The organism is Bacillus sp. CPT56D-587-MTF, assembly GCF_058792335.1.
Window position 1 is genome coordinate 1810674 of sequence record NZ_JBYTEF010000001.1, and the last position, 230686, is coordinate 2041359.

Here is a 230686-nt window from a genome sequence, read left to right on the forward strand (position 1 = left end):
ACTGAAAGGAATTGAAGCAGCGAAGGAAGCTGGATTAGAAGTAAAGGTAAATATGGTCGTAAAAAAAGGGATGAATGATAGTCAAATTCTTCCTATGGTTCGTTATTTTAAAGAACAAGAAATACAGTTACGTTTCATTGAGTTTATGGATGTAGGCAGTACGAACGGATGGAACTTTGAGCAAGTCGTTACGAAGGAACAATTAATAGAGAAAATTAATCGTGTATATCCAATTGAGCCCGCTCAGCCTCGTTACTTTGGAGAGGTTGCGAAATTGTATCGATATGTAGGGAGTAATGCAGAAGTGGGATTTATTACTTCTGTTTCTGAGTCATTTTGTTCTTCTTGTACGAGAGCACGTATTTCGGCAGATGGTAAGTTTTTTACGTGCCTATTTGGAGAAAAAGGAACGGATTTGCGAACGCTTCTTCGAGAAAATATTTCTGATGCCTCACTATTAAAAATTTTACAACATACATGGCGATATAGAACAGATCGATATTCAGATGAAAGAACGGTTGAGAGTGCAAGTAAACGTCCAAAAGTTGAAATGTCTTACATTGGTGGATAGTGAAAGGAGGATTTCTTATGCAAGAGCGTTATTCAAGACAAGTGTTGTTTTCTGGAATTGGTGAAATGGGACAAAGAAAAATAAGAGAAAAGCATGTGCTCCTAATCGGTGCGGGTGCACTAGGGGCTGCGAATGCAGAAGCACTCGCTAGGATGGGAATTGGGAAATTGACAATTGCCGATCGTGACTATGTCGAATGGAGTAATTTACAACGGCAACAGTTATATACAGAAGAAGATGCAAAACAATGCAAACCAAAAGCAATTGCAGCGGCAGAACATGTAAGAAAGATTAATTCTGAAGTGGAAATTGTACCAGTTGTAATGGATGTCACAATGCAAGAAATAGAAGAGTTAACAAAAGAAGTGGATCTCATTATAGATGCCACTGACAACTTCGATACGCGCCTACTTATAAATGATATTTCACAAAAAGAAAATATACCTTGGATATACGGTGGATGCGTTGGAGGTTACGGTGTAACGTATACAAGTCTTCCAGGAAAAACACCATGTTTTCGCTGCTTAATGGATCATCCGATGGGCGGTGCAACATGTGATACAGCGGGAATTATTCAGCCAGCTGTACAGATGGTTGTTGCTCACCAAGTGACAGAAGCAATGAAAATATTGGTGGATGATTTCGAGACGCTACGAGGAACAATGTTATCATTTGATATTTGGAACAATCAATTTCTCTCATTAAAAGTAAATAAACAGAAAAAAAGTACATGTCCATCTTGCGGAAATACACGTACGTACCCAAGTTTAACATTTGAATCACAGGTGAAAACGGAGGTGCTATGCGGACGGAATACAGTTCAAATCCGTTCAGGAATAAAGAGAGTTCTAAATTTAAACGAAATTCAAAAAAGATTACAAAAAATTGTACATGTCCAAAAAACGCCGTACTTACTATCATTTCTAATTGATGAATATCGTTTTGTTTTATTTACAGACGGTAGGGCATTTATTCATGGGACAAATGATGTGAAAATAGCAAAACGATTGTACGCAAAATATATAGGATGAACAGAGAGAGTTTCCCCCTTATTAAAACGAGGTGAAAAAGAATGTTAGCAAAACGTATACCGATTCCAGTGGCAGAAGCAGTTGCACGAGTAATGAAATATGCTCATCAAGGTGAAACAGAAGAGGTTTCTCTTATAGAAAGTTACGGAAGAACGCTTGGAGAAGATGTTATTGCAGATCATGATGTCCCGCATTTTGATCGCTCTCCGTACGACGGGTTTGCGATTCGATCAGAAGATACGAAAGAAGCAAGTAGTAGTAACCCTATTCAGTTTGAAGTAATTGGTGAAATTGGAGCAGGGGTTGTTTTTACAGAAGAAGTGAAAGCATTTCAAGCTGTCCGTATTATGACAGGAGCCGCAATTCCGAGAGGGTGTAATGCGGTTGTTATGTTAGAACTAACGGAAGGATTTGAAAAAAACGAAAAGACTTATATGACATTAAAACGCTGTTTCACAGCCGGTGATAACATTTCTTTTAAAGGTGAAGATGTAAAACAAAATACTATCCTTGTGAAAGAAGGGACTGTTATTAATCCTGGAGTAGCAGCACTTCTTGCTACGTTTGGTTATAGTACGGTATATGTTATAAAACAACCAGTGATTGGAATTGTAACGACGGGTAGCGAACTGCTTGAAGTACATGAAAAATTAAAGCCAGGGAAGATTCGAAATAGTAACTCCTATATGATAGCTGCTCAAATTGAACGAGCAGGGGGGATTGTACAGTATTATGGGCAATTCGCTGACGATTTTGAGACGTGTTATAACACTGTAAAAAAGGCGATAAAAGAAGTTGATATATTAATTACAACTGGTGGTGTTTCAGTAGGAGACTATGACTATTTACCTGCCATCTATGAGAGATTACGAGCTAATGTACTTTTTGACAAAATAGCGATGCGACCAGGAAGTGTGACAACTGTAGCTGAGGTAGAAGGAAAATTACTATTTGGTCTATCTGGTAATCCTTCTGCTTGTTATGTCGGTTGTGAATTATATGTTAGACCAGTGATTGGAAAATACTTGCATAGGGAAGATTCGCACATATATCGTGCAGAGGCAATTTTACAAAAAGACTTTCCGAAAGCAAACCCATTTACTCGTTTTGTAAGAGGGAGAGTGGAAATTGTAGATGGGCAATTACAAGTTACACCAGTTGGTTTAGATAAATCTAGCGCAATTTCTTCACTTGCAGAAGCGAATGCATTTATCGTTTTGCCAGGGGGAACGAGAGGATTTAAAGCTGGAATTACTGTTTCGGTACTGTTATTAGAATCAAACAACGGAAGTGAGTGGCCGTGGGAAGAGCCGCTTCGATCATACAAGTAATAGAAAAATAGGTTGCTAACTTATATAAAGATAAGAGGTGCAAAATGACACATACGTATTATGAAGTAATTGATACACCTATTTCAATTGAAGAAGTTACAAACAAAGTAATTCGTCGTGAGTGTGGTGCGGTTACTACTTTTATTGGTACTGTTAGAGAATTTACGAAAGGTCGACGTACACTTTGTTTAGAGTATGTAGCTTATAAGACAATGGCGGAGAAACAGCTTGAGAGAATTGGCACTGAAGTAGGAGAGAATTGGCCGGGGATATATGTGGCTATTACACATCGCATTGGTACATTACAAATTTCTGATCTTGCTGTTGTCGTTGCTGTTTCTACACCACACCGGAAAGCTGCCTATGAGGCGAACGAATATATTATGGAGCGTATTAAACAAATTGTTCCAATTTGGAAGAAAGAGTTTTGGGAAGATGGTGAGTCATGGATAGGTGATCAGTTAGAGAGGGTAACATATGCAAATGGTGAGCCTAGAAAGGAGATGAGAATATGATTGAAGTGCTATTATTTGCACATTTACAGGAAGAAGTAAGTAAGTCGTCATTGCACATAGATTGTGAAAATATTACAGTTGCGAAGCTGAAGGAAGTACTCATTAAGAAATACAACATAGCAATTTCAAACGAGATTATGGTCGCGATAAATGAAGAGTATGCAAATGAGAATGACATCATTCAAACTGGCGATATCGTAGCAATGATTCCGCCAGTAAGTGGTGGTTGATTCTTTTCAGCCTAATCATGTTAGGACGTGATTAGGCTGGAGAGAATGAATATAACTATGCATACATAGGAGGGAACAGGATGAAAAGTCCTAATTTTCAATTAAGTTTACAAACTTCTAATCTAATTATCGGTTTTATGGTATGGGTCATTTTATCATCATTAATGCCTTATATTAAAGCGGATATTCCATTAACTGCGGGACAAATTTCTATGGTCACAGCAGTACCTGTTATTTTAGGCTCTATTCTTCGTATTCCAATTGGTTATTGGACGAATCGTTTCGGAGCAAGAAAATTATTCTTTATTAGTTTTATTCTATTATTATTTCCTGTTTTTTATATTAGTGTTGCCAATTCTATGATGGATTTAATTATTGGTGGATTATTTGTAGGAATCGGTGGTGCTGTATTCTCTGTAGGAGTAACTTCTTTACCAAAATACTTTCCGAAAGAGAGTCACGGTTTTGTAAATGGTATTTACGGTGTCGGTAACGCCGGAACAGCAATTACTTCGTTTTTAGCACCTGTCATTGCAACTTCAGTTGGCTGGAGAACGACAGTACAATGTTATTTAGTTTTACTTGCAGCGTTTGCACTTATGAACTTTTTATTAGGTGATCGTAAGGAGAAAAAAGTGAATACACCACTAATGGAACAAATAAAAGGTGTATATAAAAATGAGAAACTTTGGTTTTTATGTATCTTTTACTTTTTAACATTCGGATCATTTGTCGCATTTACAGTATACTTACCAAACTTTCTAGTATCTCACTTCGGATTAGAGAAAGTAGATGCAGGTATGCGGACAGCCGGATTCATCGTACTCGCAACAATTATGCGCCCGATTGGTGGTTGGCTCGGTGATAAGTTTAATCCATTTAAAATATTAATCTTCGTATTTATCGGTTTAACACTTTCAGGTATTATTTTATCGTTTATGCCAAGTATGAACGTGTATACATTTGGTTGCTTACTAGTAGCATTTTGTGCAGGGATTGGTAATGGTACAATCTTCAAACTCGTTCCAATGTATTTCTCAGAACAAGCTGGTATTGTAAATGGTCTCGTATCAGCTTTAGGTGGACTAGGAGGATTCTTCCCACCGCTAATTTTAACATTACTATTCCAATTAACAGGTCATTATGCAATTGGATTTATGGCGCTATCAGAAGTCGCACTTGCTTGTTTAATCATTACAGTATGGATGTATAGCCAAGAGAAATTGTTAGTGATGTTAAAGAATCATTAATAAGGAAAAAGAACCATCCCAAAGTATATTGGGATGGTTCTTTTAGTAATAGGCTTCAACATGTTTTTATTGATATCTCAATAAACGCTTGTTTTCTATAAGAATGTGTTTTTAAAATGAAAAACAGAAGGCTTATGGAATTTTATTTTAAAATATAGAAGTCAAAAGTTATTCATTTAAAGGGTAGATTAGTGAAGGAAATCTTAAATCTATTCTAAAGATCGAACTCATTTTTAGAATGCAAATATTTAATTGAATCGGGATGTTTAGATGAAAAAAATATAAGTCCACTCAAGATAAACAAGTATCAGGTGTGTTAGGTGGTTTAAGCGACAAGTATGGGATTGATGTAAGTATTCTTCGCATAGTAACTGCAGTATCAGATTTTTTTAGGGCCAAATTTTTTGGTAAGGCTAACGGATATTGTGAAAAAAGTACTACACTAAAGAATACAGTTTAGTTCAATAAGATAAAATTATGAATTTGTATAAATAATCCATAATTTTCTTTATGAGTTATATTTGATATGTTAAAGAAAAGAGAGGGGAGGGAAATGAAATAAGAATTTTTGATGAGCATTTTCATATTATCGATTTCAGTTTTCTGATTATTGAGAACTAAGGGTGTTTTCCGATGAATGAAATGTGTCCACATTTAGTAAAGCGTTTAATCCAACTAAAATATATTTAGAATGAGGTTTTAAATGTTTGTATTTATTATATTAGACGTAATATTACCGATATTAATATTGATGCTAATTGGTGCAATCTTACAAAGAAAGTTCCAATTTAACTTAAAGCAGCTATCTACACTTATTACTTATTGCTTAATGCCAGCGGCTGTATTTGTGAATATATATGATATTCGTATAGAAACAGGTTTGTTGCTCCAGATAATATACTATTTAATGCTTTATAGTCTGAGTCTGATCATAGTAAGTCATTTCATTTCAAAAATATTAAAGTTAGAAAAAGGAGAAAGTGCAGCTCTAAAAAATAGCATTTCGTTAATGAATTCCGGTAATTATGGGTTACCGGTAAGTCAATTGATTTTCAGTCACAATCCAGTGGGGGTTTCCATTCAAATTTTTATTGTTATTTTCCAGAATCTTTTAACTTATTCATATGGGATATATAACTTACTATCAGCAACAAAAACAATCGGAGGTATTATTCAATCATTTCTAAGACTGCCTGTATTTCATGCACTCGTATTAGGGGTTTTCTTTCAATCTTTTACAATTCAAATACCTAATTCTATCTTTATTCCTCTTAATCAGCTTGCGAATGGTTTTGTTGCAATAGCACTCATATTGCTAGGGGCACAATTATCTAACATTAAACTTAATTTTTTCCATCGAGTCATAACATGGGCTTTAATTGGGAGGTTACTGATGGGACCATTATTAGCACTTGCCGTAATATACATACTAAACATCGATGGTATTGTTGCACAATCATTATTTATTGCAAGTTCTTTTCCTACTTCAAGAAATACATCAACCATTGCTATGGAATATCAAATAGAGCCTGAATTACATGCACAAATCGTTTTATTTTCAACACTTTTCAGCATTATTACAGTAACTGTCGTTATTTATTTGTCATATATTTTGTTTTGAATATACGTGTTAAAACGAATAGATTTGAGGCGGTAAATGATGGCGGAAATCCCATAGATATGAGAAGAAAACAGTCTATGATATATTGGGTATCGTTTACAATTGTACCATGTCTGATAATCAAGTAGCTTAGCGAAAAAAGACACAATTTCGCTTATAATTGACGTTACATGAGCTTAGTTTGATAGCGGTGGGGTGGGAGTGTCAAGTAAGAAATTTTTCTTTATTGATTTTATGCGGTTTTTCCGCAAAATTGTAACTAAGGGGGGTTCCAAGTTGAGTAAACAGAATATCAGCACAACAGTTTCAGGAGATATAATTGTTACCCATCTAGTTGGCAATATAAAAACAGATGATGTGTATGAATGGTTTAATGTTTTTGAGCAGGTTTGTCAGCAATTCATTTCTGAAGGGCGGAAATACAAATTGTTGGTGGATAGAAAAGGATACACGCCAAATCATTTTTCTGTTCAAAAAGTATGGAAAGAGAAGTTCTTCAATGAAATCATTTTGAATAACAGTAAGGCAATTGCATTTCTCCTTGAAGAGGGGGAGATAATGGATTATTTACAACAATCTAATACGAAAGAATCTGTGAGATTTTTTGATGATTATGAACAAGCGCTAATTTGGTTGAATGAATATCCAATATAAAACCTGTATTGAAGCAGTTGCTCTCAAGCAACTGCTTTTTTGTCCGTAATTGTTGCCGTTATTTTTCTTCACAGATTCTTGTCCAATTGTTTGTCTGATCCTAAAAAACGAAACTAAAGCAAAAAGAACAAACGCCTCTAAAAAACGTTTGTTCACAGTTAATTACTATTTTAGCTAAGTGATAGATTACATTTTATGAGTACGAGAAAGTCTTTTTATAAGTTTAGGAAGGACAGAAGTTAATTCCTGTTTCATACGCTTCGTAAACGATGGGTCCATACCTGAAGTCGAAATAGTGACAACATATTCATCATTTCGTATGACGCCAGGTGTGTGAAACGATGATGCTGTACCATCACTTACAACGTTAACCCACTGGAACTCATGAGCGGCCTGTTTGACCATCATATTTACAGCATGTTGATTTGTAGCTGCATAAATTAGATGAGCATCTTTAATATCATCATTACTAAAAGTTTTTTGCTTCCAAGTAATATAAGAAAGTTCCTTCATTTCCTCGCAAATTTCTGGGCTGACAACAGTGACGAAAGCGCCTGTATCTTTTAATCCAGACGCTTTTCGATATGCAATTTTACCTCCACCAATGATAATGACAACTTTATTTTGTAGATTAAACATAAGAGGGTACATGTTATACATATATGCATTCCTCCATTCGTTCTAATAATGTTAGTTTCATATATGTATCAAACTGAAGACAGTTACAGGGCGTAACATGATTATATTTTTTTGTATGCAATTTAATTTTTTGAAGTAATAATCCGGTAAAGAGAAGGTACGGCATGACATATACATGGGACGCAGTCGATGTTATAGCCTTGAGCTCAGCAGCAAAAGAGGGAGTTCCTTTCGTTAAAAAGGAACAGGATACTGGCATACCAAGTTTTCGTTCGACAGCTGCTCCGATTTGTTGTAATTCATGTATCGGTTGTGGATCACTACTGCCTCGCCCTACGAGTAAAATACTACTACCTTGCATTGGCATAGCTTCACGTATTCTTTTCACTACAAGTTCCACCATATGTGGATGTGTACTAAAAGGAGGTACAACTGAAAATGTTATTTGTGGATATTTCTTTTGTAGTTGTTCTATTTCAAAAGGAATATCACGTTTATAGTGAGCTGCTGCAAATAATAAAACAGGTACAATCATTATTTCAGTTACTCCCTCTATTATCGTTTCTGTAACTGCATCCGAAATAGTAGGTGTCGTTAGTTCTAGAAAAGCTATTTTTTGAATTCTTTCGTTTCGCTCTTTCATAACAGATTGCATAAATTGAATGAATTGTTCATTACCTTCTTGTAGCCGGCTTCCATGTCCAACATATACAATTCCTTTCATTGTCTCACCATGTCTTTCTTCATAAGAGTTTCTTGTAATTGATGATCTACGTTATGAAACCCAACTTTATTTGCATAGTGTAAAGTTGGAACGTCGGTATACGAGAATGGGAGAGTAAGAATATTGATAAAGCCAAGGCGTTTTATTTCTGCTAGAAACGTATCAATAGAAGCACGACCTTCAAATACAATGCTATCCCATGAGAATTCAGAAAGAATACGTGAATGAATTTCATCGAAGCGATGATCAATTGTGTACTCATGAGTCATCATATAGGAACCAGCACCAATTTTTTCTTGAATAACAGCAATTCGGTTAATGTTTCGTCCTAAATAAATCGTTGAATTCGAAGAAAATTGCGCAGGTTTACTGAACAATCCATATTGCATGAGCTTTTCTTGAATAGAAAGGTTCATATACTGAAGTTCTGCCTGTAAGGAACGAATATCTTTATGATATTTACTGCATGATTGCATTAAGATGTCTACACTGTCAGCGGAACAAAATACAAGACGATCAACGTTAAAAATCTTAATGATTTGTTCAGAGGTTACTGTGTATTCTTTCTTTTTGAAAGTTGGAATTTGATATATTTCTGCACCGGACTCTTGTAACTTTTGCTTTATTGCGCTTTTTTTATTTGTTGCAGCTGCAAATAAAACTTTCTTGCCGTGCAATGGTTTACGTTCTTTCCAAGAGATTTGATTCCGCAAAGTAACAACATCACCAACAATTGTCATAGAAGGATTAGAAATATTTTCGTTTTTGACAATAGAAACAATGGTAGACAGTGTCCCTGTGACAACGCGCTGTTTACCAGTTGTACCCCATTCAATGACTGCTACTGGCGTATCTTCTTTTTTTCCTGCTTGTAGTAAGTTTTCACAAATTGTAGGTAAGTTTTTTATACCCATGTAGTAGGCAATCGTGTCGCTATTGTGAGATGAATTATATTTTCCATGATCGGTTAAGGGACCTTTTGCATGTCCGGTTAATAAAGTGACACTATTACTGTAGTCACGGTGGGTGAGGGGAATACCTGCATAGCTACTAGCGGCGATGCTAGATGTAATGCCTGGTACAATTTCATATGGAATATTTGCTGCTGCTAAAGTTTCTGCTTCTTCACCAACACGGCCAAAAATAGATGGATCTCCGCCTTTTAATCGGACAACAATTTTGCCCTCTTTCGCAAATTGAAGAAGGTGTGCGTTAATTATTTCTTGTCGCATAATATGATTCTTTGGCATTTTTCCGCAATACATAAGTTCACATGTTTGTTTTGTATAGCTAAGAAAGAAAGGGTTTAGTAAACGGTCATATAAAACAATATCTGCACGTTTTAAACACTCTATCGCTTTTTTTGTAATAAGCCCTTCATCACCTGGTCCTGCACCAACTAAATATACATATCCGTTCATAATTGCACCTCATCAATTTTTATTTAAAAGGAAGCCAGAGGAGGCTTCCTTTCGAAAATTACATGTATAAATAAATGTCACCGTCAATAACTTCTACTTCGTATGTTTGAATACAGCCGTCATCAGGTTTTTGAACTTCACCTGTTAGTAGTGAGATTTTCCAATCATGCAGTGGACAAAAGACGAATTCTCCAGACACAATCCCTTCTGCTAACGGTCCGTTTTTATGAGGACAACGATTTTCTACAGCTCGAATATCGCCATTTGAAAGGCGGAATAGGGCGATAGACATACCTTTCATTTGCACTTCTTTACCGATTTGAATAGCAAGATCTTCCGCACGCATAACTTTTATTTTTTCTTTCGTGTGTATCATTTAGATCACAGCTCCTTATTTCACAGTTTCTACTTCATACATCGCTTTTAATGATTTCGTTTCTAGTGCTTGTCCCCATGCTTCCGTATATGTTCTACGAGCTGTTTGGAAACGTTCATTTAACGTAGTAACCATACTTGCATCTTGTAGTATTTCTTTTATGTGATCGAAGCCTAAACGTTCTGTCCAGTAGGCGGTACGCTCTCCGTAAATACCAGTTTCACGATAATATTGCATGTAAGCTGCAGCGATGCGAAGGACATCATCTTCAGTAGGGACAATCATTACAAAATCAGCTTCACGTACTTCTGTACCACCATTTCCGCCAATATAAAGTTGGTATCCATTTTCGACACAAACAACGCCAAAATCTTTCGTCAGTACTTCCGCACAGTTACGCGGACAGCCCGTTACACCCATCTTCATTTTATGAGGTGTATCTACCATTTCTAATGATTGTTCAAGGAGCATACCAAGTCCTAATGAATCTTTCGTACCGAAACGGCAGAAGCGAGAACCAACACATGATTTTACATTACGAAGCGATTTTGAATATGCATATCCAGAAGTCATATTTAAGTCAGCCCATACGTTAGGTAAATCTTGTTTCTTGACACCGTATAAGCCAATTCGGCTTGCACCGGTAATTTTCACAAGTGGAACATCATACTTCTTCGCAACTTCAGCAATTTTCATTAAATCATCAGCTGTTGTAACGCCTCCGTACATACGTGGAATAACAGAGAATGTACCATCGTGCTGGATGTTACCATTCATTCTTTCATTAACGAAACGGGACGATTTATCATCTTCATATTCTTCTGGAATCGCCATACGTAAATAGTAGTTTAAAGCAGGGCGGCATTTCGAACAGCCGTCTTCATGTGCAAAACCAAGAACATTTCGTACTTCTTTTGGAGATTTTAAGCCTTTCTCGTGAATGGCTGCTACGACTTCATCACGGGATAAAGGTGTACATCCACACATACCGGCAGATTGCGCTGAGGCATCAAAAGCATCTCCAAGTGTATGAGATAAAACTTGTTCCACAAGTGGACGACATTTACCACAAGAACCTGCGGCTTTCGTACAGCCTTTAACTTCTTCAAAAGTCGTTAACTCTTGTTCTAAAATGGCGTGAACGATTGAACCTTTCGTAACACCATTACATCCACAAATCGTGTCATCCGCACTCATTGTAGCAACGTCAAATTCACTTTCTTCACCAGCTTTGTGAAGAAGGGAAGCTGGTGTATATTCTTGTATATCTTCTTCCTTCTTTAACATGCTAAAGAGACGTGTACCGTCAGCTGTGTCACCATATAAAACGATACCGACGACTTTATTATCACGAATTAATACTTTTTTATAGGAACGTTTACATTCATCAAAGATTGATATTGCTTTCGTTTGATCATCTTCATAAATTTGACCAGCAGAGAATAAATCACAACCTGCAACTTTTAATTGCGTACCGACGATACTGCCCGAATATCCATCAGTTTGTAAATTTGTTATATGTTTTGCTAGTATCGCACCTTGTTCATAAAGAGGAGCAACAAGTCCATATGCGATACCGTCATGCTCTGCACATTCTCCAACTGCATAAATGGACTCATCATTTGTTAGCATATAGTCATTGACTACAATACCGCGATTTACAATTAAACCGGCATCTTTTGCTATTTGCGTATTTGGGCGTATTCCGACAGCCATTACGATTAAATCACAATCTACAACTTCACCATCTTCAAATTGAATGCCCTCAACATGGTCTGTACCAAGAATTTTTACAGTTTTCTTTTCCATTAGAAATTTCATGCCTTGCGCTTCTAAATCTTCGCGCAGAAGAGAAGCTGCTTTCGTATCTAGTTGTTGCTCCATTAAGTTTGGCATTAAATGAACAACATGTACGTCCATCCCTAAGTCAATAAGACCTCTTGCGGCTTCTAAACCAAGTAACCCACCACCAATGACAACAGCCTTTTTCTTTTCATTAGCGGTATCAATCATAAATTGTGTATCTTCAATTGTTCGAAATCCTGTTACACCAGGGAGAGTGGAACCTTCTACAGGCAAAATAAAAGCACTAGAACCTGTTGCGATAATGAGTTTGTCATATGTAAGAGTACGATTCTTTTCTGTAATAATAATTTTTTCTTCTCGGTTAATACTTTGAACTTTTTCATTTGTATACAAAGTTATTTCGTTTTCTTCATACCAACTGTATTCATTCATAATGATATCTTGCATATTTGTTTTGCCTTGTAAAACATGAGAGAGCATAATACGGTTGTAGTTTGGATGAGGTTCATCTCCAAAAATAGTAATCTCATATGAATCACTATCATGTTTTAATATTTCTTCCATACAGCGTATGCCAGCCATACCATTTCCGATCATAACTAAACGTTTTTTCATTTTCGTTTCCCCTTTTTCTGTGAAATGTTGAACAAAGGATTATGTTTTTATTATAGAAAATCAAAAAAGGAAGAGATGTGATGTTTATCACATTTTTATAATGATTCACAAATTGTTAAAATTCGGATTTATTCGAGAGGGATGTGTATAGTCTTTACCAAATGAAAGAGCAGGACATAAGTATGTATACTCATGTCCTGCTCTTTATTTATGCTCTCGTAATGGCACGTGGAAATAAAATATTATTTTCTAAATGAATGTGCTCAAATAAATCAGACTCTAGCGCTTCAAGACGTTGGTAAACAAGTCGATAAGTACCGCAAGCTCCTTCTGGAGGAGTAAAGTCATTTGTAACTTTACGAAGTTCTTTAATAATGTTGCCTGCGTGGTTATGTTCATTTTCCAACTCATCTACTATTTTACGTAATTTCACATAGTTTTCGTCAATTGGATTTTGTTCAAATTCTAAAATTAATGGGAAATCTTCTGTTTCTTCTTTAATTAAATGCTGTTCTAATTCCATCTTTAATTCGTGAAATAGCTTATGAATTTGAGCTAAGTGAGGCTGACTTGCTCCGTGGACGCGTAATACTTTCGTCACATACGGACTTAACTGTGGTAATTCTTCATTTAAATAGCGATGATGCTTATTTATAACATAATCAATCAATTCACGATAAGAAGCATTTTTCCAATCAATTTCAGATTCATTTAATCGTTTCGTATTATGATAAAGCGTATTTAATTCTGTAAGTACTTCTGTTGCTGATAAATTTCTTTCATGAATTGCATCAATAAGTGGTTTATTACCACCACAACAAAAGTCTATTCTATATGATTTAAAAAGATTACTAGCTTTTGGAAATTGTGTAACAATCTCACCGACAATAGAAGTTTCAGTAAATGTATGTTCCATATGAATGCCTCCATAAAGTTTGAATGTAATATCTAAATTAAGAATAGCAATAAATGAAAAACAATGTGGTGATTGAAATCACTTATAATGTGTCAATTTTAAGGATAATCAAATGAGTTTTATAAAAGGAAGAGGGAGAGGGAATTCGTCATAATAGTTTCTGATAATAAAAAAGAAGCTTACTAGAAGCTTCTTTTTTACTACTATTTTTCACATGCAACTCCATCGCCATCACGATCAAGATGTGAGTCATAACCTGGTTGTCCTTTATATAGAGGAGCTTTCCCGGCAGCTCTAACTGCGGCACAATTTTTGTAATATGCACTACTAGTATTTCCTGAAGCAGGTTGTGTTTGAGCTTGCTATGCTTTTTGCTCTTCTTGTTGCTTACGAGCTTGTTCATCAGCCTGACGTTTTTGCTCTTCTTGTTGCTTACGAGCTTGCTCATCAGCTAGGCGTTTTTGCTCTTCTTGTTGCTTACGAGCTTGCTCATCAGCTAGGCGTTTTTGCTCTTCTTGTTGTTTACGAGCTTGTTCATCGGCTAGACGTTTTTGCTCTTCTTGTTGTTTACGGGCTTGTTCATCAGCCTGACGTTTTTCATCCTCTTGCTTACGAGCTTGTTCATCGGCTAGACGCTTCTCATCTTCTTGCTTTTGAGTTTTTTCGTCCGCCTCTTTTTTCTTTTCGCTATCTTTCTGTTCTTCATTGTTAGAAGCAACTTTTGTACTAGTTGCTGTCGTTTTTTCAGAAGAAGGATCTGAAATACCTGATAGCGCAACAAAAATGACAAATAATACGGCTGTAATAATAAATTGTTTTTTCGCTACACCTGTTTTCTTAATAACAGATAAGATTGCTAGAACAAGGAAGAATATAAATAGAATGAAACTTAAAGTAGAAAAAAACTCGACGACGGGGTGTTCCGATTTTGTTGTACCGGCCGTTATTAATATAATAGAAATCATAAAAAGAATAACGGTAGGACGTCCATATTGTTTTGCTTTTCCATTTTTCTTAAAGAATGAAATAATACATAAGATTAAAAGAATAAAAGCAATAAAAAATAAAGCTGCACCAATATTACTTAAAATCGTCATTTTCATACCTCCATTTGTAAGATTCTTCTTATTGATTATATAGGAACTTATTGGATATTACACGTTTTATATAAATTTAGAAAGTTAATATTTTTACTAGACTTATAAACATTTATTTTATATATAGGGAAAAATAGATATATATCCTATTACGTTTTGAAAGAGATTTCATAAATTATAGTATATCGATTGAAAGGAGGAGATTTGAATGGAATTTCAATTGTTGGTAACTTGTATATTACAAGAAGGTAATGCTTACTTTTTAGTAACGAAGGTAGACGATGTTATTACGTTAAAAGTACCGATTACTGCGGGAGTAGCAGGTTTATTTTTAGCTTTAGGTGTACCAAGATGTTCTTAATTTAAATCTCTATAGTAGAAGGGGAAGGGACATGCCTTCCTTTTCTACTATTACATAATATAATTATGTAAACTTAAATATCATATTTGTGATAGCACGTTTGAAATGGACATGCATATACTATAATGTTTCATTGGATGTTAGCGGTGAAAGGTAGTTTTAATAAGTACATCCAGTGATGTTTTTAAGTTATGAAAATAAAAGAGGTGCTATTATATATGAAAAGAAAAACATTTGATATTCCAGTTACATTGCGAAGAGAGTGGTTTTTACTAGAGTTAGCTTATTTAACGAAAAAATATGGAATTGAAATTGCAACTAGCAAAATGGATGCTGCACCGTTTTTAAGAGATCAAGTTACAGAATCAAAGATAGGGAAAGGGTTACAATACGATAAATATGATGATGAATATATAATTGAAAATTAAAGGGTAACAACAAAATTAAATTAATTTATAACAAAATATAAAATAAAGCAGATTCTAAATATAGAATCTGCTTTATTATGAAGTACTTGTAGTCAACTAACCTCTTTCTAGTGTTTTTCCTACATATTTCTCTTGCGTTATTCCAAAAGATTCAAGAAGAATGCGAGCATAATCTTTAGATTCTATTGGTCGTTTATTTTTAGTGCCTTTAAAGGTTTCTGTATAATTTTTATTTGTTAATGATATGTGACCATAAGTAGTTAATTTACAAGTGATAGCCCCTTTATTAAAAGGAGATTCTTTATGCTCTACAATCACTTTTTGAATGTTATTCACTTTTTTCTCATCTATTGGATCTACAGTGAAAGCATAGCCTATTTTCCATTCATTTGAAGGTTCAGATTGTAAGAAACTTGTAGATTCTCCGTTAGCTCCTTTTCTCATTTCTAAAATATGAGTACCTTTTCGAGTATTTCGCTTACGAATTCGATATTCTCCTGTTTGAGAGGAGATGACTTCTCCGTTAAAAGGGACTGGATGTAAAGGGAGATGAGATGCAAAACCTGCATCCACAACATAATCTTTACCCTCATGACTTAATATGATAATGACATGACCATCATCGGGTTTCCATTTATTATCGTACAGATCATAAACAGTACCGGCTACTTTGTATACTTGAAACCCACAATCAATTAAAAAATAATACAATAAGGAGTTTAATTCATAACAAAGTCCACCTCGTTTTTGAATAAGTAACTTTTCTATTAAGTTATCTTTTGAGATATTTTTAATAGTACCAGCCATAATATCAAGATTTTCATAGGGGAGAATCATTCCCATTTTTAAGAGAATTTCATCTAAATCATCAAATGTTATTTCTTTTGCAGGAATTTTTAAGCGTTTAAAAAACTCCTTTTGTAAATTGGTCATCATAAAGTATTCTCCTTTCTTTTTACAGAATTTTCTTCTGCTCACCGATAGGTTAGTACTTCTAAAAAGTTAATTCAAGTGCGCGGAAATTATCATAATATATGTTTCTGGAAATGTGATTGTTTTTTCTGAAATTTCAGTTTAATTTTTAATCGTAGGAAAGTCTTATAATATAAGCTCCTTTAAAATTAGTTTGTATTTAATGAAAAGAAAGTACAGATCTTTATTATATTTTTAAATAACTAACTAGTAATAAAATGTTTTTTTTACTAAAATTTTTTCAAGATTTGTATGCTTTATATAAACAATATTGATTTAAAAAATATCTGGATGTAGCTAAGTTAACAATTATTGAGAAACTTTTTTGTCGTATTCTATCAAAAGGAAGAGGTAGAAACAAAGAGAATAACGAGAGTTAAGGAAGAGGGTATACAACTAGTAACCTTCTAAAAATAGGGCTAACATCTTTTTAAAATAAAAGATTAGCTATTATTAAGGAAGGGAAAATATAAAATATTATAAAGAAAACCTTCTTTCAAAAAAATAGGGGGAGTAATATGCGACTGATGAGAAGATGCGTGGCCTTACTAATTGTATTTTTTATCATGGCTCCAACGATTAGCACAAATGTACAGGCAGAAGTTGTAAAAGAGCTTGGAAAGGGGTTTCCTGATACAGAAGTATTCACACCTGGAGAATGGTTTTTAGGCCAAAAACCTGCTAATTATGATGAGAATAAACCGCCAATTCTCTTTGTACAAGGAAGAAATGGTAATGCTGATAGTTGGTATGGAAAGACAGTATATCATGATATAAATGATATGTATGATTATGCTTTAAAAGCAGGCTATCAAACAGTGTTTATACAATTGTATGATGCAGCGGGGAAAGGTTCGGCTAGTCAGTGGGATAACGGAAAATTGTTGGCACAAAAACTTGAAGAAATATATAATCATTTCGGTAAGAAAGTTAATATTGTAGCGCATAGTAAAGGTGGAATTGATACACAAGCTGCATTAGTTGAATATGGTGCGAATCGATTTGTTGGAAATGTTATTACACTTGCTACACCGCATCACGGCTCAAATTTAGCAGATTTGTCATATAGTTGGTGGGCAGGGTGGCTTGCTTCTATATTAGGTCAAAAAGATGATGGTACGTACTCGTTACAAATAGGTGAAATGGCAAAGTTTCGTTCAATAATAGATAACAACCCAGCAGCTAAATTAAACCGTTACTATACGGCTACTGGAACTAGCTGGGGGCCAACATTTTCTGCATTATCTATGGGTGGGTTATATTTATCATCGTACGGTTCAAATGATGGACTAGTAAATGAATGGAGTGCCAAGCTATCGTACGGTACACATTTATTTACAGATTCCAGATTTGATCATGACAATATAAGAAAAGGATCAGCTGTTTTTGCACGAATTGAACCATATTTACGTACGACAAATGTGGGATTACCAGCTTTAGTAGCATCCAGCACTAGTTCAAATGAAAATCTAGAACAATTAAATACAACTTCAAATCAAAATATTTTAGGAGGCGAATTACCACAAAATCAGTGGATAGAGCAAAGTATTTCTGTTGATAAAAAGGCTGAAGGAATAGTTTCTGTACTAACTGCTTCTTCTGATGTTGAAGTACAAATGGTATCTCCAAAAGGAAAAATCTATGCAAATAAAGATAGCGCTATAACTACTAGTGAAGGCGAATCTTTCTTTAATGGGGCGACAATTAGAACATTTAAGTTTGATAAATTGGAAGTAGGCGAATGGAAAATCAAAATGATGGCGAAGCAGTCGAAAGATGCATATTTAGTTGTAAGCGATTACAAGGATGGCGCGCCATTTGTTCTTCAAATGCCTACAAAAGTTAAAGTAAATAAACCTGAGTATAAACTGAAAAAATCACCTGTAGCACCTGAAATGAAAGGGGATCTTTCCATAACAGTAAGAGTCGTTAATAAAGAAGGTAAGTTAGTCTCTGAATTTAATGAATTACAAAATGTTAATACGAATACATTTACAGGTGCTTTGAAAGATATAAAACAACCGGGAGTATATAACGTTACGATGGATATAAAAGGGATGAATAAAGAAGGAAAATCATATAATCGTACGATTGTTAAGTCGGTTTATGTAGAGAAATAAGGAAGAATAAATAAGTATAATAAAAAAGTGCAGAAATCTTGTGTTAGAAAGAATTCTGCACTTTTTTTGCGTGATGAAAGATAATAAAAGTCGAAGAAAACTGTTATTCAATAAAAAAAGGTGCTGAAATAGCATCTGAATGTAAAGAAATAATATTAACTTAGTTTTGTAACTGTTAATTCAACTGAATTTATACCATTGTCACAAGTTACAATACTTTGACGATTAAAACCACTATTATTTCTAAGTTGAAGAGTTGAATTAGCAGGCACTGTAACAATCGTTTCGCCAACGAGTTGAAGACATTCGTTATTTGATGAAGTATTCATTTGAATAGCGAAGTCACCTTGACTATTAGCAAGTGGATTGTTATTTAAAAATATAGTTATGACTGGGATATGTGGAAATACAGGATTTAAAGTAGTATTAATACTGGAAATGAACGAAACTCTATAATCACCAAATTGTCTAAAGTGTATATGTAGTAGGATTTAGTAAGGAAACGCCTCCTGCTAAAGGTCCAACGTGATTAAATGGAAAAGGATCGCCAAAAGGAACAGTTATAAATTCAGTTTGCCAAAAAGTTCCGTATGCAGGACAGCTGCGTTTATGTGAATGGTCACATGAACATTTTTTATACGAGTTTGAAGAATGATAGTATGAACCCAATATATTACCTCCTATTCTTAATAAATTTAAACCACATAGTAGTTTATGAAGGTGAATCACAATTGGTGTGTATGCTTGTACTATAAAAGGAGATAGATGTGGAATATAAAGTGGTCAAATGATGAAATGTAGTATTTGGGTATTACCTGTAACACCTTTTGAAGATGATAAGGTTCATAATTTGATAGAAAAATAAATGGAATTTCTAAATAGATTGAAGTAACGAGGAAACGTTTATCCCGCTATTTTCCGAGCAGTAAGACTCCCATCTCAAAATTCAGCGAAAGCAAAGAAGTTAGGTGGGGATGAACAAAACCCCCACTCATTAAAGTTTCACTTTACTATATTAATTTCATCTGACAAACAGCAATATTATCTTTCGCTGTATGGATGTTATCATTTGGTGAAGTTATGGCATTTAACTGTATGTATATTAGGTTATTCAGTTTATTTTTTTATTTGCGTAGCTGAGCAGGAAGAAGTCAGAAAATATAGAATAATGTACATATGAAGCATCGTTTGTTTTTGGTGTGAATAGTAATTAAAGATACGCTAAAATATTTAAAATTGTAACGAAAGAGAGATTAAATAATAGAGGGAGCAACTTACATGGAAAATATATTAAAGGTATCTTCAAAATCAAGCCCAAATTCAGTCGCGGGTGCAATAGCGGGTGTACTAAGAACAAGTGGTAATGTGGAAATTCAAGCGATTGGGGCTGGAGCTATAAATCAAGCGATTAAAGCAATTGCGATTGCAAGAGGGTTCGTCGCTCCAAGTGGTATTGACTTAGCCTTCGTACCAGCATTTCAAGAGATTTCTATCAATAATGAAGAAAGAACAGCGATTAAATTAATTGTAGGTCCTAGAAAGAAAAGGTCTTAGTAGAAGAGAGTGTTACTATAAGGGGAAAAGACCAATAGACTTCCCATGTTAGATACGTTATTTTATGTAACCGATCCTTGGGTGTGGACATGACATTATGCCGGACACATGTCTGTTAAGTTCTCCTTAAACTTAGCGAGTGTTCTAGATACTTAAAAATGCCAAATCCTTTATGATATAAGGGATTTGGCATTTTTGATGTTTTTAAAAATAAACAACCCTAAAACTGCTCATTTAGAAGATTTAGTTTTAGTTTTAGTAGCGGCCATTGAACGTTTTTATGATAGTTTACCTGATAAATAGAAGAGTTTACCAATGAAAAGTAACTGGGGGATTCAAAAAATGAATCAAACTATTTTAGAGAAAGTCCTAAAATTTCGGGATGATAGGAACTGGAAGCAGTTCCACAATCCTAAAGATTTAGCTATTTCTCTTTCTTTAGAGGCGAGTGAGTTGTTGGAGAATTTTCAGTGGAAAAGCAGTGAGGAAGCTGTAGAAACAAAAAAAGAAGACATGAAAGATGAGTTGGCAGATCAATTGGATATTGACTTAGAAGAGATTATTATAAACAAAATAGAAAAAATAATAAAAAATATCCAGTAGAGAAATCTCGAGACTCTAAAAAGAAATATAATGAAATTTAAAAAAGGTGGAATTAAATATGTTATATCTTTTTACTGCAAGTAAAGATAGTGCTATAAAAAATTTGGAAGCTACTATTGAAAAAACATATCCTATTTCTACATGTTTAGCAGATTTAGATGCCGATACAGTAACTAAACTTAAAGATAATGAATTACATGAGAATGTATGTATGTGGGGAGCAACTCCTGGTTCTTCAAATGTTGATAGATGGGAAAAGTTAAAAGAGGGTGACGGGATTTTAGCATATTCTAAAGGGGAATTTAAGTTTTTCGGGACAATTTTTGCTAAGACTCATAACCCAGATGTGGCTAGAAAAATTTAGAAAACAAACGATAATGATGAAACTTGGGAATACATCTATTTTATTAAGGACCTAAAACCTGTAAACATTAAAGCAATCGAATTCGCAGCTTTCTTTGGCTACAAATTGAACCATACACCACAAGGATTTACTAATATTGATTCGGATTTTAGTAAAGTAAAGATTGCAGAAGAAGAGAAATCGGAAAATCGAAAAAAACTAAAATGGAATCTGGTAGGGAAGTATGGCCTCGTGATCCGAAAAAAGCTAAACAAGCTATTAAACAGGCAGAATTTAAATGTGAAATAGATGACACACATGAAACATTTGTATCGGAAGCCAGCCGAAAAAATTATATGGAGGCCCATCATCTAATACCGTTAAGAATGCAACATGATTTTGAAAATAGTTTAGATGTTGTTGGAAATATAGTTAGTATATGTCCGAACTGTCATAGGTTGATTCATTATGGAAGAGACAAAGATAAGAAAAAAGTTTTAGAACTTCTCTTTGAATAAAGAAAAGATTCTTTGAAGAAGTTCGGTATTGAGGTATTTCTCAAAGAGCTATTTGGATACTATGGAATTCTAAAATAAGAATATTCATAGCTATACGGAAGGTAGAATGTTTCATACTTAAACATAGGTATTATTGTGATGGAAATTTAAACTTCGTCTTTTGAAAGTATCAATAATTTGTATTATTTTTATAGGGTTATATATTTTTCTTTTGCTCTGCTGTATAGCAGAGCTCTTTTTTTGTCGTACAAAAGCCACCTATATATGTGAAGTGCACCCCAATTGTTAGGCTGTGTCTAACAATTGGGGTGCACTTCAGTCCTGTCGGGCGGCTTCTTTTAATTTATATTCACCAATTCATCAAACTTAAACTTAGTATTCAAACCAAAAGCATCTGTACAATATATAGTTTTCGTCATCGGTTCAATATGTAATACATTTATGTACATGTCTTGCACCATTCCATCACGATAGTATGAGATATGTATTTCTTCTTCCTCGTGAAAAGATTGCATTAACGCTCTTTCTATTCGTTCCATAGTATCTTGTGTTAAAAAAGGTTTAGGTACTTTATATTGTTCCTCAAACATTCTATGTATTTCCTCGTATTGCTCCGGTATTGAAGCAAACGGATTCCATTTCACCATACCTCTTCCACGTACTACAGGAAAGCCGTTATATTCCATGATGTAATACCACACGTTTGTTTTTTTAACTCCACTACAAACAAACGTGTGTTCTTTTTCGGTTTGAAATGGGACCATTTTGTTAACATGAATATTCAAAAATAATTTTTTTAAGTTAGAATATTCAAAAACTTATTTATGCAAACAAGCATGTCATGATAACATTTAACAAGGGGGTAGAAGTAGATGAGTGTTGACATTATTTCTAAAGAAGAAATCACAAAATTATTAAACGACTGGTATCAAGCTATGATTTCACAACGTGTATTACAGTCTCAGAAAATAAAAGAAGATATTGCAAATAAAATCAATAATATTAAGGAAGACCAAACAATATTAGTCTACTACGCTTTATTGAATGCACGGTATAAACTGCTAATTCGGGATATGGATAGTACAAAAGATATTCTGGACAAAATCGAGCCTTTACCAGAGTCTACAGAGACATTTTTAGAGTACATGCATGATGAAATTGAAAAAGCTGAATTTAATTATTGGCTTGCAGTCCATTACTATCACGTATTAAAACCGATCCTAGCAGTTCAATTTGCTACAAAGGCGAATGAAGTATTTTCAATTAGTCCAGGGTATGAATTAAAAACTGCAGCATGCTTAAATACTTTAGGAATGGCACACATTCGACTAAATGAATTCGAAAGTGCAGAGGAATATTTACTTTCAGCACTAGGTACCTTCCAAAAATCTAATGATGAACTTCTTATTAAACGAGTTAAGCATAATTTAGGACTTTTATACGCAAGTCAAAACATGCCAGAGTTAGCAATTAAACACTTAGAGGATTCATTAGAAAATAACGCTAAAACTATGTTTCTTTTAGCAAGAGAACATTTTAAGTTAGGTTATAGTCATATCGCTAATGAATATATTGAGAATGGCTATAAGATTAGCGACTTATGTTATCGTCATCATTTCCGAATTTTAAAAGCAGTACATAACTATGTACCGCAAGAAGAATTAGAAAATGTGGTTATAGAAGGTATTTCGTATTTTGAAAAAGAAGAATTATATGATTGGGTAAAAGAATATGCTTCTCTTTTAGGTGAAATATTCTATGGTTCAGAAAATCATAGAAAAGCAAGCAAGTATTTGCACATCGCTTTAGATGCAGACAAAAAGAGCATAGAAAGAAGGGCGCTAAAATGAAAAAAGCAATCTTATTAATGATGATGTTATCCGCTGTTTTTACTTTTGGTCTTACTAATGCAAAAGACATACCACAAAACGAAGCAATTGAAGTGTTTATGGATCATGGAGAACATATTTAAAACCTAAGGAAGAGGGCGCTTATAGTGTCCTCTTTTTAATATCTATTATTTATATGATGAGGTTGCAGGTACGTCTTTTGGTTATTGTTTGATAAACGTAAGATGTTTCTAAAAATGTGTATACAAAGGTGTATTTTTGTACTGTATATGTTCACGTACTATATAAAAAAGTATGAAAATCTATAAAAATAATTATTTCAATAAAATTTGTTTTAGATATTAAAAAGTGCCAAAACCCTTGTGGTATAAGGGGTTTGGCACTTTTGTGTTTTTTATATTTTATCAAATAAACAACCCTAAAACTGCTCATTCTTCTCCCAAGATTCAACGATATAATGTGCAATCGTCGGATTGAAGCCTTTACCAACTAAAAACATAATCGCAGCAACTTCTGTTAATGCGTGTTCGTGTGATGTATGTTTTGCTTCATTTAAACCGTAATCTACCCATGGTTTTACGAAATCTAGTACAGGTTTCTTGAAAGGTAAAAATTGTGTACCGACAACTTGTTGAATTTGTTGTTGTGTTGGTTCAGTAATTGGTCCAGGTGGTAAGATTTGTGGTTGTGTAATGTCTAGTGTTGGTCCGGGCGGTAAAATTTGTGGCTGAGTTGGATCTATTGTTGGTGGTTTAGGTGGTGAGACACGCGCGTCGTAGTTTGGTTGATACATTTGTTGTTGATATTGCGGTTGTTGTGGTTGAGTTGTGTATGGGTTTTGTGGTGCTGCATATGGATTTTGTTGATATTGTTGTTCTTGGTTTTGTGGTGCTGCATATGGATTTTGTTGATATTGTTGTTCTTGGTTTTGTGGTGCTGCATATGGATTTTGTTGATATTGTTGTTCTTGGTTTTGTGGTATTACATATGGATTTTGAGGATATCGCTGTTCTTGATTTTGTGGTGCTGCATATGGATTTTGAGGATATTCATAATTTGGACGTGTGTCATATGGATTTTGTTGAAATTCAGTTTCTTGGTTTTGCGTTGTTGCATATGGGTTTTCGTCATATTGTTGCTCTTGCTGTTGTAACTCTTGTTCTTCGTATTGTTCTGTGTATCTCTGTTCTTGTTGTTGAGGATACAATGGTTGCCTTGGATAAGGCGGTTGATTATTATAGAACATGTTTATTCCTCCTTCATGATGATGCCTACCACCTAGTGTATGGGCGGACAAGAAAATATGTGATGAAAAAATGCGGGCGTGTTACAATAAGTAACTGGGTGAAGATAAAATGACAAAACAAGAAAAAATTCAAAAAACAATTACTTTTGTAAAACATATTTTAGAAAAAGATGCGAGTGGGCATGATTGGTATCATATTGAACGTGTACATAAAATGGCGATTTCTTTATCTGAGCAAGAAGGTGGAAATCGTTTTATAATTGAAATGGCAGCATTACTTCACGATGTGGCAGATGAAAAGCTAAATGAAAGTGAAGAAGCAGGAATGAAAAAAGTTTCTGATTGGTTAGAAGAGCTACGTGTTGAAGAAGAGGAAAGTAAACATATTCTTCATATCATCGCCAATATGTCTTATAAAGGTGGCCATGGCGGCACAGTAGAGTCACTTGAAGGGAAAATTGTTCAAGATGCGGATCGTTTAGATGCTCTTGGTGCAATAGGAATTGCTCGTACATTTGCATATGGTGGGGCGAAAGGGAGATTAATGTATGACCCAACTATTCCGCCGCGTGAAGAAATGACGAAAGAAGAGTATAGAAAAAATAATGATCCATCTTTAAATCATTTTTATGAAAAACTTTTGAAATTAAAAGATTTAATGAATACGAATGCAGCAAAACAAGAGGCTGAAATTCGTCATCGTTATATGGAACAGTTTATTGAACAATTTATGAAAGAGTGGAATGCACAAATATGAAAATGTTAACTGTGGAGAACTTATCAAAATCATATGGAGAAAAGCCGTTATTTGATGGATTATCATGTAGTATTACAGAAGGACAACGTGTCGGAATTATTGGTGTAAACGGAACTGGTAAATCGACATTATTAAAAATTATTGCAGGATTAGAAGCTCCTGATACAGGTGATATGACGCATTCACGTGGGTATACAATTAGTTATTTATCACAGCAACCAGAGTTTGATGAAAAACTGACAGTATTAGAGCAAGTGTTCCATGGTGATACACCTTTAATTCGTCTTCTTCGTGATTATGAAAAAGCACTATTAAATATTGAAAAAGATCCAAGTAATGAAAAAGTACAGGAACAATTATTTGCAGTGCAGCAACGTATGGATGCAATGAGTGCATGGGAAGCAAATGCAAATGCGAAGTCTCTTTTAACGAAATTAGGAATTACGGACTTCACTGCAATTGTTGGGAATTTATCTGGTGGACAGAAAAAACGTATTGCAATGGCACAATGTTTTATTGAAACACCGGATTTATTAATTTTAGACGAGCCTACGAACCATCTTGACCATGAGACAGTTGAATGGTTAGAAGAATATTTAGCGAGATATACAGGTTCGGTATTACTTGTAACCCATGATCGTTATTTCTTAGATCGTGTGACGAATCGTATTTTTGAATTAGATAATGGTAAACTATATAGCTACGAAGGAAACTATAGTACATTTTTAGAAGCGAAAGCACTTCGTGAAGAGCAAGAATTGGCACAAGAATCGAAACGCCAAAATTTATATCGTCGTGAACTTGCTTGGATTCGTCGTGGTGCAAAAGCCCGTTCTACGAAACAAAAGGCGCGTATTCAGCGTTTTGATGCGCTAAAGGCACAAGAAGGACCAGCTGCAAAACAGTCAGTTGATATTGCACTAAGCGGAAGTCGTCTAGGAAAGAAAGTACTTGAGTTAAAAGATGTAACGAAAAAATTTGGCGATAAGACGGTATTACATAATTTTAATCATATTGTGAAACCGGGTGATCGTATCGGAATTATTGGGGCGAATGGAAGTGGGAAATCTTCCCTATTAAATATGCTTGCAGGTAAGTTATCTCCTGATAGTGGTGAAGTGGAAGTAGGACAAACTGTAAAAGTTGCTTATTATACGCAAGAAAATGAAGAGATGAATTTAAATCAGCGTATGATTGAATACATTAAAGAGATTGCAGAAGTTATTCATACGACAGATGGAAAAGTAATTGGTGCATCTCAAATGTTAGAACGTTTCTTATTCCCGACACATTCACATGGTACACCACTTGGTAAACTATCTGGTGGTGAAAGAAGACGTTTATATTTATTACGTATTTTAATGGGAGAACCAAACGTACTTTTACTTGATGAACCTACGAACGATCTAGATACACAAACATTAACAGTACTAGAAGATTATTTAGAAGATTTCCCAGGTGTCGTTTTAACTGTATCGCATGACCGTTACTTCTTAGATAAAGTAGTAGATGAACTGTTCATCTTTACTGGCGGAGGCGAAGTGCGTGAGTTTCTAGGTAGTTATACAGATTATTTAGAAATGGAAAAAACGAGAGAACTTATGGAGAAAGCGGAAGTTCAAAAAGAGAAAAAAGTTGTAGAAGAAGCTCCAAAACAACAACGTAAACGTAAACTTTCATACAATGAACAGCGTGAATGGGAAACGATTGAAGATACAATTGCCGAACTTGAAGAGAAAATTGAGTCAATTGGAGAAGAACTTGCGAAAGTTGGATCTGACTTCACAAAGGCACAAGAATTATCTGAAGCACAGCAGAAAACAGAAGAAGAGCTAGAAAAAAAGATGGAAAGATGGAGTGAACTATCAGACATCGTTGAAGGATTAAAATAAAAACAAGCTGCATATATTGAAAAGTAAAGAGAAAAACTTTACACTATTGGTAGAACCTATTTTAGGAGGGAAAAAATGAGAACATCTAATCCAATGTTGAAAAAAGAGGCATTCCGTAAAGAGGGAGCAAGTGCTTCTGCGATGACGATTGGCGGAACAGTAGGCAAAACGTTCATTATGCTTATCTTGCTACTTGCAACGTCTGTCTATTCATACATACAGATGATGCAGGGGACGATGAAGATGCCAGTATTAATTGGTGCTTTAATCGTTGCGGCAATCATCGCATTTGCGTCTATGTTCTTCCCGCGTATTTCACCTTTTGGTGCACCAATCTATGCAGCGGTAGAAGGGGTTGTGTTAGGAAGTATTTCAGCAGTTTATACAATGAAATTTGGCGATTCTATCGTTTTAAATGCTGTATTACTAACAATCTCAATTCTATTTGCAATGTTAGTGTTATATGCAACACGCGTAGTAAAAGTAACGGATAAATTCCGTACAGGCGTGATGGCAGCAACACTTGGAATTATGGTTATGTATTTAGTCGTATTTCTACTAAATATGTTTGGTGTAACTGTTCCATACATTCACCAAGGTGGTACAATCGGTATTATTATTAGTGCAGTTGTTATTGTAGTTGCTGCATTAAACTTATTACTAGATTTCGATTTAATCGAAAATGGTGTACGTAGTCAAGCTCCGAAATATATGGAGTGGTATACTGCGATGGGATTAATGCTTACATTAGTATGGTTATACTTAGAAATTCTTCGTTTCGTTTCGTACTTTACGAAAAATGACTAATAAAAAAATTCTGCATGAAAAATGCAGGATTTTTTTTATTTTCAAAGATATATTGAATGTATGGTATAATATGGATGATAGCAACTTGAAGTGAAGGAGATGGAATATGATGAAAGAGAAGAAGGGGATTATGAAAAAACTATTTTCTAAAAGTTTTTTCATAGAACTAGATGAAGCTTTAACGTATCCATCATCAAAAGTTATTACTTCAGCGATTGAAGGATATGCAACTGAATGCAATGAAAGATTAAAATTTGAGAGTAAAGTTAAACCGATTACTTTCTACTTAGAAAATGCAATGTACCGTGCTGAAATAAAGATGGCTCGCGGAGGATATTACATATCTTGTACTGAAGTGTAATAAATTTTGAAACCATACATGTTTGAACTATGTATGGTTTCTTTTTTTGTTTTGTAAGGTCTAAAATAATACTTTTTACTTACGGATATATCATTTTGTGCTTTTTACCATTCAAACATTTCTCCTTACAATGAAGAAAAACATGTGAGGTGGTATAACTTATGATGAATCGAGTTGTATTAATCGGTAGATTGACAAAGGAGCCAGAATTATACTACACAAAACAAGGCGTCGCTTATGCACGAATATGTGTTGCGGTGAATAGAGGATTTCGAAATAGTTTAGGTGAACAACAAGTCGATTTTATTAATTGTGTCGTTTGGCGCAAATCGGCTGAGAATGTAACTGAATATTGTAAGAAGGGGTCGCTCGTTGGGATTACAGGGCGTATTCAGACTAGTAATTACGATGATGAACAAGGAAAGAGAATATATAGAACTGAAGTTGTGATTGAGAGTATTACCTTTTTGGAGAGAAGGCGGGAGGGGGCATCGTAATAAAAGGTGATTTTAAGTAATAGCTTCGGAAAAAATTGTGGAAAGTATTTTAATAAACTTAATGGATAAAAAATAAAAATCATCGGAAACGAAAGCTTTTAAAATCCCGTTCCTAATTTAAAATGTAAAAAGAATGAAATAGTATGGTAGCGGGAAGAAAGTAGTAAAATTAAGCATCCGAGTAGGAGTATAGAGTGATAACATGTTACAATACAGCTAAGAACATGCAATAAAGGAGAGTTTTTTACGTGAAGATTAAAGCAATTGAACCGACGCCAAGTCCAAATACAATGAAAGTTATTTTGAATGAAGTATTACCATCAGGAGCACGTAATAATTATACAAATGAAAATAAAGAACAAGCACCAATGCAAGTGCAAGAAATTTTGAAAATTGAAGGCATTAAAGGTGTATATCATGTAGCCGACTTTTTAGCAGTGGAGCGAAATGCGAAGTATGACTGGAAAGTTTTATTACAACAAGTTCGTGCTGTTTTCGGCGAAGAAGTATTGGAAGAAAGTGAAGAACAACAACTTGCTCATTTTGGAGAAGTGAAAGTGTTTGTTCAAATGTTCTTTACAATTCCAATGCAAGTAAAGTTAACAGATGGAACGACGGAAGAACGTGTTGGTTTACCAGATCGTTTTAAAGAATCAATTATGAAAGTGCAAATGTCTGCACCAAACGTTGTAAAAGAGCGTAAATGGGTAGAACAAAGTACACGTTACGGTAATTTTGAAGAAATTGGGAAAGAAGTAGTGGAAGAGATTGTTGCTGCTTATTCAGAAGAACGTGTAAATGAAACGGTTAAAGAATTATTAAATCAAGCGGGTGCTGTTGAAGTAACGATTCAAAAGCGTGAGCCATATAAAGTAACAGAAGAGATGATGAAAGATTCTGACTGGAAAAACCGTTTTGCAGCATTAGAACAAATGGATCCTACTGAAGAAGATATTCCAGTGTTGAAGATGGCGTTAGATGATGAAAAAGTTTCAATACGCCGCTTAGCAACAGCGTATTTAGGTATGGTAAAAGGTGATGAAGTATTACCGTTATTATATAAAGCGTTGTTAGATCGCTCTGTAAGTGTTCGCCGTACTGCAGGAGATTGTTTATCAGATGTAGGTGATCCGGCAGCGATGTTCGTTATGATTAAATCTCTGAAAGATCCAAGTAAATTAGTACGCTGGCGTGCAGCGATGTTCTTATTTGAACTTGGAGATGAAAGTGCGATTCCAGCATTAAAAGCAGCGCAAGATGATCTAGAGTTTGAAGTAGCCATGCAAGCACGTCTAGCATTAGAGCGTATTGAAGGCGGAGAAGAAGCAAAAGGTTCTGTATGGAAACAAATGACGGAGTCTCGTAAAGGGGAATAATGTATGATTGTTTTCTATGATAGTTGGTGTCCGATGTGTACGGCCGTTGCAGAACGTACGAAAAAATTAGATAAAAAGGGTAAGATGAAATTTGTTTCATTTCGAAATGAAGATGTAGTTGAGAAGTATGAACTTTCTCAAGAACTACAAAGCAAGATGGAACAAAGATTGTATATTTTAAAAAATAATAAGTGGTATGACGGTATTCAGAGCATACATGTATTAGCAAAGGCCGTTCCATCTTATTGGTTTGCAGTTCCTTTTATAAAGCTATCTATCGTACTTGGTTTTGGAAGTAAAGTATACGATTATATCGCTAATAATAGAAAACTTGTTCCAGTGGGACATTGCCGCGGTGGGGTTTGTGAAATCCCTACAAAAAAATGAAATCATCGTTATCTTTCTTTTGCACCTATTAATAGAGCGTGATATGATGAATTTGGAATGAAAGTTGAAGGAGAGATTACAAGATGTCAAATGCTTATGAAGAATACATGCGCCAAATGGTAATCCCAATGCGCCAAGAGTTAGTGCGTTCTGGGTTTGAAGAGTTAACTACAGAAGAAGCTGTAACAGAATTTATGGAAAATACATCAGGTACAACTTTAGTAGTTGTAAACTCTGTTTGTGGTTGTGCAGCTGGTTTAGCACGTCCGTCAGCAGGTCAAGCGGTTGTTCGTGCTGAAAAACAACCTGATCATCTTGTAACTGTATTCGCAGGTCAAGATAAAGATGCTACTGCAAAAATGCGTGAATACTTCGGAGAAATTCCTCCATCTTCACCATCTATGGCATTATTAAAAGGAAAAGAAGTTGTTCACTTTATTCACCGTCATGAAATTGAAGGTGCAACTATGGACGAAATTATTACGAACTTAGAACAAGCTTTCGAAAAGAATTGCTAAAGAAGGGGGAGAGTAAATCTCCCTCTTTTCTTTATATAGAGGTGAAACAATGATCGTAACAACAGCAGGAAGAACGAACAAAGAAATGACAGATTATGCAAACGAGGTAGCAGCAGAATTAAATGCTTCTTTCGTTAAACGTAATGACATACCGGTACATAAGCTACATGAGCAGTATGAACAAGATGTGCTTGTCGTAGGGAAGAACCGATTAGCTATTTATCCAAAAGGTACGGAAGAATCGTTTTTCTTTCATCCGAACTCAGCGATGTTTCGTGTGAAAAGGTTAATGCGTGGAGAACACGATCCGTTTGTACAAGCCACGCAATTAGAGAGAGGAATGACAGTGTTAGATTGTACGCTCGGGATGGCATCAGATAGTATTGTAGCTAGTTATGTTGTTGGGGAAAGCGGAAAAGTAACAGGACTTGAAGGCAATGAGTATATGGCTTATATTATGGAAAATGGTTTGAAAACATGGTCTTCATCTGTTTCTGAAATTGATGAAGCAATGCAAAGAATCCAAGTAAAGCAAACGGAGCATTTTTCATTTTTAGCGCAATGTGAAGACAATAGTTACGATGTCGTTTACCTTGATCCGATGTTTGAAGAAACTGTCATAGAATCCGATGGAATTAAAGGATTAAAACACTTCGCTTTGTATCATGATATTACTGACGAAACAATTGCGGAGGCAAAACGAGTGGCGAGAAAACGTGTCGTTTTAAAAGATCATTTTCGTAGTTCTAGATTTGAAAAACACAATTTTTATGTATACAAAAGAAAAAGTGCTAAGTTTCACTTTGGTGTAATTGACCCTTGCTAATTGTTTGAAAAGATGTATAATAAGCAATAATTAATTAAATATACTGTCTGTGATGAAGAGAGTAGTCTTTTTTAGAAGGAAAGCGAGCTAGGGATGGTGTGAGCCTAGTACGGAAGAAAAAGATGAAGCGCACTTCGGAGATGCTTCTTGAACGAATAGTAGAGAAAGCCGAGGCCCCCTGTCCTCGTTATAAACGGGAAAGTGGTTCGTAACGAACAACAAGGGTGGTACCACGGGTTAAAACTCGTCTCTTTTTTAGAGACGAGTTTTTTGTGTTTTAAAAAATAAGGAGGTTGTATCATGGATTATAAAATGCAGTTTGCGGAAAGTTTATCTAATATTTTCACGAATGAATTAACGCAAAAACAAATTTTAGATTTAATTGAAACACCGAAACAAGATGAATTTGGAGATGCAGCGTTCCCATGCTTTTCATTAGCGAAGCAATATAAAAAAGCACCAGCTCTTATCGCAAAGGAAGTTGCTGAGAAATTCAATGATCCGTTTTTTACGAAAGTAGAAGCCGTTGGTCCTTATGTAAATGTATTTTTCAATCGTGAAACTGTAAGTGATGCAGTATTAAAAACAGTTTTAGCGGAGAAAGAAGAGTTCGGTCAAAACCACTTTGGCTGTGAAAAAACAGTAGTAATTGATTATTCCTCTCCTAATATCGCGAAACCTTTTTCGATGGGGCATTTACGTTCTACAATGATAGGAAATTCGCTGAAACATATCGCTGAAAAATGTGGCTATGAAGTTGTAGGGATTAATTATATAGGAGATTGGGGAACACAGTTTGGAAAGTTAATTACCGCATATAGAAAATGGGGAAATGAAGAAGTAGTGAAAGAGGATCCAATACGTGAGTTATTTAAGTTATATGTTCAGTTTCATGCAGAAGTAAAAGAGAATGAAGAATTAGAAGAAGAAGGACGTGCTTGGTTTAAAAAGCTAGAAGAAGGCGATGAAGAAGCTGTTGAACTTTGGAATTGGTTCCGTCACGAATCATTAAAAGAATTTTCTCGTATTTATGAACTTCTCGGTGTGGAATTTACTAATTTTCAAGGCGAGGCTTTCTATAATGATAAAATGGAAGACTTTATTGGGATTTTAGAAGAGCACGACTTACTGGAAGAATCAGAAGGCGCATTAGTCGTTAATTTAGAAGAAGAAGGTATGCCGCCATGTTTAATTAGAAAGTCAGATGGTGCGACGATTTATGCAACGCGTGACTTAACGGCAGCTTTATATCGTCAAAACACTTATGGGTTTGATAAAGCGCTATATGTTGTTGGTCCAGAACAAAGCTTACATTTCAATCAATTTTTCACCGTATTAAAAAAACTTGGCTATACTTGGGTTGATGGTATGGAACACGTACCGTTTGGCTTCATTTTAAAAGATGGTAAGAAAATGTCGACACGTAAAGGAAGAGTTATTTTACTTGAAGAAGTACTCGAAGAAGCAATCGAACTTGCAAAACAAAATATTGAAGAGAAAAATCCAAACTTAAAACAGAAAGAAGAAGTAGCAAAGCAAGTCGGTGTTGGTGCAGTCATCTTCCACGATTTAAAAAATGAGCGTATGCATAATATCGAATTCTCATTAGAAAATATGCTGAAATTTGAAGGAGAAACAGGACCTTACGTACAGTACACACATGCACGTGCTTGTTCTATTTTAAGAAAAGAAAGTGTAGAATTTGAAACATGTACATTTGCTTTAAAAGACGATCATAGCTGGAGTGTCGTAAAATTACTAAATAAATTCCCGCAAATAATTGAAGCAGCTTTCAATAAAAATGAGCCATCGATTATTTCGAAATATATATTAGATGTAGCACAATCATTCAATAAATATTACGGTAATGTTCGTATATTAGAAGAGAGCAAAGAAAAAGACAGCAGACTCGCATTGGTTTATGCTGTGACGGTTGTATTAAAAGAAGGATTACGTTTACTTGGGGTGGAGGCACCTGAGGAAATGTAACATAGTAGTAAACTGACAAACTGGGTCTAGTATAAACCTGGTTTGTTTTTTTATTGGATATATATTTTTTTTGCAAAATCAATTAAAATCTTTTTAGAGAGGGTGATTCATATTGATTCGAACTTTTATTTTACAAATTCCTTGTCATAGAAGATTAGATAGGAGTTTTTTTAAACTACAAAAGTACATACCTTTATGTGCGCGTTGTACAGGCATGCTTATTGGTATTTTAATGTTTCCAATTTATTTTTATATGACACCTTCATTTCTTTTGGCAATCATACTATCATTTTTCGCTCAAATTCCGTTACTTATCGATGGGTTCACCCAAAAGTGGAAATGGAGAAGTAGCTCAAATTTGCTAAGAATAACTACTGGTGTATTAAGCGGTAATGGTATGGGATTATTCATTTCCTCTAGTGTTATATGGATATTATCTTAAGATATATAGTAATGGAGGTATTTACATAGATGTTCTGGATTTACTTAATTCTAATTTTTATTTCAGGCGGAAGTGGAATTGGTTTTATGATTCAAAATAAGTATACAGAAGCAATAATAGCTTTTGTTATTTGTATACTATTGTTTGGGCTACTGTATTATTATCTTAAAAGAAACAAAAGAAAGAGAAAAGCAGATTGTGACGATTTAGACTGTACGGATTGTTTTGATTGTGATTGTACTTGTTAAATTTTTCTTCCAAATAAAAAGCTAGTGTATTATTAAAAATACACTAGCTTTTTTGCTTTGAAATTTTAAGAAAAGTGTAGGAATACGGCTATTATATAGAGAACTTTAGTTTTGTATATAAAAGGAGGCGTTAGATGTTGGAAACGTATGATTGGAACAATAAACTAACATATTTAAAAAACACGAGAGATTTATATTACAACGACGATTATGTAAGCTTTTTAGTAAATACAGTTTGGAAGATTACTAAGCCTGTACATATCGTTGATTACGGTTGTGGATATGGTTATTTAGGATTAGTATTAATGCCATTGCTCCCAGAAGGTTCAAAGTATACAGGTATTGATAGTGGAGAAACATTATTAGCTGAAGCCAGAGAGTTGTTTCGTTTACTTCCGTATGATTCAGAATTTCTTGAAGGAGATGCTACAGAAATTGAACTGAACGATAAATACGATATAGCAATCTGTCATGCTTTCTTATTACATATGACTACTCCAGAAACAATGCTAGAAAAAATGATACATTCAGTTAAAAAGGGTGGAAAAATAATCTGTTTTGAACCACATTGGATTTCTAATATGGCTTCTTATTTACTAGATGGGGAGAAACAATCGGAATTTATTCAGCTAGGTGTTTTGCAGAAATTATTTGAAAGTGATACGCAAAGAAATGGTAAAGATGGCAATATAGGCATGAAAATACCGATATATTTAAGTGAATTAGGTGTGAAAAATATTGAATGTAGAGTAAGCGATAAAGTGAACTTTTTAGATTCAAATATGCATCACAATGATAAAAACGATTTGTATCAATCATTAAAAGAAGAGGGGATTGCAGGTGATCCGGGCGATAAGCAACAATTTGTAGAACGTTTAATAGCCAGAGGATTAACATATGATAATGCGCTAGCTCAATATGAAGCTGAACTACGATTTTTTAACATATTTCATGTGTATTCTTCTTTTGTATACGCTCCCAATATGAAAATTACATTTGGTGACATAGTTTGTTAAAAGGTATGATGTATAAGGATTGTCGTTTAATGTCGATAAGTCGATATTCGACATATAATCGCTGATAAATGTTAAGAATCGGTCGATATAATTTGAAAATCGCCGATAAAATGAAAGAATCGCTGATATATTTGAATTATCGCCGATATAATTTTATGTACTAATTTCAGCTTCTACAAGATAAAAACCGCATGTTACGTTATTCCATATAATTAAACAAAATACGGAGAAAAACAATCGTTTTTACTATATTTTGTTATAAATTTGAATAATATTAATTAATACCATCCATTATAAGAGATTTTAGTTGAATACATACTATATGGTGTGTAAAATCTAAGCAAGTAGCAGTATAAATATAAATTCGAGGTGAATGCATGCTAGATTTTAAGCAGTTAGAAACTTGTTTAAAAGACAAGAGATTTGTAGATGGATTACAGGAAATAAATAATGAAATTGCATATATAAAAGAAACGAATACTTTATCCTATGTGAAGAATTGGCTTGCCAATATTCCTTCGCATAAGGAGTTCGATATATTAATTCGTCTTACTGATGAAGGGCTTATGCACCAATACAGTTCATTCCTCATTCGTTACGCTTATAAAAAATTCCCAAATATGAGAACGCTCTCTTTATATTGTGATGAGTTAATTGATGAGCGGAAAATTCTTGAAGCAGAGCAGCTGTTAAAAGAAACTTTAGAAGAGAGTAATAAAGAAGAAATAGATGCAGATTTTTTAGCGAAAACATATTTTACGTTAGTACGATGTCTTTTAGAAATGAAACGAAACGAAGAAGCGTTAATGTATATGCAAAAAGCAGAGGAGTACAGTGCACGCGCAGTGTTTGATAAATGGGGCTACGTTTATATGCATACAGGTGAATGGGAGAAAGCGGAAGAACAATTTATTGCTGGCATGCAGCATGAAGATTGTGAAGAGTTATCTACCTATTTATTATCACAATTGTATGCGAATAAAGGAGAACAAAAACGCGCGATACAGTTAATCGATGATGCAATTGTAAAATTCCCACAAGTACCATATTTTCATTTTGAGAAGATAAAGTATTTATTAGATTTAGAGCGATATGAAGAGATGTTAGCGGTAATAGATAACATAAATACTCAGCTGCCGTATCATGCCTATAATACTTACTTTGTACATTTACGTGCAGAAGCACTGTACAAAATGAATAAATTTGCAGATTTACAAAAACTATTAAAAGAAGAAAAGAGTTTAAAAGAATCTTTATATCATAATTTAGAAAAAAATCCGGATGGAAAAAAGGTTCACTTGCCGATAGTTCCTATTGTACAAAAGGATAATTATTGTGTTCCGACAAGTTTAGAGATGATGTTGCGTATATGGGGAGAGAAACGTACACAAGATGAAATAGCAGAGTTTATTTTTGATATGACAGGTTCGAAGTTTTCAGATACTGTTTCTTATTTAGAAGAATTAGGTTATGAATATCGTTATTTTAAAGGGAATGAAGAGAATTATAAGAGACTGATTGACGAAGGAATTCCTGTTTTATTAAGTATAGATATTGAGCATGCTTCACACGTACAAGTTCTATCTGGATATGATGATACATTGCAAGCTTTCTATGTTCAAGATCCAAACTTTATAGAACCAGTTCTTGTGGAATATAGTAAATTACAAGAAAAATATCGTTATACAGGCTGTTTAGCAATCACGTTTGTTCCGAAAGAAAAGAAGGAGCAACTAGCGTTTCTAAGTGAGGAAGAAAATCGTTACTTTAAATCTATTTTTTCTCTTACGGATCATTTAGATGAACATGACAAAGAGGGGATTAGTAACTTAGTACAATTTTTAAAAGAAACGAGTGATAATCCAAATACGTGGTTATATACGATAAAGCACTTAGATGTTGAAGTAGATAAAGAATTTATTTTATATTGTATCGATAAGTTAATGGAAAAGTTTCCGAACTCGGACTTTGTTAAATTGCATGGTGCACAGTGTTTTATTCGTCTTCAAGAAGTAGAGAAAGCGGAGCAAATGCTGACAAGCGTTGAGAAGAAAAATAATCGTGCTTTATATCATTTAATAAACGGAAGATATGCTTTTGAGCAGGAAAGTTATATAGAAGCGATTTCAAGCTTTCGTTCATCGTTACAATTAGACGCAGATCAGCCTATTGCTTGGAGTTTTCTCGCTTTATCCTATATGTATATTGATCAATCTGAAAAAGCATTGCAATACTCTCAAGTTGCGTTAGAGCGTAGTCCTGAAAGGTTCACTTTAACAAATCACGGTTTAATATTAATAGATTTAGAAAGATATGAAGAAGCATATGAAATCTTTAATGACTTGTTAAAAGAGTATAAATATGAAGCGCATGTATGGTATGAACGAGCGAGATGTGCACATCAACTAGGGAAAGTATATTTAGCAATAAAAGGGCTTAAAGTAGCGATTCGTTTGGATAGTAATGCACCTTACATTTATACGAAACTTTCGGAAATATACGAATCTGATTTGAAGGATGAGGAAAGTGCGAAAGAAATTTTATTAAACGGTATTGAGAATTGTGATGATAAAGCACCTCTTTACGTAAAATTAGGTGATTATCATTTTCAAAATGATAGCTTGGAAGAAGCAGAAGTATTGTATAAGCGTGCTTTAGAAGAAAATGATGAGGATGTTTATTCTCACTTCGGACTTACACAAGTTTATATGGCAAGAGAACAATATAAGGAAGCAAAAGAATATATACTTGGTCTTGAGAAGCAAATTGAAAAGAGCCAAGATTTCCTCATGAATGCAGGAATGGTTTTATGGGATGCTGAAATTGAACTTGGTGGAAATGAAGAAGGGTTTAAAGTAGCACTATCTAAGTTAGAAAATGGTATAAAGAAAAGTGATTATAATGTAGCAAGTGCGTTAGATGAATATGTGAATCGAATTAAAGGAACGGAATTTGTACAACGAGGTATAGCATTTTTAAGAACGTTACACAAAGAAAGAAATGAAGTAAGTGAGTACGGTTGTTATGCAGGTATTTTATATGAATCTATTGGACAGTACGGCCAAGCGATGAAAAGATATAATAAGGCGATAGAACAAATGGAAACGGCATTACCGTATTACCGAATTGGTGAAACACTTATGGCATTAGGGCAATTGACGGAAGCAAAACAAGCGTATGAAACATGTTTAGAGCTTGATGGGAATTTCGTAGGTGTACATTTACAGCTTGCGGAAATATACGAAAAAGAAGAAAACCGTTCTAAAGAACAAAGTCATATGGTTCAGGCGATGAAAGAAGAGCCGTTGCATATTAATATGGAATATTTAGCACAGCTTTCAGTAGATATGAATCTTCAGGAAGAATTGCTGACTGAACTAGAACAATTAGTGGACGAAGTACCTGAAATATGGCGTTTAGATGCGATTGCATATGTGTACGGAGCGATGAATGAAATAGATAAAGAACAAGCACAGGTTGAATACGCACTACAATTAGATGGTGAGCATATAGAAGTTCTATATCATTATGCAAAAGTATTAGTGAAAAAAAGAAATGTAAAAGCAATTGAAGTTGCAATGAAAGTAATACAAAAAGATTTTGATAATGAACGTATATTTGATGTTTATGTAAAAGCAGTAGAGCAACATAAAAAATTGTCTAACATACGAGATTTTCTTCATACGTTAAAGGTGAAAAAAGCAGAAAGGAGTACAGCATTCATGTATGCTGCAGCTGCAGTTACGGAAATATGGATTGAACGCCAGCTGCATGAACAGCCAAAACGATCTATCATTACGAGAGCTTTTTATCGTATGAAAAATCGTGCGAAAGAAATTTCAATGGTTACTATGATAATTGATTTATATGAAATCTCTTTAAAGTTAAATCCGAAAAATAGTATGGCAGCACAGCGATTTGCGCTATTTTATGAGAATGTAGAGATGAATAAAGAAGCAATAGAGATTCTGCACACGTCACTAGAAAATAAATGGGATTATGACGTAGCGAAGCAACTTGTAAATCTTTTCGTTGAGTGCGAGGAAGAAGATATGTTAAGAGATGCTTTGGAATTAACGAAACAAATGGTTCGAGAACTACCAGATGATTATGATACTCTTCTTCTGCAAGCACAAGTATTCTTTAAAGCAGGGGAAGAAAGAAAAGCAGAAAAGATTATCTTACAATTAACAGAGCAAACACCGTTTGTAAGTAGAGCATTTCTTGCTTTAGGAGAAATATATCAAAGTCAAGAAAGGTTTGAAGAGGCAATTCATGTATTAGAAAATGCTTCTATACATCATCCAAATGAAACAGCAATTCTTCTTTCTTTAGCATCTTCATATCATGGTGCCGGCCAAACGATAAAGGCAGAAAAAATAACAAATGAAGTATTAATAATTGACGCGAGTGATTTGTTAGCAAGATATGATCGAGCTTGTTATTTAGCACAGTTAAATAGAAATGAAGAGGCGAAGGAAGAGCTTGAATTTGTCCTTCGTGAGGATGAATCGGGATTCTTTGCTGAACTTATTGAGGATGATGAAAATTTAGCAGCATTGCGAGAGTTTGAAAAGTAATTGTATAAGAATAGGGGAAAAAGATAAGGATATATTTTGAATTAGTTGACAATTAGTTGCTAAATGGCATAAAATAACTTTTAACAAAGTATACAAATCTGAAGACGAGAAAGAGTAAAATAGTGAGCTGTTCTCCAGAGAGCCGGTATATTGCTGAAAGCCGGTGTGCAGACGTTATTTGAAAATCATCTCCGAGGAGCCGAGGCTGAAAGTAAGTAAGCCCGGACGGATGTCTACCGTTACAAAGAACACGTATGATAGTACGTTGCTAAGTGCTATTAGTGAAAAAGCTAATAGAATTAGGGTGGTATCGCGGGTAAACCCGTCCCTACTTTATAGGGACGGGTTTTTTGTGTGCTTTAAAATATTCAAAGGAGTGATTGTATATGGAAAAAGTAGATGTAAAAGAATCAGCTGTAGGAAGAGAAATGCGAATTCGCAAACAGTGGAACGAACAAAATATTTTCGAACAATCAATTCAGAATCGAGAAGGCGCACAGTCTTTCGTATTTTATGAAGGACCACCAACGGCGAACGGACTACCGCATGTAGGTCATGCACTTGGACGAACAATTAAAGACTTAGTAGCAAGATATAAAACGATGGCTGGTTATAAAGTGTTAAGAAAAGCAGGATGGGATACACATGGTTTACCTGTAGAATTAGGCGTTGAGAAGCAACTTGGTATTTCTGGTAAACATGAGATCGAAGAATATGGCATTGAATCATTTATTCAAAAGTGTAAAGAGAGTGTTTTCACATATGAGAAGCAGTGGCGCGAATTCACTGAAAGTATTGGTTATTGGGTAGATATGGATGATCCGTATGTAACTTTAAAGAATCCATATATCGAAAGTGTATGGCATATTTTGGGGACAATCCATGAAAAAGGATTGTTATATAAAGGACATAGAGTTTCACCATACTGCCCAAGCTGCCAAACCTCATTGAGCTCACATGAGGTTGCACAAGGGTATAAAACAGTAAAAGATTTAAGTGCAACTGTGAAGTTTAAAGTGAAAGATAGTGAAAATGAGTATTTCTTAGGTTGGACAACGACACCTTGGACACTTCCAGCAAACGTTGCGCTTGCTGTCCATCCAAATATGGAATACGTTAAAGCAAAACAAGAAAGTCATGTATACATTGTTGCAAAAGAACGTGTACAAGAAGTATTAAAAGAGAATTATGAAGTATTATCTGTTCATAAAGGCGAAGAATTATTAAACACATCTTATACAGCACCATTTCCGATGAAAGAAGTTACAAATGGTTACCGCGTTATTGCAGCAGATTTTGTAACGGGAGATAGTGGTACAGGACTTGTTCATATTGCTCCAGCATATGGAGAGGACGATTATAGAGTTGTTCAAAGTGAAGGATTGTCATTCTTGCACGTTGTAGATGAAAAAGGTGAGTATACAGAGGCAGTACCATTTTTGAAAGGGAAATTTGTAAAAGATTGTGACGTGGATATCGTTCGTTATTTAGCGAAGGAAGGTTTACTGTATCATAAAGAAAAATATGAACATAGCTATCCGCATTGCTGGCGTTGTGATTCACCACTACTTTATTATGCAGGAGAAAGTTGGTTAATCCGAACAACTGCAATTAAAGATACATTTTTACAAAATAATGATTCTGTTACTTGGTATCCGGATCATATGAAACATGGACGTTTTGGTAAGTTTTTAGAAAATATGGTAGATTGGAATATTAGCCGAAATAGATATTGGGGAACGCCATTGAATGTATGGGAATGTGAAAGTTGTGATCATCAGTTCGCACCGAAAAGCATTGCCGAATTAAGAAAGAATAGTACGAAAGAAACACCAGAAGATTTGGAATTGCATAAGCCTTATGTAGATGAAGTGCAAGTCTGCTGCGGGAAATGCGGAGGCACAATGAATCGTACACCAGAAGTGATTGATGTTTGGTTTGATAGTGGTTCTATGCCATTTGCACAATATCATTACCCATTTGAAAATAAAGAGTTATTTGAAGAGCAGTTTCCAGCGGATGTTATTGCAGAAGGAATTGATCAAACACGCGGCTGGTTTTATAGTTTATTAGCAGTATCAGCACTATATACAGGAAAAGTACCGTATAAACGAGTGTTATCACTAGGGCATGTTTTAGATGAAGAAGGGCAGAAAATGTCTAAAAGCAAAGGAAATGCACTAGATCCAGTTGATTTAGTAGATAAATTTGGTGCAGATGCGCTAAGATGGGCTTTACTTGTTGATAGTGCCCCGTGGAATGCGAAGCGTTTTTCTGAAAGAACAGTACTGGAAGCGAAATCTAAATTTGTAGATACATTAGTCAATGTGTATAGCTTCTACGTTTTATATGCAAATTTAGATGAGTATAATCCGAAAGAAACGTATGATGTAAAGCTTACGAAATTAGACGAATGGGTATTATCAAGATTGCATAGTACAACGAAAAAAGTGAGAACTGCACTTGATGATTATCAATTTACGAATGCAGCTCGTGAAATTGCAGCACTTGTAGATGAAGTGAGTAACTGGTATGTAAGACGCTCACGTAATCGTTTCTGGGAATCTGGTATGAACGCTGAGAAAGCAGCTGCGTATGAGACACTTCATGAAGTGCTTGTAACAATTAGTAAATTAATTGCACCATTTACACCGTTTGTCGCGGAAGACATTCATCTAAATTTAGAAGGAAGCAGCGTTCATTTAGCCGATTATCCAGTTGTAAATGAATCACTACTTCAACCAAAATTAGAAGCGGAAATGGATGCTGTTTTACAAGTTGTTGAACTTGGAAGAAGTAACCGTAATCAGCATTCTTTAAAAGTAAAACAGCCGCTAGCAGAACTTGTATTACTTGAGCATAACGAGAATGATATGGATTGGGAATCTTATCGTGATATCGTTATGGATGAGTTAAATGTAAAAGCGTTCCATGTTGAACTCGATGAAACAAAATACACATCATATCAATTGAAGCTTAATTTTAAAACAGCGGGGCCAAAATTCGGTAAAAATGTGAATGCAGTGAATGGTTGGCTAAAACAATTATCACAAGAAGAAGTACAAAACTTTGTATCAACAGGAAGAGCAGTTTACGAAGCAACACCAGAAGGAGAAGTAGTTGTAACTGCTGAAGATGTGCTAGTTGAGAAAGTTGCAAAATCAGGATTCTCTAATACGACTAACGGACAATATACAGTTATGTTAGATACGAATGTAACGGAAGAATTGTTACAAGAAGGAGTAGCGCGTGAATTCATTCGTGCGGTTCAAGAATACCGTAAACAGTTGAATTTACCAGTTAATTTACGAGTCGATATTATTCTTGATACAGAAGAAGAACTACAGCGAACGTTAACGAACCATAAAGATTTATTGGAAGAAAACTTACTCGTTAAACAATTTACATTTGGTCACTTAACGAACGAAGATGATGAACTTTCTTTAGGTGAAACAAAACTTAGAATTAAATTAAGTGCAGCTAATTAAAGAAAAAAGGAAGTTGGAATGATTCCAACTTCCTTTTTTGTATGATTAGAATTTATTTGACTATACATTCGATAGGACCACTAGAAATTGTCTTTTTTCATAGCGTACCGAACACAATACTGTAGAAATATATTTCTACAGTATTGTGTTCAATTTATACATAAATATTGAGAAAATTTCACTTACCCTAAATGGAAAGGTAATAGAAGTGTTCATAGAGAATTACTCGTAGATTCAATTTTTATCCATCCATTTTGCGGGGAATGATTGCCTAGTGGTAATGGGATAAGGTTGAGCTACTTTATTAGGGGGAGTGGTTCTATGTTTAATAAAAAAATGGTGGCAATGGCAATGACTGTACCGTTAGTAATGGGGACGATTTCTACGGTTTCGGCATTGGAAAAACAACAGCAAGTAAAGTTAGAAGCTTATTCGCCACAGAAAAAAGCAACTGAATATTTAAAAGAAAATGCTACGCAGTATGGATTGAAAACAGACCTTTCAGACTTGCAATATATTTCTACAACAGAAACGTCAGTAGCTTCATATGTTAGGTTCCAACAAGTTGTTAATGGTGCACCTGTATTTTCAAAACAAATAACAGTTACGCTTAACGGAGAGGGAAAGGGAGTACTCGCTGTTTCTGATTATCAGCCTGTTACAGGTGTGAAGGAAGTAACGACAAAAATTAGTGAAAAAGATGCAATACAAAAATCAATGGCGTATGTTGGAGAAGCAAGTGAGCAAAATTTATGGGCTCCTACAGATAAAGAGTTCGGATATATTGTTGAAGAAGGAATTGCTCGTCCAGTATATAAAGTTGTAGTCCATTCTAATAATCCATTTGGTGCATGGGAAACATTTATTGATGCAGAAAATGGAAAGTTAATTAAAAAGGTTGATATAAACCGAAAAGCTGAAGGGTCAGGAAAAGTATTTTTACCTAACCCAGTTGTATCTAGCGGTAGTAAAGTAGGCTTAAAAGATAATAACGATGCAGATTCAACAGCTCTAACGAACCAACTGAAAACTGTTACGTTAAAAGGTTTAGATGGAACAGGATTTTTAATTGGAGAGTATGTAACGATTTCTTCAAAGGCGAGAACAAAATCTACAAACTTACAATTCAACTATACACGTGCAAATGATAGCTTTGAAGATGTGATGTCATATTATCATATTGATACATTGCAACGTTACATTCAAAGTCTAGGATTTAAAAATATTAATAATCGTTCGATTAAAGTGAATGTGAATGGAACAACAGCTGATAACTCATTCTATTCACCGACAACGAAAGCTTTAACATTTGGTACTGGCGGTGTTGATGATGCAGAAGATGCTGGAATTATCGCACATGAATACGGACATTCAATCCAAGATAACCAAGTTCCTGGCTTTGGTAGTTCAGCAGAAGGCGGAGCGATGGGAGAAGGATTTGGTGATTTCTTAGGTGCTACGTATGAAGATGCTGTATCGACAACAGGATACGGAAAAGCATGTGTTGGAGAGTGGGATGCGGTAGCTTATTCTAGTTCAGATCCAACATGCTTACGCCGATTAGATACGAATAAAGTATATCCGAAAGATATAACGAATGAAGTGCATGATGATGGTGAAATTTGGGCTCAAGGCCAATACGAAATGGCACAAGCTTTTGGCCGTGATGTAGCAACAAAAATCATTTTACAATCACACTGGTCATTAACACCAAACTCTAAATTCAGTGATGGAGCGAAAGCGATTAAGCAAGCGGATGCTCTTTTATATGGCGGACAACATGCTGCTGATATCGATCGCATTTGGGCAGCGAGAGGCATTAGTACGAATTAATATAAAAAGTCGTGGCATTATAAGCCACGACTTTTTAATTTGCTTAAGAACTGGTACTAGTAAATAAAGCTATATCAATGATAGTGTGAATATATCCGTATCCCATTTACTTTTTGGCTTCTTTAAAAACAAAATGCTCTTTTAAATTTTCTAGATTCAACTTTTTGACCATTTCGCATCGATCGGAATGGGTGTTCTTGCCATGTAATAATAACATCAACTTCATCTGCTTTTGTAGCAACGGGTAAATTAGCGTGTTCAAATCCAGTTTTTCCACTTGCCAAACGACTTTCCTTTAGGGAAAAGAGTTCATATTTCGTTTTCTTATTTGGTTCGTTGCGGAATACTTCGACGTTTACATTATATACTTCACTATTCCCGACATTCTTTACTGAAAAATGATATGTTTGAAATTCATCTTTTTTAGCTTGAAGCATATTCTTGTTTGTTTTTTTCGGTTTATCAATATTCACTTGCCATCGATCAGAGTTTTGAGAGATTGGTAAAGATTTTGGTGAATAGGCATACGTTTCGTTTACTACAATTAAGCAAAACAAAAGGAGAAAGAAACTAATTGCTTTTTGCATAAACACACCTCGCTTTAAAATTTTTATTAATATGCGTAAATGAATTAGTTTTTATGTAAAAATTGGAAAATATTAAAGGTGTAATTTTGGATGTAATATATAAGAATATGTATTACAAAATTAACTTTTCACACTTTAGAAGAAGTTAGGAGTTATAAAACCAGAATGTTTCAAAAAAAGCTTGCGTTTTATAAGGTAAGGAGTTAGAATACTCTGTAAATATAAAAAGTGATGATCAGGAAAAGTACATGGTGCAAAGGTCTACAGAGAGCAGCCGGTTGCTGGGAAGGTTGCGATACCGCATGATGGAAAGACACCTGTGAGTGTTGCTTTGAACGTGATTATTAGTAAAAGCAAACGGTACCTACCGTTATCAGGGCTAAGATGGTCAATATGACAATTTGGGTGGTACCGCGGAAAAAATCCGTCCCTATTTATAGGGGCGGATTTTTGTATTCTTTGAGGGGGTGAGTGACCGTGGATGATGACGATGACAACAATAACGTAAATAAATATAAAATTACTGGAGGGAAAAATAATGGATTCAATAATGAAGCGTTCACTCACAAAAGAATGTACAAAGAAAAGCGGAAAGGTTGTATTACTTCAAGGATGGGTAAAAAAGATTCGACATCTTGGAAATGTTAGTTTTTTATTATTACGGGACAGAACAGGAGTAATTCAATGTGTATTAGAAAATGAATTGGCCGGATATAAAGTTGATGTAGAAAGTGTCGTCCATGTAATCGGTGAAACAGTCGAGACGTCGAAAACAGAATTGGGTGTTGAAGTACTTGCTCATGAAGTGAAAGTAATAAACGGTGCAGAGCCACTTCCATTTGAAATAAATAAAAAGAAGTTACAAGTTGGCTTAGATCAACTACTTAATGAGCGAGTAATATCATTAAGGCATGAGCGAACCGCAGCGATTTTTAAAGTGAAATCTACACTCGTTCAGAGCTTTAGTGAATTTCTTATAGAGAACGATTTCACACGGATCTTTACGCCGAAAATTGTTTCGCAAGGGGCAGAAGGAGGAGCAAATGTTTTTAAGCTTCCATACTTCCAAAAAGAAGCTTATTTAGCACAATCACCACAGTTTTATAAGCAAATGATGGTGGCAGGTGGGTTAGAACGAGTTTTTGAAATTGCACCTGTATATAGAGCGGAACATCATAATTCTTCCCGTCATTTGAATGAATATATATCGTTAGACGTAGAACTTGGTTTTATTCATGATTTTTATGAAGTGATGCAACTAGAAACGGATGTTTTACGATATATGTTTCAACAAGTAGCGAAAAAATGTGAAATAGAACTACAACTATTACAAATAGAAGTACCTGTTATTACTGAAATACCTAAAATTACATTGTTAGAAGCACAAGAAATTTTGAAAAGTAAGTATCGTAAAGAATCTCCTGTAGGGGATTTAGATACAGAAGGTGAAAAGTTACTAGGGAAATATGTAAAGGAAACATATAATAGTGAATTTGTTTTCATTACACATTATCCGAAAGAAGCGAGACCGATGTATACGATGCAAAATAAAGAGAATCCAGCTATTACTGATTCGTTCGACTTATTATATAAAGGGCTAGAAATAACGTCAGGGGCACAGCGAATTCATAATTATGAATTGTTACTCGCTTCGTTTAAAGAAAAAGGATTACATCCAGAGAAATTTCAATCTTATTTAAATACATTCCGATATGGTTGTCCACCACATGGAGGTTTCGGAATTGGGTTAGAAAGGATTGTATATAAACTATTAGAATTAACAAATGTACGAGAGGCTAGTGCTTTTCCAAGAGACTGTACAAGACTTATCCCTTAATAATGAGGAGGAATGTATCCGTTGTGCTATTTTATAGTACAACGGTTTTTTAGTTCCTAAAATTCAGCACTTTCTCACCAGATTTTAATGTAAGCTTAATTGTGCTCTCTTTTTTCACCTTTAATATCAGCCGTAGATACGAAAGATATATAAGGTGAAGGGAGAAATAATACATGCGTATTTTAGTTGTACCATCAGGATTTAAAGAAAGTTTAGGGGCGAAGGAAGCTGCTGATGTAATGAAAGAAGGGATTTTAAAAGTTATGCCACTTGCTACTGTAGAGACTTTACCAATGGTTGATGGTGGGGAAGGTTTTACAGAGACAATTATAAATATTACTGGTGGAAAAATGTATAAAGTACAAGTAATGGGACCTGTTGGAGATGAGATACAATCTTATTTTGGTGTTTTTGAAACGAGAAATGGTGAGCGTACAGCTGTTATTGAAATGGCTGCAGCGGCTGGGCTACGCCTTGTACCGAGAGATTTACGTGATCCAAGAAAAACGACTACTCATGGTGTTGGACAGTTAATAGAATTAGCTTTAAATAAAGGGGTAGATCGTATATTAATAGGGTGTGGTGATTCAGGTACATCTGATGGAGGAGCTGGTATGGCTCAAGCATTAGGTGTAAAGTTTTTAAATAGAGATGGAAAGGAATTGCAAATTCAAGGAGGAACATCTTTATTACAAGTTTCGAAAATAGATACATTACAAGTAGATCCTAGATTAAGGCATGTTCAAATCGATGTTGCTTGTAATTGGTTTAATCAATTATGCGGTGAGCATGGAGTAGCTAGAGTGTTTGGTCCGCAAAAGGGTGCTAACGAAGAACAAGTAATAGAACTAGAAAAAGCATTGGAGCGCTATGCTTCTATTATAAAAAAAGATATAGGTATAGATGTACATCATACACCAGGAAGTGGTGCATCTGGCGGTCTTGGTGCTGGACTACAAGCTTTAATTGGGGCAACACTTCATCCGAGATACGATATTATTATGAAGTATATGGATTTAAATAAACTATTGTTAAAGTGTGATCTTGTATTTACCGCGGAAGGAAGTATAGATTTTCAAACACCACGTGGAAAAATTCCAGCTGAGGTGGCTAAATGTGCAAAAAAATATGGGTTACCAGTAATAGCGTTAGTAGGGACAGTCGGTAAAGGAGCACGTATTAATTATGATTATGGAATTGATGCATATACAAGTATACTACCAATGCCATCTTCTTTGGAAAATGCATTTTCAAATGCAGAGAAATGGCTTCGTGATTGTACAGAGAGTACGATGCGTACAGTGTTAGTCGGTTATCAAATCGCTTCTCGGCTGAATAAAAGTGGGTACGTATCATGATTGAAAAAAATGTAGTGGAATTACATGTGAATAGTACTGATAATCCGAAAACTAAGCCATCTTGGGTTATTCCCGTAGCGCTTATATTAATGGCAGAAATAGTTCTTTTGCTTCCATCATCATTAACGATGGAAGCGAAATGGAGTTTGTTTGGATTTTGCTGTGCAATTATATTATGGACAACAACAACGATAAATTCGGCCTATATTGCACTCGGTTCTGTATTATTTCTAATTATTTCAGGAACAGCAAAGCAAGATCTTTTATTTGATTCGCTAGCTTCGGATGTGATTTGGCTTATGATCGGTTCGTTTATTTTAGGAAGAGCACTTCAAATTACCGGTCTAGCTGAAAAAATGACGTACTTTGTTGTAAATCGCGCTCGTAATATATCAGGCTTATGCTGGATTTTAACGATGATTATTCAAATACTTGCCTTTTTTATTCCATCTACATCGGGACGCGCAGCGGTTGTATTACCTGTTTTTCAAGCTATATCTAAAGAAATTGGAAGTAGAAGAATTACGAAAGCATTAGCAATTTTAATGCCTACTGTTATTTTAGTTTCAACAAGTTCCACAATTATTGGTGCAGGCTCACATTTAATCGCGCTAGATATGTTAAAGGAATTTAATAATAAAAACATTACGTTCGTAAAGTGGTTAATATGGGGATTACCATTTGGAGTCATAATGAGCTTTATATGTTGTCGCGTAATATTATTTTTATTTTTAGATAAAGAAGAAGTAAAGACGAAACTACAGCCGAAAAAAGTGCAGGTTAAATTATCAAGAAATGAAAAATATACAATAACTATTTTAATAGCGATGGTAACTTTTTGGTTAACAGAGTCGTTACACGGTTTGGAAATTGCTACTGTAACTATAATCGGAGTTTTTTTATTAACTTTACCAAAAGTCGGTGTGATGAAGTGGAAAGAAAGTTTGAAAGGTGTCTCCTGGAACTTAATTTTATTTGTTGGAGCAGCAATTGCATTAGGAAAATCATTAATGGAAAGTGGTGCAGCGCAATGGATTATGCAGAAGTTATTTTCTGTAACAAAATTTATTGATGATCAATCAATTTTCATTGTGCTACTAGTAATTGTTATTCTTTCCGTAACATCACATTTATATATTACATCTCACACTACGAGAGCAGTAATTTTTATTCCGCCACTACTATACTTTGCAACTAGTCTACAATTAAATGAAGTAGCTGTCTTATTTATAGGTATTGTTGGAATGAATTATTGTTTAACCTTTCCGGTCAGTTCTAAGGCACTACTATTATTTCAAGAAAGTGATAGAGAAACTTTTCAACCACAAGATTTATTAAAATTAAGTAGTTATTTAAGCATTATTTATATATTTGTAATGGTTATATTTTACTATGCATATTGGCAATGGGTTGGATTGTCTCTTTAAAAATCAGGAATATATTTCATTCCTGATTTTTTTCATTAAGGATAAAATATATTGGGTATTTTTTCTTTTGAAGGAAAGTATTACTTGTTATACTAAAATGGTGCAAATATATATTATAGGAGGCTTTTATGGGAGAAAGGATTTTAATCGTTGAGGATGAAGAAAAAATTGCTCGTGTCGTGCAGTTAGAATTAGAATTTGAAGGATATGAAAGTGAAATTGCAAAAACAGGTACAGAGGCAATGGAAAAGTTCAGCAATGGTAACTGGGATTTAATATTACTTGATGTAATGCTTCCAAATATAAGTGGGTTAGAAGTTCTTCGAAGAATACGTTTGAAAAATGCTGTAATACCTATTATTTTATTAACTGCTCGTGACTCAGTTGTTGACAAGGTTAGTGGTTTAGATCAAGGAGCAAGTGACTATATCACAAAGCCTTTTCAAATAGAAGAATTATTAGCGAGAATTCGTGCTTGTTTAAGAATTTCAAATGTAGTAAAAGAAGAGGAAAATAGTAGTTATCAAATTGCAGATTTATATTTAGATGAGAAAACGAGAGAAGTGAAAAGAGGGGATAATCTAGTCGACTTGACACCACGTGAATTTGATTTATTACTCTTTTTAATGAAGCATGAAAATCAAGTGTTAAACCGTGAGCAAATTGTAACGAATGTTTGGGGATTTGATTATTATGGCGATACAAATGTTGTTGATGTATATATTAGATATTTGCGTAAAAAAGTAGAGTGTAATGTGGACGTACCACTTATTCACACTGTTAGAGGTGTTGGGTATGTCTTAAAGGGGTAATGTATGAAAATTAAAAATAAAATATATTTATTCTCTACAGTATGGTTACTACTTATTTTATTAATTATTAATAGTTCAATATATTTTTTGTTTTATAAAGTGACTACGAACGGAGAGTTAGAACGATTGAAACGTGAGGCAATACATATCATTGATGGAATGAACGCAGATTCAGCAAAAGAAGTAGATGCAATAAGTCTATTGCAACCATACTTACCTTCAAACGGTATGATTAGAATTATTAATGAAAATTCAAAGGTAATGATTAGGCAAGAAGTAGATAGTACAAAACCAATTCCGGCATTAAATACGAAATTTGAAAGAAAAGAATCCGCTGGAATTTATGAGAAGAACGAGGGTGAATTTGTTTATATAAAAATGCCAATCATTTGGAATGATGGGAAAATCGTTTCGTTAGAAATGACAGAACGTTTAGATAGTTTGCAAGAGAATTTAAATATGTTAAAAAATGTATTAGTTATTGCATCACTTTTCGTTTTAATTCCATCTTTTTTTGCGGGAAGAATGTTAAGTAAACTCATTTTAAAACCTGTAAATTCTTTAATACAAACAATGGAGCATATACAAGATAGAGGGATATTCAAAAAAATACCGCTTGAGAATAAATCAAAAGATGAATTGCACATAATGGGAACGACATTTAATAAAATGATTGATTTATTACATCAGAACTTTGAAAAGCAACAACAGTTCGTTTCAGATGCTTCGCATGAATTAAGAACACCGTTAACAGTTATTGAAAGTTATGCGAAATTATTAAAAAGATGGGGAATGAAAAAACAAGATGTTTTAGAAGAATCTGTAGAGGCGATATACTCTGAAGCAGTAAGAATGAAAGGCATGACAAATCAAATGTTACTGCTTGCCAACAGTAGTGCAGAGTGGAAGTTGGAAACGAAAGAATCAGATTTAGTTCGATTATGTAAGATGACTGCGGAACAACTAGAAAAAACATATAATCGAGATTTTCGTGTTATTACAGAGGAAGAAAAGATTATTGTAAATATTGACGAACAAAAAATAAAACAAGTATTAGTAGTTTTATTAGATAATGCAATGAAATACAGTAAAGATTCAATCGATATGATAGTAGGAATACAAAAAGAAAAAGTCTTTTTTTCTATTCAAGATTACGGTATGGGAATTCCTAAGGAAGATATACAGAAAGTGTTTGATCGTTTCTTTCGAGTTGATAAAGCGAGGAGCAGGGAAACAGGGGGTACTGGTTTAGGTTTATCGATTGCCAAACAAATTATTGATGCTCATGAAGGAGATATACAACTTGAAAGTGAAGAAGGAAAATGGACGAAAGTTACAGTAAATTTACCTCATTTTTTATAAAGGGATAGGAGCTTTATAAATGAAAAAGAAATGGAAAATTGCATTGTTCGTTTGCTTTGCGGTTGTAAGTGTAGCGTTTGTATCACAACGTATTGTTTCAAAGCAAGGAGAAAGAATATTATCTGAGAAGCAAATTCAAAGTATTGTATCTGAACAGTATCCTGGGAAAATTAAAAGTATGAAATTAGTAAATAAAGGGGAACAAGATTTTTATAGGGTAAACCTTTCAAATGAACAAGGTTTATATGAAATAATAGTAGATGCCAAAAATGGAGAGGTAAAACGTGCAAAAGAAATAGCATTAAAAAGTAATACAATAACGAAAGAGAAAGCAGAAGAAATGGCGCTACAGGAAGTACAAGGTGTAATTAAACATACTATATTAGAAAAGAGAAATGAGATAGAAGTGTTCGTAATTACGGTAGAAACAAATGATAAGAAAAGTAAGGTAGTTGAGATTGAAAAAACAACTGGTAAAATTCAATTGTCAGAAAAACCGATGACAAAAATTACAGAAGAGCAGGCAAAAGAAATTGCAGTGCAGCAAGTGCCAGGGAATGTAAAGGGAATTAGGCTTGAGCAAAAAAATGAAAAAAATATATATGTAATAGAAATAGAGAAAAGTGCAAGTGAAAATGTAATCGTAGAAATTGAAGAAACTACAGGCGCTTTAATTGGTAGTTCACAAATACCAAAAGTTATAACAGAAGAACAGGCGAAAGAAGTTGCGTTACAAAAAATACAAGGTGGATTTATTGAGAAGGTAAGTATAATTGATATAAATGGTACGGCTACTTACCAAATTATTATAAAAAAACAAACTGAAACTGTTGATGTAAGAGTACATACAATAACAGGAGAAATTTTATCAACTACAGCAGTAAATAACGCTATTCAGCAAAAGGAGCCATCTCAACAACAAGATGACGATGATCAAGAAGAAGGCAATGATAATCAAGATGATGATGACGAAGGATAATCACAAAAATAAACGGATTCTCATCAAATTTTAATGTTTCTCACAGTTTTTTTTCATTTTAACATTTTAGTATGTAAGTAAGAAAGAAATGAAGAGGGGGAACATGGAATGAAATTATGGATTGGAATCGTGATGGTGCTTTTCATTGCTGGAGGGACAGCATATGGTGTAAATGCAATGGAACATGAAGAAATACGATATAAAGAGAGAGAAGAAAAAAGTTACGAAAGTAAAGAGTTTAGTCCAGAAATAGCTAAGCAAATTGCAGTTGAAAAGGTAAATGGAGTTGTAGAGGAAATTGATGTAGAACGTATGGATGATAAGGGTGTATATGAAATAGAGGTAGAAACAAACGAAGATGAGGAAGAAATATATATTAAGAAGAAAAACGGGAATATTATAGCGGAAAAGGAATTTGAATTTATTAAAAATGAAGATGAAGATGATGACCAAGGTGAAGACGATATGGAGTATGATGATCTAGATGATTAATAACATCGCCCTATTGTACAAAATTACAACAGAACATTCTTTTCGAAAAAAATTAACATATTCCTTGACAGTTACAAATATAACCGATATACTTCATATTAATTTCAAAAGAAAATATATTCTAAATATTACAATGTGTTGAATAGGAGTAGTAAGGTCATGTATTTGTACAGAGAGCTATGGGTTGGTGTGACATAGTCAAATGACATCCTGAACTCGCCTAGGAGCAGTAAGGTGGAACGGAATTACATTCTTAGTAAATCTTAACGGTTAACCTTCGATATTAGGTTTGTAATCAAACGATTACTACTAAGGTGGATTCATAATGGAATCAATAAGGGTGGTACCGCGTTAAGTAAATGGCTTAGCGTCTCTTTATATAGAGATGCTAGGCCATTTTTTTATTATATGGAAGAAGAAATGGAGGGTTTATTTGAATAGGTTTATAAAATTTGTTTATTTATATAAAAAGATTTAATTAGGAGGAAAATGAGATGAAACAGACGGAGCAATGGACTTCGAAATTAGGTTTTATAATGGCGGCAGCCGGATCAGCAATTGGACTTGGTGCGATATGGAAGTTCCCTTATATCGCTGGGAAGAGTGGGGGAGGAGCGTTCTTTTTAATATTTATATTATTTACTGTTTTAATTGGACTACCGCTACTTATAGCTGAATTTATGATTGGACGCAGTACGCAGAAACAAGCAGTTGGAGCATTTAAAAGCATCGCACCAAATACAGGATGGCATTGGATTGGACGCCTTGGTGTTGGAACGTGTTTTATACTACTTTCATTTTATAGTGTTGTAGGTGGATGGGTATTAATTTATTTATTCAGAGGAATAACTGGACAACTGATTACGCCAGGACAAAATTACGGCACATTATTTACTGAAACAATTGGGAATCCTGCTTGGGCTATTATGGGACATTTCGCTTTTATGTTCATTACGATATGGGTTGTATCAAAGGGTGTACAAAACGGAATTGAAAAAGCAAGTAAATATATGTTGCCAGCATTGTTCGTTTTATTTGTCGCTCTTATTATTCGTTCGTTAACACTTGATGATGCAATGAAAGGTGTGAAGTTTTTCTTACAACCAGATTTCTCAAAGATTACTTCGGAAAGTATTTTGTTCGCAATGGGGCAATCATTCTTTGCAATTAGTATCGGGATTTCAATTATGGTTACGTATAGTTCCTATTTAAATAAAAAAGAAAGTTTACCAAAATCAGCAATAACAATTGTTGGATTAAATTTATTTGTTTCATTATTTGCAGGTCTTGCTATTTTTCCAGCCGTATTTTCATTAGGAATGGAGCCAACAGAAGGACCTGGATTACTATTTATCGTATTACCATCTGTATTTAGTCAAATCCCATTCGGTGGATTTTTCTTAACAGTATTTCTTGCACTATTTACATTTGCGACATTAACATCAGCATTTTCTCTACTAGAAACTGTTGTTTCAGCATTAGCAAATGGTGAACAAGAAAAGAGAACGAAATTATCATGGCTGATCGGTTTCGGCATTTTCTTAGTAGGTATACCATCAGCGTTATCATTTGGAGTATGGAGTGATATTACGATTTTCGGAAAGAATATTTTTGATGCAGTAGACTTCTTATCTAGTAATATATTAATGCCACTTGGAGCACTATTTATTAGTATTTTCGTTTCATTCAAAATGGAGAAGAAGGTACTAGAAGCAGAGTTTTTTGTAGGTGGAAATTATGGAAAGAAAGTATTTACTTGTTGGGCATTTTTACTTCGATTTGTAGCACCACTTGCAATAATTATCGTCTTCTTAAATGTGATAGGAATTATTTAATATTAAATGTTATAATATTCAGTAAAAAAAAGGGGTGGTGATCATAAAGGAAAATTTGATAGAAGCAGGGAAATACATGAATATTAGAGGGAAAAAGCTATACGTTGAAACACATGGAAATCCTAAAAATAAGCCAGTCTTATACTTGCATGGTGGACCAGGAGAAAGTTGTTATGATTTTTCATTTCATCAAGCGGAACGTTTAAAAGATTCTCTATATGTAATTATGATAGATCAAAGAGGTGTTTGTCGCTCAGAAGAAATTACTGAAGACGAAGCTTTTGGATTAAATGATTTGATTGAAGACTGTGAGGAATTAAAAAAAGTATTACAAATTGAGAAGTGGTCTATAATTGGACACTCTTTCGGTGGATATGTAGCATTGCTTTATGCGTCGATATATCCAAGTTCAATAGAGAAAATAATATTTGAAGGACCAACTTTTAATTTTGCATTAACAAGTAGGGCTTTGTTACAAAAAACAGGGCATTTATTAAAAAAGTATGGAAAAGAAGAAATAGCAAAAGAATGCTTTGCTTATTCATCTAGCGATGCTAGTTCAGAAGAGTTGTTAGAAGCTTATATAAGATTAAGCGCTGAATTAGAAGAAAAAAGAATGGAGATTTACAATAATAAGGAAGATAGGACAGATGAGAGTTTATACAGTGATGAAGAGTGGGAAATATTTTCAAATCGCTCCAAAATTCACTTTGATAGATTAAAATTAGAGGGAGCATGTCATACATCATTATTATCAAAAATAAAAGATGTACAAAATCTAATGTTATTAATAGTAGGAAAACATGATGTAGTAACGTGTGAAGAACAAATTAAAACATTTAATAAAGATGCCCGAAACGGCAAGTATATCGTATTTGAAGAGAGCGGTCATTCACCTCATTATGAGGAAGCAGATAGATTTGCAGAAACAGTCATACATTTTTTGAAATGAAGAAAAGGGTGCTTCTATAAATGAGAGGCACCCTTTCTAAATTTCTGGATATGTGATTGTGATGCTAGGCCACTTACTTTGCCAATTCTTTTTTATAACTCTGTTTTTGTACATATGTAATCGTTCTTTCGATTTAAGAAAATGAGCTGTTGGTTTCACTTGTAAGGAAAGGACATCTTCAATACCACATGGGGCTGTTAAGATAACGTTGTTTAGTTCATCAAGTGTAACTCCTAAAGCCGTTGCTGTTTCAGGGAATTTAGATATAGCATTAACAGAAGAAGAATATGGTGGCATATTATTCACTACATGCATACGAGCTTGATTTTTTACAGACCAAGGGATAGTAGCATCAATATTCATTAATTTCGTTTCTAATGATTGTTCGTATATCTCATCTTGATGTAGACTATCATAATAAATTACATCAACATCAGGCATAGCCGTTTTAGCTTCATAGTCATGTAAAGTATCCCAAATTTTAGAACGAACAAATCCGGCACAAATCCACCAATCAGGTAGCTCTAGTGATTTTGCCATTTGTAATACATTCATCATCCATTCGTCGTTTTCTATTAAGCGAATGATATCTTGTTCTGTTTGTATAGTCATTTGTTATCTCACCTGCTTTTTTTTAGAGAGTAAATTTAATTCATAAGCTTTATAATCCATGTAATCCAGTAAGCACCTGGTATGAATAACAGTTGAGCAAGTAATGTACCAAAAAGTCTAGAAATCATTAGCCAAGCATACATTTTACTCGTTGCTTCAGCACCTTCTTCTGATTGAAGAGCTCGCTCTGTTAAAAGAGCAATACGTGGATCTAGTAGCACTGTTAATAAAATAGTAGCAAAACCATTAATAAGACCAGAAGCTGTAGTGGCTTTTGTTGCGAAAGCTGGAATTAAAAAAGAAGCATATAGTGCGGAAAGAACTCCCGCTGTATAAATTGCAGTAGCGAACATGTTAATAAGCATTATACGCTTTGGAATACCGCCGATACGCAGTCTATGAATCATTTCTAACTTTGGAAAGCGGACATATTTTTTTGTGTACTTTAATTTTTGAATGTTATTCGTTTTCATCATTCGAATGAAAGAACCGTCTGTTTCAAAGTTTTGAATGACATATCCAAATAGTTTTGTCAAAGTTGGATACAGTATAATCGCAAGCAATGTACCGATAGAAGCAGATAATAGTACAAGACGTATAATATGCTCTAAATCAATAGAAGGATCTAGTTTTGCTTCGTCCACAATCCCGCCAAGTAAAAAGGCTTGTAGTAAGTTTGACGTTCTTGAAATGAGTAATACGATTCCTACGACGGATAATGCGACAGCAATCTTCTTTAAACGAACCCCCGCTAATCGAATACTATAAGAGCTTGTTTCAACTGCGTGGATTACAATTGTGAAAGCCATTATAAAAATTAACGTAATTGACATTTGTTTCACCAGTTTCTATTAAAATAATTGTAACTTTTTTACTTTATCATATCTATCGTATTTTGTAACTGAAAGTATGTGACATATGGAAATTGATTTTTCGAAAAAATAGATAATGATAGTATAATAGGGAGAAGTGGAAGAGATGTTAGCAGTTATTTATACAGCAAATTAAGTGGAGGAATGAAACATGTATAAAACATTTCTATTTGATTTAGATGGAACTTTAACGGATCCGAAAGAAGGAATTGTAAATTCGGTTTTGTATGCGTTAAAAAAAGTAGGAATTGAAGAAGTACATATAAGTGAGTTAGATTCATTTATAGGTCCTCCTATTCAGCAATCATTCGTAGAGAGATATAATATGAGTGAAGGAGAGGTTGAACGTGCAGTTTTTTACTTCCGTGAGTATTTAAAGCAGCGTGGATTGTTTGAAAATAATGTATACGAGGGGATTCTGAAGCTCTTGCAACAATTAAAAAGTTCAGGGAATCGCATATTTGTAGCAACTTCAAAGCCCACTGTATTTGCGAAACAAGTTATAGAGCATTTTCAATTAACGAATTATTTCGAAGACATCATTGGAAGTAATTTAGATGGTACGAGAATAAAAAAAGAAGAAATAATTGCTCATATTTTACAAAAAAATGAAGAACTAAATAAAGAAGAAATGATAATGATTGGTGATAGAAAGCACGATATAATAGGTGCAAATCAGAATGGAATTGCTTCAATTGGTGTTTTATATGGCTATGGCTGTGAAAAAGAACTGACTGAAGTTAGTGCGACCTACATAGTGAAAGATGTTGAAGAACTGTATCATTTTTGTGTAGAGAAAAATTTAATACAGCAGTAAATATAGATTCTAGCAATCCCTTTATAACGTATGACGATGAATTCGTTTCTGTTTAAAGGGATTTTTCATATGTAATCGAATAATTATAATTAGACATTTTTAGCATAAAAATTTGTATGAATAAGAGGAGGGATGTCAGAATTAAAAGGTTAGTAGAAATTTATCAATAAAATTTAGAATATTCTGTTTAATGGAGGGGTAAAATTGGAGTTAGTTATTATATTATTAGCACTAAGTTTACTTATGTTCGTAGCATACAGAGGTTTTTCTGTTATTTTATTCGCACCGATATTTGCATTATTTGCAGTATTTTTGACAGAACCTAGTTATGTATTACCTTTCTTTTCTAATATCTTTATGGAGAAAATGGTTGGATTTATAAAATTATATTTTCCTGTGTTTTTATTAGGAGCAATATTTGGAAAAGTAGTGGAAATGTCAGGAATTGCAGATTCTATCGCAAAAACAATTATTGAGTTAGTTGGTGAAAAACGTACTATATTAGCGATTGTATTAATGGGGGCTATTTTAACGTATAGTGGTGTTAGTGTGTATGTAGTAGTGTTTGCTGTTTATCCGTTCGCAGCTAAGTTGTTTCGACAAGCTAATATTCCAAAGCGTTTAATCCCTGGAACGATTGTTCTTGGAGCAGTAACGTTTACAATGGATGCGTTACCTGGATCACCACAAATTCAAAATGTAATACCTACAACATTTTTTAAAACGGATATTTATGCTGCACCGATACTTGGGATTGTAGGAGCAATTTTTGTTCTTACAGTAGGTTTACTATATTTAGAGAGTAGACGTAAGAAGGCAAAAGGGGCAGGTGAAGGATACTTTGGTTTTAATGATGGAAATACTGAAATGGCAGCATCTTTGCAAGTAGAACAAAAAAATATGCCATTAACTAATAACATTGAAATCACAAGAGCACAACAACTTATTGCATTTATACCACTTATTTTAGTAGGTGTAATGAATAAAGTGTTTACTATTATGATACCGAAGTGGTATCCAAGCGGTTTTGATTTTTCTGCAATTGGTATGAAAGCATTTGGAAAAGTAGAATTAAGTGCAGTAGTAGGAATTTGGTCTGTAGAATTGGCACTTATTATAGGGATCTTAACAACGTTATTATTATATTGGAAGCGAGTAGTAACAGGTTTCCAAGCTGGATTGAATACAAGTATTGGTGGAGCGCTACTTGCAACGATGAATACAGGAGCTGAGTTTGGATTCGGTGGTGTCATTGCAGCACTTCCAGGTTTCGCAATTATGAGAGATGGCATCTCTGCTACTTTCACAAATCCGTTAGTGAATGGTGCAGTAACGACGAATATTTTAGCTGGAATTACAGGCTCGGCATCAGGAGGAATGGGAATAGTATTAAGTGCAATGGGAGATAAATTTATTGCAGCGGCCAATCAATTTGATATTCCATTAGAAGTTATGCACCGTATCGTATCAATGGCATCAGGAGGAATGGATACACTACCACATAACGGGGCTATTATTACTATTCTTACAGTAACAGGATTAACACATAAACAGTCATATAAAGATATATTTGCTATTACAATTTTGAAAACGGTTGCTGTATTTTTAGTTATCGCATTCTATACTTTAACAGGACTCTATTAAAAAATTTGAATCGTAAAGATTCATCAAATCGATAATTTATGTTATAAAATATTAATTAGGATAAGAAGGGGTGGGGGACTTGCAAGAGGTTTCTGAGTTTCGTATGCCAAAGTCGGTATTATATGGAAGGAATTCGCTTGAAAAACTGGGAGAACAATCAAAAAAGTTAGGGAAAAGAGCTTTTATAGTTACTGATACAATTATGGAGAAATTAGGATATGTTGAAAAGTGTATGCAACAACTAAATAAGAAAGGTATTACTGTTAGTACATATAATAAAGTGGATGCTGAGCCTACAAATATACACGTATTAGAAGCGTTATCTCTTTGTAAAGAGGAAAAGTGCGATTTTATTATCGGTATTGGTGGTGGAAGTTGTATTGATGCTGCGAAAGCGGTAGCGGTTTTATATACAAATGGTGGAGAAGTTGAGGATTATGTCCAAAAGGATATTAAAATAGAAAACAATCCACTACCACTTATTGCAATTCCAACAACTTCTGGTACTGGATCGGAAGTTACAAGTGTAGCAGTAATTACGAATAAAAAAACAGATGTAAAAATGATGATGAAGCATCCTAGTTTTATACCGAAAGTAGCAATTATAGATCCAGTTTTGACAAGTTCGTTACCCCCACAAATTACGGCAGCAACAGGAATAGATGCGTTATGTCATGCGATTGAAGCTTATATTTCTAAATTTTCACAACCACTTACAGATGTACTTGCTCTTTCAGCTATTGAAAGTATTATGAAATATTTACGTATAGCATATGAAGATGGACGTAATATGGAGGCAAGAGAAGCGATGATGATTGCTTCTTTACAAGCTGGAATTGCATTTTCTAATGCATCAGTTACATTAGTTCATGGAATGTCAAGGCCAGTGGGAGCATTATTTCATGTACCGCATGGAATATCAAATGCCATACTATTACCTACAGTGTTAGAGTTTACAAAAACAAGTGCAATGAAAAGGTTAGCAAAAATTGGACGTAGTTTAAATAAGGATTTGTATTCGAATTCTGATGAGGAAGTAGCAGACTACACACTTGGTGAAATAAAAAAACTTTGCTTTGATCTTCGTATTCCAAATTTAAAAGAATACGGAATCGATGAAATTGAATTTGAAAATGCTATTTCTAAAATGGCATCAGATGCAATTGAAAGTGGTAGCCCAGCTAATAACCCACGTGTTCCATCATATGATGAAATCAAAGAGCTGTATCGAGAGTGTTTTAATTATAAGTATAAAGAATTTATAAAAACATCAGATTGTTAATTTCAGAATATTCTATAAAAATTTCCTTGGAAATGAAAGTAGAATTATTCTTTATTATTTCCATATTTCCGTTAAAACAAGACTTTATATTCCAAACTTAAAGTCTTGTTTTATTATGTATAATATACACAATAAAACGTTGTTATTAGTTTTATAAAAATAGTTTAGGTAGGTGTTTATATGAAAACGATAGGTCTTATAGGTGGCATGAGTTGGGAATCAACTTCTGAATATTATCGAATTATTAATGAAGAAATAAAAGAGAGATTAGGAGGGCTACATTCAGCAAAATGTTTGATTAATAGTGTGGATTTTGAAGAGATTGAACGATGTCAGTCTAGCGGAGATTGGGATGGTGCTGGAGAAATTCTAGGGAATGCGGCATATTCATTACAAAAGGGAGGAGCAGACTTTATAATCATTTGTACAAATACAATGCATAAGGTAGTTGAAAAAATAAAGGAAAAAATTGATATTCCAGTCTTACATATTGCTGATGCAACTGCAAAAGAAATTAAAAGAAAAGACATTCAAAAGGTTGGTCTGCTTGGAACTAAATATACAATGGAGCAAGATTTCTATAAGTCACGTATTGAAGAGCATGATATAAAAGTAATAGTACCATCAGGAACAAATAGAGAAAAAGTAAACGAAGTAATATATACAGAATTATGTTTAGGAAAAATAGTAGTTCAATCTAGAGAGTATTATAAAAGGGTTATAGAAGAATTAGTACAAGAAGGAGCACAAGGAATTATATTAGGTTGTACGGAAATAGGTTTATTAATAAAGCAAGAAAACGTATCAGTCCCGATATTTGATACGACCCATATACATGCAATTGAAGCAGTCAAGGTAGCTTTAGATAAATAGATTATAATTATATTATGTAAACTTAATTCGTATATCTGGAAAACATTCAGAAAATACTTTATAATGTAAGTGGTTACATTTGAGGGGGAATGCGTATGTTTTCAGTTCAACCAATCGCATTTGTACATAATGAAAGAAAGGAAATAAAAGATGATGAGTGGGGAGAAGTAAGATCACGTATAACTTTAACTGAAATGTATGCAGAAAAAAGTATACAAGGGATTGAAGATTTTTCTCATATTGAAGTTGTTTTTTATTTTCATAAAGTAACTGACGAGCAAATTCAGTATTTTGCTAGACATCCTAGAAATAATAAGGATTATCCTGAAGTAGGTATTTTTGCACAGCGCGGGAAAAATCGTCCGAATCGCATAGGTGTAACAATTGTAAAGGTGATCAAAAGAGAAGGTAAATCAATTATTGTTGAGGGATTAGATGCTATTGATGGCACTCCTATATTGGATATAAAACCAATAATGAAAGAGTTTATGCCGACAGAAGAAATACACCAGCCTAAATGGGCAACGGATATAATGAGACAGTATTGGAAGGGGAATGTAGTAAAATGAGAATATATGAAGCAACAATTGCAGATTTAGATGGACTGGCATCAGTTTTTAATAACTATCGCATGTTTTATAGACAAGATTCTGATTTAGAAGGGGCAAAAGTATTTTTACGAAATCGAATTGAGAGAAAAGAGTCTGTTATTTTCGTAGCAGTTGAAGACGACGAATATATTGGATTCACGCAACTATATCCATCATTTTCTTCCATTTCAATGAAAGAATTATGGATTTTAAATGATTTATTTGTACAAGCGGCGAAGCGTGGAGCCGGAACAGGTAAAAAATTATTAGAAGCTGCTAAAGAATACGCATTAGAAAATGGAGCAAAAGGTGTAAAATTGCAAACAGAGATTGATAATTTATCAGCACAACGATTATACGCTGAAAATGGCTATTTGAGAGATAATCGTTATTTCCATTACGAATTAACGTTTTAAAAAATTAAGTTGAAAGAGGCATTTTCAAGAAAAAGAATTTCTTTGTAATGAGAAATTCTTTTTTATTTTTGCCTAAATTAAAAAATATGACAAAAAACGATATTTATTTATTATTAAACAATAAATGTTGTGATAAAATTATGTTGCCATTAAATAAGTGAGGTATTGTAAATGAATCTTAAACGAAGTTCAACAATGTTCTTAAAAGTAATTATTTTTCTTGCTGGAATTTCAGTGCTTGCTTTATGCATATTTTTAGTGCCGGAAATGGCGGATTTCACAGCGAATTTGTATCCTAACATTGCTCCGATAAAATATCTTGTTTTCATTGTAATGTATGGAGCAGCTGTGCCTTTTTACGTTGCTCTTTATCAGGCTTTCAATCTTTTACAGTACATTGATGAGAACACAGCGTTCTCGGAATTATCAGTAAAGGCGTTAAAGAATATAAAGTGCTGTGCAATTACAATCAGTGGTTTGTATGTATTAAGTTTGCCACTTTTTCATTTTATAGCGAAAAAAATGGATCCTCCTATTGGGTTAGTGGGACTCATTATCGTTTTTGCTTCGCTCGTTATCGCCGTTTTTGCTGCTATCCTCCAACGACTTCTACAAGAGGCAATTCACATAAAATCAGAAAATGATTTGACGGTTTGAGGTGGCGGATATGACAATCATTATTAATATTGACGTCATGTTAGCAAAACGAAAAATGAGTATAACGGAGCTTTCAGAGAAGGTTGGAATTACGATGGCGAATCTTTCTATTTTGAAAAATGCGAAAGCAAAAGCGGTTCGTTTTTCAACATTAGAAGCGATATGTAAAGCTTTGGAGTGTCAGCCAGGGGATATTTTGGAGTATAAAAACGATGAGAATACTCAATAAAAACAGATAACAAATGTAAATAATAGAAGTCAATAAAGAAGGGATAGCCACTAAGCTATTCCTTCTTTACGTTAATTGCTGTTACTAATAAAAAATATAATTTGAATTGCAATGTTTGCGTATCAAAAGGGAACTTGCTACCTTTTGAGGTGATCCGTTTTGTGGAATACAATTATTTGCCAAAAGGCTATTTTAACTATGTTTTAAATTATTTCGGGTGAATCAAAATTTTCATTTGTATTATAGTTGATTTAAAACCCAGTTTGTTGCATCTTCAAAGTTATCTGCAATGTAGTTTGGTTCAATATGTGCCCATTTGTCTCGGTACGTATGCAAAGCATCATACCCAGCGCCTGTTCGGACTAGAATCGTAGTCGCATTTACTTTTGCTCCTGCAACAATATCAGTCCAACGATCACCAACTACAGCACATTGTGTTAAATTAAGTCCATGTTTTTTTGCTGCTTTAAGCAGCATGCCTGTACTTGGTTTACGGCATTCACAACCATCACCGTGTTTATGAGGACATACATAAATATCATCAAAACCGAAGCCTTCTAATTCTTGTACAAAATCGGCTACAGTTGCTATTCCATCTGCGATACCGGGTTGATTTGTGAAAGAGAAAATTTTTATATTTTTAGCTTTTAGTTTTTGCAAGGATGTTTTTGTGAATGGAAATAATGTAAAAGATCCTGGATAATGTATTGTAGTGTCACCACCAATTGTACCGTCACGATCAATGAAAATTGCTTTAATGTTTGTCATAGTTATAGTCCCTTCACTTTATAAAGTAGTTTAAAAATATTTTACAAATCGGTAGCCATTTACTTCATAACCTAATTTTTTGTAAAAAGGATGAGCTTCTACTCTTTTTGTTCCACTAACTAGCCATGTGCCAATGCAATTATGTTTCTTTGCTAATTGCTCGGCATAATCCATCAAAACTTGTCCAATGCCTTTCCGTCGTATGTTAGAATCAACGCTAATAATTGAAATCTCTCCATAACGTGTTACATCTTCTAAATTTTCACGTATACGAAATCCAAGTAATCCAAATATAGCTTCTTCTTCCTCGTAAACATATAAAAAATCAAACGGACTCATTTGTACGAATTGTAGGCGGTTGTTCATATCTTCATAGGAAATAGAGGAACCTTTTAATTCTTTCGTTAAAGAACAAAGTGCGTCTATATCATCTATCGTTGCTTCACGAATTTGAAAAGACATATTATCAACTCCAATAAAATGTAATCAAACATTTAATATTCTGTTAAAAAATGTTTTTTCCTGCTATGAAAATAAATATTTTATAATGATATATAGATAGTTATATGTTATTCTTTTCCTTGATTGTATTGGAAATGGAAAGAAGGGGAATGCATGTTAAAAGTAAATATCCGCTCAGCTGGATATGAAATAGGCGAAAAAACAATTCATGATATAGTTTTTTCTATCGAAAAAGGTGAACTAGTTGCTCTTATTGGAGCAAATGGTGCTGGGAAAAGTACGACGATTAAAACGATACTCGGATTACTTGTAAATATGGACGGTGAAATATCATTCGGTGAAAAGAAAAATCCGTATGCATACGTACCAGAACATCCAACATACTATGATTACTTGACGCTCTGGGAACATATTGAATTATTAATGGCAGCTCGTGGAAGTGAAATGGGAAGTTGGGAAGAACGAGCGGAACAATTATTACATACTTTTCGAATGAATAAGCATAAACATGAGTATTTATCAAAGTTTTCAAAAGGCATGAAACAAAAGTCTATGCTAATATTGGCGTTTTTAACTGAGCCAGATTTTTATATCATTGACGAACCTTTTATCGGTTTAGATCCAGTAGCTACGAAAGAGTTTTTAAATTATTTATATAAAGAAAAAGAGCGCGGGGCAGGAATTTTACTTTGTACGCACGTATTAGATACTGCTGAAAAAATTTGTGAAAGATTTTTACTCATTTCACAAGGTACATTAGTCGCAGATGGACATTTAGAATCTATTCAAATATTAGCGGAAATGCCGGGTAGTTCATTATTAGACTGCTTTGATGTAATTGTAAGGCGTGAACAACATGATTAAACAACAATTTTATAAGAGATTACGCCATGAACTTGAGCGGAAATGGAAGTCTATACGTTCGGTAACAGATTGGACAGTCACATTATATATTATTATTCCAGCACTTATATTTATGGGAATCTATTATCGATCGCTATGGATAAATGAATTATCAACGGAAGAGACGATTTATTTCGGATTAGGATTACTCGCATTTTATCTAGTAACATATCCAAGAGGAGTTCGTTCATTTTTTGAGCAAGCGGATAGTTTATTTTTAATTTCGTATGCAACACATATGCGAAAATTAGTCCAGTATGGCATGATGTACACATTTGTTCGAATAGCGATAACGAATATAATAGTAGTCGTTATTATGTTACCAGTGTTGATGAAAAGCATCGAAGTAACAGAGATACAAGTCCTATTATTTTGGGTATTCTTTACTATATTTCGATTTATGTTGTCGTTGTTAACGAGATTTGTTCATGTACATGTGGGGAAACGATGGGTTTTATGGATTGTAAAAAATGTAGTATTTTCTATGAGCGTGTCCTTTTTTGGAATTAGTTTATTTTTTATTTATAAAAATCCGTTGTATTCAATTCTATTTATCGGTCTAGTAATTTTCTTAAGTAGTGTATTAGTAAAAGAGAAAATGAATTATAAAAAGTTCTTTTTTAAAGAAATCGAGAAAGAAAAGGAGGAAAGCAGGCGCTGGACGAGCGGAATTATGCAAGTTGGTGGTCATGCGGCTAAACCGAGTAGTTCGAATAAAAAACCGTGGATGTTTTCGCGTTCTAAAAGACTTTTAGGGAAAAAAGCTGATTCTCGTATTGTCGAATCTTTTTTGAAAGAATTTTTCCGTACAAGTACTGCACGAATATTTTATATTCAAATTGTATGTATCAGTACTGCAAGTATAATTATGACTCCAAGGTGGATTGCAGCTATTGTTCTCGTATTTGCTGTAGTTGCAATTTCTCGCTATGCACGTGATTATTGGAATGAATTTACGAATAAGATGTTTCTTCGTTTATATTGTGATGAAGGGAAATTACTATTGTTAAGATGGAAAGCAGATCGTTATTTACTACTACCAGCAATACTTTTATATGGAATAGTTATACTTTCACAGTTTTATTTATTGCCAGCTGTGGTAGGCAGCGTTGTTTTTATTTTATTAATTGTATGGATTGTATTTGTACCATTAAAAAAGAGCCATTGACGGCTCTTTTTCTAGTCTGTAACACATTGATAAATAAAATATACTAAAACGAGTATACTTGCGGCGGAATACATGACATCTAAAGTCATCTGATCGCCTCCTTATTGTTGTTGTATTTTTATTGTATGAAATCTTACAATTTCATATTCAAGTGAAAAATATGTGAACGTTAACAAAATTGTAAAGTGCAAAAATTACAATCATTTTGTATAATAGAAGAAACCACCGTTATATAAAAAATAATGAGTGAAAGGGGAGGGAACATAAATGCCAAATTGGTTTAGAAAAACCTTAGTCGCATTAATTACCGTGTTTACATTTGGTTTAGTGACGCCTCCTTCCATATTACTTGATAATGCCAAAGCTGCGGACAAGCCTACGAGCACAGCTGGGCAACAAAGTTTGGAGAGCACGTCCTATACATATGAAGAAACGAATGACAGGTTAACCACCGATACTTTTATTACTTATGCAATGCAAGAAGCAGAGAAGCAGTCGATGCAAAAGTTTGGTACTAAAATTGGTCCAGTAATTGAAGATGAGTTTAAAGATGTAATATTACCGAAAATTGAAGAGGCAATTGCTGAGCTTGCTAGTGATGTACCAGAAGATTCACTACAATCATTAGCGATTTCTCAAAAACCAGCTGGTGGAAATAATGAGAAGATTTTTCACGTCTACGATACGAAATCTGGAAATGATTTATTGCGTTTCCATGTAAGAAGAGATCATCCACCGCAAGATGGTTATTATTTTAATTTCCATTACCACCGTTTTGATGATGGATACTCTGGACATCATGAGTTAGGAAATATTTATTGGAATACGAATGTACCACCGAAATGGTTGTCTTAAAAAGAACAAGAGAAAATCTTGTTCTTTTTTATTTTTATAGAAGGGACAGACACCTATGTTGTTGAATAACATAGGTTTAGAAAAAAGAAGCAAAGGGAGTATGGAAATGCAAAAATATATTGTTTTTGACTTTGATGGCACATTAGTAGATTCACAAAATATATTTGTACCGATTTATAATCAACTTGCTGAAAAACATGGGTATAAAGCAGTAAAGGAAGACGAAATTGAACATTTACGTAAATTAACGATGCCAGAGAGATGTAAACAACTTAATGTACCACTGTATAAACTACCGATATTAGCGTTGGAATTTTATAAATTATATCAGCCTGCTATAAAAAATCTCGTTTTGTTCCATGGGATGAAAGAAGTATTAGATGAACTACATAAAAAAGGCTACGGAATTGCAGTCATATCATCGAACTCAGAAGAGCATATTCGGGCGTTTTTACACAAGAATGGTATCGAAAATATTCAAGAAGTGTATTGTTCTAAAAATTTGTTTGGTAAAGATAAAATGATAAAAAGATTTTTGAAATCAAAAAAAATAACAGAGAAAGATATGTTATATGTCGGTGATGAACAGCGAGACGTAGCAGCGTGTAAAAAGGCTGGAGTGAACGTAATTTGGGTATCTTGGGGATATGATGTTATTGAAACAGTGAAAAAAGATGCACCAGATTACATGGTTCATAAGCCGATGGAAATTGTGCAAGTAGTACAAGGAGCGTATTCTTAATATGAATACACTGCGAGCAGGCATTCATCATATTGAATTTTGGGTAGCAAATTTAGAGGAATCCATTTCTTTTTATAATAAGTTGTTTTCCATAATTGGGTGGAGAAAGTTAAATGAAATAGCATATAGCACAGGAGAAAGTGAAATATACTTTAAAGAAGTAGATGAGGAAATTGTAAGGACGTTAGGGCCTAGACATATTTGTTATCAAGCTATTCATAGAGAAGTAGTTGAGGAAGTAGCAGATTTTCTTTCTAGTACGAAAGTGAAGGTAATACGTGGTCCAATTGAAATGAATCATTATTCGGAAGGTTACTATACGATTGATTTTTACGATCCGAATGGATTTATTGTAGAAGTTGCCTATACACCAAATGCAGAAATGTAAGGGGAATAGATATGAAGATAATTACAGCATGGCAAAACAATATACAAATAGTAAAAAATGCAGTGGATATTAAAGAAATTTCTAAAGGTTTTTCACCTGATAAGAAATATATAATTACGAGTGCGAATAATGATAAATATTTATTGCGGACAGGCGATATAAAAGAGTATGAAAGAAAGAAAATAGAGTTTCAAATTTTAAATGAAATGCAAAATCGTAGTGTGCAAGCACAAAAACCAATTGAAATAGGTTTGTTGGCAGAAGGAGGTTTATGCTATGGCATCTTTTCGTATTTAGAAGGGGAAGATGCGAAGAAGTTATTGCCTACGTATTCACCAAAAGAACAATATGATATTGGTATAGAGGCAGGGAAAGATTTAGCAAAAATGCATACATATGAAGCTCCTAATAATATACTTCCATGGTATGAAAGAGCAATGAAAAAACATAGTAAATATTTAGAGGCATATAAAACATGTGGAATAAACATAAAAAATGATGATAAAATCATAAAGTTTATTGAAGAAAATGAAATATATTTAAAGAACCGCCCAAATCGATTTCAACACGATGATTTTCACTTAGAAAATATAATTGTACGGGATGGAAAATATGTAGGTGTTGTTGATTTTAATGGCTACGATTGGGGCGATCCACTTCATGATTTTGTGAAAATTGCACTGTTTGCAAGGGACATTAGTATTCCGTATTCAATCGGACAAATAGAAGGATACTTTAATAGAAAAATACCAGAGGAATTCTGGAAATTATACACGGTGTACGTTGGTATGACAGTTTTCTCCTCAGTTGTCTGGACATTACGAGCAGCGCCGCATATGTTAGATGATATGTTAGAGCGCCTTACTATAGTTTTAGAGGATCATAATAACTTTGAGTTATCGAAGCCAATTTGGTTTCAATCAGATAAGATTGATATGAAATAGAAAAGGTAGGTGTGATTCGCACCTACCTTTATTTTTTACCATCAAAATACTTATTTAATTTTCTTAAATGTAAGCGGCTGAGTACTTAATGTAGCTGGTACATGTAACTGAAGGGATGGGAATTCACCACTTACATTCATTTCATAAGCGAATAATAAGCTCATTTTCATTTGGAATAAGTCAACTTTTGCAGAGAAGATGTCGTAATGATGATGCCCTAATTGAATATCCATTTCCATAAATTGTACATATAACGAATCATCTCGTTTGTATACTTGTAATGTTCCGTATGCAGGATGTTCAAAAGTACCAGTATAATCCTCTAACTTGTGCGAAGGTGTAGTCCCTTTAATTTGTTCAGGGAGGGAGTCAGTTGCTTCTTTCATCATTTCCTTCATTTTTTTAGTATCTTCTACAGCACGTTTATGCCAATCAATGGATTCTAATTCAAGTAGTTCGTCATAAATTTGATTAGCGAGATAAGTAGGAAGTAATGTTCCTCCAGCATTCGTTAAAATGACAAGGCCTATGTTTTCTGTTGGTATGAATGAAACAAGCGCTGAAAATCCATCGATATTACCGCCATGATGAATCACTTTTTTACCACGATAAGCGCTAATAAACCAACCAAGACCGTAACTATTTAATGGAGATTCAGGGAGTGATAAAAACGGTTGGTCTGGAATTGAATTGTGTGGTGTATACATTTGTTGTAATAATTCAGAGGAGATTAATTCATGATCTCCAAATTTTCCTTCATTTAAGTGGAGAAGTACCCAATTTGCCATATCTTCAATTGTGGAATTAATACACCCAGCAGCGCCAACTGTATCGATGTTACGGAATGGAACTGCTTTTATTTCACCGTCATTTTCAATGTAAGGTAAAGCGTAATCATCTGTAGTTTGTGAATCGTTAACAGAGAAGTTTGTATGTCTCATATTTAAAGGTTCTAAAATATGTTCTGTAGTGTATTGCTCCCACGTTTGATTTGTAATGTTTTCAACAATGTAGCTAATTGTTGCATACATTAAATTGTTATATAGAAATGCAGTTCGGAACGGTGCATCAAGTGGTAAATGTTTTATTTTTTCAACGAGATCTTTTCGAGATAAGGAAGAACTGTACCAAAGAGCCTCATGACGACTCACTCCAGTTCGATGAGAAGCTAAATCCCGTCCTGTAACTTGTGAGCTAGCAAGTAGTTCAGATAAAGTAAAGTTAGGTATATAAGACTGGATAGGGGTATCCCAATTAAACTTTTTTTGCTGTGCTAACAAGCTTAATGAAAGTGTGCCAAATGCTTTCGTTGAGGAACCGATTGCGAATCGAGTATTCGGTGTAACAGCCTCTTTTGTTTCTATATTACGATAGCCGAAACCTTCTGAAATAATAACTTCACCGTCTTTTATAACAGCGACAGCAGCACCAGGAACATTTAAATCCTTCATCATTTTTTCAGCCGTTGTTTGTAAAGAAGTCATAACAGGCGTTTCAATTTTAGACATACTTCTAACCTCCAAATATAAATTTTGTTCTACCGCACTATACTTTCGGTAATAGAAAATGAAAACCTTTTTATATTTGGAAAGTTAATAATTTTGTAAGAATTAGCGCAAGAAATTTTATTAATTAGGATTATTAAATTTATCATTTTTCATGTTATGATAAATTGCATATACGATTGAAAGAAGGTTTTCCTACATATGAAACATGCTGAAAATGAATACTTAAATTTATGCCGCCATGTAATGGAACATGGTACGAAGAAAGAAGACCGTACAGGGACAGGCACTGTATCTGTATTTGGATATCAAATGCGTTTTGATCTAAGTAAAGGTTTTCCTTTATTAACAACAAAGAGAGTACCGTTTCGCCTTGTAGCAAGTGAACTGCTTTGGTTTATGAAAGGTGATACAAATATTCGCTATTTATTGCAGCATAATAATAACATTTGGAATGAATGGGCTTTTAAGAGCTGGGTAGAAAGTGATGAGTATACTGGTCCTGACATGACTGATTTTGGTCTTCGCTCACAACAAGATGAAGAATTTAAAGTACAGTACGACGAGCAAATGGAATTGTTTAAAAAGAACGTTTTAGAAGATGATGAGTTCTCAAATAAATATGGTTATTTAGGAGACGTTTACGGTAAACAGTGGCGTGCTTGGAAAACGACAGCTGGTGAGACACTTGATCAATTAAAAGATGTAATTGAAATGATTAAAAAAACACCAGACTCACGTCGTTTAATCGTTTCTGCCTGGAATCCAGAAGATGTACCAAGTATGGCCTTACCGCCTTGTCATACGCTATTCCAGTTTTATGTAGCAGATGGAAAGCTTTCTTGTCAGTTATATCAAAGAAGTGGTGACATATTCCTTGGGATTCCATTTAACATTGCAAGTTACTCACTACTAACACATTTAATTGCACATGAATGCGGACTTGAAGTGGGAGAATTTGTTCATACAATTGGTGATGCACACATTTATACAAATCATTTTGAACAAGTAGAAAAGCAATTGGCACGTGAACCACGTCCATTCCCGAAACTTACATTAAATCCAGATGTGAAATCTGTTTTCGATTTTGAAATGGAAGATTTAACGATTGAAGGATACGATCCGCATCCAGCAATTAAAGCACCGGTTGCAGTATAATTGTAGAGGAGATGAAAAAATGATTGTTTCATTTATGGTCGCTATGGACGAAAATAGAGTAATTGGTAAAGATAATAATTTACCTTGGCGTTTACCGAGTGAATTACAATACGTGAAGAAAACAACGATGGGTCACCCGCTTATTATGGGAAGAAAGAACTATGAAGCGATTGGTAGACCACTGCCTGGAAGACGTAATATTATTGTAACTCGTAATGAAGGGTATCATGTTGAAGGTTGTGAAGTTGTTCATTCTGTAGAAGAAGTGTTTGAACTATGTAAAAATGAAGAAGAGATTTTTATTTTTGGTGGAGCGCAAATTTACGACCTCTTTTTACCTTATGTAGACAAGTTATATATAACAAAAATCCATCATGCATTTGAAGGAGATACATTCTTCCCAGAAATAGATATGACAAATTGGAAAGAGATTTTTGTAGAAAAAGGTTTAACGGATGAAAAAAACCCATATACGTATTATTACCATGTATATGAGAAACAACAATAATAAAAAAGATTGATGTGAGAATTCGCATCAATCTTTTTATTTATATTCACCAATATAAGTTTATAGATGAGATTCGATAGTGCTATAATGATAGGTAGCATGTAAAAATGCTAAAATTTTCAAAAGTACTAATATAGAAAGAGGAGGAGAATCGATTGAGAAAGATATGGGGGATTCTTTTTCTTTGCTTAACATTCATGTTAGTTGGATGTGGTAAAGAAGAAAAACCACAAGAAGCGTTTGATACATATGTAAAAGCGTGGAATAAACAAAAATTTGCAGATATGTATGATCAACTATCAAAAAATGCAAAAAAAGATATTTCAAAGAAAGAGTTTACTGAGAAATATGAAAAAATTTATTCTGGTATCGAAGTGAAAGACTTAAAGGTAGAAACAGGGGAAGTAAAAGAAGATAAAAAAGATGAAGGCCCTGTTCCTTTTAAAGTAAGCATGGATACAGTTGGTGGTAAAATTACATTTGGTCATGAAGCAAAAATGGTGAAAGAAAAAGATGGAGATAAAGAATCTTGGAAAATAGATTGGACTCCTGATTTTATTTTCCCAGGCATGACGAAAGATAGTAAAGTGCGTATGCAGACAACACAGCCAAAACGTGGTGAAATATACGATCGTAATGGAAAAGGTCTTGCAACGAATGGGAAAGCTTCTGAAATCGGATTGATTCCTGAAAAGTTAGGCGATGCTGCTCCGCAAACGAAAGAAACAGTAGCGAAGTTATTAAATATGTCTGTAGAAGAAATTGATCAAAAATTAGCTGCTAAATGGGTAAAACCAGGGTATCTCGTACCAATTGGAATTTTGCCTGAAGGGGCAACACAAAATACGTACATTGATTTACCAGGTGTTTCAACAAAACCTGTAAATGTTCGTACATATCCGTTAGGGGAAGCGGCAGCTCATCTGACTGGTTATATTGGAAAGGTAAATGCTGAAGATTTAAAAACGCTACAAAAGAAAGGCTATCAAGCTGATGACCCAGTTGGTAAAGCTGGTTTAGAGCAAGTATTAGAGGAAAAGCTACGCGGTAAAAAAGGTGGCCGTGTCTTTGTAGAAGATGCGCAAGGAAAAGAAATTAAAAACTTGGCAAAAACAGATGCTGCTGATGGAGAAAATGTAACTTTAACTATTGATAGTGTTGTTCAAGAAAAAACGTATAATGAAATGAAGGGCGAAGCTGGTTCAAGTGCAGCAATTAATCCGAAAAGTGGAGAAACAATTGCACTAGTAAGTAGTCCAGCATATGATCCTAATATAATTGCACGAGGGACATCGAAGGCACAACGCGAAGCTTGGAATAATGATCCGAAAAAACCAATGACAAATCGCTTTACACAATTGTCGGTACCAGGTTCTGTATTTAAACCTATTACAGCTGCAATTGGTCTTGAAACGAAAACAATTGATCCAAAAGAAGAGTTGAAAATTGAAGGATTAAAATGGACAAAAGATTCTTCTTGGGGTAATTACTATGTAACGCGTGTGAAAGATGCAAATCCGATTGATCTTGATAAGGCGATGAAATACTCGGATAATATTTACTTCGCACAAGAAGCTTTGAAAATCGGAAAAGACAAGTTTATGAGTGAAGCAAAAAAATTCGGATTCGATGAGAAACTACCAATTGAATATGGATTCCCTGCTTCTAAAATTGCAAATGACGGCATTAAAAATGATATTCAAATGGCAGATACGGGATATGGACAAGGACAAGTATTAATGACTCCTCTTCATTTAGCTTTAACGTATGCGCCAATTGTAAATGATGGAACGATTCCGTCACCGTATATTATTAAAACAGATAAACAACCAAAAGCTTGGAAAGAAAATGTAATTTCTAAAGGAAATCAGGATATATTAAAAACTGCAATGACGAAAGTAATTAATGATCCAGATGGTACAGGGAAAATTGCTAAAATTGATGGTATGACTCTTGCTGGAAAAACAGGTACAGCGGAATTAAAAGTATCAAAAGAGGCCGAAGGAAAAGAACTAGGTTGGTTCGCTGCATTTGATTTAAATTCGCCAGATATGGTCATTACAATGATGATTGAAGATGTAAAAGGTAGAGGCGGAAGTAATATTCCAGCTGAAAAAGTAAAACATGTATTTCAAAAATAATATGTAATAGAAGGCTATCTCTATAGGTTGTAGAGGTAGCCTTTTTATATGAAAGAGTTTGTAATATCTGTATACTAAATTTTAAGGAAACAAAGTAAATCATTAACTTACGAAAAAAAAGTAGCTATTTTTTATTGACATTGATTAAAACTTTTTATATTATACTTACATAAGGTAAGTTATTAACTTTTAAAAAACAAATCTTGAATTAAAGATAAAGAGAAAAAAGGGAGAGAATACAATGACAAAAGTACTATTTATTACAGCAAATCCAAATTCAGCAGAAGGTTCTTTCGGAATGGCAGTAGGGGAAGCTTTCATCGAAGCTTATAAAAACGAACATCCACAAGACGAAGTTGTAACAATTGATTTATTCAACACTACAGTACCAGCAATTGATGCAGATGTATTTGCTGCTTGGGGTAAATTTGCAGCAGGTGAAGGCTTTGAAGCTTTAACTGAAGTTCAACAACAAAAAGTAGCAGCAATGAACACAAACTTAGAAACATTTATGAATGCAGATCGTTATGTATTCGTAACTCCAATGTGGAACTTTAGCTATCCACCAGTAGTAAAAGCATACTTAGATAACGTAGCAATCGCAGGTAAAACATTCAAATATACTGAAAATGGTCCAGTCGGCTTATTAGAAGGTAAAAAAGCACTTCACATTCAAGCAACAGGTGGCGTATATTCTGAAGGAGCATACGCAGCTGTAGACTTCGGTCGTAATCACTTAAAGACTGTATTAGGATTTGTCGGTGTGAATGATACTGAATATATTGCAGTTGAAGGCATGAATGCAAACCCTGAAAAAGCACAAGAAATTAAAGAAGCAGCAATTGCTAATGCTCGTGAATTAGCAAAACGTTTCTAATATAGAATGCTTAAAAAGTCCGAACACTTGCTGTTTGGACTTTTTTTCTTCTTTTTCCTTCGTTTGTCTAGTATAATGAAGGTCGGAATGATAATAGGTGGGGGTTCTGTATGATTCAAACGTTTTTTAAAATCTTTTATTTAATTTTAATCGTAATTGCGATTACACCGAGAATGTGGCGTCTTAAAAGACAAGTAAATACGATGGCGCCAAAAGAAAAAGACAATGCTGTGTATAAAACGACAAATTGGTTTGGTAAGAAAATGGTACGTGTAGCTGGAGGGGCAGTAGAAGTGAAAGGACTTGAAAATGTTCCGAAAGACAAGCCAGTACTAGTTGTAAGTAATCACCAAAGTAATATGGATATCCCTGTTTTACTAGGTTACTTAAATAAACCAATTGGATTCGTTTCAAAAGCAGAGATTAAAAAGTTCCCAGTTGTACCAACTTGGATGGAACTGATGAATTGTGTATTTATGGATCGTAGCGATCGTCGTCAATCTCTTCAAGCGATTAAAGATGGAATTGAACTATTAAAGAATGGACATTCTATCGTAATTTTCCCTGAAGGAACGAGAAGTAAGGGTGGCGAAGTTGGAGAGTTTAAGGCTGGTAGTTTTCATCTTGCAGTAAAGTCAGGTGTAGCAATTTTACCTGTAACGTTAGATGGTACATATAAGATGTTTGAAGCCAATGGAAATCGTATGAAGCCAGCTCATGCAACAGTAACAATTTCTAAGCCGATTACACCTGAAGATTATGCGAATATGGATATTAAAGAATTAACGAAGCATACACAGGAAGTTATTGCATCACAATTACATAAGTAATAAAAAAGGATTCAGCTTATCGTAAGCTGAATCCTTTTTATTATGCTGTAGGTAAGACATAAAAGAGTACACAGAAGAACATCATCGCACTACCACCTAAAACGAACAGGTGCCATATGGCATGGTTGAAAGGTAGCTTTTCCCAAAGGAAGAATATAGCTCCGACAGAATATAAAATGCCACCTGCTAAAAGTAGTGAAAAACCATGTCCAGTTAGATTTTCATAAAGTGGTTTAATAGCAACGATTATGAGCCATCCCATTATGATATAACATAGCGTTGATGCCTTAATAAAGCGACGTACAAAGAAAATTTTGAAGACGATACCTCCGATTGCTAGTGTCCATATTATAGCAAGCAACGTCCATCCTAATGGGCCACGAAGTGTAATAAGTAGAAAAGGAGTATACGTGCCAGCAATCAATAAGTAAATGGCTGAATGATCTAAAATAGTAAATATTTTTTCTACTTTAGGATGATGAATGCTATGTAGCAATGTTGAAAACAAGTACAGTAAGAACATACTTACACCATAAACAGTAAATGCAACTACGGCTGATACGGTACCGTGCTTAGAAGCATGAATAATCAATATGATTAAGGCAGGGATGCTTAAAATGGCACCGATACCATGTGTAATTGCATTTGCAATTTCTTCTTTTACAAATTGGGTCATTCGTGTCATTTTTTCAGTCATAATGCAAATCCTTTCTACTATCATAAAATAATATGTCATTTCCCTTACCATATCATACACAAGAGCAATAGAAAATGAAATTTGTATAATTGATTATATTTTTGAATTTTTTTGACAAAAGACAATGGATTTGTTGACGTTTTCAAACTTTTTTGACAAAATAAAATTATGTAATAGTAGGACAAGGAAACTACTAATAAAGGGGATGGGGAAATGTTTTCAAATATTGGCTTTCCAGGGTTAATTTTAATTTTAGTAGCAGTACTCATTTTATTTGGACCTAAAAAATTGCCGGAAATCGGGAAGGCTTTAGGGGAAACGTTAAAAGAGTTTAAAAAATCAACGAAAGAATTGACAGATGACGCATTTCAAGAAAAGGAAAAGAAAGAAAAAATGTAGTGTATTTTCCTTGTACTGGATAAATAAAGTGTGGTGAACGAGATGGAAAATCGGGAAATGAGCGTAGTAGAACATATTGTTGAGCTTCGAAAAAGAGTAATATATACGGTGTTATCCTTTGTACTATTTTTAATTATTGGATTTACTTTTACAAAGGATATTTATTTTTGGCTTGTAAAAGATTTACCAATGAAATTAACTGTTCTCGGTCCAAGTGATGTATTGTGGATTTTTTTCTCGATTGCTACAGTATTTGCTATCGTTTGTACAATTCCTTTTGCTGCTATACAAATTTGGTTATTTGTAAAACCGGGTTTACATCCAAATGAACAAAAGATGACAATAATGTATATACCGGTATTGTCTATATTATTTATTGCAGGTTTATGTTTTGGATACTTTATTGTAATGCCGTTTCTATTTCACTTTTTAACTACGATAGGTAATGAAATGTTTAATACGATGTTTACGACAGAAAAGTATTTTCATTTTGTACTTAATTTAACAGTTCCATTTGCTGTGATTTTTGAATTGCCAGTCGTTGTAATGTTTTTAACTAGTATTGGAATACTTACGGCGGAATTTTTAATAAAAATAAGAAGGTATGCTTACGTAGCATTAATTATCATTGCATCTTGTATATCACCGCCAGACTTTTTATCTCATAGTTTAGTTGCAGTGCCGCTTATTTGTATTTATGAAGTAAGTATTGCGTTATCAAAGGTTGTTAGTAAGAGGAAAAAGAAAAGAGAAGAAATGCAGTCGAAAAGTGCCTCGTTATAAAGGCACTTTTTTATTTATTTGTTATACTATAGCTATAAACGTATACAATATATAGAAGAAAAAAATTATAGAATCTCCAAAATTTAGACAAACTTTGCGCTTTTATAAGCTTATACTAAATGTATTAAACAATTGATGGATAATGAGATTCCCGTCTCAGAGATATTTAGGGCGGGAAGGTGAATTAGGTGGAGATGAATAGAGTATAAATCTTCTAGCCATAAGGACTACAGAAATCATATAAGTCTGATTTTACTCCACTTTAAACAACGTGTTACAGCGCAAAGTAGAGGAAGTTCAAAAATCCAATGAAAAAGAGGATTGATATTGTGATTACGAAAAGTTTTTATTTCACTCATTCAACAGGGGATTGCATTAAAATATTCGAAATCCCTGTCCTACAGGCACAGCATCCATTATCGTTTCTAATTCAGTCTCGTCTTCAATTATTTATTGCAAAAATTCAAAAACAAAAACACCCAAGATTTTCGTATTCTTTCCGTGAATATTTACAAAATTGTTTGAAGTGGAATGATTATTTAAATGTATATAAAACAAATACCCTTGAAAAAAATGCATGATACGAAGTACGGACAGGGTTAGTAAACTCTGTCTTTTTCATTTTAGATATGAAAATATAATTAATTTGATGAAATTTCGTTCCAAATTGTTGAAAGCAATGGGAATACTAGTATAATAACAAGGAGAGCGTATTGGAAAGGGAAGAAGTATAGTATGCAAAAAATTAAAATTGTAACAGATTCAACGGCAGATTTATCACAAGACGTAATCGAAAAGTATGACATTCATGTTTTACCATTATCAATCTCTGTAAATGGACAAACATATTTAGATCGCGTTGATTTACAACCTGACGAATTTATTGAAGAAATGATTAAATCAGAGGAATTACCAAAAACATCACAACCAGCTATGGGTACATTTGTAGAAATGTATGACAAGCTAGGGGAAGATGGAAGCGAAGTCCTTTCTATCCATATGACAAGTGGAATGAGCGGTACTGTAGCAACTGCAAATAGCGCTGCATCAATGACTGATACAAAAGTAACAGTTGTTGATTCTCAATTTATTACACATGCTTTAGCATATCAAGTAATTGAAGCTGCAAAAATGGCAAATGACGGACGCTCACTAGAAGAAATTTTAAAACGTGTAGATGAAGTAAGAAAGAATACTCGTTTATATGTAGTAGTGGATACATTAGAAAACTTAGTGAAGGGTGGACGTATCGGTAAAGGAAAAGCGTTTATCGGTTCTCTACTTAATATAAAGCCAATTGCTAGTCTTGAAGACGGTGTTTATAATCCTGTAACGAAAGTTCGTAGCCAAGGCCAAATTGTAAAAACATTAGCTAAGTTATTTGAGCAAGATACGGCTGGAAAAGTCGTAAAAGCTGTTGCAATTCCGCATGCGAAAGCAATTCCTTTAGCTGAAAGTATGAAAGCGGCGGTTGAAAAAGTAAGTGGATTTGCTCAATCAGAAATTTTCTATACAACGCCTATTATTAGTACTCATACAGGTCCGGGCGCAATCGGATTTATGTATTTAGCAGAGTAATAAAAAAGCTACTTGAAAATATATTTCAAGTAGCTTTTTTATGTAAATAGAAAGTAAGAAATAAGAAGAGCTACACAGGCACTACCGCTAATGATATAGCGAGTCTGTAAATATTCATTCATAGAAAACACCCTTTATCCCGCTATTTGTGGACAGTAAAACTCTCTACCTCAAGTTTAGCTGGAGCAAAGAGGTTAGGTAGCGGGCTGCCCGTAAAAGCTTGATTGGTGAAGGCAAATAATCAGTGGGGATGAAGAAAACCCACTAATTAAAGTTTCACTATAGGATTTTCTATATTATATGTTGGATATAGAAAATCAGTCATTACGTTACACATGTAAAGTTTCAATTTTTTCGTTTATTTGCTTATTATTTGTTGCGTTACTATAAATAAAAGTTTGACCTAAAAAGAGTACATGCAGTTGTTCCCACGGTAACATGCGCAAATTCCAATTATTTCGAAGTCTAGTTATTGCTTCACGAGGTGTTTCATCGGCGAGTGCAAAAGCTCCGTAATGCATTGGTATAAAATGCGTAGCGTTTAAATCTAAATAAGCTTGCACGGCCTCTTCAGGTGAAACATGAGATACTTTCATAAACCATTCTGGTTCATAAGCGCCAATGGGCATAAGAGCAATATCAATTAAAAAGCATTCACCAATTTCTTTGAAACCTTGGAAATAGCCACTGTCACCACAAAAATATATGGTTTCCATAGTCGTTTCATTATCAATAATCCATCCACCCCAGTGAGACGTATTCATATCAAATAAGAATCTTCTCGTCCAGTGCTGAGCGGGTACGAAGTGAAAAGAAACTTCGTTAATTATCGTACTTTCCCACCATTTATACTCTTCTACATGTTTAAATTTCTTACGAGTAAATAATTTTTTTAATCCAATAGGTACAAGATATAGAACATCATCATTCAACTGACGAAGAGTTGAAAAATCTAAATGATCATAATGACCATGTGAAATAAGGACAATATCAATTTTAGGTAGTGCTTCTATAGAGAGTCCAGGTTCTGTAAGTCTTGGAACTAGCTTTAATTTATTAGCCCATACTGGATCTGTTAATATATTAAGTCCATTCGTTTGGATAAGAAAAGTGGAATGCCCAATCCATGTGATAGTCGTTTTTTCAACATTACTTTGCAAAAATGCACTTTGTTTAACGGGTGATTGTTCTACTAAGAAAGAAAAATCTTTTTTGTTTTGCTTTCGTTCTTTACGCCAGCGTAAAAAAGAGCGAATTGATTTTTTTGTACTAACATTATCCATATTTTCATAGCGCTTTGCCATGAACATCACCTCATTTAAAATCGTTGTATTTGTATTGTACCGAAATGTTGTTAAGGAATACAGTGTAAAACATGGATTAATGTTTAAGGAATTGTTAAAAAATAGGGAGAGGTATTTACAAAAGTAACAATAAAATTAGTTTTATCACTTTTATTTAGAGAAATAATAGTAAAAAAATATATTTTGTCTAGTAATTCGCTTGAAATAAAAAAGTAACATACGTAAATTCGTACGATTTCGTGAACAAATGTAGTAAACAATTTTCTCGTAGTGTTAACTTTTGTTATTATAAACATAACCTATTTAAATTTAGGATAGAGAAAAGAGGTTTATAAATGAAGCGTTATCAAAAAATAATTGGTCTTATGGTTGTATTTTGTCTCTTTGTACTTGCTGGATGTAGTGAATCAGGTTCAAAGCTTCGTAAACCATTAAATTGGGATTTAGAAACCTTCCAATTTACAAATCAAGATGGAAAGAAATTTGGTACAAAAGATTTAAAAGGGAAAGTTTGGGTTGCAGATTTTATGTTCACAAATTGTCAGACAGTTTGTCCACCAATGACTGCAAATATGGCCAAGCTTCAAAAGATGGCAAAAGAAGAGAAATTAGACGTTCAGTTTGTTTCATTTAGTGTAGATCCAGACCTTGATAAGCCAGAAAATCTGAAAGCTTTTATTCAAAAGTTTACAGAGGATACTAGTAACTGGAATTTATTAACGGGGTATTCGTTAGAAGATATTACAAAGTTTTCAAAAGATAATTTCCAATCACTTGTAGATAAGCCGGAGAACGGTCAGGTCATGCATGGTACATCATTTTATTTAATTGATCAAAACGGAAAAGTAATGAAAAAGTATAGTGGCATTAGTAATACGCCATACGAAGACATTATACGTGATATGAAGCGATTAGTGGGTTAAAAATAAGGGTGCATAGCACCCTTCAGGCTGTGGAGAAAGTCTTCTCCACAGCCTGTTTTTGTGTCTGAACCTCTTTTTATGTGTCAACACTGATAAAAAAGAGGAAAAGGAGAGATTTTTTATGATGGGTGCTTTAAAAAATCATCGTGATGAGCGTGTATCTGTTTCTGTAGAAGAGTTGGTTCCACAAGATCATTTCCTTCGTGCAATTGAAGCGACAATTAGTTTTGATTTTATTGAAGAGAAGTTACGCCCTTATTACTGTGAAAACAATGGACGCCCGTCCATTCATCCTATTGTTTTATTTAAGATGATGTTTATTGGATATTTTTACGGTATTCGTTCTGAGCGTCAATTGGAAAAGGAAATTAAAACGAATATTGCCTACCGTTGGTTTTTAGGGTTTTCTCTATCGGATACTATTCCGGATCACTCTACAATCAGTTGGAATCGTCGTACTCGTTTTATTCATACAAATATTTTCGAAGAAATTTTTGATGAGATTGTGAGACAAGCGACGGAGCACCGGATGGTAGGAGGACGTGCACTGATGACAGATTCTACACATATTAAGGCCAATGCCAATAAAAATAAATTTGTACATAAATATAAAAAAGAAAAAGCAAAGTTTTATATAGACGAGCTAGAAGCTGCGGTAATCGAAGATCGTGAGGTACATGGAAAAAAGAATTAAAACCTAGAAAGGAAAGTGATACCCCTACCAAAAAAACTCGTATAAGTACAACGGATCCAGATAGTGGATTTTTAATGAGAGATGGAAAACCAAATGGTTTTCATTTCTTGGATCATCGTACGACTGATGCGAAGTACAATATTATTACAGATACCTATGTAACGGCTGGAAATATGGCAGATTCCGAGCCGTATTTAGCACGCCTCCAAGCTCAGATTGATAAATTCGACTTCAAAGTAGAAGCTGTTGCCCTTGATGCTGGCTATTTTACAGGATATATCTGTAAGAAACTATCAGAACGGAATATATTTATGGTGATGGGGTATCGCCGATTTGGAAAACGGAATAAAGAAGTACCGAAAAGCCAATTTAAATATGTAGAAGAAATGAATGTTTTCGCTTGTCCGATGGGATGTATTCTAGAATATGTAACAACTGATCGTGAAGGATACCGTCAATACAAATCGAATCCAGAAGACTGCGCTGTTTGTCCGTTACGTGAGGTGTGCTTTTCAAAGAAACAAAAACAAAAAGTTATCACTCATCATGTGTGGGAGAAATATAAGGATATTGCTAGAAAAAACAAGCTAACAGCTACAGGGAAAAGGTTGTATAAAGTACGCTGTTCCACTATAGAGCGAAGCTTTGCAGACGCCAAAGAACTACATGGCTACCGCTATGCCCGGTTTCGAGGGCTGAAGTCTGTCCAAATGCAAGCTTATCTCACCGCAGCTTGTCAAAACATGAAAAAAATAGCCCTCCACCTGACCAAAAAGGGTCAGGTGGAGGGCTATTTTTTAAAATTCTATTATTTTATGTTGTTTTTATTCGCTAAAATCAAAAAAGATTCCAGAGTGTTGGGAACCCTAAAGGGTTTCCCAACACTCTGAAGGGTGCATAGCACCCTTGTTTTTTTGCATTAGTCTATCGATAAAATGTCATGTTGCTGGGGAAGTTTCGGCGCCCGAATTTCTAATACGCCGTTTTGATAAGAAGCTTTTGCCGCTTTTTTATTAATTGAATACGGCAATTTAATCAATCTTGATGCTTCTGAAATGGAACGTTCTCGGCGATAATAGTTATGGGATGTTTGTTCTTCTTCCTCTTCAAGTATCTCTTCTTTTACAGAGACTTTTAAGTATTCACTTTGTATTTCAATTTGGATTTGTTCTTTTTGTATACCTGGTAGTTCAGCTGTAACAACGAGTTCTTCACCAACTTCATATAAATCTACAGGGAATGTTAATAAACGGTTTCCTTTTTGGAAAAAATGATTTAAATCAGCGATTACATTGCGAAGAGGTGTTTGCTCGAAGAAATCATCAATTTGCTTTAAGTAATTACGAACCGGTGGGCGAGAAGAATCTTTTTTTTCTTCACTCATGGTATTCCCTCCTAGAAATCAATTTGCAATATCATATGACAAAAGCGGAGAAAGGTGAGTGCCTAGTTTTCATGTTTTCATAAAAAATTGTTAAAAATGTGAAATGGAGTGATTTTTTTATAGTTTTTGGTCGCCATATTCAGTTGATTATGCTAGTATAAATAGGGTTGATATAGTAGTATAGAGACAGAATGAAAACTGAAAGAGGGTAAGAAGTATGTGTGGTTTTGTAGGATGTTTATGTGAAAACCCTAGAGAGTTTTCAGAAACAGAAAAACATCAATTTGAAAATATGAACACGATGATTTTCCACCGTGGTCCAGATGACGAAGGATATTTTCGTGATGAACATGTACAATTTGGCTTCCGCCGTTTAAGCATCATTGACTTAGAGGCAGGACATCAGCCGCTAACTTATGAAAATGATCGATATGTAATTATTTTTAATGGTGAAATTTACAACTATGTAGAATTACGTGAAATGTTACTTGAAAAAGGTGCAACGTTTGCAACGCAATCTGATACAGAAGTTATCATTGCATTGTATGCACATATGAAAGAAAAATGTGTAGATTACCTTCGTGGTATGTTTGCATTTATGATTTGGGATCGTGAAGAAAAGAAACTTTTCGGTGCACGTGACCACTTCGGTATTAAACCTTTATACATCGCACAACAAGGTGATACTACATTCTTCGCATCTGAGAAGAAAAGTATTATGCATGTGATGGAAGATAAAGGCGTTAATCCAACGTCACTACAACATTACTTTACGTACCAATATGGTCCGGAGCCAGAAACTTTAACAATTGATGTTAATAAAATCGAGCCTGGTCATTATTTCGTAAAAGAAATCGGTAAAGAGATGGAAATCCATCGCTACTGGAAACCTTATTTCAACGCTTCAAGTGCAACGAAAGAGGAGCATATCCAAGCAATTCGTGATGTGTTATACGATTCAGTAAAAGTGCATATGCGTAGTGATGTACCAGTAGGTTCATTCTTATCTGGTGGTATCGATTCATCTATCATCGCTTCTATCGCAAGAGAAATGAATCCAAATCTTTTAACATTCTCTGTTGGTTTTGAGCAACGTGGTTTCAGTGAAGTTGATGTTGCGAAAGAAACTGCTGAGAAATTAGGCGTTAAAAACCATAACGTATTCATTTCAGCGAAAGAATTTATGGATGAGTTCCCAAAAATCATTTGGCATATGGATGATCCTTTAGCTGATCCAGCAGCTGTACCATTGTACTTCGTTGCGAAAGAAGCACGTAAACATGTAACAGTTGTTCTTTCTGGTGAAGGCGCAGACGAGCTATTTGGTGGTTATAACATTTACCGTGAGCCAAACTCACTAAAAATGTTCTCTTACATTCCTAGCCCAGGTAAGAGCGTTCTAAAAGCATTAAGTGGTGCTCTTAAAGAAGGATTTAAAGGTAAGAGCTTCCTAGAGCGTGGATGTACACCAATTGAAGAGCGTTACTATGGAAATGCTAAAATCTTCCGTGAAGAAGAAAAAGCTGAATTAATGAAGTATTACAATGAAAGTGTTAACTATATGGATATCACGAAACCATTGTATAACGAGATTAAAGATTATGATGATGTAAGTAAAATGCAGTACATTGACATGTTCACATGGTTACGCGGTGACATTTTATTAAAAGCTGATAAAATGACAATGGCAAACTCATTAGAACTTCGTGTACCGTTCTTAGATAAAGAAGTATTCGATGTTGCATCTAAAATTCCAACTGAATTTAAGATTGCTAACGGAACTACGAAAGCCATTTTACGTGAAGCAGCACGCGGAATCGTTCCAGATCACGTATTAGATCGTAAAAAACTTGGATTCCCAGTACCAATTCGTCACTGGTTAAAAGACGAAATGCATGATTGGGCTATAAATATTATAAACGAAAGTAAGACAGAGCATTTAATCGACAAACAGTATGTATTAAACTTACTGGAAGCACATTGTGCAGATAAAGGCGATTATAGCCGTAAAATTTGGACTGTACTTGCGTTTATGGTATGGCACCAAATTTATGGTGAGCATAAATACGATACGAATAAGTTCCATGAAGAAACAAAACGTGCGTATAGCTTAGTTTAATTAGAAAAACCTTAAGATCGCATACGGTCTTAAGGTTTTTTTCATAAATAGGAAGTATTATTGATACAATAATAGTAAAAGGATGGACAACATATGATTACGTTTGAGAAAGTTACTGTAGAAAATGAAAGCGTTGTTAAAGAAATGTTTAAATCGCATAGTTTAGGTGAGAAAAAGGTACAGTACTGTGTGAAAGTTGATGATACATATATTGGTGTAATAGATTATAGTGTACAAGAGGAACGGGCTGTTTTATCACAGCTAATTATTCATTTTGATTACCAAGGTTACGGTTATGGTACAAATACGTATTTTACATTTGAAGAAATGATGAAACAAAGAAATGTGAAAGAAATAAAAGTGCTAAAAGAGAAATTAACAGAAAAGGCGAAGTCTTTCATAGAGAGTTTTGGTTTTACTTCAGAAGATGAAGAGTACGTAAAGAAAATATAACGATGATTATTTATGCGATACAATAAATATAAGGCAGGTGGATGTATGGCGATGACTTCTGGTCTTGTATTAATTGGAGGGTGCTTTATAGTAGCAGAATTATGTCATATAATCATTCGGAAAAGAATGATTAAGAAAAAAAAGCCGTATGAATTACAATACGTCCCTGTCTTTTTCATTATGTTTTGTATGCTTAGTACATTACAAAATCTAATAAACTTTCCACCACTTGTAAATGTTTTTTTAAAGTTCGGTTTACTTTATAGTGGTGTTGGAATAGCACTTTTATTTATTTTATTTTGCATACGTTATGTTCACTATCAATCGTATATATTTATTTTAAATTGGTTAAAGCAAGATGATAGAAACCGCCTTACATAAGGCGGTTTTTTTATTTGCAATTGTAACAGAATTTGTACATTTCACATAAAATAGGACGAGTAGAAATGCAAACATATTACAAGAAAGGGGCGGGGCAATAAAATGAAACTTGTTATAGACGCAGGGCACGGTGGATATGATTCTGGTGCTGTTGGTAATGGTTTAGTAGAAAAAAACTTAACACTTCAAATTGCTAGACGCGTTCGAGACATTTTAACGGTAAATTACCCAATTACAATTAAAATGACACGTGATAGTGATGTGTTTATTTCTTTATCTGAACGTGCTAATATTGCTAATGCTTTCAGTGCGGATTATTTTATTTCATTTCATATTAATAGCGGCGGGGGTACAGGTTTTGAAAGTTATATTTATAATGCGTTATCCAATAGCAGCACTGCATATGCAAAGCAACAAAAAATGCATACAGCTGTCAATCCTGTATTAACAAAATATGGTCTTCGTGATCGAGGAGCAAAAAAAGAAAATTATGCGGTATTAAGAGAAACCGCAATGGATGCAATTTTAACTGAGACTGCTTTTATTGATACAGCTTTTGATGCAAATTTATTAAAAAATCCACAATTTATTGAAGATCTAAGTCAAGCGTATGCAAATGGAATAGCAGCTATTTTTGGAGTAGCTCCAAATCCACAACCTCCTAACCCACAACCGGTACCTCAAACGAAGGGAATCGCTTATGTTCTTGGGAAAAATGTAAATTTAAGAAATGGTCCATCAACTTCTTCCTCAGTTATTCGTCAATTAAATTCTCCAGAATCTTACGTTGTATATCAAGAAAGTAACGGATGGCTAGATTTGGGGAATGGACAATGGGTGTATAATGATTCTTCTTACATTAATTTTGTAAAGACAAGCAATAGTGATGGAAGCCCGATTGGGGTTGCATATATACAAGGGATGAATGTAAATTTAAGAAGTGGTCCATCAACTACATCTGCAGTTATCCGCCAATTAAATTCTCCAGAATCTTATTTAGTATATATAAATGAAAATGGTTGGTTAAACCTTGGTGGAAATCAGTGGGTATATAATGACCCAGCGTATATTAAGTATACTCAATATTAGGAATTGAAATGATAGTGCAATATGGATGCGTATCCTTGTTATGTATAACAAGGATACGCATTTTAATAACAACATTTTTTTCATACTTATGCACTATGTTTTAAAAAGAAACATTAGCAAAGCGGATAGAATCTAAATAGTATATATTAAAAAAGTTTTCTGATATACATTGACAATGTATGTAAGATACATTAATCTTTAAATGTTAATGATAATCGATTTCATCTAGGGAGGACATATGATACATACTAAAAAACTAATTATGTTCTGCATTATGATACTCATGGTTGTAATTGCAGGATGTAGTAAAGAAGAGAAAAAAGAAAATAATATATCAGCGAAAGCAAAAGATTCATATACGGTAAAGCATGCAATGGGTGAAACGACAGTAAATGGTACACCTAAAAAAGTTGTTGTTTTAACAAATGAAGGCGCAGAGGCTCTCCTAGCTGTGGGCGTAACGCCAGTGGGGACTACGAAACCACGTGCTGGTGATGAATGGTATCCTCATTTAGCGAAAGAGTTAAAAAACACGGAAGTTGTAGGAACTGAACGTGATATTAATTTAGAGGCTGTAATGAAGCTTAAGCCAGATTTAATTATCGGAAATAAAATGCGTCATGAAAAAATATATGATCAGCTAAAAGAAATCGCACCAACTGTTTATGCAGAAACATTACGCGGTGATTGGAAAGAAAACTTTACACTTTATACAAAAGCTGTAAATAAAGAAAAAGAAGGGCAAAAAGCTCTTGATGATTATAAAAAACGCATTGAAGGAATGAAAGAGAAGTTAGGCGATAAATTGAATTCTAAAGTTTCTATTATTCGTTTCGTGCCAGGTGATGTTCGTATTTATCAAAAAAACTCATTCTCGGGCGTTGTTTTAAATGATATTGGATTTAAACGACCACCATTACAAGATAAAGATGATTTTGCGATAAAAGGAATTACAAAAGAGCAGATTCCAAATATGGACGGAGACTACTTATTCTATTTCACGTCTGATAAAGATGCAGATAAGAATAATGAAGGAAATTCGTTAGCGAAGGAATGGACAGAAGATCCACTCTTTAAGCAACTACAGGCTTCTAAAAATAATAAAGTATTCCAAGTGGATGAGGTAATCTGGAATACAGCAGGCGGTATTAAAGCTGCGAACCTTATGTTAGATGATATTGAAAAATATTTCCTTAAATAAATGATAAAATACATCACTTTTACGAAGTGATGTATTTTTAGTTTGTGAAAATACAGAAAATTCCTTCTTTAAGGGTGTCATAAGTTGTACAATAAAATCAATCATGTGATAAAGGAGTGGGGAAGAATGAAAGCTACTCATAAAGATTGGATCTTGTTTAATGGGAGAATGATTAATACGAAAGAAGAACAGCCGATGGTAGCATTAGAAGAGAGAGGCTTCCAATTTGGTGATGGGATTTATGAAGTATTTAGACTATACGATGGCAAGCCTCATTTATTAGATTTACATTTGGAACGATTCTTTAACTCTATGGCAGAAATAAAACTAATTCCACCATTTACGAAGGAAGAATTAGTAGAAGAGTTATATCAAATGATTGAAAAAAATCAATTTCAAGAAGATGGGAATGTATATTTACAAATATCAAGAGGTGCACAACCGCGCAATCATGTATATGAATCAGATTTACAACCGACATATTTTGCAAATCTTGTTTCGTTCCCAAGACCAGTTGCTTCAATGGAGGCAGGGATTAAGGTGACAGTAGAAGAGGACATCAGGTGGAAGTTTTGCCATATAAAATCTTTAAATTTGCTTCCTAATATCATGATCAAAAACAAAATAAATGAACAAGGGTATCAAGAAGCAATATTAGTACGAGATGGTATTGTGACTGAAGGGTGTCATTCCAATTTCTTTATCGTGAAGAATAATAAGTTGATTACACATCCAGCGGATCATTTCATTTTACATGGTATTACACGTCACTATGTAATTACATTAGCGAAAGAGTTACATATCGATGTAGAGGAACGAGAGTTTTCATTACAAGAAGTATATGACGCTGAGGAGTGCTTCTTTACAGCGACGCCACTTGAAATATTCCCAGTCGTTCAAATTGGTGATGAACAGTTCGGGGCTGGTGAAAGAGGACCAATTACGAAAAAACTACAAGCTGCATACGAAGAGAGTATTCGTTTGTTTAAAGTGACAAATTAATCATGAAGAAAAAAGCTGGTATTCTTCCGGCTTTTTTTCATGATATAATTCAAGCATAGGACAAGTTTTGAAAACGCTGTAAAAAGGGGATTTAATATATGAATTATGAAGATTTTAAAGAAGTAATTCACGGAAGACGAAGTGTTAGAAAGTTTACAGATCAAGAAGTATCTACTAATGATATAAAAGAAATAATTGATTGTGCTCGTTACGCACCAAGTGATACGAATTCACAAACGTGGGAATTCTTAGTTATCATGAATCGAGAGAAGATTAAAGAAATTGAACAAATGACGTGGGATGCATTACATAAACTTGCGGCAAAAGCAGCAGAAAATGGAGAAGAGAAAGCAGGGAAATTACTTACACGTTCTTTCGGACCATATGCAACAGCTTTCTCGGAGGCACCAGTATTAATCGTATGTTTGGCAACACCATATGAATCAAAGTTCCGTGAAAAGATATTTGATCCAATTGCTTTTGTTCCAAATTCAGTTTGGGAGGAAGAAGGCATTAAGAGTAGCTGTTTAGCGGCACAAAACTTAATGTTAGCTGCACATGCAAAGGGACTTGGTACTTGTCCAATGACAGGGCCAGTATTGCTAGCTCAAGATGAACTGCGCCAATATTTACAAGTTGAGCCTGAAAAACAAATAAATATGGTTATTTCACTCGGATTTCCGAAAGATAAACCGAAGAAACTTCCAAGAAAAGAAGTAGATGAGATTACAACGTTTGTTTTTTAATTGCTGTATAGAAAAGACATTGAATTAACAATGTCTTTTTATTTTTGAGGGTATGTAATTCATATGTTGGGCTAAAATGATAGATAAGAGGAAATTACTATTTATTTCATAAAAAAAATTAATGTTCTATTAAGGAAAGTATGATACATTAATCGTGAGCAAGATTCTATTTGTTCATGAAAGTGTTGAAAGTAGGCTCAAAATTTAAAAGTTATTTTTGTATAATAAATTATAATGAAGTTACAGGGGGGATGAATTTTGAAAAAATTCATAATCACTGGATTGTCTGTATTGTTATTAGTTGGTTGCGGTGCTCCACAGGAAAAAGAGGACGCGCAATCAAAACAGGAAGAACAAGTTGTAAACGCAAGTGATGAGAATATGGTTGTATTTCCTGAAGGAGCAATGTCAATTGGAGAAGGGAAAGTAAAAGTTATTACTCCAGATGGTACTTCTGAAAACGGCAATATACCGACTGTATTCATCAAAAAGGATACATTAATTCAGCAAGTTGAATTAGAACTTTCTAATTTTCAAAGTGATAAAGAAACATTCGTATTTGTAGATCAAATGTATACAGATAAACATCAAGTAACTAGTACAACGCAGACAACAGTGCAGTTAAAAGAAAAAACGCTGGAAACAGGTAGTCATACAATTACTGCAGTTCAGTATGAAAACAATGACCCGAAAGGAAAGGTTATTAGTTTTAATCAAGCAACATTTGAGACAAAACCTGCGTCTTAATAAGAATAAAAAGTACATTACTCAAAAAGTAGTGTGCTTTTTTGTTTGGACTAAAGTGGGCAAGAGTGAATAACTTATTTCATTTTCTAATACGATTAAATAGGAAGTAATCACTTGTTACTACTATGACAGAGAAAGAGGTTGAATACGTGAATCGGTGTATTCGTATCATTTTGATTAGCCTAATGATGGCAATAATTTGGTTTACGATACAAGAGTTTATGCAAATAACGCTCAATTATCAAATTCATGACTTGTTAATAGGAGCTATTTGTTTTACCATTGTTTATCTATTATATGATAAACTCGGACTAAGGTAAGTTTCAGAAGAAAAATGTAGGTATTTCATTTGAAATGTCGAATAGTACATACGATGTCGTAATAACAAATTTTCTATTGTTTACTGTGAAACAGAAGAAGGAGAGATAGTGGTTATGAAACGAGCTCTTATTAATATTGATTATACATATGATTTTGTAGCGGAAAAGGGTGCTTTAACTTGCGGGAAACCAGGACAGGAAATTGAGAAGGAAATTGTACATATAACGAAGCAATATATTGAAAATGGAGATTACGTTGTCTTTGCTATTGATAAACATGAAGAAAATGATGTATATCATCCAGAATCAAAGTTATTCCCACCTCATAATATAGCTGGTACAAGTGGAAGAGATTTGTTTGGTGAATTACAAGATGTGTACGAAACATATAAAAATGCAGAGAATGTATATTATATGGACAAAACGCGATACAGTGCGTTTGCTGGAACGGATTTAGAGATGAAGCTAAGAGAAAGAGGAATAGAAGAAGTTCATCTTGTAGGTGTTTGTACTGATATTTGTGTTCTTCATACAGCAGTAGATGCTTATAATAAAGGGTTTAAAATTGTTGTTTATGAAAAGGCGGTTGCATCTTTTAATGCACAAGGGCATGAATATGCACTTGGACATTTTAAGTCATGCTTACATGCAGAAGTGAAGTGAAAAAAGAGGCCTTTAAAAAAGGTCTCTTTTATTTGTCCATGTTCATTGAAAACAGCTACAGCAGAGTGGTCTTGATCCGACAACTTTTCTAAGTTCTTCAATATATCCCATTGTATGTAACCTCCGTAAGAAAAAATAAGAGCAAATAAACTATTCGTTATTATGTAAATATATTCCTCTTTATAAGGGGAGAGATGACATATAACTTATTTGTTTTATTTGGTAAAATATACATCAAAAAAGGTCAAACAAAAACTTTGACCTTTTTTGACCAAATGTTATAATAAAGGCAGAAAGAGATAATCTTTCATTCATAAATAATAAGGAGGAAAAAATATGCGTAATTTATTTCCAGAGATAACAAAACGTCAAAATGGCATTTTTGATTTTGGGCCTTCTTTATTAGAAGGGATGACAGATGCTTTCTTTAAGCCACTGAACATGGATACTTTTAAAGTAGATGTTCATGAGCAATCTGGTAAATATACTGTGAAAGCAGATTTACCAGGTTTTCAAAAAGAAAACATTCAAGTTGATTTTGAACAAGATATATTAACGATCCAAGCAACGAATCATAATGAAGTAGACGAAAAAAATGAGAATGGCACATATATTCGTAAAGAACGTTCTATAGGTTCTGTAACTCGACGCTTTAATTTTAAACAAGTTGAGGAAGAAAATGTTAAAGCAAATTATAAAGATGGCGTACTGACAATTGAATTGCCAAAATTGAAAGAAGAAAAAAGTAGTAAGACAACAATTAATATTGAATAAAAGAGCTGATAAATTCAGCTCTTTTTTTACGTAGTTAATGAATAAATGAGTTGAAATCGTAATGAGATGAATAAAGTTTTAACGTATAAAAAAATTTCACGATTCGCTCCCCCTTAGGTTATTAAAAAGGGTATATTTAAAGGGAAAGGAAAAAGAACACCTAGACATACTGTTTAAGGTGAATTAGTAATAGAGTCAAAATACATAGTAAGGATAGTGGCATTTTAGATTAGGATAATAGATTTTTCTGGAACAAACTTAGGCGATTATGAATTTTTTAATTAGTAAGGAAGTGGTTAAATGAGCTTATTAACGTATACTGAAGAATTTTTTAATTATGTAAGAGAGTTTTTACTTTTAAGATTTTTACTATTTGCTTTAGTTTTAATCATTATTTCTTTTGTAATAAACCGTATTATTGATTGGTTTTTTAGGAAATCAAGCTTTTTTGATGAAGAGGTAGAGCAGACGATTCAAAGTGTAATTCGATCTATTTTTAGATATATCATTATCATCAGTCTTATCATATATTTAATTAGCCAATTTGTAGATATAAAAAGTATTATTGCAGGTGCAGGGATAGCTGGAGTTGTCATCGGTTTTGCTGCACAACAGATGCTAAAAGATGTTATATTAGGCTTTGCAAGATTAGCGGACAAAGAGTTTCGGGTTGGTGATTTTGTAACTTTTAACGGAACAAATTCAGGAACTATTGAAGAGATTAGTATTCGTTTTATGCAAATTCGTGAATGGTCAGGAAAACTACTTACCATCCCGCACGGAGAGATTAGAACGATACAAAATTTTAATAAAGGATGGATGCGTGTAATTGAACGCATCACGGTAAGTTATCAGGAAGATCCAACAAGAGTGAAGGAATTGTTAGAAGAAGTATGTGTTATATGCAATGAAGAATTGAATCAAACTCTTTATAGAGTAGAGGATGAGGCTGTTGAACCATTTAAATACGTCGGTGTTACAGACTTAAATCCTAACTTGAAATATGTTGGCTATGAATTTTGTATTACAGGTTTAATAAAGCCAGAAGATTATTTTGAAACTTCTAGACAAGTAAGATTTGAATTAATGTCTATGTTCCATAAGAATCAAGTGCAAATGCCAGCAGCGAATATGGTTGTTACTACTGAAGGTTTACAGCATATCCATGGTGGACAATCTTTATCGGACAGCTAAAGTAGAATCGTTTGTTAACAAAAATTCTGCTTCCAACATTGGATAGAATAACAATAATAAAATGATTGATATAAAGAAAGGGCTGAAGGAATTCGGTTCTTTTTTTATTTATAGAATTTAGAAATTTCTTAATGTTATAATTGTAGTTGGTGATGAGAATGAACTTTGAAGAAAAAGAGATGCGTCGTTTAGAAGCATTAAAAGAAATTGCTGAATTATTAAATGAAGCAACAAACTTACAGGATATGTTAGAAAAAGTGTTGCATACATTGTTACAAGTAATGAATTTACAAACAGGGTGGATATTCTTTATTGATGAAAGTGGAAAGCACAGCATGCTTGTAGACGAAAATTTACCAGAGGCTCTTACGTGGCAAAAGAAGAAGCCGATGTGTGAAGGAAACTGTTGGTGTGTAGAACGTTTTGTGAATGGGAGATTGGAAAAAGCGACTAATATTATTGAATGTAAGCGAATAGAAGATGCAATTGAATGTAATTGGGGAGAGACAGAAGATGTTACACATCATGCGACAATTCCGCTTAGGTCTGGATCAGAAAAATTTGGTCTACTAAATGTGGCTGCACCTCATAAGACTCATTTTTCTGAGGAAGAGTTAGCGTTATTAGAATCAATTGCATTTCAAATTGGAACGACAATACAACGTATTCAATTAGTTGAGAAAGAACGTAAATATGTAGTGGTAGCGGAAAGAAATCGACTTGCACGTGATTTACATGATTCAGTAAAACAATTGTTATTTTCTATTATGCTAACAGCGAAAGGTACTCTGAATATGACGCAAGATAGAGAATTGCAAGAGATGTTAAGTTATATTGGGGAATTATCACAAGAAGCATTACAAGAGATGAGGCTATTAATTTGGCAATTAAGACCTGAAGGATTGGAGAAAGGATTAGCAGAAGCAATTCAAAATTACGGGAAGTTATTAGGAGTTCAAGTGGAAGTTCGAATTGATGGGATGGTTTCAATTGGGGATGAAATAGAAGAAGTTTTATGGCGTATTAGCCAAGAGGCGCTACATAATTGTAAAAAGCATGCTTCGTGTGAAAAGGTACATATTCTTTTGAAAATAGAAAATAACCAGTTACATTTTTACATAGAAGACAATGGAATAGGATTTATACAAGAACAAGTAAGGGAATCAGCACTTGGCCTGAAAAGTATGAAGGAACGTATTCAGTTAATGAAGGGGTCGTTTCAAATTATAACAGAGTTGAAAAAGGGTACAAAAATAGAAATTCAATTGCCGATTTGAAGGGGAGAATAAGGTTGAAGATTAAACTGCTACTAGTTGAGGACCATCATATCGTTCGAAGAGGACTTGTATTCTTTTTGAAAACGAGAGAAGAATTTGAAATTATTGGGGAAGCGGAAAATGGCGAAGAGGCATTACATTTCATGCAAAAAGAAAGACCAGATGTCGTACTAATGGATGTATCGATGCCGAAAATGGATGGAATTGAGGCAACAAAACGTCTAAAGCAATATGATGAGACAATAAAGGTACTTATATTAAGTAGTTTTTCAGAGCAAGATTATGTTATACCAGCACTTGAAGCTGGAGCAGATGGTTATCAATTAAAAGAAGTACAACCTGAGCAACTTGTCGCTTCTATTATTGCAGTACATCAAGGAAATGCGAATTTTCACCCGAAAGTAACACCTGCATTAATGGGGCGTTCTGCAGTAAAGAAGGAAGTAGAAAATCCTTTTTCAATGTTAACGAAAAGAGAGCAAGAGGTACTTCGCGAAATTGCGAAAGGAAGAAGCAACAAGGAGATTGCAGCAGAACTTCATATTACAGAACAAACTGTGAAAACACACGTTTCAAACGTTTTAGCTAAATTGGAAGTGGATGATCGTACGCAAGCCGCATTATACGCAGTGAAACATGGAGAGAATTATTCATAAGCATGAATAATTCTGTTATATCGTATGACAGAATACATAGGAGCAATTAAAATTTATAGTAATCCCTAATATAGGTTTTTCTTCTTTCGATAATTAGGTACAATAAAGTGAAACTCTAATCAGTGGGGGACCATCCCCACTGATGATTAGTTTAACTAATCGGTTTTTACAGGATAAAGCTACGATGGAAGGGGAGGATATGCTATGCCTGGTACAAGAAGTGGGATTGGAAAGATTCAGGCTTCGTTAAATGGTTTATCACCGAAATTGCGAAGTATTGCCGAACATATTTTGAAACATCCACAAGATGTTGTACATAAATCTATTACAGAATTAGCTGAAGTTACGAATAGTTCCGAAGCTACGATATTCCGCTTATGTAAAAACCTTGGTTTGCAAGGTTTTCAAGATTTAAAGATTACATTAGCTCGTGAAATTGTACATACACCGATGCAAAATATTCATGAAGAGGTATCAGCAGAAGATAGTATGGTAACTGTTGCTAAAAAAGTTTTTCATTCGCATATTACAGGACTGCAAGATACTTTACATTTGCTTAATGAAACGGCACTTGAGCAGGCTGTACGAGCCTTACAAGAAGCAAGTCGAATTGAGTTTTATGGAAATGGTGGCTCTGGTATTATTGCAATGGATGCGTATCATAAGTTTATGAGAACGGGTATTTCTTGTATCGCTCATACTGATTCGCATTTTCAAATTATGGGAGCAGGTTTACTCTCAGAAAATTCAGTTGTTATTGGTATTTCTCATTCTGGTAGCAATAAAGGATTACTTGAAGCGTTAGAAGTAGCGAAAGCAAGAGGAGCCAAAATTATTGCGATTACGAGCTATAAGAAATCAGCATTAAGTCAACTTGCTGATATAACGTTATATACATCAACACGTGAGACTGAATTCCGCACAGAAGCAAGTTCATCACGATTAGCACAGTTAAGCTTATTAGATACTTTGTATGTAGGGTTGTCGTTGCAGCGACAAGAGGAAACTCTAAAAAATTTACAAAGTATACGTGAAACGATTTCGATGAAGCGAATATAAAAAAAGCTCTTCAAATGAAGAGCTTTCAGACTGTAGACAAACTATTTTTGGAGAGTTCAAATGCTAAAAATAGTTTGTTTCTTATTTTAGGGATAATTTATCCAATGGAATTTATATGTAGTGCTTTCTATACTATAATTTACTATAAGTGAGGAAGATGTCTTATGAAAATATCTGTTTATGTTGCAAGTGCATTTAGCAAGGAGCATAAAGGCGGAAATAAAGCAGGAGTGGTATTTATTGAGAATACAAATACATTGACCACTACTCAAAAAATCGAAATAGCCAAACAACTGGGTTATGCGGAAACCGCATTTATATCAGAATCTGAAATTGCTGATTATAAATTTGAGTATTTTACTCCAAAAGAAGAAGTTGATTTATGTGGTCATGCCACAATTGGCTCTTTCGCGATACTGATGTATTTAAATAAACTTTTCAGGAATCGCTATACGATTGAAACGAACAGCGGTGTTCTTACTATCACTATAAAAGATGACATCATATTCATGGAACAAAATAAACCGAGATTCTATGATGTTGTATCTCCAAACGAGTTCATCGACTGTTTTGATAGTAAAGATATAGACAATAAATACCCAATTCAAATTGTCTCCACTGGCTTAAAAGATATTTTAATTCCTATAAAAAGCGAAATACAATTACATGCACTGCAACCTAATTTTGAAAAAATTAAAGAAATCAGCAAGTATTATAATGTTGTCGGGATGCATTTATATACTTTTAATGACAATCGAATTATATGCAGAAATTTTGCTCCACTATACGACATTAATGAAGAAGCAGCGACTGGAACTTCAAACGGTGCATTAGCTTGCTATCTTTATGAACAGCACTATTTGCAAAAAGAAGTCTATGTATTTGAACAAGGTTATTCTTTACACTCGCCTTCCGAAATATTAGTTAAATTAGCAACCAATAGCAAGAATAAAATAGAAAAAGTTTATGTTGGTGGCAAAGGCTATTACTGTGAAACTAAGTGTTTAAATATAGAAAATATTGAGTGAAGAGCTTTTTTATCGATGAGAAGTTTGTTACTTTATTTTCTTTTAGAAATGTATGACTTACTTATAGTCAGTGATAAACTCTCATTTTTAAAAATTTAAAATAAAGATCGATTTATGTAATAATTCAAATATTGTTCATAATTTCACAAATTGTTTATGAAGTGTCATGTTATGATGAAGATGTAATGATGATTGAACACTTAAATTTGGTACAATAACTAGCCAAAGTAGTGAAGAAAGTAGTTGTGAGATAAACTCATTAAAATGCTAAAACACTAAAGGGGAGATCACATATGAAAGCAGTAGTGGTTAATAAAAACAGCAAAGCAAACATCGAAGTGATTGAAAAAGAATTACGTCCGTTACACTCAGGTGAAGCGTTAGTAGATGTAGAGTATTGTGGAGTTTGCCACACTGATTTACACGTTGCGAATCATGATTTTGGTAACACTGATGGCCGTATTCTTGGTCATGAGGGTGTAGGTATTGTTACGAAAATAGCTGATGATGTTACTTCACTAAAGATAGGTGACCGTGTAAGTATTGCATGGATGTTCCAATCTTGTGGACGTTGTGAATATTGCGTAACTGGTAGAGAAACATTTTGCCGTGAAGTTAAAAACGCTGGTTATTCAGTGGATGGTGGTATGGCTGAACAATGTATCGTTACAGCTGATTATGCGGTAAAAGTACCAGAAGGATTAGATCCTGCTCAAGCATCATCAATTACTTGTGCTGGTGTAACTACATATAAAGCTATTAAAGTATCAGATATTAAACCTAGTCAACCTATTGTAATCTATGGCTGCGGTGGATTAGGTAACTTAGCTATCCAATATGCTAAAAATGTATTTGGTGCAAAGGTAATCGCAGTAGACATTAATGACGATAAATTAGCCTTAGCGAAAGAAGTTGGTGCTGATATGACTATCAATCCAATTTCTCAAGGTCCTGCTGATAAAATTGTGCAAGAGAAGTTTGGTGGCGCTTATGCTGCGGTAGTAACAGCAGTCTCTAAAGTAGCCTTTAACTCAGCAGTTGATGCAGTACGTGCTTGCGGTAAAGTAGTTGCAGTAGGGCTACCAGTAGAAACAATGGACTTAAACATCCCACGACTTGTACTGGATGGAATTGAAGTAGTTGGTTCTCTAGTTGGTACTCGTAAAGATTTGGAAGAGGCGTTTATGTTTGGGGCAGAAGGAAAAGTAGTGCCGGTTGTTCAAACTTGTTCGCTAGATAAAGTACAAAATGTATTCGAAGAAATGGAACAAGGTAGAATTCAAGGGCGTATGGTAATTGATTTTAAAAAACATAATTGTGATTGCAAATAATTCACTTTAAATATAAAAAACATGAGTCTAGCAAAGGACATGTAAAAAAGTTAGACAGCATAAGAAGATGATCCCTGTATTTAATAGGGATCATCTTCTTTATTTTCTACTAATATCGATGCCAATTAATACTTCATTAATGAGAAATGATTAAAGGTTTACTTTATTTGCAAACGAAAAGGAATCTTTATGTTTAACAAATTTTTTATGATCTGGAACGTTTTGAATTGCTACAATTTGCGAATCTCTTGCTTTCAGTGCATCTTGAATCCCGATGGTCATAAGCTTAATAAATAGAATCGTAATAAAGAATGAAGCGAGAGTATAAAAAATAATCCACCATGAAAGATTCATTTCATTACGATTTAATCCAATAAGACCTGCCCAATCATTAGATAGAGAAACAGGTTTGAGCACTCCGTCATAGAGTTCACGCATTTGTATGCCGCCAATTACAATGTTAAGCAACGCTAAATGGATAACGAGTATGAGTGTTTGGACGATATGTTCCATAAATAATACAAATAAGCGGTCAAGTAATAAGACTCGTAAGTGTTTTTTTATAATATGAAAACGACTAGCCCCCAGTAATTGTGAACTTAAGATGTAATCTTGTTTCATAAATTCATCAACCTCTGAGGATATGTATAAAGAAAGTGTAGGCAGAGCGACGAAAATAAGTACGAGTACTTGATAAAACGTAAATGAAATATTTGGATCTACCCCATCAGCATTTGATGTGATTATAATATTAACGGGCGTGATGAGTATGAATGCGATAAATAGAGTTGGAATGTAATAAAAAACTTCTGAGCATGACTGGAAAAATCTCTTGAGTTTTGGAGCAAATAAACTTAAGAGGATTCCTATACATGTTCCGCATAAAATTCGAAAGAAGCTAATTGCCATGGCTAATAAAATAGTGAATTTTGCTCCTTCTACAATTTGTAAGAAAACAGACTCTCCAAAACGATCAGATCCAAAAGGTGGAATTAACGATGGCGGAAAGGGGGCCTTTCCAAGTAATTCGTTATTGTCATTGTAAAGTAACTGAGGAGGTTTTGGGATGTTATCTTTAAAGAACCAACTATAAATAAAACTAGCTGAAATAAGTATGAATAGATAAGTAAAGCCGATTAAAAAGCGTTTTGATTTCCAAATAGATTTCATAATGATACTCCTTTCAATTGCTTTTTCCACCTATTCATCATGAATGAGACTATTTGGAAAATAGCATAAAATGGTAAAATAATCATAACAAGTATGATAAATGCAGCTGGAGGTGAAACAAACGCCTTATTAAATAAAAATTGAATAATGCCTTCCATATTAAAAACAAATTCTAAAATGAATAAATTAGAAAGTAAGAAAACAAAAATCGTTTTTAAATGGTGGAAGAAGTGGATAGATATATTTTTGAATAAATGAATGCATAGTATATAACTTGATGAAAGGCCTTTTCCATATGCAACCTCTACGTAATGTTTTCCTTGCTCTTCTTTTATGTATAACACCATCATCCGAAACATTTGTAATGTAGGTAAGACAGCTAATGATAAAATAGGGAGTAAATAAGCTCGATTTTCATTAAAGGAAATAATAGTGACAGGAGATTCCCCAAATTTCTGAAGTACCCATATGAAAAATATTTGCAAACAGATCATCATCATCATATCAGGGACAGCTTCTAATATGAACACAATTCGGTTTATCCATTTTTTTATATAATCTTTTGCTAAAAAATAAAAAAATGCCATGCTAGATGATAAAAAGAGAGCAAGAAAAAAGGCTAAAAATAATATAGTAAATGAATATAGGTAAGGTTCTAAAACAGTTGGAAATAATGGTGTTTTTTTGAAATGGCCAAACTTCGGGTCTGATCCTATAATCACTAATGATTCAGGGGAAAAAACCTGTTTTAACATAGTAACGGTCTGATTAAAAAAATAAATTGGTTGAAAGGTAAATCCTTGTTGAGTGATAAATAAATAAGGTAAATTTAATAATAGTAAGAGTGATAAAAGAATTGATGAAAGCTTAATTGTGAATTGAGATATTTTATTTAACATTAAATCCCTCCGACATCTTTTTACAACATTATACAATAAATTTCGTGTTGTTGTTTTTATTTTTCTGAAAAATAAAAATACTTTTCGGTTTTATAGTATGCAAGATATATTTACAAGATAAAAAAGTGATAGTAGGGGGCCACGCTCTATGTTTATCAAGATAAAAGACTAGTGAACCTAAAACAATAAATATGAGTAAAATGCACAGAATTCTCATTCTGCGGTTAGTTACTTTTCTTGGCTTGATGGTGATGTTACGTGACCGCTAAAAATGAATATTGCTTTTCAACTTTTTCTTCAAGCAAATAAGTAGAACGTATGGAGGATTATGTATGTGTTGTTAATGAGAGGAAAGAGTGTATTGCGTAACGAATATAACGTAATTTTACCGCATGGAAAAGCTAAATTTAGTATATAAGTGAAATGGAATGAGGGGATTTATTTTTGGTATGAAAAAAATTTCTTTTTATAACTTGATAAATGAAAAAATATTTTATATACTAATTCATGTAAACGGTTTACTAAATCGTATTTTGCTAGTAATGAAGGGAAGATTCGCATGGAAACAAGGGGGAGAGTAATCGGGATTGATATCGGTACCACAAGTACAAAAACGGTTGTGTTCACAGAAAAAGGAAAAGTCATTGCATCACATGCAATCGATTACCCAATTATTCAACCGAATGTAGGATGGGCTGAGCAAGATCCTGATGTAATATGTGCCGCTGTATACAAAAGTGTAAGCGTTGCCATTGAAAAAGGTAATGTATTACCAGAAGATATTTCTTCAATCGGTATTAGTACAGCTATGCACGCATTAATTGCAGTAGATGAAAATGGTGCGCCATTAACGCGTTCTATCATTTGGGCAGATAATCGAAGTACGAAGCAATCAGAAAAATTATTACAACAAATGAATGGGCATGAAATTTATAGACGTACAGGTACACCGATTCATCCGATGTCACCACTTTCTAAATTGTTATGGATGAAAGAAGAGGAACCAGAGTTATATACAAGTGCCTATAAATTCATTTCCATTAAAGAGTATGTGATTTACCAATTATTTTCACGCTACGTAGTTGATTATTCGATTGCTTCTGCTACAGGGTTATTTAATTTAGAAACATTAAACTGGGATGAAGATGTTTTAACTATGTTACATATGTCATCAGAAAAATTATCAACCCCTGTACCAACTACATATATTTTATCAGGTATGAAGCCAGAGTTAGCACAGAAGATGGGGATAAGTGCAGAAACACCAATTGTCATCGGAGCAAGTGATGGGGTTCTTGCAAATGTAGGAGTTGGTGCGATATCACCGGGTGCGGCTGCAATTACGATTGGAACGAGTGGTGCGGTTCGAACAATCTCATCAAATATAAATACAGATGAGAAAGGGAGAACGTTTTGTTATGCATTAACAGATGAGCACTGGGTAATCGGTGGTCCAACGAATAACGGCGGAATATTACTGAGATGGTTACGTGATGAATTTGGTAGTCCAGAGCAAGAAGTAGCAAGAAAGCTCGGCATTGATCCTTATGATTTATTAATTAAATATGCAGAAAGCGTACCAGCTGGAGCGGATGGGCTATTGTTCTTACCTTTCTTATCTGGAGAACGCGCACCTTACTGGAATGCAAATGCTCGTGGTACATTCTTTGGAATCAATCTTCAACATAAGCGAGAACATTTTATACGTGCAGTGATGGAAGGTGTTTGTATGAGTGTATATTCAGTAGCACTCGCAATCAGGGATTGTACAGGGCCACTTACTGAAATACGAGTTTCAGGAGGGTTTGCAAAATCTGCATTTTGGAGACAAATGTTGTCCGATATGATGGGAAAAGAATTGCTTGTACCTGAAAGTCATGAAGCATCTGCGCTTGGGGCAGCGGCAGTTGCTTTATATGCTGTAGGAAAAATTGATTCTCTTGAAGAGGTAAAGGATTGGATTGATATTGTCCATCACCATGTACCGAATAAAGAAAATACGGCTATATATTTAGAAATGTTTTATATGTATGAACGACTTTACAATCGCTTGAAAGAAGAATTTGATTGTATAGCTGCTTTCCAACGTAAACAATAGGGGGATTGGGAGAAATGGTAGTTGGGATCGTACTAGCGGCAGTTGTCATACTACTTTTACTTATTACGGTAGTAAAATGGCATCCATTTGTCGCATTAATTTTAACAGCAATTGGTGTAGGATTAGCAATGGGAATGCCTTTAATTGGAACTTCACCAAAAGATCCAGGGATTATTGATTCTATTAAACTAGGGCTTGGTAATACATTAGGGTTTTTAGCAATAGTTTTAGCACTAGGAACGATGCTTGGAAAAATGATGGCCGAATCTGGTGGTGCTGAACGTATCGCTAACACATTAATTAATCGTTTTGGGAAGAAACGAGTTCACTGGGCGATGATGTTCGTTGCATTTTTAGTAGGGATTCCGGTATTTTTCCAAGTTGGATTTGTACTATTAATTCCGTTAGTATTTACAATTGCGTTAGAAACTGGGGTATCACTTATTACAATTGGTATTCCGCTAGTAGCAGGACTGTCAGTCGTACACGGACTTGTTCCACCGCATCCAGCGGCAATGGCGGCAGTTGGTATTTTTAAAGCAGATGTAGGGAAGACAATTTTATATGCGTTAATTGTCGGACTTCCAACTGCAATTATTTCAGGTCCACTTTACGGGAAATGGATTGGTGCTCGTATACATAAGGAAGTACCATTAGATATAGCGGAGCAATTTGTTGAAAAAGATAATAAAAAAGAGCTTCCTAGCTTTTGGAATACATTGTTTACAATTTTACTTCCAGTATTTCTTATGCTTGGTGCATCAATAGCAGAAGTTGCATTAAATAAAACGAGTCAACTAGCACAAGTATTACACTTTATTGGAGATCCGATTGTGGCTTTATTAATTGCAACCATTTACTCTTTCTTTAGTCTTGGATATGCAAAAGGTTTCTCAAAAGATAAAGTGTTACAATTTACAAATGATTGCCTTGGACCTATTGCAAACATATTGTTAGTGATTGGTGCAGGCGGCGCATTTAATAAAGTATTATTAGATTCTGGAATTGGAACGACAATTGCAGATATGGCGAAAGAATCACATGTTTCACCGATATTATTAGGGTGGGGAATTGCGGCACTAATCCGAATTGCAACTGGATCGGCAACTGTTTCTATGATGACAGCAGCTGGTATTGTTGCGCCGATTGCAGCAAGCACACCAGGTGTAAATGTTGAATTATTAGCACTTGCAACTGGTGCAGGGTCATTAATTTTATCACACGTGAATGATTCAGGATTTTGGATGATTAAAGAGTATTTCGGAATGACTGTGAAAGAAACATTATTAACATGGACTGCAATGGAGACTATATTATCTGTAGTAGCACTTGGGCTAATTTCGATATTAAATATATTTGTATAGAATAGGAGATTGATTAATATGAAACTAGGTTTAATTGGATTAGGAAAAATGGGATTTCCATTAGCTGAACACTTATATGAAGACAAGCATGAAGTAGTTGTATACGATGTAAATAAAGAGCTTGTTGAAAAGGCAGGAAAACTAGGAATTACTGCACGTCATACCTTAAAAGAAATGATTGCTGAACTAGAAGCTCCTCGTACAATTTGGGTAATGGTGCCTGCAGGAGAAGTTGTAGAGTCAGTACTAAAAGATGTATATCCATTATTAGATGAAGGTGATATCGTTATTGAAGGCGGAAATTCATTCTATAAAGATACGTTACGCCGTGCTGAAGAAGCAAAAAGCTTCGGATTACATTATGTAGATATCGGTACATCAGGCGGTGTAGAAGGAGCTAGATACGGTGCTTGCTTAATGGTTGGTGGAGAAAAAGAAATTTACGACCAATTAGAACCTTTATTTAAAGATTTAGCAGTAGAAAATGGCTATTCTTATGCTGGCCGTGTTGGTAGTGGTCATTTCTTGAAAATGGTTCATAACGGTATTGAGTACGGCATGATGCAAGCAATCGCTGAAGGATTTGAAGTACTAGATAAGAGTGACTTTGATTTCAATTATGAAGATGTTGCAAAAGTATGGGCTAACGGATCAGTTATCCGTGGTTGGTTAATGGACTTAACTGAAAAAGCATTTGCAGAAGATCCGAAACTAGATGGCATTAAAGGTGTAATGAACTCTTCAGGAGAAGGAAAATGGACTGTTGAAACTGCACTTGAACTTCAAGCTGCAGCACCAGTTATCGCTATGTCATTATTTATGCGCTATCGTTCTCAGGAAGATGATACATTCCATGGAAAAGTAGTTTCAGCATTACGTAATCAGTTCGGTGGACATGAAGTTGTGAAAAAATAAGGATGTTTTTAAAAAGAAACTTGTGTATAAGCGCAAGTTTCTTTTTTATAGTTTAAGAAATTACTAATTTAAAAATACCAATCAATCATCGTTTTTTTGTCACAAATGATAGCTTCGACGTTCATTGAATGAACAATATATTCTATATTTTCTTCTTTAGCTAATAATAAGGTTGTAAAGGAATCTTATATACTCATAAACGCATACTCATTATCTTCGCCAGTAATAATTAACTCATTATTGCTAATGTCCCAAATATCTAATGGAGTAGTATTATTTACCTGTAATAATCCGTTTGTATCAAGAATTGGTTCAGAGAAATATAGATTTTTTGCACCTTTAGAACCGAGGAGTTTAAGTAATTTGTGTAATAAAAATATAGACGTATAATCTTCTGTTGGATAATAAAGATCTTTTTTTAAGTTTGAATGTAGCTTTTCAGCTAAATCCTCTCTTTTATATTCTTCTGAAAGGGCACTAATGGAAGTCAACATGGCCATTGCTAGGTCTGCGTATGAATGTAATCCACTACAAGACATCATTTCCTTCCAAGAAACGGATTTCCCATTATAAATGATTTCTTCAGCGCTAGGATAGATGTGCTCATATGGTCTTTTTCTCACAGACTTTTCCCATTCTAAAGGCATTTGAATAAAAGGATGTAGCAATATATCTGCAGATTTAAAGTTTCTTGGTAGTTGTTCTAAAATTGGTGATTTGTCATCTAGCCAAATGTAATCCAACAAAATATAACCTCCTCTTAGACTTTGAAATGTACGGATTCCCGTATTATGTTTTTTGTATTGATTGTATCAAATATAAAGCGAAGCATGAAATATGTCCCAACATAAAAGTAAGAATAAATAAAATGAAGTTTTCATAAATAGTAAAAGGGTGCTTATGTCATCAGTATAGCTAAGAAATGTTGTTACATATGAGAAGAGCGTGTTAATAAAATATGAGGTGGTTAAATGGGAAATGAGCAAGTGAAGTCTGTAAAGGAAGAAAAAAAGTTATGTCTTTGTATGATCGTTAAAAATGAGTCTAGAATTATGGAAAGATGTTTAAATGCAACAAAATCAATTGTAGACTTTGTTTCTATTTGTGATACTGGATCGACGGATAATACGCCTGAAATTATTGAAAATTGGTGTAAGGAAAATGAGATACCTGGGACGGTTCATCATGAGCCGTTTAAAAACTTTGGTTATAACAGAAGCTTAGCTGTTTCGTTAGCGCAAAAAACATACCCAGAAGCAGATTATTTATTAATATTAGATGCGGATATGATTTTAGAGGTTGATCCGAATTTCGATAAAACGAGCTTAACGGAAGATCATTATCTTACATTACAATATGATGTTCATATTAAATATTGGCTTACACGTCTTTTAAAAGCTTCTTTACCATGGAAATCTGTCGGTGTTACTCATGAGTATTGGGATATAGATCGTTCAAAAGTTGGAGCGAATTACAATACGAGGGTAGCTCGGTTAGAGACTCTTGTCGTGAATGATCCCGGAGATGGCGGGAGCAAAGCTGATAAATTTGAAAGAGATGAGAGGTTGTTGTTACAGGGAATAAACGACCCAGAAACAACGCCAGATTTGCATATAAGATATTTATTTTATTTAGCTCAGACTTATTTTCATTTAAGTCAATTTGAGAATTCAATTAAATGGTATAAAAAACGTGTGGAAGCAGGAGGATGGGTTGAAGAGGTATTCTATTCGTTATTGCGAATAGGATTTTGTTATGAGCAGTTAGCAAATCGTTCAGCAAATAAACAAAATGAAGTGACAGATGCTGATGAAAAAGAAACTGTTAAAGGGCAAGAAGAGCAATATTTAGCGTTAGCTGTTTTTTATTTTCAAAAAGCTTGGGAATATAGACCAACCCGGGCTGAACCATTATACCAACTTGCAAGGTTGTATCGATTACGATCTCAAAACAATATTGCTTTGATGTATGCTCTGCAAGGGAAGGAAATTCCTTTTCCAAAGGATGATCTACTATTTGTAGATTATCATGTGTATGATTACTTATTTGACTATGAAATTTCTATTAGTGCTTTCTATATACCTCATAAAAAACATTTAGGGGCGGTGTCGCAAAAGTATTTGGAATCGATAAAAGAAAAGATTCCATTTCATATAGCAAATATAGTAGAGAATAATGCGAAATTTTATTAAATACATTTTCGATTAAAGGAGTAGTGGAGTAATCATGGAATTAATACGATGGGCGATTGAACTAGGAGAATCGGTGCATGGAAATACGTATGAAGAATTGATGCCACTACTAGACTATTATTATGATCGTGATCATTTAAAAGCGTATTGTATCGCAAATCTTCTTTTAAACATGGATGTATTAGATGAGGACCGGGAAAGAATCGAATTAAGAAGATGCATCGCTGCTTATTATGCTGGATTATATAAAGTAGCAAGAAAACATGCAAATGAGTTGGTACTTAAACATCCGGATGTAGATCTATATAAAAATAATTTAAGATTAATGGAAGTTTATTTGAATAAAGAATATGATTATTGTCTTTTTATATGCCCAAAGACATACGGTAGTTTCATAGATATTGCGCGAGCTTTAAAGTGGAGGTTGGAGCAGGAGGGAAATACAGTAATTATATCAGAAACAATACTGGAAAATGTAAAGAATACAGTTGTTTTTGGAGCACATACATATGCATATAACCCGAACCTTCTTCCGAAAGATGCAATTGTTTATAATTTAGAACAGCTATACGAAGGAAGTCCATATGCGCACCCCCTTTATTTAATATTATTAAAAGATAGAGTGATTTGGGATTATAGTAAACAAAATATAGAATGGCTTAAACAAAAAGGGGTAGGAAAAGAAATAAAACATGTAGAAATGAACTATGCTCCAACTTTGGAAATAAAAAAAGATGCGTTTGAAGATGAAATTATTGAAGATATTGATATTCTGTTTATAGGTGCTCTTAATCCGAGGCGACAAGCTATTTTTGATCATCTAAAAGCGATTGCCCCGAATTTAAATATAGTTTTTAAAAATAATGCGTGGGGAATTGTTAGAAATGAATTGATTGCTAGAGCTAAAATTATATTAAATATTCATTTTTATTTATCAGGAATTCTTGAAACACCTCGCGTGTCTTATGCAGTCGCAAATAAGAAATTTATTATTTCCGAAAATAGTAATCCAGAAGATGAGGTAGAGTGGCCAGGAATTGTGTTTACTCCGTACGAAAAAATAATTGAAAACGTAATGAAATATATAGAATTACCAGAAGAACGGAAAAGATTAGCGGAAAAAGCATATAATCATTTTGAAGCAAATGAAAGTTTAGGTACATTGAGCATGAGAGATGAAACAAAGTAATTGTACAAAACTCATACGAAAGTATGAGTTCTTTTTTGTTTATCATACTATTTTATGAAACAAGTTAACTCTTTATATTGTGTTTTGTATAGAAATTTCTGATAATATATAAGTAGAACTTGAAAACAAAGGGGAGAAATAATCATGAAACTAGTCGTTATTAACGGTACACCAAGAAAATTTGGTCGAACTCGTGTGGTGGCAAAATATATTGCGGATCAATTTGAAGGGGAATTATATGATTTAGCAATTGAGGAGTTACCTTTATACAATGGAGAAGAGTCACAACGTGATTTAGAGGCAGTAAAAAAATTAAAAACGTTAGTGAAAGCTGCGGATGGGGTTGTATTATGTACACCAGAATATCATAATGCGATGAGCGGTGCGCTGAAAAACTCTTTAGATTACTTAAGTAGTAGTGAATTTATTCATAAACCAGTTGCATTGTTAGCGGTTGCTGGTGGCGGTAAAGGTGGAATAAATGCATTAAACAGCATGCGAACGGTCGCTAGAGGTGTTTATGCAAATGCAATTCCAAAACAAGTTGTGCTTGATGGATTACATGTGCAAGATGGTGAACTTGGAGAAGATGCAAAACCATTAATTCATGATGTAGTTAAAGAATTAAAAGCATATATGAGCGTATATAAAGAGGTGAAAAAACAACTAGGAGTGGAATGATATGTCCTCACTTTATCATGATTCTCGCTTGTATTACATTCTAGGAGCCAATAGTCTATCTGCTATTGGTTCCGGAATTGTTATGATAACGATTCCTTGGCTGTTAATTAAAGAGAGTGGAGGAGAGACAACATTTGGTTATGTTTCTATCATTGCAACCCTCATTATGTTTTTATTAACACCATTCATTGGGCAAAGTATTGATCGTTTTTCAAGAAAATCTTTATTGCTATGTAACGAAGGAATCGGAATAGCCGTAATCGGAATAATGGTTATATGGGGATTTGCTGGGCAACCTTATCATTCTATTCACTATATTCTTATTTATATAGCCGGATCATTCTACTATTTATTGTTTTATCCTACAATATTTGCGTTCAACCAAGAGATATTTCAAGCAGAACATTATAAAAGTTTAAGTGGAACGATGGAAATACAAGGACAGTTAACACAAGTTATTTCTGGAGCGGCTGCGAGCTTCTTAATTGAAATTGTATCTTTGAAGTGGATTTTGTTAGTAGACATGTTAACTTTTGCTGGAGCATTTTTTCTTTTCTTATGTATACCGTACGTAAAGAAAAAAGAAGTGAAAAGAAAAATAACATTTAAGAAGCAATTGTTTGAAGGAATTCACTTTATGAAAAAACGTCCTAAGCTCTTTTGGTTCTTACTGGCCACTTATATGCCGTTTATAGGTGTTATGATGGCAAATTATTTAATACCAGTTTATATTTCGGATATACTTAAAGCCAATGCCTCTGTATACGCAATAGAGGGCACGATGTACGGTGTCGGAGCGGTTGTTGCAGGAATCTGTATTCCACTCATAATGAAATATGTAAAAACAGAAGTTTCAATCGTTATGACGATGTTCATTTATGTAATTTCAATTACCGCAATGATTATTGAACCTTCCGTAATTTTCTTATATGGACTTGCAATTTTTCATGCAGTTGGAAATGCGGGTACAAGAGTGGCGAGAAATGTATTGATGATGGAGGAAATTCCAAACGAAGTAATGGGACGTGTAGACAGCTTATTTCGCCTAATTGGTACTGGAATACGAATTGTATTATTAATGCTGTTTACAGCGGGTGTATCTAAAGCCGGAGTAATGCTTCCGTTTTACGTATTAAGCTGCATATTGATCTTCTCATTAGGAATAGCTATTTATTATGTACTATCACAACGTAAAGTAGCGGCGAATGTTTCTAATAAATCAATCGTTTAAAAAACACTTCTGCCGCCCTTTCTTTTTCTGTATAATAAAAAGAAAGGGAGTGCAAACTTATTTATGAACAAATGGATCTTTCTTATCATTTTATTATTACCGCCACTATATATCATTTATATGACGTTTAAAATGAACAAAGTTGCTCGTGAAAAGTTGAGCTATCACTCTCCGTACGTTCTTATACTGGGTGCAAAGTTATTTGGAGATAGACCGTCTTTATCTCTTCAAAATCGTTTGGATGTAGCGGTGGAGTATTTATTTTCCCATCCTGAAGCGAAAGTAATTGTTTCAGGTGGTCAAGGAGAAGATGAAGATATACCGGAAGCTCACAGCATGAGAAACTATTTAATGGTACACGGTATAGATGAGAGTCGTATTTTAATAGAAGATCAATCTACAAATACGTATGAAAACTTAAAGTTTAGTATGGATTTATATAATGTGAAACATGCAGTAGTTGTAAGTAATACGTATCATTTATATCGAACGAAAATAATTGCAAAGCGTTTAGGCATGAAGATGGAGGCACTAGCTGCTGAAACACCAATTCGTTCTAAGAGAAAAATGTATGTTCGCGAATATGCTGCTATTATGAAAACAATATTGTTCGACCGTTAGAGCTCAAATGTGAGCTCTTTTTTAATTTAAAAGCGTATCATTTGAAATGAATGCCATATTCCATCAAAATAAAGGAAACAACATTAAAGGAGTTGTATTTGTGATTCAATTTAATCATGTGTCAAAATCGTATGAAGATGGCACGAAAGCAGTGGATTCATTGCATTTAGAAATTAAAAAGGGAGAATTTTTTGTTCTCATCGGTCCGAGTGGATGCGGTAAAACAACGACAATGAAGATGATTAATCGTTTAATCGAAACGACTGAAGGATCGCTTTTAATCGATGGAAAAGATATTCAACAATATAATATAAATGAATTACGTTGGGATATAGGATACGTGTTGCAACAGATTGCTTTGTTTCCTCATATGACAATTGCTGAAAATATTGCAATTGTTCCTGAAATGAGGCAATGGAGCAAAAAAGAAATTAAAGCACGCGTCGATGAATTGTTACATATGGTTGGATTAGATCCGGATATTTATCGAAATCGTATGCCTCATGAATTGTCAGGAGGACAAAAACAACGTGTCGGTGTCGTGCGAGCATTAGCTGCAAACCCGAAAATCGTTCTTATGGATGAACCATTTAGTGCGTTAGATCCATTAAGTAGGGAACAGCTTCAGAAGGATATTGTACAGTTGCAAAAAAAGATTCAAAAAACAATCGTATTTGTAACACATGATATGCAAGAAGCATTATCACTTGGAGATCGCATTTGTATTATGAAAGAAGGAAAAGTTGTTCAACTAGATACACCAGAAGGAATTATACATAATCCGAAAAATGAATTTGTAGAGGAGTTTATTGGAAATCGCGGACGAACTTGGTATCAGGGGAAAAGTATAGCAGATGTATTGCCGCTTGATCAAAGTGTGCAATTAGAAGGGCAGGCGCTATCATTACATTCTTCTTTACAAGAAGCGTTAGTTCGTGTGCGTGATGAGGAGGTCGTTCCAGTTGAAAAAAACGGTCAATATATTGGAGCGTTAACAAGTCGTCATATTGTCAATTACATTGTTGAACAAATGAAGGAAAGAGGCTAAACAGTGACTAATTTTATACAAACGTTCCAAGAACGAAAAATAGAATTACTAACTGCATTAAGTGAGCATTTACAAATATCGCTTATTTCATTATTTTTTGCAGTAATTATAGCGGTGCCACTTGGCATCTTATTAACAAGAAAAGAACGAATGGCTGAATTTATAATAGGAACTTCTGCAGTAATGCAGACAGTGCCATCACTTGCATTACTCGGACTATTAATTCCATTAGTAGGAATCGGAAAACTTCCAGCGATTATCGCATTAGTTGTGTATGCACTATTACCTATTTTACGAAATACATATACAGGAATAAGGGAATTAGATGAATCTCTAATAGAAGCCGCGAAAGCTATGGGGATGAATAGTTGGAGAAGATTGTGGAAGGTAGAACTTCCTCTTGCATTGCCTATCATTATGGCCGGTATTCGTACAGCGATGGTATTAATTGTTGGAACGGCTACATTAGCAGCTCTCATTGGTGCTGGTGGGCTCGGTAAGCTTATACTATTAGGTATAGATCGAAATGATCATGCACTTATCATTTTAGGGGCCGTACCAGCCGCGTTACTCGCTTTATTCTTTGATATAGTACTTCGCATACTTGAACGACCGAAACGCTCTTCTAAGCGTGTTATATTGACGATATGTATTGTATGTATAATGATTGCTTCTCCATTTCTTTGGAGTACAGAAAAGAAAGATATTGTTATTGCGGGCAAACTTGGATCAGAACCTGAAATTTTAATTCAAATGTATAAGCAGCTTATTGAACAAGATACAGATTTACACGTACAATTAAAACCAGGTCTTGGAAAAACAGCATTTGTATTTGAAGCGTTGAAATCAGGGGAAGTAGATATATATCCAGAATTTTCAGGAACAGCTTTATCTACTTTCGTGAAAGAAGAACCAAAGAGTACAAATCGTGATGAAGTATATGAGCAGGCTCGCATTGGAATGGAAAAGAAATATAATATGATTATGTTGAAGCCAATGGAGTATAACAATACATATGCACTAGCTATGCCGAAAAAAATAGCAGATCAAAAGAATATAAATACAATTTCTGATTTAGGGAATGTTGCACAGGAAGCCAAAGTAGGATTTACATTGGAATTTGCTGATCGTGAAGATGGTTATAAAGGAATGCAAAAATTATATAACTATAAGTTCTCGAATGTTAAAACGATGGAGCCGAAGCTGCGTTATAGCGCAATTGAATCTGGAGATGTTAACGTAATTGATGCATATTCAACAGATAGTGAATTGGAGCAATACGGACTGAAAGTGCTGAAAGATGATAAAGGGTTATTCCCACCTTATCAAGGAGCACCATTATTAAGAAAAGAAACGTTACAGAAATATCCCGAACTTGAAAAGGTATTAAATAAATTATCTGGAAAGATTACAGATGAAGAAATGCGAAAAATGAATTATGAAGTTAACGTAAATGGTAAAAGTAGTGAAGAAGTCGCAAAACAATTTTTACAAAAAGAGAAGTTACTTCGTTAAATTTACAAGAAATATACAAATTTATATGTTTGAAATGACCGTTCATTACAAAATGAGCGGTTTTTTTGTGCATACTTATACATTTTTTCAAAAAAGTATTCCATTTTTGCTCATTTTCTTTTAGAATAAGTAATGTTTTCCTGAAAAAATATAAGAGAAACGTCTATTAGAGAAAAAGGTGACTTTAATAGTTGAACGAACATAACACCTAGAATGACAGATGGGGTGGTACAAATAGAAAAGAAGTTAGGATTTTTTCCATTAATCGCATTAGTAGTTGGAACAATGGTTGGTGGCGGTGTTTTTAGTTTACCGCATGATTTAGCAGTAGGAGCAAACAGTGGTGCAATAATAATTGGCTGGTGTATTACAGCGATGGGAATGATTCCACTTGCGCTCGTATATCAAACGTTAGCAAGACAAAAACCGGAACTTGAAGGTGGAATTTATAGTTATGCACGTGCTGGTTTCGGTGAATATATTGGATTTAATAGTGCTTGGGGATATTGGCTAGCAGGAATCTTAGGTAATGTCGCAACAATTATGTTACTGTTTAGTACATTAGGTTATTTCTTTCCAATTTTCAAAGGAGGAAATAATGTTGCGTCTATCGTTGGGGCATCACTTTTATTATGGACACTTCATTTTTTAATTTTATTTGGAATCCGTGAAGCTTCTATTATGAATGTGATCGCAACAATAGGGAAGTTAGTTCCAATCGTTTTATTTATTGTTGTAATGGTAACAGCCTTTCGCTGGGACACATTTACACATGATTTTTGGGGAGAAGGAACGATCTCACTTTCCGCTATACTTGGTCAAGTGAAAAATACAATGCTTGTAACACTTTGGGTTTTCATTGGAGTTGAAGGAGCGGTTGTATTATCTGGAAGAGCGAAGAATAGTCGAGATGTTGGTAAGGCAACAGTATTGGGACTTATTTTAGTAATGTCCATTTATATTTTAATTTCTGTCCTGTCAATGGGAGCTATGACAAGAGGCGAACTTTCTGTGTTAGAAACTCCGTCCATGGGACATGTATTAGAGCACGTTGTTGGTCCATGGGGTGCAGTTGCGATTAACATCGGATTAGTTGCTTCACTTGTCGGTACATTAATTGGCTGGTTTTTACTTGTTTCTGAAATTTCTCATGTAGCAGGAAAAGATGGCGTATTTCCGAAAGTCTTTACGAAAACAAATAAGAAGCAAACACCGCACATGGCATTATGGATTTCAAATGGTGTTGCCCAAATTATATTTATCATCGTTTTGTTTTCGGAATCAACATATCAAATTATGTATTTCATTGCATCAACATCAATTTTATTACCATATTTATTATCAGCGTTATTCCAATTTAAATTAGTCATTACAAACGAACTAAAAGACGCTAAATTAAAAAATGGAGCGTTAGCTTTAATTGCTTCTATTTACTCTGTATGGCTTCTTTATGCAGCTGGTTTAAAGAATTTACTACTCGTTTCAATTGTGTATGGAATTGGAATTATTGTTTACACGTTTGCAAGAAAAGAACAAGGGAACCGTTGCTTTGTAGGTGCAGAGAAGTATGTGATGTGGGCAATTATTGTTGCGGCTATCACATCAATATATATGTTATTAACTGGAAATATAAAAATGTAAAAAGTCCTTTTTATTTAAAGGGCTTTTTTCTTTGTTTAGAGAATATTTACTACATAAGATATTCAGGAGGGATGAGAATGGAAGAAAAAGAACAGTTGTCTAGAATAATTGATTTAGCTAGTGAGTTAAGGAAAGTATTAGTGCAAGAATCTTTTTTTAATCATCATCCTGAACTAAGAGGAGTCATTGAAAATTTAGCAAGTTCTGTTGAAAATTTGGCGGAATTACAAATAAGTAAAGATGAAAACGCTGAAGATCGATTACGTTACGTACTTGCGAAAATGAAAATTGCTCATAATGCAATTTTACAAGAGAAAAAAGCATTTCCTTCTCATTAATATAAGTTTTTATTTTGAACCTGGCGGATAACGTCAGGTTTTTTATTTCTAGTTTTTCGTTTCTTTCATACACTAAGAATAGTATGAAAAAAGAAGGTGACTAAGGTGAAATTACATAAAGCTCTTCAGCCAAGTTTTATAAAACGAATGTACTATATGAGATTTTTAGGGAAATTTACAAAAGCTGAGAAAGAGAAGAGTGGAGAGAATTTCTTTGTACACTGCTTATCGCCAATACCATTCACTTTACAGGAACAATTTACAAATGAACCATATGTATTTGAAGGGTTATGTAGCAATAAAAAGAATGAAAAAATCTTTTCGGAATTAAAGAAGAGGAAATTAGAAAAGCAATTAGTAATGTTTCGTCTTTATTATGAAAGAGGAAATGTATACGTGGAGTTAATATGTACAGAAGAACCGAAAGAAATAGCAAGCAGCTATAAAATGATTCCGGCACCTAAAGTTACAAATCATAAAAAAAGAGAATCTTTAGAGCGAAAACTTAGCAACGGTTATTTATCATTTCTTATGCCAAAATTTCCGAAAGACTTTGAGCCTCCCGAATTATTGTGGCACGATGGAAGACTGTACGGAAACATATCCCTAAAGTCATCAATTAGCTCAATCGCCTATTTTGAACAGAAACGTGAATGTAAATATATAAACTGCAGTGACTGGACGAAGTATGTAGAAATAGCGGTAGAAGATCAATTATATTTTGTAAGTGATTATGTATATGAGCAATTAAAAAAACGAATGCATGAAGAAGGTAAGCTAGTTGAAGTAGAGGATATAAAAATACAAAAAGATGAATGGGAATGGGATGAGCGTGAATCGTCCTTTTTACAGTATGTACAAAGTATGGTGCATAATAAAGGGTTATATTTGGATGAAACGGATATTTATAATTTCCATATAAGTGTAAAAACAAATATGTTAACGATTCTTGGTGGTATACCGGGCGTTGGGAAATCACGTTTTGTGCAAACTTATGCAGAAGCATTAGGGTTACAGTATGGGGAAGAGTTGGTTTGGATTCCAATTTCGCCATCGTATCAAGAACCACATGATTTACTTGGTTACCTTCATCCAAATGGTACTTTTATTGAATCTGAAGCGAAGTTAGTTAGGACGTTAATGAAGGCGAAAGAAAATCCAAATCAACTGTATATAATCGTTTTTGATGAAATGAACATGTCTCATATTGAGCATTGGTTTACTCCGTTTCTATCTGTTCTTGAACTTGAAACAAAAAATCGTATTTTAAACTTGTATGAGGGTGTACAGGACATAGAGAATTCAATTCCATCAACAATTGAAATTGGAGAAAATATTATATTTGTAGGTACTGTAAATTTTGATGAAACAACGAAAGAGCTCTCTGATCGATTATTAGACCGAACGAACCTAATAACGTTACAGAAAATTCCGTTTTGTGAGATGGGCATGGAACAGGGGAAAGTCGTATTACATCCACCTTTGAAAGTAACGGCGGGAGAATTTCGGATAAATTGGATGAGAAATAAAGCGATGATTGAAGTGTTTTCTGAAGAAGAATTAGAGCTATTAGATAAGTTGCATGTCGTATTGTCATCACATGACGCGTCTAAGGGAATTTCTTTCCGATGTGCAAATGCAATTGCGACTTATTTGCAAAACATACCGTTTCAAAATAACCATACCTATATGATTAGTAGAGAAGAGGGGTTTGATTTACAAATAAAGCAGCGTGTATTGACGAAAATCAGAGGGACCGAAATGATGGTTGGGCCTTTACTTTCTGAAGAAGCAAAAAGGGGGGCGACCTTAGTACCTCTTTTGCAATCTACACTTGCAAACAGAGTATCTACATTTGAACACTCTTTAGCATATATACGAGAAAAACGTAGAGAACTGGAGTTGTATGGATATGCAAAATGAAGGGCGTTATGAAACAAAAATCGTTGATACGAATGAAACGCTCCCTTTTGTATTAAAGTTAATCATTGGAAATGAGGGGAAAGGAGATTATATTTTATTAAATCGTCTTTGTACATCTACTACAGCATTAGTTCAATGTATTTATAAAGTACAAGAATTAAAACCAATAAGATTGCAGTACAATTATGAAATCCCAATGAATATTACTTTTATATGGAATAAAGTATATGAGGGACAGAAAAATATAAAAGAGGCTCAATATGAAATAAATGAAAAAAAACAAAGAGTATTAATATATGAACACGGGAAAACAGAATTCTTTTATCCATGGCGCTGTGGTCTATACCATTTTGAAGTGCGTATAGAAGATACAACGTATTATGGCGCATTTCAAATCGTACCGAAAAACTTTTTTGATGATCAATTTGAAATGATTCAAGACTATGTGAAGTCAATTTTAAATGAGTTGATTTTGGATAGAGGTTACTATAAAAAAACCTTCTCTGCACTTAGCGATATTGAGGATTCTTCTTATTTAGTGTTACTTAGAAAGTTACCGCAAAAAATGAAAATGATAAAGCAAATCTTTAAGAAAATAGAATCAAGCTCAAAATTTATAAATGAATATAAATGGGAAGGAAAAGAGCGAAAGCCAACAAGAAAAGGAACTATAGTGGCAGAACGAAAACCTTATGCCAAACATTATAATCGTAAGTTTATGGAACAAAAAAATAGTAAGGAAAATGCATTTCTTAAATATAAAGCGATGCAATTTTATCATTATTTAATTGAAGCTAAAAGTTTTTTACGTCAAACAATTGAAATATTAGAAAGAGAAAAAAAGAAAAAATCAGAAGAGTTTCAAGCTGTAAAAACGATTATACAAACAATTGAGCGTAATGGATCAGTAACCGATAGAGAGAAGCAAAAATATAAAAATATACATTTACTAAAAGAAGCCGATTTACGAAAGAGCTCAATGAAAATACAAGAATATAAAATATTGGCGCATATTGTGCATGAAAATGTACAATACTTTCAAATGTTAATGCACTCTTCATTTTGGAGGGAAGTTACTGAAACAAGTAACATGAACTTACATGATTTATCGATACCACATCAACAATTACTACATCATTTAGAAGTACTCCCGCAATATACGGATCAATCTCCATCATTATTATTTGTTTATAAGCCAACGTTTTTAGTGTATGAATATTACGCTTTTTTTATCGTTATTTTACTTTTAGAGCAAATTGGTTTTGAGGCTAGAAACTCCATCCGTGAACAAATACAAGAACATTTTTATGTAGATGGATTACAAGATGGAACGACAGTAGTTTTAGAACGAGATGATATAAAGGTGCATGTCGCATTTAATGACTTAATTGAAACACATCCTCTTATTGCATTAAGTAAAGGTAGTAATTTTTACAATGGTGAGGATACGAAGAAGCCAGATATTCGCTTAGACTGTTATGTAAAAGAAGATGGGAAATACGTGTATAAATCTTCTATTATTATTGAAGTGAAGTATAGTCCAATGTACAATATTTTTCAGCACGTCGGAAATACGAAAGCAACTGAGCAAATGTATAAGTACTGGTCTATAAAGTATGTAGAAGAACAGGATGGAAAGCGAGTCTATTATCGAAGGTCAATTTATGAAGTCATTTGTGTATATCCAGGAAGCCATATGCATAGTAAAAAAATTGAGTCTGGATGCGGTGTTTTCTTGCAGTTATATCCATATAAGACGAAACAAGGGGAAGAGAAATTAGCTGGAAAACATGGGATGGTACAAATTTTTGAAAAATGGCTAAAAAGCATTAAGAAGTAAAAGAAATCCTTTTTCATAAAGGATTTCTTTAGATTAAGAAGAATTATATGCTGTATGGAAAGAAACGTAGTGTAATTTAGATTTGAAAAGTGCTACAAATGTGTTATTAAAAGGAATGTGAGCGCGGGATAAAAGTCGATTAAATTGGAATCTAATTCATTTTGCAGAATATAATAAGTCATAAATATTTTTAGTTGCATACGAAGATTTGTTCTTATATGATAGATAGTGAAAGCGTTATCAAAAAAAACAGAGCGGCGATGGGAAAGGCGGTTAAATATGTTCCAGCGTGTTCAAACAAAGGAAGAACATTTTGGGTTCGAGCAACTATGGGGAGATTTTTGTGAAGAAAGAAACTTAATGTTCGTAGAACGTAATTTAAATCCATCACGATTTTTATTAATAGAAGATGAACATCCTATTGGTACAGTAGAATGTATTAAGTATACGGTACCTGAACAATCGAATTCTGAGTTTTTCTATCCGTTTTCTAAAAATGATTTAGTAAAAGATTTGAAGAATGTATATGAAATAGGCAAGTTAAGTATTTCGAAAACGTCCCGTGGAAGAGGACATTTCAAAAGGCTAACAGCTATTTTATTTATACATGCGTTAGAAACAAAAGCTGAATGGTACATTGCAGCAGTAACAAAAAGAATGTATATGTATTTACTTACACTTGGTTTTCCAATTGAACCAATAGATAATCCTTTTCAGTTTCATGATACTTTACAAGGTGTACCAGTAAGAATTCATGCTCGAAAAGGGGTTACGCATTTGTATTCTTTAAAAGAATTTCGTGATGTGATTCAAGGGAATGCTCATGCACAGGCATTAATTACAGAATACAGTAAAAATATTATGTTAACGAAATAAAGCGAAGTGAATATGTATAATAAAGAGAATAATATTTGTATAGGATATAACTCTTCATTAAAAAAGACCCTTATTATTTTAATAAGGGTCTAAAAATTATAATCCAAATATACTAAAAATCATTTTGCGGCGCTTCGGTTTCTTTTCTCGTTCATATGTTGGTTTTGAATCCGGAGTAATATAAATAGGTTCTTCTTTCGTTAGGGCAGCTTCTAACTTTTGAATTCGCTCTAACATTTCCTCCATTTCACGACGGTGTTGTAAAAGTTGGTACGTGACGACATCATTTGCCTTATCTTGCATTTGTTCTTCCATTCGATCAAGTCTTCTCGTAATAGTGTTTAATTGATTAGCTAATTGCTCAAAATCATTCAATGATATGTTTTGAACAATTGTATTAACTTGAGTTTTTAATTCCTCAACTTCATTTGAGGAAGCCTTTTGAGTAGATTGAGAATTTTGAGATTGCTCTATTTGAAATCGATGGTGTTCTAACATTTGATCGACATCCTCTTGTGTGAAAATAAAGTGGCCATATTTGTTTTTCTCTATCGTAAGATTTAATTGTTGCGCGATCCGGACAACAGCCTTTGGGCTAACACCTAATTTCTTTGCGATAAATGGTGTTTTATATTCCAAAATAATCCCCCCTATATATATCCTGTTGAATGATTTCGAGCTATGAAGTAAGTTCCCTTCTAGTGCGACAAAAGAAGTGTGGAATCGGCAAAGAAAGTGTTTTTTCACGAAATTGAGTTGAGGAGAATAGTTCTTTTAAATAAAAATGTCTTATCGTAACATTTAGAATAATTTGACGAGTGTAAATGAATTAGATTATCATAATGATAAATATCTTTTTTATGTATGCATATAATATATAAAAAGGTGGTTGCTAATGTAGAATTTTGTTAGAGTATTAGAATGCTTACTTCACTTGAATAAAATTAAGTAGGAGGTGGCTTCCTTGCTTACAAAGTAAGTAAGGAAAAGTATTTGGACATATATAGTATAAGTATAGTGATTGTTTTAATTGCCTTAACGGCATTTTTCGTTGCAGCAGAATTTGCAATTGTTAAAGTGAGAAGTTCACGAATTGACTATTTAATTGCAGAAGGAAATAATCGTGCAACATCGGTCAAAACAGTCATTACAAACTTAGACGAATATTTATCTGCTTGTCAGTTAGGAATTACTGTTACAGCTTTAGGAATTGGGTGGTTTGGTAAACCTGCGTTAAAGCAAATGTTTGATACGCTTTTTGCAAATTGGAATATCTCTACTCAACTAGCAGACATTTTTGCTGTAACTTTAGTATTTTTGTTAATTACTTTTTTACATGTTGTAATAGGGGAATTGGCCCCAAAAACATTTGCAATTCAAAAATCTGAACAAGTGAGTTTGCTTGTTTCTAAGCCGTTAATTTTCTTTTATCGTATTGCATTCCCATTCATTTGGCTATTAAATGGTTCAGCTCGAATCATTACGAAGCTGCTAGGGCTGAAACCGCCGAAGGGGCATGATGAGGTTCATTCAGAAGAAGAATTACGGTTGTTAGTTTCAGAAAGTTATAAAAATGGTGAGATTAATCAATCTGAATATAAATATGTAAATAAAATTTTTGAATTTGATGATCGGATTGCAAAAGAAATAATGGTACCTCGAACTGAAATGAATATTATAAGTAAAGAAATGCCTGCTGAAGAAGCTTTGCAAAAAATGTCTCGCGAAAAATATACAAGGTATCCAGTTGTTGATGGCGACAAAGACCACGTAATAGGTTTTGTGAATTTTAAAGATATTTTTACTGAGTTTGTACAACATAAAGCTGTTAATAAGAAGACAGTAGAGCAATATATGAGACCAATTATTTTAGTTATCGATTCTATTCCAATTCATGATTTGTTTTTAAAAATGCAAAAAGAAAGAACACATATTGCTATATTGATAGATGAATATGGTGGGACATCTGGACTTGTTACTGTTGAAGATATTTTGGAAGAAATTGTTGGAGATATTCAGGATGAGTTTGATACGGATGAGCAGCCAGAAATTCAAAAGGTTAGTGAAACGAAGACGATACTAGAGGGAAAAGTACTTGTTAGTGAAGTGAATACGTTATTTGGTTTAGGGATTGATGATGATGGTGTTGATACAATCGGTGGTTGGATTTTAACGAAGAATATAGAGATTGCTGAAGAGGATTTCATTGAAATTGAAAATTATAAGTTTTGTGTGAAAGAATTAGATGGACATTATATAAAAAGATTAGAAGTTACAAAGATAGTAGAATCGATTGTTATTTTAGAAGATGAAAAACAAATTTCGTTACAAGAGCAAATTAGCTCGTAAACTCTGCTATATAGCAGAGTTTTTTTGAGCATAATGTTTTTTGAGGGATAGGGGCTATGATACAATGACATAAGTTGAACCTTTCACCAGGTGAAGTATTGTTGTATACATATATTTGGAAGGAGAAGAAGTATGAAAAAGCATTTATATATAAACGGAAGTTGGAAATCTGTAAACACGTATAAACCATTATACGCACCATATTCTGAAGAAACATTAGCGGAAATTGCACAAGGAACGGAAGAAGATGTAAAAGAGGCTGTTACTGCTGCAAAAAATGCAATGACAAAAATGAATAAATTATCTGCATATGATCGTGCGACTATTTTAGAGAAAGTTGCACAAAAAATGGATGAAAGAAGAGAAGAATTTGCAGAGATTATTGCAAAAGAAGCTGCAAAACCAATACGTGCTGCAAGGGGAGAAGTAGATCGTACTGTTCAAACGTACAAATTTGCAGCTGAAGAAGCGAAGCGTATATATGGTGAGACATTGCCATTAGACGCCGCACCTGGTGCAGATGGGCGTATTGCATATACAATCCGAAAGCCGATTGGGGTTATAGGGGCTATTACACCATTTAATTTCCCATTAAATTTAGTAGCGCATAAAGTTGGACCAGCAATCGCTGCCGGAAATACAGTTGTATTAAAGCCAGCTGATCAAACGCCATTATCATCTTATGCATTAGTTGAGTTATTTGAAGAGGCAGGATTGCCAAATGGAGCTTTAAATATCATTTCTGGCCCTGGCCCCACGGTTGGTGAGGCAATCGTCAAAAATGATTACGTTGCTTCTATTACTTTTACCGGAAGTCCAAAAGTTGGAATCGGAATAAAACAAAAGGCTGGGCTAAAACGAGTTACGTTAGAACTAGGCTCAAATGCTGCTGTTATTATTGATGAAGATGTAGAGTTAACAGATGAAATAATTGAACGTGTAAAATGGGGAGCATTTGTTAATAATGGGCAAGTTTGTATTTCAGTACAACGTGTTTTTGTACATGAAACGAAAATACATGAATTTCTCTCAAAGCTAAAGAAAGCGATGGAATCAGTTGTTGTTGGTGATCCATTGCTTGAGGAAACGGATGTATCAGCTTTAATTTCAAAAAAAGATGTAGAGCGAATTGATATGTGGGTTCAAGAAGCAATTAAGGAAGGAGCAACTGTTTTATGTGGTGGTAAGAAGCAGGATGCAAGAATTTTTGAACCGACTGTATTAACAAATGTTCCAGATCATGTATCTGTGCAGTGCCAAGAAGTATTCGGTCCACTCATGACAGTAAATACATTTAAGGAATTTGATGAAGCGATTGAGCAAGTAAATAATTCGCGTTACGGCTTACAGGCAGGAGTATTTACAAATAATTTATTTAAAGCAATGCGTGCAATTGATGAGCTAGAGGTTGGTGGTGTCATGATTAATGATATTCCAACGTTCAGAGTAGATCATATGCCTTATGGTGGTGTGAAAGAAAGTGGCACGGGACGCGAAGGAATTAAATATGCAATAGAAGAAATGACAGAAATGAAATTAGTATGTATTAAAAAATAAAGTGGAAAAACTTAAAACTTGCACTAAAAAACGAGTAGGAAATGTTTACGATTCCATACTCGTTTTTTACGCTTCTAGTAACTATTTAATTAAGTGTAACTTTTACTTCATTTCTTGTTTGAAAATAGTATCTTCTACATAAATTTGTTCTTTATCTATAGCAGTAGCATGAGTTAATACTAAACCGATTGGTGTTTTTGTATCTTTATTTTGAACAATTGTAAAAGGAACATTTTTTTCGTTTGCTAATTTAATGTATTTTGATAAATGTGGGTAAGCAATGCCACCATTTAGGAGGAGTTGTAATGATTGAGAAGAGCGCATGCTACCCGCCACTTCAGAGTATACATTACTTTGCATTACTTGACCGATTGTTAAAGCGATTTCCACACGCTCACGTAATGTAGTTAAATACATATTACGTTCTTCTGGTTTGTTTTGCTTTTGGCCGTAAATGCCTTCTTGGAGATAATCTTCCACATTTTTATTTACCATATTTTTCACACCTTTCATTTTCTATTGTACGCAAGAATTAAAAATGATGCAAAAAAAAGTCGTTTTGACTACGGAAATAATGAAAATATGTGAAGGAAAAAGGGGATTTGTATACAATTAGTTAAATAAGAAAGAAAAAATAATTTTATCAACAGAAATTAACAAAATGTGACAAAAATCTATTAACGAATCGTATTTTTTGTGTTAATATTCAAAATATAAAGGGTATTCGTCGTATGGAAATGGAGGGAATGGAGGTTTTTCCAATCGATAAGGATATTAAAGAAATATTTTGTTCACACTTGAAAAACAATAGGCACCAATTCGTAGAGAACTGGAAAAACAAAATGATAATTTCCGAAAAAGATCCATTTAAACTAGAAGTAGTTCAAAATGGAGAGGATTTACTAGAGTTAATTATCGAACTTACTATGGAAGATAAAGATATAAATTATCTTCAACCGTTATGTGAGAAAATTGCTATTGAACGTGCTGGAGCAGATGCGAATATTGGAGATTTTGTTTATAACGCAAACGTGGGAAGAAATGAACTTTTCGAAGCGATGTGTGAATTAGATGTTAGCGCTCGTGAATTGAAACCAATTATGGCAAAAATACATACTTGTTTTGACAAATTAATTTATTATACCGTTTTAAAATACTCGGAAATTATATCGAAGAATTTAGAGGAAAAACAGCAATATATTAACGAAACACATAAAGAAAGGCTGACGATTTTAGGGCAAATGTCAGCTAGTTTTGTACATGAATTTCGTAATCCGCTTACTTCCATTATGGGGTTTGTTAAATTATTAAAGGCGGATCATCCGAGTTTATCGTATTTAGATATTATTTCGCATGAATTAGATCAATTAAATTTTCGTATTTCGCAATTTTTACTCGTATCGAAAAAAGAAATGTGGAATGAATCGGAACGGTTTTGGCTTAATGACTTGTTTCAAGACATTATACAATTCTTATATCCGAGTTTGGTCAATGCGAATGTTTTGATTGAAAAGAATTTACCGTATCCAATTCCGCTTGTTGGTTATCGGAGTGAAGTGAGACAAGTATTTTTAAACATATTAATGAATTCAATTGATGCTCTTGAATCAATGAAAGAAGAACGAAAAATTATCATTGATGTATTTGAAGAAGATCAAGCTATTCGAATTGTGATAAAAAATAATGGACCAATGATTCCAGCTGAAAATGTAGAAACGATTTTTGAACCATTTGTAACTACTAAAAAGTTAGGAACTGGTATTGGATTATTTGTATGTAAACAAATTGTGGAAAAACATAATGGATCCATTATGTGTCGATCAGATAACGATTGGACAGAATTTCAAATTGCATTTCAAAAATAAACAGTCTACACCAAATGAATGGTGTAGACTGTTTTAATTTGTGAGTATAACGGCTTCTAATTTAGGATCTTTAGTTGAATAACCTACTATTGAAATTGTATAAATAACATTTGGTTCAACATTGAATTTTGGTATAGTCAATAAAACGTTTTTATTATCTGCGAGTGAAATTTCAATATCTGCTGTACCAGGGCTAACTTGCAAAAAATCTGTTATTTGTTTAAAGAGTACATTTTCAAATAAATGATCCCCATCTTTTAAATCTACGTTTACAACAGGGGTATCTGGAGAGAAATGTGCAAACCGTATTTTGGCTTGACCAGCTGGTAAATGTGTATTATCAAGTATAGGCTGTAATTGTAGGTGATTATCACTATTTATTGCAGCAAGAGTATAAGTATGATTTCCCATTATTGGTACCAACGCTGAAAAGATTGGAGTTTCATTTCCGACAGGAACAATATCTATACGGTATTTACCTTGCACTAATGATAAATAAGGGCTGAATTGCTTAAATGAAATATTTTTAATAACCTTTTGTCCGTTTACTAAAATGTCAACCGCTGGTATATTTGGATCGGCATGAAAAATTCTTATATGTGACGGTAAAGCAGCTTCTTGTGAGTCTCTTGTTTCATACGCCTGTACAAGTTTTGATAGTGCATCGTAATATTTCATATATAATTCTATATATTTTTTAGGATTACGAAACTGATAGTAACGTGCGAGTTGTTCGTATTGTGTAACTTCTTGTCCATATTTTTCGATTTCAGATTGAGACATGAACATTCCTCCTTTGTCATCATTAAAACTATATGCAAAGCAAGAAAGCGGTTATGCAAAAAAAATGATTTTATAAAGGGAAAATTAAAAATTGACAACAAATATGTTTTCATAAAGAGGTGCTGGTGCTTACGAGAATTTCGCAGAGTAAAGCAGTACATATGATTGTACGAAAGTAAAATAAATGCCAAATTGAAAGTGCATTTCAATTAACATATTGAATACATGTCCAAAAATCGCTAGAAAACTAGGGATTTTTTTAATTATAGGCAAATACACATACAAAGTGATAATTGTCCTACATAAATTATAAAGGAAAGATACTTTGAATCTGAGGAAAGGAGTGCCACTTCGGGATAGGGATATCCCGATAGTAGTTGTGAATGAAGTTATGAAAAGGTTTTGTGTTATAGGCTGTAGGATGAATTTGTAAACTTCATTTTTCTATTTATTTTAGCAATTGACAGTATTAACCCATAAGAGAGCGTCATGACGAACTGATTAGTGTGGTTAATCGGTTCTTTTTTTATAGTTTAAAACTGAAAAGTTTACATAATGAATAGGAATCTGAATTGATTAGTAAGGTGGGTGTCGAAATTTGTTTTAAAATATGCAATTTAAAGTAGGATAATAGGAAGGAGTTTAACGGGAGTTCCGTCGAAGTGTACAGAATGTCGGCATTTAAGGACAGTTGGCATTATGCTATAAAAACATTTGGTGATGTAGTCATTTCATATAAAAAGGAGGGTTATTTGGGCGTATAGAAAAGGGTTGGTCTTCGGTTTTTTAGTTCTGAATTTTCTGTTTTATAAAAATTTTTAAGCACTCATTTGTATATTTTATAATAGTTTTTTGATAAATTCACTGCTTTTGCAGAGGATTCTTTTTTATGAAAGAAACGTCAATTTTCTTCATATATATATACAAATTGGAGAAATGGGGGAGCGCTATGCGCGATTACTTAATTAAACCACTTGTTGGTCAGCCGTATCCAATGATTTCACATGGAAAAGGTGTTTATTTGTATGATCAAAATGGCAATAAATATTTTGATGGTTCGTCAGGAGCAATTACGGCAGGTATTGGGCATGGCGTAAAGGAGATTGCAGACGTTATTAAAAAGCAAGCTGAGGAGATTGCTTTCGTTTATAGATCACAGTTTACGAGTGAACCAGCTGAAAAATTAGCGAAGAAGTTAAGTGATTTAAGTGTAGGAGATTTGAACTGGAGTTTTTTTGTAAATAGTGGCACGGAAGCGAATGAAACAGCTATGAAAATTGCAATTCAGCATTTTCAAGAGCGAGGTATTCAAGGGAAACATAAAATTTTATCAAGATGGATGAGTTATCACGGTATTACGATGGGTGCTTTATCGATGTCTGGGCATCCACTACGTAGACAACGTTTCGTATCTATTTTGGAAGATTATCCGACTATACCAGCTCCATATTGTTTCAGATGTCCTGTTCAAAAGGTATATCCAACTTGTCAGCTGGCATGTGCGACTGAACTAGAAAGATCAATTGAAAGAATTGGTGCAGAGCATATTGCTGCTTTTATTGCTGAGCCGATTATCGGAGCAGCTGGAGGCGCGGTTGTTCCGCCGAAAGACTATTATAAAGTCATTAAAGAGATTTGCGACCATTACGATATTTTATTTATTGCGGATGAAGTAATGACTGGGCTTGGTCGTACTGGAGCATGGTTTGCGATGGAGCATTGGGGCGTAGAGCCGGATATTATGACACTTGGTAAAGGGTTAGGAGCGGGATATACACCGATGGCAGCGACAGTTGTAAGTGATCGTGTTATGGAACCAATATTACGTGGATCACGTTCAGTAATGAGCGGTCATACGTTAAGTGCAAATCCATTGTCTGCAGCAACGGCTTTAGCTGTTATTGAATATATGGAGAAACATAATCTTCCTGAAAAAACAGCAGAAAAGGGAGAGTATTTAATAAAAGGCTTACAGAAAGTTCAGCAACAATCGACAATCATTGCTGATGTGCGCGGAAAAGGGTTGCTAATCGGGGTAGAATTGCAACCGTTTACAAAAGCGTCAGAGCTTATTTCAGTTGCAGCTAAAAATGGTCTGCTTTTATACCAAGCAGTTTCAGGGCAAGCAGGAAAAGAAGATAGTGCACTGCTTGTAGCACCGCCAATGACAACTACATATTCCGAGTTAGATGAATTACTTTCAATTTTCTCTAAAAGTGTGGAAGAGATGATGCAAAAAGGAGGGCATAGTATCGCATGACAACTATTACAAATACATTCGGTAAATTAAAAGAAATTGAGGAAGTAATTTCTTTGTTCCATGATGATATGACATTGATGTTTGGGGGATTTGGAGGGATTGGATCCCCTCCATCTTTAATACAGGCAATTTTAGAAAAAGGCGTTACAAATTTAAATTTAATTGGAAATGACACTGGATTTCCTGATGTAGGTATCGGTCGTCTTGTTACAAATGAAAGAGTTAAATCAATAATTACTTCTCACATTGGCTCCAATCCAAATGCAGGAAGGCAACTAAACGAGGGAAGGTTACAAATTGAGTTTTCTCCGCAGGGAACATTAGCAGAGCGTATTCGCGCTGGTGGCGTTGGTCTTGGTGGTGTTTTAGTTGATGTTGGTGTTGATACGATTGTGGAAGAGGGAAAACGAACAGTTGAAATGAATGGTAAGACCTACTTAGTTGAAACAGCATTAACTGCTGAAGTTTCAATTGTATATGCGAAAAAGGCAGATCCGTTTGGTAACCTTGTATTTGACAAAAGTGCACGAAATATGAATCCCCATGTAGCTATGGCTGGGGATATAACAATTGTAGAAGCAGAAGAAATAGTCCCGCTTGGAAGTTTAGATCCAGAGGAAATTGTCGTTCCAGGTGTTTTCGTAAATTATATTGTACCGTCGGAAGGAGTGAACTGGAAATGGGTATGGGCGTAGAAGTGAGGGATAAGATTGCTAGGCGTGCGGCGAAAGAAATACAAAATGGTATGATTGTAAATTTAGGTATTGGCATACCATCGCTTGTACCAAATCATTTGCCTGAAGATATAAATGTTATGTTTCATGCGGAAAATGGAATCGTCGGCATGGGACCAACGCCAAGTAAAGGGAATGAAGATGAAAATTTGTGTAATGCAGCAGGTTTACCAACTTCTCTTATAACAGGAGCAAGTTATTTCGATAGCTGCACAGCGTTTGGGATGATTCGAAAAGGTTTGCTAGACATAACGATTCTTGGTTCATTACAAGTAAGTGAAAATGGTGATTTAGCAAACTGGATTGTACCTGGAAAACGTGTTCCAGGTATTGGTGGAGCAATGGATTTAGCACAAAAAGCGAAGCGGGTCGTTGTTGTGATGAATCATGTTGATAAGTACGGAAATGCAAAAATTGTTTCAGAGTGTACATTGCCATTAACTTCAAAGAAATGTGTAGATTTAATTATTACTGATATGGCAGTCATGGAGGTAACTCCGAGTGGACTTATATTACAAGAATTAATGAGCCCATACACAGTAGAAGATGTAAAACGACATACAGAAGCTGATTTTCAAATTAGTTCTAACTTACTAGTAATTGAATGAAGGGAGATGTAATATATGGAGCAATTAAAAAAGCAAGTTTGTGATTATATTGAGAGCCATGAAGAGGAAAGTGTGAAATTTTTAAAACGATTAATTCAAGAAAAGAGCGTATCTGGTGATGAAAGCGGTGCGCAGGCAATTGTGATTGAAAAATTACGTGAATTAGGTTTAGAGCTCGATATATGGGAGCCTTCTTTTTCTAAAATGAAAGATCATCCTTATTTTGTATCACCCCGTACAAGTTTTTCAGATAGCCCAAATATTGTAGCAACTTTAAAAGGAAGTGGCGACGGGAAATCTATGATATTGAATGGGCATATTGATGTAGTTCCAGAAGGGGATGTGAATCAGTGGGAACATCATCCTTATAGCGGTGAGAAAATCGGAAATCGTATATATGGCCGTGGAACGACGGATATGAAGGGCGGAAATGTCGCACTTATGCTTGCGATGGAAGCGATTATTGAATCTAACATTGAATTAAAAGGAGACATCTATTTTCAAAGTGTAATAGAAGAGGAAAGTGGCGGAGCAGGGACATTAGCAACTATATTACGAGGATATAAGGCAGATGGTGTCATTATTCCGGAGCCTACTAATATGAAGTTTTTCCCGAAACAACAAGGTTCCATGTGGTTTCGTCTACGTGTAAAAGGGAAAGCTGCACACGGTGGAACGCGCTATGAAGGGGTTAGTGCAATTGAAAAAAGTATGTTTGTTATAGAACATGTAAGAAAGCTAGAGGAGAAAAGAAATAGTCGAATTACAGATCCGTTATTTAAAGAAATTCCGATTCCAATTCCAATTAACATTGGGAAAATTGAAGGAGGGAGTTGGCCAAGTTCTGTTCCCGATGAATTAATTTTAGAAGGAAGATGCGGTGTTGCGCCGAATGAGACTATAGAGGCGGCAAAAGAAGAGTTTGAGAATTGGATTGCTGAATTAAATGATGTGGACAATTGGTTTGTTGAAAATCCAGTAGAAGTAGAATGGTTTGGAGCGAGATGGGTTCCTGGTGAACTAGAAGAGAATCATGAACTCATTACGACACTTCATCACAACTTTGTTGAAATCGAAGGGAACGAACCAAATATTGAAGCATCTCCGTGGGGGACTGATGGAGGTTTATTTACACAAATTGCAAACGTACCAACAATAGTATTTGGTCCAGGAGAGACGAAAGTAGCACACTATCCAAACGAATATATAGAAGTTGATAAAATGATAGCTGCCGCAAAAATTATTGCATGTACATTACTAGATTGGTGTGAGGTGAAAAAATGAAATACTATGAATCTTTTAGAGAACAGACGAATTGTTATACAGTAGAAGGTGTTTTAGATTATTTTAATAAGCGTATTCGGGTAGATCACTATACAGGAAATGTTGAAAGTATTATACAGACAATTGACGAACTAGCAGAGAAACATTCTTTCACTAAATGTATTATTAAAGGAAAGGGAGAGCATGTTTCAACATGGCTCTCTTTCGGTTTTTTGTTGGAAGCAACGATACCTCATTATTTTCAAGGACACGATGCATACTTTTTTGTGAAATATAATAATGATGAAAGACGAAATAGTATGCATTGGATTGAGGAAGATACTATATTAAGCGGTGTAAAAGGAAAAGAAATAAAAGAAAAAGTAGTTCCAGAGAAATTTTTGCTGAGAAAAGCGACTGAAGAAGATGCAGAAGAATTAGCAACTGTATTCGGAAAAGTATTTGAAGTGTATCCGACACCTTTAAATGAAGCGAGTTATGTATTACAGACGATGAAAGAAGACGATACAATTTACTACGTGTATGAATTTGAGGGGAAAATTATTAGTACAGCATCTGCAGAAATGAACATAAAGGAAGGGAATGCAGAATTAACGAATTGTGCTACTTTACCTGAATACCGTAAACATGGATTTATGAAAAGTTTACTAATTAAATTAGAGGAAGAACTTCAAGAAAGATCTATTTTCTGCTCCTATACAATTGCTCGATCGCTTTCTTTCGGAATGAATGCTGCCTTTCATCAATTAGGCTATACGTATACAGGAAGACTGGCGAATAATTGCTACATTTTCGATAAGTTGGAAGATATGAATATATGGGTGAAAGATCTTTCTAGCTATTCGAAAGCAGTAAAACTTCCGCCTCAAAATTTGGCTGTAAAGCAAAACAGTTAGGTGGAGCTGGGTGTTTGAAAAAGCCGTACTAATTAGAGTTTCGAGTTATCTAATGAAAATATAAAATTGATTAAAATTATAGAACGGAATCGTCATGCTTACAATCGCACATAGGTGTGCCGAAAATTTGGCATGTAATTGCTGAATTTTCGGCAAAAGGGGGGATGACATTGCTAGCAGTTTCGACACAAGAAGTCATTGAAGCGATTTTGGGCAGTATTGATGAGGCTATACACGCTGTAGATGAAAATGGAATTACAATATTTTATAATTCTGTAGCTGCAAAACACGATGGATCGAAGATTGAAAAAGTGTTAGGGAAACATCTGTTAGAAGCGTTCCCGTCTTTATCAAGGGAAACGAGTACATTGATGAAAGTACTAGATACAAAAAAACCTATCGTACATCAGGTACAACATTATCAAAATTTAAATGGTGAAGATGTTTGTACAGTAAATACGACGTTACCTATTTTTATAGATGGGAATATTGCTGGGGCTGTTGAAATTGCAAAGGATTACTCTACAATTCAAAAGCTTACTGACACAATTGTTGACTTACAGTCGAAAATAAAGCGATCATCTAGAAAAAAAGTGATTAAAAAGCACGCTGCATTTGAGACGATAGTGACAAATGATACGCGGTTTAAACAGACGAAAGAGTTAGCACAAAAAGTAGCACCAACAGACGCGAATGTTTTAATATATGGTGAAACAGGAACAGGAAAAGAACTGTTCGTACAAGCAATTCATGAAGCTTCTAAAAGAAAAAACAAGCCATTTATTGCACAAAACTGTGCAGCTTTACCAGAGTCGCTATTAGAAAGTTTATTGTTTGGAACGACAAAAGGAAGCTATACGGGAGCGATTGAAAGAGCTGGGCTATTTGAACTTGTTGATGGTGGGACATTATTTTTAGATGAACTGAATTCAATGCCTCTTGATTTGCAGGCAAAAATGTTACGAGTGTTAGAAGATGGAGTCATTAGAAGAATTGGTGATAATAAGACGAGAAAAGTAGATGTTCGTGTTATTACCGCGATGAACCAGCCTCCAGAAATATGTTTACGAGAGAATAAAATTCGCACTGATTTATATTATCGCTTAAACGTATTTTCATTATATATCCCACCGCTTCGTGAAAGAACTGAGGATGTACTATTATTAGCATCTTATTTTTTGAAAGAATATAATAAAAGTTATAAAAAAGGTGTACTTCAAATTGATGAGGAAGCGAAAGATAGACTGCAAGCTTATCAGTGGCCTGGAAATGTACGGGAGTTAAAACATACGATTGAACATGCTGTTATTATTGCAGAAGGGAATACATTAACAGCCAATTGTTTACCACGTACATTTCGGAAAGAGAAGTTTTCGAAGAAGAAGGGTATAATGCCACTTAGAGAAGCACTTCATCAAACAGAAAAAGAATTAATAGATCAAGCGTTGATTGAAACGGAAGGGAATATATTACAAGCCGCAAAAATGTTGGGTATCCCTCGTCAAACGCTTCAATATAAACTGAGCAAGTACGACAAAACCGCCGAATAATCGGCGGTTTTTGTGTGTTTGCACGAATAAAAGAGCGTTTACATATATAAAAAGTAATGAATATGATGTTAAGTATTGATTTCATACAACGCTTAAAAATATTTTTTCGCTTATGTAATAGGGTTCTCCGCACATTTACTTATCAACAATGTAAAGTTGGCATAACTATTGCTTATATAAAGGATGAGCGTATAAAAAGGGGGAATAGCAATGTTACATGATGTATACAAACCAAATCGTCACTGGAAGGATATCGAATTATGGAAAGATGTTACTGAAGAGCAATGGAATGATTGGGTTTGGCAATTAACGAATACGATCAAAACGTTAGATGACTTAAGAAAAGTGATTAACTTAACACCTGAAGAAGAAGAGGGCGTTAAAATTTCAACGAAAACGATCCCGTTAAATATTACACCGTACTATGCTTGGCTAATGAATCCTGATGATCCACGCTGTCCGATTCGGATGCAATCAGTACCGATTTCGGAAGAGTTATATAAAACAAAATATGATTTAGAAGACCCACTTCACGAAGACGAAGATTCACCAGTTCCAGGGCTAACACATCGCTATCCAGACCGTGTACTATTCTTAGTAACAAATCAATGTTCTATGTATTGTCGTTACTGTACACGTCGTCGTTTTAGTGGACAAATTGGAATGGGTGTACCGAAGAAACAATTAGATGATGCAATTGCTTATATTCGTGAAACGCCACAAGTACGAGATGTATTAATCTCCGGTGGTGACGGACTTCTAATTAACGATAAAATTTTAGAATATGTATTAAAAAATTTACGAGAGATTCCGCATGTTGAGATTATTCGTATCGGAACGAGAGCACCAGTAGTATTCCCACAACGTATTACAGAAAACTTATGTAACATTATTAAAAAATACCATCCAGTATGGTTAAATACACATTTCAATACATCTATTGAAATTACTGAAGAATCGAAAAAGGCATGTGAAATGTTAGCGAATGCTGGTGTTCCAGTCGGAAACCAAGCAGTAATTTTAGCTGGTATTAACGACAGCGTTCCAATTATGAAAAAACTTATGCATGACTTAGTAAAAATCCGTGTACGTCCATACTACATTTATCAATGTGACTTATCTGAAGGTATCGGTCACTTCCGTGCACCAGTATCTAAAGGTCTTGAAATTATTGAAGGTTTACGTGGACACACATCTGGTTATGCTGTTCCGACATTCGTTGTTGATGCGCCAGGTGGAGGCGGTAAAATTGCACTTCAGCCAAACTATTTAATCTCACAAAGTGCAGATAAAGTTGTACTTCGTAACTTTGAAGGTGTTATTACGACGTATCCAGAGCCAGAGAGCTATATTCCAGGAAGAGCGGAAGGATACTTTAAAGAGATTTATCCGAACTACGAAGAAAAACGTTCAGATGTTGGTATCGCAGGTCTTATGAGCGATAAGAAATTTAACCTCGTTCCAGACGACTTACAGCGTATGAACCGTCGTAAAGACTACGAAGATAATGATACTCATGCATCTTTAAAAGATAAACGTGATAAGCGCGATCAATTAAAAGATAAAAAATATCAAGCACAAATGGCTAAGTTAGAAGAAAACGACAAAAAAACTGAGGGTGATGCAGTATGAATTGTATGTGGTGTGACAGTACAGAAGCGAAAGAAAGCTTGAATACTGTATATTGGGAATTACCAGATGGTACGAAAGCCATTGAAATCCAAGAGACACCATGTATTTCTTGTTCCTCGTGCGGGATGGACTATCAATCAGACCATACAGTAAAAGAAATTGAAGATCAATTATTCTTAATTTACACGAAAGATTTACCAAAACAACTAACATATGAAGAATTAATGGGAAGACCGCGTCTATTAAAAAGAAATTATTTCGACTTTTAACCAGCTTTTATGCTGGTTTTTTTCTTTTTTGCCTTGTATAATGTACCCAAGTTAGAAAGGTAGGGAATATTTTTGAAAAAGACATTTTACCATTATATGATGAAGCATCGTGCAGCTTTATTTAGAAATGAAATTTCAGATTTAGCAGAGGCGATGTATGATGATTTAAGTTTTCCGAAGCAATCTGAAGACTATGATGAAATTAGTTCATACTTAGAGTTGAGCGGAATGCTAGAAAGTATGTCTATATTTGATGAAGCCTGGGATTTATACATACAAGATAGATAAAAACTATTTGAAAACATACAGAATACATTACTTTATTTAAAGTGAAGTATTCTGTATGTTTTTTTATTATGAAATTTGTTGATTTAAAGCTAGTCTAGTTACTAGCTTTTGTTTGAGTGTAATGTAAATTTTATAAGATTATATTTTTTATTGAAAAAATTTATGAATATAAGCTTCTGTGATAAGCGTTTTTATGTAGGTTGCATATACTGATATCAAAATCACGACGTCAAAAAAAGGAGAGATAGAGATGGCAAGAAAAAAACAACCTAAATACAACGTAGGGGACATAGTCGTGATTACGCTATATGGAACCGTTGGGAAAATCACAAATATGAAGGTTTTAGATGGAGTTTATGTATACGAAGTCAATAATCACGATGGATTTTACGTAGAGCAAACGCTGCAGCACGTTACAGAGCAAGATATGAAAAAGGGCGATACGGAGTGGATTGAATTAAATTATAATTTCACGTTTGGTGATCTTGTGCAAGTAACTGGATATGATAAAGATGTTTTCCGTATTGTTGGTTTTCGTACAGAAGTATGGAGATATAAGAATGACGCATGGGAAGATACAATTTATGAATTGTCACGGATTACGGATGGTGAATGGTTAGAAGCGGATGAATCAGATTTAACGTTACTCGCCAATGCTCAAACGGCAAATGCAATTTTGAAGAAAATGAAACAAGATAAAGCAGGTATGAATAAATTAGATTTAGGAAAGTTAAAGTCAATTAACAACTCGAAAAAAGTGAGTGTTAAGACGAATCGTCAAGAAATCATTGATGGATTACTTGATATTTATAACGATTATCAATTATTGTTCGATACATTTAAAGATGAAGAATATAAAATTGTAATGGATGTTGTTCATAATTATTTAGTTAAATTGACAGAGAAAAAATAGTTAACTAGAAAGAGAGAATAAATTGAACAACAACATATGCAGTATAAGGTATGCCTACAACTATTAAAAAAATAAAAAGCCACTTTATAAGAGAGTCTGCCCATTGATCTTCATGCATGAACTCTTCTTTTGTTTGTCCTACTTCATATTGATTTTCCATTATTATTTCCCCCTTTGAATAGCTTGTACTACAATCGTATGCATCTCGTCCAAAGCTTATGACCTATAAAAAAATAAAATCTATTTTTCTAATCTCATATACATAATTTTGAGATTTTTTCATAAAACAGAAATAAAGGAGTGATGCTCATGAAGGAAATTGAAGTCGTGATTGATACGGAAGAGATTGCGGAGTTTTTTTATGAGCAACTAATTGAAAGAGGGTACGTCCCAAAACGAGAAGAAATTGAAGATCTCGCAGATATTACATTTGAGTATTTATTAGAGAAATGCATGATTGATGAAGTTTTTGATGAAGAGGATGAATGAAAGTAACGACGGGCATAACTCGTCGTTTTTTACTCTTTACAAACCTGTCACAAATATAGTCAATAATTATTGGTATAATGAGAAGGAAATTTTACTCAAGAGGTGAAGGAATGTTCAAAAAAATTATTGATTCTTTATTAGGAAAGAAAAAATATCGTTCGTATTCAAGTAGTGATTATCGTCGTAGAGGGCGCTCGTATTCAAGTAGCGATTATAAACGACGTTCATCTGGTTATGGACATCAACATTATAAAAGAAAACGTAAAAGCCGTAGCTTCTTTTCAAGTAGCTGATGAAATGGCGTCGTGTACTAGCATTATTTGATAGACCACTGCGAAAAAATACAATTGTTGCAGAGCGTTATAAAATTGAATCAGTAATTGGAATGGGCAGTTATGGGGTTACATATGTCGTTAATGATTTACAAATAAATAGATATAAAGTCTTAAAACAATTAAGACAAAGTAAACAAAGATATGAGTCTGGTAGAAAATCATTTGAACAAGAGAAAATGATTTTACAAACATTAAATCATCATGCAATTCCTAGTCTATATGATCATTTCCTATGGGAGAAAAAGAGCTTCTTTGTGATGGAGTACATGCCTGGTAAAAATTTTGAAGATTATATTTTCATAGATGGGTATGTATATACAGAACGTGAAGTTTTTGAGATTTTATATGAAATATTAGAAATTGTATCGGTGTTTCATAGTGAAGGCATTATTCATCGAGATTTACGCATTCCAAACATACTAATGAAAGAAAATCAAATTAGTATTATCGATTTTGGATTAGCTAAATGGAAAGGTGAAGATGATGAGCGAGCTACAACTTACGAAGGTGAACAAGCTTTGATGCGAGAAGTTCACTTTCGTAGCGACTTTTATGCGCTCGGTCATTTCTCATTATTTTTATTATATGCAGGGTATGAATCTAATGAAAAACAGGAAAAACCATGGTACGAAGAATTAACTTTGGAACATTATAATCGTGAAATGCTTATGCGAATGTTACAAATAAAAACGCCGTACTATGAGAATGTACAAGATTTAAAACAAGATGTAGCTTCTGCTTTAGAAAGGATGGAGACTCCATGTTTCAAAAGTTTTTAGCAAGCGTTGGTATTGGAAGTGCAAAGGTAGATACTGTTCTTGAAAAAGATGAGTATATTGTTGGGGAAGAAATAGTTGGAAAGGTTCATATAACTGGAGGTTCAGTTAGCCAACAAATTGAAAGCATTTACTTAACATTATCGACGTCGTATGTACGAGAAGTGGATGATAAAAAAGTAACAGCAACATATGATTTAGAGCGAGTACGCTTAACAGAACCTTTTTCTGTAGAACCGAATGAAAAAGTTGAAATTCCATTTTCTTTTCCAATGCCAATTGAAGCACCACTTACACTTGGTATGAAAACGGTTTGGATTCATACAGGTCTTGATATTAAACGTAGTATAGACCCAAGTGACCGCGACTACGTTCAAGTGTTACCTAATGCATTATTAAGTAGTGTTTTAGATAGTGTAAATGAATTAGGGTTTAAAGCACGTCATATAGAATGTGAAGAATTACCGCATCGATTACGTAAGCAAGTTCCATTCGCACAAGAATTTGAGTTTATTCCGGTTTCTGGAGAGCATTATGGGAAATTAGATGAATTAGAATTATTAATCTTGCCACGTGCATACGACCGACTAGAAATTATTATGGAAGTAGATAGAAAATCACGTGGATTAGCTGGTTTATTCGCTGAGGCGCTTGATCTTGATGAGAAGGTGATTCGTTTTACCGTAACAAGAGAAGATATCCCTGAGATGAAGCAAAAAATTAATAATTATATTTTTTAATAAACTATGCATAAAAAAGAAATGGAGAGGAAAACTAAAACAACCGCTCCATTTTTTTTGCATAGTGAGGTTATGTATGTGAAACGATATCGACATTTATACTTGCTAAGTTTTACGTTACTCATTTGTTTTGTCGTATTATCACTTTCGTATCATACCGCTTGTATTGAGAACTTTGACAATATAGTCGCACATTTTATTCAAAGCTTTCGAAACGATTATTTGACGACCTATTTTACTTGGGTGTCTTTTATCGGTTCCAAAAGAATATATTTTCCATTACTCATTATTCTTGTAATGTATTTTCTCGTTAGAAAAAAGTTACTTAGTGCGTTACTTCTAACAATTAATTACTACGGATCTCGTTATTTAAACAGTATGCTTAAACTATGGTACGAACGAGCAAGACCTGATGTCACGCAGCTTGTTACTGCAACTGGATATAGTTTTCCGAGCGGTCATACGATGAATGCTACTGCTTTTTTAGGATTTATTGCATACGTCACAATTACTGAAGAGCGTATTTCGTTGCATAAAAAATTGTTAATTATTCTTATAGCAAGCTTTGTTGTATTATCTATTTCAGTTAGCCGAATATATCTTGGCGTGCACTATCCATCTGACATATTAGCAGGATGGGCAGCTGGCGGTAGCTGGCTCGTTTTATGTGTTATATTCCATAAAACGTTCATAAAAAAAGAACCTATGTCATAATAGGTTCTTTTTTCATTGGCTCAACATGAATGTGTGCATGGTAAATTCCAAATTTTTTGCGCAGCATAGCTTCGATGTTGTCGGTAATACAGTGACTTTCTCCAACATCCATGCGAGCATCTACTTCAATTGTAATATCAACGTACGTTTGATTCCCATACATACGTGCTCGAATATCTACAATGTTTTCCACACCGCCAATATGCTCAATAGCATCAGCGTATTCTTCCATTTTATCAGGATCAATTCCATCTGTTAGCATATGAGAAGATTCTACGAAAATCTCCCATGCAGTTTTACAAATAATAAGACCGACAATTAAAGCGGCAATAGGGTCTAAAATAGGCATTTGGAACTGAGAACCGACAATACCTACTACGGTACCAATACTTACGAGTGCATCTGATAAATTATCCTTTGCAGCGGCTTCTAATGATTTACTTTTTGTTCGTGCTGCAATTTTTTTCGTATACAAATACACGCAGTACATAACGACAGCAGAAAATAAAGCAACCCATGCAGCGAGTACATTAGGCGCTGCTTGTTTCGGATTTAAGAAAGATTGAATGGCACTAATAACAACTTCTAATCCGACTGTTGCCATAATGAAGGACGCAACAAGTGATGCGATTTGTTCGGCACGCGAATGCCCATACGGATGATCTGGGTCACGAGGTTTACGAGATATTTTTAGACCAATTAATATCGCTAAAGAAGCACCGATATCCGTTAAGTTATTTAAACCGTCAGCGCGTAATGCGCTAGAGAGGGTAATATAACTGATGATGATTTTCATAGAGGATAAAAATATGTAGGCCATAATGCTGACAATAGCACCTTTATCAGCTTCTTTATGAGAAAGAGTATCCATTTTAATCACTCACCTTTCTTTAAAGGAATTTCTTTCTATAAATAGAGTATCAAACGAAAGTCGTGTGGGTCTATACAAACATTGTTGACGTTTTATAGCTTTTTAAGAAGGGGATAACAAAGTTTCGTAAAGGAAAAATATGTTGAAAAGTACAAAGTCAAGGTGTGAACCTAATTGGAGTTTATTTACTAAAGAGATAGGAGGGTAGATGGATGAGGAAACGAATACTTTTCTTACTACGTATTATTCTTATCATGACAAGGTGTAATTCATTAAACGATGAAAAAATTCAAAAGATAATTGTGAAAATAGATGAAAACCCTCTGAAAAATATTTTCCAGAGGGCTTTCATTTTAGTATGCTTCTAAAAACTCAGTAACTTGCTCTTCTGTTTTTGCATTAGCACTATGTAAGTGGCCTAGCTTCTCACCGTTTTGGTATACAAGTAAACTTGGAATACCCATTACTTGATACTCTTCAGCGATACTTGGAAACTCATCTTTATTGATAGAGTACCATTCAAATTTATTGAACTCTTCCATTACATCTCCGATAAAGTTGTCCATACGTACGCAATCTGGGCACCATGTAGTAAAGAACTTAACAACTACAGGCTCCTCGCTTGCGATGATGTCTTTGAATTCTTGTTCTGTTTTAATTTCTTTCATAAGTAAAACTCCTTTCAATATCACACGAATTTATATGCAAAATTCGTATTTGCAAACATGTTGCAAACTTATTATTTGTTTTTTAGTTTTGTAGTTCGTTCACACTTATAAAATTGTATGTAACATGACTGCGCTACTAAGTGTGAAAATAATGGAACCTCACTTTTCTTTATAAGCTTTTTCCAGGATTGTGTCAAACTTTTGAATTTTATACAGAAATTAAAGAAGCCCACACTTTGATTGAGTATGGGCAGAGGGACTAAAATTAATCGCTTATTAATTTCGAATAGATATTTAAATCGATAAGCTTTCCAGCTGATTTTTCGCTCTTTCTCAGAGTACCTTCAAAAGTAAAGTTTAATTTTTCTAATACTTTTATAGAATTTACATTTGCAGGTTCAACTTTTGCTTCAACACGATTTAGTTTTAGATGTGTAAAAGCATAATCTAATAAAGAGGATATTGCTTCAGGTGCATATCCTTTACCCCAAAATGTTTTTGAAATATCATAGCCAATCTCAGTCTTTGAGTTTTCAAAATCTAAGGAATTATAGCCACATGAACCGATAATATGATTAGATTCTTTTTCAATAATAGTAAAACGTATAGCTTTATTATTTTGAGCGAGTTCGTTAAGGAATTGAATCATATCTTTTGCCTGGTTCTCATCAGTGAAATTACTTATATTCATGAATTTAGTAACATCAGGATCAGACCATATTTTAAACATACTTAGTGAATCAGATGCTTTCATTTTCCTTAAATATAATCTCTGTGAGTGTAGTTCTGTAATCAATACTTTTACCTCCGTTATGTTGTAATGATAGGTAGATTAAAAATATTGATATCTGCGCATAAGTCAGTCCCTTCTAGATTAATTAACTTTTATTATACAAGAAAATTACTACATTGAACAAAGGCGTTAATTGGAGCTAACGAAATGACAAACTCATCAATTGAATATTGCGTTCAGTGTGATTAAGAAAGTGGTGTATAAAGATGGGACGAGATGAGAGTTACTTCCAAACTAAAAAAAGAGTAGATAATTTAAAAACATTTTACATTCATTTAACCATCTACATACTAGTCAATCTGATGCTTTTTTTACTTTTTAAGTAGTGAATTAGCTATTTTTTATTTTAATTACAAAAATTGAATAAGGTTAGAAATTATATGGTTGTAATGGGAATTGAGGGATATGAATAAAAAAATTTTATCCCGCTATTTGTCGGGCAGTAAATACCCCCACCTCAAAGTTCAGCGGAAGCAAAGAATTTAGGTGGGGTCGGGCTGCCAGTAAAAGCCCGATTGGTGAGAGCTGATTAAAGTTTCACTTTATTAGGGATTTGCCTTAAACATTTATTACAGTCAAGAATATTTATAATAATATGAACTAAAAAAGGTCCAATTTTTGTAATGTTGGAGGGGATTATTGTGGACATAACTCAAAGCGTATCAAGAATAGTGGTTAATGGGAAAGACCTTTCTTTCACTTCAGTTCAAACCTCTGCATGGAATCATGGACCTGTAAATGATTTAATCGTTACGACGAATCAGAGAGTGAATGAGCTTTATCAATTCATGTGGTCGCAAGTACCGGTTACGATTTCGGTATATTTCCTTCAAGGAGCGGATTTACTTAGGTTCGTTAGGGTTGCGGGAATTAATGAGCGTGTAACAGGAGAATATGTATATCATTTCATTTGGTGATAAGAAGGAGTCAAAGTAGTCTAGCAGCTACTTTTTTATTTTGTCATTTGAATATAAGCGAGCGGACTAGCTTTATAGTACCCACTGAAATAAAGAATCATAATATAATTTGTAATAAATTATACGGGAAGGGAGCTGAAAATCATGTTTTATTCATATTTTAATTCTGAAACTGGTATGCGACCAGCGTATGGTACATCTATAACGTATAGTGGAGCACAAAGTACAGTCCAAGCTATTCAACAAGCATTGCAAATGCAGCAGCAAGGTGTACAACCGTATTATTCATCCGTAGAGTATTTTTACCCAGTACATCAAGTTACACCGTACGGAAGTTCTTTTCTGACTATTCCATATGGGACTGTATACAACTTATAACTAGTAAGGAATAAAGTGGTGTATATAAATAAGGGTGCAGGTTAATAGCGCCCTTATGAATAATAAAAATAGCTAGTCCAAACCTTATAAATCAATCTTACATAATATGTAGTAATAAGTTTGAAAGGGGAATTAGTATGTCTTGTTATTACTACTGTAAGTATTGTAAAGAGTATAAAAAGAAGCTTCATGATTGTTGTAAGAACACTTGTAAGTGCCATGATAACAAGGACAATCTTGTTAGAGCATCGGCATTTAGAGCTAGAAATACTGTGAATCAAAATGTTCCTGCTAATACTTTTGTGAAAGTGTTATTTCAAAATGAACAATTTGATTTAGCGAATGAGTATAATCCAGCAACATCTATTTTTATGCCGAAGACTAAAGGTGTATATTCTATTATTGGAACGATTGGTTTCTTTCCAAACGATCCAACTTTAAATTATAGAGCGCGTGTAGAAATTCGTGTGAATGGAAACGCAGCGATAGCTATAGATAATGACTTTTTTGGTCCAATAAGTTTTGGAAATGTCGTAAGTGTTTCGACGATTGTTCAATTGAATGCAGGGGATGAAGTTGAGATTTATGCACAAAGTAGTATAGATGGAGTTTTAAGTCCTTTAGAAGATGGTGCACATTTTGAAGTAGCAAGATTTCCTTCTCCAATTAAATAAAGTCATTAAACAATGAGTTTGCAGAAGCTTAAAGGTAAACCCTCACCGAAATGGTGAGGGTTTTTTAATCTATTAAAAATAGTAACAGGTCGTCCAAGCTATTCTAATCTATATAGCATACTATGTAAAAATAAGTGTAAAGGGGGACTCACTATGTCTTATTATTACTGTAAGTATTGTAAAGATTACAAAAAGGAAAGTCATGATTGTTATAGGAAAAGTAGTAAATGTGATAGGAAGTATGTAAAGGTGAAGTGTTGTGATGATAAGAAAGAGGAGCTTGTAAGGGCATCGGCATTTAGAGCTGTGAATACAGTTAATCAACCTGTTCTAGCAAATACTCCTGTTAAAGTATTATTTCAAAATGAACAATTTGATCTAGCGAATGAATATAATCCAGTAACGTCGATTTTTACTCCGAAAACTAGAGGGGTATATAGTGTATTAGGAAATATAACATTTTCTCCAAATGATTTTAATGTAAATTACAGAGCTAGAGTAGAAATTCGTGTAAATGGCAATCCGGCAATAGCGATAGATAATGATTTCTTTGGAACAGGAGTATTTTTTAATAATGATGTTTCCGTAACTACTATTCTTCAATTAGAAGCAGGAGATTTAGTTGAAGTTTTTGCAGAAAGTAGTATTGCTGGCGTAATTGTACAAAATGTTAATGGTGTAAATACGGTTCACTTTGAAGCGGCAAGATTTCCTTCTCCAACTAAATAAAACTGATTATTAAATGTTTTTTAGTAGGTTTAGTTAATCCCCTTACCAAATGGTGGGGGATTATTATTGTTTTTCTAAAATATATAAGTAAACAGGTAAAGCGTAGTTTAATTTGTAGGGGCTTCAACCTTCTTCAGATAATAAACAGAATAATAAGTAACATGCTTGTAAAAACGCATTGTTAGTAAGTTTACTAGTTTTCTTATAGAACAAGAAAGACGGAATACATAAAAGATCGTATCATTATGTTTTTTCTTTACCATATAGAAATTATATATTGAACATAGATTTGTGTAGGGAATGCTAATACACTGAAAAGAATAGCATAAAGGCGATTACACTATATAAAAACAAAATCAATCCTAAGATGAGTAGTATTGGATGCAACTTGAACATATTTGACCTCCTTGAGTATATAAAGAATTTTAATATATTGTTGGTCAATTTAGAAGGGGGACGGTTACATAAAAAAAGAGCATACATAAAAAGTACGCTCCAAAGAAAGATAGGTTTTATGAGTGGATAATCTCCATACGATAATATATGTTCTTTTCATAAAAACGTGTAAAAAATCAATGAATTATCAATGGAATATCATAACATGAGTAATTTTAGTCTAGGAATGCAGTTATTTTCTTTCTCGGTTATTTTAGGTAATAAAGTTGTGAAAATCGTGCATTATGCGGACTAACAACGGGATAGCGATCGTACTTCCGTTACATATTTCTTAAAGTCTGGGTATTGCGTGATAGTTTGACATTTAGGGGTGCATAGTTGATTAATTATAGACACATTTGTAATTACTTCGTTACAAGGACCGAAAAATGTAATTTTTAGCTTTGAATTTGGTGGGATTTTGAACACGATAGGTTTTTTTTCCATGAAATCAGCTCCTAATATTGAGTATTATAATTTAATGGATATAGAGTCGTATTAGTATAATATGAAATTTCAGTGGATTTGCTTATAATAAAGAATTTTATAGTAGTAAAAGTGCTTAAAGATGTAAAGGGGAAATTGAGAATGGAAAATAAAATGTTTAATTAATATAATCAATAAATACGCAAATGGTTAATATAACTAATGCATTTTTTTGTTTGTTACATATTATGTTAGTAAGAATGGTATAAGGGGGTAGTATAAAATAGTGGAAGAAAATGTACAAGCTCAGCTTTCGCCACCGTGGATCACATATTTTAATGAATTAAAAAATTCAATAGGTGCTGATCCAACTGTTACAGTTGGGCCGCTTATTCCTGTTGGTGGTAATTATATTATTTTAGTGCATGCGTTAAGCAACGAAAAAGCGAGAGCATTAGCAACGCTTTTAAAATCTTTTGTACAATTTGGGAATGTAAGTGTGACAGTTATTGTAACGAATAATGAGAATGAAATTGTAAATCCATTTCCTTGTCCACTAGATGCATTTGAAATAGCTCATTTATTTCAAGTAGCACTAGAAAATAATCCTTATTTTGAACAAGTTGTGGTACAGCCTCAGTTCCCTGGCGGACCGAATGTTGTTTTTCCGGTTTTCGCTGCGGAAGTCATTCAGTTTTTCAATGACGATATTTCTAACTTATGTCAAACGTTTACAGGTGTTGCGGCCAATGTGTTTCGTGATGTAATGAATGATGAGGTTTGTGGTATCCCAATTCTATTTTCCACAAGTTGTGTTATGAGCAGTGAAAACTCACAATTACAAAATACAGATTTAGCACCAAAGTTATTTTATTAAACTGTAAAAAGACATTTTCAGTAATAGAAAATGTCTTTTTTATGCACCAATAGTGTTCAGGTTGGAAAATTGCAATTTAATAGGAGTAAACTTCAATTAATTAAAATTTTTCTAAATCTCAAATTTCATGTAGAGGTAGTAATTTTGACTTAAGAATATATAGAAAATGAGGGATGAAATTTTTTAGTTGAAAGGAAATCGATACTGAAAGTTATAATTTAATAATACAGGAGATTTTTTTTAATATCTGTAAAAATGATTGATAGGACGAGATTACATAATAAATGAATAGTAGGGTATATTTCGAATGTTTTATGTGGCATACATGTTAAAGTTGATAGAAATATTTCTGAAAGAGAATATATTTTGAAAAACAGTAAAGATTCTTTTTATTTATATTATAGATAGCTAGTTTTAGAGAGAGGAGGCTTACAATAAAACAAGCTATGAATAAGACATTCAAAAGGAGCTGGAATGTATGGGGTATATTGTAGATATTTCAAAATGGAATGGAACTATTAATTGGGATATTGCAGCATCTCAGCTAGATTTAGTGATTGCTAGAGTTCAAGATGGCTCTAATACGGTGGATTTTATGTATCAAAATTATGTTAGTGAAATGAAAAAGCATAGTATCCCATTCGGTAATTATGCTTTTTGCCGTTTTATATCTATTGCTGATGCAAAGAAAGAGGCACAAGATTTTTGGAATCGTGGTGATCAATCAGCTAAGTTTTGGGTGGCGGACGTAGAAGTTCAAACGATGGCAGATATGCAAGGCGGGATACAGGCATTTATTGATGAATTACGCCGTTTAGGTGCGGAAAAAGTAGGATTATACGTAGGGCATCACACGTATTTATCATTTGGAGCATGTAATATTGAAGCTGATTTTGTATGGATTCCTCGTTATGGAGGGAATAAGCCAGCATATCCATGCGATATGTGGCAATATGCGGATTCAGGGAATGTTCCTGGGATTGGGAAATGTGATCTGAATCGATTAGTAGGAAATAAGTCACTTTCTTGGTTTATAGATTCCAACAAAGCAAATCAATCTAACATAGTGTATACACAGCAACCGAATGGCATTGGTATTGCAGTTTCGAAATATCCTGATGGATACGGAATAAATTTATATGAAACTCCCATGACCCCTCAATTTACAGGTGCACTCACTCAGAAAATTCCATATTTAATCTTAACAGGTTATTGGGGAGGCGGTGAGCAAGATATGATTTGTTTAGAGAACGATAAGCAGTGGGCATATTTAAAACATTTTAATGTGAAATGGTTTTATGCAACTTCGAAATATCCTGTCGGTTACGGAGTAAATTATTATGAAGAGCCTGAATGTATGAATTATAAAGGGAATATAGATGGATCGACACCTTTTCGAGTGTGGGGTAGAGTGGGAAATGCGGTAGATATCGGGCAGAATAGTTGGATACCTGAAAAACATGTAATTATTAAGTAACTATAGCGGCAGTATTGTTTTTAAGGAGTATGTAAAGAGTCTTCTTACTATACATAATAGTAAGAAGACTCTTTACGTTTAAAAATGAAAATACATGATACATAGTCTACTCATATGAAATGAATTACATGTAGAAAACACACTGTTTTCACAATGACTGTGTATAGTTAATTTGCATAATGATAAAAGTGAGGTATTTGAATTGAAAAAGAAAAAATATTTATTGGAACAATTATTTCATGCGTGATGCTAGCATTATCTGCATGTGGTTCCTCAGACAACGTAGTAACATCAAAAGTAGGGAATGTTACAGAGAAAGAATTAAGTAAAGAATTACGACAACAATATGGAGAAAGTACTTTATATCAAATGATGTTAAGTAAGGCATTGTTAGATAAATATAAAGTTTCAGATGAGGAAGCAAAAAAGAAAGTAGAAGAAGCAAAAGATAAAATGGGTGAGAACTTTAAATCGACTTTAGAACAACTTGGATTGAAAAACGAAGATGAATTAAAAGAAAAAATGAAGCCAGAAATTGCATTTGAGAAAGCGATTAAAGCAACAGTTACAGATAAAGATGTGAAAAATAACTATAAACCAGAAATGAAAGTAAGTCACATTTTAGTGAAAGATGAAAAAACGGCTAAAGAAATAAAGGAGAAAGTAAATAATGGTGAAGATTTTGCTGCCTTAGCAAACCAGTATTCAGAGGATACTGGTTCAAAGGAACAGGGCGGGGAAATATCTGGTTTTGCTCCTGGGCAAACAGTGAAAGAATTTGAGGAAGCTGCGTATAAATTAGATGCAGGCCAAGTAAGTGATCCGGTTAAAACAACTTACGGTTACCATATTATTAAAGTGACGGATAAAAAAGAATTGAAGCCATTTGATGAAGTAAAGGATAAAATTCGTAAAGATATAGAACAACAAAGACTACAAGATACGACAGGTAAATGGAAACAACAAGTAGTCAATGATTTATTGAAAGATGCTGATATTAAAGTGAATAATAAAGAATTTAAAGATACATTTAAATTTCTAGAAAAGAAATAATGACTGTAATCATAATTAGAAAAGGGAACTCATATAGAGTTCCCTTTTCTAATTAGTGTGTGAGTTATAAATAGATAGTAAGACAATACAATATTACATTTAAATATTAAGAATTACAATGGGAAATTATGGTTTATAATTATTTCAACGAAAGTGGATATTCTACGGTTTTCATTATGCAAGTTTATTACATATATTTACTCTTTAATAATGAATATCGAACATAATTTAAAAAATAATACATATAATGTTTTTGAATAAATATTTAACATGGATAATTAGTAAAAAGCTGAGCATTCGATTGGAAAGGATGTTCTTTTTGTTGTGAAAATTTTAGGATAAAGAATGAATCGTTTTAAACGCATCATTTACCACATCAATAAATTAAGGTGGGGAGAATATATGAAAGTAATCTTTCAAGGAGAGGGCGGAGCGAAAATTTTTGAGTCATATGATGAAAATATAAGTGATTTATTAGTTATATTAAAAGAAACGAAAGGGATTAAAATTGGGATGGTTGAGTATAAAGTGTTAAAGTACGAACTTAATTATTTTCGTCATCCGAAAAAAGCGGATACAGAGAGAGAGTTACATATAATAGTACAACCTAAGTATATGTAATAAAATATAATAATAAAAATCACTGATTCAGTTTTGTAAAGTTCCATAGAGTATGTAAGAAAAGAGAGTGTTGTAAATGCTCTCTTTTCTTATGCTTTGTGAGTTCGTTCATCATAGTATATGTTTTCAGTTATAGATGGTTAATAAACGATAAAAATTTAAAACTTTTTCGTTTAGGCAGGGATTTTATATTTGAGTAAATAAATATACTATGAAGTATTTTTTATACGAATATTGGAGGAGTATAAAATGAGTTTAGCAAGTTACATAGGCTGTAATGTAGAAATTCCGTTAACGGATCCAGATTCTAATGATGTAATTGTTTTTGGACCGTGTTTTTCAGATGAAAGTATGCTTGAAATTGTACAAGATTATCAATTCCAAACAAATTACACATATGAGGTTTCAACTAATTGGGGAATTGAACTGGTCGAGTGGCAAAATGTAAAGGAAAAAAAAGAAGCGAAAGAAAAACTTTTAACTTTATGCAAGATTATGGAAAGTTATTTGGAAGATGGAGACTATTTCGAATTATTTAGTTGTTGGGTTGGTGATGAAGATAAGGAACGAGTAGGGGAATTGAACTTAAAAATAAATCATTTTAATATAGATGAATTATGTATTCCAGAAAGAACATTAGTTAGGATAGAAAAATAAGCTTTGAATATTTTTTAGAAAAAGGCGATTTCACTTTGTGTGAAGTCGCCTTTTAGTTTTTATATGCATTTTATATAAGAAATGAAAAGTTTATTTGATAAAGGAAAAAATATGGAGATAAATAAAATTATGTTTTTTGTTAAGAAATAATAAGTATAGCTCTTCTCAAAGGAACGTAAGTTCGTGTATAATAAGAACGAATGTTCTTTTAAGAGGTAACCTAATTATAGTTTAGAAGTAAATTCGAGTTTAGTAAGTATTAAAAATAACTAAGGGATAGCATGAATAAATAAATGTATAAATGATCAAGGAGATAAAAAATGAACGATGTAAAGATACAAAAAGAAGAAAGAGAGTGGGTTCCGTTTACAGTAATGTCCGAACAACTTTTAAATATGAGAAAGATTATTGGAGAGAAATTAAAAGTACAAAAACCGCTTTTAACAAATGAAGCAAAAGAGAGGATTTCTGATAAATTATTAACGTCATTACTGTCTGAGAAAGAAATATTGGTAACATATTTTGAAGATGGTTACATATTAACAAGCTACATGACTGTTGTACATATCAATCCGGTAAAACAAATTGTAATTTGTACAGACGCCTTTTATAAAACTTACGTATTTAACGCTATGGATATTATTGAAATAATGTAAAAGAAGCTGAATATTAAATGGCAGCTTTTTTTATTTCTGATTTATGAGACAAATAATATAAGAAAAAGCAGCTAGCTTTGTGCTAGCTGCTGAGCCCCAGGGAAAGGGAGAAAAAGATAGGGTACTCCAAAATCGATAAGAGCTGTCAAACAGCCTGATTATAGTATAGACAAATTAAAATTTTCTATACAAAAAGTTGAACATAAGATTAGGCTGTACCCACTTGGTTTTGATCTGCAAGGTCAGAATCAAATGTATTGGTCGCGCTAACACCGCTAAAAGTATTAACAACAAAACCAACGTTTGATGCGCCGGAACCATTATAAGCTTTCGTATTTTCTTTCGGAGAAACGTTGTAGAAATCACCTAAGTTAAATGATCCATTACTATTTTGTACAACTAAATTTCCTACAACTGATGGCATAATTTTCACCTGCTTTATAAAAAGTTGTTAACATTACTATATGGAGTTATAGTCCAGATGGTTCATATAATAAAAATTGTGGAATAGTAAAACGTTTGGAGCATGGATTTCAATAAAAGTGTGTTAAAATTAATATAATAAAGTTGAGTAATTTTTTTAAAAATTTGTATAATTGATATATATGAAAATAAAGGAGGCAAAATGTAATGAAAGATATTATGAAAAAAGTTGATTTAACAGATGCCAAATCAAGTAATCTTGTTGCACTAATTTATAGTAATGAAGTTATATTAGTTGAAGACGCATTTTGTCCAAATGAAATAAAATTAAAGTTTAATGAAATTGCAATTTTATCTGCAATTAAAACAGCTCATATTGCGAAAGTGTCTATTAGGAAAGAACTTGAAGCGCTTTTTCATGATACGGGTGTTATATTAGTGAAACAAAATGTTGATTATGGTAGTAGCCAATCTATTACCATGCATTTTGAGCAATTTAAAAAGTTGCAAGATGAGATTGAACATTTAAATAAAAGTATGTAATAAAGCAGCTAAATAAAGGTTCTATCATAAAGGTGGAATGTGTTGTGTTGAAAAAGTGGTTTAAAAATTATTTGGGTGAATCGCATTGTAAACATAAATATATTTTTATTAAGATGCAGGATAATGAGGATTTTAAAAAAAGGTACATTAGGTGTAGTTTATATTTACCAGTGTGAGAAATGTGGAAAAGAGAAGTTGAAATATAAAAACAATAATGAAATAAACAATGAATTTTTAGATATATAGCAAAAAGTAACCATGATGGTTACTTTTTTTGTTTATGTATACAATATCAAAACCATTACTAAAGTATGAGTTGAGTTAATACTATAGTAAATCGCTGAATAAAAATGAAGAGAGTAAGATATAGGGAAGGAGGATGAGAGAAATGAAGCGAAAAGAAATTAGTAAATCTGTAATTATTACAGGCGTGACACAAGGGTTAGGGCGTGCGATGGTTGATCGATTTCATGAATTAGGGTGGAACATATATGGTTGTGGACGTTCAAAAGATAAAATTGAAGAACTAAAAAAACAGTACAGTAAAATACATGATTTCCAAGTAATTGATGTTTCAGATTCTCAGCAAGTTAACAATTGGGCAAATTATATACTTAATACACATACAGCTCCCGATATGATAATAAATAATGCATCGATTGTAAATCAAAATGCACAACTTTGGAAAATTACGGCTCAAGAATTCGAAAATGTAATGAATGTAAACGTGAATGGTGTAGTAAATGTAATAAGAGCATTTGTTCCAGCGATGGTAGCTAGGAAAGAAGGAATTATCATTAATATGAGTTCTAGTTGGGGGAGAGAAGGTGAGGCTGAGCTTGCGCCATATTGTGCCTCGAAATTTGCTATTGAAGGTATCACTAAATCTATGGCCCTGGAATTACCCCATGGCATGGCTGTACTTGCTTTAGATCCTGGAGGGAGTATTAGTACTCCAATGCTGAAGTCATGTGCGCCACAATATATAAATGAATCGCCTACACCTGAAACTTGGTCACATAAAGCAATTGAATATATATTGAATATAACAATAGATAAAAATGGAGATTCATTGACATGCCCAGCATGCATATAAAAAGCACCTTTAAGGTGCTTTTATATTAGTAGCACATTATATCATTCACAAAATTACATCTAAAAAATAAAATAAAAGATTAAGGGTGAGATTTGTTTGTTTTGAAAGCTTTAGAAAATATTTAAATAGGTGATAAAAATGAATCCAAGCAGTTTAAAAGTGACAGGGGCATGGTTTCAAGTGGGAGGGAACCTTACAGCTGCTATTGGAACGACAAGAGGATTTATTGGAGAAGAGAAAGTTGAATCGGATCTTGTTATTGTAGGAAGCTCATTACAAGCCCTCGGATATATATTACAAATCATTGCGAGCAATTATGATGATGGGGAAGAAAAAAGAGAAAATCAAAATATAGACTTAGAGAATCAAAGTAAATTACTTGATCAAATAGGAATTGAGTTATTAGCATTAGGCAATATATCAAATGTAATAGGAACATATTTTAATATAAATGAACATTTGAAAGAAAATGATTATCTTATCATTACAGGGAACAGTTTACAATCAATCGGTGCTTTTTTAGGAGTAGAAGCAGCTTTGTTGGATATAAATGTATTACAGAAAATTATTATACTGGGTAACTCCATGCAAAGTTTAGGGGCTGGATTACAAGCGTATCAAGGTGTTTCAAATGTATTGAAAGATGAGAGAGAAAATGAAGATAGTATTTTTGATAAGAAGGATGAGAGAATCATTGCACTCATTGGTATTTGGATACAAGCGATAGGAACGTTAATTTCTGCAATTGGAGTAACTGCAATAGAGGAAGAAAATAGGCTAGAAAACAATAAAAAGTCTGAAATACTTATTTAAATAGAAGGAGATACATTGATTTTAGAGGTAGGTTAAGATTAAAATGGTAGTAGGTTTTTTTGCGTATATTTTGAAAAGTGATATATAAAATACAAAATAAGGAGTTTTCAAGGGATGATGTATTTATTAGCAATTCTTCTTCCACCTGTTGCTGTATTATTTTGTGGAAAACCAATTCAGGCAATCATAAATTTCATATTAACATTAATATTTTGGGTTCCAGGAGTTATACATGCAATTCTTGTAGTGCATGATAAAAAAGCTGATCGGCGTTTGAAAAAACAAATTCAAGCATATGATGAAATTAATAAGAGGAATCGAAGATAATTCATCTGCAAAATGTTTTTAAAAGAAAGGAGGATTAACCTCCTTTCTTTTTTAGTGGGTGTTAAGTTTAGATTTTTGTGTGGCGGAAAGAATTTTTAATGTAAGTATTATGATAATAACTTTTAGATTGTGCATGTAATAGGCCAGTATAAATACTTTCTGGTACATTAAAGAAATCGTACATACCATTCTTTAATTGGATTCGCAAAATCATAGAAAAAGGATTATAACCAACAGCAACTATATTTTTTGAAATTACGGGAGATAGCTTCATCATTACGCAACTCCTCACTTTTTATTTTTAATACTTTTTTGTAGATGTTGAGGTTGTGATGTTGAAATCCTTATAATTTAAGAGGTATTATACTTATATGCAATATATTAAATGTTTGTTATACGTAATTATAAGGAAGTTCACACGAAGTACATATCGTTGTGCTATTTTTATTTCACCTTTGATTTATAAATAAGAAAATATTGACCATTTGAAAAAAAGGTATATTATTTATACGAGGTATTAAAAATTCACTTTTTACATTCTATGCTTCAAGGGGCAGCGTTATTAGGAAAAATAGAAGTGAAAATAGTTTGTATAAGAAGTATTCTAAAAATTATAATCTGTGAATTGGGAAAATATTGAATGCTCCAGGTCAATATACTTTCTTAATCAAATTCATTTTAGAAAGTGACCTCAATATTTTTAAGTAAATCAACGGGAGAATTGAAAGGCAGGAGAAAGTAACATGTCAGAAAATTATCGTTCTCGAGAGGAACGACGACAAGTTAAAAAGAAAAAACAACCAGCTTCTAAAACACAAAAGCCAAAAGGTAAAACATCATTCTTTCGCAAGTTTTTAATTACTTGTTTATTACTTGGTATTGTTGGTTTAGTGGCGGGGGTTGCTACCTTTTTCGTAATGATTAAGGATGCACCAAAACTTGAGAAAGCAAAACTTGTTAATCCGTTATCCTCAAAAATTTATGATAAAAACGGGGATTTGGTATATGAATATGGAAAAGAAAAAAGGACGAATGTTACGTATGAGCAAATACCTAAATTAGTAGAAAATGCATTTTTAGCGACAGAAGATTCACGTTTTTATGAGCATAGCGGAGTAGATTTTAAAGGTACTGCCCGTGCTGTTCTAGTAAGTCTTAAAGGGGATTATGGTTCTCAAGGTGGAAGTACGATAACACAGCAAGTTATAAAAAACTACTTCTTATCAATGGACAAAACACCAAAGCGTAAGGCGCAAGAAATATATTTAGCTTATAAGCTAGAACAACAGTATTCAAAACATGAAATATTAGAGATGTACTTAAATAAAATTAACTTAGGAAACCGTTCATATGGGATCGCAACAGCAGCACAAAACTACTATGGTAAAGAATTGAAGGACTTAACATTACCAGAAGTTGCGATGCTTGCAGGTTTACCGAAAGCACCGAATAACTATGATCCAACGAAAAAAGAAAATGTTCAAAAAGCAACAGAAAGAAGAAATGTTGTTCTAAGTTTAATGAACCGACATGGATATATAACAAAACAGGAAATGGAAGAAGCATCAAAAGTTGACGTAGAAAAGGGGCTTAAGCCTGCAGCTCAACTACAAACAATGCCATACCCTGCATTTATGGATGCAGTTGTGAAAGAAGTAGAAAAAGAATTACCAGATGCTAATATCGGTTCTGACGGTTTAGAAATTTATACAACGTTAGATCCGAAAGCACAGAAACTTGCAGATAATATTTTAAATAATAATATCATTGATTATCCGAACGATAAATTCCAAGGTGCATTCACATTTATGGATACGAAAACAGGAGAAGTTCGTGCTATAGGTAGTGGCCGTGGAGAAAATAAAGCTGTATTTAAAGGGCATAATATGGCAATTGAATTAGATCGTGCAGCTGGTTCAACGATGAAGCCGATTTTCGACTACGCTCCTGCAATTGAATATTTAAAATGGGCTACGTACCATCAAATTGATGACTCTCCATTTAAGTATTCAACGGGACAAGAAGTACGAAATGCAGATAGAAGTCATATGGGTCCAATTACAATGCGTGAAGCATTAAAAATGTCGCGTAATATTCCTGCAATTAAAACTGCAAAAGAAGTAGGGATTAGTAAATCGAAAGAATTCTCTGAGAAACTAGGTATTACATTTAATACAGCACCGACAGAATCGACAGCGATTGGTACAAATGAAGTATCGCCAACTGAAATAGCGGGTGCTTATGCGGCATTTGGTAATGAAGGTAAATATACGAAACCGCATTTTGTTAAGAAAGTCGTTTATCCAGACGGTAAGTCACAAAGTTTTGGACAAAAACCAAAACAAGTTATGACAGATTCTACAGCATACATGATTACTGATATGCTTCGTTCTGTAGTTACATCAGGTACTGGTACATCGGCAAATGTAGGCTCTTTAGATGTAGCTGGTAAAACGGGTACGACAAACTATTCATCAAAGCAATTAGCTCAATATAAAATTCCAGAAAGTGCAACTCGTGATAGTTGGTTCGCTGGATATACACCGCAATATACGATGGCAGTATGGACTGGGTATATGAAAGATGGTAAAGACGAGTATATTAGTAGTAAAAATACGAAAATTGCACAGTTGATCTTTAAAGAAATGATGAGCGAAATGGCTACAGATAAATCACGCTTTAAAATGCCAAGTAGTGTTATTCAAGAAGGTAGTGAGCTACGTATAAAAGGTGAAAAACGTGATTCATCGCCAAATACTAGCGTACCGGATACAACGGAGCAACCAAAACAAGATCAACAGCAAAAAACTGAAGAAGAGAAAAAGCAAGAAGAATTAAAGAAACAAGAAGAACTGAAAAAACAAGAAGAACAAAAGAAACAAGAGGAACTTAAGAAGCAAGAAGAACAAAAGAAACTAGAAGAGCAAAAGAAACAAGAAGAACAAAATAATGGAAATGGCCAAGGAACGACACCTCCAGCAAATAACGGAGGAGGTCAAGGAAATACGACACCTCCAGCAAATAATGGAGGAGGTCAAGGAAATACGACACCTCCAGCAAATAATGGAGGAGGTCAAGGAAATACGACACCTCCAGCAAATAATGGAGGAGGTCAAGGAAATACGACACCTCCAGCAAATAACGGAGGAGGTCAAGGAAATACAACTCCACCAGCGACCACACAACCAGAGACTGGCGGTAATGCAGGAGAGACCCCTGCTAATAATGGGCAATAAGAAAAATTTATAAAAAATATTAAAAAGCACTTAAGATTTGTGAAAATTACAATCTTAAGTGCTTTTTTCGTTTAAATGTAGTAGCTATGAAATGATGTGTTTTAAATGTTAAACGTACCATAAAAATTTTGAAAATAAATTGATGGGAAATGATAAAAGACTTGAGCCTGAGGTAGTGGAGCGTGGCTAGGATGATAAAAGGTAGTGCTACTTGGATGGGCACCATGATGCCAAAATGAAGGGGTAGCTTGACCTGGTGATTGGTATTGTTGCCAAATTGCTGGAAGTTCAATGCCGACATCGGAACTTGCTGTATGAACGGCGGGGGCATGTATTTCGGGTATCGAAGGAACCGCGACAGTTACTCTTGATGATAATACCCACATAAAATAATCACTCCTAAGTTGTGATAATAAATTAGTATATTCTTTTCACACGTATAAAGGTACATATATAGGACTTTCGTTTAAAATATGCGTACAAAGTCTTAAGACTAATGTAAGCTGATGGTGGACTATTTAATATGAAAAGATACGTCTATTTGCGGAGGGAAAAGAGATAAAAAAAATATACAATGAGGGTGTTAATCGTAATATTTTACGAGTGTATGGAGGTATTTTTATGGAACGATTATGGACGAAATCATTTATTCAAATGACTTTCGCAATGTTATTTTTATTTACAGGATTTTATTTACTTGTTCCAACGCTCCCGCTCTTTATTAAAGAGATAGGTGGCAATGAATCGCAAGTTGGACTTATGATGGGGATGTTTACAATAGCTGCTGTTGTAATACGACCGATTATTGGAGGAATGTTAGATCAATATGGTAGAAGATCCTTTATTATTTTCGGACTCATCTTTTTTGGCTTAACGATGTATTCCTATAATATAGCATCGACTATTGTCCTTTTAGCTGTTTTACGTGTTATTCACGGAGTAACATGGGCTGTTTCTACAACAGCTGTTGGAACAGCAATAACGGATATTATTCCAGATTCACGCCGCGGTGAAGGTATGGGGTGGTACGGGATGGCGATGACAATTGCAATGGCAATCGGACCTATGATTGGATTATGGGTTGTGCAAAATTATTCATTTGATGGTCTATTTTTATTAGCGACGTTGTTATCTTTTATGGCAGTCGTATTATCATTAATAACGAAGATCCCATTTACGCCACAAAAAGAAAAAGGGAAAATTCAGCTGTTTGAGAAATCCGTATTAACAATCACGATTGTAGTATTCTTTTTATCGTTTGCATATGGAGGAATAACAACCTTTTTACCGTTATTTGCATCATCAATTCATGTAAACCCGGGAACTTTCTTTCTTGTATATGCAATTGCATTAACAATTGTAAGACCAATTTCAGGGAAACTATTAGATAAGTATGGAGAAGTATTCATTATACTTCCAGCATTATGTATTACTATTTTAGCTATAGTTGTTTTAACTATTTCAAATGGTTTGATAGGTGTAATTATCGCAGCAACATTATACGGTATTGGATTTGGTTCAGCGCAGCCAGCTTTGCAAGCGGCAATGCTTACAATTGTCGATCCGAGTAAAAGAGGAGTTGCAAATGCTTCATTTTTTACAGCGTTTGATTTAGGAATCGGGTTAGGTGCTATTTTACTTGGAGTTGTTTCACAAATGTTTGGTTATCGTATTTTATTTTCAGGGAGTGCAATTTCAGCATTGATAGCCTTAATTATTTTCGTCTTCTTTGTAAAACAACGATTAGGAAAAAAAGAGTTTGCGTAAACTGGAGGAATAAAGATGAGAATTTCAATTGATCGTAAAGCTCTGCAATGGTTCCAGGAAGAATTACGTATAAAGCACGGTGAATCTGTACGTTTTACTGTAAGGTACGGAGGGGATAGTTCAATTCAGCCCGGATATTCTTTAGGGGTTGTTGCTGAGAAACCCGATGGCGAAATAGTGTCAGTTGAGAAGGAAGGTATTATATTTTTTGTAGATTCTGATAATCTTTGGTATTTTCAAAACTATGATTTATTTGTAAGTTATCATGAGGAAATGGAAGAAATTCAATTTAATTATGTAAAATAATAACTTTATTAAAAATGAATAAGTTTTATATAAAAATTATATTTAAGAGATAGTGAAATAAATATCATATAGTAACGAGCTGTATTTATGTACAGCTCGTTTTTTCTATTTCTCAAATAAAATTAGAATAATTGTATATTTGGCGGTGTTATATGAAAAATCTTTATATCTTGTTTTTGAAAATACGCAAAGAAGTCTATCCTTTCTTTATAAAATATAAGAATTATTTTCAAAAAATTGTATTGTTACAGTAAGAAAAGTGTAGGAAACTTATCATTATAAAATAAATTGAAATCTTCTAAAAACTCTGATACATTGAAATAGAAATGTAGTTTCACAATATTGTAAAGGCTTACAGTTATGTGCACGAAGATCTATTAGGATTGGAGGAAATAATGATGAAAGCTGAAGAGAAATTTTCCCCGGGATTAGATGGTATAGTGGCAGCGGAGACGAAAATCTCGTTTCTTGACACAGTAAAAGGTGAAATTGTAATTCAAGGGTATGACTTAATCGAACTCTCAAAAACAAAAGAGTATTTAGACATTGTGCACCTTTTATTGGAGGAACACCTACCGAATGAAGATGAAAAAGTAACACTTGAAAAGAAATTAAAAGAAGAATATGCAGTACCAGAAGGTGTATTCAACGTACTAAAGGCATTGCCTAAAGAGACGCATCCCATGGATGGATTACGTACAGGTGTGTCAGCGTTAGCTGGTTACGATAATGATATCGAAAACCGCTCGTTAGAAGTGAATAAAAGCCGAGGGTACAAGCTGTTAAGTAAAGTGCCAAACATTGTAGCGAATAGCTATCATATTTTAAATAATGAGGAGCCAATTGAACCTCTTAAAGAATTATCTTATAGTGCGAATTTCTTCTATATGTTAACTGGTAAAAAACCAACTGAACTTGAGGAAAAGATCTTTGATCGTTCCCTTGTTTTATATAGTGAGCATGAAATGCCAAACTCTACATTTACAGCTCGCGTTATTGCATCAACACAATCAGATTTATACGGTGCTTTAACAGGTGCAGTTGCATCTTTAAAAGGAAGTTTACATGGCGGTGCAAATGAAGCGGTTATGTACATGCTTTTAGAAGCTGGTAATGTTGAGAAATTTGAAGAGTTATTACAGAAGAAACTATATAACAAAGAAAAAATTATGGGCTTTGGACACCGTGTTTATATGAAGAAGATGGATCCAAGAGCACTTATGATGAAGGAAGCTTTAAAACAGTTATGTGATGTAAAAGGTGATTATACACTATATGAAATGTGTGAAGCTGGAGAAAAGATTATGGAAAAAGAAAAAGGAATTTATCCAAATCTTGATTATTATGCAGCTCCAGTATATTGGATGCTAGGTATTCCAATTCAACTTTACACACCAATCTTCTTTAGCTCTAGAACAGTGGGGTTATGTGCGCACGTTATTGAGCAACATGCAAATAATCGTTTGTTCCGTCCACGTGTAAATTATATTGGCGAGCGACATGTACTTAGTAAATAAGAACAACTGGGGAGTTGTTAGCGCCGCCCGCCAGATGGGTGTTTGACCGACACCCATCATTAATAATAACGAATTTTCGACAGAAAGGGAAGAATAGCATGATTAAAACAAATGAAATTAAGCAAAAAGATGCATTATTAGAAGAGATTACCGATTATGTATTAAATAAAGAGGTTACTAGTGCAGAAGCATTCAGTACAGCTCGTTACGTATTACTTGATACACTTGGATGTGGAATTTTAGCACTGCAATATCCAGAATGTACGAAATTACTAGGACCAGTTGTGCCAGGAACAATCGTGCCAAATGGTACACGTGTACCAGGTACGTCTTATGTACTAGATCCAGTAAAAGGTGCATTTAATATCGGATGTATGATCCGTTGGTTAGACTATAACGATACTTGGCTTGCAGCAGAGTGGGGACATCCATCTGATAACCTAGGCGGAATTTTAGCAGTTGCAGATTATATTAGCCGTGTTCGTATTTCAGAAGGAAAAGAAGCTTTAAAAGTACGTGAAGTATTAGAAATGATGATTAAAGCACATGAAATTCAAGGCGTGCTTGCTTTAGAAAACAGCTTAAACAGAGTTGGTCTTGACCATGTATTATATGTAAAAGTAGCAACAACTGCAGTAGTTGCGAAAATGCTTGGCGGAACACGTGAAGAAATCTTTAATGCATTATCACATGCGTGGATTGATAATTCTAGTCTTCGTACATATCGTCATGCTCCAAATACGGGCTCACGTAAATCATGGGCTGCAGGTGACGCAACGAGCCGCGGTGTTCATCTTGCAATGACTGCTCTAAAAGGTGAAATGGGTTATCCAACAGCATTATCTGCGCCAGGATGGGGATTCCAAGATGTATTATTCAATAAACAAGAATTAAAATTAGCAAGACCACTAGAGTCATATGTAATGGAAAATGTATTATTTAAAGTGTCATATCCAGCAGAATTCCATGCACAAACGGCTGCAGAATGTGCAGTGAAGTTGCATCCGGAAATTAAAGAGAGATTAGATGAAATTGACCGTATTACAATTACAACTCATGAATCAGCAATTCGTATTATTGATAAAGAAGGTCCATTAAATAACCCAGCTGATCGTGATCATTGCTTACAATACATTACGGCAATTGGTTTATTAAAAGGAGATATCGTTGCAGACGATTATGAAGATGCAGTAGCAAACGATCCACGTGTAGATGAATTACGTAATAAGATGGTTGTTGTTGAAAACAAACAGTACAGTTTAGATTACCTTGACCCGAACAAGCGCTCAATCGCCAACGCTGTTCAAGTTCACTTTAAAGTTGGCACAGTAACAGAAAATGTGGAATGTGAATATCCGCTTGGTCACCGCTTCCGTAGAGACGAAGCAATTCCAAAAGTTGTTCAAAAATTCACTGCAAATATGGCAGGTCATTATTCTAGTAAGCAACAAGAACAAATTCATGAAGTTTGTTTAAATGAAGAAAAACTAGAAAATATGAATGTAAACGAATTTGTAGATCTATTCTTAATTTAATAATAGGGGGGGAATTTAGAATGGCTTGGGTTGTGAAAAAACAGTCAACACAAGAGGAGCTTGCGAATCGATTCCGAGCTTTAGTAGAAGCAAATGAAATTTTGCAAATTCCAGGTGCTCATGATGCAATGGCAGCTCTTGTTGCGAAAAATACAGGTTTTTCAGCTCTTTATTTATCAGGAGCTGCTTATACTGCAAGTAAAGGTTTACCAGATTTAGGTATCGTGACGTCTACTGAAGTGGCTGAGAGAGCAAGAGATTTAGTAAGAGCTACAGACTTACCTGTTCTTGTTGACATTGATACAGGATTTGGTGGTGTACTAAATGTGGCGAGAACAGCTGTAGAAATGGTGGAAGCGAAAGTAGCAGCTGTCCAAATTGAAGATCAGCAATTACCAAAAAAATGTGGACATTTAAATGGTAATAAACTTGTTACTACAGAAGAATTGGTTCAAAAAATTAAAGCGATTAAAGAAGTTGCACCTAGCTTATACATTGTAGCACGTACTGATGCTCGTGGCGTTGAAGGATTAGATGAAGCAATTGAAAGAGCAAATGCATATGTAAAAGCAGGTGCAGACGCAATTTTCCCTGAAGCGCTTCAATCAGAGGAAGAATTCCGTCTATTTAATAGTAAGGTAAATGCACCTTTGCTTGCGAATATGACTGAATTCGGAAAAACTCCATATTATAGTGCAGAGGAATTTGCGAATATGGGTTTCCAAATGGTTATTTATCCTGTAACTTCACTTCGCGTTGCAGCGAAAGCGTATGAAAATGTGTTTGCTTTAATTAAAGAAACAGGTTCTCAAAAAGATGCACTTTCTAATATGCAAACGAGAAGTGAATTATACGAAACAATTTCATATCATGACTTTGAAGAGTTAGATACTGGTATTGCAAAAACAGTATTATCAGAAGATCAATAGATAAAGCAGCGAAGGCGATGAAAATACATCTTTGGCAAAATAAAATGCTTGATGTGAAAAATCATCGCCTTCTATTTTCAAAAAAGATATTCCACTCATCGTAGACGAGCATAAGCAAAAAGCTATGAAAGCCGAATGATAGGGGGATACATATGGAGAAAACGAAGTTACCATGGGATGAATTCTTTTCACTTAATAAAGATATAAATCATACTTACTTTACACCAGAAGATTTTTCAGGTGATGAAGATTTAATCGCAAAAACGACAGAACAATTCGTTAAACAAGAAATTGTTCCACAAATGGAGAATATTGAACAACATAACTATAAAGTTTCTCGTCAATTATTTGAGAAAGCTGGGGAACTTGGATTATTAGGCATTGAGGTACCAGAAGATTATGGCGGGTTCGAGTTAGGAAAGGCTGTCTCAGGTCTTGTAGCAGAGAAAATGGGTTACGCTGGTGCGTTTAGCGTTTCTTTTAATATACACGCTGGTGTCGGTACATTGCCTTACATATATTATGGAACGAAAGAGCAAAAAGAAAAATATTTACCGAAAATCGCATCGGGAGAATGGATTGGGGCTTATGCTTTAACAGAGCCAAATGCTGGTTCGGATGCATTAAGTGCAAAAACAAGCGCCGTATTGAATGAAGAGGGAACAGCTTGGAAGTTAAATGGTGAGAAGCAATGGATTACAAATGCTCATATGGCAGATGTATACGTTGTTTTTGCGAAGACAAATAAAGGAATGACAGCGTTTATTGTCGAAAGAACATGTGAAGGTGTATCTATTGGATTAGAAGAAAAGAAAATGGGGATTAAAGGTTCTTCAACAGCGACTCTTATTTTAGAAGATGTTGTCATCCCTGCTGAAAATGTTTTAGGGGAAGTTGGGAAAGGGCATCACGTAGCCCTTAATATTCTTAACTTTGCTAGACTTAAACTTGCTTTTGGAAATATTGGAACAGCAAAACAAGCAATTGGTTTGTCGGTTCAATATGGAAAAGAGCGAAAACAGTTCCAAACGGAATTAGTAGACTTTACGATGATTCAAGAGAAAATTGCAAATATGATCATTGCTACATATGGAGCCGAAAGTGCAGCTTATCGTACGGCAGGTGTAATCGATGAAGCAATTCATGAGAGCGATGAAGATCTTATGAAGAAAATGTCCCAATTTGCAATTGAATGTGCACTGAATAAAGTAAATGCTTCTGAAACACTTGCTTATATCGTAGATGAAGCTGTACAAATTCATGGTGGTTACGGTTATATGCAAGAGTATGAGGTAGAACGATTATATCGTGATGCTAGAATTAGTCGTATTTTTGAAGGAACGAACGAAATTAATAGATTAACAGTTGCCAAAATGTTAATGAAGCAAATCGAACAATTAGAAGATACTGAAGTAGAAAGTGATGTAGCAAATGTAGAAAGAAACCATCGTTACATTTTATTAGCGAAAAAATTGTTGAAACAATCTTTGAAAACGCTCTCTAAAACTCCAGGCCTAAAAATTGACCAAGAACAAGAATATTCACGTGTAATTTCAAATATGTTGACGGACGTGTACGTCATGGAATCAGCGTTTTTACGTACGAGAAAAGCGGTAAGTAAAAATGGTGAGGAAAAAGAACGTACGAAGCAATTAATAACGGATGTTATTTGTGAAGAAGGATACCGTAAAGTAGAAGAAGCGGCGATTTCTGTACTTTCAGCGGCTGTCACAGAAGAACAAGATAGACATGTGATTTTAGCTGAAATCCGTCAATTATTAGTGCCTTTATACACGAACGTATTTACGAAGAAGAGAGAAATTGCGAAAGCTATTATAAATCGCGGGAAATATATTGTTTAAATAGGAGGAAAGCGATATGAAAAAGATTGGTTTTATCGGTTTAGGTAACATGGGCCTTCCAATGTCAAAAAATCTAGTTAAATCAGGTTACACAGTATATGGCGTGGACTTAAATAAAGAGGCGGAAGCGTCCTTTGAAAAAGAAGGCGGAATTATCGGTCTATCAATCTCAAAACTAGCAGAAACATGTGATGTAGTTTTTACAAGTTTACCTTCACCTCGCGCTGTTGAAGCGGTATATTTTGGAGCAGAAGGATTATTTGAAAATGGTCACTCGAATGTAGTTTTCATTGATACAAGTACGGTATCGCCGCAGTTAAACAAACAGTTAGAGGAAGCTGCAAAGGAAAAGAAAGTAGACTTTTTAGCAGCACCTGTGAGCGGTGGTGTAATAGGAGCCGAAAACCGTACATTAACGTTTATGGTTGGTGGATCAAAAGACGTATATGAGAAAACGGAATCTATCATGGGCGTACTAGGCGCGAATATTTTCCACGTTAGTGAGCAGATTGATAGTGGTACAACTGTTAAGTTAATTAATAACTTATTAATTGGTTTTTATACAGCTGGTGTGAGTGAAGCTTTAACATTAGCGAAAAAGAATAATATGGATTTAGATAAAATGTTTGATATTTTAAATGTAAGTTACGGTCAAAGTAGAATTTATGAACGTAATTATAAAAGTTTTATAGCACCTGAAAACTACGAGCCAGGATTTACTGTGAACTTATTGAAGAAAGATTTAGGATTTGCAGTTGACTTAGCTAAGGAAAGCGAACTCCATTTACCGGTAAGCGAAATGTTATTAAACGTATATGACGAAGCGAGTCAAGCTGGATATGGTGAAAACGATATGGCTGCTTTATATAAGAAAGTTAGCGAGCAATTAATTTCTAATCAAAAATAAATTATACAAAGGAGAGAATACAATGATTACAACTGAAATTAAACGAGTAAAAAATCACATTAACGGTGAGTGGGTTGAATCGACAGGTACGGAAGTAGAAGCAGTTCCAAATCCAGCGACTGGAAAAATTATCGCTTACGTTCCACTATCTCCAAAAGAAGATGTTGAAAAAGCTGTTGAAGCGGCAAAAGCAGCATTCGAAACATGGTCTAAAGTACCAGTTCCAAATCGTTCAAGAAATTTATATAAATATTTACAGCTATTACAAGAAAACAAAGATGAGCTTGCAAAAATCATTACGCTAGAAAATGGTAAGACGCTAACGGATGCAACAGGTGAAGTACAGCGTGGTATTGAAGCGGTAGAACTTGCAACATCTACGCCAAATTTAATGATGGGTCAAGCACTTCCGAATATCGCTAGCGGAATTGATGGATCGATTTGGCGCTACCCAATCGGAGTTGTTGCTGGTATTACACCGTTTAACTTCCCGATGATGATTCCGTTATGGATGTTCCCACTTGCAATTGCTTGCGGTAATACATTCGTATTAAAAACATCTGAAAGAACGCCACTTTTAGCGGAGCGACTTGTAGAATTATTCTATGAAGCAGGTTTCCCAAAAGGCGTATTAAATTTAGTGCAAGGCGGAAAAGATGTTGTAAATAGCATTTTAGAAAATAAAGATATTCAGGCTGTTTCGTTCGTTGGCTCTGAGCCGGTAGCTCGTTACGTATATGAAACAGGTACGAAACACGGAAAACGTGTACAAGCATTAGCAGGTGCGAAAAACCATGCGATTGTAATGCCAGATTGCAATCTTGAGAAAACAGTACAAGGTGTAATTGGATCTGCATTTGCAAGTAGTGGAGAGCGCTGCATGGCATGCTCAGTAGTAGCAGTAGTGGATGAAATTGCTGATGAATTTATTGATGTATTAGTAGCAGAAACGAAAAAATTAAAAGTAGGCGATGGCTTTAACGAAGATAACTATGTTGGACCATTAATCCGTGAATCTCATAAAGAGCGCGTTTTAGGCTATATTAATAGCGGTGTAGCAGATGGGGCAACTTTATTAGTAGATGGCCGTAAAATTAATGAAGAAGTTGGAGAAGGTTACTTTGTAGGTGCGACAATCTTTGATGGCGTGAATCAAGAAATGAAAATTTGGCAAGATGAAATTTTTGCTCCAGTATTAAGTATTGTACGTGTTAAAGATTTAGAAGAAGGTATTAAACTAACAAATCAATCTAAATTTGCAAATGGTGCGGTTATTTATACGTCAAATGGTAAACATGCACAAACATTCCGTGATAATATCGATGCTGGTATGATTGGTGTAAACGTAAACGTTCCAGCACCAATGGCATTCTTCGCATTTGCAGGAAATAAAGCTTCATTCTTTGGTGATTTAGGTACAAATGGTACAGATGGCGTTCAATTCTATACACGTAAAAAAGTTGTAACTGAGCGCTGGTTTTAATATAGAGTAAACAACCAAATCAGTTATTAGATGAAAACCACCACTATTAATAGTGGTCAGAGTGTTGGGAAACCCTTTAGGGTTCCCAACACTCTGGAATCTTTTTTGATTTTAGCGAATAAAAACAACATAAAATAATAGAATTTTAAAAAATAGCCCTCCACCTGACCCTTTTTGGTCAGGTGGAGGGCTATTTTTTTCATGTTTTGACAAGCTGCGGTGAGATAAGCTTGCATTTGGACAGACTTCAGCCCTCGAAACCGGGCATAGCGGTAGCCATGTAGTTCTTTGGCGTCTGCAAAGCTTCGCTCTATAGTGGAACAGCGTACTTTATACAACCTTTTCCCTGTAGCTGTTAGCTTGTTTTTTCTAGCAATATCCTTATATTTCTCCCACACATGATGAGTGATAACTTTTTGTTTTTGTTTCTTTGAAAAGCACACCTCACGTAACGGACAAACAGCGCAGTCTTCTGGATTCGATTTGTATTGACGGTATCCTTCACGATCAGTTGTTACATATTCTAGAATACATCCCATCGGACAAGCGAAAACATTCATTTCTTCTACATATTTAAATTGGCTTTTCGGTACTTCTTTATTCCGTTTTCCAAATCGGCGATACCCCATCACCATAAATATATTCCGTTCTGATAGTTTCTTACAGATATATCCTGTAAAATAGCCAGCATCAAGGGCAACAGCTTCTACTTTGAAGTCGAATTTATCAATCTGAGCTTGGAGGCGTGCTAAATACGGCTCGGAATCTGCCATATTTCCAGCCGTTACATAGGTATCTGTAATAATATTGTACTTCGCATCAGTCGTACGATGATCCAAGAAATGAAAACCATTTGGTTTTCCATCTCTCATTAAAAATCCACTATCTGGATCCGTTGTACTTATACGAGTTTTTTTGGTAGGGGTATCACTTTCCTTTCTAGGTTTTAATTCTTTTTTCCATGTACCTCACGATCTTCGATTACCGCAGCTTCTAGCTCGTCTATATAAAACTTTGCTTTTTCTTTTTTATATTTATGTACAAATTTATTTTTATTGGCATTGGCCTTAATATGTGTAGAATCTGTCATCAGTGCACGTCCTCCTACCATCCGGTGCTCCGTCGCTTGTCTCACAATCTCATCAAAAATTTCTTCGAAAATATTTGTATGAATAAAACGAGTACGACGATTCCAACTGATTGTAGAGTGATCCGGAATAGTATCCGATAGAGAAAACCCTAAAAACCAACGGTAGGCAATATTCGTTTTAATTTCCTTTTCCAATTGACGCTCAGAACGAATACCGTAAAAATATCCAATAAACATCATCTTAAATAAAACAATAGGATGAATGGACGGGCGTCCATTGTTTTCACAGTAATAAGGGCGTAACTTCTCTTCAATAAAATCAAAACTAATTGTCGCTTCAATTGCACGAAGGAAATGATCTTGTGGAACCAACTCTTCTACAGAAACAGATACACGCTCATCACGATGATTTTTTAAAGCACCCATCATAAAAAATCTCTCCTTTTCCTCTTTTTTATCAGTGTTGACACATAAAAAGAGGTTCAGACACAAAAACAGGCTGTGGAGAAGACTTTCTCCACAGCCTGACCACTATTAATAGTGGTGGTTTTCGTCTTGTTAATTATTTTTTTCAAAAGCTAGTTTAATACCAAATCCAATTAGGACGACTCCTGTTAGCCCTTGAATATAACGTTGCGTCTTCGGTTTTTTCATAAAAGCACTAATTTTATCAATTAAAAATATATAAAATGCAAACCAAATGACTGTTAAAACGAGGTAAGTAAGGCCCATTACAAGAAGTTGAATAAATGTATTATGATTTGGATTTAAAAATTGTGGTAAAAAAGTTAAAAAGAAGACTGCTACTTTAGGGTTTAATAAATTTGTAAGAAATCCTTGGCGAAAGCAAGAAGTATGTTCGTTTTCATTATTCAAAGATAGATCATTTGTATCTAAGTTTTCTTTGTTTCTTACTGCTAAAAGGGCTTTAATACCGATATATATTAAATAGAGAGCCCCAACGTACTTGAAAATAGAAAATAAAAGAGCTGACTTTACAATAAGTGCAGAAAGACCAATTACAGCAGCTAAAGTATGAATTAATAGTGCAATACATGTACCAAACACTGTTTTCACTCCACCGACTTTACCAGCAACCAATGTATTTTTCGTAGCCATTGCTGTATCTGGACCAGGTAAAATGATAAGGCAAATAGACATAATGATGAAAAGAAGATAATTTTCTATCATAGCCACCCCTCCTTTTTATTTTTAGAATATTTGATTAAAATCAGTGTAGCACAAAAATGGATTTAATCAAATTAAATTTTATTAAAAATAATTAAATAAAAAAGGCTATATAGTAGCTGTAATTACACTACTATATAGCCTCGATTTTATACCGCTATTTGCGGGTAGTAAGATTTTCACCACACAAGATTTAGCTGAAGCAAAGAAGTTAGGTGGGGGATGAACAAAATATCCCCTCATGACAATTTCATTTTATGCATTAAGTAAGTTAAAGAAACGATTCACATCTTCTTCTGAAACGTCACTTAACTGTTTATATTTATAATTCGGATTTTGATCTTTATCAACGACAACGGAGCGTACTCCTTCGAAGAAATCTTCATGTCTCATGAAGTTTTTAGCAAGTATAAGGTCCGTAGCGAAACATTCTTCAACGGATTTATCTTGTCCATCAATAAACTGTTTTAATGTTACTTTTAGTGAAATAGGGGATTTTGATAACAGTATTTCTTTCGTTTTTAGAGCAAAGGAACTTTCATCTTTCTCCAATGAATGGATGATTTCTTCAATTGTATCGAAAGCAAAATGTGAATTGATTACTTCTAATGAAGGAGCGAGCTCGCTTTCTAAGTTTGGAGCAGTTGCAAATGTACGAATAACTTCTTTTAAATTAGTATGTACATCATCTTCTTTATGCCAATTTACACTTTCAAGTTCAGTAAGAAACTCTGGTAATGAATCAGATGTCATAAAGTAATCTGCAGCATTAATAAATAATACGTCAGAAGCTTTTAAAATAGATGCTGTTAAAGCAACGAATCGTCCTGTATATCCAGGCGCTTTATTTAAGAAATATGCAGCTCCGACGTCTGGGAAGAAGCCGATATTCATCTCTGGCATTGCCCATTTCGTACGCTCAGTTACAATGCGATACTTCGCACCATTTGTAAGACCGACACCACCGCCCATTACAATTCCATCTAAACAAGCAATAATCGGTTTTGTATATTGATAAATATATGTATCAATTTCATACTCTTCTTCAAAAAAACGTTCTGCATGTTGCAATGCCACTTCATTGGAACGCGCTTCATAAAGAGTTTTAATGTCGCCACCTGCACAAAAACCTTTTGTGCCAGCTCCTTTTAACATGATAAGTGCAATATGCTCATCGTGTTCCCACTCTTTAAGTTTTTGTCCGATAGGTTGTAACATGTCATAAGATAAAGAATTAAGTGCTTTTGGACGGTTTAAAGTAATTGTCGCAACGCCATTTTCACTAACAGAAAATAAAACTTGTTCAGTCATAATGCATCCTCCCTTACATATCTTCTTATTCTTAATTCTTGATATGTACTGAAATGTCCTTTATAAATTTTGTCAAAAGTTGACGGTAAATATTAATTTGGTCATTGCATATTTTGACGAGTTATCTTTGCAGGATTTCAGAGACCGAGGGGGAATATTACAACATTACTGTAAGTGTAATTATTTGAAGTTATAATGATAAAAGCGCTATTATATAGGTGTGAAATGTTCATTATCAATTCTAAAAGTGTGTTTGAAGAAAAAATAAATCGTACAATTGTAATAAAAAATTTTACATTGAATTAGAAATAGAGAAAGGAGAAATCGGAATGCCAGGACCTTTACTATTGTCGGTTATTATTTTGTCTTTTTTAATGATAGGAATAACGCAGTATTTTCATCATACAGATACGACAGAAGAAGTGAAGGATAAAGTACGTCTCGTATTTCCGATTTTTATAATATCTATTTCATTCTGTATTTTATTAAATAAAGATGGCTACATTGTCGCAGTGTTCTCATTTTTCGTCGCAATCGTCTTAATTACCGTTTTATATTATGTAATGAAAGACTTTATACAAAAATAAAGATGTCACAATAGGCATTTTTATTTTGGGGGAAATGTAAAATTTCACATACCGTATTTTATATAAAATACATAAAGCATATAACAATAGAAAAGTGTGTACTTTGCTGTGTATGTACTTGTCAATCTTGCATAGCCACTATACTATTAAAATGTAGAGATTATAAAAAGGGGTTGTATCTATCATGAAATTTGAGATGCACACAAAAATTATTTCAAATGAAAAAGAAGTAAGATTACATATTGAAGAAAATATATTTCAATTAATATTGGATGGTTACCACTTATTTACAATTAAAGAAATATTGCCTTTATATAAATCAAATGAAGAAAGAATTGGAAGTGCAACGATATTGAAACTAGAGTGGGAGAACGGAAAAACTACAATAAACTATCAACTCGTTTCACTAAAATCAGTAAATTAAAAGGAGTAGAAAAATATGAAGTTATTTCATACAGCGGATTGGCATTTAGGAAAGCTTGTTCATGGCGTGTATATGACTGAAGACCAAAAGATTGTATTAGATCAGTTTGTACAGGCTGTTGAAGAAGAAAAACCAGATGCTGTAATTATTGCAGGGGATTTATATGACCGAGCAATTCCACCTACAGAAGCAGTAGACTTATTAAATGATGTGCTGCAAAAAATAGTTATTGATTTACAAACACCAGTTATTGCAGTAGCTGGTAATCATGATAGTCCGGATCGTATCCATTTTGGAAGTAGTTTAATGAAAAAACAAGGATTACATATTGTAGGTCAATTTCAATTCCCGTACGAACCTGTTGTACTAAATGATGAATATGGAGAGGTTCACTTCCATCTAATACCGTATGCAGACCCAAGCATAGTGAGGCACGTGTTGAAAAATGAAGACGTACGTTCTCATGATGATGCGATGCGCATTTTTATGAATGAGCTCTCTGAAACGATGGATAAAGAAGCTAGACATGTATTTGTTGGACATGCATTTGTAACTTCTTCAGCAGAAGCGGAGGAGAATACAAGTGATGCAGAACGACCACTTTCAATTGGTGGTGCTGAATATGTAAATAGTCATTATTTTGATAAGTTTCATTACACAGCGCTTGGACATTTACATCAAGCGCATTTCGTACGTAATGAGACGATTCGATATTCAGGTTCACCACTTGCCTATTCAATTTCTGAAGAGAAACATAAAAAAGGTTATTACATTGTAGAACTGAATGAAACTGGTGAAGTAGCAATTGAAAAAAGGTTACTTTCACCACGTCGTAAAATGCGAACAGTAGAAGCGAAAATAGATGAATTATTACAGCACCCAGTAAGTGAAGATTACGTATTTGTAAAATTATTAGACGAAAACCCTGTCTTACAGCCAATGGAGAAAATACGATCTGTATATCCAAATGCAATGCACGTTGAAAGAGCGATGCAAAGGCGAGAACTCACAGATACAAATGAAGTAACGGTTTCAAGACATAAAACGGATGATTTATCTCTTTTAAAGGCTTTCTATAAAGAAATGAAAGGGTTAGATTTATCAGAAGAGAAAGAACGCCTATTTATAGATGTATTACAAACAGTGCAAGAACGGGAAGGTGAACGAGGATGAGACCGATTCAGCTTATTATGACAGCATTCGGGCCATATAAACAGAAAGAAGTAATCGATTTTGAAGATCTTGGAGAACATCGTATTTTCGCTATTTCTGGGAATACGGGAGCTGGAAAAACAACGATTTTTGATGCGATTTGTTATGTGTTATATGGTGAGGCTAGTGGAGAAGAACGTAGTGATACGAGCATGCTTCGAAGTCAATTTGCTGATGATAATGTTTATACAAGTGTTGAATTAACCTTTCAGTTAAAAGGGAAACGCTATGAAATAAAACGGCAACTTGGACATAAAAAACAAGGGAATAAGACCATTACAGGACATGCAGTAGAATTATATGAAGTTATTGATGGAGAAAACGTTCCAGCCGTCGATCGTTTTCATGTAACAGACGTAAACAAAAAAGTGGAAGATTTAATTGGGTTAAGTAAACATCAATTTAGCCAAATTGTTATGTTACCCCAAGGGGAATTCCGAAAACTATTAACATCTGAGACGGAAAACAAAGAAGAGATTTTACGTCGTATTTTTAAAACGGATCGTTATAAATTAATGCGTGAGTTACTTGATCAAAAGAGAAAACAATGGAAAGATGTCTTGCAAGAAAAACAAAAAGAGAGAGAGCTCTATTTCCGTAATGTTTTTAAATTACCAATCCGTGATGGAGCATTATTAGAGACATTAGTGGCACAAGAACATGTAAATACGCATCAAGTAGTAGAAGCGTTAGAACAAGAAACAACCGTGTATAAGGCAGAGGTTGAGCAATTACAAGTAGAACAAGATGTTCAAACGAAGCAATTAAAGGATGCAGAAACACGTTTTCATGCAGCAAAATCTGTAAATGAGAAATTTATAGATTTACAACAAAAGAATGAGAAATATAACACTTTACAAGAGAACCGTGCAGCAATTGAAAGGAAAGAAAAATCCTTTAAACGTGCGGAACAAGCAAAGCGCTTATTACCATTTGAACAATGGTATGAAGAAGCGATGGAAAATGAGCAGAAAGCTGAAAGTTTGTTAAAACAGATAAGCGTCAAACAAGAACAGATAATGAATAGCTTTGAACTTGCTCAGGAGAAGTATGAAGTAGTAAAGAATAAAGAAGCTGAGCGAGAAGAGGCTAAAAAACTTGTTCAAAGATTAGAAGAGTTACAAGCGATTATTGAATCATTAGCTGAGAGAAAGCTGAATTTACAAAATACCGAAATCCAAATAGGGAAATTAAAAGAAAGTATGCAAAAGTTAGATCAACAACTAGAAGAGCATACAAACAAAAAACAGAGAATGTCTGATGAATTGCAGCAATTAGAACAAGCACTTGAGCAATATGTAGCTAAAGTAGAAGAACTAACGAATATGCGAGAAGATGCAAAAGTTTTAAAGCAAGCATATGATGTTTGGCAAGAAAAACAAAAATTCGAGCAAGAAAAAGAAGCGGCAAATAATAAAATGCAAGTGGCAGTTCGTGCATATGAAAACATGGAGCGCCGCTGGTTAAGTGAACAAGCTGGTATATTAGCTCTTCATTTACATGACGGTGAATCTTGTCCGGTATGTGGTAGTACGAATCATCCGCAAAAAGCTACAGAACAAAGTAATGCGATCGATGAAAAAGAGTTAAACGATTTAAGAGATAAGAAGAACATTGCTGAAAAATTACATGTGCAAGTAGAGGAGAAATGGAATTTCTATCGACTACAATATGAACAAGTGATAGAAGAAGTTGTGAAGCGCGGCTACAACTCGGAAAAATTAGCTGAAACATATAGTGCACTTGTTCAAAAAGGAAAACAATTAGCTGCAGACGTTAATACGTTAAAAGCAAGTGAAGAAACACGTAAGCAGATTGCTGCGAACATGAAAAGCGTAGAAGAAAAAATAGAAGAACTTCAGAAACAAAAACGAGAAGTGGAAACAATGCAGCACCGTACAGAAATGGAGTGTATGCAACTTCGTACGTCATATGAACATGATAAACGAAATATTCCAGAAAACTTACAAACAGTACAAGCTTGGAAAGCACAGTTTGACCAAGCTATGCAGGAACTTAGGTTAATGGAGGACGAATGGAAGAAAGTGCAGGAAGCGTATCAGCATTGGCAAAATGAAAATATACGTATTCAAGCAGAACAAAAAGGTGCTTCTAATCAATTTGAAAGTGCAAAATTAAAGAAAGAAGAGACTTTCGCACGCTTTATGAAAGAGCTAGAACAAAGCGGGTTTACAGACGAATTCACGTATAAAGAAGCCAAATTAAGCGATCACGAGATGGAAATGTTACAAAAAGAAATTCAAGGTTATTATTCATCGCTTGAAGTGCTTGCAAAACAAATTGAAGAGTTACAAGCTGAATTAAAAGATAAAGAGTATATGGATATTACAGCGTTAGGTGAACACATAACAGAATTACAAATTAATCTCGATATCATTAAAGAAAAACGTCAACGTGCGCAAAATGCGGTAACATATATTTCTGATTTACATGAAAACATTAGACGTATTGATGAGCAAATTCATGAGGAAGAAAAAGCTTTCCAAGAACTTGTTGACTTATATGAAGTAATGAAAGGTGATAACGAGAGCCGTATATCATTTGAACGTTACATCTTAATTGAGTATTTAGAACAAATTGTTCAAATTGCAAACGAACGATTACGTAAATTATCAAACGGACAATTTTATTTAAAACGAAGTGAACGAGTTGAAAAGAGAAATCGTCAAAGTGGATTAGGCTTAGATGTGTACGATGCATATACTGGCCAAACACGCGATGTAAAAACACTATCCGGCGGAGAGAAATTTAATGCATCACTTTGCCTAGCGCTAGGAATGGCAGATGTCATTCAAGCATATGAAGGTGGTATTTCCATCGAAACGATGTTCATCGATGAAGGGTTCGGTTCATTAGATGAAGAATCATTAACGAAAGCAGTAGACGCCTTAATTGACTTACAAAAATCAGGCCGATTTATCGGTGTCATTTCACACGTACAAGAGCTGAAAAACGCAATGCCAGCTGTATTAGAAGTAACGAAGCAGAAGGATGGATGTAGTCAGACTAGGTTTGTGGTGAAGTAAGCTTAGAAAATGGAGTAGGGAATCTATCGATATTTTTAGTGTCATATGTATGAATCATAAAACGTCGTCTCTTCATATTGGAGGCGACGTTTTATTTTATAAAATATCTATGAATTATCTGTAGAAGGCGGCGTATTCTCCAAACGATTATAAGCTTTAAAAGCTGAAATTGCCGATATAACCCCGCCTACTAAAAATAAAGTCGATCCTCCAACTAAGATGATACGACTGACATATGTTTCCCGTGCTTCTTCGACTTCTTCTTGTAACGCTGTAGGCATATGAATCCCCCCTTTATAAAAGTTGTTTTATCTCGCTATTTGCCGTGCAGTAAGACCCACATCTAAAAATTCAGGGGAAGCAAAGAATTTAGGTGGGGCCCTGCTGCCCGTAAAAGCCCGATTGGTGAGGGCTGATAATCAGTGGGGGATGAACAAAAGCCCCACTGATTAAAGTTTCACTTTATAAATAGTATATACAAACGCCTAAAATGTGTTAAAATAACTGATGATTTTACGCAGTGAGTAATTAGATGAGTAGGATGCGAGTGGCTAAGTAAATCTTCATCACAAATTTATGTGAACTTCACATAGAGCACATATTAACATTGTATTATGTATATGTACCAAATAAATAAATAAAGTGAATGTAAGTTCTGTTTTCAAAAATTTAAAATCCTTTTATTTCTATATGAAAGTTTTAATCAAGGGTTTTAAAAAATTTGGAAATAGATCTTATGAATATGGAATTCATATAAAAGGGGAATGTCTTATGACAACATATACGAGTGAAATGAGAAAAACTTTAGTTTCAGAAGAAGATGTAGATATTTTAAAAATTATGGCGCATCCAATCAGACTGCAAATTGTAAATGAATTAAGTACGAGAAAAACTTGTAATGTAACACAATTAACAGAGTTACTGAATATTCCGCAATCTACTGTTTCACAACATTTATCAAAAATGAAGGGTAAAGTGTTACGAGCAGAGAGAAGAGGTTTAGAAATTTATTATCATATTAACAATTTAAAAGCGAGTAAGATTGTTAATGTTTTAGGGTATATAAACTAGTGAAATATTTTTATATAAAATAGCCCCTGCTGTTGAGCAGGGGCTATTTTGTGTTGTTTTATGTATTTGTATTTAAAACTTTATAGTTTTTATGATTTACAATTGTTCGATCAAATTCAAAAGTACCACCGCTTACATTTGTAATTTCAACTAAGACCGATTCAGTATAAAGTTTTAATACAGATCCTGTAATCTTTAAATTATTTCGTTGAAAAAGTATAGTATCCCCTACGTTTGCTTTCATAGTACCTCCTCATTAAAGACAGAAATATTTTTTTATTATATATATTAAACCACGGATAGATATATTAGTGAATATTTAGTTTTATTTATTGGGAAAAAATTTGTTCTCTAATAGAAAAGTATAAAGTACTCTTATGTTAAAAGTTATATTTTATTTAAGTTTATCCCGCTATTTGCTGGGCAGTAAGACCCCCACCTCAAAATTCAGTGGAAGCAAAGAAGTTAGGTGGGGGCCCTGCTGCCCATAAAAGCCCGATTGGTGAGGGTTGATTAAAGTTTCACTTTATTATAAGCAAAGTAAATTGTTTTCAGCATTAGCGAAACAATATTTCTATGTAAATACTGCAGAGAAACAAATTATTCAAAAAACAGACACTATGTAGCACAAAACGTAAAGTAGATAAGTAAAGTTTTTTTCAGGAGTATAAGAAAAATATACGTTTATTAATAAGATCTCTAATTGGTAAAATTCCAATTAAAAACATAGAAAAACTTTAATATAAAAAGGTAATCAATTACAAATGGAGAAGTAATATATACGAAAGGAGAGATTTATATGAATAAAGGGAAAAAACAAGTTAGTCAACTTAGTTTTCTGGTGAATTTTATGAACGACAAGGGGAGTCTTGTGAAAATTTAATAGTATTATAGTATCCCCTTGTGAAAAAATGGTTGGGGGAATATATAAATGATAACAGAAATGAATATTAAAGTAGTTTGTGAAGAATCGTTTTCAAAAAGAGAAATAAAAATTTTAGAGACGTTTCTTTCAACTTTATCGGGGCATTCTAATGCTCTCGTTACAAAAGAAGGGATGTTTTTAAACCCATTAAGTAAAGAGAAGAGTGTGATTTATTATCATAACTTTGTATTTGTAAAATCACTTACAGAACAAATGTGTGCAGAATTAAAAGAAGTTTTAACAAGACGTATTAAAAATGCTTTCATTATGATGGAATTTGTAGAGCCAATTGTTACATTTGAAGAAACAATTATAAACGTATAAAAAAAGTCAGGCTTATGAATTGACCTAATAAAACCGTCTCTTTAATAAATAGTAAAGAGACGGTTTTATTGTTTCACTTTTTAAAAAAGGGTTCAAAAACAAATGTAAATCGAGCTTATACAAAAACTACTTATTAAATAACTGTTACGTATTTAATAAGTAGTTTTTGTATTTCATCCTTCGTTTTTTGTAACTGATTCTACGTTTTTGACGCTCTGTCTTGTAAGTGCTTACATGAACGAAAACATCTTATACAATGAAGGTGTCAAATCAAAAGAGGTGACCAAAATGAACATAAAAAAAGTAAATTTAGCGAATAGCATTGAAATAGAAAGAGGAGGCGGAAAGGTATGAAAAAATCAACTGTTAATCCATGGTTTGTTGTCCTTGGCACAGTTATAGTACAAATGGGGCTTGGGACGATATATACATGGAGTTTATTCAATCAGCCTTTAGTTAGTAAATACGGTTGGAGTCTTAACGCTGTTGCGATAACTTTCTCAATTACTAGTCTTTCTTTAGCATTTTCAACTTTATTTGCGAGTAAATTGCAAGAAAAATGGGGACTTCGTAAACTTATTATGATAGCTGGATTAGCATTAGGACTAGGGTTAATACTTAGTTCACAAGCTTCTTCATTAATATTGCTTTATGTACTAGCAGGAGTTGTTGTAGGTTATGCAGATGGTACAGCATATATCACTTCACTATCAAATTTAATAAAGTGGTTTCCAGAGCGTAAAGGTTTAATTGCTGGTATTTCTGTCTCTGCATATGGTTCAGGTAGCTTAATCTTTAAATACGTTAACGCACAGTTGATTGAATCAGTTGGTGTATCGCAAGCATTTATATACTGGGGTTTAATTGTTACAGCTATGATTGTAATTGGTGCTTGTTTAATCCATCAAGCTGCAGATCAAGGAGCAGTTCATGAAACAAAAACTAAGGAATACACAACGAAAGAAATGTTAGGCACAAAACAAGTATACTTATTATTTATCATGTTATTTACATCATGTATGAGTGGCTTATACTTAATTGGTATGGTAAAAGACATTGGTGTTCAACTTGTAGGACTTAGCGCAGCAACAGCAGCTAATGCGGTGGCTATGGTTGCAATCTTCAATACATTAGGTCGTATCATTTTAGGACCGTTATCGGATAAAATTGGGCGTTTAAAAATCGTTACTGGTACTTTTGTTGTTATGGCGAGTTCAGTCTTAGTTCTAAGTTTTGTAGATTTAAATTATGGTATTTACTTCGTATGTGTAGCAAGTGTAGCGTTTTGCCTTGGTGGAAATATCACTATTTTCCCAGCTATTGTTGGTGATTTCTTCGGTATGAAAAACCATAGTAAGAACTACGGAATTGTGTATCAAGGATTTGGATTTGGGGCGCTTGCAGGTTCCTTTATCGGTGCACTTCTAGGTGGATTCAAACCAACGTTCATGGTGATTGGTGTATTATGTGTCGTGTCATTCATTATCGCAATTTTAATTCAAGCACCTAAACAGAAAAAAGAACAAGAAGAAGAGTATCGCAGCGTAGCATAAGTATACAAATCTTCTATAACACTATGATTACGAAAAAGCATCCTATTCTATTAATTAGGATGCTTTTTTATGAGTTATTTTAACAAGGTTAAATTACTTTTGTGATTTTTATAGATGTAAAAGTGAGTGGAATACCCATTTGGAATATAATAAATTGATACATCATATTCGAAATATATATTAAATCTTAAATGATAAAGAAGACATTCATTAGTATTTGTAAGATATATTTTCAGAAAAATATTGAGAAAATATATACTTGAGTTTTTCATAAAGCATTGTAAATGAACGTATCTCTAGTTTATCTTCTTCAATTTTAAAAAGAGGAGTTTGAATTTTATTTATAATATAAGTACATTTAATGCGTTTAGGTATGATTTTATTAAGAAGCATTAAAATACTTTATCTGAAAAATAAAAAAAGATTGACAAGTTTATTGAGAAACATTATCATTTCGGTGTAAGATAGTAAATGAAAAACATTATCAATAAAATGGATTTTAAAGTAATGCGCACTTGACCAATTAGTTTAGTAAGTGTATTATTTTTTACAACATGATTGATAATGAAAATCAATATCATTTATGTCACTTAATGAAATTAATGTTTATGTGAAAGGATAGAGAAAATGAACTTAGGGGAATTTGATGGGCAAACAGTTTTAGTAACAGGTGCAGCACAAGGCATAGGCAGTGTTGTTGCCAAAATGTTTTTAGAAAGAGGAGCCACAGTTATTGCGGTTGATCAAAATGAAGAGGGGTTAAATGTACTCTTAAATCAAAATGAATTAAATAAAACACGTATGAAAACGTTTCGTTTAGATGTGAGTAATAGCGCTGCTGTTGAAGACATGGTAAATCATATTGCAAATGAAATAGCGCCAATAGATATTTTAATAAATGTTGCAGGGGTTTTACGTATGGGACCAATTCATTCGTTAAGTGATGAAGATTGGAATAAAACATTCTCTGTAAATACTACAGGGGTTTTCAATATGTCCCGAGCGGTAAGTAAAAATATGATGTTAAGAAAATCAGGGGCAATTGTTACAGTCGGTTCAAATGCGGCAAATACGCCGAGAATGGAGATGGCTGCGTATGCTGCGTCAAAGGCTGCAACGACGATGTTTATGAAATGTTTAGGACTAGAGCTTGCGGCATACAATATACGCTGCAACTTAGTTTCTCCAGGTTCTACTGAAACTGAGATGCAAAGATTACTATGGGCTGATGAGAATGGAGCTAAAAATATAATTGCTGGTTCTCAAAATACATATAGACTCGGAATTCCATTACAAAAAATTGCACAACCTTCAGAAGTTGCTGAAGCCGTGTTATTTTTAGCCTCAGATAGAGCAAGTCATATTACAATGCACAATTTATGTGTCGATGGCGGTGCTACGTTAGGAGTTTAATCAAAATTCAGGAGGTTATTATATTATGAATGAACATATAGCTGTAAAGGAATTGTCAGAAAAACTTTTAGAAGATTATAAGACTGAATCTTCATTCTTTTTTGCTTCACCAACTCGAACGATATTAGCAGAAGGAGAGTTTACTACAGTAAAGCATCGTGAAATTGAAAATTTCCCAGAGCTTGTGCAAGCGACATTAAGTAATGCGAAACAAGCTGGAAATCCAAATCCTATCGTTGTGGGTGCTTTGCCATTCGATCGTAGAAAAGAAGTGCAACTTATCGTACCAGAATATAGTAGGATTTCTGAGCGTTTACAATTGGATACAACAAATCAGCTTGAAACAAATGAGAACGTAACATTTGAAATGACGCCAATGCCAGACCCTGAAGTTTATATGAATGGTGTGAAGCAAGGAATTAAAAAAATACAGGACGGTGATTTAAAGAAAATCGTTCTATCTAGATCGTTAGATGTTAAATCTTCGGAAAAGATTGATAAGCAAAAACTTCTGCGAGAATTAGCAGAGCATAATAAGCATGGTTATACATTTGCTGTGAATTTACCGAAAGATGAAAAAGAGAACAGTAAGACGCTAATTGGAGCAAGTCCTGAATTGCTTGTTTCACGTAATGGTATGCAAGTTATTTCTAATCCGTTAGCTGGTTCAAGGCCACGTAGTGAGGACCTAGTAGAAGATAAAAGAAGAGCAGAGGAATTACTTTCTTCTCCAAAAGATTTACATGAACATGCGGTAGTAGTTGAAGCGGTTGCCGCTGCACTTCGTCCGTATTGTCATACATTACATGTCCCAGAAAAGCCATCAGTTATTCATAGTGAAGCGATGTGGCATTTGTCTACAGAAGTGAAAGGTGAACTTAAGGATCCAAATACTTCTTCTTTACAATTAGCAATTGCCCTTCATCCTACGCCAGCAGTTTGCGGAACTCCGATGGAAAAAGCAAGAGAGGCTATACAGCATATTGAGCCATTTGACCGCGAGTTCTTTACAGGAATGCTAGGATGGAGCGATTTAAATGGAGATGGAGAATGGATTGTTACAATTCGTTGTGCTGAAGTACAAGAAAATACACTTCGTTTATATGCAGGAGCTGGAGTTGTTGCTGAGTCAAAACCAGAAGATGAGTTAGCAGAAACATCGGCTAAGTTCCAAACAATGTTAAAAGCTTTAGGGTTAAGAGATAGTTCACTTAATGAAAAATAGGGGGAAGAAAGAATGCTAGTAGGTTATACAGAATGGCCAAAAGAATTTGCCGATCATTATCGAGAAGAAGGATGTTGGCTTGGTGAAACATTTGGAGGAGTGTTAAGAGAGCGGGCTGAGAAATATGGAGATCGAATCGCGGTTGTAAGTGGTAAGAAGCATATGACATATAGTGAACTTGATAAAAATGCCGATCGTTTAGCAGCAGGTTTACTGAATTTAGGAATAAAGAAAGGGGACAGAGTTGTAATCCAGTTACCTAACATTATCGAGTTTTTCGAAATATGTTTTGCACTATTTCGAATTGGAGCGCTTCCTGTCTTTGCACTACCTTCACATCGAAGCAGTGAAATTAGTTATTTTTGTGAGTTTGGTGAGGCGAGCGCTTACGTTATTTCAGATAAGGCTCTCGGTTTTGATTATCGAAAACTAGCAAGAGAAGTGAAAGAGAAAGTGCCAACTTTACAACGTGTAATTGTAGTGGGGGAAGAAGAAGAGTTTGTGAACATAAATGATCTGTATATGGATCCCGTCTCATTACCAGAAGTTCAGCCAAGTGATGTTGCATTTCTCCAATTATCAGGAGGGACAACAGGTCTTTCTAAATTAATTCCTAGAACACATGATGACTATATTTATAGTTTACGTGTAAGCGCTGAAATTTGTAATTTGAATGCAGAAAGCGTCTATATGGCAGTTCTTCCAGTAGCACACAATTACCCAATGAGTTCTCCAGGGACATTTGGAACTTTCTATGCGGGTGGAAAAGTGGTATTGGCAACTGGTGGTAGTCCAGATGAGGCATTTGCTCTTATTGAAAAAGAAAAAGTTACAATTACAGCGCTCGTTCCCCCATTAGCAATGATTTGGCTTGATGCTGCATCTTCTCGTAATACCGATTTATCGAGCCTAGAGGTTATTCAAGTAGGTGGTGCTAAGTTTAGCGCTGAGGTTGCAAGACGTATACGCCCTACATTTGGATGTACGTTACAGCAAGTATTCGGTATGGCGGAAGGATTAGTGAACTATACAAGATTAGACGATCCGGAAGAAATTATTATTCATACACAAGGTAGACCAATGTCTGCACTCGATGAAGTACGAGTTGTTGATGAAAATGACAACGATGTACAACCTGGCGAAGTAGGTAGTTTATTAACAAGAGGTCCATATACAATTCGTGGTTACTATAAAGCTGAAGAGCATAATGCACGATCATTTACAAAGGATGGGTTTTATCGCACAGGTGATCTTGTAAAAGTAAATGAACAAGGATACATCATTGTAGAAGGAAGAGATAAAGATCAAATTAACCGTGGTGGTGAGAAAGTTGCTGCGGAAGAAGTTGAAAATCATTTATTAGCACACGATGCGGTTCATGACGTAGCAATTGTATCTATGCCTGACGATTATTTAGGTGAACGCACCTGTGCTTTTGTTATAGCTCGCGAACAAGTTCCGGCAGTAAGTGAATTAAAAATGTTTTTAAGAGAACGTGGTATCGCGGCTTATAAAATTCCAGATCGAATTGAATTTATTGAATCATTCCCGCAAACAGGAGTCGGAAAAGTCAGCAAAAAAGAACTACGTAAAGTCATTGCTGAAAAACTAATTATAGTAAAACAATAATAAAAACCGGAAGGAAGTGATTAGATGGCTATCCCATCTATTTCAGTATATAAAATGCCAATTGAATCAGAACTACCAAAAAATAAAGTGAATTGGACACCAGATCCAAAACGTGCAGTACTTTTAATTCATGACATGCAAGAATATTTTCTTGATGCATATAGCGATAAAGAATCACCAAAAGTAGAACTTATTTCAAATATTAAAATGATAAGAGAAAAATGTAAGGAACTTGGTATACCAGTTGTTTATACAGCACAACCTGGTGGGCAAACGTTAGAACAACGAGGTTTATTACAAGACTTTTGGGGTGACGGTATTCCTGCTGGACCAGATAAAAAGAAAATTGTTGATGAACTTACTCCTGATGAAGATGATATATTCCTAACAAAATGGAGATATAGTGCATTTAAAAAGACAAATCTATTAGAAATTTTAAATGAACAAGGAAGAGATCAACTCATTATTTGCGGTATTTATGCGCATATTGGCTGTCTTTTAACAGCTTGTGAAGCATTTATGGATGGTATAGAGCCGTTCTTTGTAGCAGATGCAGTTGCTGATTTTTCACTAGAGCATCATAAACAAGCATTGGAGTATGCATCTAATAGATGTGCAGTAACGACATCAACAAACCTACTGTTAAAAGCTTTACAAAGTGTAAAAGGTGATGAGAGTGAAGGAATCACTATACAGGAAGTGCATGAACTAGTTGCACAACTACTTCGTGAGCCAGTAGAGAGTATTGATATTGATGAGGACTTATTAAATAGAGGGCTTGATTCGGTCAGAATTATGAGTTTAGTAGAGAAATGGCGTCGTGAAGGGAAAGAAATCACTTTTGCAGATTTAGCAGAACGTCCAACTGTTGCAGGTTGGTACAGTTTACTATCTTCACAAACAGCACAGGTGCTGTAACAAATAGACTACATAATAAAGGGGTAGTAAAGAATGCCTAACAGTCAAAAGATTCGTCATTCGTTATCATCTGCGCAGTCTGGTATGTGGTTTGCGCAACAATTAGATCCGCTTAATCCGATATATAATACTGGGGAATATGTAGAAATAAATGGAAATATTCATCAAGACATTTTTGAATTAGCTGTACGTAAAGTTGTAATGGAAGCAGAGGCAATTCACGTTCGCTTCGAAGAGGATGAAATTGGCCCATGGCAAGTTGTTGAAGAATCACAGTTTCATATGCATTTTATTGACGTTCGTAAAGAAGAAAACCCTGAAGAAGCTGCTAAAGTATGGATGAAAAATGATTTATCTATACCAGTCAATTTGAAAAAAGATATATTATTTACTGAAGCACTTATTCAAGTTGAAAATAATCGTTTCTTTTGGTATCAGCGCATCCATCACATTGTGATGGATGGCTATGGATTTTCACTTCTTAGCCAAAAGGTAGCGAATGAGTATACATCACTTATAGAAGAAACAAACAAGAGTCAAAAGCCATTTGGTTCTCTTGCGAAAGTCGTGCAAGAAGATATTGAGTATCGTGAGTCAAAACAATTTCAGGAAAATCGTACTTTTTGGTTAGAAAAGTTTGCAGATGCCCCAGAAGTTGTAAGTTTGGCAGAACGAGCACCGAGAACATCAAATGGATTTTCACGAGAAACAGCTTATTTATCTAGTTCTAGCACGAAAACTTTACTAGAAGATATCAATATTTCGTTAACAAGTTGGCCGGAATTCATTGTCGCTGTAACAAGTATTTATATGCATAAATTAACAGGTGAAAATGATATTGTTTTAGGTTTACCGATGATGGGACGTCTAGGTTCTGTATCTATTCATACACCAAGTATGGTAATGAATTTAGTTCCACTTCGTATTACAGTAACTCCAAATATAACTCTTGCGGAATTATTGCAGCAAGTTTCTAAAGAAATTCGAGATGTACGTCACCATCATAAATACCGTCATGAGGAATTAAGAAGAGACTTAAAGTTACTAGGTGAAAATCAAAGGTTGTTTGGACCGTTAGTGAATGTTATGCCTTTTGATTACGGGCTTAATTTTGCTGGAAATCGTGGTATTACACATAACTTATCAGCAGGACCTGTAGATGATTTATCGATAAATGTATATAAACGTTTTGATCAAAATGAGCTAATGATTCATTTTGATGCGAATCCCGAAGTATATAATGGCGCAGAGCTAGCATTGCATAAAGAAAGATTTATGAATCTATTTGAATTAGTAATAAATAATTATGAGAAAAACGAGTCGATTGGAAAAATAAACATTACTCTGCCTGAAGAAAATCATAAAGTTTTATTGGAATGGAATGAAACGAAGGAAGATGATGAGTTAATTAGTCTACCTATATCATTTGAAAAACAAGTGCAAAAAAATCCCAATAAACTAGCGATTACTTGTGACGGTGTAAACCTTACGTATAAAGAGCTAAATGAACGAGCGAATGAACTAGCACATTATTTAGTAGAAGAAGGAATACGACCAAATCAGTTTGTAGCTTTAGTATTCCCTAGATCAATAGAAATGGTAGTTAGTATGCTAGCAGTCGTAAAGGCTGGTGCAGCGTATTTACCAATAGATCCAGAATACCCAGCAGAAAGAGTTAATTATATAGTAAATGATGCAAAACCAGTTTGTATCATAACACATTCATCTGTTTCATCTAAGTTAGTTATAGAAAATGATATGAAAAAAATTGTATTAGATGATGAAGAAACGAAAATAGCGTTACATACATATTCTCGTATGAATATAGCATGTAAGAATGATGTATCACTTTTAAACCCAGCCTATACAATATATACTTCAGGCTCAACAGGAAACCCAAAAGGTGTAATTGTTCCTATGAGAGGTTTAAGTAACTTTTTAATGGCTATGCAACAAAAGTTTTCATTAAATGAAAATGATCATTTATTAGCAGTTACAACGTTTGCGTTTGATATTTCTGCTCTAGAAATTTATTTACCTCTTATTAGTGGTGCAAGTTTAACAATTGCGCAAAAAGAAGACATACAAGAGCCATCAGCATTAACGACACTTTTACAAGAAGAAAGAGTGACCATTATGCAGGCTACACCGACGCTTTGGCAGGCGTTAGTAACTGATTATCCAGAAAAGCTACAAGGGCTAAACATACTAGTTGGTGGTGAAGCTCTTCCAGCGCATTTAGCAAATAAATTAAAAGAATTAGGTTGCTCAATAACTAATTTATATGGACCAACTGAAACGACGATTTGGTCTACTTTCATGAACATTGATGAAGGTGAAAAGGGTATACCTCCTATCGGAAAGCCAATTTGCAACACAGAAGTGTATGTATTGGATGCAGGGTTACAACCAGTTCCACCTGGAGTTATTGGGGAATTATATATTGCAGGGGAAGGACTTGCAAGCGGATATTTAGGAAAACCTGAGTTAACAGCTGAACGGTTTGTTGCAAATCCTTATGGAGAATCAGGGAAGCGCATGTACCGTACAGGAGATCTTGTGAAATGGCGTAGTGATGGTGCGTTAGAGTACATTAGTCGCGCAGATCATCAAATTAAAATTCGTGGATTCCGAATTGAATTAGCTGAAATTGAAACGGTATTACAACGACATGAAAATATTCAACAAGCGGTAGTAATGGTACGAGAAGATCGTCCAAATGATAAACGCATCATTGCGTATATCGTTGCAGAAGAAAAGGAACCGATTAATCTTTCAGAAATTCGTTCTTATGTTTCAGAAAGTTTAGCGAATTATATGATACCATCGGCATTTGTTGTGCTAGAAGAATTACCATTAACGCCAAATGGTAAGGTTGACAGAAAGAAATTACCTGCTCCTGATTTTAATGGAATGAACAATGAGAGGGTTGCTAGAAATCCGAAAGAAGAAATATTATGTGATTTATTTGCAGAAGTACTTGGTGTTTCTCGAATTAGCATTGATGATAATTTCTTTGAAATGGGTGGACATTCACTTCTCGCATCTCGTTTAATGGCAAGAATTCGTGAAACGTTAAGTGTGGAATTAGGAATTGGGAAACTATTTGAATCACCAACTGTTGCCGAACTGGCGCAACAATTAAACCATGCAAAAAGTGCAAGACCAGCTATTCAGAAAGCAAGTAGGTCAAATGAAATTCCACTTTCATTTGCACAGCGCAGGTTATGGTTCTTAAATTGTTTAGAAGGTCCAAGTCCTACTTATAATATTCCGCTAGTCATTCGTATGAATGGAATATTGAATCGGGAAGCATTACAAGGTGCTTTTTATGATGTAGTTGAGAAACATGAAACACTTAGAACAATTTTCCCTAACGTATTAGGTAGTTCCTATCAGAAAATTTTAGATATGGAAAACTTAAATCTAGAAATGGTAATAACTAATACATGTAAAGATGAATTAGAAAGTGTACTTTCAGAGGCGGTAAGATATAGCTTTAACCTCGATTTTGAGCCGGCAGTTCGTTTGCAACTTTTTACAATGAGTGAAAACGAACATGTATTATTAATTCTATTACATCATATTGTAGGTGATGGCTGGTCATTACAGCCGTTAACGAGAGATTTTACAGCGGCGTATAAAGCGCAATGTCAAGGTGACAGAGTTCAGCTGGAGACACTACCAGTTCAATACGCAGATTATGCACTTTGGCAACAGCAATTGCTAGGTGATGAAACGACACAAGAGAGTCTTATTTCAACACAATTAGATTTTTGGAAAGAAGAACTTAAAGGTTTACCAGACCAAATGGAGTTACCTACAGATTTCCAGCGTCCAATTGAGACGAGTTACCGCGGGGAAACAATTCATTTTCATATAGATGAAGGTATGCATAGTAGGTTAGTAGAGCTTGCACGTAAAAATGGAGTTAGTTTGTTTATGGTATTGCAAGCAGGGCTTAGTGCACTATTTACAAGATTAGGTGCAGGCACTGATATACCAATTGGAAGTCCGATTGCTGGAAGAAATGATGATGTACTTTCAGATATTGTTGGTTTATTTGTAAATACATTAGTGTTACGTACAAATACTTCAGGAGATCCAAGTTTTAAAGAATTATTAAATAGAGTGAAGCAGGTAAATCTTGCAGCTTATGAAAATCAAGATGTTCCATTTGAAAGGCTTGTTGAAGTATTAAATCCAGTACGTACTCGAAACAGCCATCCGTTGTTTCAAGTTATGTTAGCTTTTCAAAATACACCAGAAGCAACGTTTCATGTACCAGATTTAGAAGCGAGCCTTGAAATTCAAAGCGTTGGTTCTGCAAAATTTGATTTAACATTTGAAATTAGTGAGAGTAACGGGGTTGATGGTACTCCGAACGGTTTACATGGATTACTAGAGTTTAGTACCGATTTATATAAACGTGAAACGGTTCAAAAACTAATAGAACGATTCATTTTGTTATTAGATGATGCAACTACAAATCCAGATCAATCCATTGGCAGATTAGAAATATTAACTTTAGCAGAGAAAAATACAGTGTTAGAAAAGTGGAATGGTGGTTTTCAAATTGCACCAGAAATGACATTGCCACAATTGTTTGAAAAGCAGGCTCATATAAATCCAAATTCTATTGCTGTTGTCTTTGAAGATAAGAAATTAACTTATGAAGAGTTAAATAGAAAAGCAAATAAAATAGCTCGATTCCTAATAGCAAAAGGGATTGGTCCTGATCAACTCGTTGCTTTAGCGATGCCAAGATCATTAAACATGGTTGTAAGCTTATTAGCTGTTCTTAAAGCTGGTGCTGGATACCTTCCGTTAGATCCAGATTACCCAGCAGACCGTATTTCATTTATGCTACACGATGCGAAACCATCATGTGTTTTAACGAATTCAGAAGTGGAAATTGAATGTAATGAGGCACTAAAAGTTTTAGTTGATGATGTGAAAGTAATAGCAGAGGTTGAGAAATATAGTGAAGACAATATTGATGAAGTGGAACGAATTAAGCCATTATCTCCATCACATATTGCTTACGTTATTTATACGTCAGGGTCAACGGGCAGACCGAAAGGCGTTATGATACCTCATCAAAATGTAGTGAGACTTTTAGGAGCAACTGATCATTGGTTCCAGTTTGACGGAAACGATGTTTGGACGATGTTCCATTCATATGCTTTTGATTTCTCGGTTTGGGAAATTTGGGGACCTTTATTATACGGAGGGCGTTTAGTTGTAGTCCCACATACTGTAAGTCGCTCGCCGAAAGAATTTTTACAGCTTCTTGTTAAAGAAAAGGTTACGGTTTTAAACCAAACTCCATCAGCGTTCTACCAATTGATGCAAGCAGATCGTGAAAATGAAGAGATTGGCCAAAAATTATCTTTACGATATGTTGTTTTTGGAGGGGAAGCACTTGAGCTAAGTCGCTTAGAAGATTGGTATAGTCGACATCCTCATAACGCACCAAAGCTTATTAATATGTATGGTATTACAGAGACGACAGTACATGTTAGTTATATTGAATTAGATGAAACTATCGTCTCTTTACGGGCAAATAGTTTAATTGGGTGCAGTATACCTGACCTTAAAGTGTATGTGTTAGACAACTATTTACAACCAGTCCCACCTGGAGTAGTTGGAGAAATGTATGTTGCAGGTGCAGGACTTGCGCGTGGATATTTAGGAAGAGCAGGATTAACGGCTGAACGCTTTATCGCAGATCCATTTGGCAAGCCAGGTACAAGAATGTATCGTACAGGAGACTTAGCTCGCTGGCGTAATGATGGGACGCTAGATTATATAGGACGTGCAGATCATCAAATCAAAATTCGTGGATTCCGAATTGAATTAGGAGAAATAGAAGCAGTCATAATGAAGCACCCTAAAGCTGAGCAAGTAGCCGTTATTGTACGTGAAGATCAACCAGGGGATAAACGGTTAGTTTCTTATATCATTGCATCAAATAATGAAGCAATTGATACGAATGAAATGCGTCAGTTTGCTAGTGGTAGTTTACCAGATTATATGGTTCCATACGCTTTTGTAGTAGTAAATGAGTTACCTTTAACTCCAAACGGTAAATTAGATAGAAAGGCATTGCCAGCTCCAGCATTTATCGCATCATCTTCTAGTCGTGGTCCAAGAACACCGCAAGAAGAAATGTTATGTGACTTGTTTACAGAAGTGCTAAGTGTACCTCAAATTGGAATTGATGACGGATTCTTTGATCTTGGTGGTCATTCACTCCTTGCAGTACAGCTTATGAGCCGCATGAAAGAGGCGCTTGGAGTGGAACTAAACATTGGTACTTTATTTGCAGCACCAACTGTTGCAGGGTTAGCTGAAAGACTTGAGATGGGGAATGGTCAAAGTGCACTTGATGTGTTGCTTCCATTACGAGCAAGCGGGGATCAATTACCACTATTTTGTGTACATCCAGCAGGTGGATTAAGTTGGTGCTATGCAGGACTTATGAAATCTTTAGGAACAGATTATCCAATTTATGGTGTGCAAGCACGTGGTATTGCTAAAAATGAAGAACTTCCAAAAAGTTTAGAGGAGATGGCGGCGGATTACTTGAAACACGTTCGTGAAGTACAGCCTCATGGACCATATCGTTTATTAGGTTGGTCGCTTGGAGGAAATGTTGTGCATGCAATGGCGGCGCAATTACAAAATGAAGGGGAAGAAGTAGAATTACTCGTTATGCTTGACTCTTATCCTGGACACTTCTTACCGAATACGGAAGCGCCTACTGAAGAGGAAGCGTTAATCGCATTACTTGCTTTAGGCGGATATGACCCAGATAACATGGATGGTAAACCACTTACAATGGAAAGTGCAGTTGAAATCCTTCGTAAAGATGGAAGTGCATTAGCAAGTCTTGAAGAAGAGACTATATTGAACTTGAAAGAAACATATGTAAATTCAGTAGGGTTGTTAGGGAAATATGTACCGAAAGTTTATAACGGAGATATCCTGTTCTTTAGATCTACTGTTATACCAGACTGGTTTGATCCTATTTCTCCAAATACGTGGCTAAATTATTTAGACGGGCAAATTGTGCAGCACGATATTGATTGTAGACATAAAGATTTATGTCAGCCAGGTCCGCTTACGGAAATTGGACAAGTATTAGCGAAATATTTGCAGAATAAGAAAGGGGTAAGTAGAGTATGACGAATCCATTTGAAAATGATAATTACACATATAAAGTATTAATAAATGAGGAGGGCCAGTATTCTCTCTGGCCTGCTTTTCTCGATGTACCTATTGGCTGGAATATCGTATATGAAGAAGCTAGTAGGCAGAGCTGCTTAGAATATGTTGAATATAACTGGAAAGATTTGAATCCAAAAAGTAATCAAGTTCGCGAAAAAACATTAGCAGGAAAACGATAATGAAAGAAAAACTAAATCCAAAAGTAGTTGTAAGTATCGTTTATATAACTGCGATGTTTATGGCTGCGATGGACGCAACGATTGTAAATGTAGCACTGCAAACGATAAGTAGAGAACTACAAGTACCTGCATCTGCAATGGGGACGGTTAATGTTGGGTATTTAGTTAGTTTAGCTGTTTTCCTTCCGATTTCTGGTTGGTTAGGAGATCGATTTGGTACGAAAAGAGTGTTTTTAATTGCTCTTTTCGTATTTACAATTGCCTCTGCTTTATGCGGAATGGCTAACGATATTACTTCATTGAATATTTTCCGTATTATTCAAGGTGCTGGTGGAGGGCTTTTAACACCAGTTGGAATGGCAATGTTATTTCGAACATTTTCACCAGAGGAAAGACCGAAGATTTCTCGGTTCATTATACTTCCAATTGCTGTAGCACCAGCAATTGGTCCTATCATCGGTGGTTTCTTTGTAGATCAAATGTCTTGGCGTTGGGCATTTTATATTAATCTACCGTTTGGAATCGTTGCATTGCTATTTGGACTTCTATTTTTAGCAGAGCATGTTGAAAAATCAGCTGGTCGCTTTGATTCGCTCGGCTTTATTTTATCAGCACCAGGATTTGCGATGCTCATATATGCGCTCAGCCAGGGACCATCAAAAGGGTGGATTTCTCCAGAAATTATGAGTACTGGGATAGCTGGGGGTGTATTCATTACATTGTTTATAATCGTAGAACTGAAAGTAAAGCAACCGATGTTAGATTTACGTTTATTAAAAGAACCAGTGTTTAGAAAGATGAGTCTTATATCATTATTTTCATCAGCTGGTTTACTAGGAATGTTATTTGTTTTTCCACTTATGTATCAAAATGTGATAGGAGTTTCCGCGCTGGAATCAGGACTTACGACATTTCCAGAGGCGATTGGATTAATGATTTCTTCACAAATTGTGCCATGGTCATATAAAAAATTAGGAGCGCGAAAGGTAATTTCTATTGGATTAATTTGTACCGTGGTTATCTTTGTTTTATTAAGTTTTGTAAATCACGATACGAATCCGTGGCAAATCCGCGCATTATTGTTTGGTATCGGTATTTTCTTAGGTCAATCTGTCGGTGCGGTTCAATTTTCTGCCTTTAACAATATCACGCCGCCTTCTATGGGGAGAGCTACTACTATATTCAATGTGCAAAATCGATTAGGTTCAGCAATAGGAGTAGCTGTTTTAGCTAGTATACTAGCTGGTTTTGGAAGTAATAACGCTCAATCCGATTTTTTACCATATCAAGCAGCATTAATTGGATCAGCAATATTTTTGCTCATAGCACTACTATTTTCTTTACGTATTTCCGATAAAGAGGTAATGTCAAAGAAGAAAGAAAAAACATTATCTGTATCAGAAAAAGAGAAAGTACTTGTCAATGAATAACAATATACGCATGCTTTCTTATGAAAATTGATATTCGTTGAATAAAGGAGAGTTTACATGATAGAAAGTAAAGTTGTAGATTCTATTCCAACTTTGAATGAGAATGATTGTCAAATATGGTGGGCAAGAATTTCGGATTTACAATCATGGCATTACAATTTACTAAATGATATAGAGCGAGAGAAAGCAAATTCGTATCATCATTCGGCAGATCGAGCTCGTTTTATAATAGGTTGCGTAATAAGTAGATTAGTTCTCGGTAAGATACTTTCTATGTCACCAGTCCAAGTACCAATTGATCGAATGTGCTCAGTATGTAAAGTGCAGCATGGAAGACCACAATTACCAGAAGGTATGCCGCAATTATCCGTTTCGCATTCAGGTGAGTGGGTTGTCGTTGCTTTTACAAAATCTGCACCTGTTGGCATAGATGTAGAACAAATGAATCCAAATGTAGATGTTATGAAAATGGCAGAAGGTGTATTAACAGACATTGAAATAGCGCAAGTTATGAAACTGCCAAATGAACAGAAAATAGAAGGATTTTTAACATATTGGACTCGAAAAGAAGCGGTGCTGAAAGCGACAGGTGAAGGACTAATGATTCCGCCAGTACATATTACAGTATCAGCTCCAAATGATCCTCCAAACTTGTTGGTTTTTAAGGATAGACAAGAGTTATTAAATAATACAATGATGGAAGATGTAAAGCCTAGTTTAGATTATAGGGCCTCTGTTGCAATATTCAGTAAGGAAGTAACTGAAATTACGCAATTAGATGCGGCAGCACTTTTAAATCTTAAATAAAAAAATTATAGAAGAGGTGTTCCTCATGTTAGTAGCGGAAAATAGAAAGAATGAATTCACTTATAACGTACAAGCAATTAAAAATATTTTATTTTCTGGAGATACATCATCCATTCATGCTTTAGAAAAGCTTTTAAATGATACAGTTCAGTTTGATGTTCTTGAACAAGAGGCACTTGGTAGACAGTACATTCCGAAAGAAGCAAAGAATTTCTTTGATAAAGATGGAACATTTCTTTACCGTGTATCTAATGTTAGTTATAAAGGCAAGGTGTTATCTGAAAATCTAATTTTTGCAGACACTTCGTTTTTACCGGACGCAATAAAGAGTGAATTAGAGAGTGGAAATATTCCTGTTGAAAAGCTTATAGAAAAGATGGAAGTAAGAAGAAATGTATTATATGAAGGATATCAGCCATCTGGAAATATTATCGAATTGTTTGATGGATGTTCTGTTACAGCGAATGTGTATCCAACTAGAAAGTATCAAATTGTAAGTAAATGCAAATGTGTATTTTATATTTGTGAAGTGTATCATGCAGAGAATATAAAGCAATTGCTTAAATAAAAACAAGAAACCAGCCTATAAAATGGCTGGTTTCTTGTTTATTTAACAGCTTCTTTTAATTCTTTACCTGCTTTAAATGCAGGAACTTTACCAGCGGCGATTTGAATTTCTTCGCCAGTTTGCGGATTACGTCCTGTACGAGCAGATCTTTCGCGCACTTCAAAAGTTCCAAAACCGATTAGTTGAACTTTATCTCCAGATTGTAATGCATTAGCAATTGTGTCAAATACGGATTGTACAGCTGCAGAAGCGTCCTTTTGAGAAATATCAGCTGATTGAGCTACGTTTTTAATTAATTCTGTTTTGTTCATGTTTTCACCTCATAAAAAAATTTTTGGAATGAATGTTTTAGTATAATAGATAGTAAAGATAAAGCTATCACTATGATTAGATAGAATACTATATAATTATGTTAATTTCGTTGCAAGAGACTGAATCCCTTCTATTATTTAGGGATTAATTAAGAATCGATGCATATAAAAAGCTTTAGTATGAGGATGAGGGGGAGTATATGAATGATTTTTCGTGAAAAAAATGAGAAGGAAAGTATATTAATTCGTCAACATGACCATGGTTTTTTAGCTGGAGAGATTGCAAAACATATAAAAGAAGACTTTTTTGAAAGTAAAACATATTTAAAAGAAACAGTTGATGCAATATATGAGCATGACAGAGGATGGATAGAGCTTGATAAAGTACCAATTTTGAATGATGCTAAAAATATTCCATATACATTTATGGATTGTCCAAGCCCATTACGTTTTGTTTTTTATACGATTGGTTTGAATGAAATTGAAAATTCTAATCCATACGGGGCATTGCTTTGTAGTAAACATTTTTTATCATTTCCACTAAACGAGGAAGATGAAGAGATGATGTCATTTTATAAACATGAATTAGAACGACAAAAAAGAATCTTGAAAACGTTAACAAAAGAACAGTTTGCGATGTTCGATAAACATTATAAATTATTAAAGTTTTGTGATGAACTTTCTTTATACGTATGTATGAATAAGTCTGGTGTCAAAAAGAAAGATGAAATTGATTTATTTAAAGATGGTTTTGAAGGAACAGAAATGTTTAATAGTGAAGAGGAGAAACTTATTCAAGCTGAATGGGTGGACGAGGAAACAATTCGGATTACACCATTTCCATTTCAAACGGAATTTTATACGTATGTAAAATATAAAACGATAAATAAGCATGAAATGAAAGAAAAAGGGATTGCAAAGGTTGATAGAGAATCAGAAATGAAGAAACAAACCATTCGTTTCATACAATAAGGAGGTAATATAAATTGAAAGATTATATATTAAAACAGTGTGATTATCATGCTTGGGCCAATACAAGATTATTCAATCGATTAAAAGAGTTACCAAACTATGAGACGATTTTTAATGAGCAGATACAGAGTGTATTTCCATCCATTAAGGATACTTTTGTGCATATTTATATTACAGATCAAGTGTGGTTACATATATTGCATGGTAAAAGTATGAATGAAGCAATACAAGACCGAGAAGATTTACGAAAACAAATTGAAACTAAATCGTTACATGAATTAGAAAAAATGTTTGAAAACATGGCAAATCAATATAAAGATTTTTTAATTACAATACAAGATGTGAATGCTGTATTTGTTATTGAGAATCCATATGTAGGGAAATTAGAAACTTCGATTTTAGAATTAGTGCAACATGTCGTAAATCATGGTACATATCATAGAGGAAATATAACAGCGATGATCCGTCAACTTGGTCATTCGTCGACAATGATGGATTTTGTACTGTATTTACATATGGTTAAAAAGCAGGGAGAGTAATATAGTTTGTAAGAAGGAGAGGCTTTAATTATAGAAGTCTCTCCTTCTATTTTATTCCGCATTCATGGTAGATCGACTGATTAAAGTTTTCTTAAGAAGCTTTATTTTCTTGTAATTGCTTAGCATATTGTACAGCCTTATATGCATTGACTCTACCGTTTTTCCAGTACGTACCTGTACCACTAATTTTATCAGAAGTTGACTCAATAATTTGGCGAATTTGTGTATTACTATATCCTTGATTTGCTAAAAGAGCAGCGACTCCTGCAACATGAGGTGTTGCCATAGATGTACCACTTAATGATTGATACGTGCTTCCTTTATATGTTGAATATATATTTGAACCTGGTGCTGCAACATCTACCCAGCTACCATAAGTAGAGAATGAAGATTTTCTATCTGATTGATCTGTAGAACCAACTGCAATTACTTCGCTGTAATAAGCAGGGTAATTAGCTTTTGTATTTCCAGCATTTCCAGCAGCTGCAACTATAACAGAGCCTTTATTCCATGCATATTGAACGGCTTGTTGTAATGCAGTACCACCATTTGGAGCTCCTAAACTTAAACTAATTACGTAACTACTCAGCTTCTTCAAATAAAAAAACAGGCCAAATACATGTTTCCGATTCGAAAACATGAAAAGAAAATACTCCAATCAGAGAAAGAATCTATGCCAAATAGAGAAATTCTCTTATGAAGTCGTGTTATTCCAAGGAACCGTTCTAGTTTCTATGACTTGGTTTATCGCTTGTAAGACCGATTGTTTTTGTTTTTTCATGGTACTCATAAAGCTTCGTATCTGACAAAAAGATTCTGCGCCTTTCTTACTTCGGAAAGTCCCAGACACTTTCTGTTTTACTTTCGTCATCCGAATATCCCGTTCTGCTTGATTGTTATCAAATGGAATGGCTGGATGTTCTAAAAACGCTAGAATTCTGTCAGAATACTTGACGAAGCGATTCCATAAATTTTGAGAAGGCGTCTGCTTTCCTTTCTTCTTTTGTTTCGTGGAAAGAATCTGTTGTTCTTTCAATATGGATTGATACATAATAAACAGATTCTTTTGCGTCGCTTTTGGCATGGTACCTTCGGATTGCTTTTTCATCGTCAACGCTTGCGTTAGAAATTTCTGCATCTGTTGTGCCCATTGTTCTCCAGTACTATCTATAATTCCTTGTAAATCTCGTAAGAGATGGGCATTACATAAAACGTGACGACAATCTGTATACGCATCATACGATTTCCAACCATCATGCATCGCAATTCCAGAAAAAGATGGCAAGATTTCTCCAGCATCCATTGCTTCTTTTCCACGTTTTTGATGAATATGTTGCAATGTCACCTCCGGTGTACTGGCAGTATGTAACCATTGTGTTTTGTTTTCTACACGCATACCAGTTTCATCAAAATGGACAACAGGAGACTGCAGAATCTTTTCCTTTACTTCTTTTATGAATGGCTGCAATTGAGAAGCGAAAGCCTGTGTATGATTTACCAGGGTTCCTTCGCTTATAGAATGTCCAAAACAATCCTGAAAGAATTCTTTTGTTCGCTTCAAAGAAATGCATTGATAATGCGTTAAATAGGGAATCAGTCTTTTTATATTTGGACCATATTGAACAGGACGAGATACTGTCGAAGGAAATTGGGCTTCTTGGATAGAATGGCAATGTGGGCATTCTTTCTGTTCTACTTTATGTTCTGTCACTTCGATCTGAATAGGTGGTAAGTCATACACTTGGCGAATGCGATACCCTTTTACAGGCTCGTGGTTCAAGGAAGTATGACAACAAGTACAATATGTAGGAGAATGTGTAATCGTATGATCTGGAGTCGCTGTCAAACCAAGAGTATGTCCCTTGTGGCCCAACTGGCCACCCGTTTGACGATGAGACGGTTTGCGCAAACTTTTTGTAACGGGCTTACCCAAACCATCTGTAGAAGGTGGCTTATGACTATTTTTGGAGTTTTTTTTTGAAGCATTTTCTAGTTCTTGTATACGTTTTTCTAACTTAGAAAATGTTTCTTCAAATAAAGAAATAACAGCTTCAGGTCCTTTTTTATATGTATCTAAAATAATTTTTCGATCGACCATAAGATTTACCTCCCCTGTTTGATATACTCAGTATTTACAAATGGGAGGCATATGAAACTAGTAAAATTTAAAAAAGACACCGAAAGGTGGCTGAGTAGTTACCTAATTACTTTTGCACCCGAATCAGCAGCTTCTCGAATACCTTGCGCTACAGCATCAAGAGTACCACTTCCTTGATTATCTAATACGCGGACAGCATAAATTGAAGTTTGTGGGGCAACACCAGCAATTCCGACGCTGTTATTCGTAAGTGCTCCAGTAATTCCAGCGCAATGTGTACCATGACCATTACCATCATCAGATGTATTGTCGTTATCAACATAATCATGCCCGTAAATTACTTTCGAAGCCAGATCAGGGTGTGAGCCTTGAACTCCTGTATCAATAATAGCTACTTTTACACCAGGATCACTTCGTTGGCTATCCCAAGCTTGTGGAGCTTGAATCTTTTGTAATCCATATTGATTATTAAAATATGGGTCGTTTGGAGTCCAAAAGGCGTGAACGTAATAATTTGGTTCTGCATATTCCACATCTGGATTATTTTTATAACTCTTTATTTTTTCTTTTACAGTACCTTTTGAAAATTGTACGACTTCAAAACCTAACTTATCATCTTTAGATAAGACATTAGCTCCGACAGATTTATGAAAAGATTGCACATTACTTAAAGATGCATTTTGTTTGAACTTAACGATTAATTGGTTAGGAACGTAATCAGTAGATGATGTTTCAGCACTTGAAGTATTCGTGTTAAAGAAGAAACCACCAATAATAAATGATAAAACAGATAGGAAAACAATGATTTTGTTTTTCAAAAGATTTTTCCTCCCTTTTCTTGGATGAGTTTTTCAGCGACACTTTAATGTCGCATTCCTTTTCAACTATATAGTTAGACCATACGATTTATGACATTTATGTGAAAAACTTTTGAAGGAATAAAAAGGAGTAAATATTGATATAAATATATTTTTAATGATAGTAATTAAGTAAAAGAGGGGATGAAAAAAGGAATGCTCATCATGTATGAGTCATTCCTTTTTTCATAGATTAACTTGCCTGTTTTTTATTATTTTCTTTCAATTTCTCTGCTTGTAAAAAGCGATTCGTTTCAGCAACAACAATACTACTTAATCCAATCAAACCAATCAAGTTTGGAATTGCCATAAGTCCATTTGCAATATCAGCAAATGTCCATACGATTCCTAGCTTTAAATTAGCACCAATTGCAATCATGAAAATAAAGATTGCTTTATAATATTTAACTGCACTTTCTCCGAATAAATAAGCTACACATTTTTCTCCATAATACGACCAGCCTAAAATAGTAGAGTAGGCAAATAAAATAATTGCGATACCGAGAATCATACTACCAGCAGTACCGAATACAGATTGGAATGCAAGTGTTGTAGCTTCAACACCAGTTTTACCTGATTTCCAAGCGCCTGTAGTAATTAATACTAGTCCTGTAATTGTACATACAATAAACGTATCTAGAAAAGTACCAGTCATTGAAACTAAAGCTTGCTTTGCAGGCGAATCGGTTTTTGCCGCCGCCGCCGCAATTGGTGCACTCCCTAAACCAGCTTCGTTCGCAAATACACCACGCGCCATTCCGATTTGGATAGCTGATGCAACTGTTGCCCCAATAAAACCACCAGCAGCAGCTGTACCATTAAATGCACCAGAAAAAATAAGTGAAAATGCTTCTGGAATTTGGTCGTAGTGATAGAAAATAATTATAAGACCAGCAATTATATAAAAGAAAGCTTTAATAGGAACGACATATCCCGTCACTTTCCCGATTTTTTTTACACCGCCTAAAATAACAATTGCGATTAAAAATGACATTACTATACCAGTTAAAGCAGGAGGGAAAGAGAAATTAATTCGCATTGCCTCTGCAACTGAGTTAGATTGCACCATATTACCAATACCGAAAGAAGCAGTTGTACCAAATATAGCGAATAATATAGCAAGCCATTTCTTACCTAAACCACGCTCTAAATAATACATTGGTCCACCTGAATATTCACCATTTTCATTACTAACACGGTATTTCACTGCAAGTATTGCCTCTGCATACTTTGTTGCCATACCTAAAGCGGTAATCCACATCCAAAATATTGCACCAGGACCACCAATTGTAACCGCTGTTGCAACACCGGCTATATTACCCATACCAATCGTTGCGGCCATAGCTGTCATGAGTGCTTGGAAGTGACTAATATCTCCAGAAGAAGAAGTATCTTCTGATTTTTTAAACGCTAGTTTGTGAGCGTATAATAGTTTACTAAACTGTAAACCTTTCAAACGCACTGTGAGAATGATACCTGTTCCAACGAGTAGCAACAAAGTTGGTAATCCCCACACGTATTGATTTAGTTGTTCTAATACTTTACTTACTGTCTCCATCTTTATTCTCCTTTTTTAGAAAAAATAAAAACCACTTCAAGTAAATGAAATGGTCTCTGGAGAAACAAGGGATAGAAAAATAAACCGATACAATCGGCTTTTTCTTTCGCTTGTCTCTGTCCTTTTACCTGAGAGATTATCCGCTAAAGTAGCGGATTTGCTCCTTCGGTGCTCGTTTTCCTCCGCGCTCTATGAAAGCGAGAGGGAGTCTCTCCAGAGATTCGTCCCCATGCAGTTCTACTTGTAACCAAGACCTGAGAGTTTCAAAGCTGGTATAACAACTTTTTGCCCCGTCGGTAGATCAATAGACCTTCTCCTGAATGGTTCATCCGAATTATAAAATTTATAAACACATTGATTGTAAATCAATAAAAATATTATAGACATACAAATTGTGAATTGCAATCATTTTTTATTTTAAAATAGTAAATAGTTTTATTTTTTTGTAAGTCCTAATTTATCTTCAACTTCATTTAAAGTAGATAAAGCGATGACAATATGTTGATCCGCAAGTCCTAAAGCTTGTTTTGTTTTTTCAATAGTTTCATTGGTTGGAGTAGAGTTATTTGCTCCGTCTATAATCAAATTTGCTGCATTTTTCATGAAATTTGATGCGGATTTAAACTGAGTTGTGAATTGAAGTAGTTGTTTTTGTATATCTATATCTGTTATGTTTTCTTCAATTTTAAGCGTGTCTATTTCGTTCATAATTGTTTCGTACTGTTTGGAAACAGCACTCATTGTAACTAATAGTTTATTTCGATCTACTGAATCTCCATTCGTGTTAATCTCTTCCCAGGCAGGTAACCAATCTTTTTCGATGATGTCATTATAATGAGTAGTCAATTCATGAATTTTAGGTTGTAATTTCGTTTTGAAAGTTTTTGTCTCCGCTGTTTCTACAGTTGCTTTTTCGTTGTTATTTTTAACATTAGTAACATAGAAAATCGTACCGAAAATGATGAAAATAGAAATAACAACTGTCCATTTAGTAAAAAGTAATTTCTGCAATATGTAACGCCTCCAAAATTTAAAAACTTATAATTATAATATATAACAATAATGTTGTTTAAAGTAGAGAAAATAGGTTAGAAATAATTTAAATTATGACTTTTCTATACACGAATAATTAAATTTAGTAAAATGATGAAAGCTATATGCGAGAAAAGAGGGTTTTTAGTGAAAATGAATAGAAGAAAACTGGTTTTAAGTATTTCAATGGCTATGTTATTAGTTGGTTTATTTGCACTCATATATGTAGACAAAGAATCTAAAATTAAAGATTTTCCAGTGCCAATGTCAGCAATCCATATTAACGATGATAATGAAGAGGACTATCAATATATAAGTGTAATGCCTATTACAAAAGCAAATGGATGGGAGAACTTAGGGGAAAACGGGCATACTGTTAGTTTTAAAAAAGGGGAGCGGAAGGTAACTGTATTACATTATCCAGGAGAAATTACGTATTATTTATTTGAAAAATAATTGATGATAAGAGAGATAGGGAGTAGATGATAATGTAGGATTGTTTACTTTCTATCTTTTTCGGATTTTAATTCTGAATTGTTTGAATTAAAAATATTATGCATATAGAATAAAATAGTATATTTTATTGAATGATATAAATAGCGATACATAATTATATTATGTAAACTATAACTGGGATAAGAAAACAAAGTAAGAGATTTTAATTTTTATATTTTAGATGTATTTTTACACGGTAAGTATTCTCGTAATCAACTTACAACATTTACGGAGGGCATCAAATTTTGATTAAGTAATGGAGCTGATAACAAAAAAATTAATGTTTGTGTATATGGAAAAATAGAAAGTATGGCGAGTGGGAAATGGATCGAATCATAAGGGGGAATTAAAAATGTTACTAAAAACAATCTACTGTAAGGTGGAAGAAGAGAAAAAGAAATTGTTTTCAAATGCGCAAGAAAAATGGAGTGATATACGGCATCTAGATGGTTTTCATGGACAATTTGGTGGATGGTATGAAGATGAGGCATGTGTATTTACTTTATGGGAAGATAGAAGTACATATCAATCATTTATGAATGGTGCTCACGATACAATTTATGTAAATAGTAATCAAGAGGATACGTTTCTTTCGTGTGAAATTGAATTATTTCAAACGTTGTATGATATAACTGATACGCATTTGAAAGACGTTGTTACAGAAGGATCATTCGTAAGAGTTGCTATATGTGATGTAAAGGTGGAAAAGGAAAAGTATTTTTTACAGAAGCAAGAAACAATTTGGAATAAAGGAATGGAAAAAGCAAAAGGAATGTTAGGTGGAGTAGTTGGGAAGTCTTTAAAAAATGAAAATCGTTACATAGTGTTAACGTATTGGAAAGATGAACAGACGCATCAACATTATGTGGAAGAGATTTTCCCAGATTTATATAAATTAGCTAATATTCATGAAGATATAGAAGAGATAAAAGGAAAACAAGCTGTATGTAAGGAAGAATGGCTTGTATATTAAACGCTGAAAAAGTGTATAAATGAATGTATAATAAAGATATTTTCTTATAAACAAGTAATTAATAGAAGACGTTATATACCCTTTCATGTTAATATATTTAAGTTATAATAGGAGGCTTACCCTTTTGTATTGTACGGTAGAAGCAGTGTGAGCTTGAAATTTTTTTAGAAAAGGATGTGCCTAATTTGCGTATCAATAAATTTATTAGTGAAGCTGGAAAAGCGTCTCGACGTGGAGCGGATAAACTAATTAATGAGAGAAGAGTAATTATTAACGGTAAGGTTGCAAAAATTGGTGACCAAGTGAACCCAGGTGATGATGTACGAGTAAATGGAGAGCAGCTTCGAATTGCTCGAGATCACGTATATATCGCTTTAAATAAACCAGTAGGTATTACATGTACGAGTGAAAAATCAGTAAAAGGTAATATTATCGATTTAGTGAACCATCCTTTACGAATTAGTCACATTGGACGTCTTGATAAAGACTCAGACGGTTTAATTTTGTTAACCAATGATGGTGATATTGTTAATGAAATTTTACGTGCTGAAAACAAACATGAGAAAGAATATATCGTTTCAGTAGATAAGCCAATTACACCTGATTTCTTAGAGAAAATGGCAGCGGGTGTTAAAATTTTAGGAACAAAAACGCTTCCTTGTGAGGTTACACAGTTATCAAAATATGAGTTCCAAATTATTTTAACACAAGGGCTAAATCGTCAAATTCGCCGTATGTGTGAAGCTTTAGGTTATCAAGTATACACGTTAAAACGTACGAGAATTATGAATATTGAATTGAATAATTTACCGGTTGGGCAGTGGAGAGATTTAACAAAGAAAGAGAAAAGACGTCTATTTGCAGACTTAAATTACGAACCACAAGATTGGTAAAATTGTGAAGTGAAACCAAAAAAATTTGGTTTCACTTTTTTAATTAAATAAATAATTTTTTTAAACACTTGCAAAAATAAAATGAATAAGATATATTAAATAACAATAAATGGATGTTTTACAAAAAGCAAAGAAAAGGACACGAGTTATTTTACCCGGTTATACAGAGAAGGAAGGAAAGCTGAGAACTTCCTAACGCAGAAAAATAACTTACCACCTTAGAGCTGCACTAGGGAAATTAAGTATCTAGTGCCGTGTATGCGACGTTATCGCAAAAGAAGCCATTATGTTTTTTGTGATGGGAATCTGGGTGGAACCACGGATATAAGCATATTCGTCCCTATATTTAGGGATGAATATGCTTTTTTGCATTAAATTTCATAATAAGCGAAGAAAAGGACACGAGTTATTTTACCCGGTTATACAGAGAAGGAAGGAAAGCTGAGAACTTCCTAACGCAGAAAAATAACTTACCACCTTAGAGCTGCACTGGGGAAATTAAGTATCTAGTGCCGTATAAACGACGTTACCGTAAAAGAAGCCATTGCATTTTGTGATGGGAATCTGGGTGGAACCACGGGTAAAAGCACGCTCGTCCCTATGTTAGGGATGAGTGTGCTTTTTATTATGAAATGGAGAGATGAAAAATGAAAGAACAAATGATTGAAATTAAATTTCCAGATGGTAGCGTGAAAGAATTTGTAAAAGGAATTACTTTAGAAGAAATTGCGGGATCCATTAGCAGTAGTTTGAAAAAGAAAGCAGTCGCGGGGAAAGTGAATGATGGGTTATATGATTTACGCCGAAATATTGAAGAAAATGCGGAAGTAGAAATCATTACTATAGATTCAAATGAAGGTGTAGAAATTACAAGACACTCTGCGGCACATATTTTAGCGCAAGCTGTAAAAAGAATGTATGGTGATATAAATCTTGGGGTGGGGCCTGTTATTGAAAATGGATTTTATTATGATATGGATCTTCCAAGTAGTGTAAACGTAGAAGAATTACGAAAAATCGAAAAAGAAATGAAAAAGATTATAAATGAAAATATAAAGATAGAACGAGTTGAGGTTTCTCGAGAAGAAGCAGCAAAACTGTTTCAAGAAATGAACGATCGCTTGAAATTAGAACTTTTAGAAGCAATTCCTAGTGGGGAAAGTGTAACACTATATAAACAAGGTGAATTTGTAGATTTATGTAGAGGGCCACATTTACCATTTACAGGTTATTTGAAAGCATTTCAATTAACTCACGTTTCCGGTGCATATTGGCGAGGTGATAGTAATAACCAAGTGCTTCAGCGCATATATGGTGTTGCATTCTCTTCTCAAAAAGAATTAGAAGAGTATTTACATTTCGTTGAAGAAGCAGCAAAAAGAAATCATCGTAAGTTAGGCAGTGAGCTTGAGTTATTTATGTTTTCTGAAGAGGCTCCGGGAATGCCGTTTTATTTACCGAAAGGACAAATGATTCGTAACGAATTGGAAGCATTTTTAAGAGAAATTCAAAAAGAGTACAATTATCAAGAAGTACGCACTCCGTTCATGATGAACCAAGAAGTATGGGAGAGATCAGGGCACTGGGGACATTATAAAGATAATATGTATTTCTCTGAAGTAGATAATAAAAGTTTTGCATTAAAACCGATGAACTGCCCAGGGCACATGCTTATGTTTAAAAATAAATTGCATTCTTATCGTGAATTACCGATTCGTATGTGTGAATTTGGTCAAGTACATCGCCATGAATTTAGTGGTGCCTTAAACGGATTATTAAGAGTACGTACTTTCTGCCAAGATGATGCACATTTATTTGTAACTCCAAAACAAATTGAAGATGAAATTAAATCAGTAATGGCGCAAATTGATTACGTATATAAAACTTTTGGATTCGAATATGAAGTAGAGCTTTCTACTCGTCCAGAAGACTCAATGGGTGATGATAAATTATGGGAGCAAGCAGAAGCAGCATTAGAAAATGTATTACAATCGCTAAATTATAAATATAGACTAAATGAAGGTGACGGTGCATTTTACGGGCCGAAAATTGATTTTCATATTAAAGATGCTTTAAATAGAAGTCACCAGTGCGGAACAATCCAGTTTGATTTCCAAATGCCAGAGAAATTTGATTTAAATTATATAGATGAAAATAATGAAAAGAAAAGACCAGTTGTTATTCACAGGGCAGTTTTAGGGTCATTAGATCGCTTCTTAGCAATATTAATTGAGCACTTTGGAGGTGCGTTCCCGGCATGGGTGGCACCAGTTCAAGTGAAAGTAATTCCAGTTTCAAATGCAGTACATGAACAATATGCCAATGAGATTGCACTTAAATTAGCACAAGCTGGAGTTCATGTTGAACAAGATGCACGAGATGAAAAATTAGGATATAAAATAAGAGAAGCACAAATGCAAAAAGTGCCGTATGTTCTTGTTATTGGAGATAAGGAAATGGAAAACGGAGCTGTAAATGTACGTAAATATGGGGAAGAGAAGTCAGAAGTTATTGCACTAGATGTATTTGTGGCAACTATTGAAGAAGAAATAAAGAATAGAAAATATTGATTGTAAAGAAAACACACTATTAGAAATTAGTGTGTTTTCTTTTTTATCTTACAAAAATGTAAGGTAAATGTAAGCGAAATCGAGGGAACGAGTTGTAGAAAAATGAGAATATGAAGTAGGAAATAGGTTCATGTTACAGGTGTAACTCTTATTGAATGAATAATTAAAAAAATCTTAAGGATTTACATGACAAAATAATAAGAAATATGTGAGAAATTAATTTTATACAAAAGGGATGGAGTGAAAGAGATGTCAACAAATGTAGTTACTGTAGAAAGTGTAGAAAAAACGTATGGAAAAAGAAATGAGAATCAGTCAAAAGCATTAAGGGGTGTATCGTTAAGTATTAAAGAAGGAGAATTTGTCGGGATTATGGGTCCTTCTGGGTCTGGAAAAACGACTTTACTTAATGTGATAAGTACACTTGACCAAGCGACAGGTGGTAGTGTGACGATAGCTGGTACAAATATTACTTCTATGAAGGGCAATGCGTTATCTGATTTTCGCTCTCAAAAATTAGGTTTCATTTTTCAAGATTTTAATCTACTAGAAAACTTATCAATTTATGAAAATATAGCTTTACCACTTTCTCTGCAAGGCGTACCATCAAGTGAGATTACTGGAAAGGTAAATGACGTTGCGAAGAAATTAGGAATTACTGAAATTTTAACAAAATATCCAACTGCTGTTTCTGGTGGACAAAAGCAAAGAACAGCGGCGGCAAGAGCTTTAGTACATAATCCAGCAATTGTATTAGCAGATGAACCGACAGGTGCGCTTGATAGTAAAAACGCAAAAAGTTTATTAGAAGCAATGCAAGATTTACATGAAAATCACAATGTAAGTATTTTGATGGTTACACATGATGCATTTAGTGCAAGTTATTGTGAGCGTATTTTATTTATTCAAGATGGTCTTCTTTATAAAGAATTAAATCGTCAAGGCACTAGAGAGAATTTCTATCAAGACATTTTAGGTGTGCTCGCTCATATGGGCTCAGCTGCTGAGTCTAAGTAGGGGGCGAAACTATGTTATTTAAATTATCACGTCATAGTATGAAAAAAATGTTAAAAGATTATATGGTTTTACTTATTGGCCTCGTTATTAGTATTAGTATTTTCTATATGTTCCAAACGATGGCGATGAATAGCGAATTTACGAAAGATAATAGCCTAATTAGTAGTATTAGACTCGTCTTTTGGGTAGGTGCAATACTATTATCTTTCATTACTGTATTTTATATTATATATGCCAACTCTTTCTTACTCACGTTAAGAAGAAAAGAACTCGGTATGTACATGATGCTTGGTGCAAAAAAGAAAAAAGTAGCACAGTTATTATTTATTGAAACATTCGGTATGGGTATTGTCAGTATTATTATCGGTATTTTAGTAGGGATGTTACTTGCAAGTGTAGCAGGAAATTTTTTAATGAATGGAATGGAAATTTCAGCAAAAGGTAGTTATGCATCTGTATACACACCAGCAATTTTAGTTACAGCTATTTTCTTCTTAATACTATTTTTCATTACTGGCTTAATGAACAGTGTCCGATTGTTACGTAAAACTGAACTAGAGTTAATTCGTGAAGATGAAACACTAGATGAAGTGAAGAAAAGTAAAACTCGCATTATTATAATGACAGTACTTGGTGTATTACTAGTAAGTATAGGGTACTATTTTATGATCAATGTAAAAATATATGCTGAATTAGGTTTTATTATAGCAACCATCGTTACAACACTTGGAACATATTTTACCTTTAGTTCATTACTCCCATTTTTTGTGATGAAAATTAAGGGGAATAAAAAACGAAATGAAACTGGTCTAAATAGTTTTACATATGCACAGCTACGCTTTCGAGTAAATAGTTTATCGAGAGTATTAGGTACTGTAGCGATGTTAATTGCATTAGGCGCAGGTGCGATGACGGCAGGTATGGCTTTCCAAAAAAATGTAGGTATTATGACAGACTTTTCTCGTGTATATGATGTTGTAATTCATGATCCGAATGATCAAGACAAAGCTGCCTTAAAAGAAATGGAAATTGTTGAAGAAAGCAAGTACAAATATAAAGTAGATGGAGAAGCCGTTTATTATTTACGTAACGACTTAACTGCGAAACCACCACTTGTTTCAGACCATTTTGATACAAAAACGTTAAAAGAGCCTGTTCGTAAACGTGTGACTGAACCTTTAACAGAACCTGTATATTCAGCTTTAGAGGCTCCTGAATTAGCAAAATTCCCTCGTATGCCAAAGGATTGGGAAGACGCAGTTGTAAGAGAGATACAAATTACGCATAATCAATTTAACGGAAAACCAGTAAGAATTGCAGACGAAGAGCATTATAAAGGAATTCAAGGAACAGAACACACTGTAACATTAGCAAAAGTAGATGATATGAAAAAATATAAACCGTTATTAATCGAAATAGACAAGAGACAAAAAGCACAAATTGAAAAAGCAACAGGTGAAAAGGTAGACTTATTTACGAAAATGACAATTTATCAGTTTATGAACAGCTTCATGAGCGGAACAATGTTTATGGGATTTTTCCTCGGAATTGCCTTTTTAGCAATGATGGCAAGTTCCCTTATGTTCAAGATATTAACAGGTGCTTCTCGCGACATACGCCGTTATGAAATGTTACGAAAAATTGGTGTGAGACGCAGTATGCTAACGAAAAGTATATATAAAGAAATTTCATATTTATTTATCTTCCCAGCAATCATTGGCATTTCTCACGTTTTAGTAGGGCTTAACTTATTCAGCTTTATATTAGTTGACCCGTTTGTAAAAGTGTGGGTGCCAATTGGGATATTCTTAATCATTTATTTCATCTATTACTGGATAACTGTTCAACTTTATAAAGGTATGGTAATGCCGAAAGAAGAGGTAGCTAAATAGTTTATCCCGCTATTTGCCGGGCAATAAGACTCCACCTCAAAATTCAGCGGAAGCAAAGAAGTTAGGTGGGGCCCTGCTGCCCGTAAAAGCCCGAATGATTAAAGTTTCACTTTATGAAAAGAGTCCTTGTTTTGAAAATAGAGACTCTTTTTTATGTTTTTTACAAATAACGAAAATATTAGATGATGGTCAAAAAATATAATATAACTTCTAATAAATGACTAAAATAATAATGTTTTGTCGAGAGAAACGATACGAAGTATGAAAGAAATACTACAGTTATTTCAAAACAAAGTATATGCATGTTTTTTCTAGGGAGCTATAGAGAAATAGAAAGAATAAAAAAGATAGCTGAAGACAAATTGTTTTCAGCTATCTTTTTTGTTTAATTTAGTGATGTCCAGCTAGTAGAGTAAATGCTATTATTAGGAGAAAACCACTAGTTGCCCATATTAGAAATGTAAGGAAAGAGAGCTGTTTCTTAGCTTTCCAAAGCATTTCATGAATTGTGACATAGCCAAGTGAACCGATAGCACTTCCCATAATGAGTCCTTGCAGGTGAAGAGCTTTTCCTTCCATCAAAATGCCAAAAACTGTGCCAGTACCGAGAATAAGAGAAAGTAATAAAGTTGTTAATAAAAAGGAAACATATTTATGCTTTGTAAAGAGAAAGGGGATAATTAATGCTAAGCCTTCAGGAATATGGTGAATGACGATTGCTATTAAAAAGGGAATGGCAGAGTCATTATGATTTATAAAAGCTGTACCTAACGCAAATCCACTAGGTATATTATGAATAAATATAGCGAAAGAGAGAAAAAGGAAGGTTTGCCATGCTTGTTGCTCTTTTTTATGTATCATTGGATGGTGACAATAGTTATCTAATAAGCTCATAACTAAAATACCGATGGCTATACCAAGTATAGGCCCAATCATTTCGTAGCTTGAAAATGTTTCAGGAATAATTTCAAGGGATAAAAGCCCAAGTAAAATTCCGCCACATAATGCGTATAAACGATGCATCTTTTCTTCAATGAGTTGGCGTGTTGCTACTCCAACAGCACCGCCTAATAGTAATCCACCAAATGAAAAAAACGTAACAATCATTGGAATCCATAATCGTTCCATAGTATCACACTCCGATTCTTCCACTTATTTTTAGCTTACGAAAAGGAAAGTTAGAATAGTCCAAGTAATTGTGTTTGAGTATAGAGAAAAAAGTAGTGATTCGTTATAATCTATATATTAAACTTAAGTGAGGAAATGAAAAGGGGAATTGGTTATGCAACAAATTAAAAAAATAGGAAACTCATTTTGGTATATGACACCTGTTTCTGAAACAGATAGACCTATCTTAGGAATGGTCGTTGGACAAGAAAAAACGTTAATGATTGATGCAGGGAATTCAGAAGAACATGCACAATTATTTTTAGAAATGTTAAAAGAACAAAATGTATCGAATCCAGATTTCGTAGCACTAACCCATTGGCATTGGGATCATATTTTTGGATTGCCTGTACTACAAGATGCATTGTCTATTGCACATTCTGAAACGAAAAAAGAGATGCGTACACTTGTTTCTTATGAATGGACAGATGAAGCTTTGGACGCACGCGTAAAAGAGGGTACTGAAATTGCATTTTGTGCGGATTGCATAAAAAAAGAGTTTGAAGAAAAAGCGAGAAATATTAACATTATTCCTCCGACCTTAACGTTCCAGAATCAAATTGAATTAGATCTTGGTGAAGTGACATGCGTGTTAAAACATGTGGGCGGAGATCATGCACATGATTCAGTTGTTATGTACATAAAAGAAGAAAAGATATTGTTTTTAGGGGACTGTATATATGCAGATATTTTTTCCTCGAAGTGGAACTATACGACGAAAAGAACGTTTGCGTTAATAGATGAATTAGAAAAATTTGATGCTGAGACATATATTCTTTCTCATGGAGAAGCGATAAATCGAGAGGAGTTTTTACAAGAGATTCGTATGTTAAAAACAGTAGGAACTTATACAGAAGCTCATAAGGGCGATGAAGAGAAGATAAAGGCAGCGTACAAACAAGAACTAGATAGAGAATTAAATGAAGATGAGTTAGAAACAATAACGTATTTTGTCAATGGTTATGAAATGAATAATCTGTAAGACACTACATTAATCAAATATAATTAAATTGCACAAAAAGAGTATTGAAATTTAATTCAATACTCTTTTCAATAGTTAAATATGTAGTTTCAACTAAATTCTAAATATAGGGGTTCATCGTCTGAAGTGATTTTATTCTATTTATTTTTCGTATAGATAGTGGTTCAAGTAGAAGCTTTCTTTGCTAATTCAGTAATATATTCAAAGAATACATCACGTTTTACATCATAAACGACATTTACAGGTCGTCCATCAGCAGTTTCCTCTGTACGTCCTTGGCTTGGTCCGTATGTATGAACAATACTATTAATTGTTTCAGTTTTTGCAAGGTTAGTGTTTCCGACAAGCGCGGTAGTTAGTACATCCCATAAATAGTAGGTAGAGTTCGTTGAGAAGTGAACGAGAGGGGGAACCATTGCATAGCATTGACCAAGGAAATCCATACCAATATACTTTCGTTCTTTTGCCCATTGTTCACGTATGTTTATAGTTAACGGAACTTGGTTTGTACTTTCTAGTGTCACTAAGTCGATTTTAATTTTTGCATCCCATACACGAGCCACTGCTTCAGGGTCCCAAAACGAATTCCACTCAGCTGTTCCATCATGCTCTGGTTCATGTACATTGCCTGCTGTAAGAAATGTACCACCCATCCAAACGAGACGTTCAATTTTATCTTCTATGATGGGAGTTTCATATAATGCACGAGCAAGGTCAGTTAGGGGTCCCGTAAATAATAAAGTTGTTTTTCCTTCCGTTTGTAGAAGCGTTTCTATTAAGTGATGATGTGCAGACTTTGCTGCTACAGGTGTTATAACTTTTCCAGCCTCATTTAAAATTGGTAAAGCATCTACATAAAATGCATGCATCCGCCAGTCTTTTGGAAATGGATTTTTCGCACGGGAATTTGATGCGGCTACTTTAATATATTCTTTGCTGAAGCGATCAATAATTTTGCGACTTGCAGATATTGCTGGTTCCAAATAGCAATCAGCAGGGATAACTGAAACACCTGTAAGTTTGACATTATCCATCTGAAGTAATAAAAATAGTGAAATTAAATCATCTACACCACCATCATGATTGAAGTACACTTTTTTCATCATTGTAATCTCCATCCTATTTGATTTAGTTAGAAATTAAACATGAATTGAGGAAAAGTCATCAATAATTTCGACTACTTCAATTTCGCCATTAATGAGTAGCTCAGGGAGTTCGTTATTCACATTTCCTTTCCAATATTCTCTAGCTTGTTCCATTTTTTGAGAAAAAGGAATAGCATCTTCTTTCGGTAAAAGATTCCCGTCACCTTCAAAAGAACTTCCGATTACTCGTAGTTTAACAATCTGCAAAACTTCTCGATTGTAAGAATCAAATAATGCTTTCCATTTTAAAGCATCTTCATAGCTTTTAGCAGCATATAAACAAGACAATCTTGATGGATAATCAGGATATTCTTGCAGCCTAACCATTTCCATAATCGTTTCTCTAATGGCTCTAATTGTTTGATCCATGTAATTCATAACTACTGTAGCATTTTCATTCTTTATATGTAATTCTTCATTTGTATAATGTTCTTTTAAAATTTGTATAGAATCTTCACCACTAGAATTTAAATGTTTTCTTTCAAAAAAGAAGTGGAATAGCGTATTAGTTTGATTTTTATTAAATTGAATGCTTTGTCCGATCTTCATTTTTTTCCTTGTTACGATATGATATACGAAAAATCCTTGTTCATTCATGGTTCTCCTCCTAGTAGTAATGTTTAAATTTAGTAATTCAACATTGAAATATATAAAACCTTTATAAGTAAAAGTGAGAATTTGAGTTGAAAGTAAAGAAAATATATGAAAACGTTTTAAATTTGTTCACAAAATGTTCACTTACGAAGAGGTTTCCAATATCGATATAATGACAAAGACTCAAAGAGAAAGGATGATGAATTTTGCCAACAACAAGAAAGGAAAACCTCCAATTTGGTATGATGATGTGCCTTGGGATGGTTATCGTAATGACGTTTTACAATTTACTAACGAATGGATCAGGAGGGCCAATTCATATTAAGGAGATCGCATTAGAACTACTAATTGGATTTATTATTGCGCTATTAATTGAAATATGTATCGTTGGACCTAGTGCGAAAAAAATTGTATTCATGTTGCCATTTGATAAATCGAAAAAAGTAAATATTATTATTGCGATGGCGACAGCTATGGTTATTGGAATGGTTTTCTTCATGTCGTTTTATGGAATGGCAATGATGTATTTTCATAATGGATTACATGGTGAATCTTTTGTTTCAATGTATTTCTCGATTTTTATTAAAAACTTCATTATGGCGTATCCATTACAATTAATTATTATGGGGCCGCTTGTGCGTTTCTTATTTGGAAAGTTTGTTTTGAAGAATAAACCTATTAATGTAGCGTAATTATAATTATTAAAATTATATATAATAATAAAAAGATAAAAACACATCTCAATTATTTTGAGGTGTGTTTTTTTATGGTCATTCGCAGTTATTTTCATACTGATGTGACATTTGTCCTTTTGTTTATATAGGATTATAGCTTTTAATTAAGTCAGAAATAAAGGATGAGGAGATGATTTTTTGAAAGGTATTCTATTTGCTGTTTTTGCGGGGATATTTATAACACTTCAAGGAACCTTTAATGCGAAACTTAGTTCACATATCGGTATATGGTCGACGAGTATTATAACCCATTTAATTGGATTCATTATTGCAACAACTGTATTTTTGTTAAAGAAAGAAGAGAAAGTAACAGATTTAAAGAGTGTGAAAAAAGTATATTTAGCAGCGGGTGCATTTGGTGGATTCATTATTTGCGCAGAAACTATGGCGATATATTCACTAGGAGTTACATTGACAGCTGGCACACTAATGGTTGCTCAATTGTTAACGGCAACAGTTATTGAAATGAAAGGACTGTTTCATATAAAAAAGATACAGATGGAGAGATATCATATTGTGGGAACAATAGTAATGATTATAGGTATTGTTGTATTTAATATGTAAATGAAAGGAGGAAATGAATATGGAGAATAGATCAAGTTTAATTACGCATTATTTGAAAATCAATAAAACGCTCGAGGTTTTTTCAGAAATAGATACAGCATATTTTCAATTAAATCACTTTGAAAAAGGCGAGCTTATTTGCAATATAGATGACGAAATGGATCGTTTATATTTTGTTGTTAAAGGGAAAGTAAAAGTTTATACGATTACACCTGAAGGGAAGAAATTAATTCTTCGCTTTATCAATCCATTGGCCATTGTTGGTGATATTGAACTAATTCAAAATAGCAAAGCACATAATGTCGTTGAGGCTTGTTCAGATGTTGTAGCAATCTCTATTTCTAATACGGTTATTAGAAACAAGTTATTACATGATCCTATATTTATGAAGTTCTTGCTTGAAAACATTGCCAACACGTTAAAAATATCGACTCGTTTTACTGCTCTTAATTTACTTTATCCTGTAGAAGTACGTGTAGCTAGTTATTTGCTTTCAATTTCAACAGATAGTAACGGGAATATGTATAAAGGGGATTTGGATGCAACTTCAGTAACGAGTATTGCAGATTTTATAGGGGTAAGTTATAGGCACGTAATTCGGGTATTACAAAGATTTTATAATGAAAAACTAATTGAAAAGAGTAATGGAGTTATTGTAATTAAAGATTTTTCTAGAATGAAGGAAGTCGCTAAAGATAATATATATGAGCAATGAAAGGGAGAGGAAGATTTTGATTGGATTTAGTTTAGCTATATTAGCAGGAATATTAATTAGCGTACAATCTGTTTTTAATGCAAAAGTAAATGAAAATGTAGGACAGTGGTTAACAACTACATGTGTCCTTGGAATAGGTCTCATTAGTTCTATTCTATTTTATATCATTACAGAAAACAGTATTAGCATTAAAGTGTATACTGCAAATTATTTGTTTTATGTAAGTGGACTGTTTGGCATCGGGTTAATTATTTGTATAATGGGTGCAATAAAGAGTTTAGGTCCAGCATATACGGTGCTAATTAGTCTTATTACTCAATTGGTCGTTGCGTTATGCATTGATACATTCGGATTATTTGGAATGGAGAGTGTTCCATTACAAGTAAATAAGTTAGTTGGTATAGGCTTATTAATTTTTGGAGTAGGAATTTTTAAAAATATCTTTTCGAATAAGAGAGCTATTAGAATAACTGAGGATGAGATTTAAAGGCTATAAGGATGTTAATAATCAGATTATAGATGTTTATGTATTGGGGAAGGCATTTCATACATGGCTCTGTTAGTGAAGGGTTTATATATATTTGATAAAAAAACGTGAATTAGCCATTAGTGTAGTTGAAAAGAAGACGTCAATAAGTTGAGGTCTTCTTATGTATTGTTCTGAGGTTATCTGAACTTAAGTATAAGGGGATGAGAAGTGGTTTAAGTTAAGAAGAATATGACCGAAAATAAAATATTACTAAACATATATAACTAATGAATACAATGTCTTTTTCAGTTATTAAGTTGTAAATCATTTTATGATAAAATCTTTTACATAATTTAATAAAGGGGTAGTATTCAATGGGTTATTTCTCAAATGGTTTATTAGTTTTGTTTGTGCTAATCGTATGCAGTTGTATATTTTTTGGTTAATAATATAATGAGAGTCTTATATAAAAGAAGTTATCTTAAGTGAGGTAACTTCTTTTTATTTTATATTGAGAAGGAATTCTATCTTTCTTATTGAAGTTTGTTCTAGTTATTTTTACATCGATCAGATTTGTGTAAAGGGAATTTTATGAAATATAAACAAGCCAGAGAATAGGGAGTATTTACATGGAAAATAGTATACGCTACACAAGTGAACATCCTACAGATTTTAATGGATTATTATCCTTATACGAATCTTTAGGATGGAATTCTCTTAAATTAACGGTTAACGAGTTAGAACGAATGTGTAAGCAAAGTTGGTATGCAATTTATGTTTTTGATGATAAGAGGTTAGTAGGGATGGGGCGTGTCATATCAGATGGAGTCATAACAGGCATTATTTGTGGAGTTGGTGTATTGCCAAAATATCAGTCTAGTGGCATCGGAAAAGAAATAGTGAAACGATTAATCCAACACTGTGAACAAAACAAGGTTATTCCACAACTTATGTGTGTAGAAAAATTGCAATCTTACTATGAATCTATAGGGTTTGAAGCATTCTCTATTGGGATGACAAAACATATTATAAGATAGAGGTGCTTTATCCCGCTATTTGCCGAGTAGTAAAAGCCCCACGGATTAAAGTTTCACTTTATATTTTCAGTTTACTCGTACATATTTTCAAACTTCAACATAAAGGAGAATGGCTGTATGGAGATTGCTAAAGGGATAGAAATGTTACAACTTGAATTTCAAGAATTTGTTATTCATCCAATTCTTTTATGGGATGATGAAATGGCAGTATTAATAGATACGGGTTTCCCAGGACAAATTGAAGATATACAAGTAGAGATGGAAAAGGTTGGGGTATCATTTGATAAGTTAAAAGTCGTGATTTTGACGCATCAGGATATTGATCATATAGGTAGTCTTCCGGAGTTGTTGCAGCGCTGTCGAAGTAATATTAAAGTTTATGCGCACGAACTAGATAAGCCATATATCGAGGGGGATTTACCTTTATTGAAGGAAGGAAATGTAGAGAACCGACCAAAAGGAAAAGTGAGTGATACTATGATTGACGGGCAAGAACTTCCGTATTGCGGTGGAATACTAATTCTTCATACTCCAGGGCATACCCCGGGTCATATTAGTTTATATTTGAAACAAAGTAAAATTCTTGTTGCAGGAGACTCTATGTATAGTGTGAATGGGATGTTAGGAGGAATTCACGCCCCAACAACTATAAATATTAAGGAAGCACAGCAGTCTTTGAAGAAGTATTTAAATCTAGATATTGAATCTGTAGTTTGTTACCATGGGGGATTAAGTAAGGGGAATATAAAGATTCAACTTCAAAATTTATAAAAGTCGAAGATAATAATTTTTAGATAATGGATGCTAAATTATAAAAAAACATGTTTGAAAAAAATTCAAACATGCTTTTTTATTAAAGGAAATCTGTTTAATATGAATGACCTAATCCGTTCCAATAAAAAGAAACGATTTCTTGTGCTAATTCATCTATATTTGCAAGAATAGGATTGTGATTTTCATCTTTAAAATTCCCAATAGATAATAAAGATACGAAAGCATGAGCCGCAAATTTAGCGTTTCCTTTCGGAATTTCTCCGATGTGCATAGCATTATCGAGTGCTTTTTCTAGTACTTCATACATATTATCTTCAGCATTTTTTAATTGTTTCAATTGTTCTTCAGATAACGACAGTTTTGCATCTTTCATAAAATTTTTCATATCAATATCCATCGTTGCGTGTAAGTAAACTTTAGCGAAGTCTAATAATCTTTCTTCTAAAGTTTTGTTTGTAGAGAGTATTTGAGACATATTCTCACGTATACGTACCATCATTTCGATCATAGTAGCGGTAAATAAATCGGCTTTTGTTGAATAGTAATAGTAGACAGTTGCTTTCGTAACACCACAAACTTTTGCGACCTCATCCATAGAAACGACTTGATAATTTTGTGTAAGAAATAAGCGGGTTGCTACTTCTAAAATGTTTTCTTTTGTAGATTTTGTATTTTTATTTTGACGCGGCCTTCCGAGAGGACGTTGTTTTTGTTCCAAATACATTCGCTCCTGACATTTATGATTGAGATAATTATAACATAATTTTCAATCATTCTTGATTAATTAACCGACCAGTATATATAATTAATAATGGAGGGAAAAAGGAAGGTGGGTTTTTATGAAAAAGCACCCGTTACATATGTTAGGGAGGCTTGTAGCAGGGAGAAATACGCAATGGATCACTTTATCGGTATGGATTCTTATTACATTATTACTTTCATTTACGTTACCACAAGTAAATAGTACGAAAGAACCGAACCCGAAAAATTTACCCGAAACAGCTATGTCGCAGCAAGCGGAAGCACTTATGAAAAAAGAGTTTCCGAATAATGCAGGGAATCCTTTATTAGTAGTATGGTATAGAGATGGTGGATTACAGTCACAGGATTATAAACTCATACAAGATGTCTATAAAGAGTTAAAATCTAGTCCTTTAAAAGAACAATCAACGTTACCACCATTTGATACAATTCCAGAGCAAGTATTATCAAAAAGTGCGTCAAAAGATGGTACATCATTTGTTACACCGGTATTTTTTAATAAATCTGCTGGTACGGATATATTAAAAGGAAATCTTGAAGAGTTTAGAAAAATAGTGAATAGTAAGGTGGATGAAGATCCATTTAAACAAAAAATAAGTGAATCTGGTTTACATGTTCGATTATCAGGACCTGTAGGTATTCAAACGGATGCAGTTAGTTTATTTAGTCAAGCAGATGTGAAATTGTTAGTGGCTACTGTACTACTAGTGTTAGTTTTGTTAATTTTACTGTATCGTTCACCAATTTTAGCGATTTTACCTATACTTGTTGTTGGCTTTGCATACGGTATTATTAGTCCTACACTCGGTTTTTTAGCTGATCACGGATGGATTAAAGTAGATGCCCAAGCGATATCAATTATGACAGTATTATTGTTTGGCGCTGGAACGGACTATTGTCTATTTTTAATTTCGAGATATAGAGAGTACTTGTTAGAAGAAGAAAGTAAATATAAAGCATTGCAACTTGCGATTAAAGCATCTGGCGGTGCAATAATAATGAGTGCGTTAACTGTTGTACTTGGATTAGGAACATTACTACTTGCTCATTATGGTGCCTTTCATCGATTTGCAGTACCATTTAGTGTTGCTGTATTTATAATGGGAATCGCGGCTTTAACGATTTTACCAGCACTATTATTAATTTTCGGTAGAATTGCATTTTTCCCGTTTATACCGAGAACAAATTCAATGAATGAGGAGTTTGCAAGAAAGAAAAAGAGGGCTGTAAAAGTTAAAAAATCAAAAGGCTCCTTTAGTAAAAAACTTGGAGATATTGTAGTACGAAGACCATGGACAATAATTATGCTAACTGTATTTGTATTAGGCGGATTGGCTTCATTCGTACCACGTATTCAATACACATATGACTTATTAGAGTCGTTTCCAAAGGATATGCCTTCTCGTGAAGGGTTTACGTTAATTAGTGATCATTTCTCAGCTGGTGAACTAGCACCAATAAAAGTTGTTGTTGATACGAAAGGAAAAGAGCTTCCTATTAAACAAGAACTAGAGAAATTTTCTTTCGTAAATACAGTAAAAGAGCCAAAAGAGGGAAAAGAAAATAAGCAAATACAAATGTATGAAGTTTCTTTAGCGGAAAATCCATACTCAATTGAAGCGTTAGATCAAATTCCTAAATTGAAAAGCAGTGTAGAAAAAGTATTAAAAGATGCTGGGATTAGTAATGCTGAAGAGCAATTGTGGATTGGTGGAGAAACAGCTTCATTATATGATACAAAGCAAATTACTGAACGTGATGAATCAGTAATTATTCCAGTAATGATTAGCATTATCGCTTTACTATTACTTGTCTATTTACAATCGGTTGTTGCAATGGTTTATTTAATTGTAACTGTTGTCTTATCATTCTTCTCAGCGTTAGGAGCAGGATGGATATTACTTCATTACGGTATGGGAGCGCCGGCCATTCAAGGTGCGATACCGTTGTACGCATTCGTATTTTTAGTTGCTTTAGGTGAAGATTATAATATCTTTATGGTTTCAGAAATATGGAAAAACAGAAAGACACAAAATCACTTGGATGCAGTAAAAAATGGTGTAATACAAACAGGTAGTGTTATTACATCGGCAGGTTTAATTTTAGCAGGAACTTTTGCAGTGTTAGGTACACTTCCAATTCAAGTATTAGTTCAATTTGGTATTGTAACTGCAATTGGCGTATTACTAGATACATTTATCGTAAGACCGTTACTTGTACCCGCAATTACAGTTGTGTTAGGCCGATTTGCTTTTTGGCCAGGTAAACTTTCAAGAAAGAGTGAAGAAATACAAAAGGTGGATGCATAGTTAAAAAAGCCAAGGATATTTTCCTTGGCTTTTTTCAATGTAGTTAATTAATTTTTTGAAGTTAAATCATCAGCTGCAGCGTGATCAGCATCTTCAATTGTTGTTTCGGGCATTCCGTATAAGCCGTTCATTGCTTGTTCTTCGATAGTAAGATTTGCAGTATTATTATTTTGAATAGATGTAGTGTTTTCAGTAACATTTTCTTTTTTATTCATATTTTTGTTATTCATGTATGTATCCTCCAAATTTCATTTGATTTATCTATAGTATGTGGATGGATTTCCAGAAATATGTGAATTGATTCTTACATAATGAATTACTAGAAGGGATTCCAAATAGAACGAGTGTTTTAACAACACAAATAAACAATGAAAAAGCACGTTCGTTATATGAAAGATTAGATTGGGTAAATGTATTAGAACCATTTCATCCAAGTAAAAATGATGTTCCATATGTAATAATGGGAAAAGCATTAAAAACAAAAGTGAATTGATAATTATGCCATTCACAAAAATGGTTGGTTTGTAATAATGAAGGGGAAAACGAAAATGACGAAAATATCTATAGAAAAAGCTACAATTTTAGATGCTGAGAAATTAACAGAAATAATGAAAAGAACATTTGATGCAGAAGCAAAACAATGGCTATACGGCCAAGATGATGTCATTGATTATAACATTCAACCGCCAGGATATTCTTCAGTTGAAATGATGGAATATTCCATTGAAGAATTGGATTCTTTCAAAGTTGTAATGGATAAAGAAATAATCGGAGGGATAATAGTTACGATTTCTGGTAAGTCGTACGGTCGAATTGATCGTATTTTTGTAGATCCTGTTTATCAAGGAAAAGGAATTGGATCACATGTTATGAAATTAATAGAAAAGGAATATCCGAACATAAAGATTTGGGATCTCGAAACACCTAGTAGACAAATTAACAATCATCACTTTTATAAAAAGATGGGTTACCAAATGATTTTTGAATCGGAAGATGAGTATTGTTACGTGAAAAGAATAAAAACAAGCTCAAACAAAGCCAGTGTAGTTACAAATAAAGATATGAAAAATAGTCAATACGAAAACTGTAATTTAGCAAATACAGAGTATTATCAAGTGAATTTAAAAAACAGTTCATTTGTTGGTAGCAATATAATGAATATGAATATGAGTAATTGTAATGTAAGTCAATCCAAGTTTAGAAATATAAATTTTAGAAGGTCATCATATGCAGATTTAAATCTTTCTGGCAGTAAATTTAATTTGGTGACTTTAGGTGGAGTGCAATTTAAAAATACAAGTCTCGGAGATGAGAAGGAACCTATTGTATTCGATAAATGTGATTTGGAATGTAGCACTATAAGTAATAGTAATCTGAAAAATATTGAAATAGAAAATTGTGATATAGTCGGCATGAAACTAAATGGTATTTTGATTGAAAATTTGCTTGATTTATATAACAAGGTGAAAAGTTAACCAAATCCATATCATTATATCTTTATAATCTTTTTGGAAATTAAGTATTATATCGAAATAATTATGTAAAAATGACATAAAGAAATCCGGGCGAGAAGGTCATTCGTGAACGTTTCTAGAATACACACAAATATATTGTTATTTATATGGAGGAGAGAAAGATGGGAATCAACGTTAGAGCAGTAGAAATACAAGATGCTAGAGCAATTCATCGTATATGTATACAGGATGATGTTTTACCGTATATGGTTTTCTTACCTAGCATGCGTGTAGAGGCTATGGAAAATAGAATTCGAAATTTAGCACCAAATCAATTTGAATTTGTTGCAGAATATGATGGAGAAGTTGTTGGGTTTGTAGGTTTAACACAAAGTCCGGGCCGAAGATCTCATTCAGGCGATTTATTCATTGGGGTAGACAGTGAATATCATAATAAAGGAATTGGGAGAGCACTTCTTACGAAGATGCTTGATTTGGCTGATAATTGGTTAATGTTAGAGAGAGTAGAACTAGGTGTGTTAGAAACGAATCCAAAAGCAAAAGCTTTATATGAAAAATTTGGATTTGTAGAAGAGGGAGTAAAGATAGGGAATTTGAAAGCTCATGGAAAGTTTATTAATGAAATTATGATGAGTCGTTTTAGACCGAATGGTTTAATTGTACATAATGAATAGTTAAAAGCATGACAGTATACTGTCATGCTTTTTCAGGCTGTGGAGAAAGTCTTCTCCACAGCCTGTTTTTGTGTCTGAACCTCTTTTTATGTGTCAACACTGATAAAAAAGAGGAAAAGGAGAGATTTTTTATGATGGGTGCTTTAAAAAATCATCGTGATGAGCGTGTATCTGTTTCTGTAGAAGAGTTGGTTCCACAAGATCATTTCCTTCGTGCAATTGAAGCGACAATTAGTTTTGATTTTATTGAAGAGAAGTTACGCCCTTATTACTGTGAAAACAATGGACGCCCGTCCATTCATCCTATTGTTTTATTTAAGATGATGTTTATTGGATATTTTTACGGTATTCGTTCTGAGCGTCAATTGGAAAAGGAAATTAAAACGAATATTGCCTACCGTTGGTTTTTAGGGTTTTCTCTATCGGATACTATTCCGGATCACTCTACAATCAGTTGGAATCGTCGTACTCGTTTTATTCATACAAATATTTTCGAAGAAATTTTTGATGAGATTGTGAGACAAGCGACGGAGCACCGGATGGTAGGAGGACGTGCACTGATGACAGATTCTACACATATTAAGGCCAATGCCAATAAAAATAAATTTGTACATAAATATAAAAAAGAAAAAGCAAAGTTTTATATAGACGAGCTAGAAGCTGCGGTAATCGAAGATCGTGAGGTACATGGAAAAAAGAATTAAAACCTAGAAAGGAAAGTGATACCCCTACCAAAAAAACTCGTATAAGTACAACGGATCCAGATAGTGGATTTTTAATGAGAGATGGAAAACCAAATGGTTTTCATTTCTTGGATCATCGTACGACTGATGCGAAGTACAATATTATTACAGATACCTATGTAACGGCTGGAAATATGGCAGATTCCGAGCCGTATTTAGCACGCCTCCAAGCTCAGATTGATAAATTCGACTTCAAAGTAGAAGCTGTTGCCCTTGATGCTGGCTATTTTACAGGATATATCTGTAAGAAACTATCAGAACGGAATATATTTATGGTGATGGGGTATCGCCGATTTGGAAAACGGAATAAAGAAGTACCGAAAAGCCAATTTAAATATGTAGAAGAAATGAATGTTTTCGCTTGTCCGATGGGATGTATTCTAGAATATGTAACAACTGATCGTGAAGGATACCGTCAATACAAATCGAATCCAGAAGACTGCGCTGTTTGTCCGTTACGTGAGGTGTGCTTTTCAAAGAAACAAAAACAAAAAGTTATCACTCATCATGTGTGGGAGAAATATAAGGATATTGCTAGAAAAAACAAGCTAACAGCTACAGGGAAAAGGTTGTATAAAGTACGCTGTTCCACTATAGAGCGAAGCTTTGCAGACGCCAAAGAACTACATGGCTACCGCTATGCCCGGTTTCGAGGGCTGAAGTCTGTCCAAATGCAAGCTTATCTCACCGCAGCTTGTCAAAACATGAAAAAAATAGCCCTCCACCTGACCAAAAAGGGTCAGGTGGAGGGCTATTTTTTAAAATTCTATTATTTTATGTTGTTTTTATTCGCTAAAATCAAAAAAGATTCCAGAGTGTTGGGAACCCTAAAGGGTTTCCCAACACTCTGGAAAAGCATGACAGTATACTGTCATGCTTTTTTATTAGAACTTGGCTGCAATAAAAATAATACTAAACCAATAAAAATAACGGTAATTCCTAGTCCTTGTTGTAAAGAAATGGTCTCATGTAATATAAAGTACGCTAGTATACAAGTGCCAATTGTTTCACCTAAAATACTCATTGAAATTACAGTAGCACTCATCCATTTTAATAACCAATTAAAAATGGTTTGTCCTAAAATTGTAGCAATGAAAGCTAATCCAATAAAGCACAACCAAGTTTGTGTAGAGTAATGGATGAAAGATT

Annotated in this window: 217 protein-coding genes, 13 pseudogenes, 1 riboswitch and 6 other annotated features (2 of these 237 only partly in view); of the genes and pseudogenes, 179 read left to right on the forward strand and 51 right to left on the reverse strand. The window is 34.1% G+C overall.

Going from position 1 to position 230686, the window contains the following annotated elements; all coding sequences use genetic code 11:
• From moaA to AC3WVZ_RS09460, 9 genes and pseudogenes are all read left to right on the forward strand, one after another.
• Nucleotides 1-571, forward strand: partial view of a GTP 3',8-cyclase MoaA gene (gene moaA, locus AC3WVZ_RS09420; RefSeq protein WP_000545004.1) — the 3' portion only. The gene continues 443 nt to the left of window position 1, outside the view; 571 of the gene's 1014 nt are visible here — the last part of the coding sequence; its start codon lies beyond the left edge, outside the window; it ends in the stop codon at nucleotides 569-571.
• 17 nt (nucleotides 572-588) lie between these two features.
• Complete coding sequence (locus tag AC3WVZ_RS09425) at nucleotides 589-1602, forward strand: molybdopterin-synthase adenylyltransferase MoeB (protein ID WP_001158123.1); 1014 nt, start codon at nucleotides 589-591, stop codon at nucleotides 1600-1602.
• A gap of 41 nt (nucleotides 1603-1643) precedes the next feature.
• A complete protein-coding gene (locus AC3WVZ_RS09430; RefSeq protein ID WP_000880215.1) occupies nucleotides 1644-2933 on the forward strand; it encodes a molybdopterin molybdotransferase MoeA in 1290 nt (429 codons plus the stop codon).
• A 44-nt stretch (nucleotides 2934-2977) separates the two neighbouring features.
• Nucleotides 2978-3448, forward strand: a complete 471-nt coding sequence (moaE, locus tag AC3WVZ_RS09435) for a molybdopterin synthase catalytic subunit MoaE (RefSeq protein WP_000149962.1) — start codon at nucleotides 2978-2980, stop codon at nucleotides 3446-3448.
• Complete coding sequence (moaD, locus tag AC3WVZ_RS09440) at nucleotides 3445-3678, forward strand: molybdopterin converting factor subunit 1 (RefSeq protein WP_000573688.1); 234 nt, start codon at nucleotides 3445-3447, stop codon at nucleotides 3676-3678. Before moaE ends, moaD begins: the two co-directional genes overlap by 4 nt.
• An 80-nt stretch (nucleotides 3679-3758) precedes the next feature.
• Nucleotides 3759-4928 carry a nitrate transporter NarK gene (gene narK, locus AC3WVZ_RS09445; protein ID WP_000841841.1) on the forward strand — a complete coding sequence of 390 codons (1170 nt, stop codon included), beginning with the start codon at nucleotides 3759-3761 and terminating at the stop codon, nucleotides 4926-4928.
• Between the two features lie 274 nt (nucleotides 4929-5202).
• Nucleotides 5203-5331: pseudogene (locus tag AC3WVZ_RS09450) on the forward strand (PspC domain-containing protein); the annotation flags it as partial.
• Nucleotides 5332-5631: 300 nt separating this feature from the next.
• A complete protein-coding gene (locus AC3WVZ_RS09455) occupies nucleotides 5632-6549 on the forward strand; it encodes an AEC family transporter (RefSeq protein ID WP_000497498.1) in 918 nt (305 codons plus the stop codon).
• Nucleotides 6550-6783: 234 nt separating this feature from the next.
• Nucleotides 6784-7203: an STAS/SEC14 domain-containing protein gene (locus AC3WVZ_RS09460; RefSeq protein ID WP_233936563.1), complete on the forward strand. Its 420-nt coding sequence runs from the start codon at nucleotides 6784-6786 to the stop codon at nucleotides 7201-7203.
• A gap of 186 nt (nucleotides 7204-7389) precedes the next feature.
• On the opposite strand, the gene AC3WVZ_RS09465 is transcribed toward AC3WVZ_RS09460, so the two are convergent.
• The 7 genes and pseudogenes from AC3WVZ_RS09465 to AC3WVZ_RS09495 all read right to left on the reverse strand — a co-directional run bounded on the left by AC3WVZ_RS09465 (nucleotide 7390) and on the right by AC3WVZ_RS09495 (nucleotide 14797).
• Nucleotides 7390-7863, reverse strand: coding sequence for a precorrin-2 dehydrogenase (locus AC3WVZ_RS09465; RefSeq protein ID WP_000282587.1), 474 nt, complete (start codon nucleotides 7861-7863; stop codon nucleotides 7390-7392).
• On the reverse strand, nucleotides 7856-8566 hold the full coding sequence (locus AC3WVZ_RS09470; RefSeq protein WP_233936309.1) for a sirohydrochlorin chelatase: 711 nt from the start codon (nucleotides 8564-8566) through the stop codon (nucleotides 7856-7858). Before AC3WVZ_RS09470 ends, AC3WVZ_RS09465 begins: the two co-directional genes overlap by 8 nt.
• The gene (locus AC3WVZ_RS09475) at nucleotides 8563-9987 is read right to left on the reverse strand and encodes a uroporphyrin-III C-methyltransferase (protein WP_142408532.1); all 1425 of its coding nucleotides are present in this window, start codon (nucleotides 9985-9987) and stop codon (nucleotides 8563-8565) included. The genes AC3WVZ_RS09470 and AC3WVZ_RS09475 overlap by 4 nt, the downstream gene beginning before the upstream one ends.
• 58 nt (nucleotides 9988-10045) lie before the next feature.
• Nucleotides 10046-10363 carry a nitrite reductase small subunit NirD gene (gene nirD / locus AC3WVZ_RS09480; RefSeq protein WP_000581982.1) on the reverse strand — a complete coding sequence of 106 codons (318 nt, stop codon included), beginning with the start codon at nucleotides 10361-10363 and terminating at the stop codon, nucleotides 10046-10048.
• A 15-nt stretch (nucleotides 10364-10378) separates the two neighbouring features.
• Nucleotides 10379-12784: an NADPH-nitrite reductase large subunit gene (nirB, locus tag AC3WVZ_RS09485; protein ID WP_059303891.1), complete on the reverse strand. Its 2406-nt coding sequence runs from the start codon at nucleotides 12782-12784 to the stop codon at nucleotides 10379-10381.
• Nucleotides 12785-12992: 208 nt separating this feature from the next.
• Entirely contained in the window at nucleotides 12993-13700 is a 708-nt protein-coding gene (ric, locus tag AC3WVZ_RS09490; RefSeq protein WP_000401371.1) for an iron-sulfur cluster repair di-iron protein, read from the reverse strand.
• Nucleotides 13701-13903: 203 nt separating this feature from the next.
• Nucleotides 13904-14797 (reverse strand): annotated as a pseudogene (locus tag AC3WVZ_RS09495) (excalibur calcium-binding domain-containing protein).
• Nucleotides 14798-15005: 208 nt separating this feature from the next.
• On the opposite strand from AC3WVZ_RS09495, the gene exsG reads away from it, so the two are divergent.
• Nucleotides 15006-15158 (forward strand): exosporium protein ExsG, encoded by a 153-nt coding sequence (gene exsG / locus AC3WVZ_RS09500; RefSeq protein WP_000395679.1) that lies wholly within the window; start codon nucleotides 15006-15008, stop codon nucleotides 15156-15158.
• Nucleotides 15159-15376: 218 nt separating this feature from the next.
• Nucleotides 15377-15586 carry a hypothetical protein gene (locus tag AC3WVZ_RS09505; protein WP_000824197.1) on the forward strand — a complete coding sequence of 70 codons (210 nt, stop codon included), beginning with the start codon at nucleotides 15377-15379 and terminating at the stop codon, nucleotides 15584-15586.
• A gap of 96 nt (nucleotides 15587-15682) precedes the next feature.
• Here the strand turns inward: AC3WVZ_RS09505 and AC3WVZ_RS09510 are convergent, their stop codons facing one another.
• A complete protein-coding gene (locus AC3WVZ_RS09510) occupies nucleotides 15683-16522 on the reverse strand; it encodes an arylamine N-acetyltransferase family protein (RefSeq protein WP_033695466.1) in 840 nt (279 codons plus the stop codon).
• Between the two features lie 554 nt (nucleotides 16523-17076).
• Between AC3WVZ_RS09510 and AC3WVZ_RS09515 the strand changes: the two genes are divergently transcribed.
• The gene (locus AC3WVZ_RS09515) at nucleotides 17077-18678 is read left to right on the forward strand and encodes an esterase/lipase family protein (protein ID WP_001238704.1); all 1602 of its coding nucleotides are present in this window, start codon (nucleotides 17077-17079) and stop codon (nucleotides 18676-18678) included.
• 155 nt (nucleotides 18679-18833) lie between these two features.
• On the opposite strand, the pseudogene AC3WVZ_RS09520 reads toward AC3WVZ_RS09515, so the two are convergent.
• Nucleotides 18834-19347 (reverse strand): annotated as a pseudogene (locus tag AC3WVZ_RS09520) (preprotein translocase).
• 609 nt (nucleotides 19348-19956) lie between these two features.
• On the opposite strand from AC3WVZ_RS09520, the gene AC3WVZ_RS09525 reads away from it, so the two are divergent.
• The 4 genes from AC3WVZ_RS09525 (at nucleotide 19957) to AC3WVZ_RS09540 (ending at nucleotide 21696) form a co-directional block, all read left to right on the forward strand.
• A complete protein-coding gene (locus tag AC3WVZ_RS09525; protein WP_000427801.1) occupies nucleotides 19957-20232 on the forward strand; it encodes a stage V sporulation protein S in 276 nt (91 codons plus the stop codon).
• Nucleotides 20233-20547: 315 nt separating this feature from the next.
• On the forward strand, nucleotides 20548-20835 hold the full coding sequence (locus AC3WVZ_RS09530) for a nucleoside triphosphate pyrophosphohydrolase family protein (protein ID WP_002025705.1): 288 nt from the start codon (nucleotides 20548-20550) through the stop codon (nucleotides 20833-20835).
• Between the two features lie 58 nt (nucleotides 20836-20893).
• The gene (locus AC3WVZ_RS09535; RefSeq protein ID WP_000966109.1) at nucleotides 20894-21199 is read left to right on the forward strand and encodes a hypothetical protein; all 306 of its coding nucleotides are present in this window, start codon (nucleotides 20894-20896) and stop codon (nucleotides 21197-21199) included.
• A 203-nt stretch (nucleotides 21200-21402) separates the two neighbouring features.
• Nucleotides 21403-21696: an HNH endonuclease gene (locus AC3WVZ_RS09540; protein WP_002177968.1), complete on the forward strand. Its 294-nt coding sequence runs from the start codon at nucleotides 21403-21405 to the stop codon at nucleotides 21694-21696.
• 338 nt (nucleotides 21697-22034) lie between these two features.
• Here AC3WVZ_RS09540 and AC3WVZ_RS09545 read toward each other — a convergent pair whose 3' ends face one another.
• Nucleotides 22035-22382, reverse strand: a complete 348-nt coding sequence (locus AC3WVZ_RS09545; RefSeq protein WP_000456182.1) for a YolD-like family protein — start codon at nucleotides 22380-22382, stop codon at nucleotides 22035-22037.
• Between the two features lie 186 nt (nucleotides 22383-22568).
• On the opposite strand from AC3WVZ_RS09545, the gene AC3WVZ_RS09550 reads away from it, so the two are divergent.
• The gene (locus AC3WVZ_RS09550) at nucleotides 22569-23546 is read left to right on the forward strand and encodes a response regulator aspartate phosphatase (protein ID WP_233936310.1); all 978 of its coding nucleotides are present in this window, start codon (nucleotides 22569-22571) and stop codon (nucleotides 23544-23546) included.
• Nucleotides 23543-23668 carry an aspartate phosphatase gene (locus AC3WVZ_RS09555; protein WP_000709201.1) on the forward strand — a complete coding sequence of 42 codons (126 nt, stop codon included), beginning with the start codon at nucleotides 23543-23545 and terminating at the stop codon, nucleotides 23666-23668. The genes AC3WVZ_RS09550 and AC3WVZ_RS09555 overlap by 4 nt, the downstream gene beginning before the upstream one ends.
• Nucleotides 23669-23964: 296 nt before the next feature.
• On the opposite strand, the gene AC3WVZ_RS09560 is transcribed toward AC3WVZ_RS09555, so the two are convergent.
• Entirely contained in the window at nucleotides 23965-24792 is an 828-nt protein-coding gene (locus tag AC3WVZ_RS09560; protein ID WP_065211616.1) for a hypothetical protein, read from the reverse strand.
• A 109-nt stretch (nucleotides 24793-24901) separates the two neighbouring features.
• Between AC3WVZ_RS09560 and AC3WVZ_RS09565 the strand changes: the two genes are divergently transcribed.
• The 16 genes from AC3WVZ_RS09565 to AC3WVZ_RS09640 all read left to right on the forward strand — a co-directional run bounded on the left by AC3WVZ_RS09565 (nucleotide 24902) and on the right by AC3WVZ_RS09640 (nucleotide 45809).
• On the forward strand, nucleotides 24902-25549 hold the full coding sequence (locus AC3WVZ_RS09565; RefSeq protein ID WP_000165966.1) for an HD domain-containing protein: 648 nt from the start codon (nucleotides 24902-24904) through the stop codon (nucleotides 25547-25549).
• Nucleotides 25546-27441: an ABC-F family ATP-binding cassette domain-containing protein gene (locus AC3WVZ_RS09570; protein ID WP_233936311.1), complete on the forward strand. Its 1896-nt coding sequence runs from the start codon at nucleotides 25546-25548 to the stop codon at nucleotides 27439-27441. Before AC3WVZ_RS09565 ends, AC3WVZ_RS09570 begins: the two co-directional genes overlap by 4 nt.
• 75 nt (nucleotides 27442-27516) lie before the next feature.
• Nucleotides 27517-28248: a Bax inhibitor-1/YccA family protein gene (locus AC3WVZ_RS09575; protein ID WP_001260655.1), complete on the forward strand. Its 732-nt coding sequence runs from the start codon at nucleotides 27517-27519 to the stop codon at nucleotides 28246-28248.
• Nucleotides 28249-28354: 106 nt separating this feature from the next.
• The gene (locus tag AC3WVZ_RS09580) at nucleotides 28355-28609 is read left to right on the forward strand and encodes a DUF4318 domain-containing protein (RefSeq protein WP_000975138.1); all 255 of its coding nucleotides are present in this window, start codon (nucleotides 28355-28357) and stop codon (nucleotides 28607-28609) included.
• A 161-nt stretch (nucleotides 28610-28770) separates the two neighbouring features.
• Nucleotides 28771-29106 carry a single-stranded DNA-binding protein gene (locus AC3WVZ_RS09585; RefSeq protein ID WP_000982018.1) on the forward strand — a complete coding sequence of 112 codons (336 nt, stop codon included), beginning with the start codon at nucleotides 28771-28773 and terminating at the stop codon, nucleotides 29104-29106.
• Between the two features lie 248 nt (nucleotides 29107-29354).
• On the forward strand, nucleotides 29355-30482 hold the full coding sequence (locus AC3WVZ_RS09590) for a conserved virulence factor C family protein (protein ID WP_233936313.1): 1128 nt from the start codon (nucleotides 29355-29357) through the stop codon (nucleotides 30480-30482).
• Between the two features lie 3 nt (nucleotides 30483-30485).
• Nucleotides 30486-30869 carry a thiol-disulfide oxidoreductase DCC family protein gene (locus AC3WVZ_RS09595; protein WP_060852175.1) on the forward strand — a complete coding sequence of 128 codons (384 nt, stop codon included), beginning with the start codon at nucleotides 30486-30488 and terminating at the stop codon, nucleotides 30867-30869.
• 83 nt (nucleotides 30870-30952) lie between these two features.
• The gene (locus AC3WVZ_RS09600; RefSeq protein ID WP_000063706.1) at nucleotides 30953-31387 is read left to right on the forward strand and encodes a BrxA/BrxB family bacilliredoxin; all 435 of its coding nucleotides are present in this window, start codon (nucleotides 30953-30955) and stop codon (nucleotides 31385-31387) included.
• Between the two features lie 49 nt (nucleotides 31388-31436).
• On the forward strand, nucleotides 31437-32213 hold the full coding sequence (locus AC3WVZ_RS09605) for a class I SAM-dependent methyltransferase (protein WP_000637459.1): 777 nt from the start codon (nucleotides 31437-31439) through the stop codon (nucleotides 32211-32213).
• 40 nt (nucleotides 32214-32253) lie between these two features.
• Nucleotides 32254-32468 (forward strand) — a binding site (T-box leader).
• Between the two features lie 45 nt (nucleotides 32469-32513).
• Nucleotides 32514-34202, forward strand: a complete 1689-nt coding sequence (argS, locus tag AC3WVZ_RS09610; protein ID WP_000384912.1) for an arginine--tRNA ligase — start codon at nucleotides 32514-32516, stop codon at nucleotides 34200-34202.
• Nucleotides 34203-34314: 112 nt separating this feature from the next.
• The gene (locus AC3WVZ_RS09615) at nucleotides 34315-34644 is read left to right on the forward strand and encodes a DUF2085 domain-containing protein (RefSeq protein ID WP_000621475.1); all 330 of its coding nucleotides are present in this window, start codon (nucleotides 34315-34317) and stop codon (nucleotides 34642-34644) included.
• A 29-nt stretch (nucleotides 34645-34673) separates the two neighbouring features.
• A complete protein-coding gene (locus tag AC3WVZ_RS09620) occupies nucleotides 34674-34892 on the forward strand; it encodes a hypothetical protein (protein ID WP_000498601.1) in 219 nt (72 codons plus the stop codon).
• A gap of 137 nt (nucleotides 34893-35029) precedes the next feature.
• Nucleotides 35030-35908 carry a class I SAM-dependent methyltransferase gene (locus AC3WVZ_RS09625; protein WP_025709739.1) on the forward strand — a complete coding sequence of 293 codons (879 nt, stop codon included), beginning with the start codon at nucleotides 35030-35032 and terminating at the stop codon, nucleotides 35906-35908.
• Between the two features lie 377 nt (nucleotides 35909-36285).
• Entirely contained in the window at nucleotides 36286-40488 is a 4203-nt protein-coding gene (locus AC3WVZ_RS09630; protein ID WP_233936314.1) for a bacteriocin-processing peptidase family protein, read from the forward strand.
• A 92-nt stretch (nucleotides 40489-40580) separates the two neighbouring features.
• Nucleotides 40581-40821, forward strand: a binding site (T-box leader).
• Between the two features lie 53 nt (nucleotides 40822-40874).
• Nucleotides 40875-43976, forward strand: coding sequence for an isoleucine--tRNA ligase (gene ileS, locus AC3WVZ_RS09635; RefSeq protein WP_233936315.1), 3102 nt, complete (start codon nucleotides 40875-40877; stop codon nucleotides 43974-43976).
• Between the two features lie 321 nt (nucleotides 43977-44297).
• On the forward strand, nucleotides 44298-45809 hold the full coding sequence (locus AC3WVZ_RS09640) for a M36 family metallopeptidase (RefSeq protein ID WP_233936316.1): 1512 nt from the start codon (nucleotides 44298-44300) through the stop codon (nucleotides 45807-45809).
• A 106-nt stretch (nucleotides 45810-45915) separates the two neighbouring features.
• Here the strand turns inward: AC3WVZ_RS09640 and AC3WVZ_RS09645 are convergent.
• Nucleotides 45916-46396 (reverse strand): annotated as a pseudogene (locus tag AC3WVZ_RS09645) (YozF family protein).
• 222 nt (nucleotides 46397-46618) lie between these two features.
• Nucleotides 46619-46831: a binding site (T-box leader), on the forward strand.
• A 103-nt stretch (nucleotides 46832-46934) separates the two neighbouring features.
• Here AC3WVZ_RS09645 and aspS point away from each other — a divergent pair.
• The 9 genes from aspS to AC3WVZ_RS09690 all read left to right on the forward strand — a co-directional run bounded on the left by aspS (nucleotide 46935) and on the right by AC3WVZ_RS09690 (nucleotide 57450).
• Nucleotides 46935-48233: an aspartate--tRNA(Asn) ligase gene (gene aspS / locus AC3WVZ_RS09650; protein ID WP_000377334.1), complete on the forward strand. Its 1299-nt coding sequence runs from the start codon at nucleotides 46935-46937 to the stop codon at nucleotides 48231-48233.
• 173 nt (nucleotides 48234-48406) lie between these two features.
• Nucleotides 48407-49591, forward strand: a complete 1185-nt coding sequence (locus tag AC3WVZ_RS09655; RefSeq protein WP_061457143.1) for a glycerate kinase family protein — start codon at nucleotides 48407-48409, stop codon at nucleotides 49589-49591.
• Nucleotides 49588-51018, forward strand: a complete 1431-nt coding sequence (locus AC3WVZ_RS09660; protein ID WP_233936317.1) for an SLC13 family permease — start codon at nucleotides 49588-49590, stop codon at nucleotides 51016-51018. The genes AC3WVZ_RS09655 and AC3WVZ_RS09660 overlap by 4 nt, the downstream gene beginning before the upstream one ends.
• A 128-nt stretch (nucleotides 51019-51146) precedes the next feature.
• Complete coding sequence (locus AC3WVZ_RS09665; RefSeq protein WP_233936318.1) at nucleotides 51147-51830, forward strand: response regulator transcription factor; 684 nt, start codon at nucleotides 51147-51149, stop codon at nucleotides 51828-51830.
• A 3-nt stretch (nucleotides 51831-51833) separates the two neighbouring features.
• Entirely contained in the window at nucleotides 51834-53192 is a 1359-nt protein-coding gene (locus AC3WVZ_RS09670) for a sensor histidine kinase (RefSeq protein ID WP_233936319.1), read from the forward strand.
• 19 nt (nucleotides 53193-53211) lie between these two features.
• Complete coding sequence (locus tag AC3WVZ_RS09675; protein ID WP_000731146.1) at nucleotides 53212-54171, forward strand: PepSY domain-containing protein; 960 nt, start codon at nucleotides 53212-53214, stop codon at nucleotides 54169-54171.
• A gap of 108 nt (nucleotides 54172-54279) precedes the next feature.
• Nucleotides 54280-54663 carry a PepSY domain-containing protein gene (locus AC3WVZ_RS09680; protein ID WP_000780494.1) on the forward strand — a complete coding sequence of 128 codons (384 nt, stop codon included), beginning with the start codon at nucleotides 54280-54282 and terminating at the stop codon, nucleotides 54661-54663.
• Between the two features lie 129 nt (nucleotides 54664-54792).
• Nucleotides 54793-55041: a binding site (T-box leader), on the forward strand.
• Nucleotides 55042-55157: 116 nt separating this feature from the next.
• On the forward strand, nucleotides 55158-56498 hold the full coding sequence (locus AC3WVZ_RS09685) for a sodium-dependent transporter (protein WP_000814537.1): 1341 nt from the start codon (nucleotides 55158-55160) through the stop codon (nucleotides 56496-56498).
• A 76-nt stretch (nucleotides 56499-56574) separates the two neighbouring features.
• Complete coding sequence (locus tag AC3WVZ_RS09690) at nucleotides 56575-57450, forward strand: alpha/beta fold hydrolase (protein ID WP_001026102.1); 876 nt, start codon at nucleotides 56575-56577, stop codon at nucleotides 57448-57450.
• A gap of 36 nt (nucleotides 57451-57486) precedes the next feature.
• Here AC3WVZ_RS09690 and AC3WVZ_RS09695 read toward each other — a convergent pair whose 3' ends face one another.
• Entirely contained in the window at nucleotides 57487-58062 is a 576-nt protein-coding gene (locus AC3WVZ_RS09695; protein WP_000155287.1) for a nucleotidyltransferase family protein, read from the reverse strand.
• Between the two features lie 35 nt (nucleotides 58063-58097).
• Entirely contained in the window at nucleotides 58098-58895 is a 798-nt protein-coding gene (locus AC3WVZ_RS09700; protein WP_233936321.1) for a lipid II flippase Amj family protein, read from the reverse strand.
• Between the two features lie 190 nt (nucleotides 58896-59085).
• Between AC3WVZ_RS09700 and AC3WVZ_RS09705 the strand changes: the two genes are divergently transcribed.
• The 8 genes from AC3WVZ_RS09705 to AC3WVZ_RS09740 all read left to right on the forward strand — a co-directional run bounded on the left by AC3WVZ_RS09705 (nucleotide 59086) and on the right by AC3WVZ_RS09740 (nucleotide 65442).
• Nucleotides 59086-59751, forward strand: coding sequence for an HAD family hydrolase (locus AC3WVZ_RS09705; protein WP_000278485.1), 666 nt, complete (start codon nucleotides 59086-59088; stop codon nucleotides 59749-59751).
• Between the two features lie 204 nt (nucleotides 59752-59955).
• A complete protein-coding gene (locus tag AC3WVZ_RS09710) occupies nucleotides 59956-61395 on the forward strand; it encodes a GntP family permease (protein ID WP_000424337.1) in 1440 nt (479 codons plus the stop codon).
• A gap of 79 nt (nucleotides 61396-61474) precedes the next feature.
• A complete protein-coding gene (locus AC3WVZ_RS09715) occupies nucleotides 61475-62677 on the forward strand; it encodes an iron-containing alcohol dehydrogenase (protein ID WP_001158674.1) in 1203 nt (400 codons plus the stop codon).
• A gap of 180 nt (nucleotides 62678-62857) precedes the next feature.
• Complete coding sequence (locus AC3WVZ_RS09720; RefSeq protein WP_000848563.1) at nucleotides 62858-63550, forward strand: aspartate/glutamate racemase family protein; 693 nt, start codon at nucleotides 62858-62860, stop codon at nucleotides 63548-63550.
• Nucleotides 63551-63645: 95 nt separating this feature from the next.
• Nucleotides 63646-64119 (forward strand): SAM-dependent methyltransferase, encoded by a 474-nt coding sequence (locus AC3WVZ_RS09725; RefSeq protein WP_000493258.1) that lies wholly within the window; start codon nucleotides 63646-63648, stop codon nucleotides 64117-64119.
• On the forward strand, nucleotides 64116-64556 hold the full coding sequence (locus tag AC3WVZ_RS09730) for a GNAT family N-acetyltransferase (protein ID WP_001223868.1): 441 nt from the start codon (nucleotides 64116-64118) through the stop codon (nucleotides 64554-64556). The genes AC3WVZ_RS09725 and AC3WVZ_RS09730 overlap by 4 nt, the downstream gene beginning before the upstream one ends.
• Nucleotides 64557-64727: 171 nt before the next feature.
• On the forward strand, nucleotides 64728-65213 hold the full coding sequence (locus AC3WVZ_RS09735; RefSeq protein ID WP_001050140.1) for a DUF2975 domain-containing protein: 486 nt from the start codon (nucleotides 64728-64730) through the stop codon (nucleotides 65211-65213).
• A 10-nt stretch (nucleotides 65214-65223) separates the two neighbouring features.
• The gene (locus AC3WVZ_RS09740) at nucleotides 65224-65442 is read left to right on the forward strand and encodes a helix-turn-helix domain-containing protein (protein WP_074047289.1); all 219 of its coding nucleotides are present in this window, start codon (nucleotides 65224-65226) and stop codon (nucleotides 65440-65442) included.
• Between the two features lie 240 nt (nucleotides 65443-65682).
• Here the strand turns inward: AC3WVZ_RS09740 and AC3WVZ_RS09745 are convergent, their stop codons facing one another.
• Together AC3WVZ_RS09745 and AC3WVZ_RS09750 are read right to left on the reverse strand one after the other, a co-directional pair.
• Complete coding sequence (locus AC3WVZ_RS09745) at nucleotides 65683-66210, reverse strand: HAD-IIIA family hydrolase (protein ID WP_000181785.1); 528 nt, start codon at nucleotides 66208-66210, stop codon at nucleotides 65683-65685.
• A 30-nt stretch (nucleotides 66211-66240) separates the two neighbouring features.
• The gene (locus tag AC3WVZ_RS09750; protein ID WP_000009777.1) at nucleotides 66241-66672 is read right to left on the reverse strand and encodes a GNAT family N-acetyltransferase; all 432 of its coding nucleotides are present in this window, start codon (nucleotides 66670-66672) and stop codon (nucleotides 66241-66243) included.
• Between the two features lie 153 nt (nucleotides 66673-66825).
• On the opposite strand from AC3WVZ_RS09750, the gene AC3WVZ_RS09755 reads away from it, so the two are divergent.
• The 6 genes from AC3WVZ_RS09755 to AC3WVZ_RS09780 all read left to right on the forward strand — a co-directional run bounded on the left by AC3WVZ_RS09755 (nucleotide 66826) and on the right by AC3WVZ_RS09780 (nucleotide 71672).
• On the forward strand, nucleotides 66826-67536 hold the full coding sequence (locus AC3WVZ_RS09755) for an ABC transporter ATP-binding protein (protein ID WP_000921912.1): 711 nt from the start codon (nucleotides 66826-66828) through the stop codon (nucleotides 67534-67536).
• The gene (locus tag AC3WVZ_RS09760) at nucleotides 67529-68743 is read left to right on the forward strand and encodes an ABC transporter permease (protein WP_233936322.1); all 1215 of its coding nucleotides are present in this window, start codon (nucleotides 67529-67531) and stop codon (nucleotides 68741-68743) included. Before AC3WVZ_RS09755 ends, AC3WVZ_RS09760 begins: the two co-directional genes overlap by 8 nt.
• 267 nt (nucleotides 68744-69010) lie before the next feature.
• Nucleotides 69011-69598, forward strand: coding sequence for a YpjP family protein (locus tag AC3WVZ_RS09765; protein ID WP_001134421.1), 588 nt, complete (start codon nucleotides 69011-69013; stop codon nucleotides 69596-69598).
• Between the two features lie 106 nt (nucleotides 69599-69704).
• Entirely contained in the window at nucleotides 69705-70340 is a 636-nt protein-coding gene (locus AC3WVZ_RS09770; protein WP_025687389.1) for an HAD family hydrolase, read from the forward strand.
• 1 nt (nucleotide 70341) lies between these two features.
• Complete coding sequence (locus AC3WVZ_RS09775) at nucleotides 70342-70728, forward strand: VOC family protein (RefSeq protein WP_001094664.1); 387 nt, start codon at nucleotides 70342-70344, stop codon at nucleotides 70726-70728.
• A gap of 11 nt (nucleotides 70729-70739) precedes the next feature.
• A complete protein-coding gene (locus AC3WVZ_RS09780) occupies nucleotides 70740-71672 on the forward strand; it encodes an aminoglycoside phosphotransferase family protein (RefSeq protein WP_233936323.1) in 933 nt (310 codons plus the stop codon).
• A 50-nt stretch (nucleotides 71673-71722) separates the two neighbouring features.
• Here AC3WVZ_RS09780 and AC3WVZ_RS09785 read toward each other — a convergent pair whose 3' ends face one another.
• Nucleotides 71723-73180 (reverse strand): serine hydrolase, encoded by a 1458-nt coding sequence (locus AC3WVZ_RS09785; protein WP_233936324.1) that lies wholly within the window; start codon nucleotides 73178-73180, stop codon nucleotides 71723-71725.
• 198 nt (nucleotides 73181-73378) lie between these two features.
• Here AC3WVZ_RS09785 and AC3WVZ_RS09790 point away from each other — a divergent pair, with 198 nt between their 5' ends.
• The 5 genes from AC3WVZ_RS09790 (at nucleotide 73379) to AC3WVZ_RS09810 (ending at nucleotide 78691) form a co-directional block, all read left to right on the forward strand.
• Complete coding sequence (locus AC3WVZ_RS09790; protein ID WP_000679609.1) at nucleotides 73379-74335, forward strand: thymidylate synthase; 957 nt, start codon at nucleotides 73379-73381, stop codon at nucleotides 74333-74335.
• 19 nt (nucleotides 74336-74354) lie between these two features.
• Nucleotides 74355-74843 carry a dihydrofolate reductase gene (locus AC3WVZ_RS09795; protein WP_000637205.1) on the forward strand — a complete coding sequence of 163 codons (489 nt, stop codon included), beginning with the start codon at nucleotides 74355-74357 and terminating at the stop codon, nucleotides 74841-74843.
• Between the two features lie 155 nt (nucleotides 74844-74998).
• Nucleotides 74999-76984, forward strand: coding sequence for a penicillin-binding protein 3 (pbpC, locus tag AC3WVZ_RS09800; RefSeq protein ID WP_233936325.1), 1986 nt, complete (start codon nucleotides 74999-75001; stop codon nucleotides 76982-76984).
• Nucleotides 76985-77225: 241 nt separating this feature from the next.
• A complete protein-coding gene (locus AC3WVZ_RS09805) occupies nucleotides 77226-77861 on the forward strand; it encodes an FMN-dependent NADH-azoreductase (protein WP_000170025.1) in 636 nt (211 codons plus the stop codon).
• Nucleotides 77862-77971: 110 nt separating this feature from the next.
• Nucleotides 77972-78691: a lysophospholipid acyltransferase family protein gene (locus AC3WVZ_RS09810; RefSeq protein ID WP_000616577.1), complete on the forward strand. Its 720-nt coding sequence runs from the start codon at nucleotides 77972-77974 to the stop codon at nucleotides 78689-78691.
• Between the two features lie 40 nt (nucleotides 78692-78731).
• Here the strand turns inward: AC3WVZ_RS09810 and trhA are convergent, their stop codons facing one another.
• Nucleotides 78732-79388: a PAQR family membrane homeostasis protein TrhA gene (gene trhA, locus AC3WVZ_RS09815; protein ID WP_233936326.1), complete on the reverse strand. Its 657-nt coding sequence runs from the start codon at nucleotides 79386-79388 to the stop codon at nucleotides 78732-78734.
• Nucleotides 79389-79601: 213 nt separating this feature from the next.
• Here trhA and AC3WVZ_RS09820 point away from each other — a divergent pair, with 213 nt between their 5' ends.
• The 4 genes from AC3WVZ_RS09820 (at nucleotide 79602) to AC3WVZ_RS09835 (ending at nucleotide 82148) form a co-directional block, all read left to right on the forward strand.
• Nucleotides 79602-79787, forward strand: a complete 186-nt coding sequence (locus AC3WVZ_RS09820) for a twin-arginine translocase TatA/TatE family subunit (protein WP_000492443.1) — start codon at nucleotides 79602-79604, stop codon at nucleotides 79785-79787.
• A 42-nt stretch (nucleotides 79788-79829) separates the two neighbouring features.
• Nucleotides 79830-80570: a twin-arginine translocase subunit TatC gene (gene tatC / locus AC3WVZ_RS09825; protein WP_000431523.1), complete on the forward strand. Its 741-nt coding sequence runs from the start codon at nucleotides 79830-79832 to the stop codon at nucleotides 80568-80570.
• A 329-nt stretch (nucleotides 80571-80899) separates the two neighbouring features.
• On the forward strand, nucleotides 80900-81151 hold the full coding sequence (locus AC3WVZ_RS09830; protein WP_000629012.1) for a DUF2535 family protein: 252 nt from the start codon (nucleotides 80900-80902) through the stop codon (nucleotides 81149-81151).
• Nucleotides 81152-81305: 154 nt separating this feature from the next.
• Nucleotides 81306-82148 carry a DegV family protein gene (locus tag AC3WVZ_RS09835; protein ID WP_001169470.1) on the forward strand — a complete coding sequence of 281 codons (843 nt, stop codon included), beginning with the start codon at nucleotides 81306-81308 and terminating at the stop codon, nucleotides 82146-82148.
• 329 nt (nucleotides 82149-82477) lie between these two features.
• Here AC3WVZ_RS09835 and AC3WVZ_RS09840 read toward each other — a convergent pair whose 3' ends face one another.
• Nucleotides 82478-83452, reverse strand: coding sequence for an MBL fold metallo-hydrolase (locus AC3WVZ_RS09840; protein WP_233936327.1), 975 nt, complete (start codon nucleotides 83450-83452; stop codon nucleotides 82478-82480).
• A gap of 335 nt (nucleotides 83453-83787) precedes the next feature.
• On the opposite strand from AC3WVZ_RS09840, the gene AC3WVZ_RS09845 reads away from it, so the two are divergent.
• Both AC3WVZ_RS09845 and AC3WVZ_RS09850 read left to right on the forward strand, forming a co-directional pair.
• Nucleotides 83788-84375 carry an SCO family protein gene (locus tag AC3WVZ_RS09845; RefSeq protein ID WP_000833331.1) on the forward strand — a complete coding sequence of 196 codons (588 nt, stop codon included), beginning with the start codon at nucleotides 83788-83790 and terminating at the stop codon, nucleotides 84373-84375.
• A gap of 121 nt (nucleotides 84376-84496) precedes the next feature.
• Nucleotides 84497-85866: pseudogene (locus tag AC3WVZ_RS09850) on the forward strand (IS1182-like element ISBth7 family transposase); the annotation flags it as partial.
• 122 nt (nucleotides 85867-85988) lie between these two features.
• On the opposite strand, the gene AC3WVZ_RS09855 reads toward AC3WVZ_RS09850, so the two are convergent.
• Nucleotides 85989-86453, reverse strand: a complete 465-nt coding sequence (locus AC3WVZ_RS09855) for an Hsp20/alpha crystallin family protein (RefSeq protein ID WP_001288085.1) — start codon at nucleotides 86451-86453, stop codon at nucleotides 85989-85991.
• A 217-nt stretch (nucleotides 86454-86670) separates the two neighbouring features.
• On the opposite strand from AC3WVZ_RS09855, the gene asnB reads away from it, so the two are divergent.
• The 17 genes from asnB to adhP all read left to right on the forward strand — a co-directional run bounded on the left by asnB (nucleotide 86671) and on the right by adhP (nucleotide 102493).
• A complete protein-coding gene (gene asnB, locus AC3WVZ_RS09860) occupies nucleotides 86671-88572 on the forward strand; it encodes an asparagine synthase (glutamine-hydrolyzing) (protein WP_233936328.1) in 1902 nt (633 codons plus the stop codon).
• Nucleotides 88573-88665: 93 nt separating this feature from the next.
• Nucleotides 88666-89025 (forward strand): GNAT family N-acetyltransferase, encoded by a 360-nt coding sequence (locus AC3WVZ_RS09865; protein WP_000627520.1) that lies wholly within the window; start codon nucleotides 88666-88668, stop codon nucleotides 89023-89025.
• Nucleotides 89026-89076: 51 nt separating this feature from the next.
• Nucleotides 89077-89406 carry a hypothetical protein gene (locus AC3WVZ_RS09870; protein ID WP_000200455.1) on the forward strand — a complete coding sequence of 110 codons (330 nt, stop codon included), beginning with the start codon at nucleotides 89077-89079 and terminating at the stop codon, nucleotides 89404-89406.
• A 102-nt stretch (nucleotides 89407-89508) separates the two neighbouring features.
• A complete protein-coding gene (locus AC3WVZ_RS09875; RefSeq protein ID WP_000779891.1) occupies nucleotides 89509-90495 on the forward strand; it encodes an N-acetylmuramoyl-L-alanine amidase in 987 nt (328 codons plus the stop codon).
• A gap of 238 nt (nucleotides 90496-90733) precedes the next feature.
• Nucleotides 90734-91696 carry an ABC transporter substrate-binding protein gene (locus tag AC3WVZ_RS09880; RefSeq protein WP_000581989.1) on the forward strand — a complete coding sequence of 321 codons (963 nt, stop codon included), beginning with the start codon at nucleotides 90734-90736 and terminating at the stop codon, nucleotides 91694-91696.
• 126 nt (nucleotides 91697-91822) lie between these two features.
• Entirely contained in the window at nucleotides 91823-92698 is an 876-nt protein-coding gene (gene dat, locus AC3WVZ_RS09885; RefSeq protein WP_000648383.1) for a D-amino-acid transaminase, read from the forward strand.
• 98 nt (nucleotides 92699-92796) lie between these two features.
• Nucleotides 92797-93444, forward strand: a complete 648-nt coding sequence (locus tag AC3WVZ_RS09890; RefSeq protein ID WP_001105288.1) for a nitroreductase family protein — start codon at nucleotides 92797-92799, stop codon at nucleotides 93442-93444.
• 258 nt (nucleotides 93445-93702) lie between these two features.
• Entirely contained in the window at nucleotides 93703-94191 is a 489-nt protein-coding gene (locus AC3WVZ_RS09895; protein ID WP_000713496.1) for a putative periplasmic lipoprotein, read from the forward strand.
• Between the two features lie 125 nt (nucleotides 94192-94316).
• On the forward strand, nucleotides 94317-94511 hold the full coding sequence (locus tag AC3WVZ_RS09900) for a hypothetical protein (RefSeq protein ID WP_011110070.1): 195 nt from the start codon (nucleotides 94317-94319) through the stop codon (nucleotides 94509-94511).
• Nucleotides 94512-94625: 114 nt separating this feature from the next.
• Entirely contained in the window at nucleotides 94626-95174 is a 549-nt protein-coding gene (locus AC3WVZ_RS09905; protein ID WP_000816763.1) for a cysteine hydrolase family protein, read from the forward strand.
• A 336-nt stretch (nucleotides 95175-95510) separates the two neighbouring features.
• Complete coding sequence (locus AC3WVZ_RS09910) at nucleotides 95511-95948, forward strand: Hsp20/alpha crystallin family protein (protein ID WP_001245055.1); 438 nt, start codon at nucleotides 95511-95513, stop codon at nucleotides 95946-95948.
• A gap of 300 nt (nucleotides 95949-96248) precedes the next feature.
• Nucleotides 96249-97142: a mechanosensitive ion channel family protein gene (locus AC3WVZ_RS09915; RefSeq protein WP_000055427.1), complete on the forward strand. Its 894-nt coding sequence runs from the start codon at nucleotides 96249-96251 to the stop codon at nucleotides 97140-97142.
• Between the two features lie 158 nt (nucleotides 97143-97300).
• The gene (gene casK / locus AC3WVZ_RS09920; protein WP_001008464.1) at nucleotides 97301-98419 is read left to right on the forward strand and encodes a two-component system sensor histidine kinase CasK; all 1119 of its coding nucleotides are present in this window, start codon (nucleotides 97301-97303) and stop codon (nucleotides 98417-98419) included.
• Between the two features lie 14 nt (nucleotides 98420-98433).
• Nucleotides 98434-99075, forward strand: a complete 642-nt coding sequence (casR, locus tag AC3WVZ_RS09925; protein WP_000694623.1) for a two-component system response regulator CasR — start codon at nucleotides 98434-98436, stop codon at nucleotides 99073-99075.
• Nucleotides 99076-99279: 204 nt separating this feature from the next.
• Complete coding sequence (locus tag AC3WVZ_RS09930) at nucleotides 99280-100134, forward strand: MurR/RpiR family transcriptional regulator (protein ID WP_001119646.1); 855 nt, start codon at nucleotides 99280-99282, stop codon at nucleotides 100132-100134.
• A 164-nt stretch (nucleotides 100135-100298) separates the two neighbouring features.
• On the forward strand, nucleotides 100299-101162 hold the full coding sequence (locus AC3WVZ_RS09935) for a PhzF family phenazine biosynthesis protein (protein WP_000704350.1): 864 nt from the start codon (nucleotides 100299-100301) through the stop codon (nucleotides 101160-101162).
• Between the two features lie 293 nt (nucleotides 101163-101455).
• Nucleotides 101456-102493 carry an alcohol dehydrogenase AdhP gene (gene adhP, locus AC3WVZ_RS09940; protein ID WP_000649120.1) on the forward strand — a complete coding sequence of 346 codons (1038 nt, stop codon included), beginning with the start codon at nucleotides 101456-101458 and terminating at the stop codon, nucleotides 102491-102493.
• Between the two features lie 150 nt (nucleotides 102494-102643).
• On the opposite strand, the gene AC3WVZ_RS09945 is transcribed toward adhP, so the two are convergent.
• Together AC3WVZ_RS09945 and AC3WVZ_RS09950 are read right to left on the reverse strand one after the other, a co-directional pair.
• Nucleotides 102644-103663, reverse strand: a complete 1020-nt coding sequence (locus tag AC3WVZ_RS09945; RefSeq protein ID WP_000836565.1) for an ABC transporter permease — start codon at nucleotides 103661-103663, stop codon at nucleotides 102644-102646.
• Nucleotides 103660-104562 carry an ABC transporter permease subunit gene (locus AC3WVZ_RS09950; protein ID WP_000932683.1) on the reverse strand — a complete coding sequence of 301 codons (903 nt, stop codon included), beginning with the start codon at nucleotides 104560-104562 and terminating at the stop codon, nucleotides 103660-103662. Before AC3WVZ_RS09950 ends, AC3WVZ_RS09945 begins: the two co-directional genes overlap by 4 nt.
• A 559-nt stretch (nucleotides 104563-105121) precedes the next feature.
• On the opposite strand from AC3WVZ_RS09950, the gene gntK reads away from it, so the two are divergent.
• From gntK to gnd, 3 genes are read left to right on the forward strand one after another with little or no spacing between them, the layout of a single operon-like run.
• A complete protein-coding gene (gene gntK, locus AC3WVZ_RS09955) occupies nucleotides 105122-106660 on the forward strand; it encodes a gluconokinase (RefSeq protein ID WP_000450003.1) in 1539 nt (512 codons plus the stop codon).
• A 14-nt stretch (nucleotides 106661-106674) separates the two neighbouring features.
• Nucleotides 106675-108024 (forward strand): GntP family permease, encoded by a 1350-nt coding sequence (locus AC3WVZ_RS09960; RefSeq protein ID WP_142408454.1) that lies wholly within the window; start codon nucleotides 106675-106677, stop codon nucleotides 108022-108024.
• Between the two features lie 18 nt (nucleotides 108025-108042).
• On the forward strand, nucleotides 108043-108939 hold the full coding sequence (gene gnd / locus AC3WVZ_RS09965; RefSeq protein ID WP_000765995.1) for a phosphogluconate dehydrogenase (NAD(+)-dependent, decarboxylating): 897 nt from the start codon (nucleotides 108043-108045) through the stop codon (nucleotides 108937-108939).
• Between the two features lie 68 nt (nucleotides 108940-109007).
• Here gnd and AC3WVZ_RS09970 read toward each other — a convergent pair.
• Nucleotides 109008-109771: pseudogene (locus AC3WVZ_RS09970) on the reverse strand (DUF2711 domain-containing protein).
• A gap of 139 nt (nucleotides 109772-109910) precedes the next feature.
• Here AC3WVZ_RS09970 and AC3WVZ_RS09975 point away from each other — a divergent pair.
• The 12 genes from AC3WVZ_RS09975 (at nucleotide 109911) to AC3WVZ_RS10030 (ending at nucleotide 124034) form a co-directional block, all read left to right on the forward strand.
• Nucleotides 109911-111131, forward strand: coding sequence for a glycosyltransferase (locus AC3WVZ_RS09975; RefSeq protein WP_000526219.1), 1221 nt, complete (start codon nucleotides 109911-109913; stop codon nucleotides 111129-111131).
• 34 nt (nucleotides 111132-111165) lie between these two features.
• The gene (locus AC3WVZ_RS09980) at nucleotides 111166-112320 is read left to right on the forward strand and encodes a CgeB family protein (RefSeq protein ID WP_000420428.1); all 1155 of its coding nucleotides are present in this window, start codon (nucleotides 111166-111168) and stop codon (nucleotides 112318-112320) included.
• A 144-nt stretch (nucleotides 112321-112464) separates the two neighbouring features.
• Complete coding sequence (locus tag AC3WVZ_RS09985) at nucleotides 112465-113001, forward strand: NADPH-dependent FMN reductase (RefSeq protein WP_000780355.1); 537 nt, start codon at nucleotides 112465-112467, stop codon at nucleotides 112999-113001.
• Nucleotide 113002: 1 nt separating this feature from the next.
• Nucleotides 113003-114232, forward strand: a complete 1230-nt coding sequence (locus AC3WVZ_RS09990) for an MFS transporter (RefSeq protein ID WP_000097165.1) — start codon at nucleotides 113003-113005, stop codon at nucleotides 114230-114232.
• A gap of 63 nt (nucleotides 114233-114295) precedes the next feature.
• Nucleotides 114296-114853, forward strand: coding sequence for a YdcF family protein (locus AC3WVZ_RS09995; protein ID WP_233936329.1), 558 nt, complete (start codon nucleotides 114296-114298; stop codon nucleotides 114851-114853).
• A 100-nt stretch (nucleotides 114854-114953) separates the two neighbouring features.
• Complete coding sequence (locus AC3WVZ_RS10000; protein WP_016124535.1) at nucleotides 114954-115901, forward strand: ABC transporter ATP-binding protein; 948 nt, start codon at nucleotides 114954-114956, stop codon at nucleotides 115899-115901.
• A gap of 3 nt (nucleotides 115902-115904) precedes the next feature.
• Nucleotides 115905-117416 (forward strand): ABC transporter permease/substrate-binding protein, encoded by a 1512-nt coding sequence (locus AC3WVZ_RS10005; protein ID WP_000181014.1) that lies wholly within the window; start codon nucleotides 115905-115907, stop codon nucleotides 117414-117416.
• 213 nt (nucleotides 117417-117629) lie between these two features.
• Nucleotides 117630-119057, forward strand: a complete 1428-nt coding sequence (locus tag AC3WVZ_RS10010) for a basic amino acid/polyamine antiporter (protein WP_000129444.1) — start codon at nucleotides 117630-117632, stop codon at nucleotides 119055-119057.
• 77 nt (nucleotides 119058-119134) lie between these two features.
• Nucleotides 119135-119395, forward strand: coding sequence for a hypothetical protein (locus AC3WVZ_RS10015; RefSeq protein WP_000391445.1), 261 nt, complete (start codon nucleotides 119135-119137; stop codon nucleotides 119393-119395).
• 105 nt (nucleotides 119396-119500) lie between these two features.
• Entirely contained in the window at nucleotides 119501-121318 is a 1818-nt protein-coding gene (locus AC3WVZ_RS10020; protein WP_000766187.1) for a DUF8727 domain-containing protein, read from the forward strand.
• Nucleotides 121308-123158 carry a hypothetical protein gene (locus AC3WVZ_RS10025; RefSeq protein ID WP_063536284.1) on the forward strand — a complete coding sequence of 617 codons (1851 nt, stop codon included), beginning with the start codon at nucleotides 121308-121310 and terminating at the stop codon, nucleotides 123156-123158. Before AC3WVZ_RS10020 ends, AC3WVZ_RS10025 begins: the two co-directional genes overlap by 11 nt.
• Before the next feature lie 279 nt (nucleotides 123159-123437).
• A complete protein-coding gene (locus tag AC3WVZ_RS10030) occupies nucleotides 123438-124034 on the forward strand; it encodes a hypothetical protein (protein WP_000487796.1) in 597 nt (198 codons plus the stop codon).
• A gap of 96 nt (nucleotides 124035-124130) precedes the next feature.
• Here AC3WVZ_RS10030 and racA read toward each other — a convergent pair whose 3' ends face one another.
• A complete protein-coding gene (gene racA, locus AC3WVZ_RS10035; protein ID WP_139846921.1) occupies nucleotides 124131-124673 on the reverse strand; it encodes a chromosome-anchoring protein RacA in 543 nt (180 codons plus the stop codon).
• A 354-nt stretch (nucleotides 124674-125027) separates the two neighbouring features.
• Between racA and AC3WVZ_RS10040 the strand changes: the two genes are divergently transcribed.
• Together AC3WVZ_RS10040 and AC3WVZ_RS10045 are read left to right on the forward strand one after the other, a co-directional pair.
• Nucleotides 125028-126383: a hemolysin family protein gene (locus AC3WVZ_RS10040; RefSeq protein ID WP_233936330.1), complete on the forward strand. Its 1356-nt coding sequence runs from the start codon at nucleotides 125028-125030 to the stop codon at nucleotides 126381-126383.
• A 132-nt stretch (nucleotides 126384-126515) separates the two neighbouring features.
• Nucleotides 126516-127940, forward strand: coding sequence for an aldehyde dehydrogenase family protein (locus AC3WVZ_RS10045; RefSeq protein ID WP_065382285.1), 1425 nt, complete (start codon nucleotides 126516-126518; stop codon nucleotides 127938-127940).
• 102 nt (nucleotides 127941-128042) lie between these two features.
• Here the strand turns inward: AC3WVZ_RS10045 and AC3WVZ_RS10050 are convergent, their stop codons facing one another.
• Nucleotides 128043-128435, reverse strand: a complete 393-nt coding sequence (locus AC3WVZ_RS10050; protein WP_000247558.1) for a YueI family protein — start codon at nucleotides 128433-128435, stop codon at nucleotides 128043-128045.
• A 236-nt stretch (nucleotides 128436-128671) separates the two neighbouring features.
• On the opposite strand from AC3WVZ_RS10050, the gene AC3WVZ_RS10055 reads away from it, so the two are divergent.
• Nucleotides 128672-129805: a BA2291 family sporulation histidine kinase gene (locus tag AC3WVZ_RS10055; RefSeq protein ID WP_000425086.1), complete on the forward strand. Its 1134-nt coding sequence runs from the start codon at nucleotides 128672-128674 to the stop codon at nucleotides 129803-129805.
• 33 nt (nucleotides 129806-129838) lie between these two features.
• Here the strand turns inward: AC3WVZ_RS10055 and AC3WVZ_RS10060 are convergent, their stop codons facing one another.
• Complete coding sequence (locus AC3WVZ_RS10060; protein WP_000083284.1) at nucleotides 129839-130588, reverse strand: DUF4397 domain-containing protein; 750 nt, start codon at nucleotides 130586-130588, stop codon at nucleotides 129839-129841.
• Nucleotides 130589-131537: 949 nt separating this feature from the next.
• Here AC3WVZ_RS10060 and AC3WVZ_RS10065 point away from each other — a divergent pair.
• From AC3WVZ_RS10065 to yodN, 10 genes are all read left to right on the forward strand, one after another.
• Nucleotides 131538-132848 (forward strand): aspartate aminotransferase family protein, encoded by a 1311-nt coding sequence (locus AC3WVZ_RS10065; protein WP_001205882.1) that lies wholly within the window; start codon nucleotides 131538-131540, stop codon nucleotides 132846-132848.
• Entirely contained in the window at nucleotides 132845-133543 is a 699-nt protein-coding gene (atoD, locus tag AC3WVZ_RS10070; protein WP_000208102.1) for an acetate CoA-transferase subunit alpha, read from the forward strand. The genes AC3WVZ_RS10065 and atoD overlap by 4 nt, the downstream gene beginning before the upstream one ends.
• Nucleotides 133528-134190, forward strand: coding sequence for a CoA transferase subunit B (locus tag AC3WVZ_RS10075; RefSeq protein ID WP_000525293.1), 663 nt, complete (start codon nucleotides 133528-133530; stop codon nucleotides 134188-134190). Before atoD ends, AC3WVZ_RS10075 begins: the two co-directional genes overlap by 16 nt.
• 15 nt (nucleotides 134191-134205) lie before the next feature.
• Nucleotides 134206-135474: a peptidase gene (locus AC3WVZ_RS10080; RefSeq protein WP_233936331.1), complete on the forward strand. Its 1269-nt coding sequence runs from the start codon at nucleotides 134206-134208 to the stop codon at nucleotides 135472-135474.
• Nucleotides 135471-136370: a putative beta-lysine N-acetyltransferase gene (gene ablB / locus AC3WVZ_RS10085; protein WP_000878594.1), complete on the forward strand. Its 900-nt coding sequence runs from the start codon at nucleotides 135471-135473 to the stop codon at nucleotides 136368-136370. Before AC3WVZ_RS10080 ends, ablB begins: the two co-directional genes overlap by 4 nt.
• A gap of 164 nt (nucleotides 136371-136534) precedes the next feature.
• A complete protein-coding gene (gene rocR / locus AC3WVZ_RS10090) occupies nucleotides 136535-137920 on the forward strand; it encodes an arginine utilization transcriptional regulator RocR (protein WP_011110073.1) in 1386 nt (461 codons plus the stop codon).
• Between the two features lie 210 nt (nucleotides 137921-138130).
• Complete coding sequence (gene kamA / locus AC3WVZ_RS10095) at nucleotides 138131-139552, forward strand: lysine 2,3-aminomutase (RefSeq protein ID WP_000902142.1); 1422 nt, start codon at nucleotides 138131-138133, stop codon at nucleotides 139550-139552.
• Nucleotides 139549-139821 carry a YokU family protein gene (locus tag AC3WVZ_RS10100; RefSeq protein ID WP_000995763.1) on the forward strand — a complete coding sequence of 91 codons (273 nt, stop codon included), beginning with the start codon at nucleotides 139549-139551 and terminating at the stop codon, nucleotides 139819-139821. The genes kamA and AC3WVZ_RS10100 overlap by 4 nt, the downstream gene beginning before the upstream one ends.
• Nucleotides 139822-139893: 72 nt before the next feature.
• The gene (locus AC3WVZ_RS10105; RefSeq protein ID WP_000750717.1) at nucleotides 139894-140109 is read left to right on the forward strand and encodes a YozE family protein; all 216 of its coding nucleotides are present in this window, start codon (nucleotides 139894-139896) and stop codon (nucleotides 140107-140109) included.
• 250 nt (nucleotides 140110-140359) lie between these two features.
• Complete coding sequence (gene yodN, locus AC3WVZ_RS10110) at nucleotides 140360-141022, forward strand: germination protein YodN (protein WP_000101499.1); 663 nt, start codon at nucleotides 140360-140362, stop codon at nucleotides 141020-141022.
• Nucleotides 141023-141026: 4 nt separating this feature from the next.
• Here the strand turns inward: yodN and AC3WVZ_RS10115 are convergent, their stop codons facing one another.
• On the reverse strand, nucleotides 141027-141182 hold the full coding sequence (locus tag AC3WVZ_RS10115) for a DUF3930 family protein (protein ID WP_000431486.1): 156 nt from the start codon (nucleotides 141180-141182) through the stop codon (nucleotides 141027-141029).
• A gap of 149 nt (nucleotides 141183-141331) precedes the next feature.
• Between AC3WVZ_RS10115 and AC3WVZ_RS10120 the strand changes: the two genes are divergently transcribed.
• From AC3WVZ_RS10120 to AC3WVZ_RS10140, 5 genes are all read left to right on the forward strand, one after another.
• Entirely contained in the window at nucleotides 141332-141511 is a 180-nt protein-coding gene (locus AC3WVZ_RS10120) for a YozD family protein (protein WP_000658451.1), read from the forward strand.
• Between the two features lie 110 nt (nucleotides 141512-141621).
• The gene (locus AC3WVZ_RS10125) at nucleotides 141622-141804 is read left to right on the forward strand and encodes a hypothetical protein (RefSeq protein WP_000473371.1); all 183 of its coding nucleotides are present in this window, start codon (nucleotides 141622-141624) and stop codon (nucleotides 141802-141804) included.
• Nucleotides 141804-142625, forward strand: a complete 822-nt coding sequence (locus AC3WVZ_RS10130; protein ID WP_000872063.1) for a serine/threonine protein kinase — start codon at nucleotides 141804-141806, stop codon at nucleotides 142623-142625. The genes AC3WVZ_RS10125 and AC3WVZ_RS10130 overlap by 1 nt, the downstream gene beginning before the upstream one ends.
• The gene (locus tag AC3WVZ_RS10135) at nucleotides 142607-143362 is read left to right on the forward strand and encodes a sporulation protein (protein ID WP_000486625.1); all 756 of its coding nucleotides are present in this window, start codon (nucleotides 142607-142609) and stop codon (nucleotides 143360-143362) included. Before AC3WVZ_RS10130 ends, AC3WVZ_RS10135 begins: the two co-directional genes overlap by 19 nt.
• Nucleotides 143363-143440: 78 nt before the next feature.
• The gene (locus AC3WVZ_RS10140) at nucleotides 143441-144076 is read left to right on the forward strand and encodes a phosphatase PAP2 family protein (RefSeq protein ID WP_000833370.1); all 636 of its coding nucleotides are present in this window, start codon (nucleotides 143441-143443) and stop codon (nucleotides 144074-144076) included.
• Here AC3WVZ_RS10140 and AC3WVZ_RS10145 read toward each other — a convergent pair.
• From AC3WVZ_RS10145 to AC3WVZ_RS10155, 3 genes are all read right to left on the reverse strand, one after another.
• Nucleotides 144066-144947: a cation diffusion facilitator family transporter gene (locus AC3WVZ_RS10145; protein ID WP_000380385.1), complete on the reverse strand. Its 882-nt coding sequence runs from the start codon at nucleotides 144945-144947 to the stop codon at nucleotides 144066-144068. The genes AC3WVZ_RS10140 and AC3WVZ_RS10145 overlap by 11 nt on opposite strands.
• A 353-nt stretch (nucleotides 144948-145300) precedes the next feature.
• Nucleotides 145301-145615 carry a thioredoxin family protein gene (locus tag AC3WVZ_RS10150; protein WP_000658787.1) on the reverse strand — a complete coding sequence of 105 codons (315 nt, stop codon included), beginning with the start codon at nucleotides 145613-145615 and terminating at the stop codon, nucleotides 145301-145303.
• 265 nt (nucleotides 145616-145880) lie between these two features.
• Nucleotides 145881-146411, reverse strand: a complete 531-nt coding sequence (locus tag AC3WVZ_RS10155; RefSeq protein WP_000627261.1) for a GNAT family N-acetyltransferase — start codon at nucleotides 146409-146411, stop codon at nucleotides 145881-145883.
• A 203-nt stretch (nucleotides 146412-146614) separates the two neighbouring features.
• On the opposite strand from AC3WVZ_RS10155, the pseudogene AC3WVZ_RS10160 reads away from it, so the two are divergent.
• From AC3WVZ_RS10160 to AC3WVZ_RS10180, 5 genes and pseudogenes are all read left to right on the forward strand, one after another.
• Nucleotides 146615-146725: pseudogene (locus AC3WVZ_RS10160) on the forward strand (2TM domain-containing protein); the annotation flags it as partial.
• Nucleotides 146726-147049: 324 nt separating this feature from the next.
• On the forward strand, nucleotides 147050-147325 hold the full coding sequence (locus AC3WVZ_RS10165) for a hypothetical protein (protein WP_000355695.1): 276 nt from the start codon (nucleotides 147050-147052) through the stop codon (nucleotides 147323-147325).
• 144 nt (nucleotides 147326-147469) lie between these two features.
• On the forward strand, nucleotides 147470-147703 hold the full coding sequence (locus tag AC3WVZ_RS10170; protein ID WP_065211751.1) for a DUF3947 family protein: 234 nt from the start codon (nucleotides 147470-147472) through the stop codon (nucleotides 147701-147703).
• Between the two features lie 137 nt (nucleotides 147704-147840).
• Nucleotides 147841-148377 carry a C1q-like domain-containing protein gene (locus AC3WVZ_RS10175; protein WP_142408451.1) on the forward strand — a complete coding sequence of 179 codons (537 nt, stop codon included), beginning with the start codon at nucleotides 147841-147843 and terminating at the stop codon, nucleotides 148375-148377.
• A 153-nt stretch (nucleotides 148378-148530) separates the two neighbouring features.
• The gene (locus AC3WVZ_RS10180; protein WP_000122943.1) at nucleotides 148531-149106 is read left to right on the forward strand and encodes a complement C1q domain-containing protein; all 576 of its coding nucleotides are present in this window, start codon (nucleotides 148531-148533) and stop codon (nucleotides 149104-149106) included.
• 687 nt (nucleotides 149107-149793) lie between these two features.
• Here AC3WVZ_RS10180 and AC3WVZ_RS10185 read toward each other — a convergent pair.
• Nucleotides 149794-149988 (reverse strand): hypothetical protein, encoded by a 195-nt coding sequence (locus AC3WVZ_RS10185; protein ID WP_000412555.1) that lies wholly within the window; start codon nucleotides 149986-149988, stop codon nucleotides 149794-149796.
• Nucleotides 149989-150253: 265 nt separating this feature from the next.
• Between AC3WVZ_RS10185 and AC3WVZ_RS10190 the strand changes: the two genes are divergently transcribed.
• The 6 genes from AC3WVZ_RS10190 (at nucleotide 150254) to AC3WVZ_RS10215 (ending at nucleotide 155308) form a co-directional block, all read left to right on the forward strand.
• Entirely contained in the window at nucleotides 150254-150844 is a 591-nt protein-coding gene (locus tag AC3WVZ_RS10190) for a hypothetical protein (protein ID WP_000392281.1), read from the forward strand.
• 478 nt (nucleotides 150845-151322) lie between these two features.
• On the forward strand, nucleotides 151323-152321 hold the full coding sequence (locus tag AC3WVZ_RS10195; RefSeq protein ID WP_233936332.1) for a glycoside hydrolase family 25 protein: 999 nt from the start codon (nucleotides 151323-151325) through the stop codon (nucleotides 152319-152321).
• Between the two features lie 201 nt (nucleotides 152322-152522).
• Nucleotides 152523-153374, forward strand: a complete 852-nt coding sequence (locus tag AC3WVZ_RS10200; RefSeq protein WP_233936565.1) for a peptidylprolyl isomerase PrsA — start codon at nucleotides 152523-152525, stop codon at nucleotides 153372-153374.
• 402 nt (nucleotides 153375-153776) lie between these two features.
• Nucleotides 153777-153995, forward strand: coding sequence for a hypothetical protein (locus AC3WVZ_RS10205; protein ID WP_000864275.1), 219 nt, complete (start codon nucleotides 153777-153779; stop codon nucleotides 153993-153995).
• Between the two features lie 249 nt (nucleotides 153996-154244).
• Nucleotides 154245-154652 (forward strand): KH domain-containing protein, encoded by a 408-nt coding sequence (locus AC3WVZ_RS10210; RefSeq protein WP_000050503.1) that lies wholly within the window; start codon nucleotides 154245-154247, stop codon nucleotides 154650-154652.
• Nucleotides 154653-154972: 320 nt separating this feature from the next.
• Complete coding sequence (locus tag AC3WVZ_RS10215) at nucleotides 154973-155308, forward strand: YolD-like family protein (RefSeq protein WP_002024004.1); 336 nt, start codon at nucleotides 154973-154975, stop codon at nucleotides 155306-155308.
• Between the two features lie 208 nt (nucleotides 155309-155516).
• On the opposite strand, the gene gerPF is transcribed toward AC3WVZ_RS10215, so the two are convergent.
• Nucleotides 155517-155732, reverse strand: coding sequence for a spore germination protein GerPF (gerPF, locus tag AC3WVZ_RS10220; protein WP_001141569.1), 216 nt, complete (start codon nucleotides 155730-155732; stop codon nucleotides 155517-155519).
• A gap of 206 nt (nucleotides 155733-155938) precedes the next feature.
• Here gerPF and AC3WVZ_RS10225 point away from each other — a divergent pair, with 206 nt between their 5' ends.
• The 5 genes and pseudogenes from AC3WVZ_RS10225 (at nucleotide 155939) to AC3WVZ_RS10245 (ending at nucleotide 158510) form a co-directional block, all read left to right on the forward strand.
• Nucleotides 155939-156274, forward strand: coding sequence for a hypothetical protein (locus AC3WVZ_RS10225; protein WP_000651907.1), 336 nt, complete (start codon nucleotides 155939-155941; stop codon nucleotides 156272-156274).
• Between the two features lie 44 nt (nucleotides 156275-156318).
• Nucleotides 156319-156520, forward strand: a pseudogene (locus tag AC3WVZ_RS10230) (hypothetical protein).
• Between the two features lie 142 nt (nucleotides 156521-156662).
• Entirely contained in the window at nucleotides 156663-157370 is a 708-nt protein-coding gene (locus AC3WVZ_RS10235) for an SDR family oxidoreductase (protein WP_000823061.1), read from the forward strand.
• A 138-nt stretch (nucleotides 157371-157508) separates the two neighbouring features.
• On the forward strand, nucleotides 157509-158183 hold the full coding sequence (locus AC3WVZ_RS10240) for a DUF6944 family repetitive protein (RefSeq protein ID WP_001070035.1): 675 nt from the start codon (nucleotides 157509-157511) through the stop codon (nucleotides 158181-158183).
• A gap of 114 nt (nucleotides 158184-158297) precedes the next feature.
• The gene (locus AC3WVZ_RS10245) at nucleotides 158298-158510 is read left to right on the forward strand and encodes a YqaE/Pmp3 family membrane protein (RefSeq protein WP_000990233.1); all 213 of its coding nucleotides are present in this window, start codon (nucleotides 158298-158300) and stop codon (nucleotides 158508-158510) included.
• 67 nt (nucleotides 158511-158577) lie between these two features.
• Here AC3WVZ_RS10245 and AC3WVZ_RS10250 read toward each other — a convergent pair whose 3' ends face one another.
• Nucleotides 158578-158787 (reverse strand): KTSC domain-containing protein, encoded by a 210-nt coding sequence (locus tag AC3WVZ_RS10250; protein ID WP_000977081.1) that lies wholly within the window; start codon nucleotides 158785-158787, stop codon nucleotides 158578-158580.
• 466 nt (nucleotides 158788-159253) lie between these two features.
• On the opposite strand from AC3WVZ_RS10250, the gene AC3WVZ_RS10255 reads away from it, so the two are divergent.
• Nucleotides 159254-161746 carry a PBP1A family penicillin-binding protein gene (locus AC3WVZ_RS10255; protein ID WP_001293963.1) on the forward strand — a complete coding sequence of 831 codons (2493 nt, stop codon included), beginning with the start codon at nucleotides 159254-159256 and terminating at the stop codon, nucleotides 161744-161746.
• A 101-nt stretch (nucleotides 161747-161847) separates the two neighbouring features.
• Here the strand turns inward: AC3WVZ_RS10255 and AC3WVZ_RS10260 are convergent, their stop codons facing one another.
• A complete protein-coding gene (locus AC3WVZ_RS10260) occupies nucleotides 161848-162132 on the reverse strand; it encodes a hypothetical protein (RefSeq protein WP_000270101.1) in 285 nt (94 codons plus the stop codon).
• Between the two features lie 235 nt (nucleotides 162133-162367).
• On the opposite strand from AC3WVZ_RS10260, the gene AC3WVZ_RS10265 reads away from it, so the two are divergent.
• From AC3WVZ_RS10265 to AC3WVZ_RS10300, 8 genes are all read left to right on the forward strand, one after another.
• Nucleotides 162368-163513 carry an MFS transporter gene (locus tag AC3WVZ_RS10265; RefSeq protein WP_000440662.1) on the forward strand — a complete coding sequence of 382 codons (1146 nt, stop codon included), beginning with the start codon at nucleotides 162368-162370 and terminating at the stop codon, nucleotides 163511-163513.
• Between the two features lie 15 nt (nucleotides 163514-163528).
• The gene (locus tag AC3WVZ_RS10270) at nucleotides 163529-163819 is read left to right on the forward strand and encodes a HesB/YadR/YfhF family protein (RefSeq protein ID WP_074593705.1); all 291 of its coding nucleotides are present in this window, start codon (nucleotides 163529-163531) and stop codon (nucleotides 163817-163819) included.
• Between the two features lie 395 nt (nucleotides 163820-164214).
• On the forward strand, nucleotides 164215-165336 hold the full coding sequence (gene mmgD / locus AC3WVZ_RS10275; RefSeq protein ID WP_002041090.1) for a citrate synthase: 1122 nt from the start codon (nucleotides 164215-164217) through the stop codon (nucleotides 165334-165336).
• Between the two features lie 98 nt (nucleotides 165337-165434).
• Complete coding sequence (prpD, locus tag AC3WVZ_RS10280; RefSeq protein ID WP_233936334.1) at nucleotides 165435-166871, forward strand: 2-methylcitrate dehydratase; 1437 nt, start codon at nucleotides 165435-165437, stop codon at nucleotides 166869-166871.
• 20 nt (nucleotides 166872-166891) lie between these two features.
• Nucleotides 166892-167800 (forward strand): methylisocitrate lyase, encoded by a 909-nt coding sequence (gene prpB, locus AC3WVZ_RS10285; protein ID WP_233936335.1) that lies wholly within the window; start codon nucleotides 166892-166894, stop codon nucleotides 167798-167800.
• Between the two features lie 152 nt (nucleotides 167801-167952).
• Nucleotides 167953-169662, forward strand: coding sequence for an acyl-CoA dehydrogenase FadE (locus AC3WVZ_RS10290; protein ID WP_000415995.1), 1710 nt, complete (start codon nucleotides 167953-167955; stop codon nucleotides 169660-169662).
• Nucleotides 169663-169678: 16 nt separating this feature from the next.
• Nucleotides 169679-170569, forward strand: a complete 891-nt coding sequence (locus tag AC3WVZ_RS10295; RefSeq protein WP_000719409.1) for an NAD(P)-dependent oxidoreductase — start codon at nucleotides 169679-169681, stop codon at nucleotides 170567-170569.
• A gap of 22 nt (nucleotides 170570-170591) precedes the next feature.
• Nucleotides 170592-172052, forward strand: coding sequence for a CoA-acylating methylmalonate-semialdehyde dehydrogenase (locus AC3WVZ_RS10300; protein ID WP_000633344.1), 1461 nt, complete (start codon nucleotides 170592-170594; stop codon nucleotides 172050-172052).
• 149 nt (nucleotides 172053-172201) lie between these two features.
• On the opposite strand, the pseudogene AC3WVZ_RS10305 reads toward AC3WVZ_RS10300, so the two are convergent.
• The 3 genes and pseudogenes from AC3WVZ_RS10305 to AC3WVZ_RS10315 all read right to left on the reverse strand — a co-directional run.
• Nucleotides 172202-173571 (reverse strand): annotated as a pseudogene (locus AC3WVZ_RS10305) (IS1182-like element ISBth7 family transposase); the annotation flags it as partial.
• A gap of 129 nt (nucleotides 173572-173700) precedes the next feature.
• Nucleotides 173701-174333: a LysE family translocator gene (locus AC3WVZ_RS10310; protein WP_000572360.1), complete on the reverse strand. Its 633-nt coding sequence runs from the start codon at nucleotides 174331-174333 to the stop codon at nucleotides 173701-173703.
• Between the two features lie 252 nt (nucleotides 174334-174585).
• On the reverse strand, nucleotides 174586-175641 hold the full coding sequence (locus AC3WVZ_RS10315) for an enoyl-CoA hydratase/isomerase family protein (protein ID WP_233936336.1): 1056 nt from the start codon (nucleotides 175639-175641) through the stop codon (nucleotides 174586-174588).
• Between the two features lie 329 nt (nucleotides 175642-175970).
• On the opposite strand from AC3WVZ_RS10315, the gene AC3WVZ_RS10320 reads away from it, so the two are divergent.
• The 4 genes from AC3WVZ_RS10320 to AC3WVZ_RS10335 all read left to right on the forward strand — a co-directional run bounded on the left by AC3WVZ_RS10320 (nucleotide 175971) and on the right by AC3WVZ_RS10335 (nucleotide 180911).
• Nucleotides 175971-176228 (forward strand): hypothetical protein, encoded by a 258-nt coding sequence (locus tag AC3WVZ_RS10320; protein WP_001119404.1) that lies wholly within the window; start codon nucleotides 175971-175973, stop codon nucleotides 176226-176228.
• Between the two features lie 184 nt (nucleotides 176229-176412).
• On the forward strand, nucleotides 176413-176652 hold the full coding sequence (locus tag AC3WVZ_RS10325) for a DUF2584 family protein (protein ID WP_000667342.1): 240 nt from the start codon (nucleotides 176413-176415) through the stop codon (nucleotides 176650-176652).
• Between the two features lie 15 nt (nucleotides 176653-176667).
• The gene (locus tag AC3WVZ_RS10330; protein WP_233936338.1) at nucleotides 176668-177825 is read left to right on the forward strand and encodes an exonuclease SbcCD subunit D; all 1158 of its coding nucleotides are present in this window, start codon (nucleotides 176668-176670) and stop codon (nucleotides 177823-177825) included.
• Nucleotides 177822-180911, forward strand: coding sequence for an AAA family ATPase (locus AC3WVZ_RS10335; RefSeq protein WP_001247465.1), 3090 nt, complete (start codon nucleotides 177822-177824; stop codon nucleotides 180909-180911). Before AC3WVZ_RS10330 ends, AC3WVZ_RS10335 begins: the two co-directional genes overlap by 4 nt.
• A gap of 107 nt (nucleotides 180912-181018) precedes the next feature.
• Here AC3WVZ_RS10335 and AC3WVZ_RS10340 read toward each other — a convergent pair whose 3' ends face one another.
• Nucleotides 181019-181192 carry a hypothetical protein gene (locus AC3WVZ_RS10340; protein WP_001141668.1) on the reverse strand — a complete coding sequence of 58 codons (174 nt, stop codon included), beginning with the start codon at nucleotides 181190-181192 and terminating at the stop codon, nucleotides 181019-181021.
• 490 nt (nucleotides 181193-181682) lie between these two features.
• Between AC3WVZ_RS10340 and AC3WVZ_RS10345 the strand changes: the two genes are divergently transcribed.
• Nucleotides 181683-181982 carry an ArsR/SmtB family transcription factor gene (locus tag AC3WVZ_RS10345; RefSeq protein WP_000214801.1) on the forward strand — a complete coding sequence of 100 codons (300 nt, stop codon included), beginning with the start codon at nucleotides 181683-181685 and terminating at the stop codon, nucleotides 181980-181982.
• Between the two features lie 58 nt (nucleotides 181983-182040).
• Here the strand turns inward: AC3WVZ_RS10345 and AC3WVZ_RS10350 are convergent, their stop codons facing one another.
• Entirely contained in the window at nucleotides 182041-182226 is a 186-nt protein-coding gene (locus AC3WVZ_RS10350; RefSeq protein WP_000646793.1) for a YkvS family protein, read from the reverse strand.
• A gap of 687 nt (nucleotides 182227-182913) precedes the next feature.
• Between AC3WVZ_RS10350 and AC3WVZ_RS10355 the strand changes: the two genes are divergently transcribed.
• From AC3WVZ_RS10355 to AC3WVZ_RS10405, 11 genes are all read left to right on the forward strand, one after another.
• Nucleotides 182914-183231 (forward strand): hypothetical protein, encoded by a 318-nt coding sequence (locus AC3WVZ_RS10355; protein ID WP_000627304.1) that lies wholly within the window; start codon nucleotides 182914-182916, stop codon nucleotides 183229-183231.
• A gap of 350 nt (nucleotides 183232-183581) precedes the next feature.
• Nucleotides 183582-184784: an L-lactate MFS transporter gene (locus AC3WVZ_RS10360; protein ID WP_233936340.1), complete on the forward strand. Its 1203-nt coding sequence runs from the start codon at nucleotides 183582-183584 to the stop codon at nucleotides 184782-184784.
• A 627-nt stretch (nucleotides 184785-185411) separates the two neighbouring features.
• Nucleotides 185412-186197, forward strand: coding sequence for a 2,3-dihydro-2,3-dihydroxybenzoate dehydrogenase (gene dhbA, locus AC3WVZ_RS10365; RefSeq protein WP_001048437.1), 786 nt, complete (start codon nucleotides 185412-185414; stop codon nucleotides 186195-186197).
• Nucleotides 186198-186222: 25 nt separating this feature from the next.
• Nucleotides 186223-187422, forward strand: a complete 1200-nt coding sequence (gene dhbC, locus AC3WVZ_RS10370; protein WP_001002067.1) for an isochorismate synthase DhbC — start codon at nucleotides 186223-186225, stop codon at nucleotides 187420-187422.
• 12 nt (nucleotides 187423-187434) lie between these two features.
• Nucleotides 187435-189051, forward strand: coding sequence for a (2,3-dihydroxybenzoyl)adenylate synthase (locus tag AC3WVZ_RS10375; RefSeq protein ID WP_000960113.1), 1617 nt, complete (start codon nucleotides 187435-187437; stop codon nucleotides 189049-189051).
• 24 nt (nucleotides 189052-189075) lie between these two features.
• Nucleotides 189076-189969, forward strand: a complete 894-nt coding sequence (locus AC3WVZ_RS10380) for an isochorismatase family protein (RefSeq protein WP_001007255.1) — start codon at nucleotides 189076-189078, stop codon at nucleotides 189967-189969.
• Between the two features lie 33 nt (nucleotides 189970-190002).
• Nucleotides 190003-197160, forward strand: coding sequence for a non-ribosomal peptide synthetase (locus AC3WVZ_RS10385; RefSeq protein ID WP_233936341.1), 7158 nt, complete (start codon nucleotides 190003-190005; stop codon nucleotides 197158-197160).
• On the forward strand, nucleotides 197157-197381 hold the full coding sequence (locus AC3WVZ_RS10390; RefSeq protein WP_000184055.1) for an MbtH family protein: 225 nt from the start codon (nucleotides 197157-197159) through the stop codon (nucleotides 197379-197381). The genes AC3WVZ_RS10385 and AC3WVZ_RS10390 overlap by 4 nt, the downstream gene beginning before the upstream one ends.
• Nucleotides 197381-198811 carry an MDR family MFS transporter gene (locus AC3WVZ_RS10395; RefSeq protein ID WP_000660191.1) on the forward strand — a complete coding sequence of 477 codons (1431 nt, stop codon included), beginning with the start codon at nucleotides 197381-197383 and terminating at the stop codon, nucleotides 198809-198811. The genes AC3WVZ_RS10390 and AC3WVZ_RS10395 overlap by 1 nt, the downstream gene beginning before the upstream one ends.
• 57 nt (nucleotides 198812-198868) lie before the next feature.
• Entirely contained in the window at nucleotides 198869-199618 is a 750-nt protein-coding gene (gene sfp / locus AC3WVZ_RS10400; protein ID WP_000573004.1) for a 4'-phosphopantetheinyl transferase Sfp, read from the forward strand.
• A 25-nt stretch (nucleotides 199619-199643) separates the two neighbouring features.
• Nucleotides 199644-200186, forward strand: coding sequence for a hypothetical protein (locus tag AC3WVZ_RS10405; RefSeq protein WP_000959125.1), 543 nt, complete (start codon nucleotides 199644-199646; stop codon nucleotides 200184-200186).
• A gap of 38 nt (nucleotides 200187-200224) precedes the next feature.
• Here the strand turns inward: AC3WVZ_RS10405 and AC3WVZ_RS10410 are convergent, their stop codons facing one another.
• The gene (locus AC3WVZ_RS10410) at nucleotides 200225-200497 is read right to left on the reverse strand and encodes an HU family DNA-binding protein (protein WP_001043905.1); all 273 of its coding nucleotides are present in this window, start codon (nucleotides 200495-200497) and stop codon (nucleotides 200225-200227) included.
• Between the two features lie 204 nt (nucleotides 200498-200701).
• Here AC3WVZ_RS10410 and AC3WVZ_RS10415 point away from each other — a divergent pair, with 204 nt between their 5' ends.
• Both AC3WVZ_RS10415 and AC3WVZ_RS10420 read left to right on the forward strand, forming a co-directional pair.
• Nucleotides 200702-201469: a DUF3891 family protein gene (locus AC3WVZ_RS10415; RefSeq protein WP_000577297.1), complete on the forward strand. Its 768-nt coding sequence runs from the start codon at nucleotides 200702-200704 to the stop codon at nucleotides 201467-201469.
• A 14-nt stretch (nucleotides 201470-201483) separates the two neighbouring features.
• Nucleotides 201484-202008, forward strand: coding sequence for a DinB family protein (locus AC3WVZ_RS10420; RefSeq protein WP_000656267.1), 525 nt, complete (start codon nucleotides 201484-201486; stop codon nucleotides 202006-202008).
• Nucleotides 202009-202099: 91 nt separating this feature from the next.
• On the opposite strand, the pseudogene AC3WVZ_RS10425 reads toward AC3WVZ_RS10420, so the two are convergent.
• The 5 genes and pseudogenes from AC3WVZ_RS10425 to AC3WVZ_RS10445 form a co-directional block, all read right to left on the reverse strand.
• Nucleotides 202100-202585 (reverse strand): annotated as a pseudogene (locus AC3WVZ_RS10425) (S8 family serine peptidase); the annotation flags it as partial.
• A 117-nt stretch (nucleotides 202586-202702) separates the two neighbouring features.
• Nucleotides 202703-204106 (reverse strand): IS66 family transposase, encoded by a 1404-nt coding sequence (gene tnpC, locus AC3WVZ_RS10430; protein ID WP_100910632.1) that lies wholly within the window; start codon nucleotides 204104-204106, stop codon nucleotides 202703-202705.
• A gap of 104 nt (nucleotides 204107-204210) precedes the next feature.
• Nucleotides 204211-204924: pseudogene (locus AC3WVZ_RS10435) on the reverse strand (S8 family serine peptidase); the annotation flags it as partial.
• A 232-nt stretch (nucleotides 204925-205156) separates the two neighbouring features.
• Complete coding sequence (locus tag AC3WVZ_RS10440) at nucleotides 205157-206521, reverse strand: alanine/glycine:cation symporter family protein (RefSeq protein ID WP_233936342.1); 1365 nt, start codon at nucleotides 206519-206521, stop codon at nucleotides 205157-205159.
• 106 nt (nucleotides 206522-206627) lie between these two features.
• A riboswitch (glycine riboswitch) is annotated at nucleotides 206628-206748 on the reverse strand.
• 208 nt (nucleotides 206749-206956) lie between these two features.
• Nucleotides 206957-207532: a hypothetical protein gene (locus AC3WVZ_RS10445; protein WP_001170889.1), complete on the reverse strand. Its 576-nt coding sequence runs from the start codon at nucleotides 207530-207532 to the stop codon at nucleotides 206957-206959.
• Between the two features lie 132 nt (nucleotides 207533-207664).
• On the opposite strand from AC3WVZ_RS10445, the gene AC3WVZ_RS10450 reads away from it, so the two are divergent.
• The 6 genes from AC3WVZ_RS10450 (at nucleotide 207665) to AC3WVZ_RS10475 (ending at nucleotide 215393) form a co-directional block, all read left to right on the forward strand.
• Nucleotides 207665-208009, forward strand: coding sequence for a hypothetical protein (locus AC3WVZ_RS10450; protein WP_139245339.1), 345 nt, complete (start codon nucleotides 207665-207667; stop codon nucleotides 208007-208009).
• 391 nt (nucleotides 208010-208400) lie between these two features.
• A complete protein-coding gene (locus AC3WVZ_RS10455; RefSeq protein ID WP_000925180.1) occupies nucleotides 208401-209021 on the forward strand; it encodes a YdbC family protein in 621 nt (206 codons plus the stop codon).
• Between the two features lie 185 nt (nucleotides 209022-209206).
• Nucleotides 209207-209914 carry a 23S rRNA pseudouridine(2604) synthase RluF gene (gene rluF, locus AC3WVZ_RS10460; protein WP_001222171.1) on the forward strand — a complete coding sequence of 236 codons (708 nt, stop codon included), beginning with the start codon at nucleotides 209207-209209 and terminating at the stop codon, nucleotides 209912-209914.
• A 121-nt stretch (nucleotides 209915-210035) separates the two neighbouring features.
• Nucleotides 210036-210259: a binding site (T-box leader), on the forward strand.
• Nucleotides 210260-210295: 36 nt separating this feature from the next.
• Nucleotides 210296-210517 (forward strand) — a binding site (T-box leader).
• 44 nt (nucleotides 210518-210561) lie between these two features.
• On the forward strand, nucleotides 210562-212484 hold the full coding sequence (thrS, locus tag AC3WVZ_RS10465) for a threonine--tRNA ligase (RefSeq protein ID WP_233936343.1): 1923 nt from the start codon (nucleotides 210562-210564) through the stop codon (nucleotides 212482-212484).
• A 249-nt stretch (nucleotides 212485-212733) separates the two neighbouring features.
• The gene (locus AC3WVZ_RS10470; RefSeq protein WP_000106426.1) at nucleotides 212734-213501 is read left to right on the forward strand and encodes an ABC transporter ATP-binding protein; all 768 of its coding nucleotides are present in this window, start codon (nucleotides 212734-212736) and stop codon (nucleotides 213499-213501) included.
• 11 nt (nucleotides 213502-213512) lie between these two features.
• Complete coding sequence (locus AC3WVZ_RS10475) at nucleotides 213513-215393, forward strand: FtsX-like permease family protein (RefSeq protein WP_072770352.1); 1881 nt, start codon at nucleotides 213513-213515, stop codon at nucleotides 215391-215393.
• 390 nt (nucleotides 215394-215783) lie between these two features.
• On the opposite strand, the gene AC3WVZ_RS10480 is transcribed toward AC3WVZ_RS10475, so the two are convergent.
• The gene (locus AC3WVZ_RS10480) at nucleotides 215784-216521 is read right to left on the reverse strand and encodes a ZIP family metal transporter (protein WP_233936344.1); all 738 of its coding nucleotides are present in this window, start codon (nucleotides 216519-216521) and stop codon (nucleotides 215784-215786) included.
• A gap of 154 nt (nucleotides 216522-216675) precedes the next feature.
• Between AC3WVZ_RS10480 and AC3WVZ_RS10485 the strand changes: the two genes are divergently transcribed.
• On the forward strand, nucleotides 216676-217542 hold the full coding sequence (locus AC3WVZ_RS10485; RefSeq protein WP_065382124.1) for an MBL fold metallo-hydrolase: 867 nt from the start codon (nucleotides 216676-216678) through the stop codon (nucleotides 217540-217542).
• Nucleotides 217543-217706: 164 nt separating this feature from the next.
• Here the strand turns inward: AC3WVZ_RS10485 and AC3WVZ_RS10490 are convergent, their stop codons facing one another.
• Both AC3WVZ_RS10490 and AC3WVZ_RS10495 read right to left on the reverse strand, forming a co-directional pair.
• Complete coding sequence (locus AC3WVZ_RS10490; RefSeq protein ID WP_139245340.1) at nucleotides 217707-218660, reverse strand: nucleoside hydrolase; 954 nt, start codon at nucleotides 218658-218660, stop codon at nucleotides 217707-217709.
• 21 nt (nucleotides 218661-218681) lie between these two features.
• Nucleotides 218682-219284, reverse strand: a complete 603-nt coding sequence (locus tag AC3WVZ_RS10495; RefSeq protein ID WP_001005241.1) for a DUF2441 domain-containing protein — start codon at nucleotides 219282-219284, stop codon at nucleotides 218682-218684.
• Between the two features lie 203 nt (nucleotides 219285-219487).
• On the opposite strand from AC3WVZ_RS10495, the gene AC3WVZ_RS10500 reads away from it, so the two are divergent.
• The 6 genes from AC3WVZ_RS10500 (at nucleotide 219488) to AC3WVZ_RS10525 (ending at nucleotide 223571) form a co-directional block, all read left to right on the forward strand.
• Nucleotides 219488-219973, forward strand: coding sequence for a DUF2798 domain-containing protein (locus tag AC3WVZ_RS10500; protein ID WP_001143427.1), 486 nt, complete (start codon nucleotides 219488-219490; stop codon nucleotides 219971-219973).
• A gap of 180 nt (nucleotides 219974-220153) precedes the next feature.
• Nucleotides 220154-220579 (forward strand): DMT family transporter, encoded by a 426-nt coding sequence (locus AC3WVZ_RS10505; protein ID WP_000676261.1) that lies wholly within the window; start codon nucleotides 220154-220156, stop codon nucleotides 220577-220579.
• Between the two features lie 19 nt (nucleotides 220580-220598).
• Nucleotides 220599-221294 (forward strand): Crp/Fnr family transcriptional regulator, encoded by a 696-nt coding sequence (locus tag AC3WVZ_RS10510; RefSeq protein ID WP_000431609.1) that lies wholly within the window; start codon nucleotides 220599-220601, stop codon nucleotides 221292-221294.
• Nucleotides 221295-221310: 16 nt separating this feature from the next.
• Nucleotides 221311-221781, forward strand: a complete 471-nt coding sequence (locus AC3WVZ_RS10515; protein WP_063219977.1) for a DMT family transporter — start codon at nucleotides 221311-221313, stop codon at nucleotides 221779-221781.
• A gap of 611 nt (nucleotides 221782-222392) precedes the next feature.
• Nucleotides 222393-222800 (forward strand): GNAT family N-acetyltransferase, encoded by a 408-nt coding sequence (locus tag AC3WVZ_RS10520; protein WP_000431735.1) that lies wholly within the window; start codon nucleotides 222393-222395, stop codon nucleotides 222798-222800.
• 117 nt (nucleotides 222801-222917) lie between these two features.
• Nucleotides 222918-223571 carry an MBL fold metallo-hydrolase gene (locus AC3WVZ_RS10525; RefSeq protein WP_000401480.1) on the forward strand — a complete coding sequence of 218 codons (654 nt, stop codon included), beginning with the start codon at nucleotides 222918-222920 and terminating at the stop codon, nucleotides 223569-223571.
• 97 nt (nucleotides 223572-223668) lie between these two features.
• Here AC3WVZ_RS10525 and AC3WVZ_RS10530 read toward each other — a convergent pair whose 3' ends face one another.
• Entirely contained in the window at nucleotides 223669-224292 is a 624-nt protein-coding gene (locus tag AC3WVZ_RS10530) for a TetR/AcrR family transcriptional regulator (protein WP_000436013.1), read from the reverse strand.
• A gap of 121 nt (nucleotides 224293-224413) precedes the next feature.
• Between AC3WVZ_RS10530 and AC3WVZ_RS10535 the strand changes: the two genes are divergently transcribed.
• Nucleotides 224414-226645, forward strand: coding sequence for an MMPL family transporter (locus tag AC3WVZ_RS10535; RefSeq protein ID WP_065382126.1), 2232 nt, complete (start codon nucleotides 224414-224416; stop codon nucleotides 226643-226645).
• Between the two features lie 47 nt (nucleotides 226646-226692).
• On the opposite strand, the gene AC3WVZ_RS10540 is transcribed toward AC3WVZ_RS10535, so the two are convergent.
• Nucleotides 226693-226875 (reverse strand): DUF4021 domain-containing protein, encoded by a 183-nt coding sequence (locus AC3WVZ_RS10540; RefSeq protein WP_001060657.1) that lies wholly within the window; start codon nucleotides 226873-226875, stop codon nucleotides 226693-226695.
• A 74-nt stretch (nucleotides 226876-226949) separates the two neighbouring features.
• Between AC3WVZ_RS10540 and AC3WVZ_RS10545 the strand changes: the two are divergent.
• The 4 genes and pseudogenes from AC3WVZ_RS10545 to AC3WVZ_RS10560 all read left to right on the forward strand — a co-directional run.
• Nucleotides 226950-227138: pseudogene (locus tag AC3WVZ_RS10545) on the forward strand (GNAT family N-acetyltransferase); the annotation flags it as partial.
• A 37-nt stretch (nucleotides 227139-227175) separates the two neighbouring features.
• Nucleotides 227176-228120: a GNAT family N-acetyltransferase gene (locus AC3WVZ_RS10550; RefSeq protein WP_065382127.1), complete on the forward strand. Its 945-nt coding sequence runs from the start codon at nucleotides 227176-227178 to the stop codon at nucleotides 228118-228120.
• A 161-nt stretch (nucleotides 228121-228281) separates the two neighbouring features.
• The gene (locus AC3WVZ_RS10555; protein WP_000512619.1) at nucleotides 228282-228794 is read left to right on the forward strand and encodes a GNAT family N-acetyltransferase; all 513 of its coding nucleotides are present in this window, start codon (nucleotides 228282-228284) and stop codon (nucleotides 228792-228794) included.
• A gap of 131 nt (nucleotides 228795-228925) precedes the next feature.
• A pseudogene (locus tag AC3WVZ_RS10560) lies at nucleotides 228926-230295 on the forward strand (IS1182-like element ISBth7 family transposase); the annotation flags it as partial.
• A 113-nt stretch (nucleotides 230296-230408) separates the two neighbouring features.
• Here the strand turns inward: AC3WVZ_RS10560 and AC3WVZ_RS10565 are convergent.
• A protein-coding gene (locus AC3WVZ_RS10565) for a DMT family transporter (RefSeq protein WP_000841810.1) crosses the window boundary here: on the reverse strand, nucleotides 230409-230686 show its final stretch. It continues 610 nt past the right edge of the window; only the last 278 of its 888 coding nucleotides appear in the window; its start codon lies off the right edge, out of view; its stop codon occupies nucleotides 230409-230411.

What these genes read in the sequence shown, in the direction of transcription:
- AC3WVZ_RS09425 (WP_001158123.1), top strand. Translation starts at nt 589, where the DNA reads ATGCAAGAGCGTTATTCAAGACAAGTGTTGTTTTCTGGAATTGGTGAA.
- AC3WVZ_RS09430 (WP_000880215.1), top strand. Translation starts at nt 1,644, where the DNA reads ATGTTAGCAAAACGTATACCGATTCCAGTGGCAGAAGCAGTTGCACGA.
- moaE (WP_000149962.1), top strand. Translation starts at nt 2,978, where the DNA reads ATGACACATACGTATTATGAAGTAATTGATACACCTATTTCAATTGAA.
- moaD (WP_000573688.1), top strand. Translation starts at nt 3,445, where the DNA reads ATGATTGAAGTGCTATTATTTGCACATTTACAGGAAGAAGTAAGTAAG.
- narK (WP_000841841.1), top strand. Translation starts at nt 3,759, where the DNA reads ATGAAAAGTCCTAATTTTCAATTAAGTTTACAAACTTCTAATCTAATT.
- AC3WVZ_RS09455 (WP_000497498.1), top strand. Translation starts at nt 5,632, where the DNA reads ATGTTTGTATTTATTATATTAGACGTAATATTACCGATATTAATATTG.
- AC3WVZ_RS09460 (WP_233936563.1), top strand. Translation starts at nt 6,784, where the DNA reads ATGCGGTTTTTCCGCAAAATTGTAACTAAGGGGGGTTCCAAGTTGAGT.
- AC3WVZ_RS09465 (WP_000282587.1), bottom strand. Translation starts at nt 7,863, where the DNA reads ATGTATAACATGTACCCTCTTATGTTTAATCTACAAAATAAAGTTGTC.
- AC3WVZ_RS09470 (WP_233936309.1), bottom strand. Translation starts at nt 8,566, where the DNA reads ATGAAAGGAATTGTATATGTTGGACATGGAAGCCGGCTACAAGAAGGT.
- AC3WVZ_RS09475 (WP_142408532.1), bottom strand. Translation starts at nt 9,987, where the DNA reads ATGAACGGATATGTATATTTAGTTGGTGCAGGACCAGGTGATGAAGGG.
- nirD (WP_000581982.1), bottom strand. Translation starts at nt 10,363, where the DNA reads ATGATACACACGAAAGAAAAAATAAAAGTTATGCGTGCGGAAGATCTT.
- nirB (WP_059303891.1), bottom strand. Translation starts at nt 12,784, where the DNA reads ATGAAAAAACGTTTAGTTATGATCGGAAATGGTATGGCTGGCATACGC.
- ric (WP_000401371.1), bottom strand. Translation starts at nt 13,700, where the DNA reads ATGGAACATACATTTACTGAAACTTCTATTGTCGGTGAGATTGTTACA.
- exsG (WP_000395679.1), top strand. Translation starts at nt 15,006, where the DNA reads ATGGAATTTCAATTGTTGGTAACTTGTATATTACAAGAAGGTAATGCT.
- AC3WVZ_RS09505 (WP_000824197.1), top strand. Translation starts at nt 15,377, where the DNA reads ATGAAAAGAAAAACATTTGATATTCCAGTTACATTGCGAAGAGAGTGG.
- AC3WVZ_RS09510 (WP_033695466.1), bottom strand. Translation starts at nt 16,522, where the DNA reads ATGATGACCAATTTACAAAAGGAGTTTTTTAAACGCTTAAAAATTCCT.
- AC3WVZ_RS09515 (WP_001238704.1), top strand. Translation starts at nt 17,077, where the DNA reads ATGCGACTGATGAGAAGATGCGTGGCCTTACTAATTGTATTTTTTATC.
- AC3WVZ_RS09525 (WP_000427801.1), top strand. Translation starts at nt 19,957, where the DNA reads ATGGAAAATATATTAAAGGTATCTTCAAAATCAAGCCCAAATTCAGTC.
- AC3WVZ_RS09530 (WP_002025705.1), top strand. Translation starts at nt 20,548, where the DNA reads ATGAAAAGTAACTGGGGGATTCAAAAAATGAATCAAACTATTTTAGAG.
- AC3WVZ_RS09535 (WP_000966109.1), top strand. Translation starts at nt 20,894, where the DNA reads ATGTTATATCTTTTTACTGCAAGTAAAGATAGTGCTATAAAAAATTTG.
- AC3WVZ_RS09540 (WP_002177968.1), top strand. Translation starts at nt 21,403, where the DNA reads ATGGAATCTGGTAGGGAAGTATGGCCTCGTGATCCGAAAAAAGCTAAA.
- AC3WVZ_RS09545 (WP_000456182.1), bottom strand. Translation starts at nt 22,382, where the DNA reads ATGGAATATAACGGCTTTCCTGTAGTACGTGGAAGAGGTATGGTGAAA.
- AC3WVZ_RS09550 (WP_233936310.1), top strand. Translation starts at nt 22,569, where the DNA reads ATGAGTGTTGACATTATTTCTAAAGAAGAAATCACAAAATTATTAAAC.
- AC3WVZ_RS09555 (WP_000709201.1), top strand. Translation starts at nt 23,543, where the DNA reads ATGAAAAAAGCAATCTTATTAATGATGATGTTATCCGCTGTTTTTACT.
- AC3WVZ_RS09560 (WP_065211616.1), bottom strand. Translation starts at nt 24,792, where the DNA reads ATGTTCTATAATAATCAACCGCCTTATCCAAGGCAACCATTGTATCCT.
- AC3WVZ_RS09565 (WP_000165966.1), top strand. Translation starts at nt 24,902, where the DNA reads ATGACAAAACAAGAAAAAATTCAAAAAACAATTACTTTTGTAAAACAT.
- AC3WVZ_RS09570 (WP_233936311.1), top strand. Translation starts at nt 25,546, where the DNA reads ATGAAAATGTTAACTGTGGAGAACTTATCAAAATCATATGGAGAAAAG.
- AC3WVZ_RS09575 (WP_001260655.1), top strand. Translation starts at nt 27,517, where the DNA reads ATGAGAACATCTAATCCAATGTTGAAAAAAGAGGCATTCCGTAAAGAG.
- AC3WVZ_RS09580 (WP_000975138.1), top strand. Translation starts at nt 28,355, where the DNA reads ATGATGAAAGAGAAGAAGGGGATTATGAAAAAACTATTTTCTAAAAGT.
- AC3WVZ_RS09585 (WP_000982018.1), top strand. Translation starts at nt 28,771, where the DNA reads ATGATGAATCGAGTTGTATTAATCGGTAGATTGACAAAGGAGCCAGAA.
- AC3WVZ_RS09595 (WP_060852175.1), top strand. Translation starts at nt 30,486, where the DNA reads ATGATTGTTTTCTATGATAGTTGGTGTCCGATGTGTACGGCCGTTGCA.
- AC3WVZ_RS09600 (WP_000063706.1), top strand. Translation starts at nt 30,953, where the DNA reads ATGTCAAATGCTTATGAAGAATACATGCGCCAAATGGTAATCCCAATG.
- AC3WVZ_RS09605 (WP_000637459.1), top strand. Translation starts at nt 31,437, where the DNA reads ATGATCGTAACAACAGCAGGAAGAACGAACAAAGAAATGACAGATTAT.
- argS (WP_000384912.1), top strand. Translation starts at nt 32,514, where the DNA reads ATGGATTATAAAATGCAGTTTGCGGAAAGTTTATCTAATATTTTCACG.
- AC3WVZ_RS09620 (WP_000498601.1), top strand. Translation starts at nt 34,674, where the DNA reads ATGTTCTGGATTTACTTAATTCTAATTTTTATTTCAGGCGGAAGTGGA.
- AC3WVZ_RS09630 (WP_233936314.1), top strand. Translation starts at nt 36,286, where the DNA reads ATGCTAGATTTTAAGCAGTTAGAAACTTGTTTAAAAGACAAGAGATTT.
- ileS (WP_233936315.1), top strand. Translation starts at nt 40,875, where the DNA reads ATGGAAAAAGTAGATGTAAAAGAATCAGCTGTAGGAAGAGAAATGCGA.
- AC3WVZ_RS09640 (WP_233936316.1), top strand. Translation starts at nt 44,298, where the DNA reads ATGTTTAATAAAAAAATGGTGGCAATGGCAATGACTGTACCGTTAGTA.
- aspS (WP_000377334.1), top strand. Translation starts at nt 46,935, where the DNA reads ATGGATTCAATAATGAAGCGTTCACTCACAAAAGAATGTACAAAGAAA.
- AC3WVZ_RS09655 (WP_061457143.1), top strand. Translation starts at nt 48,407, where the DNA reads ATGCGTATTTTAGTTGTACCATCAGGATTTAAAGAAAGTTTAGGGGCG.
- AC3WVZ_RS09660 (WP_233936317.1), top strand. Translation starts at nt 49,588, where the DNA reads ATGATTGAAAAAAATGTAGTGGAATTACATGTGAATAGTACTGATAAT.
- AC3WVZ_RS09665 (WP_233936318.1), top strand. Translation starts at nt 51,147, where the DNA reads ATGGGAGAAAGGATTTTAATCGTTGAGGATGAAGAAAAAATTGCTCGT.
- AC3WVZ_RS09670 (WP_233936319.1), top strand. Translation starts at nt 51,834, where the DNA reads ATGAAAATTAAAAATAAAATATATTTATTCTCTACAGTATGGTTACTA.
- AC3WVZ_RS09675 (WP_000731146.1), top strand. Translation starts at nt 53,212, where the DNA reads ATGAAAAAGAAATGGAAAATTGCATTGTTCGTTTGCTTTGCGGTTGTA.
- AC3WVZ_RS09680 (WP_000780494.1), top strand. Translation starts at nt 54,280, where the DNA reads ATGAAATTATGGATTGGAATCGTGATGGTGCTTTTCATTGCTGGAGGG.
- AC3WVZ_RS09685 (WP_000814537.1), top strand. Translation starts at nt 55,158, where the DNA reads ATGAAACAGACGGAGCAATGGACTTCGAAATTAGGTTTTATAATGGCG.
- AC3WVZ_RS09690 (WP_001026102.1), top strand. Translation starts at nt 56,575, where the DNA reads ATGAATATTAGAGGGAAAAAGCTATACGTTGAAACACATGGAAATCCT.
- AC3WVZ_RS09695 (WP_000155287.1), bottom strand. Translation starts at nt 58,062, where the DNA reads ATGACTATACAAACAGAACAAGATATCATTCGCTTAATAGAAAACGAC.
- AC3WVZ_RS09700 (WP_233936321.1), bottom strand. Translation starts at nt 58,895, where the DNA reads ATGTCAATTACGTTAATTTTTATAATGGCTTTCACAATTGTAATCCAC.
- AC3WVZ_RS09705 (WP_000278485.1), top strand. Translation starts at nt 59,086, where the DNA reads ATGTATAAAACATTTCTATTTGATTTAGATGGAACTTTAACGGATCCG.
- AC3WVZ_RS09720 (WP_000848563.1), top strand. Translation starts at nt 62,858, where the DNA reads ATGAAAACGATAGGTCTTATAGGTGGCATGAGTTGGGAATCAACTTCT.
- AC3WVZ_RS09725 (WP_000493258.1), top strand. Translation starts at nt 63,646, where the DNA reads ATGTTTTCAGTTCAACCAATCGCATTTGTACATAATGAAAGAAAGGAA.
- AC3WVZ_RS09730 (WP_001223868.1), top strand. Translation starts at nt 64,116, where the DNA reads ATGAGAATATATGAAGCAACAATTGCAGATTTAGATGGACTGGCATCA.
- AC3WVZ_RS09735 (WP_001050140.1), top strand. Translation starts at nt 64,728, where the DNA reads ATGAATCTTAAACGAAGTTCAACAATGTTCTTAAAAGTAATTATTTTT.
- AC3WVZ_RS09740 (WP_074047289.1), top strand. Translation starts at nt 65,224, where the DNA reads ATGACAATCATTATTAATATTGACGTCATGTTAGCAAAACGAAAAATG.
- AC3WVZ_RS09745 (WP_000181785.1), bottom strand. Translation starts at nt 66,210, where the DNA reads ATGACAAACATTAAAGCAATTTTCATTGATCGTGACGGTACAATTGGT.
- AC3WVZ_RS09750 (WP_000009777.1), bottom strand. Translation starts at nt 66,672, where the DNA reads ATGTCTTTTCAAATTCGTGAAGCAACGATAGATGATATAGACGCACTT.
- AC3WVZ_RS09755 (WP_000921912.1), top strand. Translation starts at nt 66,826, where the DNA reads ATGTTAAAAGTAAATATCCGCTCAGCTGGATATGAAATAGGCGAAAAA.
- AC3WVZ_RS09760 (WP_233936322.1), top strand. Translation starts at nt 67,529, where the DNA reads ATGATTAAACAACAATTTTATAAGAGATTACGCCATGAACTTGAGCGG.
- AC3WVZ_RS09765 (WP_001134421.1), top strand. Translation starts at nt 69,011, where the DNA reads ATGCCAAATTGGTTTAGAAAAACCTTAGTCGCATTAATTACCGTGTTT.
- AC3WVZ_RS09770 (WP_025687389.1), top strand. Translation starts at nt 69,705, where the DNA reads ATGCAAAAATATATTGTTTTTGACTTTGATGGCACATTAGTAGATTCA.
- AC3WVZ_RS09775 (WP_001094664.1), top strand. Translation starts at nt 70,342, where the DNA reads ATGAATACACTGCGAGCAGGCATTCATCATATTGAATTTTGGGTAGCA.
- AC3WVZ_RS09780 (WP_233936323.1), top strand. Translation starts at nt 70,740, where the DNA reads ATGAAGATAATTACAGCATGGCAAAACAATATACAAATAGTAAAAAAT.
- AC3WVZ_RS09785 (WP_233936324.1), bottom strand. Translation starts at nt 73,180, where the DNA reads ATGTCTAAAATTGAAACGCCTGTTATGACTTCTTTACAAACAACGGCT.
- AC3WVZ_RS09790 (WP_000679609.1), top strand. Translation starts at nt 73,379, where the DNA reads ATGAAACATGCTGAAAATGAATACTTAAATTTATGCCGCCATGTAATG.
- AC3WVZ_RS09795 (WP_000637205.1), top strand. Translation starts at nt 74,355, where the DNA reads ATGATTGTTTCATTTATGGTCGCTATGGACGAAAATAGAGTAATTGGT.
- AC3WVZ_RS09805 (WP_000170025.1), top strand. Translation starts at nt 77,226, where the DNA reads ATGACAAAAGTACTATTTATTACAGCAAATCCAAATTCAGCAGAAGGT.
- AC3WVZ_RS09810 (WP_000616577.1), top strand. Translation starts at nt 77,972, where the DNA reads ATGATTCAAACGTTTTTTAAAATCTTTTATTTAATTTTAATCGTAATT.
- trhA (WP_233936326.1), bottom strand. Translation starts at nt 79,388, where the DNA reads ATGACTGAAAAAATGACACGAATGACCCAATTTGTAAAAGAAGAAATT.
- AC3WVZ_RS09820 (WP_000492443.1), top strand. Translation starts at nt 79,602, where the DNA reads ATGTTTTCAAATATTGGCTTTCCAGGGTTAATTTTAATTTTAGTAGCA.
- tatC (WP_000431523.1), top strand. Translation starts at nt 79,830, where the DNA reads ATGGAAAATCGGGAAATGAGCGTAGTAGAACATATTGTTGAGCTTCGA.
- AC3WVZ_RS09835 (WP_001169470.1), top strand. Translation starts at nt 81,306, where the DNA reads ATGCAAAAAATTAAAATTGTAACAGATTCAACGGCAGATTTATCACAA.
- AC3WVZ_RS09840 (WP_233936327.1), bottom strand. Translation starts at nt 83,452, where the DNA reads ATGGCAAAGCGCTATGAAAATATGGATAATGTTAGTACAAAAAAATCA.
- AC3WVZ_RS09845 (WP_000833331.1), top strand. Translation starts at nt 83,788, where the DNA reads ATGAAGCGTTATCAAAAAATAATTGGTCTTATGGTTGTATTTTGTCTC.
- AC3WVZ_RS09855 (WP_001288085.1), bottom strand. Translation starts at nt 86,453, where the DNA reads ATGAGTGAAGAAAAAAAAGATTCTTCTCGCCCACCGGTTCGTAATTAC.
- asnB (WP_233936328.1), top strand. Translation starts at nt 86,671, where the DNA reads ATGTGTGGTTTTGTAGGATGTTTATGTGAAAACCCTAGAGAGTTTTCA.
- AC3WVZ_RS09865 (WP_000627520.1), top strand. Translation starts at nt 88,666, where the DNA reads ATGATTACGTTTGAGAAAGTTACTGTAGAAAATGAAAGCGTTGTTAAA.
- AC3WVZ_RS09870 (WP_000200455.1), top strand. Translation starts at nt 89,077, where the DNA reads ATGACTTCTGGTCTTGTATTAATTGGAGGGTGCTTTATAGTAGCAGAA.
- AC3WVZ_RS09875 (WP_000779891.1), top strand. Translation starts at nt 89,509, where the DNA reads ATGAAACTTGTTATAGACGCAGGGCACGGTGGATATGATTCTGGTGCT.
- AC3WVZ_RS09880 (WP_000581989.1), top strand. Translation starts at nt 90,734, where the DNA reads ATGATACATACTAAAAAACTAATTATGTTCTGCATTATGATACTCATG.
- dat (WP_000648383.1), top strand. Translation starts at nt 91,823, where the DNA reads ATGAAAGCTACTCATAAAGATTGGATCTTGTTTAATGGGAGAATGATT.
- AC3WVZ_RS09890 (WP_001105288.1), top strand. Translation starts at nt 92,797, where the DNA reads ATGAATTATGAAGATTTTAAAGAAGTAATTCACGGAAGACGAAGTGTT.
- AC3WVZ_RS09900 (WP_011110070.1), top strand. Translation starts at nt 94,317, where the DNA reads ATGACAGAGAAAGAGGTTGAATACGTGAATCGGTGTATTCGTATCATT.
- AC3WVZ_RS09905 (WP_000816763.1), top strand. Translation starts at nt 94,626, where the DNA reads ATGAAACGAGCTCTTATTAATATTGATTATACATATGATTTTGTAGCG.
- AC3WVZ_RS09910 (WP_001245055.1), top strand. Translation starts at nt 95,511, where the DNA reads ATGCGTAATTTATTTCCAGAGATAACAAAACGTCAAAATGGCATTTTT.
- AC3WVZ_RS09915 (WP_000055427.1), top strand. Translation starts at nt 96,249, where the DNA reads ATGAGCTTATTAACGTATACTGAAGAATTTTTTAATTATGTAAGAGAG.
- casK (WP_001008464.1), top strand. Translation starts at nt 97,301, where the DNA reads ATGAACTTTGAAGAAAAAGAGATGCGTCGTTTAGAAGCATTAAAAGAA.
- AC3WVZ_RS09930 (WP_001119646.1), top strand. Translation starts at nt 99,280, where the DNA reads ATGCCTGGTACAAGAAGTGGGATTGGAAAGATTCAGGCTTCGTTAAAT.
- AC3WVZ_RS09935 (WP_000704350.1), top strand. Translation starts at nt 100,299, where the DNA reads ATGAAAATATCTGTTTATGTTGCAAGTGCATTTAGCAAGGAGCATAAA.
- adhP (WP_000649120.1), top strand. Translation starts at nt 101,456, where the DNA reads ATGAAAGCAGTAGTGGTTAATAAAAACAGCAAAGCAAACATCGAAGTG.
- AC3WVZ_RS09945 (WP_000836565.1), bottom strand. Translation starts at nt 103,663, where the DNA reads ATGAAATCTATTTGGAAATCAAAACGCTTTTTAATCGGCTTTACTTAT.
- AC3WVZ_RS09950 (WP_000932683.1), bottom strand. Translation starts at nt 104,562, where the DNA reads ATGTTAAATAAAATATCTCAATTCACAATTAAGCTTTCATCAATTCTT.
- gntK (WP_000450003.1), top strand. Translation starts at nt 105,122, where the DNA reads ATGGAAACAAGGGGGAGAGTAATCGGGATTGATATCGGTACCACAAGT.
- AC3WVZ_RS09960 (WP_142408454.1), top strand. Translation starts at nt 106,675, where the DNA reads ATGGTAGTTGGGATCGTACTAGCGGCAGTTGTCATACTACTTTTACTT.
- gnd (WP_000765995.1), top strand. Translation starts at nt 108,043, where the DNA reads ATGAAACTAGGTTTAATTGGATTAGGAAAAATGGGATTTCCATTAGCT.
- AC3WVZ_RS09975 (WP_000526219.1), top strand. Translation starts at nt 109,911, where the DNA reads ATGGGAAATGAGCAAGTGAAGTCTGTAAAGGAAGAAAAAAAGTTATGT.
- AC3WVZ_RS09980 (WP_000420428.1), top strand. Translation starts at nt 111,166, where the DNA reads ATGGAATTAATACGATGGGCGATTGAACTAGGAGAATCGGTGCATGGA.
- AC3WVZ_RS09985 (WP_000780355.1), top strand. Translation starts at nt 112,465, where the DNA reads ATGAAACTAGTCGTTATTAACGGTACACCAAGAAAATTTGGTCGAACT.
- AC3WVZ_RS09990 (WP_000097165.1), top strand. Translation starts at nt 113,003, where the DNA reads ATGTCCTCACTTTATCATGATTCTCGCTTGTATTACATTCTAGGAGCC.
- AC3WVZ_RS09995 (WP_233936329.1), top strand. Translation starts at nt 114,296, where the DNA reads ATGAACAAATGGATCTTTCTTATCATTTTATTATTACCGCCACTATAT.
- AC3WVZ_RS10010 (WP_000129444.1), top strand. Translation starts at nt 117,630, where the DNA reads ATGACAGATGGGGTGGTACAAATAGAAAAGAAGTTAGGATTTTTTCCA.
- AC3WVZ_RS10015 (WP_000391445.1), top strand. Translation starts at nt 119,135, where the DNA reads ATGGAAGAAAAAGAACAGTTGTCTAGAATAATTGATTTAGCTAGTGAG.
- AC3WVZ_RS10025 (WP_063536284.1), top strand. Translation starts at nt 121,308, where the DNA reads ATGCAAAATGAAGGGCGTTATGAAACAAAAATCGTTGATACGAATGAA.
- AC3WVZ_RS10030 (WP_000487796.1), top strand. Translation starts at nt 123,438, where the DNA reads ATGTTCCAGCGTGTTCAAACAAAGGAAGAACATTTTGGGTTCGAGCAA.
- AC3WVZ_RS10045 (WP_065382285.1), top strand. Translation starts at nt 126,516, where the DNA reads ATGAAAAAGCATTTATATATAAACGGAAGTTGGAAATCTGTAAACACG.
- AC3WVZ_RS10050 (WP_000247558.1), bottom strand. Translation starts at nt 128,435, where the DNA reads ATGGTAAATAAAAATGTGGAAGATTATCTCCAAGAAGGCATTTACGGC.
- AC3WVZ_RS10055 (WP_000425086.1), top strand. Translation starts at nt 128,672, where the DNA reads ATGGAAATGGAGGGAATGGAGGTTTTTCCAATCGATAAGGATATTAAA.
- AC3WVZ_RS10060 (WP_000083284.1), bottom strand. Translation starts at nt 130,588, where the DNA reads ATGTCTCAATCTGAAATCGAAAAATATGGACAAGAAGTTACACAATAC.
- AC3WVZ_RS10065 (WP_001205882.1), top strand. Translation starts at nt 131,538, where the DNA reads ATGCGCGATTACTTAATTAAACCACTTGTTGGTCAGCCGTATCCAATG.
- atoD (WP_000208102.1), top strand. Translation starts at nt 132,845, where the DNA reads ATGACAACTATTACAAATACATTCGGTAAATTAAAAGAAATTGAGGAA.
- AC3WVZ_RS10075 (WP_000525293.1), top strand. Translation starts at nt 133,528, where the DNA reads ATGGGTATGGGCGTAGAAGTGAGGGATAAGATTGCTAGGCGTGCGGCG.
- AC3WVZ_RS10080 (WP_233936331.1), top strand. Translation starts at nt 134,206, where the DNA reads ATGGAGCAATTAAAAAAGCAAGTTTGTGATTATATTGAGAGCCATGAA.
- ablB (WP_000878594.1), top strand. Translation starts at nt 135,471, where the DNA reads ATGAAATACTATGAATCTTTTAGAGAACAGACGAATTGTTATACAGTA.
- rocR (WP_011110073.1), top strand. Translation starts at nt 136,535, where the DNA reads ATGACATTGCTAGCAGTTTCGACACAAGAAGTCATTGAAGCGATTTTG.
- kamA (WP_000902142.1), top strand. Translation starts at nt 138,131, where the DNA reads ATGTTACATGATGTATACAAACCAAATCGTCACTGGAAGGATATCGAA.
- AC3WVZ_RS10100 (WP_000995763.1), top strand. Translation starts at nt 139,549, where the DNA reads ATGAATTGTATGTGGTGTGACAGTACAGAAGCGAAAGAAAGCTTGAAT.
- yodN (WP_000101499.1), top strand. Translation starts at nt 140,360, where the DNA reads ATGGCAAGAAAAAAACAACCTAAATACAACGTAGGGGACATAGTCGTG.
- AC3WVZ_RS10115 (WP_000431486.1), bottom strand. Translation starts at nt 141,182, where the DNA reads ATGGAAAATCAATATGAAGTAGGACAAACAAAAGAAGAGTTCATGCAT.
- AC3WVZ_RS10120 (WP_000658451.1), top strand. Translation starts at nt 141,332, where the DNA reads ATGAAGGAAATTGAAGTCGTGATTGATACGGAAGAGATTGCGGAGTTT.
- AC3WVZ_RS10125 (WP_000473371.1), top strand. Translation starts at nt 141,622, where the DNA reads ATGTTCAAAAAAATTATTGATTCTTTATTAGGAAAGAAAAAATATCGT.
- AC3WVZ_RS10130 (WP_000872063.1), top strand. Translation starts at nt 141,804, where the DNA reads ATGAAATGGCGTCGTGTACTAGCATTATTTGATAGACCACTGCGAAAA.
- AC3WVZ_RS10135 (WP_000486625.1), top strand. Translation starts at nt 142,607, where the DNA reads ATGTTTCAAAAGTTTTTAGCAAGCGTTGGTATTGGAAGTGCAAAGGTA.
- AC3WVZ_RS10145 (WP_000380385.1), bottom strand. Translation starts at nt 144,947, where the DNA reads ATGGATACTCTTTCTCATAAAGAAGCTGATAAAGGTGCTATTGTCAGC.
- AC3WVZ_RS10150 (WP_000658787.1), bottom strand. Translation starts at nt 145,615, where the DNA reads ATGAAAGAAATTAAAACAGAACAAGAATTCAAAGACATCATCGCAAGC.
- AC3WVZ_RS10170 (WP_065211751.1), top strand. Translation starts at nt 147,470, where the DNA reads ATGTTTTATTCATATTTTAATTCTGAAACTGGTATGCGACCAGCGTAT.
- AC3WVZ_RS10175 (WP_142408451.1), top strand. Translation starts at nt 147,841, where the DNA reads ATGTCTTGTTATTACTACTGTAAGTATTGTAAAGAGTATAAAAAGAAG.
- AC3WVZ_RS10180 (WP_000122943.1), top strand. Translation starts at nt 148,531, where the DNA reads ATGTCTTATTATTACTGTAAGTATTGTAAAGATTACAAAAAGGAAAGT.
- AC3WVZ_RS10185 (WP_000412555.1), bottom strand. Translation starts at nt 149,988, where the DNA reads ATGGAAAAAAAACCTATCGTGTTCAAAATCCCACCAAATTCAAAGCTA.
- AC3WVZ_RS10195 (WP_233936332.1), top strand. Translation starts at nt 151,323, where the DNA reads ATGGGGTATATTGTAGATATTTCAAAATGGAATGGAACTATTAATTGG.
- AC3WVZ_RS10205 (WP_000864275.1), top strand. Translation starts at nt 153,777, where the DNA reads ATGAAAGTAATCTTTCAAGGAGAGGGCGGAGCGAAAATTTTTGAGTCA.
- AC3WVZ_RS10210 (WP_000050503.1), top strand. Translation starts at nt 154,245, where the DNA reads ATGAGTTTAGCAAGTTACATAGGCTGTAATGTAGAAATTCCGTTAACG.
- AC3WVZ_RS10215 (WP_002024004.1), top strand. Translation starts at nt 154,973, where the DNA reads ATGAACGATGTAAAGATACAAAAAGAAGAAAGAGAGTGGGTTCCGTTT.
- gerPF (WP_001141569.1), bottom strand. Translation starts at nt 155,732, where the DNA reads ATGCCATCAGTTGTAGGAAATTTAGTTGTACAAAATAGTAATGGATCA.
- AC3WVZ_RS10225 (WP_000651907.1), top strand. Translation starts at nt 155,939, where the DNA reads ATGAAAGATATTATGAAAAAAGTTGATTTAACAGATGCCAAATCAAGT.
- AC3WVZ_RS10235 (WP_000823061.1), top strand. Translation starts at nt 156,663, where the DNA reads ATGAAGCGAAAAGAAATTAGTAAATCTGTAATTATTACAGGCGTGACA.
- AC3WVZ_RS10240 (WP_001070035.1), top strand. Translation starts at nt 157,509, where the DNA reads ATGAATCCAAGCAGTTTAAAAGTGACAGGGGCATGGTTTCAAGTGGGA.
- AC3WVZ_RS10245 (WP_000990233.1), top strand. Translation starts at nt 158,298, where the DNA reads ATGATGTATTTATTAGCAATTCTTCTTCCACCTGTTGCTGTATTATTT.
- AC3WVZ_RS10250 (WP_000977081.1), bottom strand. Translation starts at nt 158,787, where the DNA reads ATGATGAAGCTATCTCCCGTAATTTCAAAAAATATAGTTGCTGTTGGT.
- AC3WVZ_RS10255 (WP_001293963.1), top strand. Translation starts at nt 159,254, where the DNA reads ATGTCAGAAAATTATCGTTCTCGAGAGGAACGACGACAAGTTAAAAAG.
- AC3WVZ_RS10260 (WP_000270101.1), bottom strand. Translation starts at nt 162,132, where the DNA reads ATGTGGGTATTATCATCAAGAGTAACTGTCGCGGTTCCTTCGATACCC.
- AC3WVZ_RS10265 (WP_000440662.1), top strand. Translation starts at nt 162,368, where the DNA reads ATGGAACGATTATGGACGAAATCATTTATTCAAATGACTTTCGCAATG.
- AC3WVZ_RS10270 (WP_074593705.1), top strand. Translation starts at nt 163,529, where the DNA reads ATGAGAATTTCAATTGATCGTAAAGCTCTGCAATGGTTCCAGGAAGAA.
- mmgD (WP_002041090.1), top strand. Translation starts at nt 164,215, where the DNA reads ATGATGAAAGCTGAAGAGAAATTTTCCCCGGGATTAGATGGTATAGTG.
- prpD (WP_233936334.1), top strand. Translation starts at nt 165,435, where the DNA reads ATGATTAAAACAAATGAAATTAAGCAAAAAGATGCATTATTAGAAGAG.
- prpB (WP_233936335.1), top strand. Translation starts at nt 166,892, where the DNA reads ATGGCTTGGGTTGTGAAAAAACAGTCAACACAAGAGGAGCTTGCGAAT.
- AC3WVZ_RS10290 (WP_000415995.1), top strand. Translation starts at nt 167,953, where the DNA reads ATGGAGAAAACGAAGTTACCATGGGATGAATTCTTTTCACTTAATAAA.
- AC3WVZ_RS10295 (WP_000719409.1), top strand. Translation starts at nt 169,679, where the DNA reads ATGAAAAAGATTGGTTTTATCGGTTTAGGTAACATGGGCCTTCCAATG.
- AC3WVZ_RS10300 (WP_000633344.1), top strand. Translation starts at nt 170,592, where the DNA reads ATGATTACAACTGAAATTAAACGAGTAAAAAATCACATTAACGGTGAG.
- AC3WVZ_RS10310 (WP_000572360.1), bottom strand. Translation starts at nt 174,333, where the DNA reads ATGATAGAAAATTATCTTCTTTTCATCATTATGTCTATTTGCCTTATC.
- AC3WVZ_RS10315 (WP_233936336.1), bottom strand. Translation starts at nt 175,641, where the DNA reads ATGACTGAACAAGTTTTATTTTCTGTTAGTGAAAATGGCGTTGCGACA.
- AC3WVZ_RS10320 (WP_001119404.1), top strand. Translation starts at nt 175,971, where the DNA reads ATGCCAGGACCTTTACTATTGTCGGTTATTATTTTGTCTTTTTTAATG.
- AC3WVZ_RS10325 (WP_000667342.1), top strand. Translation starts at nt 176,413, where the DNA reads ATGAAATTTGAGATGCACACAAAAATTATTTCAAATGAAAAAGAAGTA.
- AC3WVZ_RS10330 (WP_233936338.1), top strand. Translation starts at nt 176,668, where the DNA reads ATGAAGTTATTTCATACAGCGGATTGGCATTTAGGAAAGCTTGTTCAT.
- AC3WVZ_RS10335 (WP_001247465.1), top strand. Translation starts at nt 177,822, where the DNA reads ATGAGACCGATTCAGCTTATTATGACAGCATTCGGGCCATATAAACAG.
- AC3WVZ_RS10340 (WP_001141668.1), bottom strand. Translation starts at nt 181,192, where the DNA reads ATGCCTACAGCGTTACAAGAAGAAGTCGAAGAAGCACGGGAAACATAT.
- AC3WVZ_RS10345 (WP_000214801.1), top strand. Translation starts at nt 181,683, where the DNA reads ATGACAACATATACGAGTGAAATGAGAAAAACTTTAGTTTCAGAAGAA.
- AC3WVZ_RS10350 (WP_000646793.1), bottom strand. Translation starts at nt 182,226, where the DNA reads ATGAAAGCAAACGTAGGGGATACTATACTTTTTCAACGAAATAATTTA.
- AC3WVZ_RS10355 (WP_000627304.1), top strand. Translation starts at nt 182,914, where the DNA reads ATGATAACAGAAATGAATATTAAAGTAGTTTGTGAAGAATCGTTTTCA.
- AC3WVZ_RS10360 (WP_233936340.1), top strand. Translation starts at nt 183,582, where the DNA reads ATGAAAAAATCAACTGTTAATCCATGGTTTGTTGTCCTTGGCACAGTT.
- dhbA (WP_001048437.1), top strand. Translation starts at nt 185,412, where the DNA reads ATGAACTTAGGGGAATTTGATGGGCAAACAGTTTTAGTAACAGGTGCA.
- dhbC (WP_001002067.1), top strand. Translation starts at nt 186,223, where the DNA reads ATGAATGAACATATAGCTGTAAAGGAATTGTCAGAAAAACTTTTAGAA.
- AC3WVZ_RS10375 (WP_000960113.1), top strand. Translation starts at nt 187,435, where the DNA reads ATGCTAGTAGGTTATACAGAATGGCCAAAAGAATTTGCCGATCATTAT.
- AC3WVZ_RS10380 (WP_001007255.1), top strand. Translation starts at nt 189,076, where the DNA reads ATGGCTATCCCATCTATTTCAGTATATAAAATGCCAATTGAATCAGAA.
- AC3WVZ_RS10385 (WP_233936341.1), top strand. Translation starts at nt 190,003, where the DNA reads ATGCCTAACAGTCAAAAGATTCGTCATTCGTTATCATCTGCGCAGTCT.
- AC3WVZ_RS10390 (WP_000184055.1), top strand. Translation starts at nt 197,157, where the DNA reads ATGACGAATCCATTTGAAAATGATAATTACACATATAAAGTATTAATA.
- AC3WVZ_RS10395 (WP_000660191.1), top strand. Translation starts at nt 197,381, where the DNA reads ATGAAAGAAAAACTAAATCCAAAAGTAGTTGTAAGTATCGTTTATATA.
- sfp (WP_000573004.1), top strand. Translation starts at nt 198,869, where the DNA reads ATGATAGAAAGTAAAGTTGTAGATTCTATTCCAACTTTGAATGAGAAT.
- AC3WVZ_RS10405 (WP_000959125.1), top strand. Translation starts at nt 199,644, where the DNA reads ATGTTAGTAGCGGAAAATAGAAAGAATGAATTCACTTATAACGTACAA.
- AC3WVZ_RS10410 (WP_001043905.1), bottom strand. Translation starts at nt 200,497, where the DNA reads ATGAACAAAACAGAATTAATTAAAAACGTAGCTCAATCAGCTGATATT.
- AC3WVZ_RS10415 (WP_000577297.1), top strand. Translation starts at nt 200,702, where the DNA reads ATGATTTTTCGTGAAAAAAATGAGAAGGAAAGTATATTAATTCGTCAA.
- tnpC (WP_100910632.1), bottom strand. Translation starts at nt 204,106, where the DNA reads ATGGTCGATCGAAAAATTATTTTAGATACATATAAAAAAGGACCTGAA.
- AC3WVZ_RS10440 (WP_233936342.1), bottom strand. Translation starts at nt 206,521, where the DNA reads ATGGAGACAGTAAGTAAAGTATTAGAACAACTAAATCAATACGTGTGG.
- AC3WVZ_RS10450 (WP_139245339.1), top strand. Translation starts at nt 207,665, where the DNA reads ATGATGAAAGCTATATGCGAGAAAAGAGGGTTTTTAGTGAAAATGAAT.
- AC3WVZ_RS10455 (WP_000925180.1), top strand. Translation starts at nt 208,401, where the DNA reads ATGTTACTAAAAACAATCTACTGTAAGGTGGAAGAAGAGAAAAAGAAA.
- thrS (WP_233936343.1), top strand. Translation starts at nt 210,562, where the DNA reads ATGAAAGAACAAATGATTGAAATTAAATTTCCAGATGGTAGCGTGAAA.
- AC3WVZ_RS10470 (WP_000106426.1), top strand. Translation starts at nt 212,734, where the DNA reads ATGTCAACAAATGTAGTTACTGTAGAAAGTGTAGAAAAAACGTATGGA.
- AC3WVZ_RS10475 (WP_072770352.1), top strand. Translation starts at nt 213,513, where the DNA reads ATGTTATTTAAATTATCACGTCATAGTATGAAAAAAATGTTAAAAGAT.
- AC3WVZ_RS10480 (WP_233936344.1), bottom strand. Translation starts at nt 216,521, where the DNA reads ATGGAACGATTATGGATTCCAATGATTGTTACGTTTTTTTCATTTGGT.
- AC3WVZ_RS10485 (WP_065382124.1), top strand. Translation starts at nt 216,676, where the DNA reads ATGCAACAAATTAAAAAAATAGGAAACTCATTTTGGTATATGACACCT.
- AC3WVZ_RS10490 (WP_139245340.1), bottom strand. Translation starts at nt 218,660, where the DNA reads ATGGAGATTACAATGATGAAAAAAGTGTACTTCAATCATGATGGTGGT.
- AC3WVZ_RS10495 (WP_001005241.1), bottom strand. Translation starts at nt 219,284, where the DNA reads ATGAATGAACAAGGATTTTTCGTATATCATATCGTAACAAGGAAAAAA.
- AC3WVZ_RS10510 (WP_000431609.1), top strand. Translation starts at nt 220,599, where the DNA reads ATGGAGAATAGATCAAGTTTAATTACGCATTATTTGAAAATCAATAAA.
- AC3WVZ_RS10520 (WP_000431735.1), top strand. Translation starts at nt 222,393, where the DNA reads ATGGAAAATAGTATACGCTACACAAGTGAACATCCTACAGATTTTAAT.
- AC3WVZ_RS10525 (WP_000401480.1), top strand. Translation starts at nt 222,918, where the DNA reads ATGGAGATTGCTAAAGGGATAGAAATGTTACAACTTGAATTTCAAGAA.
- AC3WVZ_RS10535 (WP_065382126.1), top strand. Translation starts at nt 224,414, where the DNA reads ATGAAAAAGCACCCGTTACATATGTTAGGGAGGCTTGTAGCAGGGAGA.
- AC3WVZ_RS10540 (WP_001060657.1), bottom strand. Translation starts at nt 226,875, where the DNA reads ATGAATAACAAAAATATGAATAAAAAAGAAAATGTTACTGAAAACACT.
- AC3WVZ_RS10550 (WP_065382127.1), top strand. Translation starts at nt 227,176, where the DNA reads ATGAAGGGGAAAACGAAAATGACGAAAATATCTATAGAAAAAGCTACA.
- AC3WVZ_RS10555 (WP_000512619.1), top strand. Translation starts at nt 228,282, where the DNA reads ATGGGAATCAACGTTAGAGCAGTAGAAATACAAGATGCTAGAGCAATT.